The organism is Mycobacterium sp. NGS27, from assembly GCF_059813005.1.
In genome coordinates, this window is the sequence record NZ_JCALDT010000006.1 from 113069 (window position 1) to 338250 (window position 225182).

Below are 225182 nucleotides of genomic sequence, written 5' to 3' on the forward strand. Positions count from 1 at the left end.
GTATCTGCTTGTTACGTCATTCATTTGACGAACAACATCGTCCACAACCAAGTTCGAATTCGGCACGGATGCAGTCAGGGGAGCCGGGGGCTCGGGTAAGGGGAACGAAATGTCGATCGGTCAGACCGCCCAAGGGGTTGCCGAAGCCATTTGGCCTTTCAGTAATGCCGTCCGGATGAACCTGGCTGCCGCGATACGCACCCGCCGGCGCGGCTACGACGCTTGGACCGGCGCGGTGAACACGGACTTTGACCCACAGAATCCGATCACCGCTGCCCAACCATTCGACGCCTACCGCGCCCTACACAGAAGTGGCCGGCTGCACTACAACCCCAGGCGAGCCACCTGGATCGTCAGCCGACTCGACGACGTGCGAGCTGCACTGCGCGACACCGATCAGGTCACCAGTACTCAAGGGGTCACCCGATTGAGAATGTCGGCACCGCTCGCGGTTCTGACCGACGGCGAAGAACACGCCCGACTCCGTAAGCAGATCCAGCCGGGATTCAGCAAGGGAGCCATGAGCGCTTGGCAGGGAATCGTCGAGAAGCTAGCCGCGGAACTGGTCTCCGACGTGTTGAACAACCCCGGCTGCGATGTCGTGCAGCACCTGGCGATACCGATGCCAATCCGCCTGATCGCTCAGATCCTCGGGGTACCCGAAGACGACGTCAATGACTTCCGTCGGTGGTCAGAAAACGCCGTGAAAGTCATGGAATTGACCCCAACACGCGCAGGTCTCACAGAGGCAACCAGATCAATATCCGCAATGGTGGCGTTGCAGCGCTACTTCGTGAAGCAATTCGCACAGGGCGCACTCAAAGGATCGGGCACTGTGCTGGGGCGGCTCCTCGAACACAACACCGATGGCAACCTCACCGATCGTCAGCTTTGGATCATCGCAATCCACCTGTTGATCGCCGGGAACGAAACAACCACGAACCTTCTCGGTGGAATGTTCGACACTCTCGCCCATCACCCCGATCAGTACGACTTGATACGCGCCAACCCCGACCTCATCCCGATCGCCGTCGAGGAGCAACTCCGCATCACGACGCCAATACAGAACCTCTACCGTTACACCCGCGCGGACTATCAAATCGGGGGCATCACCATTCCCGCCGGGTCACGCGTGCTGCTCTCCTTCGGAGCTGCGAATCGCGACCCCGCAGTGTTCGACGAACCCGACGAGTACCGTGCTGACCGCAACCCGCGAACCCACGTCGCCTTCGGCTACGGCCCACACATGTGCATCGGCGCACCGCTTGCTCGAATGGAAGCCCAAGCCGTGCTTCGACAACTCGTCACTCACGTCAGTCGCCTAAGCCCCAACGGCTCGACCACCTGGTCGACCCACAGTTCACTACGCGGCCCGACCCACCTACCGATCCACCTGACGCCAGCCTGACCAACCCTTTCGGGCGCGAGCACAGACCTGCGCCGCCCGCCTCTAAAGTTACTGATCCGATGGGCACGCCGATCTGCGCGGCGGACCTGAGAGGCCGCACGGTCCGGCCTGTCGTTGATGCCATCAACGCCTTTCGCGTATCCGCAGGTCATTTCGCGTCATTTGGCGTCGCTTCGCGTAAAGATTCCGACATTCCCACAGGTCAGTGTGCGATTTCTTTGGCGATTTCGATTCCCGGCAGCTCCACTGAGTATTAGTTGGTCAACACCCTAAATGGGCGCGTGGTGACCCACGATCGACTCGCCGAGGCACGCGTCGCTGTCACAGTTCAACGACCTCTGGCGAGCCGGAATCGCTGCATCATGAAGTCCAGGATCTCCGTTGTGAGCATCCCTCCCGCGTATTCCACCCAGCACCAGCTGCGGGCCGGCTTCTTACCCGTCGAGCTATCGGTGAGCCGTCCGAAGTAATGGATGTAGCTCCCGGCGGTGTCGAATTCGAATGTGTAGGAGTCGAGTCCGATCGTGGTGTCCAGCCTCACCAGTTTTCCGTCATCGTTGAATGTCGGGGTGGCGGCGATGTCGTCGTGGGCCGTGGTCACTCCACCCTTGACCTGGTAACCCGGGCCGAATGCCAGCCCGTCACGCCCCTGCCAGAAGCAACCCCCGCCGCATTCGCCGTCGTCGTAGGTGTGCAGCCACGACACCCACATGCCTTGTAGCCGACGCACGATCGGCAACTCCGGATAGACCTTTCCGGCTGGCCCATAGGCGTAATCCTGGTGCAGATAGCCCGAAACCTCGACGCCCTCGATCGTTCCGTGCGCCGCCAAAAGCTCGTGGCGGTAGTAGACCTCGTCCGCGACTCCGTCCTGTGTGGGTACATGGACGCTAAAGACGTCGGTGACATTGCGGCCGTGCATCTCCCAGCGACCGCTGGCGTCGTACCAGTGGAAGCCAGCTGTGTCTCGCTCGATGCGACCGCTGTAGTAGCTCAGTTGAACCTTGTCCGGCCCGTCGACATATTCCATCGGTTCGAACCAGTCGATCGAGGAGTATTCGTCGAAGAGGTGCGGCGGATCGGGGTCGAACGTCGGCGGCAGTTTCTTGAACCCGGTGATCGGCGAAACGACGTGGGTCATGCCGATGAGGAAGTCATCGGCCCCGCGTAACCCCCAGTAAGTCTGGCCGGACGCGTCAGTCACCACCGCGCCTATCCACATCCCCGCCAAACTGGCGCCGAGCCCCGGCGCCCACGCTCGCCGGTAGAAGTCAAGCGTCGGCGCCTGCACTCGAACGTCGAAGTCGATGTGGTCCATCATCATTACCCTTGTGGCCGGTCAGCCGAAGTCGGTCACTTTTGGGGATTCAGATCAAAGTCGATGACGCCGCGGATATTCCGTCCGGCGCGAAGGTCTTTCATCGCTTCGTTGATGTCGTCGAGCTTGTATCTCTGCGTGATCAGTTCGTCGAGCTTGATCAGGCCCGCCTCGTACATCGACAGTAGTTTCGGCATGGCTTCCCGCGGGTTCATCTCGCCGTAAAGCACACCCTTGAACGTCTTACATGAGCTGATCATGTCAGTAAGGACCATCGGCACCATCAGGTCGGTGATCTTGGGCATTGCGGTCAGCACGCACGTTCCGCCCTTGCGTAGCAACATCATTCCCATCATCACCATGTCCACGGGCACCACCCCGGGCGTGAGAATGACCCGGTCGGCCATTACCCCCCAGGTGATTTCTTTGACCAACTCCAGTGCGGCGCCGGTGTCGATGGCGGTGTGGGTGGCGCCGAACGTCGGTGCGATTCCGCGTTTGAACTCGTTCGGGTCGACGGCGATGATGTGCTTGGCGCCCGCCACTTTCGCGCCTTGCACGGCGTTCATGCCGATACCGCCAACACCGACGACGACGACCGTGTCGCCCGGTTGGGTGCCGGCCGCGACCGAACCGGACCCGAATCCCGTTGTCACACCGCAGGACACCAGGGAGGCGGCCTCCAGGGGTATCCAGTCATGGACTTTGACCAGTGAGCGCTCGGATGCCACTACGTACTCCGAGAAGGTGCCGACCTGCATCATCGCCATGAGGTCCGCGCCCCCCAGATGGCGACGTCGGGTGCCATCGGTGGTCATCGCCTTGTCGTAGATGTCGGCGCCCACGTCACACAGGTACGTGTATCCGGTCGCGCACCATCGGCAGCTGCCGCAGGCGGGGAGGAACGAAATGGCCACGTGGTCACCGGGTTGCAACGTCTTCACCCCGGGGCCGACCGCTTCCACGACACCGGAGCCCTCGTGTCCGCCGAGCATGGGAAACCACTCGGGCACGCGGAGCCCCGACGCCCGCATCATCTCTTCCATTTCCTGACTGGGCACGCTGTCGCCGGTGTAGAAGTGCTCGTCGGAATGACAGATGCCGGCATACGCCATCTTGACCAGGACCTCGCCCGCATGTGGCGGATCGAGATCGACCTCGGTGACTTCCCAGTCCACACCTACACCGTGCAACACGGCCGCTTTTGATTTCATCGCGGTTTCCTTCAGATGTCCTTCACCATTGTCGAAGTTCCTTGACCGCATCGGCCGGTCGGGGAGCGAGGGTCAAATAAGGGATGAAACTGCTACTGCCGCACTGGAGTACGGAATGCACGACACCGACGAGGTGGTCGGCGTCCACCAGACCGCCCTGCATATAGCCGTGCTCCATCCAGTATCTGATGGCGGTGTCCAGAGCCTGTGGATCCCAATTCTTGTTGAACTCGGTCTGTGAGTCACCGGAACCACCGAAACTGTCGCCCACCGCCAGTCGGGTGAAACCGATGTTCGGGTGTTCAATGCGCCAGGCCTCGATGAGCTTGTCCAACGCGGCCTTTGTGACGGCGTAGGCGCCCAGCATCGGCCAGGGTGTCGAATACGACGCGCTCAACGACGACAGGTACACCGCGGATCCCCCCGACGCGGCCAGGTGCGGCGCGGCGGCGGCGGTGACGAGCGAGGCGCCGGTCACGTTGGTGGCGAACAGTTTCGCCCATTGCTCGCCGCTGACGTCAGCCAGCGGTGCGAGGATACCCATACCGGTGGTGTAGACGAGCGCGTCCAAACCGCCGAAGTTGTCGACGACTTCCGCGACGGCCCGTTGACAGCTGGCCGCGACCGTGACGTCGCAGGCTACGGCCGCGGCGCCGTTCTGCGCTTCTTTGGCCGCGTTGACCAAACGGTCGCGGCGTCGCGCGAGGAAGGCCACCCTGGCACCGCGCTGGGCCAGGCCGATGCCGATGCAACGGCCCAAGCCCGCTGAGGCTCCGACGACGGCGACTCGCACTGCGGGCTCGTCAGACATGGTCTCCCTTACGCAAGGTCGAGAGCGAGGCTATCAGACTTTAAGAGTGATGATATGCAGTAAACGGTAACGATCATTTCCGCAGTACCTTTCGCGGCTCTACCGCGAAGCTCAGCAGGAGACGGTCAAGCACCTTGGCTGCTCGCTGGCGGGCCCGGGAAGGTTGCCGGGCGTGCGCGACGAGGAGCGCGCCCTCCTCGAGCGCGGCGACCACCATGTGCGTCAACTCGCCGACCGGCTGCTCGTCGATGACGCCCTCGGAAATCGCTTCCCGGACCATTTCATTGATGAGCGCGATGCTGTTGTCCTCCTGGATGGCCCGCAAGGTCTGCCAGCCCAGCACCACGGGGCCGTCGAGCAGCATCACGCGCTGCACCTCGGGTTCGAGCGCCGACTCGAGAAAGCCATGAAGACCGGCCGAAAGCCGCGCCCACGGATCGTCACCACGCGGTGGCGAGGCCAGCGATCGCAGTGTCAGGTCGCGTTCGACTTCTTCGAAAACCGCGCGAAAAAGTTCGGCCTTGTCCTTGAAATGGTGGTAGAAGGCGCCGCGGGTGCCCACGCCGGAAGTGGCGACAAGTTCGCCGATGCTGGTGTTGAAGTATCCCTTGTCCACGAACAGGATCCGGCCGGCGTCGATGAGATCTCGTCGGGTCTGATCGCCTCGTGCCCGGCGCTCAGTGTCGGTGCCACCGCGTTTGGCCATGTTCGCATCGTAGCAACATGCATCATGTATGTTGCCGGTATGGCCGACGAGAAGGTTCGCGCGTACGGTTCGGTGGTCCCGATGAAAGTCGGTTTGCTCAACGACTATCCGACGAAGACTGGGACCGAGAACGACACTCTCGACACACTGCGGTTGGTGTTCGACGAGGCGGTCGCCTCCGGTCTGGTCGACCGGCCGATAGAACTGGTGGAACGCCACGTGATCGGCCTGCCCAACGGCACATATCACGCCGTGGAGACCGCCTACGACGAGCTGGTGGCCGAGGGGTGCCTCGCGATCTACGGTCCGTATGTCTCCGACAACGCGGTGCCATTGGCCGCGCACGCCGATCGAGTGGCCAAGGTTCCCAATATCATCCTGTCGGGCTCCGAGGGGGCGCTCGGCGAGTGGACATTTGCGCTCAACAACGGATCGATGCCCGAAGAGCCGGTGATGCTGGCCGCCGTGATGCTCGGGGACGGCCGGTCGCGGATAGCCATCGCCTACGAAGCATCTCTGATCGGTAAGGAGTACCTCGCGTTCGCCGAAAAGGCTTATTCCGCCGCCGGATTGAAGGTCGTGAGCACGGTCGCGATACCTCAGGTGGAAGCCGACAAAACTAGGGTGGTCGAGGAGCTGCGGAATGCCGAGCCAGACGCCCTGGTGCATGTCGGGTTCGGCCACGGGCTGTGGGGCTTCACCGACGCGCTGCTGGCGGCAGGATGGGACCCGCCGCGGTACACCACCACGGCATTCGAGATGGCGCACATCAACGCCGAGTGGATGCGACAGCTGTCGGGCTGGGTCGGGCTGGACAGCTACGACGAACGCAACCTCGTGGGGCAGGCGTTCCTGGATCGTTTCGAGGCCCGGTTCGGCCGACGGCCGGCACATTCGATGCCCGGCCTGACGCACGACGTGGCAACCGTGATAGCGCGCGGCCTCGCGGCGGCCCGGCCGTTGACCGGGGATGGCGTTAAGGACGGCATCGAGCAGGTCAAACTCGTCCCGTCGGCCAGTGGGGCGCCGGGGACGTTTTTGCGATTCGGCCGCTACATCCGGCAGGGCTGGATGGGCACGGATTATTTGATCGCCCGCCGGGTGCTGCCGGACGGTTCGGCGCACGTGTTTCACGCTGCGCCCAGCGACCACATCTCACGCGCGGTTGGTGTCGGCACCCGCTAGTTGAATCGCACCGAACACCGGGGCGGTGACGACGCCCGGTGCCGCACCCAGCACGTCGGGAATCGCGCGGACCGCCCCCATCGCGATCATGAGATGCCCCGGCTCGGCGTGCGTTCCGGTGGGCGGCTCGTCGTCCCATCCGACATCCAGCTGCAACTCAAAACTGGGCTTTCCCTTGATGACGGCCCGGATCAGCGGCGCCTTTTCGCCCGGAGCGAGGGGCTGTAGGCCCCACTGCGGGAGGTCGCGGGTAAGGACCCACTCCTCGTGGATGGCGAGCAGTGGTCGGCCAGACCAATGTCCAACCCACGAGAACCGTTGTCCCACGACAGTTCCCGCTTCGATGGTGCCGGCGCGGACGTCGAGGTCGTGGGGAAGTGTCGTGGCGTCGACCGAGACGTCGACATGTGACAGCGTGATCCCAAGGACGTCGGCGGTGGCGTTGAGCGCCTGGCGATAGGCCAGGTCGAGTTTTTTGATGATCGGGGAATCAACGCTGACATCTTCGGGCGGTCTGCCCATGCCCATCAGGTCGACGAGCATCGATTTGCTGTCGACCGCAGACACGTCGGTGGCCTCGTAGAGATCGATCCGGTCGATGGTCTTGGACAGCGCCGTCACGGTGGCGATCAGGCGTTCGAACATGAAGCCCGGATTTTCACCCGCCGCATGGAAGCGGGATCCGCCTGCGCGACAGGCTGCGACAAAGGCGCGCTCGGTGTCCGCCCCGTAGGTGGCCAGATGGTTGTATGAGGTGGTTGTGATGACACTGGTTCCCGACGCGAGCAGTCGGCAGATATCTTCGGCGTTGGTTTCGACGGCATGTGCCTTACTTGCCGTGTGGATGACGACGTCGGCGCCCAGCGCGAAGATCTCCTCCTTGTCCGATGTGGCGAGCACTCCGGTGGTGGGTGGCAGCCCGCACAAGGTTCCGGCGTCCTGCCCGGCCTTGGCGGGGTCGTACACCAGCACACCGACCAACTGGTAATCGGGATTCTCAATCAGTTCCTGCAGCGCGGCACGGCCCACCGCGCCCGTAGCCCATTGCACGACTCGAGTTGCCAATCGAACGCTCCTGATTGCTCTTTCGGCGATCCACAGTTGTTGGTGCCCTCAACCTACATCATGTAGGTTTTCAACCAGCAAGGTGTATGTTGCGCGAGCCTAAGCACCAGTGAGGAGTCGTCACATGGCCGAGCCGGCGACTGTCGAGGAGCTCGAACAGAGCATTCGAGACGCACAGGACAGATTCAACCAAGGCATGGGTGCCGACGGCGACGCATCGCCATATCCGATGCTCAAAAAGCTTCGCGCACAGAATCCGGTGCACGCCGGCTGGCCGGAGATGGGGATGGTCGGCAATTCGGGTGACGGGCCACCAACCTTCACCGCCTACACGTTCGACACCGTCAAGGCAATCTTCACCGACAACATCACCTTCAGCACGCGCTGCTATGAAGATGTCGTCCGGCCACTCCAGGGTCCGACGATCCTGGAGATGCAGGAACCCGAACACGCGGTCTACCGCAAACTGCATGAGTTCGCCTTCGCGCGCTCTTCGATGAAGCGCTGGGACGCCGAACTCGTCGGCCCCTTAGTGGACAAAACCATCGCGAAATTCAAGGACGCCAAGCGCGCCGACCTCGTCGACGCGGTTTTCATGCCGATCCCGGTGCGGGTGATCGCGGCACTGCTGGGCCTTCCGGATGCCGATGTGCTGCAGTTTCACCGACTCGCCATCGACCTGCTTGGCTTCCGCGGGAACATGGAATGCGCGTTGCGCGCATCGGCCGAGATGAAGGAGTACTTCGTCGGGATACTTGCCGACCGACGCAAAGCCCCGAAGGACGACATGGTTTCGATCCTGGCGGGTGCCGAAGTCAACGGCGTAAAGATGTCCGACGAACAGATCTACGGTTTCATGCGCAACCTGCTGCCGGCCGGCGCGGAGACGACCTCGCGGTCGACGGCCAGTCTTGCCCTGGCGCTCTTGACGCATCCCGACCAACTCGACGCCGTCCGTGACGATCGCACCTTGCTACCTCAGGCCATCGAGGAAGGAATCCGCTGGGAAACCCCGCTGCTCAACTTCATGCGCGAGGTCACCTCCGATACCGAGATGGGTGGCATACACATTCCCAAGGGCGCGACCATGATGCTCAGCCTGGGCAGCGCGAATCACGACGAAACGCGATGGGACGAACCCGAGAGGTTCGACATCTTCCGGGAACGCAAGCCGCACATCGGCTTCGCTCACGGAGCGCATGTGTGCCTCGGTATGCACCTGGCCAGGCTCGAGACGACCAAGATCTTCAATGCGATATTCGATGAACTCGCCAATCTGCGGCTCGACCCGGACGCGGCGCCGCCGTACATCACCGGCACGATGTTCCGTTCCCCGCCCCGCCTTGACGTCGTGTGGGACTGAAAGCGATATGCCATGACACGGGTGATCCAGTGGGCGACCGGCGTTACCGGGATGATGTCGCTTCGTCACGTCATCGAACGGGCGGATCTGGAACTGGTCGGGGTGCGCGTGTACGACCCCGCGAAGGCGGGTGTGGACGCCGGCACGCTGTGCGGTGCGGGCGAAGTCGGACTTCGCACCACCGCCGATCGCGACGAGATCATCAGCACTGACGCGGACGTGGTGCTCTACATGGGCAAGGTCGAGATCGATACGCCCGGCTGTTTTGCCGACGTGTGCGAGCTCCTCGCGTCGGGCAAGAACGTCGTGGCCACCGGGAGCCGGTTCATCCATCCCCGGTCGCTGCATGCATCGCTGGCAGACGCCATCGAGAACGCCTGTTGCACAGGACAATCCTCGTTCCTCGGAGTGGGCTTATATCCCGGATTCTTCGGCGAATCACTCACGCCCATCCTGTCGCGACTCACCGCGCGCGTCGGGCGGATCAGCGTCCGTGAGGTGCTCGACTACTCGACCTACGCCAGCCACGATCTGATCTTCAATGCCATGGGTTTCGGACACACGCCCGACGACACGACGCCGCTGCTGACCAACACCGAGTACGCGGCGAGCGCCTGGATCGGCAGTGCCAGTGTGCTCGCGCAGTCGTTGGGGCTGCAGATCAGGTCCGTTCGGGGTTTCCGCGACGTCCGGACCACCCCGCGGGCGTTGACGGTGGCCGCCGGCGAGATCCCCGCGGGCACCGTGGCCGCCATGCGATTCGGTGTCGAGGTCGACTGCGGCGCAACCACATTGGCGGTCGAGCACCTCACCCGCATGGCAGATGACCTCGCGCCGGAGTGGCCGACCGATATCGGCTACGACGTGAGTTTCGACGGCGAGCCGAACCTGAGGTGCCACCTCGTGATCGGCTCGCACGACGAAGACCACTCCAAACAAGGGTGCTTGGCCACCGCGATGCATGCGATCAACGCGATACCGATGGTCGTGGCGGCCGATCCGGGCCTCTACGACATTTCCACGATCGCCCCGTTTGTCGCGCACTGGACAAACGGCTAGAGCGCACCCAGACTTCGATTGCCGAAACCGGTGTAGCTGCGGATCAGCGGAAGATCGGCCATGGTCGCGAACCCTGCCGGCGCGGCGCACACGGCTGGGATGGCGTTGACGACCTGCATGGCGACGGTGATCAGTCCAGCTCTGACGTGCTCCTCGATCGAGGCCTCGCGCGAAAAGCTGGCCAGGGGAAAGAAGTGCGTACGCATGGATGGATCGCCCTCGATGGTCAGCGTCCAGCCGTCAAGAGGTTTGGGCCAGTGCTCCGGGTATTCACCGCCGAGCGTCCATAGCGTCTCGAACTCGACTAGCGTCTCGCCGTTGCGATGGCCGACGAAATTCCATCGCTGCCCGGCGGTGGTGCCGGCCGCGACAACGTAGTCGAAGATCTGCAAGTCCTTTGTCGCGGGGACGGTCTCGAGCGTGACTGAGACATCGTCGATGTCTGCGTTCAGGGTGTCGGAGATGAACCAGGTCTGCTCGACGAACAGTCTCGTCAAGAACCTGAGGTACTCGTTGGCTGTCGGCGTGACCTCCTCGATTGGCCGACCGAACCACATCCCGTCGAAGGTGATCTCGGTGCTATCCCACAGCGTCCAGTCGGCGCGCTCCTGCAGCGTGATCCGATCGATCGTGCGGCTCATCCCGGACAGCGCCAGGGGCAGCACGCCGGACAGGTTGCCTGGATTCAGGCCGCTGCCGTGGATGGTGCTATTGCCTTTGTCGCATGCGGCCTGCAGGCGCACGCGGTCGGCTTCGGGGATGCGTCGCGGGTGGAACAGGAAAGCTGGCGTTGCCACGTTCTTGCCGCTCTCCAACAATGCACAGACATCGTCGATACTGGTGAAGGACGGTGCGTACAACACCAGGTCGGCGTCGAGCGCGAGGATCTGAGCGACATCGGTGGTTGCGGTGACGCCGATCGGCTCTCTGCCGACCAGGGTTCCGATGTCTACGCCGTTCTTCGCATCGGCATAGACCCGCGCGCCCACCAACTGGATGTCTGGCCGGTGATCGAGGATGGTCGTGACCATCTCGGTGCCCACGGCGCCGGTGGCCCATTGGATGACTCGTAGCGGACGGGTGCTGGCGGTCAAGCATCGCTCCCTTCACGTCCCCATCGCGGACCCTCAATGTATCGGTCGCATCGATGTTCGTAAGGCAAAAAGTCGTTACGGCAGCCGATAACGCCTATTCTCGTCCTGTGACATACAGGGTGAAGGTTGATCCGTACTACGACCCTTTCGACTTCGAGATCGACGACGACCCGTATCCCGTGTGGAAACAGCTGCGTGATGCCGCGCCGCTCTACTACAACGACAAGTACGGCTTTTACGCGTTGAGCAGGCACGCAGATGTCGCGCGCGAGTTGGTGAATTGGAATGACTACCGGTCCGGTAAAGGCACCACCATCGACATCATCCTCAACGGGGTCGAGGTGCCGCCCGGGATCATCCTGTTCGAGGACCCGCCGATTCACGATGCGCACCGGCGATTGCTGGCAGGGGTGTTCACGCCGCGTCGGATGGCGGCCATGGAATCGCTGGCCAGGGAGTTCTGCCGGCGCGCGCTGGAGCCCCTTGCGGACGCCGACACATTCGACTTCATCGCCGACCTCGGCGCGTGGATGCCGATGCGCACGATCGGGTACCTGCTGGGCATACCTGAGGACAGGCAGATCGCGATCCGGCGGAACACCGACCGGCTCCTCGAATTGAAAGACGGCGGGCTCGTCCAGGTGGCCGATGACATGCTGACGCGTCAGGGATCGATGCTGGAGGAGTTCATCGACTGGCGCTACGACCACCCCTCCGATGATCTGATGACCGAACTGGTCAACGCCGAGGTCGAGGAACCGGACGGTAGCCGCAGGCGGTTGACTCGTGCAGAGGTGCTGACCTACACGGGCACTGTCGTGGGCGCCGGCAACGAGACCACGACGCGGTTGATCGGCTTCGCCGGGCAGCTGTTGTCCGATCACCCCGACCAGCGCCGAGAGCTCGCAGCGGATTTCAGCCTGATTCCCGGGGCGGTCGAGGAAGTGCTGCGTTACGAGGCCCCGTCACCCGTGCAGGCACGCCATGTGGCCCGTGACGTCGAACATTATGGGCAGACGGTACCCGAAGGGTCGGTGATGTTGCTGCTCAACGGATCCGCGAACCGCGATGAACGCCAATTCGTCGACGCCGACCGATTCGACATCCACCGGCGGGTGGCACATCTGTCCTTCGGGCACGGCATCCACTTCTGCCTGGGCGCTGCGCTGGCGCGGGTGCAGGCACGCATCGCGCTTGAGGAAGTGCTCACCAGATGGCCCGACTGGGAAGTCGACTACCACAACGCCAAGCGCGCTCACACCACCAGCGTCCGCGGCTGGGCGAGCCTGCCAGTGCATGTCTGACATGACGAATACCGTTGACAGCAACCCAGATTCTCGCGCCACCGATGTGACCAGGCCCCGGTTGCCGCGGTGGCCGGCACGGGCGGGCTGGGGGCCGTTCATCGTCGCCTACCTCGTCTTCGCAATCGTCACCATCGCGACGATGCAATCCGGTCTGCACGGGGACCCGACGAGGACCAATGCGAACCCGAATCCTGCGCCCTATCCACCGTTTCTCGGCTTCGACAACTGGCCGCTCGCCGTGTCTATCAGCTCGATTCCGATGGCGATCGGCCTGGTCGCCACGCTGGTATGGCTGTCCTATACACAACGCAAGGTGCACTGGGCGGTGGTGATCGCCTTCGCCGGGTTGATCACCGGCGCGCTCGATCCTCTGGCCAACTGGGCAACATTCGCGATCTTCGATCCGCGCATGCTGCACTTCCCGCTGACCTGGCCGTACGTCAACATATCGCCGAATCTCGAACCGGCGCTGGCATTCCTGGGCGGCTATGCCGCCTACTATTTGCTCACCGGCCTCGCCATCCTTCAACTGCATGACCGAATCGTCGATCCGCTGATCCCGCGGACGAGTTGGCTTGCGCGCCATCGGCTTCTCTCGGTGTTCCTCGGCGCGGCCGTCATCGCAATTCCCCTCAACGGGCTGGTTCAATTCACCTGGATGAGGTGCGGCATCTTCTTCTACACCGAAGCCGTCGGCCCCGTGCTGCGCGTGGGGCATGTCTATTTCCCGCTGATCATGGCGGTGTACGACTCGTTCATCTTCGCGATGGTCGCGGTGATGTGCGTTCGCGACGACGAAGGTGAACTGTTGCTGATCAGCCGCATCGCGCGGTGGTTGCCTGCGCGGCCGGGGCGCCCGAAGCTGACGTTGAGTCGACAGTTGCTGATCTCGGTGACGGTGGGCCTGGTGTCGTTCGCAATGCCGCTGGCGGTGCTCGCCGGCCTGCGGGCGGCAGGATTGTCCAGGCCCGCCTATGACCAGAACCCCTATCCGAGTGTCAAGGTCTACGACCCCTACGGCCATCTGCAGAACGCGGGCAAGCCCGGGCCGTTCTATCGAAATGCTAAGGAGTAGTGAAACATTGGTGACTGAAGGCAAGGGACGCTACCGCGTCGTCCACGTCGGCACTGGACTGACCGGTCGCGAGGCGTTGCGGGCCATCATCGACGATCCGCTGCTGGAACTCGTGGGCGTCAGGGTGTCGACACCGGAGAAGGTCGGGGTGGATGCGGGTCAACTCTGCGGGACTGCGGATGTCGGTGTAAGCGCAACCGGCGACACATCAGCGGTCTTGGCGCTGGCTCCGGACTGTGTCGCCTACTGCGCGACGGCGGTTCGCCGCGAAGAGGAAGCCATCGCCGACATCGCCGGCTACCTCGAGGCGGGCATCAACGTGGTGACGTTCGCGACGATTCCGTTGGTCTATCCGGCCGCGGCGCCCGCCGCCTGGCGGGGTGCTCTGGAAAGCGCTGCGAATAAGGGGAACTCGACGTTTTATGGCACCGGCAGTGAGCCGGGTTTTATCAGCCTGAACATCCCTACCGCTCTTCTGGCGGGAGCAGGTCGGGTCGACTCGTATCGAATGGACGAATACGCGCTCGATCTGGACAAGGCGTATCCGATCTGGGACGTCCTGCACGAGTCGATGGGCTTCGGGAAGCCCGACGGTCATGTGCCGGTTCGCATCGCCTCGGGAAAGGTGAACAAGGACTGGGACACCGTGGTGCGCTACATCGCGGACATCCTCGGAATCGAGCTCGACGGGATAGAACTGGATTGGGAGACGCTGCTTGCGCCGACGGATCTGAAGACCGCATTGGGAGTCATCTCCGAGGGAACGATCTGTGCCCATCGTTGGCAACTCGCCGGGGTGGTCGGCACGAGACCGGCTGTCGCAGTTCAATACTTCGCGACAGTCAGCAGCACGCCCTGGCCGGACCGCTGGCCGAAGCCGGCCCGTGAGGGCGAAGGCGGCATGGTGTTCCGCATCGAGGGCAGCCCCAGTATGAGCCTGGAGCTGCATCTCGAGCAGTCGGCAACCGATCGGGCGAACCCGGGTGTCGCAGTCACGGCGATGGCCGCGGTCAACGCGATTCCAGCCGTCGTCGAAGCGCCGCCTGGCGTGATTGCCAATCCGCTGTCGGGACCCGCGATCGTAAGCCGGCAATCGCGCGTCTAGGCGACCTCTATTGCGTTGAGCGGTGCGGTGATCGGCAGGTCCAGCGACGTCGCGATCCCCGGTGCAGCGTCGACGACATAGGGGATGGCGTTGACGACGCGCATGGCAGTTGCCTCCATTGCGTTGTCGTTGGCCGACTCTGGAGTGTCCTCGGTGCCGAGCCGTAGGTCGCACTGCATATGGGGCTGGCCCTCGATGATAAGGCGGTAGGTGCCGTTGGGTGCTGTCGCCCACTCCGGGGCCAGGTCGGGCGCCATGCGATTGATGTGTTCGATGGTGATTACCGGCTGACCGTTGACCACGCCGGTGGTTTCGGCGCGGACGGCGCCAACCGTCCCGGCGGGAATGACCCCGCACGCCACATGCAGATCGCGCGGGGCGATTACGCGTTCGTAGGACTCGGTGACCTCGTCGAGCTCAACGCCGAGCGCCTTGGCGACCAAGCCGATGGGCGGCCCCCAGGCGAACTGCTGGGCACCCTCGAGTTCAAGCAGCGGAGTGAAGTCGAGCGGCTTGCCGAATCCCATGGCGCTGACCATCAGGTCCTGATTCGGATAGGCCGAGTAGTCGAAGATCTCCTGCGCGCGAATAGATCGGATCGTGTTCGACAGGGTCGTCAGCAACACCGCGAACTGGTCACCGGCGAAGCCCGGCTCGATACCCGAGGTGTAGATGGTCACCCCGCCCGACAGGGCCGCCTCGCGCACCTGGCCGGCCAGCTCGGGAATCCATCTGTCGGGGAACATCATTCCGGGTGTGTTGGTCGTGACGACGTTGAGCCCGCCGCCGAGCAGACGCACGTAGTCGCGCACCGCGGCGGCATCCATCTCGGCGCTGGCCGCACCGTAGACCACGCAGTGGGGTCTCAACGCGATGATCTCGTCGAGGTCGTTGGTCGTCGTCACTCCGATCGGACCCAGTCCGACGATCTCGCCCGCGTCGCGACCGGTCTTGTCTGCGCTGTGCACCCAGACCCCGACGAGCTCGAGATGCGGACGCCGCACGATCGCCCGTATCGCCAGGCTGCTGATCCATCCGGTGGAGATGACCGCAACGCGTAAGGGCTTGGTGGTCATTGGCGTCGCTCCTCGTCGCAGTATGTTGCCCACCGCGGATTGGGCGGTTTCGAGTTCGGTCCCCGAAGTCTCATGCGCGATCCTTTCCCGGCCAGCTGCCGACAAGCGCCGGACGCTTGATGATTCGGGGCGCGAGATGCACGATCTCGCTGATCACCGTCGGGTTGGCGCGTGAAATGGCGATGAGGGAAAGCATGGCATTGGCCACGTCGTCGACTGTCGACATCTCGTCCGGAATCTGACCTTCGTGTGCCCAGGCCCGGTATAAATTCGCCAGCAGGTCACGATCGGCTCCGCGGAGGATCTCGGTGTCACAGGTGGGGCCGACACTGACCCGGATGACGGCGAGATCGGGATGTTCGGCTCGCCAAGAACGCAGGATCTCGTCGAGCGCCGCCTTGCTCGCGTGGTAGGCGGCCACGCCCGCGCGAGGCCGGCCAACGTCGTGGCTCGACGCGACGATGACGACCGCGTCGTCCGCCAGATGGGGGAGGGTCGCACGCAGCACATGTGAGGCGCCAACGGCATTGACGGCGTACGCATGCAGCCAGGTCTCGACTTCTGTCTCTTCAATCAGCGCGAACGGCACGACGGCACTGGTGAACACCACCGCGTCGAGCTTGCCGAACTTGGCCGCGACGTCGCCCACGACGGATTCGATGCCACGCGGGTCGGACACGTCGAGCTCGTGCGCCGAGCCGTGCAGCTGATCGGCCAGTTTCGCAAGGAGGTCCAGCCGCCGCGCGGCGAGCGCTACGTGGGCGCCCCGGGAATGGGCGGCAACGGCCAATGCCTGTCCGATGCCCGACGATGCCCCGATGATCAGCATCCGCGTCCCTGCAATGCTGGAGTGCCGGTCGCTCATGAATCGCTCCCTTTGTGCCGTAGTCGAGGCAATTCTCGCATGTGAGAATGAGTATTCTCCGCGAGGGTCGGCTGCAGTCGATTGACGTTCAGCGGCGCACCAGCAGTCCGCTGAGCTGCTGCGCCAGCTCCACCTTCTTGAGCTTTCCGGTCGCGGTGAACGGAAGATCCCGCTTCGAGGTTACCCAGATGACCTTCGGCACCTTGTATGCCGCAAGTCGCCCCCGCAGTTGCACTCGTAATGACTCGCCGTCGAGCGTCGAATCGCCGTGCGGCACCACCGCCGCCGCGACCACCGTTCCGTCCTCGGGGCTTTCGGCACCGACCACATACGCTTCGAGCACGCCGTCGCAATCGGCAAGGGCCAGTTCCACTTCGCTCGGTGTGACGTTGGTTCCGCCGCTCGTCTTGATCAGGTCTCCCAACCGGCCGGTGAATGTGATCCAGCCGTCGTCGTACTCGACGCCGCAATCACCGGTCCGGTAGTACCCGTTCGCGGTGAACACATTCTCGCGCTCGCACTTGTAGAGGCGCTGCATCAATGAGTAACCGCGGACCCAGATCTCACCTTTCGTCCCGACCGGGACCGGTACGCCGGTCTCGGGATCGACGAGGATGTGGCTCAGACCCTCGATCGAAAACCCTCCGGTCTCAGCTCGATCCCGCGGCTGTGGCGGATAAGGGTCCACGCCGATGTGGTTGCCGCACAGTTCTGTCATTCCCAGGGCATTCGGCCCCTTGGGTCGCCGGTCCGGCGGCACCATCGCGGGCATGCTGGTGCGCTGCACCGAGCTCAGGTCGCGCCCGGCGAAATCTGGATGCTCCGACAAGGTCTTGCCCTGCTGTGGCCAACCGAGCGCGATCGTCGCGCGGTACCGCTCCATCAGTTCCAACGCGTCAGCCGCATCAAACGCCGGCTGAGTGACAAGCGTTGCGCCGTGGTGAATCACGGCCTGCAACCCGGTGATCAACCCGCCCACCCAGAAAAAAGGCATGGCGGTGAACAAAACGCTCTCGGCGGTGATGCCGTACTGGAAGGTGAGGTTGTAGCTGTGGCGAACCAGGGTGCCCTGGGTGTGTACCGGCGCCTTCGGGTCGCCAGTACTGCCCGAGGTGTAAATGATCATCGCCTCGTCCGCGGGGGTCACGCAGGACTCGACATCGAGAAGGAATTCGGTGTCGATGGCCGCCGGTAGTTCCTTGTCTGCACATGCCGTCGCCCAGGGCCGGTCACACGGTCCCCACACTCCGATCGTGCGCAGAAACGGCGTCTTGTGCAGGACGATGCGGCCCGGTTCATGCTGTTCGGCGAGCCCGGGCAATGCCTCCTCGAGTCGTTCGACGAAATCGTGGTTGCGGAAGGCGGACCATGCCAGGACCGCCTTGAGGTCAGCGTGACGGGCGGTCCAGGCAAGTTCGGACGTCTTGTAGAACGTGTTGAGCGGAACAGCGACGGCGCCGATGCGGGTCGCCGCGAACCAGGCGAGTGCCCATTCCACGCTGTTGGGCATCAGAATCCCGACGTGGTCTCCCTTTCCGATGCCCTCGGCGAGCAGTGCCATCGCCAACTGCGATGAACGCAGGTCGAGCTCGACGTAGGTCAGCACGTGTCCGCCGGCGATCAGGAATGGGTCATCACCGAAACGCTCTGCAGACGATCTCACCAGGGCGGGGACCGTAGGCATGATCGTCGGGAAGGGCATGTGGTTGCCATCCTCTACAGGTTCATTGGGCCTCAACAGAATAGTTGCCTTTCCGCCAAACGAGAACACCGGTTCTCGACAACTCTCGGCGAACTACACTGCAAACCATGGCGCCGGACCGTCTGGATCGGATCGAGTCCAGTTTGGCGATCAGTCAGCTGCCGAGTCGCTATGCCATGGCACTGGATGCCCGCGACGTGGACGCGTTAGTGGCGCTTTTCGTCGACGAGGTCGACGCGGGTGCGCAGGGCCGCGGCCGGGAGGCGTTGCAGCGCTGGTATGACCGGGTTCTGCGGCGGTTTTACCGCAGCATCCACCTGATCTGCGGGCATGAGTTCGATTTCATCGACGCTGATCATGCGACCGGATCGGTGTACTGCCGCGCGGAGCACGAGGACGGTGACGGGTGGTACGTGATCACGATGCGCTACGACGATGTGTACGAACGACGTGACGGTCGGTGGTACTTCGTCAAGCGGCGTGAGCATCCGTGGTACTCCGTAGACGTGACCGAACGGCCCGGGCCGGAGTTCCTTCGGTGGCCGACGGACGTACCGCTTCGCGCGGCCATGCCACAACGGATGCCGAGCTGGCGAGCGTTCTGGGAGAAGGGCGATCCCGAGCAACCCGGGCGCCTCTCGCGGAGCCCGTAGTCCGTTTACAATGGAGTTTGAAAGTGACATTCTCATTTATGTAAATGGTAGTTATCGCAAGCTTGGGAGGGCGTCATTTCCGACGACAAGGTGCTCAGCGGAGTTCGTGTGCTGGAGGTCGCCGCGTGGACGTTCGTGCCCTCGGCCGGGGCGGTCCTCGCGGAGTGGGGCGCAGAAGTCATCAAGGTCGAGCCCCGCGACGGCGGTGATCCCCAGCGCGGGCTGGTCACGATGGGAATCGTTGACGGCGGCGGCGGGTCGGTCAACTACATGATCGAAATCCCCAACCGGGGAAAGAAATCCATCGCAGTGGATCTCAGCACGCCGGCCGGCCAGGATGTGGTGCGCGAACTGGCCAAGACCTGCGACGTGTTCTTGACCAGTTACCTGCCGGAGCGCCGCAAGAAGCTGGGCATCGACGTCGAGGACATCAGAGCGGCCAACCCGAGCATCGTGTATGTGCGGGGATCGGGGCACGGGCCGAAGGGGCCGGATGCCGACAAGCCTGGCTATGACGGTGTGTCCTACTGGGCGAGGGGCGGCATCGCCACCGTTCTCACCGAAGACGCTGATGAGTTGGTCCGCTCGCGGCCGGCGTTCGGCGACCTGCTCGGAGGGATGACGATTGCGGGAGGCATCGCCGCCGCGCTCTACAAAAAGGCGACGACCGGAAACGGCTCGGTGGTCGACGTCTCCCTACTCGGGTTGGCCGCATGGAACCTCAGCCCCGACGTCGCGGTCAGCCAAATACACGGTGGCAGCGCCATTCCCAAGTATGGGCACGCCGATTCACCCAACCCGCTGGTGGCCACCTACCGCACTAACGACGATCGTTATGTGCAGCTGATGATGCTGCAACTGGACAAGTTCTACGCCGAGGCGATGCGAGTGATCGGTCTTCCCGAGTTGGTGGACGATCCGCGATTCGCCGATCCCGCATCGCGGTTCGAGAACCGAGTCAGGCTGGTCGCCCTGCTGGACGAGGCGTTTGCCAAGCGCACGTTGGCCGAATGGCGCGAGACGCTGGCGGAGCTCTCCGGGGCGTGGGGAATCGTGCAGACACCGGCCGAACTTTGTCAGGACCCCGCCGTCGTCGCCAACGGCTACGTCGCGCACACGCAAACCGTCAGCGGAGCGCCATTTTCGTTGCCCACCAACCCCGTTCAATTCGACGAGCGATCGGTTATCCCGCCCGGAGCGCCCGAGCACGGCCAGCACACCGAGGAAGTCCTGATGGACGCCGGCATCGACTGGGACACGATCACGAAGTACAAGGAATCCGGGGCCATCCTGTGAGCTCGGCCGTCGCTATCGAATTCGACCCGTTCTCCGCCGACTTCTTCAACGGCGCCTACGACACCTACCGACGGCTTCGCGACGAGGCGCCCATCTATTACAGCGCAAAGTGGGACTTCTGGGCGCTCACCCGATACGAGGATGTAGCACCCGCGACGAAAGACCACGAAACGTTTTCGTCGGCCAAGGGCGCGACGCTGGACATGGTCAAGGCCCACGACGACGCCATCCCGGTGCCCAAGGTGATCATCTCCATGGACCCGCCCGAGCATCAGAAGATGCGCAGGCTGGTCAGCAACGTGTTCACCCCGCGGTCGATCGCGGCGTTGGAAGACATGGTGCGGGACAAGGTTTATGAGCGCATCGAAGCACTGGATCCGGCGTCCTTCGACGTCGTCGCCGACTTTTCGGCCCTGTTCCCCAACGAGGTCATCACCACGATGCTCGGCGTGCCGAAACAGGACCGCGACCAGATCCGCCTCTGGCTGGATTTGCTGCTCGAGCGGCATCCTGGCGAGATCGCCACCACCAAGCAGGGATACCAAGCCTCGGTGAGCACGGGCCTGTATTACTACGACCTGGTGCAGCAGCGGCGGGCCCACCCCGAAGATGACATGATCAGCCGTTTGATCGAGACCGAGATCGAACGCGACGGCGTGGTGGAAAAGCTCACCGACGTCGACATCACGGGCTTTGCAACGATGCTCGGAGGGGCGGGCGCCGAAACGGTCACCAAGTTGGTGGGCAATGCGATGGTCGCATTCGCCGATTTTCCCGACCAGTGGCGCAAGCTTCACGACGACCGAAGCAAGATCCCGGCCGCGGTGGAGGAGTTGCTGCGCTACGAGGCGCCCTCGCAGTATCAGGTCCGGACCGCCACACGCGACGTGACGTACTACGGGACAACGATTCCGGCGGGCGGCCCGGTACTCCTGGTCACGGGTTCGGCGACACGCGACGAGCGCATGTTCGACGACCCCGACCGGTTGGACATCGATCGAGACCGCAAGATGGGCTTCAACCTTGCGTTCGGCTACGGAATACACAGTTGCCTCGGTGCGGCGCTGGCCCGCATGGAGAGCCGCATCGCGCTCGACGCGTTGTTGGACCTGCTTCCCGAGTACGAAGTCGACCGCGACGGCCTACAGCGGGTGGCGATGGCGAACGTATGTGGCTGGTCAAATGTCCCCGTGCGGAGGGCTGGCTGAAGCCTGCCGTTTAGCGCCGGCGCCCGCCGCCGTCGACGAATCCTTTTACGACATAGGCCCGCACGAAGCCGGCCACCGCGTCGTCGTTGCGCATATCGATCGTCGGTGACGGAGTCGTGAACAGCGAGAAAAGGATTCGAGCAAACCACTCGGTCGCAGTGGGGATGTCGAGATCACTCCGGACCTCGCCGGTCAGCCTGGCAGCCGACACGTACGGCGCGAGGAACTCGGTGCATTCCTTGAGAAGCATTGCGGCGTTCTTGGTCATCATCAGGCTGACTTCCGCCTCGTCGAAGTACGCTTCCGGCTCGACGACGCGCCGCGCCTGGCTCACGAAGACGGCGGCTTCCACCAGCCGGCCCTCCAGGGTGCTACCGCCGCGGCGGTCGATCGCCTTGGCCATGTTGCGGTAGAACCGCTGCGATGCGGCCTCGGCGCAGGCTTCGACGATTGTCTCCTTGTCCCGGAAGTATTCGTAGAACGTGCTGCGGGACACGTCGGCCGCCCGCGCGATGTCGACGATGGTCGTCTTGGCCAGGCTCTGGGTCCGGAAGCAGGCGAAGGCCGCCGCGATGATGGCAGCGCGGGTGTCGGTCGCGGTTGCCTGCGTCATGGAGGACTCCTTTCTGGCTTCCGTTGAGAGTAGCGGTGTTGCGACTCAGCGGTCGGGCGAGAGGATCAACCCGCTGGTCGGGACGCCGGTGCCCGATGTGACCAGGACGTGTTCGACGCGGTCGACTTGGTTGTGGGACGTGCCGCGCACCTGTCGTACTCCCTCGGTGATCCCGTTCATCCCGTGGATGTAGGCCTCGCCGAGCAGGCCGCCGTTGGTGTTGATCGGCATCCGTCCGCCCAACGACAGTTCGTCGATCGACACGAAATCCTTGGCCTCGCCCCGTCCGCAGAACCCGAGTTCTTCGAGTTGGGTGAACACGAACGGTGTGAAGTGGTCGTAGAGGAACGCCGTCGAGATGTCATCCGGTTTCAGCCCGGAGTCGCGCCACAGCTTGTCGCCGACCACACCCATTTCGGGTAGCCCGGTGATCTCTTCGCGGTAGTAACTCGTCATCACCTCGCCGTCGTAGGCAGCGCCTTGGGCGGCCGCGGTGATGATGGCGGGAGGGTTCGGCAGATCCCGCGCCCGCTCGGCGCTGGTGACCACCATCGCGACGCCGCCGTCACTTTCCTGGCAGCAATCGAGTAGACGCAGCACAGGTTCGATGATCCAGCGCGATTCCTGGTGCTGCTCAAGGGATATCGGCTTGCCGTAAAACCAGGCATCCGGATTGTTGGCGGCATGCTTGCGGTCGATGACCGAGATCTTGCCGAAGTCGGCGTTGGTGACCCCGTAGGTCGACATGTACCGCTGAGCATGCAGGGCGACCCATGCGGCCGGTGTCATGAACCCGAACGGGGCGTACGGGGCCATCCACAATGGCGTGACACCGGGTTGGCGTCCAGCGCCGCCGAAACGGAAGCCGGAGCGCTCGTTGAAGGCTCGGTAACACACCACGGCCTCGGCGGCACCGGTCGCGACGGCCATTGCGGCCTGCATCACGGTGCCCGCCGCTGCTCCGCCGCCGTGCGGAACCCTGGTGAAGAACGAGAGGTTCTCGATGCCGACGTTGCGGGCGACCTCGATCTCCTCGTTCTCGTCGACGGTGAACGTCACCATCCCGTCGATATCGCGTGGACGCAGGCCCGCATCGTCGATGGCCGCCTTGACCGCCTCGCAGGCAAGCTGCATTTCGGTGCGGCCAGACTCCTTTGAGAATTCGGTATGGCCGATACCGGCGAGAGCGGATTTCCCGGCGATGCCCGCGCTCACGCATCGACCCCGTCGAGCAGGCTGAGCACCGCGGTGCCGGAGACATGGTCACCCAGACTGTTGCTGCCCTTGAAGGTGACCTCCACCAAGCCCTCGCCGTCGGCCGATGACTTGTCGGTGACGCTGCCCTCGAAGCGCAAGGGATCGTTGGGGTAGGCGGGAACACCGAGGCGAACGGATAGCTTCTTGATCATCGCCTCGGGTCCGGCCCAGTCGTGCAAAAACTTCACACACAGCCCGTTGGTGGTCAGGATGTTGAGGAAAATATCCTTGGAGCCTTGAGAATTGGCGAAGTCGCGGTCGTGGTGCACCGGCATGTAGTCACGCGACGCGATGGCGCCCGCGACGATCAGCGTGGTGGTCACGGGCACGTCCATCGGTGTGACCTCGTCACCGACATTGACGGTGTTCCACGCCAGGGTCGTGGTGCGCTTGATGGTGGAGGTCATGTGCCGCTTCCTTCCGCATATGCATTGCCGAGCCGGGCCAGTTGCTGTGATGCCGACCCGAGTGCGAGTTCGTTCTGCTTGGCCCACAAGAAGTAACGGGACAGCGGGTAGGTGACATCGATTCCCATGCCGCCGTGCACTTGCTGGGCCGAGGAGGCGACGCGGGAGCCTGCCTCGGCGGCCCAGAACTTGGCGATGCGGGCCTCCCGATCGGCCGGTCGTCCCTGGGCGATCAACCATGCCGCGTGCCACGTGGTCCACCGGATGGCTTCGACGTCAATGAACGCGTCGGCGAGACGCTGCTGGACGGCCTGGAAGGATCCAATCGGGCGGCCGAATTGTTCGCGCTCGCTAGTGTACTTGGCGGCCAGTTTCAAAGCCCGTTCCACAACGCCGATTTGGATCGCACACAAGCCGACGAGGGCGCGGGTGTAGAGCGAGCCGACGATATTCCCCGCGTCGTGCTCAGTGAGCCGGCGGCCGATCGCGCCGGTCAAGTCCACATCGGCGTGGGGCTCTCCGTTGGTGGTGCGCACCGGCGCGACAGTCACGCCGTCGGTTCCGGTGTCGACGATGAATAGGCCAGGACCGTGTTCGGTCTGCGCCGACACCACGATGGCCGCGGCGAGTTGTGCCGCGGGCACGAGCTCCTTGTTGCCGTCGAGCCGCCATGCGTCGCCGTCGGATCGCGCGGTGATACGCGGTGTGGTCGGGTCGGAGTTGCCCGGTTCGACGAGCGCCGCGGTGAGGATCGTGCTGCCGTCGACCACACCGGGCAGATACCGTTGCTGCAACACGGAATCGCCGTGCCGTGCAATCGTATCCGCGCCCAGAAGGAGCGTGGCGTAGACGGGTACCGGCGCGACACTGAACCCGACCTCGCTGAGCAGCACACCCAACTCGAGGAATCCGCCGCCGCTGCCGCCCACGGATTCGGGTAGCGCGATGCCGAGTAGATCCGCGGACGCGAGTTCGGTCCACAGTGCGGCGTCGTAGCGCACCTCGCCGGCCTCCAGGTCGGTCAGATGCTCGGGCGTGGCGCGGTGCTCGAAGAGCTGGCGCGCAACTTTACCGACGGTCTCTTGTTCTTCGGTGAAGGTGAAATCCATTATTTCCGGTCGCCTTCGGTCACCCGGCCGGGCCGGAACTGGTGCAGCACCAGCTCGTCGCCACTCGGCAGTGCTTCGAAGGTCTTGTAGAAGACCTCGACGGGCATGCCGACCTCGATGGCGGTGGGTTCGATGTCGCAGAGGTTCGACACGATGCGTACGCCCTCCTCGAGCTCGATGAGCGCGACGACGTACGGGTACTGAAGAAACGGCAGCGGCGGATACTGCGGCATCACGAAGCTGTACACCGCTCCGCGACCCGAAGCCACGACGTAGTCCCACTTCAACGACTGGCACTTGCCGCACATCGGCCGTGGCGGGACGCGCAGCGTCTGGCAGTCCGCGCAGCGCTGGATGCGAAGTTCGTTGTCTTTCAAACCCGACCAGAAGAACTCGGTGTCGGGACTAATGGACGGCGCGAGTCTGCTGGCCATCAGTCCCCAGCCGTTCCGGCGGGGGCCCCACCCGTCTTGAATCGCAGAGTGCGGAACCACTGGCGGCCGATGACGTCGCCATTCTGGTCGCGGTAGGTGGTCACCCAGGTGACGAAGAAGCCGTTGCCCATCGCCGTCTTCTTCTCATCCGAGATCGAATCGAACACCGTCTCGGCGGTGATTTGGTCTCCGACCCGCGGATAGCGTTCGATCTCGAACTCGGAGTTCGTCGCGATGATGCCGGTGTAGCCGGCGTCGGACAGGAACTGCAGTGGGTTGCTCTTGATTTCGATCGGCACACCACCGCGCTCGCGAATGCCCGCCAGCTTCGGTGGTGGCATCGTCCAGCTCTGCAGCATCACCGGTGGCGAGACCAAGCCGCCGTAGCGGGAACTGCTGGCAAACTCCTCATCCAGGTAGGCCGGGTTCATGTCGTCCAACGCGTGCGCCCAGTGCCGGATCATGGCAGCGTTCACCGGATCTGGTGCGCGCGAGGGCTTGCCGACTCCGTCGGTGGGGGTGCCGATCAGCGCGTCGAGGCGCTGGCGCAGATCGTCTTTGGTCAATTCGGTCATAGGTGTCGACACTCCTTTCAGGAGGCTCGCACGTCGCGGGGTGCGCGTGGCATTCCGAGGCCGGCCATGGCGATGATGTCGCGTTGCAGTTCGTTCGCACCGCCGCCGAAGGTGTTGATGACGGCGAATCGGTAAGCACTCTCCAGCTCGCCCTTGAGCGGAGCCGACGTTTCCTTGCGCAGGCCGGCTTGGCCGACCACGTCGAGCAGCTCGCGGGCCACCTGCTGGGTGAGCTCGGTGCCGAAAACCTTTGCGGCGGAAGCTTCGCCCATGCCCAGGCCACCCGAGCTCATGTTGGTGTTCACCCGCAGGTTGAGCAATCGGTAGGCCGCGACCTGTGCCTCCACTCGTGCCAATGCCTGTTGGACCCAAGGCTGGTCGATGACGAACCCGTCGTCGAGTTCCGTGGTCTTGGCCCATTCCAGCGTCTTGCTGAAGAGCGGCTCCAGCGCACCGAGATTGCCGAGTGCGGCGCGCTCGAGGTTCAGCTGGTTGGTCACCAGCTTCCAGCCCTGGTTCTCGCCGAGGACGATGGCGCTCTCCGGGACGCGCACATCGTCGTAGAAGGTGTAGTAGGTGGAGACACCGGGCATCGTGTGCAGTGGTTTCCAGGAGAAGCCGGGGGCGTTGGCGGGCACGATGAACACCGTGATGCCCTTGTGCTTTTTGGCTTCCGGATCGGTTCGGGCCGCCAGCCAGATGTAGTCGGCGAATTCCGCGCCGCTCGTGAACATCTTGGAGCCGTTGATCACGAACTCGTCGCCGTCACGCACAGCGCTGGTCCGTAGGGAGGCCAGATCGCTTCCTGCGCCGGGCTCGGAGTAGCCGATCGCGAAATCGACGGTGCCCTGCAGGATCGCGGGAAGGAACTTCTGCTTCTGCTCCTCGGTCCCGTACTGAATAAGCGTGGGGCCGACCGTGTTCAGCGTGATCATCGGCAGTGGCGCATGGACTCGGCGTGCTTCCTCGCCGAAGATGTACTGCTCGAGCGCAGTCAGCCCGCTGCCGCCGTACTCGACCGGCCACGCGACGCCAAGCAACCCGGCCTCGCCGAGCGCGCGCCGACACTCGGTGATCGCGGCGCCACCCTCCAGCAACCCCGCGACCGCCTCGCGCCGTTCGGGCGTCATCACGGCTTCGAGGCGTTCGCGGTAGCTCTTTCGGAGCTGTTCCTGCTCGGGGGTGTAGTCGAAATCCATCAGACACCGGCTCCCATCCGCACCGGCATGCGTTTGACGCCCGGCACCATCGTGGCGCGCAGCCGCGTCACATCGCCGGTCAGTTCGATGCTCGGATAGGTGCCCAGCAGCACCTCGAACATCACCCTGGCCTCCAGGCGTGCCAATTGTGCGCCGAGGCACGCGTGTTCGCCGGCGCCGAAGGCGATGTGTGGGTTCGGGTTTCGGGTGATGTCGAACTCCTCGCCGGTGGGGCCGAAGATCTCCTCGTCGCGGTTGGCCGCACCATAGAGCATGACCACCGTTTCACCCGCCCTGATCTGGTGGCCGCGGATCTCGACGTCCTCGGTCGCTTCGCGTGCCATGTGGGTCACCGGGCTGGTGAACCGCAGCATCTCTTCGACTGCCAACGGCAAAAGCTCGGGCTTCGAGCGAAGCAAGGCGAACTGATCGGGGTGATCCAGCAGCGCCAGCGTGCCCAGCGCGATGAGGTTGCGTGTCGTCTCGTTGCCGGCAACGAGCAGCAGAAAGGAGAAGTTGAGTAAGTCGGCGTCGGTAAGGCGCTCGCCGTCGACCTCGGCGGCCGCCAGGATGGACAGCAGGTCGTCTTGCCCGGTGACCTTGCCGGAACGCCGCGCGTCGATCAATTTGGTGAAGTACTCGTACAGTTCGCCGAGCGCCACCACGTTGTCCAGCTCGATGTCGGGGTCGGCGGTCCCCACCGCCGCGTCCGACCATGTGCGGAACTGCTCCCAGTCTTCGGGCGGCGCGCCGAGCATCTCCGCGATCATCCGGGTCGGCAGCGGCGCGGCAATCTCCTCGGCGAACTCATACTCGTGGGATGGGTCGACGCCGTCGAGAATCCCCTTGACAATCTCGCGCACCTTGGGTTCCAGCAACGTGACCTGGCGTCGGGTGAAGCCCGAGTTGATCAGCTTGCGCAGCTGCCGGTGCCGTGGCGGATCGGTGAAGATCAGGTTTCCCTCCTGCACCGGGCTTGGCATGGCGGGATCGGGTATCGAGATGCCCTTCGTCGACGTGAACGTCATCGGGTGACCGGAGACGTGGCGGATGTCCTCGTACTTGGTCAGGGCCCAAAAATTCGTGACGTCGTTCCAGACGACCGGCGTGCTGTTGCGCAGCTCCCGATAGCTCGGGTACGGGTCACCGGCGTAGAAGTCCGGCGACTGCAGCGGCAGCGTGGACGTCGGTCTGGGGGTGGAGTCAGCGGGCACTTTGGGCCTTCCTCGACACACGGATATCGGACAGGTAGCTCGTGATTGTCCGGTAATGCTGTGTCTACAGGACAAGCGTCGCGAATGTCAATCGGTGTTTACCCAGTTAAATGGCAACAATGTTGACGCCACCGCGACCTCAGGTGTACATAATTGAGGAATTGTCGGACACGTTCGCATCGGCATCGGGCGACACCGTACGGTTCGGCGACCAACCGGGAAGGTCAGTGATGTGATGGCCGAGTCGAGCCTGGTCGACTGCTATGGCGTCTATATCGACGGCAACTGGGTCGAACCGGATACCGGCCGATATGACGTCACCAACCCGGCGACAGAGCAGGTCATCGCCTCGGCGCCGGACGCCGGCGTCGCGCAAGTCGAGCGCGCCATCGGTGCGGCGCGCGCCGCCTTCGATTCCGGGCCGTGGCCCCTGGCCGATCCGACCGAGAGGTCGCGTTGTCTCCAGCAGCTCAGCCACGCACTGCTCGCCCGCGGCGAGGAAATCTACGGGCTGGCGCAAACCGAGTGGGGCTGTACAGCAAACGAGCGGCTGATCCATGTGGAGGGGCCCGCGTTCATGGTCGGCCACGCCGCGGAACTTGCGCTCGAACCGGCTGAGGCGCCCATGGACGCGTGGGGAGCGGCGGGCACCACCCTGTTGCGCTATGAGCCGCTCGGTGTGGTCGCGGCCATGACGCCGTGGAATTTCCCGCACACGCTGAACGTGATGAAACTGGGTGCCGCGCTGGCCGCGGGCAATACGCTTGTCCTCAAGCCCTCGCCGCTGACACCGCTGGCCGGTCTCGCGCTGGCGCGGCTCATCGACGAGGAGACCGACATTCCACCGGGCGTGGTCAACGTCGTCACCCCGAGCAGTGTTGAGGCCAGCAGGATCTTGACTATCGATGCCCGGGTGGACATGGTGACCTTCACCGGAAGTTCGGCCGTCGGTCGCGATGTGATGGCCGGCGCCGCAACCTCAATGAAGCGGATCCTGCTCGAGTGCGGCGGCAAATCGGCGAGCATTCTGCTTGACGATGTCGACCTGACCGACGAATTGTTCGAGCGGTTGCTTTTCGAAGGGTGCACGATGCATGCGGGTCAGGCGTGCATCCTGAACAGTCGTCTGGTGGTCCCGGACACGCTACACGACGAGGTCGTCGATCGGCTCGCCGACCTGGCCCGCACCGTCAAAGTGGGAGACCCGACCGACGAGGCGACCGGCATGGGTCCGCTGATCAGTCGCCAACATCTGGATAGGGTCGAGGGTTTCGTCAAGCGGGCGCAAGGCGACGGGGCGAAGGTTGTCGCGGGCGGCAGGCGGCCGACCGGACCGGAGCGCGGTTTCTATTTCGAGCCAACGGTTTTGACCGATGTCACTCCCGAGTCGTTTATCGCGCAGGAGGAGGTGTTCGGTCCGGTGTTGACGGTGTTGAGTTACCGCAACGACGACGAAGCGGTCGGTATCGCAAACGATTCGGCCTACGGGCTGGGTGGCGCGATCTGGGGCACCGATGTCGATCGCGCCGTCGGACTTGCGCGGCGAATCAGGACCGGTCAGATCTCGATCAACGGCACGATACCCGGCGACGCGCCCTTCGGCGGGTTCAAGCAGAGCGGAATCGGGCGCGAGGGTGGCGTGATGGGGCTGCGGGCATACATGGAACCCAAGGCGATCGGAGTGCCTGCGTGACAGGATCCCTGTCGGGGCTGCGGGTCGTCGAGGTAGGGACCGATATTTCGGCGCCGTATTGCACGAAACTGCTTGTCGATCTCGGCGCCGATGTGTACAAGGTCGAGGCACCGGTGGGGGATCCGCTGCGAAGCTGGGGCTCGTCCAGCGGACTATTTGAGTATTTGAACGCCGGAAAGCATGGGCTGACAATCGATCTCGAATCACATCCCGATGCGCTTGCTGATTTCATTGCTCAAGCAGACGTGGTGGTCGAGGATCTGCCGGTCGGATCGAGCGACAGGTTGAGCTGGGGACTCGATCGTGAAGCTCTCCAACGCGTCAACCCGAATCTCGTCGTCGTCCGGATCTCCGACTACGGTCAGGAGGGCCCACGCCGGAGTCGCCAGTCGACATCGCTGACCCTGCAGGCCGCGTCGGGGTGGGTCAATACTCGCGAACTCGGCCGGGCGCCGGTACAGGCCGGCGTCCGTATCCCCGAGTACATCGCCGGCAGCTACGCGGCGCTCGGGGCCCTGACGGCCCTGCGGGTCGCGGATGGCGGTCTTGATCGGGTGATCGAAGTCGATGTCTCGGCGTTCGAGTCACTCTTGTCAACCTTGGCGTATCCCATGCTGATGGCCGAACGCTTGAAAAGCCTTGGTCTTCCGCCGAATTCAAAGGCGGGTCCGATGCTCGGCATCGTGCGCGCCGCCGACGGGTGGATCGGGATCAACTGCTTGACGGGGCAGCACTGGCTGGACGTCTGCGCGATGGTAGGACTGCCGGAATTCGGCGATCACCAGATAGCCATCATGCTGGGCGGGCCCGAACGCGCGGAGTTCTTCGCAAAGGCGCAGCCCTGGCTCGATTCGATGACCGTGGCCGATCTGGTCGAGTTGAGCCAGGCGATGCGAATTCCCGCGGCGCCGGTCAACGACGGAGCATCCATTCTCGACTGTCCCCAGTACCGCGAGCGGGGATTCTTCATCGAAAGCCGAGCGGGAGGCCAACGTTTCCTCCGACCGGGCGCACCGTTCAGGCTGGCCCGAACGCCGGTTGAGCCGCTAAAACCAGCGCCACGGCTCGGCGATCGAGCGGTAGCTTCATCGCGCGATCGACGGACGAAGCCGGCCGCATCCGGAGTTGACGATGTGACACTGCCATTCGCAGATCTCAAGGTTTTCGACCTGAGCACATTCTGGTCCGGCGCTTACCTCACCTGCTATCTGGGTGCGTTCGGCGCCGATGTCGTCAAGGTCGAGTCGATCCAACGTCCGGACGGTCACCGATATTCGGGCTCGCTGTTGCGCAGCACCGATGACTGGTACGAGATAGGACCGATGTGGCAGGGCACCAACCTCAACAAGCGCGATATCACCTTGAATCTCGGCACCGAAGCCGGCCGCGAATTGGCCCTCAAGCTGGCCGCCGAGGCAGACGTCGTGGTGGAGAACTTCTCGCCGCGCGTGGTGGAGCAGTTCAATTTGGACTATGCCTCGCTGGCGAAGGTGAATCCGGACGTCATCATGGTCCGCATGCCGGGCCTCGGGCTAGAAGGGCCATGGCGTGACTACGTCGGGTGGGCACTGAACTTCGAACAGATATCGGGGATGTCGGCAGCCACCGGTTACCCCGACGGTCCACCGTGCAACCTACAAGGGCCTGCCGATCCGATCGTCGGTGTACATGCGACCGTCGCACTACTGGCCGCGCTCGAGCACAAGCGCAGAACCGGTGAAGGCCAATTGATCGAGGTCGCGCAGATCGAGGTCGGCGCGGCGGTGACGGCCGAGCCGGTCATCGAATACTCGTTGACCGCCCGGGCGTACGAGCGAGAAGGCAACCGCCACCGCAACTACGCACAAGGCGTCTACCCGGCTAGTGATGACGATGAGTGGGTGGCCATCTCGGTGCGTGACGACTCCGACTGGGCCGCCGTCGTCGACGTGATCGGCCGGCCCGAACTACTCGACGACCCACGGTTCGCCTCACCACGGGCACGGCTGCACAACCACGACGCGTTCGACGAAACCCTTTCTGAATGGACGGCGGGTCGGCCGCCCGACGAGATCGCCGAGGCGCTTCGTCGCCGTGGTGTCCCCGCGGAGCGGATCCTCACCGCGGACCGGATGTACGACGTCGACCAGCTCGGGGCGCGCGGCTTCTACGAGGAGCTTGAGCATCGGCTCGCCGGGCGACAGAGGTTCCCGGGCTGGCCATTTCGGATAACGCCGGGACCCCTGCGGCATCACCGCGCGCCATCACCGACGCTCGGGCAACACAATGGCGAGGTGCTGGCGGCTCTCGGTCTGTCGGATGAGGAGCTGACGAAGCTGCGTGACGATCAGATTATCGGCGAACGGCTGCTGAACGCGTAGCTTCAGTCATCGACCATTGCCGCGATGGTGTCGACCACGCAGGCCGGTCGGTCGGATCCCTCAACCTCGACGGTGACTCGCACGGTGGCCCGGCCACCCGTGTCGGTGCGTTCCACCTTGATCAGTTCGGCGCCGGCGCGGATGCGCGAGTCCACCGGTACCGGGGCAGGGAAGCGAAGCCTGTCGGAGCCGTAGTTGACCTGCATCGACAGCCCCGAAACCCGGTAAATTTGTTGCACGAGAATGGGAACCAGTGACAACGTGAGATATCCGTGCGCGATCGTCCTACCGTACGGACCCTTGGCCGCCCGCTCCGCGTCGACATGAATCCACTGGTGGTCGCCGGTCGCCTCGGCGAATAGATCGATTTCCTTCTGAGTGACCTGGTGCCACCCGCTGTAGCCAAGGTGTTCGCCGACATGTGATTCGAAGCCGGAGACGCCTTCGTAGACGGTCGGAGAGACCTGCGTCATGCCGGGACCTTGAGCCCCAATTGCTCAATGGCGTTGCCGCCCATGATCTTCGCCTTCGCGACGTCGGAGATGCCGTCGAGCCGGTCAACAAAACTCAACGGATCGCCGATGCCCTCGGGGTGGGGAAAGTCGGAACCGAACATCACGTGATCCTCACCCATGATGTCGACGATCCCCTTGACGTCGTCCTCGAGGAACGGGTGGATGTAGATGTTGCGTTTGAACACCTCGACAGGATGCTCGTCGAACTCCTTGGGCATGATTTTGTACGCGGTGTTGAGTTGTTCGAGAAGATTGCGCACCCAACCGCTGCCGTTCTCGACGCAAAAGATCTTCAGGTCGGGGAACCGCGACAGCGCACCGTGGCAGATCATTGCGGCCAAGGTGTCCTCGATGGCGCGGTGCCCCATGACCACCTCGCGCAGTGCGCTCGGCTTGAACGAGAGGTATTCGTCGCCGCCTTCCCACTCCATGAGGTGCTTCTGGTATCCGCTGTCCGACGCGTGCATGGTCACCGGAATGCCGGCCTTGACGACTTCTTCCCAGAACGGGTCGAATTCGGGCAGACCCATCGATCGCGAGCCGCCGAAGCGGCTGGGCACCGGAGCCGGGCGAACCAGGAACGTTTTCATTCCCCGTTCGAGGCACCAGTGCAGCTCCTTGATGGCTTCGTCGACGAGCGGCAGGCAAACGACGGGCGTCGCGAAGATGCGGTCGTGGTAGTTGAACGTCCAGTGTTCGTGCATCCACTCGTTCAGCGCATGGATGATTGCGTGGGTGAGGACGACGTCGTCGGTAGTGCGCTCCTCGATGAGGCTGGCGAGGGTGGGATACATGACGCACTGATCTATACCGAGTTCGTCCATCAGCTCCAATCTGGGAGCCGGGGCCTGGTAGGCGGGGATGACATCCATTGCTTCACCGATGAATTCGCGGAAATTCAGGCCCTCTGGATTGTTGCCCAAGAAGTAGTCCTCGGCGCTTCCCGGCCGGGCCACCCGCTCGAATGTCGGGTTGGGGATCATGTGGCTGATGTGGTCCTTGACGACGAGCTTGGGCCGTCCGTTGACCTCGACGTAGCCGACCTTGCCGCGGTGCTCTTTGGGTAGGTACTTGGTGAGCGCGTCCCTCGTCTCGTACATGTGGTTGTCGATGTCGAAAACCGGGTAGGGCAAGGACCGGGTAGACATGTGACTGATCCCTCCAGGGCAGCGAATATGACCGTTTACGCTAAGTGAAAATGACGTTATCACCAACGCTCCGCCACAGCTATGCGGGGCTACCTCCGGCGAGTTCTTGCCAGGCCTTCACGACGGCTTCGGTAGTGGTGACCGTGCTCAGCAGTGTCAACGTGTTGTCGATGATCGATTCCGCGTAGTCGCGGGGGTAGCCACATACCGCATCGCGTGGAAGCACGAACTGATAGCTGCGATTGACGGCGTCCATCACAAAGTTCTGGATCGCGATGTTGACCGAGACGCCCACGCCCACAATGGTCCTGATTCGGAGGTTGCGGAGCACGGAGTCAAGGTCGGTACCCGTCATCGGTCCGACGCCGTGCGTACGGGTAAGGACCAGATCGCTTGGCTCCGGGCCGAACTCAGGTAGTACCGAGGCGCCGGGGCTGCCCGGAGTCAAATCGGCGGCGAATGACTTCCCCGCCATGAACAGCCTGGCATTGCTATTGGACCCGCGGTTGTCTGGGCGCTTCTGCATAAGGCAGTGCACGACCGTAACGCCTGCCGCCCGAGCCGCATTGAGAAGCCGGACAATGTTAGGGATCGTCTCCCGGCTGGCTTCCTCGGCCAACATGGGCAGACCGGCCTGGGGGCCGATCACACCGCCCTGACATTCCTGGGTGACCAGGGCGGTTGTGGCGGGGGTCAACAGATCAAGCAGGCTGGGTTGCGGCATGAGAATAAACGTTATCGTGTGTGAGAACACGATTTCCAGTCAGACTTCCCAGGGAGGGTAGATGGAGGTCTGGGAGCTCGGCATCCGTGAGTCGGTACGCCAGACCATCGCCGACTACACCGCTGCCACCGATCGGTTTGACCTGCGCGGTCTCGCCGCCTGCTTCGCGCCGGACGGCACCCTCGAGTTCACCGGCGGAGCGCAACCGCTCACCGGTCCCGCCGAGATCGAGTCGGGGCTCGGCGTTGCCATGTCCAAGAATCCCGGACCGGAGAGACAAGCGCCAACGCTTGTGCGTCATCACGTTTCGAGCATCCGCTTCGGGTCTGTAGCCAGGGATCGGGTTGAGGTCAGCAGCTATTTCGCCGTTCACACCGACAGAGGCGTCGACCACTGGGGACGCTATCGCGACGTCCTCGTACCGCTGAACGGTCGGTGGTTGTTCGCGCATCGACGAATCACTGTGGACGCCTTTGCAGCCGACAGCGTTATGCGATGAACTCCGTTGCGAAACCGCGCGCGCGGTCGATGTATTCGGCTCGGGTGGCGCCTCGCGGTGCGATGGTCAGCCAGGTCACGCCCATCGCTTCCAGCTGTGCGATGGTGGCGTGCCGTTCGTCGGTCGACCTGCTGTGGTCGAGCAGGTTGCCTGCCGAGAAGCAGATGTCCAGCGGTTCGGTACGGCCGATCTCGGCCGCATAACTCTTGGCCCAGTCGATGGCCGACGCCAATCCCTCAAGCGTCGAGATCTCAGCGGTCCGTGACGCGGCCGCGTAGCCGAATGTGTTGAAAGGTGCCCAGCCCTGCGCGCGGGCAACCGCACGGCGTACCGCGGGCTTGCTGTTTCCGCCAACCCAGATCGGTGGCGGAGTCGCCGGTACCGGATACAGGCGCACACCTCGAGCGGCGAACGAGGTGCCCTCGTAGGCGACATCCTCACCGGTAAGCACCTTTTCGAGAACGGCCAGCGCCTCGTCCAGCAACGCCCCGCGGTTTTCGAAATCTACTCCCAGCGCCTTGAACTCGGGTTTGAGGTAGCCCGCGGCGGTGCCGAGTATCAGCCGGCCGCCGGACAGGACGTCCAAACTTTGGATCGACTTCGCGCCCAGGAATGGGTTCCGGTAGGCGGCGATGTAGACGTTGGTGAGCAACCTGGTGTCCGTGGTGGCGGCTGCCGCGAACGCGAGGGCGACGAACGGGTCCAGGGCGTGGTGTCCGCCATGGTCGAGCCATTTCGCGTCGGGGGCGGGGTGGTCGGTGACGTGTACGGCGGCGAATCCGCTCGCCTCGCCGACGCCCGCGATTTCGGAGATCGCTTCTGCGGTGACGAATTCGGACACCGCGTCCACCCGCTGGGTGGGCAGTTCGAGGGAGTACGAGATGGTCACATTCGTCCTTTCATGTTGTCGCCAGGGCTGCTAGGCGTTGCGCGTGGTGATCGGGGCTGCCGAAGATCAACTCGGTGGCCTTGGCGCGCCGAACGTAGAGGTGTGCGTCGTGTTCCCAGGTGAACCCGATGCCGCCGTGGATTCGCATGTTGTCCAAGGCGACTTGCAGAAAGGCTTCCGAGCAGGCCATCTTCGCCACTGACGCTGCAACTGGCAGGTCGTTGCGGTCGGCGGATTCCGCAGCGTGAACGGCGGCAGAGCGGGCACCCTCGACGAGCACCAGCATGTCCGCGCACCGGTGCTTGACCGCCTGGAAGCTGCCGATGGCCCGCCCGAACTGGACCCGCTCCTTGGCATAGCCCACTGCCATGTCGAGGCAGCGTTGGGCGGAGCCAACCTGCTCGGCGGCCAGCGCGGCGATCGCGAGGTCGCACGTGCGGGCCAGGCCAGGGGCCGCGGCTCCATCTATTCCGATCAACCGGGCGGGGACATCGTCGAACCGCAGACGCGCGACCTTGCGCGTGCGGTCGAGCGTGGCGAGCGGCTCACGAGTCAGCCCCTCGGCGTCCGCCGCGACCGCGAACAGCGATATGCCCGCCCTCGTATTCGCCGCGGCGAGAACAACATCGACGGTATTGCCGTCGAGAACGAGATCGGCATCGCCCCGGATCCGATGACCGGTGCGGTCGGCACGTGCCGTCAGCGCGACGGCGTCCGGATCCCACGCATCGAGGCGGCCGTTGAGGATCACCGTCGCGGTGGTGGATCCGTCGACGAAACGCGGTAGGTAATCAGCCATCGCGGCGTTGTCGCCGCTGCAAAGAATCGCTTGGGTGGCGAGTGCGACGGTGGAGAAGAACGGCGCGCACAACAGCGCGGCGCCCATCTCCTCGAACACGACCGCGAGTTCGGACAGCGTCGCACCTGCCCCGCCGAACTCTCCTGGGACCGCGATGCCGTGCAGTCCCATTTCACGGGCCATTTGATGCCACACCGATTCGTCGTATCCCGCCGTGGTGGACATCAGGTCGCGCACCCGGGCGGACGTCGAAGCGACCGCCAGGAACTCCCGCACCGACCGGCGGAGTTCGTCGGCTTCACTCATCGCGGATTCCTTTGGTGTGGGTCTGCCCGCCCGACCCGGGATAGGCATTGCCGGGAAAGGATAGTATCTTTTCTGAAATAGGAGAATCACCATTCTCGCACGAAGGAGCCGCGTGGTGACGACGAAACTCGAGTACGGGATCTTCGACTGCGACACCCATTGCTACGAGACGCGTGATGCGTTTACCCGCTACCTGCCCAAGGAGTTCCAGGATCGGGCGATCACCACCGTGCGCGGAGCCGACGGGGTCGAGGTAATTCTCGCCGGCCACCGCGTCGCGACCTTCAACAGTGAAGGGGGCCTGGGTCTGGACGTCGCATACCGCCCTGGATCGTTGAAAGAGATGCTCAGGCAGATGGGATCCGGCAACCCGGAGGAGTCCTACGAGCCGCAGCCCATGCAGCCCCAATACATCGAGCGTTCAGCCCGGCTCGCGGTAATGGAAAAGCAGAACGTCGAGCGGATGGTCATCTATCCGAGCGGCATGGCGCTGTCTGCCGAGCACTACGTTGACGACACGCCCGCGCTATACGCGAATCTTCGTTCGTTCAACCGATGGTTCGACGAGGAATGGGGCTTCAACTACCAGGACCGTATCTACGCGACCGGGCTGCTTTCACTTCGCGACCTAGACTCAGCCGTCGCCGAAACCGACGAATTGATCGCGCAGGGTGCGAAGTTTGTCCTGCTGCCGACGGGCCCGGCATACGGCCGATCTCCGGGGGATCCCTACTTTGACCCGATTTACGCGCGACTTCAGGAAGCCGGCTGTGTCCTGGTGTTCCACATCATGCCCTTCTGGTACTTCGATGCGATCTCACCTGCCTGGGGGCACTGCGCAGATCCGGCCTCGTGGCACATGTCGGCCTGGCAGTGGATGAACGTCTACGGCCAACGCCCGATCGAGGACACCCTCTCGGCGCTGATCTTCGACAACCTCTTCGGCCGCTTTCCCGGGTTGAACGTGCTGGTAGCCGAACACGGTGCAGAGTGGGTGCCCTTCTTCACGAAACACATGGACAAAAGCCGCGGCATGGGCCGAAACGGCCCGTGGATCGGCGGGAAACTGACGGAAAAGCCGTCTGCCATCTTCCGGCAGCACGTTCGAGTTGTGCCGTATCCCGAAGACGATACGCCTGCGATCGTCAGCAGCTTGGGCTACGACGACTGTCTCGTGATGGGCTCCGACTACCCGCATGCAGAAGGGTTGGCCGAGCCGGCTGACTTCGTCAAGTTGCTCGATCCGCTCGACGACGCCGCCAAGAAGCGAATCATGCGCGACAATGCGAATCAGTTGATAGGGCGGAGCTAGGACTCGATGGGTGATGCGGACGAGGATGGCGTCGACCTCGGTCTGTTGCGCGAAGCGGCGCGCGATTTCCTGAGCGGACGGATCGCGCAGGATTCGGTCAAAGAGCTCGCGGCCATGGATTGGACCGGGCTGCTCGTCGAGGAAGATCTTGGCGGCAGCGGATGGCGTCCTGTGGAGACGACAGTCGTTGCGGAGGAGCTCGGCCGCGCGCGAAACTCGTCGGCGTGGTTCGGTTGTGTGCTATCTGCCGCGGCGTTGGCCTCGGCGCCCGCCGAGCTGCGCGATCGATGGTTGCAGGCGATGCTCGACGGGACCACGACGGCCGGCTGCACGCTGGCGGGCGACACGGTACGGGTGGCGAGCGGCAATGTCATCGACCTCTTGGTCACACTGGGGCGCAACGGAATCCATCTGTTTGAGGTGTCGGCCGCAATGCCGAGGAGCCGAGATGACGAATTGTTGGATGTCAGCCGCGCAGCATGGCGCTTTGACCTTTCCGGGGCCGCGAGCGTGCTGATCGGTGGACCCGAACAAGCGGATCGGATGCTCGCGGTCGCGAGGGTTCTGCTCAGCGCGGATTCGCTGGGAGCTTTATCGACCACATTCGAGCGGCTGGTCGTATACCTGAAGGGGCGCATCGCCTTCGGTGTGCCGATCGCGAGTTTCCAAGCGGTGCAACACCGGCTGGTGGATCTCTTGGTCTTCGAGGCGAAGGCACGCGCGGTCATCATGAAGGCCGCCCGTGCCCTCGAGGCCGACGAAATCTCAGACGACGCCATAGCGTTGTCCGCCGCGGCGCACGCATTCGTCGCCGCGAAAGCAGCCGCCGCCGTCGACGAGTGCATGCAGCTCTCGGGCGGTATCGGATTCACCTGGGAGTACCCCTTGCACCACGAGTTGCGCCGGGTATTTACGAACGGCTATCTGCTCGGCACGGCTCGCTCCAGTCGTGCGTTACTCGCCGAGAGGTCGGGTTGGTGAGCGCCGCCCCCGCCCGGCCCAGCGAAGCGCAGCTGACCGAGTACAGGCACCGGGTCAGGGCGCATATCGCCGAACACGCACCTCCATTCGCCGCGCAGGAAGGACGCCGGGCGCCGGAAAACCCTGAGCAGGAAGGGCAATTGCGGAAGTGGTTCGCCACGTTGTTCGACGCCGGCTTCCTCGGCGCCGACTGGCCCGCCGAGCACGGCGGACGCGCCGACCACCACCCGCTGCATGACCGCATCCTCAGCGAGGAACTCCTGCGTGCCCGTGCTCCGCGACCCGTCGACCAGGTCAACCTTGCGGCCCACGTGCTGCTGCACTTCGGGTCGGACGAGCAGAAGGCCGCATGGCTGCCGCCGATCCGCCGCAGCGAGCACATCTGGTGTCAGTTGCTCAGCGAGCCCGATGCAGGCAGCGATATCGCCGCAGTGCGCAGCAGGGCGGTCGAGCAACCCGACGGAACGTGGGTGATCGACGGCCAAAAGATTTGGATCACCGACGGGCACTGGGCCGCCATGGGGTTGGCGCTCATCCGTACCGACCCGAATTCATCGCGCCACCAAGGCCTCTCGGTGTTCGCGGTGCCAATGTCAACGCCTGGCGTCGAGGTCCGTCCGATCCGGACCATCAACGAAGCGGTCGAGGTGAACGAAGTTTTCCTCGGCGGCGTAACGGTGCCCGCGATGAGCCTGATCGGCAGGCCCGGCCAAGGGTGGTCGATCATCATGGCGGGCTTGGACTTCGAACGCTTCGGCATCGGCGGAAACGTCATTCTGCTCGAGCTGCTGATCGATGACCTGGTGACGGTGACGCGCAATGCCACCCTCGACGGGATCCCGGCGTTCGAGCACGATGACATCCGGCAGGCAGTCGCCGAGTTGGCCGTCGAAGTCGAGGTGGCGAAAGCTTTTATCGACGATCATGTCGATCGTCTCGTCGTCGGCGCCGAGAAGCCGGGTGACGGTTCGATCGCCAAGCTTAGCTTTGCCGAGACGTATCACCGGGTTTCGGTGTACGGCGCCGAGCTCGCCGCGACGGTATGCACGATGAGCGCCGACCCGAGTATCGAGCAGGCCAAACAACGTCTACGAGAATGCTGGCTGTGGTCGCGCGCGTATACGATTTCCGGCGGAAGCTCGGAGATGATGCGCAACATCCTCGCCAAACGTCGGTTGTTGCTTCCGAGCGGCTGATGACCGGAACCTATTGGGGCTTGGTTGAAGAAGCGGCCCGCGCGCATCCAGAGCGAATCGTGCTCGTCGACGATTACGGCCGGAGCCTGACAAATGCAGAGTTGCGCGATGCGGCGGAGCGCACCGCGGCGGCGTTGGTGCAGCGCGGGATTCGCGACGGCACTGTGGTGTCCTGGCAGCTGCCGACCACGCTCGAGACGATGGTCGTCATGGTGGCGCTGACCCGCCTCGGCGCCGTGCAAAATCCAATCCTGCCGATCTGGCGCGAGAGTGAAGTCCGCTTCGCGACAGTGCAACTCGGCACCGAGGTGATCATCGTGCCAGGTTCGTGGCGTGGGTTCGACCATGTCGCACTGGCCGACGCGCTGGCACGAGAGCAGCCGATGACGGTTTTGGTCATTGATCATGCGGACCGTGTCGATGAGGGCCTTCGACTTCCTGCAGTCGATCCCGCACCGCTGCCCGCACCTCCTACCTCGGAGACGCTGCCACGGTGGGTTTACTACTCGTCGGGTACCACCGCGGCGCCGAAAGGCGTCCGGCATTGCGATCGCTCGGTGATCGCAGGCTCGGCCGGGGTGGTGGGAATGTTCGGTGCATCCAGCGACGACGTCAATCCGATCGCGTTTCCGGTGTCACACATCGGCGGTGCGGCGATGTTGGCAGCGAGCCTGCTGACCGGCATGCGACTGGTGCTGTTCGACGAGTTCGATCCGGTGCTCACCCCGAAGGCGATCGCTGCGCACCGGCCCACGATGCTGGGCTCGGCTACACCGTTCTTTGTCGCCTTCATGGCAGCACAGCGAGAGCACGGCGCTGATCCACTCTTCCCCGATCTGCGCGGTTGTGTCGGCGGTGGGGCGCCGATCACTGCAGAGCTGGGACGTCAAGTCCGCGAGACGTTTTCGGTCGCCGGGGTGGCGAACGCCTGGGGGCTGACCGAATTTCCAGTCGTGACCTCACCACCGCCGGACGGAGCGCCGGAGGTGCTCGACCATACGGTAGGCCGCCCGGTAGCCGGGGTATCCGTCCGTGTCGTCGACGATTTCGGACGCGAAGTCGAAGCCGGAGAGGAGGGCGAACTGCGGCTCAAAGGACCGCAATGCTTCCTGGGCTATGTCGATGAAGCCCTGAACGCCGACGCATTCGATGCCGAGGGTTGGTTCCGCAGCGGCGATCGGGGCCGCATTGACGCCGACGGAAACGTCGTGGTCACCGGTCGTATCAAGGACGCGATCATCCGCAATGCGGAGAACATCTCGGCGCTGGAGATCGAGGGCGTACTGGCCACGCATCGGGCCGTCGCGGACGTCGCGGTCATCGGCGTCCCGGATCCTCGTACGGGCGAACGTGTTTGCGCGATCGTGGTCGCTGAACCCGGAAGTGATGTCACCCTCGACACATTGGCGGAGCATTGCAAGGGTCAAGGCTTGAGTCGCCACAAATACCCCGAGCGACTTGAATTGGTGGAAGCGCTGCCGCGAAACCTCACCGGGAAGGTGCTGAAAAACGAACTGCGCGCGCGGTTTGGTGCCTGAACCCCTAGAGGCCGATGAGCTGCTTCAAATTGCCGCCCATGACCCGTGCTGTGGTGTCGGCGGGAAGGTTCGCGAGTTCCTGGACGAATTCCGCGGGGTGGGCGAGTCCCTCTGGATGCGGAAAGTCCGAACCGAACATCACCCGGTCAGCGCCCAGCACGTCGATGAGGTGCGACATGTCCTCTTCGTGGAACGGGTTGACCCAAACGTGCTTGCGGAAGAGTTCGCAGGGGTGTGCGCTGAAGTCCTTGGGTTTCTTGCGATATACCCGATCGAACACGTCCATTAGCCGCTGGGCCCACGACCCGCCGTTCTCGACCACGCCGATGCGTAGGCCGGGAAAGCGCTCGAACACTCCATGGGCGATGAACGCCGCGAGCGTATCGAAGATGTGGCGACTCTCCTCGTAGATGAACCCGCGAAGCTTGGTGAGCTGGAACCCCTGGAACTCGTCGCCGCCTTCCCAGTCGTCGACGTAACGGTCGTAGCCGGAGTCCGAGTTGTGCATCTGCACCGAGATGCCCGATGACTCCACGAGCCGCCAGAAGTCGTCGAACTCGGGCAGCGCGGGCGAGCGGGACGTGCCGCCTTCGCGCGGTACCGGGGCGGGTCGGATCAGCACCGTCCTGGCCCCGTTCGCCAGGCACCACTCGAGCTCCTTGACCCCTTCGGCCGGATCGTTGAGTGAGATCGCGGGCACGGGGAAGATGCGGTTCTGGTAGTTGAACGTCCAGTCGTCGAGCAGCCAGCGGTTGAAGGCGTGCGTCACCGCATGGGTCAGTTCGGTGTCCGACTTGGTTCGTTCCTCGAGCATGCCGGCCGTGGTCGGGAACATCAACGCGCCGTCGACGCCTTGACCGTCCATCAGCTCCAGCCGCAGGTCCGGACGCCGGAACGCGTCGGGGCAGCGGATGGGCTCGGCCAGTTCACGCAGCGACTTGCCCTCGGGATTGATGCCGCGGTAGTAGTCGGCCCACGCGCCCGGCGTCGGGATCACCTCGTAGGTCGGGTTCGGGATGCACTCGGTAACCACACCGAGGATCTGCAGTTTCTTGCGGCCGTTCACGTCGACGAATTTCAGCGCTTCGGAATATTTCTCCGGCAGGTAGCGTGTGTAGGCATCGATGGTCTCGTACATGTGGTTGTCGGCATCCCAGACCTCGATCGATCTTCCGTCGGTCACCAGTGCCTCCAACCTGACTGAGAATGTTGATTCTCAAGATAGCAAACGGCTGTATTCGGCCGCTACCGGGCGCTGGCCATGGCGGCAAGCTCGCGTTTCACGACTTTGCCGACATCGTTGCGCGGCAGCTCTTCTACGAACACCACCCGCACAGGCACGCGGTAGGGCGTCAGACGCTGGCGGCACCAGGCGATCAGGTCGTCTTCGGACAGGCCGGGAGCGTGACGGGCGACGAACGCCCAGGGCACCTCGCCGAGTCTCTCGTCTGGAATCCCGACCACCGCCGCGTCGCGTACCCCCTCGGCGGCCAGCAGTACGTCCTCCACCGTGCCCGGGAAGACCTTCAGCCCACCGCGGTTGATCATGTCCGACACTCGGCCGTCCAGCCACAGGAACCCGTCGTCATCGAACCACCCGAGGTCACCGGTGTGAAACCAGCCGTCATCGGTGAGCCTGTCGAGGAACGCCGGATCGATCTTGCGAGCGGCCGTCGTCGGGGTGCGGACTATCACCTCGTCGTCGGCGATCGTGACATCGATGCCGGGTAGGGGGCGTCCGACCGAGCCGAGCTTGGTCTCGCCCCATTCCCGCGCGTCGGCGGCCGACCATCCGACGACTTCGCCGCCGAGCTCGGTTTGGCCGTAGGAGTTGAGCACGATCACCCCGAACTTGTCCCGGAACCGACCCGCTTGCACGGGGGAAAGGGGAGCGGTGATCGATCGCACGATCTTCAGCGGCGACAGGTCGGTGACCGACTCGTCGTGCAGGACCATCGTCAACGCAGCGGGGGGTAAAACCGTGGAACGCAATTGATGTCGCTTGACCAGCGTGGCGAACTCGGCGGGTGAGAACTTGTCCATCAGCACGACCCCCGAGCCCGCCCGAAAGGCGAACAGCACCTGGTAGATGCCGGCCCACAAGGACAGTGAGAGCGGAACGAGGTTGGGCATCGGTGTCCGATCCGCTTGGGCCGCCGCCGGTTTTGCGCCGCGGAGCTTGGCCAACAGCCGGTCGATCAGGTCGAGCACGGTTGCATGACGCAGCGGCACCGGCTTCGGCGGCCCGGTGGTTCCCGACGTGAACTGCAGCAGCGCAACATCCGTGTCGTACTGCCGCGGATCGGGCGGTTGTACAGACGATGGCGAGAGCGACCACATCAAGTTCGATCCGGCCACCACCGGCAACTCGGCCGCCGAGAACCGATGGGCCAGTTCGGGTGTCGTTATCACCACCGCCGGCCGCAATGTCGCGAGTTGGGACGCCACCTCTGCGTCGGCGGCCCGGGGGTTGAGTGGTGTGTAAACCCCACCGGCACGCCACGTCCCGAACAGTGCGGCGACCGTGCCTGCGTCATTGGGCAGCATCGCCGCGATGACTTGTCCGGTCACCAGACCGGCTTCGTCGAGTATTGCGGCCAGGCGGTCCGCGCTCACGCTGAGGTCGTCGCGCGAGACATCGGTGGTCAACGTGTGCACGGCCGTATCGGGCAGGCTGGCCAGCAGCGCGGCAAGACTCACGAGTCAGGCTCCAGCGGTAGCCAATTGGGAGTGCGCTTGTCGGCGAACGCCTGTGGTCCCTCATTTTGGTCGGGATGGCCCCACATCGACGTCAAGTGGTTGGCACCCGCTCGGCACGCATCGGTCAAGCCGTATTCGAGCGCTCCCCACAACGCGCGCTTGGTCGCCCGCATCGCCGCGGGCGAATTCATAGCGATCTTCTCGGCCAGTTCCTGTGCGACGTCGCGGAGCCTGTCGGGCGGGTCGACGATCTGGCTGATCATCCCGAGCTCGTAGGCGCGTTGGGCGGTCAGTCGTTCGTGGCTGCCGACGAGCGCCATCCTCAACACCGCCTCGGCGGGCATCTTTCGCATCAGGGCGATCGTCTCCAACGCGCTGACCTGGCCGATGGAGACGTGCGGGTCGACGAAGGTCGCATCGGACGCCGCGATGACGATGTCGGCGTCGGCGACCCAATGCAGTCCGCCGCCGGCGCACACCCCGTTGACGGCGGTGATGACGGGCTTTCCCACATTGCAATGCCAGCCCGTCAACTTCAGGTCCAGCGTGCGCATCGACTCCTGGAACTGCTGCACCGCCTCGCCGTCCAGGTCCTCGACGTCGGCACCCACCTGAAACGCCCTGCCATTACCGGTGTGCACGATGACGCGCACACCGGGATCCGCGTCCAATTCCGACCACGCCCTCGGGAACTCCGCCCGCATCATCGCGTCGTACGCATTGAGTCGATCGGGCCGGTTGTTGATGATCCAGCCGACCGGGCCGCGCCGCTCGACGATCAACCTTTGATAGCTCACGAAACCTCCGCGGGGTCGAGCGGCTGCCACCGCGCGGATCGCTTGTCACGCCAGGCGCGTACGCCCTCGGCATGGTCGGGGTGGTTGCGCAACCGCCAAATCTCCTCGCTGGCGGCACGTTTGGCTGCGGACAGGCCGACTTCGAGGGAATGCCACAATGCTTTCTTGGTGGCGCGCATCGCGGTAGGGGAGTTGGTTGCGACACCGGCGGCCAGCCGGCCGGCGGTCGCCCGAAGCTGATCGGCTGGCACTACGTCCGAGACGATGCCCAGTTCGTATGCCCGCTGCGCCGAGATACGCTCACCCTTGCCGATCAGCGTCATTCGGGTGATCGCCTCCATCGGTGATTTGCGCAGCAGTGTGATCGCCTCGTACGCGACGGCCTGCCCCACCGAGACATGCGGGTCGACGAACGAAGCCTGTTCGGCGGCGATCACGATGTCGGCGTCGGCGACCAGGTGCAGGCCCCCGCCAGCGCACACCCCATTGACCGCCGCGATCACCGGCTTCCACACCTCGCAGTGCCACGACGAGATCTTCAGCTCGGCGTCCCTGGTCCGGCGCGAGTGCCGCCGCATGGCCGCCTTGTCGCGAGCCACCTGCACGACGTCCATGCCGGTGCAGAACGCCTTGCCGTTGGCGGCATTGACGATCACGTGCACGTCGCGGTCGGCATCCAACTCGGCCCATGCGGCCTCGAGTTCGTCGAGCATCAGTGCATCGAACGCGTTGCCGGCATCCGGCCGGTTCAGGATCAGCCAGCCTACGGAGTCGCACTTCTCGACGATTAACCGCTCGTAGCCGCTCACGAGCGTGGAATTTCTTTCCAGGGCTTACCCTTCCACGGATCAGGCTCCTTGGGCAGCCCGAGCACACGCTCGCCGAGGATGTTCTTGTTGATGTCGGTCGTGCCGCCCTCGGTGGCGTTGGCCAGGCTGCGCATCATGCCCTGCACCTCCCGGGGCAACGCATCAGGATCGCCGGTCGCCGGCCACGCCACCGCGGCGGTGCCCAGCAAATCGAGCATCAGATCCTGGATCTGTTGATTGAGTGTGGCCTGATGGACCTTGCCGATCGAGGACGCCGCACCGGGCGACTGGCCGGCCGAAAGTGCTGCGCGCACGCGCGCATTGGTCCAGCCACGGATCTGCTCCTGCGCCCACAGACGCATGACCTTGCCTCGGACCACGGGGTCGTCCCAACGCCCGATTTCTTGGGCCAGGGAGATCAAGCGCTCGGCGCCGAAACCACCGAGGCGGCCCATACCACCGGATCCCGATCCGGAAACCATCTGCCGCTCACTGGACAGGGTTGACGCGCTAACTCGCCAGCCGTCGTTGATCTCCCCGACCCGATGCTCGTCGGGCACCCGCGCGCCGTCGAGGAAGACTTCGTTGAATTCAGCTTCGCCAGTGATCTGGCGCAGCGGTCGCACGTCGACGCCCGGTTGGTGCATGTCGAGCAGGAAGTAGGTGATGCCCTGGTGTTTGGGCTGGCCCGGATCGGTGCGCGCCAGCAGGATCGCGAAGTCCGCCTCGTCCGCCCACGTGGTCCACACCTTCTGCCCGGAGATCACCCAGTGATCGCCGTCGCGTACGGCGCGGGTCGCCAACGACGCGAGATCGGAACCTGCGCCGGGTTCGCTGAAGAGCTGACACCATTTCTCTTCGTTGCGGACAATGGGCGGCAGGAAGCGCCGTCGCTGTTCCTCGGTGCCGTGACTGAACAACGCTGCCGCGGCGTTGTTGAGCCCCAAGGGATTCAGCCGCGTGAGCCGGAGCGGGGCGAGAACCGCCTCAATCGCATGTGCGGTGTCGTTGTCGACGCCGAGGCCACCGTGCTCCGGAAGCCAGGTCGGTGCAACCAGTCCCGAGTCGGCGAATGCCGGATACCAATCCCGGTAATCGGCCGCGGTGCGGACCCTCCGCAGGGCTGCAGGCCCCTCGGCGGCGGCCGCCCGCCACGCTGCGGGCACGTCCGCATCGATCCACTGCCGCACCGCCTCGACGGCGGCGGCGGCGGAGGAGTCGGGGGTGATCGGCAAGCGGGTCATGATCCCGCAGCGGCCTTCATCGGCCCTGGAACTTTGCGTCGCGCTTGTCACGGAAGGCCGCGAGGCCCTCTTTGAAATCGTCACTGCGACTTGACAATTCCAGCGCGAGGGCCTCGTTCTGGAGATGGCGGTCGAGATCGAGCCCGTTGCCGCTGTGCAGCAGCCACTTGGTGAGACCGAGGGCAACCGTGGGCGCCTCACCGAGTTTGGCGACAAGCTGCTCCGCGCCAGAGGTCAATTGCTCGGGTGCGTAAGCGCGGTGGATGATGCCCCAGTCGGCCGCGGTGGCGCCGGAGATCTCCTCGCCGAGCATCAGCAACTGTCTGGTGCGCACCATCCCGATTAGGCGTGGCAGCAACCATGCGGCGCCGCTGTCCGGTGTGAACCCGCGGGCCATGAACGGTTCCCAGAACCGAGCGTCGTCGGCGGCCAGGCAGAAGTCGGACGCCAACGCGATGTGAAACCCCAACCCGGCCGCCCAGCCGCGGACCACCGCGACGATCGGCACCTGTGTCTCCAGCATCAACGGGATGAGCCGGTTGGCCTTGTTCGGTAGCCGGCGCTGAGTACTGCCCACCCGCGGTTTTCGCTCCGACTTCGCGTTGTTCGCGATGAGATCGGATCCCGCGCAAAAGTCCGGTCCGTCGGCGTCGATGCGGATGACACGCACCGCCTCATCGACCCCTGCGGTGGCGAGATATTCGATCAATGCGTCGAGCATCGTGTCGTCGACGGCGTTGCGACGCTCAGCGCGGTCCAGGGTGAGGCACAGCACCGGGCCCTGCTGCTCGGCCGAAAGCCCGGGAACGCTCGCATATTTCACGGCAGCTGTCACCGTTCTGCGAATTCAGCCGACACGGCCGCGAGCAAATCCGTCAGGTTCGTCGCTCCGCCGGGCGGATCCGGCAGCCGGACCGGACCGCGGTCCCGGCTGGGTAACAGGATGGTCGCGTGTCCCGGCGTGGTGATCTCGTTGCGATGGTTGGTCGCCGCGAGTTCGACATCGACGGCGGGGCGCTCGCCTTCGGCGAGGTACTTTCGAGTCACGGTGCCGGTGATTGTGTGCAAATCACCCACGTAGTTGAACAACCGGAACTCACAGTCCAGCTTCCACAACCAGGCGTCGTCCCCCATCCAGTCCGTGCACAGATGGATCAACCACGTCTCACGCATCCGGCCGTAGTCGAAAGTGGTGGGGTTGCCGGCATTTCGGGCCGCGTCCGGTTCCCAGTGCACGCGCTGCTGCGCATCGGGTACACCGCGGTCGTTCGGGGTGTAAAAGCGGGGAATGCGTTGCCGGTTGCGCCACGCCAACCGCAGGGGACGGACCCCGTACATACCGGTGCCCATGCCGACATGCCAGCAGACCATGTCGGTGACGGTGAGCGGTCCCTTGGTCAGCGTGCCGACGGCGTCGCCCTCGTCGACGTCTTCCCACCACCGCGGTTCAGCACCACGTGGGGATTCCCGCGCGTAGCTTTCGTCGATCTCGGCGATCTCCTCGGCTGTCCAGGTCTTGAGTTGGATCGACTCGTATTTCTTGCGGCCGCGAGCCTTGCTGCGCTCGGTGCGGATCATGTTGCGGTACTGGCCGCCGAGAATGGTGCCCTCGTCGTCCCGGAAGACTTGCGCCGACCATTCGTGAATCGCCCGACCGGCGAACTCACTGCTCTTGTCGATCGCGGCGACTAGCGCGTTGCGCCTGAATACCCGGTGGTTGGCCCGCAGCGGAGCCCACCACTCTCGTGCGGACGACGCGTAAAACGCGTGCACCCCGCGCAGCGGGTCGCCCTTGGTCAGGGCCCGGTCCTCCTCGGAGAGCTCGGTGACTTCGTCTTCGCCGATCAACGTGTCACCACCGACCAGTGCTGGCGGCGCGATCGATTCACCCCACACCGACTTTGCGGCGTAATCCGGATCGGTCCACATGGGATTGGCGTCACCGTAGGCTTCGGCGACGTGGCGGAAGGTGTCCTCGTTGGGGCGGACGTAGTGGGGTGGCTGGGTGTGCGGAACGGCGATGCCGATGGTGCCACGCAACCTGGCCAGCCCCTCATCGGTGATTTGGCCCGGTTGAGAAGAGCGGGTCATGGCGCGCCTCCTCAGTTCTGGCGAATATCGTGGCCCGGACAACTGTGGAAATTAAGATACCCGAAAAGCGGAAACGCCGTTAACGGCAGGGGTGAGTGAGTTGAGTGAGCAGCAGCCAGGGATCCTGGAGGCCGTTGGTGCGGACGGCGTTTGTCGCATCACCATCGACCGGCCTGATGTGGGAAATTCGTTGTCACCGTTGGCTCGTGACGCGCTGACCGAGGCTTTTCAGCGCGCTGGCGACGACCCAGCGGTGCGCGCGGTGTTATTGGGCGCGACTGGGCGGCGGCATTTCTGCGCGGGGGCCGGGTTGCCCGCTGGATCAGCGCCCCGGCCGCCGGTTGCCGACAAGCGATCAGGGGACGTTGCTCGCATGCTGCAGAACGGATGGCAGAGGCTGGTCGCATCGATCCTCGACTGCGATAAGCCGGTGGTCGCTGCGGTGACGGGAACCGCGGCCGGTGCAGGAATCAGCCTGGTGCTCGCATGCGATCTCGTCGTCATGTCCACGGAGGCAAAGCTTGTCGCGGCGTTCGTGCATCGCGGGGTGCTGCCTGATTCCGGCGCCATCCATCTGCTGACGAGGATCGTGGGGCTGCGTAAGGCCACCGAGCTGCTGATGCTCGGCGAACCCGTTGACGCCGCCACCTGTGAGCGGTTGGGACTGGTCAACCGCGTGGCCGCACCGGACGTTACGGGCGCGGAGGCAGAGAAGCTGGTCAGCCGGCTTGCCGCCGGCCCGACGGTGATGCTCGGGCACACCAAGCGACTGCTCTTGGTTTCCTCGGAGTCCGGCCGTGATCGAGCTTTTCAGCAGGAGGCGTGGGCACAGGAGGCGGTGTCGCGCACCACCGATCTTCAGGAGGGCCTGCGGTCGTTCGCGGAGCGCCGCGAACCGCGGTTCTTGGGCCGCTGACCCTCACTCCTTGGCTGGCCCACCGCGGATCCTGAAGGTCGCGGCGTCATCGATCTCGTCGATCGCCTCAGCGACGGATTCCGCAGTGAGCGAGGTGTTCTCGATTCCTTTGGTCACGCCGATGAATACCCGCGACACCTTGCCCGCTCCCACCGAATAAATGTGGGCAGTGCGGTCGCAGTCGCGATGCGACAGATAAACCACGACCGGAGTCACCAACTCAGGGTCCATCGCCTTAGCGGCTTCGCCCATGATGGTCTCGGTCATGCGCGTCCTTGCGATGGGGGCAACCGCGTTGATGGCGATGCCGTTTCGTGCTCCCTCGATGGCGAGCACGTGCATCATGCCGACGAGTCCCATCTTGGCCGCGCCGTAATTGGCCTGCCCGAAGTTTCCGAACAAGCCGGTACCCGAGGTCGTTTGGACTATCCGTCCATAGTTCCGCTCGCGCATGACCGGCCATACGGCGCGGGTGACGTGGAACGCCCCGGACAGGTGGACGGAAATGACCGCATCCACCTGATCGGCGGTCATGTTCTTGAATGCCGCGTCACGCAGAATTCCCGCGTTGTTGATGAGAATGTCGACCTGTCCGTATGCGTCCATGGCTGCCGCAACGATGGCCGCGCCGCCCTTTTCGGTAGCGACCGAGTCGCCGTTGGCGATCGCCGTGCCGCCCGCCGACGTGATCTCGTCAACTACCGCCTGCGCGGCCGATATTGACGCACCGGTGCCGTCCACTGCGCTGCCCAGGTCGTTGACCACTACGCGCGCGCCCCGGCGGGCGAGCTCAAGGGCATGACAACGGCCGAGGCCACCCCCTGCACCGGTGACAATGGCGACCTGATCATCGAAATTCATTGACGGCATGGTGAGAGGTTACATTTACTCTCAGTGAGAACCAGCATTTGCATCGGAGGGCATCCATGAGGGGCGCGCCGGCTCTCTTGCAATGTGCGCAGCGGCGCGCGACGGCATTGCGGGACCGATACCGTGAGGCCGGGTTCTGGTCGGGCCAGCCCGCCGACATCGTTCGTGTTGCCGCGGCACGACATCCGGGGAAGCTGGCTCTGTGCGCCCGGGGGGTCGAGCTCAGCTATGCCGAGCTCGACGCGCGCATCGATGCGGCATGCGGCGCTTTGGCGGCTTCGGGCGTTGGAGCTTCGACACCGACCGTTGTGGTCGTGGGTAACGACGTGGATTCAGTGGTTGCCGTTCATGCGACGATGCGCCTGGATGCCGTGGTCCTGTTGGCGCCTCGCAGCGCCGGCGAGGCGCAGGTGGCCGACATCATCGCGCGCACCGGTGCTGAGTTCGGGGTCGCGCCGAATTGGCCTGCGGCCCCTCGGAAAGGGATGTCCGCGCACTTTCTATGGATCGCTTTGGACGCCGATTCCGCATCGCAGACTGCGTACCGATCTCGGCGTGCGGCCGACGAACCCTCCCTCGTGCTCTACACGTCGGGAACCACCTCGGCGCCCAAGGGAGTCATCCACTCGCAGAGCACACTGATGAAGGCGTCATCGAATTACATCGCGGCGGCCGGACTCTGCCCGGCAGACCGGATTTTTCTCATCAGTCCGCTCGCGTCGGTGACTGGCGTGCTGCAGGCGTTGCTCATCGCGCCGATGCTCTGCGCGCCCGTCATCCTCGAGGACAACTGGGATGCCGCCGAAACCTGTGAGCTGATGGTCTCGTCGGGTGCGACGTGGTACGGCGGACCCGATCGCTTGCTGGACAGACTGCTCGACGAGGCGGTGGCGCGCGGGTTGCACGTGCCGCTGCAAGCGGTCTATTTGGGCGGGACCGTGCTGGACCGGCGCATCGTCAGCCGCGTCGAAGACGACTTCGGGATCATTGTGATGCGCGCCTACGGTTCGTCCGAAGTACCAGTGAGCACGTCTGGTCTGCGGTCGGACTCCGCGGACGTCCGTCACGCCGACGACGGTGTCGCGTTGGACGATGTCGAGGTGAAGGTCGGATCCGCAGCCGATCCGACCGAGTGCTGCATACGGGGCCCGCATGCGTTCCTCGGGTACACCGACGCCGATGACGACGCGCAGGCGTTCGATGGCGACTGGTTTCGCACCGGCGACGTGGCCGAGATGTCGCAAGGCCGGGTGCGCATCGTCGGGCGCCTGAAAGACATCATCATTCGCAACGGTCTGAAGATCGCGGCCGTCGAGGTGGAGGAGGCCGTGGCCAGGATCGCCGGGGTGCGCAACTGCGCGGCATACTCGGTGGCCGACGCCGCGACCGGCGAACGACTGGCCGTCGCCATGGTGCTCGACGGCGACGTCGACATGTCACTCGCGAAGGTCACCGACGCGCTCATCTCGGCGGGACTGCCCAAGTACAAGCTGCCCGAGGAACTGGTGTTCTGGAACGAGCCGCTGCCGGTCAACGCCAACGGCAAGGTCGAGCGCAACAAGCTCGCTGCGCGCTCGGCGGGCCGGCCGCGGGCGCTTGCCGACCGCCTCGCCGCAGGTGGTTGAGTCTCAGTCTTCCGATTTGCCGGTCGGCCGGAAAACCGGGACAGCAAAGCCGTCATCGTCATCGCAAAAGGCGATGGTGAGTTCCATTTCTGCACAGAGGCTTTCGGCCGGGCAGTCTTCCAGAGCCGTCATCAGCCGGGGGCCCTCGACGAGATCCACCATTGCCACCACATACGGCGTGCACGCATCGAAGGGTGCGGCATTCTGGTGCACCACGGTCCACGTGTAGAGCCTTGCCCGCCCGGACGCCGGTGCCAGCGCGACGTCCTCGCTCCAGCAGTGCGGGCAGAAAGGACGCACGTAGAGCGAGTTCTGGCCGCACCCGGCACACGCGTTGATCATCAGTCGGCGATCCTGGATGGCCTGCCACCACGATTCGCTGTCGGAGTCGATCGTTGGCCGGTTCGCGGCCACCGGCACGTCCATCTACTGCCTCCCGAGGATCATCGTGGCGCTATGGGTGAAAAAGCCTCCCATCGCATGCACGCATGCCAGACGCGCGTCGTCAACCTGTCTGGCGCCGCATTCGCCGCGCAGCTGCCTGGTCGCTTCGACCATCAAAAACATTCCCCGCATGCCGGGATGGCAAGAGGCCAGACCGCCGCCGTCGGTGTTGGTGGGTAACGCCCCGCCCGGACGCAGCGCACCAGATGCGATGAACGGCCCACCCTCACCCTTGGCGCAAAAACCCAGATCCTCCACCGTGAGCAGCACGGTGGACGTGAACGAGTCATAGAGCTGACACACATCGATGTCGGCGGGCGCGACACCGGCTTGCGCGAACGCGCGGGGACCAGACAACGCCGCGGCCGACGTGGTGAAGTCGGCCCACTCGCTCATGCTGACATGCGACGTCGAGTCGGCCGCACCGAGAATCCAAATGGGCTCCTTGGCGCAATTCTTCGCCACTCGCTCGTTTGCCAGCACCACCGCGCCGCCGCCGTCGGTGCGCAGACACACATGCTTGGAGGTGAACGGATCGGCGAGCATCGGCGCGGCGGCGACGTCGGCAACAGTTATCCGGTCGCGCTCAAATGCGGTGTCGTTCATCGCCGACCACTCGTGGGCGGCGACCGCGATTTCGGCCAATTGCTCTGCGGTGGTGCCGTATTCGATCATGTGACGCCTAGCGGCCATTGCATACTTTGCGATCAGGGTGGCGCCGTATGGGGCCTCGTACTGCATGGCGCCGCCGGTGCTCATCGCCGCCGCCGATGCGCGTACGCGGCGTTTGACGTCCGACCGCGCCGTTGATCCGTATGTCAGCAGTGCCACGTCGATCACGCCGGCGGCGATGGCGTCGGCGGCGTGCCCCGCCATGACCTCCCAGGACGATCCACCGACATTGGTCGCGTCCACCCAGGACGGTCGCAGGCCGAGGTACTCGCTCACCTCGGCGGGGGGCAGCAGGGTTCCGTGGCCGCCGAAACCGTCGACGTCGTCTTTCGTCAGACCGGCGTCGGCGATGGCGCGGCGCGCTGCTTGAGCCATCAGCGCCATCGCGGTCTTGTCAGGCACCCGCCCACAATCCGACAGGCCGGCGCCCACGATAGCGACCCGGTTCGCGGACATACGTAATGGTTACCACATTGATAATGCCGTTAACGACCTGGTGGAATGAACGTTCTCAGTCGGCTACCGTGAGCGTGTGCGGAAACCACTGCGGGAGGCACTGCGCGGCGAGAAGCTGGTGCTGTGTCTGGCGCTGATGAGCGCTCGCACTCCCGATGTCCCCGCGATCGCAGCAGCATGTGGATACGACGCGGTCTACGTCGACCTCGAGCACACTTCCACGTCGCTGGAGACGGCGGCCATGCTTTGCGCGAGCGCATTGGGAGCGGGCATCTCGGCATTGGTTCGGGTGCCGTCTCACGATCCGAGTGTCATCGCTCGCGTCATCGACAACGGCGCTACCGGAGTGATTGTGCCACATGTGAATTCAAAAGAAGAAGCAGCAGCCGTCGTCGGTGCCGCGCGGTTTCCTCCAATCGGGCACCGCTCCATTTCCGGGCCCAATGCCGTCAGCGGTTACCAGCCAAGGTCACCGGCCGAACTCACCGCTGTCCTCGAGGGTCGCACGGTGGTCGCGGTGATGATCGAGACGCCGCAAGCGGTCGACTCCGCGGACACCATCGCGGGCGTCGAGGGTATCGACATGATCCTTCTCGGTCCGAGCGATCTGACGGCCGAAATGGGCATCCACGGCGACTATGAGAATGATCATTTCCGCAATGCAGTAGAATCGGTCGCGGCGGCTTGTCGTGCACACGGCGTGGCGCTGGGAATAGCCGGCATCAAGTCCGTTGACCTGTTGAAACGCTTCACAGATTTGGGTCTGCGTTTCATTTCGGCAGGTACGGACATCGGGATGTTGACCGAGGCGGCGACGGCCCGGGCACGTGCGTTGCGAGAGCTCGACGGGCGCCACGCAGGTAGCAACGACGAATAGCCCCGATAAGCCGAAAGCCTCGCCGCCACAACAGGAGGACGGATGCCCACCGCGATCTATACCGAGCAAGTCGCCGACTCGATGTCCTGGACCGGCGCCGACTTCTCGAGCAAGGACGATTTCGCTTTCGACCTTTCGGCCCGCAATGTGGCTGCCCTGGAGTCGATTCTGGCCAAGACGTCGAACAAGGACCGCGACGACATCACCCCCGAGGATGCGCGCCACCCCGATCTTGACGACGATCTGGCGAGGCTGTACCGGGACCTGATGTTCGGTAAAGGCCTGGCGTGCGTGCGCGGATTTCCGGTCGAACAACATTCGATCGACGACCTCGAGCGCATCTACTGGGCGTTCTGCACCCATCTGGGATACCTGGTATCCAACAACTCGTTCGGACACCGAATGGTTCGGGTGCAGGAGGAGATCCTGCCGAACGGCGTGCAGCCCGCGCGTGGCACCAAATCGCGGGCGGAGCTGGCCATGCACAACGACGCCGCCGACATCCTGTCGCTGCTGTGCGTCTACCCCGCGGCGACCGGCGGTGAAAGCCAATTCGCGAGCGGGCCGGCGGCGCACAACCGGATTCTCCACGAGCGACCCGACCTGCTTCCCGTGCTGTATCAGGGTTTTCCGCACCACCGGCGCAGTGAGCAGCCCGACGACCAGCCGGACGTGACACCGTACGACGTCCCGGTGTTCTCGCAGATCGACGGCCGGATTTGCATCAACTTCACCTACAGCAGCATCCTGCCGGCGATGCACACCCTCGGCCGGGAGTTCACGCCCGAACAGACCGAGGCGATCGAATTGCTGCGCAACATCCTTGTCGAGCAGCAGGTCGAGTTCCGGCTCGAGTCGGGCGAGGCGGCCGTAGCCAACAACTTTGCGATGTGCCACTCTCGCTCCGACTTCGTCAGCAGCAACGATCCGAAGAAGGCCCGCTGCTTCCTGCGCGCATGGATGGAGGTGCCGCGCAAAGACCGACGCCTGCCGATCGGCCGTGAGTACTTCCACATGGAGAACAAGGACCTGCGCCTGGGCTATGACGTGGTCCCGGGCCGCGACGGCTCGATCGCGCGCAACGACTACAAGAACGTCAACGCCGAACTCGCCGACATGTTCAAGGCGGCGCAGGCGAAGCCCAAGCTCAAGCAATGAGCCAAAGCCCAAGTCCGAGAATCGTCTACGAGCGATGGACCGACCCCCTCGCCGGGGACATCCTCGAGGTGGCCGACATCGACGTCGTCAAACTCGACCTGAATGCGCCGACTGAGGACGGTTGGGCGGTATTGGAATCCGCCAACGGATACCAGGTCGCCACGCGCACCGACGTGGCGGCCGTCCCGGAGGGCGAACAGTGGTTGGTCGGGCCTGCCCTGGTGCAACGCTGCGATCAGCTGCTGGCCGTCTGCTCGGCGGGCGCCGGCTATGACGTCATTGATGTCGAGGCGTGCACACGCGCCGGAATCGCGGTGTGCAACAACTCCGGTCCGGGCGCGGAGGCCGTCGCCGAGCACGCGCTGGGCTTCATGCTCGATCTCGCCAAGAAGATCACCGTTGCCGACCGTGCCCTACGTAGCGGGCCGCTCGGCGACCGCCTGGCCTTGCGGGGCAGCCAGCTACTCGGAAAGACGCTCGGGGTGGTCGGCCTCGGCGCCATCGGCCGGCGCCTCGTGGAGTTGTGCGCGCCCTTCGGGATGGAGATCCTGGCCCACGATCCATATGTCGACGAAGCGACCGCCGCCGAGCGGGGCGTGACCCTGGTAGAGCTCGGCGAGTTGATCGAGCGCTCCGATTTCGTTCAGGTCACCTGTCCACTCACGGCCGAGACGCGTGGTTTGTTCGGTTCCACACAGTTCGCCACGATGAAATCGTCGGCGTTCTTCATCACCACCGCCCGCGGTCCCGTTCACGACGAAGCCGCGCTGTACGACGCGCTGGTCGCCGGCGACATCGCCGGGGCGGGCCTTGATGTGTTCCACGAAGAGCCGCCGCGGCATGACAATCCGTTGCTAGCACTCGACAACGTGGTCGCAACGCCTCACGTCGCGGGCATCACCGTGGAAGCCGCCCGCGACATCGCCGTCGCCACCGCGACCCAATGGCAGGTGATTTTCGAGGGACGCATGCCGCCCCGGTTGCTGAATCCCGATGTCTGGCCGCGCTACTGTGAGAGATTCAGCGAGATTTTCGGATTTCGTCCCAGCGCCACAACGGCTTTGGAGAAAGAGGGTCCGACCAGGTGACGGATTACGACACCCTCGAATTCGAGGTGCGGGGTCACACCGCGTGCGTGACGCTGAATCGGCCCGAGGTGCTCAACGCGATCAATGACGAGATGATTGCGGAGCTCGCCGCGGTGTACGCCGAAATTGAGCTTTCTCAAGGGATCTGGACGGTCATCATCACCGGCGCCGGCCGCGCGCTGTGCGTCGGGGCTGACGTCAACAAGGCAGCCGACCATGACATGGAGAACGCGGCGGGGATCGACAACCAGGGGGAGCCCATCCTCAGCTCGATGCGGCAGTGGGATGCGCCGCAGGAAGCAACGCCGCCCTGGCTTCAGATGACCAAGCCGATCATCTGTGCGGTGAACGGCATCGCCTGTGGCGCTGGGATGGACTTGGTGACTACCGCCGACATCACCATCGCGTCCGAGCGCGCGACGTTGATGGATCCTCATGTCAGCATCGGCGTGAGCTCTGGTCGCGAAGGGGTGAGGCTGGCCCGTATCCTGCCGCTGCCGGTTGCAATGCGACTGATCTTGATGGGCAAGCACGAGCAACTCGACGCGCAGCGCGCGTACGACTTGGGAGTCTTCACCGAAGTGGTCTCCCACGACACGCTCATGGATCGGGCGTGGGAGATCGCCGAGGTCGTCAATTCGAATGCGCCGCTGGCGGTGCGGGGCTCGCGGATGGCCGTGCGCAAGGGGCTGACACTGCCCATCTACGAAGCCGAATTGCTCGCCGAGAACTACCGCATGAAGGTGGCGCTGACCAAGGACGCCATCGAGGGCCCGCGCGCCTTTCTCGAGAAACGTAAGCCGGAGTGGAAGGCGTTGTAGCGCAACAACTCCAGAACGCTACGCCATACCAAAGAACGTCTTGGCGTTGGTCGACAGCACCTTGCGCTTGGTCTCCTCGTCCAGGCCCTCCGTCGCCTTGTTGGCGACCTCCATGCTGTGCGGCCAGTTGGTGTCGTTATGCGGGTAGTCGGTCTCGAACATGAGCTGGTCCTCGCCGACGAGGTCGAGGATGCGGAAGGCGACCGGATCGCCGAACGTGGAGAACCACACGCGGCCGGGCACTTGGGTGCTCGGCGGTTCGGTTAGCAGCGGGTGGATTCCGCCCCACGCCCGCCGGTCCTCCCAAACCTCGTCGACGCGCTGCAGATAGTAGGGAATCCAACCTGCCTGCGCCTCCGCGAAGGCTAGCTTGAGATTCGGGAATTGCCTGAGCTTGCCGGAGAACAACCAGTCCACCATCGCGATGGTGCAGTTGACCGCCATCAGCGCGCTGGTGACGACATGCGGAGAGTCGGGCGAGGACTTCGTGAGCGACGAACTCGACCCGATGTGCAGCATGATGCCGACCTGGTTTCGCTCGCACGCCGCGAAAAACGGGTCCCAATAGCCGCTGTGAATGGACGGCAGATCCAGACGTGAAGGCAACTCGGAGAAGCAGATCGCGTGCATGCCACGGGCGGCCACCCTGTCGACCTCCTTCGCAGCGAGCTCGACGTCCCACAGCGGGATGATGCCAAGCGGGATCAGCCGACCGTTCGAGCCGCCGCCCCACTCATCGATCTGGAAGTCGTTGTAGGCCTCAACGCAGAGCTTGGCGAGCTCCTTGTCCTTGCCGTACAGGAAGCGTTGGCCGCAGAAGCGGACGAGCGTGTTGGGGAAGCATGCCGACGCCTCGATGCCCGCGATGTCCATGTCGGCGAGCCGGTCTGCCGGGCGAAAGCAACCCGGGCGCATCTCGTCGTAGGTGATCGGGTCGGTGGTGAGCTCGTCGAGTTCGTAACCGGCCGCCGCGCTGATCAGCGGGATCGGGATCACCGCATCTTCGTAATGCCAGATATCCGCGTCGCGGCCCTCGTCGTCCTCGACGAAAGCGACATCGGAAGTAACCGACGGATCCATCCGCCCGCGGGTGCGAACGATCCGCGGTCCGATGTCGCGATATCGCTCGGGCAGTCGGCTGGTCCACAGATCGGCAGGCTCCACCAAATGGTCGTCCGGCGAGACAATTCGGATGTCTGTGCTCAACGCTGACTCCTTCGAAGGCAGGGGCTTCCCCTGCGAAACGCTGATTCCCCGCAGACGAGAATAACCGTTTCCACAATATCGCACGGCCGCGCGACCGCCAGTCCCACACCGGCACGCTGCGTAGGACCGGCCAACATACCGGTGTAGGTTGATTGGGCGAACCGCCAGGGAACGCGTATTCTCAAGCAATCATGACTGCGAAGAAGCGCCCCGGACAGGACAGCGAAGCCAGCCTCGAGATCGTCGACGCCGATCTCGACGAGATGCCGACCAGCTGGCAGGAACGAACGATAGAGCGGCGTCTCTCCGCCGCGCGCGCCCGTGCGCTGGCACGCAGCTCGAGATTCCTTGCCACTGCGCTGGAGTTGGTCGAGGAGTCGGGGCGCGCCGATTTCACCATCCAGACCCTCATCGACCGGTCGAACCTGAGCCTGCGCGCGTTCTATCAACACTTCGCGGGCAAGGAAGAGCTCCTGCTCGCCCTGTACGAGAACGCCACGAGTCAGTTCATCGAAGCTATCCGCCACGAGGTCGCAATGGCAGATGGTCCGATGGAACAACTCGAGGCGTTCTGTCGGGGATTTCTCTCCCGGGCAGAGTCATCCGAGGCGATCGGCGGACGGGTGATGACTATCTACAACTTGAGTTTGGAGATCGAGCGGCCTGCCGACTTCGCGAAGATCTGGGAGCCGCATCAGAAGCTGCTCACGAAGATCCTCACCGCGTGCTCGCGCGCCGGGTTGATTAGAAAAGATTTGACACCAGCGCAGTTGACGACGCTGCTGAACTCGACACTCATTGCGCTCGCCCAAATAGGGGTCTTCCACCTGGGGGTCAAGGGCGCAGAGCTCGCCGAGGACCAGTTATGGGCCTGGTGCAAGCAAGCCCTCACCCCGCCAGCGAATTCGGCCAAGACCAAGCCCAAGGCCGTGGCCGCCAAGGCAGCGGCGAAGCGAACCACGGCCCGCAGGCCTCGAAAGCTAACGGGGTAGCCCTAACCCGCGCTGGGCGATGATGGAGCGCTGAACTTCGCTTGTGCCGGCATAGATTGTGGTGCCCAGCGCGAACCGCGCGAGATATTCGAAACGGCCTTGCTCGGGCGCCATCGGCTCGAAGTAGCTTCGCGCCGCGTCCGGCCCGACCAGCTCCATGACGTCCTGGCTGGCGCGCACGAGCGCTTCGGTGCTGAACACCTTGGACATCGGTCCCTCCGCTACGGGGTTCTGGCCGGTCTCGGTCATCCAGACGCAGCGACGCAGGAGCAGCCTCGAAACCTCGTCTTCCATTGCCACCCTGGCGATTCGGCGCCGAACGTCTGTCTTGGTGAGCTGTGGTGACCCGTCGTCGGCTTGAGTGTTCGCGGCCCACTGCTCGACGTGCTGCAGCAGCCGAGACAGATGCGGTCCCCACCCGGATGCGTGCTCGTCCTGCAACGACAGCCCCATTACCTGCCAGCCGGCGTCGACATCGCCGACGCGCCATTCGTCGCAAACACGGACGTCGCTGTAGAACGTGACGTTGGTGCGTTCACCCGAAAGCGTCCATACCGCTTGGGCTTCGAATCCGTCGGAATCGCGCGGGACGAGGAACATGGTGAGTCCCTTGTGCTTGGGCTTGTCGGGACTCGTGCGTGCCAGCAGGAACACATAGTCGGCGATGTGACCGTTTGTGGTGAACATCTTGGAGCCGTTGATGATCCATTCCTCGCCCTCGCGCACGGCCTTCGTGGTCGCCGCCGCGACATCCGAGCCGCATTCGGGTTCGGTGAATCCCAGTGCGATGGTGATATCGCCCTTCATCGCAGGGCCGAGAATGCGGTCTTTCATCTCCGGCGTACCAACGGTTCGGATGATCGACGCCACCATTCGAGTGGTCTCCGAGAGGTACATGGGTGTCTCCGCACGCATGAGTTCCTCTCGGAGGACCTGCTCGTCCCATGCGCCGCGGTTTTGGCCGCCGAATTCGGTCGGCCAGCTCGGGGCGAAATAACCTTCGTCCACCAGCCCCTTGGCGAAATCGTCGTCGTGTGAAACGCCGCTGCGGTAGATCCGCTCTTCGGACTCGGGCGTCGTGACCTTCGCAAGGTAGCGGCGTACTCCGTCGCGATATGCCTGGGTGTCGGCGTCGAGCTGAAAGTGCATGGATCGGAACCAATCTGTCTCACGACGGGCCCGGGGCGGCACGCGCGATAATGTTACTCTCATTTGTGAGAGTAACCATATCCGCACGTGACGGGACCTGAGCGTGGACTTGAGCCTTTCCGGCGAACAGCGTCAGCTGGTCGACTCGTTCGCCGCGATGTACGCGCGCGAGTCGACGTCGCAGCGGGTGCGGGCCGCGGAGCCCGTGGGTTTCGATTCCCGGCTGTGGAAGGCGCTAATGGAGACCGGCGTGGTCGAGATGGCCGTCGGCGAAGCCGACGGCGGCTGGGGTGCGTCCGAGCTCGAATTGGCCTTGATCGCCGAGCAGTACGGTCGGGCGCTCGCGTCCGCCCCGGTCATCGAGGCCCAAGTCGCAGCCAGGCTGCTCGCCAGGTCTGGTGAGGCCGGCGCGGGTCTGCTGGCTGAACTGATGACGGGCGACAAGCTCGTCAGCTTTGCACCGCGAGTCGCACCGGACCGCCTACTCGGGCTCGTCCCCGCCGGGGCGGTGGCGGACACGGTGGTGGCGCTCTCGGGCGAACGCCTGATCGCGGTGCCGCTCGGGGAGAACCGTCGGCGCGTGCGGAACCTCGGCTCGCTTCCGCTGGCCGATATCACGGTCGGGGGCGAGGTCGCGGTTCTTGCCGAGGGCGACGCTGCACAACGGATGTTCTCCGATGCACTGGATCTGTGGCTGGCACTGACCGCTTCGGCGCTCGCGGGCGCGGCGAAGAAGGCCGTCGAAATAGGAGTCGAGTACGCCAAGCAGCGACACGCGTTCGGGAGCCCGATCGGATCTTTTCAGGCGGTGTCTCATCCGTTGGCGGACAGTGCCACTGCGGCCGACGGCGCGCTGTTGCTGGCGTTCGAGGCGGCATGCGCGTTCGCCGACGAGCCCCAGCGCGTCACTGAGTTGGCAGCCATGGCATTCGCATTCGCATACGAGACGGCGCGCGACGCCACACAGCGCAGCTTGCATGTCCATGGGGGCTACGGATTCAGCATGGACGGTGACATCCAGCTGTACTACCGCCGAGTCCGGGGTTGGGCGATGGTGTACGGCGAATCGGCCGTTGCCCTCGACCGCGTCGCGGACGCGCGCTACGGATCCGTCGCGAATTGAGCGGCTATTAGGCCTCGGCGCTCACTCGGTCTTTCACCGACAGGGCTATCGGGGGAGCGGTGCGCCAATTCGGCACTCCCTGCTCCTCGCCGGCGGTGGCACGCTTGTCATCCCGTACACCGACCCAGTGCGAGTGGTTCAGCTGGTGCAGGGTGAAGCAGGACTGCAGGGCGTTGTAGAAGCCCATATTGTCCACGGACTGATTGACCGACTCCTTGATAAGCAGTGCGGCCATCGTCGGCACCGTGGCGATGCGCCGGGCCATTTCGAGTGTGCGGTCGGATAACTCGTCTCTTTTGAAGATCTTGCTGACCATGCCGAGTCGGTATGCCTCCTCGATGTCGATCGCATCGCCGGTCAGCATCAGCTCCTTGGTACGACGGGGGCCGAACTCCCATGGGTGCCCGAAGTACTCCATGCCGCACATGCCGAGCCGGGTACCGACGACATCGGCGAACCGCACCTCTTCGCTTCCCACGATCAGGTCGCATGCCCAGATCAGCATCAGGCCTGCAGAGAACACATCTCCGTGGACCTGCGCGATCGTGATCTTGCGCAGGTTTCGCCAGCGCAGGTTGTTCTGAAAGAAGTAGTGCCACTCCTGCAGCATGATCTTCTCCGCGCCCTCGCGGGTCCCGCCGTTGATTGCCGCTGTCGGGTGCTGTCCCGGTCCCGGGGTGAACTCGGCGCGGGCCTGCTTGGAGCCGATGTCATGGCCAGAGGAGAACATGGGTCCCTCGCCGGCGAGGATGACGACGCGGACGGTGTCGTCGGCCTCAGCGCGGGTGAAGGCGTCGTCGAGTTCGACCAACATGCCGCGGTTTTGCGCGTTGCGTTGCTCCGGTCGGTTCAACGAGATTCGGACGATCTGGCCGTCGCCGAACGTCTCCCACTTCAGGAACTGGTAATCGGGCATCGTCTCCTCCAAGATTCTTTTGATGCGGCAATGGTGTTATCAATATCTGAGAAGATATGTTCTCACAGGTAGGGCTGGGTCAACCGGGAAGGGCGTCGATGACGGACTGCCAACGTAGGCCGCGGGTGATTCTCTGGGGTCCCGGTCAAGTCGGGGTCGGTGCTTTGCGCGCGCTGATCGCGCATCCGGGGTTGGACCTCGTGGGCGTCGTCGTGCACGCCAAGGCCAAAGAGGGCAAGGATGCGGGCGATCTGTGCGGGATGCCGGCGACCGGCGTCGTCGCCACCCGTGACGTTGATGCCGCACTGGCTCTCGACGCGGACGTGGTCGCCTACTTCGCGTCGGGGGACTACCGCTATCAGGAGGCGGCGCAGGACGTCGCCCGCTGCCTGCGCGCAGGGAAGAACGTCGTATGCACCTCCTTGGTACCGATGTGTTATCCACCCGCCGCCGACAAGGAGACCGTTGATCTCATTGCGGCGGCGTGCGAGGAGGGCGGTACGAGTTTCTTCAACAGTGGCGTTGATCCCGGCTGGGCCAACGATGTCATCGCGTTGACGATGACGGGATTCAGCAGCCGTGTCGACACCATCACCATGCTCGAGATACTCGATTACGGTCCCATCGACCAACCCGACATCATGTTCGACTTCATGGGATTCGGCCACCCGCCAGATTATCCGGCGCCGTTGTTCGACACCGCGCGCCTGGCAGCGTTGTGGGCCCCGATCGTACGCTTAGTGGCCGACGGCGTCGGCTTGCCGCTCGATCGTGTCGACACCACCATCGAAAAGTGGTTGGCCACAGAGCGTTACGAAGTGGCGTCAGGGTGGGTTGAGCCCGGCACGATGGGCGGAATGCGTTTCAAGCTCGCCGGAATCCTCGACGGTGAGGAGCGGGTGGTGCTGGAGCACATCACCCGGATGGGCGAAGGGTCGGCTCCCGAGTGGCCGCGGCATCCGTCGCCCCATGGTGGTTACCGCGTCATCGTCGACGGTCTACCCACGTACACGGTTGACGTTGAAATGCACGGACGGGGGAACAATATGCGGGGTTTGACGTATGCGACGGTGATGCGGGAACTCAACGCGATCCCGGCGGTCATCGCAGCGCCGCCGGGTGTCCTGTCGACGCTGGATCTACCGCTTATCACCGGCCCGGTCCGCGGCGGGACTTGGCGGGGCGTGCTGCCCGCGACGGCGAAATCATGAGCGAACAAGTTGTCCCGCGGACCTCGGCGGACCTGTGGGAGGTCATGCACACCGCGTCGAGCGTTCGGCGCTACCGCGACGAACCCGTCTCCGACGAGGTCATCGAATCATGTCTCCGCGCGGCGAGCTGGGCTCCGTCCGGTGGCAATCAGCAGCCATGGAAGTTCGTCGTCCTGCGATCGGCGAGTTTGCGCGGCGTGATCACGGCCGCGGCCCACAAGACATGGGACGTGATGACCGAGTTCTACTCGATCTCGCTGCCCGACAACGACGCTGACGACCCGAAATCGCGCGTACTGCGAACCATGGCGGAACACATGAGAGTTGGTGGCGCAGTGCCTGTGCTGGTGCTGTTCTGCGTTCAGCCGCAACGAGGAACCACCGAACTACAGCAGGGCGGTTCGATCTTTCCCGCGGTCCAGAACTTCCTCCTGGCCGCGCGCGCGCAAGGACTCGGCGCGGCGATCACCCTGTGGCACGGGTCCTGCGAGGACGAGCTGCGGTCGATGGTCGGAATTCCTGACGACTGGAAGATCGCGACCCTGCTGACGGTGGGCTGGCCGCGCGGCCGGCACCACCCCGTGCGCCGCAAGCCGCTATCCGAGGTGGCGACGATCGATCGCTGGGACTCGCCCTGGCGGACCGGGTAAGTGACACACGCATGGGCCTCTGCGACTACGCCACTTACACGAAACCCGCTGTGATACTTCATCCTTCTGGGGTGACGGTGAGTTTCGGCCAGCTCGAGGCCAGCGCGAATCGCCTGGCCCATTATTTGCGCCGACAAGGTCTCGTCACGGGGGACACGGTCGCCGCCGTGATGGAGAACAACGAGCACATTCATGCGGTGATGTGGGCCGCGAGAAGAAGCGGTCTGTACTACACCTTGATCAATACACACCTGAGCGCGGCCGAAATCTCTCACATTGTGAATGACAGCGGAGCGAAGGCGATCATTTCGTCAGTGGCGATGCGGGCTGTGTGCCGACAGCTGCCGCAATCACTCCCGGGTGGATTGCCATCGGTGGCGCTTGTCGCCGACGGTGAACTCGAAGGGTGGCGACGCTACCCGGACTGCGTGGCCGCGATGCCAGCGACACCCGTTGCGGTCGAATGCGACGGGCAGCTTCTCCAGTATTCGGCCGGAAGCACTGGACTTCCAAACGGGATCCGCCGCCCATTGAAGGCCGCTAGCTCTGCTGGGACGCGACTGTCGACCCCCGTCTTCGAAGCACTCGGTGTGACAAGCGAATCCGTCTACATGAGTCCGGCGCCGACGTATCACACCGCACCGGCGATGTGGACGATGGCTGCCCAGGCCATTGGCGCAACCACTGTCATGATGGAAGCGTTCGATGCCGAGGGCGCGCTGGACTGCATCGAGCGGTACGGCGTCACCCATGCGCAATTCGTCCCGACGATGTTCGTCAGGATGCTCCGGCTGCCCAGGGCGACGCGAATGCGGTTCGACCTGTCGACCCTTCAGCGTGTGGTTCATGCCGCCGCGCCGTGTCCGCCCGAGATCAAGCGGCAGATGATCGATTGGTGGGGTCCGATCGTCGATGAGTACTACGGCTCCTCGGAAGGAGCGGGTATCTCATTCATCCGCGCCGAAGACTGGTTGCGCCACCCTGGTTCGGTTGGCAGGCCAATGCTGGGAGTCCCGCACATCCTCGGCGAGGACGGCAAAGAGTTGGCAGCGGGACAGGTCGGCGACATCTACTATGACGGCGGCTATCCGTTCGAGTACCTCAATGATGCGGAGAAGACCGCGGCGGCACGCAACTCCACGGGCTGGGTGACCGTGGGCGACGTTGGCTACCTGGACGACGACGGCTACCTCTATCTCACTGACCGTCGTCATCACATGATCATCTCGGGAGGCGTCAACATCTACCCGCAGGAAACCGAGAATGCCTTGGTGTGTCATCCGCTGGTGGTCGACGCCGCAGTGTTCGGCGTACCGGACGAGGTGATGGGGCAGTCGGTCACTGCTGTTGTTCAGCTAGTCGATCCGGCGCGGGCTACGCCGCAGCTCGCCGACGAGTTGACCGGGTGGCTGCGAAATCGACTGGCGAGTTACAAGTGCCCGCGATCGCTGTTCTTCGAACCGCGATTGCCGCGCAGCGATGCCGGCAAGTTGTACAAACAGGACCTGATCAAGAAGTACTCGCGGCGTTGACGTCAGCGCGACGTTGACCTCGGCGGGTATCGAGGCGGTTGCGGTTCTGGGCAGCTTCACCGAGTATTGGCTGGCCGAAGCGATAACTCGGTACGTGGGCGTATCTGCGTCACGTCCCATCGCGGCGGCGATGTCACGGTGGGCACGCCCGACCGCACCCACGAAAACATGCATCGGACCGGGCTCTGGTCGCGGAGGCAGAATTTCGTTTGCTTGGATTGTCGCCAGTGAACCCTCACGATGGACTTTCGCAGCTAGATGAGGAGCTCTCATGACCTATCGCCGTCTTGCTTGGGCGCTCTGCGCGGTGATGGCGGCGGCCATCATTCCCGTCGAGGCCCATGGCGAGCCGCCGACGAAGTGTCTGACCAACACCCCCAAGGGCAAGCAGGTCTACGTGCCCTGCGATCTGCTCAACGCGGGCGCCAACTTCCCACCCGGGCAGCGTTGTCCTCCACCGCTCGAGCAGTACCCGAAAGATGTGGCGGACTGGTGCGGCGAAGGTCCAGGCCTTGCGAGCACTACGCCCACGACTCCGACGGCCCCCACGACTCCGACGAGTCCTACGAGTCCGACGACCCCACCGAGTTCGCGGACTCCGACGACCCCACCGAGTTCGAGGACCACTCCGACGACCCCGACGACTCCGACGAGTCCCGCGACCTCAACGAGTCCTGCGAGCCCGCCGGCCTCGAACAATTCGGGGTGAACCGCTGGAGGTTTGTCCTTCGAGGAGGACTTTCTTTGCGGCGACGGGTCTTGACGCCAATTCACTAAGGCGCATCAGCTGAAGCGGACGTTCAACGTCGCCAAACCGAAGATCTTTCGGCCACCGGACTTCGCCCCGACCAGGACGACTCCGGTGCGTGTCGCCGGGTCCAGCGACTTGACCTTGCCGCTGAACTCGATATCGCAGCCTTCTTTGGCCGACACGATCGCGGGCGCCGAGAGTCGTACCGCGTAACGGGTGACGGCACCGGGGTCGCCTGTCCATGTGGAGGCGAATCCGGCACCCAGCCCCATGGTGAGCATTCCGTGGGCGATCACGTCGGGCAGGCCGGCCAGCTTGGCGATCTCCTCGTCCCAATGGATCGGGTTGGCGTCGCCCGCCACGCCGGCATAGTTCACCAGGTCGCCGCGAGACAGTCGGGTGTGGTGCACCGGTAGCTCGTCGCCAACCTGCACGCCATCGAAGGACGGCGTCCCGGGCGTGCGACTGCCGTGCTCGGCGATCCGGATTTCGCCCTCGGGGCGCACCGTCTTCTCATACGCGTCATCGGCATCACCGACCGCGGTCAGGTCCACGTCATGCATCATGATGTTCGGCACCGCCAACTTGATCGCCGGATCGACATCCTCGGCGGTGACTCCGACGACGGTGGTGTGCAGGGTGTGCACCCGCTCGCCGGCGGCGTCGGTGAAAGTGTTGGTCACGGTGATCAGGTCCCGACCGGCGATCCTGCGCACCGAGGTCAGTTCGACGTCGATATGCAGTTCGTCGCCGGCCACGATCGGGCGGTGCTGCTCGAACAACTCTTCGGTTTGCATGTAGGTGTCGTAGCCGACCACAACCTGTTCGAACATGCGGCGATTGCAGGTCATGCCCGGCGTCGACGTGAACGTCAGCGGCGCCACCAGGTCCGGATAGCCCAGCTCAGCGGCGGCGTCGACGTCCCAATGCGCGGGGTGATAGTCCTGCACCGCGCGGGCGTACTCGCGTAACTTCTCGCGGCCGACCAGGTAGGTGCCGTCCATCTTGTAGTAGTGGCCGACCCGCGATTCGAGCGCCGACGCTTCTGCTGTGGTCATCAATTGCCCAACTTTTCTATCGGCCCGTTCGGTGAGGCCGACCAGAGCACAGTAACGCGCATCGCGCCGTGGATGACGTCCGCGGATTCCCGACGACACCGCCGTGTCGAAACCTATGCTGCCCGCATGACCGAGTTCCGTGCGTCGTCCCCGCCGGATCTTCCCGGCATCCCCTCGGCCGAGGGTTCCTTGCCCGGACCGGATCAGTTGGTCGGCCGACCGCGCGCGCTGGCCGTGGATCTACTCGGCGAATTGCACGGGCCGCTGTTCTACGCCGACTTCAACGGCGGCTTCAGGAAGCTCTACGCGTGTTCGCTGGAGCTCGTCACCGAGCTTTGCGACGAAAGCCGGTTCGCCAAGAACCTGACGGCAACCCTTGCCCGAGTCAGGCCGTTGGCCGGTGACGGCCTGTTCACCGCCTACCACGGCGAACCGAACTGGCAGCGCGCTCACGATGTTCTGTTACCCGGTTTCAGTTACGCGGGCCTGCGCGCCTACCACGCGGCGATGCTGGACATCAACTGCACAATGATCGACCGGTGGGACGCCAGCGCAGGGGTCGGGCCGGTGGATGTGTCGGCCGACTTGCAGAAGTTGGCCATGGACACCGTGGCGCTCGCCGGGTTCGGTTCGCGCTTCGAATCTTTCGACTGCCCCGGCCTGGCTCCGATCCCACAGAGCTTCACAACGGCGCTGGGGGAGTTGACATCTGACACTCCGACGCCGGTGTTCAAGAAAGAATTGGCCACCTTGCACTCGTTCATCGACGGACTGATAGCCGAGCACCAGTCCGGTGACCGTGAGTGTGACGACCTGTTGGCGTTGATGCTGCAGCAGGATGCGAACGGCAAACCCGTACTGGAAACGGAGAACATCCGCAATCAGATCATGACCTTCCTGATCGCGGGGCAGCTCACCACATCGGAACTGATGCCCAACACGCTGTACAACATCGTCAGCGATCCGACGGTGCTGCACCGGGTGCAGGCCGAGGTGGACACCGTGTTCGGAGCAGAAGACGGCTACTTGCCCAGCTACGACGACATCGGCAAGCTGACCTATCTGCGGCAGGTCATCGAGGAAACCCTGCGTCTTTCGCCACCCGTATTGCATTTCGATCGAATGGCTCTGGAAGACACTGTGATCGGTGGCAAGTATCCCATCAAGCGCGGCGAGGCTGTCACGGTGCTCACCGGCGCATTGCACCGCCAGCCCGGCTGGGGTGACAATGTCGAACTCTTCGACCCCAGCCGCTTCGCTCCCGAACGCTCGGCGGCTCGGCCGGCTGCGTTGTTCAAACCCTTCGGATCCGGTGCAAGATCATGCATCGGCCGGCAGTTCGCACTGCATGAGGCGGCCATGGCGGTGGCCCGGCTCATACATCGCTATCGCCTCATCGATACCTATCACTATGTGCCGCAATGGGAAACTCCCACCAGTCGCCGGCCGGTGGGGTTCCGGCTCGACCTGCTGCGGCGCACGCCGCAGGACCGCAATACCCACACGCTCGACGCCCAGCCGGATGGCGCACACGGCGAATCGCAAAGTCTCGCAACGGCGATGATGGCCGGCATCCGGCTGGCGGTCCTTTACGGTTCCAACCTCGGTACCTGCCGTGCGCTGGCTCGCCAATTCGCCGACGACGCCACGGCTTTAGGCTGCACGGCGACAGCGGCCTCTCTCGACGATGCCGTTGGTGGCTTTCCCGAAGCCGAGGCAGTCGTGATCATCGCGTCCTCCTACAACGGGCAGCCGACCGATGACGCGCGCGCCTTCCTCACCTGGCTGCTCGACGCGAGTACCACGCTGAATCCGGCACCCAATGTCGCGGTTCTCGGTGTGGGTGACCATAATTGGGCGGACACCTACCAGGCGGTCCCGCAGCGCATCGACGAGCGCCTCGGCGAGCTGAAGGCCAACCAACTGGTCCCGCGGGCGGCGGCCGACACCTCGGGGGACATGGTCGGCACGATCGAGGAGTTCGCGGCGGCGCTGTGGTCATCGTTGGCCGAACGCTTCGGCGACCCCGACGCCGCACCGGTCACGGATGCGGCCGAACCACTTTACGAGTTGCGCCGGATCGTCGGGCCGGTGACGGCGGCGCTGGACGCACGGTCGTCGGTGATCCCGATGACCGTCGTCGAGAACACCCAACTGGTCAGCCCCGGGCTGGGTCAAGCCAAAACCAATGTCCGCGTTGAGCTTCCGGGCGGCGTCGACTACCAAACGGGCGACCACCTAACGGTGATGGCCGACAACCCACCCGAGGTGGTCGACGCGGTTTTGACACAGCTCGGCATCGACCCTGGACTGCGGCTAGCGATCAATCCTCGGCGCAGCTCTCGGCGCCTCATCGCGCTCGACCGAGAGGTCAGCGCACGCGAACTGCTCACGCACTTCGTCGAATTGCGGAAACCGGTGACCAGCAGTCAATTACGTAGACTCGCCGCGGCCAACAACAGTCCCGCGGAGCGCCAGCGGCTCACTGGACTGGCCGAGGCCCCGGATGGCTGCCCGCTGAGCGTGCTGGAGTGCCTCGACGAGTACCCGGCGTGCGTTCTCACCGGTGCCGAGCTGCTTGAGCTGCTGGATCCCATGGTGCCCAGACACTATTCGATCGCATCGTCGTCGACGCTGTCACCGCGCACGGTGGGACTGGTCGTCAGTGTGCTCGATGCGCCGGCCCGTTCGGGTCACGGTCTGTTCAAAGGTGTCGCGTCCAACTACCTCGCGACAATCCAACCCGGACAGGTGATCCGGGCGCGGGTGGACCCGGCTCGCCAGGCGTTTCGGGCCGGTGCCGATCCGGCGAAGAACGTGATTCTGGTCAGCGCCGGTACGGGCGTCGCTCCGTTCCTCGGTTTTCTCGGTGACCGGCTGGCCGCGCGGGGCGCAGGCGCGCCGGTGGAGCCGGCGCTCTGCTTCTTCGGGGTGCGTGACCCAGAAGTCGATTACATCTTTCGAGACCGGTTCGAACAGGCCGAAGCCATCGGTATCGTGCGGATGCGCCCGGCGTTCTCCCGCGCGCCGCAGAACGGGGTCCGCTACGTGCAGGACCGGATCGCCGCGGACGCCGACGAGGTGTGGGACCTGTTGAGCGACCCGGCCAAGGACACCCACGTCTACGTGTGCGGCGACGGCGCGCGGATGGCGCCTGGGGTGCGCGGTTCCTTCCTCGACATCTATCGGCAACGGACGGGGGCCACCGACGATGAGGCCCGCGCCTGGTTGAACGGACTTATCGAATCCGACCACTACGTCGAGGATGTGTGGGCAGGGTAGGTCAGTTGCCGGCCTCGATCGACGCGACCCGTGCGGCCGCGTCGGGCCCGCAGAAGCGCTGGAGGTCCACCCCGCCCGCGCCGAGAAGGTCGTCGACGCGGCGCTTGAGGTCGCCCGAGGAAAGGTGGGCGTACAGGTTTCGACCAGGGCAAGAGGTTTGGGCCAGGTCTCGATGGCCCGCCAGCGTGGTGGTCGAAACGTGAAAAGTCTGGGCGGCCCATGCGAATGCGCGAGCTGCGCCCTGGAGCTGGGCCTCCGGCACGGCCTCTTGATCGAAGTCTCCTTCGCAGAGCACCAGGAAATGGCCCGTGGTGTCGTAGTCGGTCGCGGTATCGCCCGCGATCTCGGTGCTCCGCAGTTCGTAGATGTTGCCGTTACGGTCGACGCCGACGTGATAGGCGATGTCGATCCACCCGTGCTGGTCCTGGTGGTATCGCTGGTCCTGGCGGAGATGGCTTGGGGCGTTGCGGTTGTCGCCGAGGACGACGGCCTCGTGGTGAAGGGTCATTCGGGTGATGGTGTGGCGCTTGCCTCCGGAGCGGGCCGGTCGGGCGCCCCAGGCGTCCCGGCATAGCAACAGCGTCGAAGTCGTAGCGGTCAGGCTTGCGTTGATCGTGGGGGCCGGGGGAGGAGGTGGCGTTGCACCGGTTTCCGACACCGCATTCGAGCAGCCGCCGACGAGGGACGCCGCCCCGGCGCTACCGGCCAGCATTAGCAGCTGACGACGGCTGACGGGCGCTGGCCGGCCGCACGCTGGCTCACACACGATCCTCACCATACGGGCGTGACGCCGGCCCGCGGGACGTCTTGATTCATGTCCCACCCAGCGCGTGGCGCACGCGTCCGCGCGCCCGGTCGAGCCTGGCGGCGGCCTCGGCCGCGTCGACGCCCGCGAGCAGGGCGACGATCGCGGTCTTGGCGTGACCGCCCGCGCCGGCGAGCGCGGCGGTAGCGGTCCGCTCGTCGACGCCGGCCGCATCGCGGACGATCCGCACCGCTCGGCGGCGCACCTTCGCATTGGTCGCGCGCACGTCGACCATTCGGGCTCCATAGGCCTTGCCGAGCGCGATCATCACGCTCGTCGAGAGCGCATTGAGCACGACCTTCTGCGCCGTCCCCGCGGTGAGCCGCGTTGACCCGGCGAGCACCTCGGGCCCGGTCAGCAGCTCGATCACCACATCGGCAGACGCCTCGCTTCTCGGGTTGTTGACTAGCGCGACGGTCAACGCGCCCGCCGCCCGCGCGTACTCCAGCGCTCCGAGCACGTACGGTGTGCGGCCCGACGCCGTAATCCCGACGAGCGCGTCGGCAGCGGTGAGATCCGTGAGATCGGTGGGGTCGAACGCATCCTCCGCGCCCTCGATCGCCTCGGTCAAAGCCGTTGGCCCGCCGGCGATCACACCGCGTACCAGGTCGGTGCCGAACGTCGGCCCGCACTCGGCCGCGTCGAGCACGCCGAGCCGACCGGGCGTCCCCGCGCCGGCGTAGATCAGGCGGCCACCGCGTTCGAGCCGCGCGGCAATCGCCTCGGCCGCCGCCGCGATCCGCGGTACAGCCGCCGCAACCGCGCCGTGCGCCTCGCCTTCGGCGGCGACAAGCAGCGCGACGACCTCCGCGATGGGCCGCGCGTCGAGGTCGTCCAGGCCCGGCCGCACGGCCTCGGTGGCGAGCGCGTCGAGGCCGTGCGTCGCACCGGCGGTCTGCATCCGAATGACATGCGGCTCATGGATCGGTCCCAGCCGCAGCGCGCCATCGAGCGCATCGCCGGCGGCACGGATGAGGTCGAGTCGCTCGCGCAGCGCCTCGACCTCCGCCAGTCCGCCGACCATCGCCACCGGGCCATCCCCGGCCGCGCGGGCGGTTGCGGCGAGTGCCTTGGCCGCGGCGCCGATGATCGCCAGCGTCGCGGCGTCGCCTTTCGCGGCGAGGACGTCGGGCGCGAAGGACGCGAGGGCGGCGGCGTCGGTGAGCTGCGCGGGCCAGGTCTCCGGCGCGCCGAAGCGGGCGCGGGCGGCGTCGAGCAGAACGGTGGATGGCCCGCGGCCGTCGTGGCCCCGCAGCGCCGCGCGCAGCCCGGCGGCGCCGATCCACGTGCCACCACCCTCGTCACCCAGCCACGGACCCCAGCCGTCGGCGGTGCGCAGCGCGCCGTCCGCATCGATGGCGAGCGCCACGACGCCGGTGCCCGCGATCAGCACGACGCCCGGCTCGCCATTCAGTGCGCCCGCATGCGCAATCACCGCGTCACTCGTCACCGCAACGCACTGCGCCCTAAACGATTTCAGCAGCGCGTCGCCCAGTGCGCGCGCCGCATCGGGTGCCGCCAGCGCCCCCGCGGCGCCCACGACCACCTCATCGACGGAGCCGAAATCTCGCGCGACGGCCACAATCGCCGCCTCCGCGGCGCGCACGCCACCGGGCATCGCGAGCCCCGGCGCGCCCGCACCCTCGACCCTCCGGCCGCCTGCCGCTGCCCGACAGGACGTCTTGCCGAGGTCGATGGCGAGGATCATCGCAGCTTCTGTGCGAATTCGATGATGTTGCCGTCCGGATCGGCGATGTGCAGCGTGCGTTCCCGCCATGGTCGATCCACTGGCCCCGTGAGGATCTCGACGCCGAGCCCGCTCAGCCGTTCTGCTTCCGCATCGACGTCATCGATCAGGAAGCCGATCTCACCGCAGGGCGCGTTGCCGCCCTCGCGACCGATGAGCTCGGGCAGCTTCGAGCGTTCGAAAAGCGAGAACTTCGTATTCTCCATGTCGAACTCGACGTAGCCGTCGCCCTTGATGCGCACCCGAAGCCCGAGGACGTCGCGGTAGAACGCCACCGAGCGGCTGAGCGATTCGACATAGTGAATGACGTAGTCCACACGACGCATGCAATGCACCGTATCGGTTTTCGCCGTGAGCCCGAGGAAGTTCAGCGACCGGTAAATGTCGGGGTGCGGCGCTGGGCCGCCGCCGTCACGCCCTCGCGGAAATCCGCGGTCGACTGGAGTCGCGTTTGTTCCTCGAGTTCGTGGGCGGTGGCGGCTGCGACGGCCTCGGCGAGTCCGGCGCGCATCGTCGCACGGATGCTCGTGAGCGCCAGGGGAGCCGAAGCGGCGATACGCTCGGCGTACCGAATCGCCGCCGGCCGAACATCGCCGTCGGCGGCCAGCTCGTCGAATAGTCCTGCCGCATAACCGATTTCACCTCCGAAACGCTCACCGGTGAGCATCCATTCCAGCGCCTTTTGCTGGCCGACGACACGAGGCAACGTGGCGGTGATACCGAAGCCGGGATGAAAACCAAGCCGGCTGAAGTTGGCCGCGAATTTCGAGGAGGGTGCGGCCACTCGGAAGTCTGCGCTGAGAGCAAGCCCAAGCCCACCGCCGATCGCGGCGCCCTGCACCGCCGCGACAACCGGCTTGCGGGCGCGGAACAACCGGATGGCCTGCGCGTAGAGCTCACCCGGTGACGAGCGATTCTCGGCCGGCTGGGAGAAATCGGCGCCCGCGCAAAAGTGTTTTCCCTCCGCGCACAACACAATCGCCCGGCATTCGACATCGTCGTCCAGTCGCTCGTAGGCGTCGGCGATGCCCGTGATCAAGGCGGTGTCGAAGGAGTTGTTCGGGGGCCGATGGATCTCCACCATGGCCACGTGGCCGACGGATTCGACGGTGACATCAGTCATAGCTGTTCCAACAGGTCGCGCACCGCGGCGTTGAACGTCTCGGGCTGGTCCATGTTCGCCGCATGCCCCGCGTTGTCGATGACCAGCTTGCGGGAATTGGCGATCTTGCGGTGCATGTAGTCGGCCGGGGCCAGGAAGTCGGTGTCTTGGGCGCCGACGACCACCAACGTGGGCACCGTGATGCGCTCGAGCGACGCGATGACCCGGGCGTCCTTTTGGGCCATCACGCCGCGGGCAGCGAGCGGCAGGCCCTCGGGATGCGCATGCAACGCCTGCGCGACTTCCGCCGACGCGTCGGCGCGCTCTTCACCGCGCTCGAGTTCTCGAGCGCGGCGCTCCACCCACGCGTTCCACTTGTCGCGCGCTTCGTCGTTGCGATAACCCGGCCCCGTGTCGACCAGCACCAGCGCGGCCACCCGCTGCGGGTGGACGAGGTGGAAAGCCAGGGATAGGTAGCCGCCCAAGGACATTCCGCCGAGTACGGCGCGATCGGCACCCGCGGCATCGAGAACGGCCGCCATGTCGGCGACGCTGATCTGCTCGGTGTAGCGCGTGATGTCCTCGGGCGCGTCGCTGCTGCCATGACCGCGCTGGTCCCAGACGATCACCGGTCGGTCGACGCTCAAAACATCGATATTCGGATTCCACATGCCCGCGGTGGCGCCGAAACCGTGGGTGAGCAAGAGCGGCAAGCCTCGTGCGTCCGGGTTGTGCACCTGATAGGCCAGTGTCACCCCGTCCGGGCGCTGCAGCCGGTTCACGACACCACCTCCGAGCCTGACTGGATGGCTGGGTACAGGGCGTCGGGGCCGCCGGCGACCAAGGCCGCGCCGAGTCGGTCGGCCCAGCGGTGATGCCCTCCGGCTTCATCTCGCCATGCCCAGAGCCGACGGGTCAGATAGTGCAACGGATACTCCTTCGTCATGCCGATAGCGCCATGCGTCTGGTGGGCGGCCGCCGTCACCAATTGAGCGGCCCGGTCGGCAAGCATTTTGGCGCAAGCGATCTCGAATCCGCCCCGGCCGAGTTCGACCGCTTCGACCGCACCGTCGAGGGCCGACGCGACCACCGCGGCCTGCTGGTGGATGGTGACCAAATGGGCTTGAACGGCTTGGAATCGACCGATGGGGCGGCCGAATTGCTCACGTTCGCCGCTGTAGCGCAGTGTCATTGCGGCGACGGCACTTATCGCGCCGGCCATCAGCGCGGCACGGCCCAGCGCGCTGCGCTCCCAGAGCGATTGGTCGTTGACCCCGTCCGGTGCGTCGGCACGCGCGGTTACCCGGACACCGTCGAAAATCACTGTGTCACGCGGCTCTTCGGCGAGGTTGACGCCGCGGCTGACGGCCGGTCCGCCTGATGAGGCCGCCGGTCCGGGCGCGAGCACCACGACGCCGTCGACGAGTCCGATGAGATGCTCGGCGCGGTGACCCCATGCGACCGCCGGCGCCGTACCGAACAGGCGGCCACCGTCGAGGCTTAGCGTCGCGGCGGGTAGCAGTACCGTCCGAACACCCTCGGGGAGCGCGAGACCCGCAGACGCCAATAGCCAACCGCCGACCAGCCCGGCTTCGGCCAGGGGCACCGGTGCCGCGTGCGCTCCCGCGGCGCGCAACAGTTGGATCGCGTCGGCAACGCTTCCCCCGGCTCCGCCCAGCTCCTCTGGAACCGGGACATCACTGAACCCGTTCTGCCGCAATGTGTTCCATAGCTGTGGCGCCCAGCCGGTGGCGTCGGCGTCGCCGACGTCCTCCCAACGGCTGTGTGCGGCAAACAGCTTGTCGGCGGCGCTATACAGCTCGTTGTCGCTCATGACAGCCCTTTGAAGGCGACGGAGCGCAGCACCTCGGTGGTGCCGCCCCGGATGGTGAATGACGGCGCGTCGAGCGCGGCGCGACGCAACAATCGCTCGAACAATGACGGTTCCGGCTCCAGCCCGCACACGAGCTCGCGATCCAACAACTCCCGCAGCGCGCGCACGACGTCTTGTTCGAACCGGGTGCCCATCTCCTTGATGAGCGCCGCCTCGGCCGCGGGGGTGTCGCCGGCATCGATCGCGCGGGCCACCGTCAGCGAGAGTCGGCGTAACACCCAGTATTGGGCCGCGAGCTCGCCGATCAGCCGGCTCCCTTCGCGACTGGCCGCGAGGTCCGGGTGTTCGCGGACGAACTCCTGAACGACAAGGAAGGTCGAGATCCAGCGGTCGGGGCCACTGCGCTCAAAGGCCAACTCGTCGGCGTTCTGTGCCCAGCCCTGCCCGATTTCGCCGATCACCATCTCATCGGAAACCAGCACCCCGTCCAGGAGTACTTCGGCGAAGTGGTCGGTGCTGCCATTCAGGAAGGGGATCGGCTTGACCGTCACGCCGGGGCTTCGCATATCGATCAGGAATCGGCTGAGCCCCGCATGCCGTTCGCCGTCGCCGGTGCGGCACAGCGCGATCATGAAGTCGGCGCGCATGGCATTGCTTGTCCACACCTTCACGCCCGAAACTCGCCAGCCATCACCGTCGCGCACGCCCTTCGTGCGGACCGACGCGAGGTCGCTGCCGGCATCGGGCTCGCTCATGCCGATGCAGAAACACAACTCGCCGCGGCAGATTCGCGGTAACAGCCACCGCTTCTGTTCCTCGGTGCCGTAACGAAGGAGCACCTGGGCGATCTGTCGGTCGGCCACCCAGTGATGCCCGACGGGCGCGCCCCAGCGCAGCAGTTCTTCGACGACGACGAAGCGGTCGACGGCGGTGGCGTCGTGGCCGCCATAGCGCGCCGGGACCGCCATGCCGATCCAGCCACGCTCGCCCAATGCGGCGGAGAACCGCGGATTCACCTCGGCGCTCATGCCAAGTCCAGGCTCGAACGTCCCCCAGGGCAGCTTCTCGGCCAGGAACGCCCGAACCTGTTCCCGCAATTTCAGTTCTGCGGCGGTGAGCGCGGCAGGCGAGGTGACCATACGTGGAGGCTAACCACCCTCTGTGAAGCGAGGGAAGGTGCCGCCAGGCAGGCGTAAGGTTCGGCCATGAACGTCGCGGGCGGCGCGCCGGACATCCACTATGCCAAGAGTGGTGGCCTGAACATCGCGTACTCGGTCACCGGAGAGGGACCCGACCTCGTCGTCGCGCCCGGCTTCATCTCGCACCTCGACATCATGTGTGAGGAGCCGTCGGTCGTCCACTTCTATTCGCGCCTCGCGTCTTTTCGTCGCGTCGTCACCTTCGACAAGCGGGGCACTGGCCTGTCGGATCCGGTCATGCACGCGCCGACATTGGAAGAGTCCGTCGACGATCTGCGCGCCGTCATGGACGCGGCCGGCTGTGAACGCGCCGACCTGGTGGGCGTTTCGGAGGGCGGCACGATGGCGATGCTGACCGCGGCAGGCCATCCCGATCGCGTGAATGCGCTTGCCCTCTATGGCACGTTCTCTCGCCTGCTCGAAGGAACTGACTACCCGCTCGGCGTCACCGAGGAGCAGCTGTCGTCGTTGGTCGAGGTGAGTGCCAAGGGCTGGGGTGAGGGCGTCGGATTGGGTGCATGGGCTCCCAGCCGGCGGAACGACGCCGATTTCCGGCGGTGGTGGGCGCGGCTGCAACGCGTGGCCGCCAGCCCCGGAATGGTCCGCAACATCTTCGCGCTCTATCCGCAACTGGACATCCGCGACGTGCTGCCCACCATTCAGGCGCCGACGCTCGTGCTCCACCGGCGCGACGACCGGATGGTGAAACTTGAGATGGGCCGCTATCTCGCCGACCGCATTCGCGGGGCGAAGTTCGTCGAGCTCCATGGCGCCGACCACCTCTTCTTTACGGGCGACGCCGATGCCCTGCTCGACGAGATAGAGGAGTTCCTCACCGGCGTCCGGCCGCAGCCTGCGGTCGAGCGGGTCCTGGCCACGGTGTTGTTCACCGACATCGTCGACTCCACGAAGCGAGCGGTCGAGCTCGGCGACCAGCGATGGAAGGAGCTGCTCGGCAGGCATGACGCCCAGGTACGGCGCCAGCTCGCACGTTTTCAGGGTCGCGAGGTCAACACGACTGGCGACGGCTTCCTCGCCCGGTTCGACGGGCCGGCCCGGGCGATCCGGTGTGCCGCGGCGATCCGCGATGTGCTGCGCAGCCTCGGCCTCGAGGTGCGGGCGGGCGTACACACCGGCGAGGTGGAGTTACGCGACGACGACATCAGCGGCATCGCCGTCCACATCGCCGCGCGCGTGGCAGCGGCGGCCGGTGCGGGCGAGGTGCTCGTCTCGCGAATCGTCGTCGATCTGGTCGCCGGGTCGGGTCTTGGCTTCACCGCTCGCGGCGCGCACGCCCTCAAGGGCGTGGCGGGCGAGTGGGCGCTGTTCGCTGTCGAAGGTTGACGGCTAGGGGTAATCCACGCGCTCAGTTCTCCGCGGACTGATCCGTCCGGGAATCCCAAATCGCCTGTGTGTCAATCCCGATCGAGGGGTGGTGGATTTCCTGGAGGTTCCGTCCACCCCTACCGAAGGTGGCGACGACGGCGGCCGGCACATCGTGCTCCAGGATCGGCGTGGACAGCCACTCGCAGGGTCGTATGTGCACCAGATCCACCGCCGCAGCGGTCTCGTCGGCGTCGTAGACGTAGGGCCCGGAGATGCGGCCCAGCCAGAACCACCCGCTGGTGTCGCGGGTCCACACAAACGAACCTTCGTCGAGCTCGGCGAATCGGGCGACCCGACGGGCAAGTCGCTCCTCTTCGCCCGAACTGCTCACAAGTCGACCGAATCCGCACACGCCGAGCCGGCGAGCGCGATCGATGGCGGCTTGCGGCTCGACGGCATCATTGCGCGAACGCATCGGCGCGCGGTAGACGGCGACCATAAGAGACATCGTGCCTGGGCGCTGCAGCCGGACCGACGCGGCCCTTTCCCGCACATCGCGATCGGCGACGTTTTAATCTCCCGACATGGATCGCATCTGGCAGTGGGCGTGGGATCGGTACGGGGCGCGGTATTACTGGTGGGCGTTATGCGCGGCAGCGTATCTCGTCTCGCTTCCCGTCTACGCCGTGTTCGTATCGTTGCCGATCGTCGCTGCGGAGAAGCAAGGGCGATATGTAGACGCGGCCGCCGTCACCGTTGTCGCGGTGCTGTTACTCGTGTGCATCATGGTCTCTCCTGGTCGCCAATGGATCCGCTACGTGGGGCAGTGGGCAGCCGGTCGCGAGATCGATCGAGCGGCCGCACTCGAGGAGACCTACCGCTACAGCCGCAAATCGTCCGCCCTGACGGTCTGGGCTACCGGCGTATGGGCCGCCGCGTTGTCGGTCGTCGTCGGCGCCATCGCTGGAGCGTCGTGGACCCGGTTGGTGCAATACGGGATCCGCGGCGCCGTCATCGGAATAGCGGTGCAGCTGATCGCTTTTCACAGCATCCTGGAGGCGATGCAGCGTCCGGTCAGGATCGCCCTTGCCGACGGGACGGGAATTGGGGACTCGCTGCCGCGCTCGCGCCCGAGTTTTGCCACGCGGTCGAACGTGTCCATGCTTGCAGCGGCGTTTGCCTACGCCGTTGCGGGGGCTATGTGCGCGACGGTGCTTGCCCCGGTCAGCGATGCACCGATCCTGTCCGCCGCGATCGGCTGTGCGTTGACAGTGGTTTTCGCGGTGCCGGTCACGGTCGGTATCGGGTTTTCACACTCCCTGCAACCCATTCGCGACCTCGCCAAAGGCGCCGAACGCGTTGCGGCAGGGGACTATGGTCAACGCTTGCCGGTCGTCCAGGACGACGACCTAGGCGCCCTGGCCGCATCATTCAATCGCATGCAGACGGGTTTGGCTGAGCGGCAACGGCTTCAGGGCGCGTTCGGCACCTACGTCGACCCGGTGCTCGCCGCGCGGTTGCTACAGCAGGGCGACGACGTCTTCACCGGAGAGCGGCGCGAGGTGACCGTGATGTTCGTCGACATCCGTGACTTCACCCCGTTCGCCGAGGCGAACAGTGCCGAGGACACCGTCACGCGGCTCAACGCGCTGTTTGAAATCGTGGTGCCAGCCGTCGTCGACGCCGGTGGGCACGTCAACAAGTTCCTCGGCGATGGCGCTCTGGCGGTGTTCGGCGCCCCCAACGATCTCGCCAATCATGCCGATGCCGCGGTTACCGCGGCGGTGCTGATCCAGCGACTCGTGGCCCAGCGATTCGGCGATGAGCTTCGCATCGGCATCGGCGTCGATACCGGAAAGGTGATCGCCGGCACCATCGGTGGCGGAAGCAAGCTCGAGTTCACCCTGATCGGCGACGCAGTCAACGTCGCGGCCCGCGTCGAGCAACTCACCAAGATCACCGGCGACGCCATCCTTCTCACCGGTTCGTGCGTGGAAGCGCTGACATCTCGGCCGCCTGGACTCCTGAATCGGGGAGCGCACGCGTTGAAGGGAAAGTCGGCCGAGGTGCAGGTCTTCACTCTCGGTTTAGCGGCAACCACGGTGACCTGACTCGCGCGGCTCCCGTGCGGTCCTACCCTCTCGGGGCCAGAACCACGACGGGGATGGGTCGCGACGTCTTCTTCTGGTATTCGTTATAGCGGTTTTGATTGTTCTTGTTGACGATCTGCCACAGCCGCTGATAGTCGGGATCGCCGGACAGCACCGGCCGCGCTGTGACGGCGAAACGCCTTGGGCCGACGTTGATCTCGACGTCAGGATTGGCTTTCAAGTTGTGATACCAGCCGGGAGCCTGGGGCGCACCGCCCTTGGACGCGACGACCAGGTAGTTGTCACCGTCGCGGGCGTAGGACAGCGACGTCGTGCGTTGTTTGCCGGTTTTCGCCCCGACGGTATGCAGCAGCAGACTCGGTATCCACAGTGTGCGGTGGCCGATCCACCCGTTCGTCTTCTGATAGACCGTGTCGTGTACCCGTAACACCTGCGAAAAGACCGTTTCCACCAAACTCATGGCTACCAGTCTCACTCAGCGGCGGCGGCCTTCGCCAGTCCCTTCCGCGAGGCCCTTCGGGCTACTGGTGATGCGGTGGTCGCTCGTCAAGTAGCCGGCGCTCGTCTGACGCCTCGCGCACCTGCTCCTCGTCGCCGAACCTTTCCACGTCCTCGGGCGTGACATGCACCCGCTTCGGTCGCGGCGCGGCCGGCGGCTCGTGGGGTTCACGGGGCATGAGGTGATTGTCTCTTATCTCGGGCGAACTTCAGCCCTTTACCCGGGCGATGGACTCGACAGCCAGCGCACGGCGTGGTCAAAGGAGGTGAAGGGCGCGAGCGCCCGCGACGAATTATCATTCGGAACACGATGCCGACGAGCGGAAGGGATGGTTCGTGGCCGATAGCTTCAAGGTCGATCCGGTCGCACTGCACCTCGGCAGTAACCACATGTTCAACGCGATTGGTGATGCTGCTCTGGACTTCATCGCCCATGAGGATCGGCTGGCCGAGGCCGCGCCGGGCTGGATCGGATCTTCGGAGCTCGCATTGGGTGAGTTGACGGCACGGTGGGAGGTCCGCCACGACCAGCACAATGAGCGGGTGGACGCGCTTGGGTCCCACGTCGCCGAGGCGATGCTCTGGTATCTCACCAACGAGCGTCAATCGCAACGAGCCTTTACATCGGTGCAGGAGTAGGGGTTTCGAGTGGGGCAGTTGACCCCATCTGATGTCAAGCGTTGGGATCTCGACGCGATTCACAGGGTATTCGAGACGGCCAATGGGCGCGCAAATACCTTGCAGCAGTTGGGGGACAACCTCCAGCAGATCCACAACGTTCTCATCAACTGGCAGGGGCAGGCCGGAGAAGCGTTTCGCACCGACTTGGGCAAGGCTCGCCGCGACATCGATGCGGACGGCCAGGAGTCCAAGCAGGTAGCCGCGGCGGTATCGCGCGCCGAGGAGGACGTTAGTGCGTGCAAGCGCGAGCTCGATGACATTCAGCGGGTCGCTGATGCGAACGGCTGGACCATAACGCCGGACTGGCGAATCGACGTGGGCGACACGTGGGTCGGCCGTGACTCCCTGGACTTCGCTGCCCAGCAACAGGTGTTGCAGGACAAGCTGATTGCGTTGAAGGTGCATGCGGACAGCGCCGATCACGAGCTTGCCACCGCCATCCGCAGTGCCGTCGGGGAAGGCCCGTTGAGTGCCAACGGGTCTTTGCCTGCAGGTCGCCCGGCGCCCCAAAGCGCGCCGAAGCCTGCCGCCGAGGGTCAGCCGCGGTCGTTGCAAGACATGCTTTTTCCGGCGGGCGCCGCAGATCCCGCGTCCGGTGATGGCCCACCCTCACACGCGCCGGCTCCGGCTGGCGGCGTCGGCGGCAATCCCCCCGTGCCGCAAGGCCCCTCGTTTCCCACCGGCAAGCAGGTGGTAAGTGGCCAAGGTGATCAGCTCACACCCGGAAGCCTGGCCGACCTGTTGGGCGGGGTGCAAGGACCGGTGGTCCCTGGCACACCGCCGCCTGCGCTGAAACCCGCTGACGTGGAGAGCTTCAAGGCGATGGCACGCCAAACCATGATCCGCGACGGCGTGCCGCCAGATCAGATCGAGGCGCGTTTGAATGACGTGGTTGGGCGTACTCAGCAGTGGCTCGATAACGGTATGCCCAATTACGTTCCTCCCGAGCCGCAGCGCCCGCCACCGCCCGGATTCGGTGAAGGATTCAGTGACAGATGGTTTGCTACCGACCAGGCGATCAAAAACCTTGTCGGACAAGGAGGACCCGGGGCTCCAAGCGTCCTCAAATCATGGGAGCAGATGCTCAAGAACACGATCGAGACGGCGCCGAACCCGGCTGTCGCGGCGATCGGAGAAGTCAAGAACGCCCTTGACTCACCGAGCCCGGCCTATTATCTCGGCGGCAAGGCCGCCGACGGCGCATTCGCTCTGCCTGGGCTGATTTTCGGTGGCGAGGGAGCGGTCGTTGAAGCGGGACTGCCTGCAGAGACTGTCACGGAAGGCGGCGCACCCTTAGCGGTTGTGCGCGGTTGGGACCCCACGGGCGGAATGACGGAGCACGACTTCGCATCGCAGTTCGGTACCCCAGGGTCGCGGAATTACCCGCTCAACGATGGCTTTCCGCCAGGACATGTACCCCAGCCGGCGCATTTGCCTGAAGGCGCGATAATCGATCGATTTGGGTCCGAGCATGGTCGCTATCTCGCACCCGATGGCACTCCTTTTGCGGATCGCGCCTTGGCGCCAGAGTCGGTGGGAGGGGATTACAACCGCTACATGGTGACCGGAAAACCACTGCCTCCGGGCTGGCAAGTCGTAGAAGGGCCAGTGCAACCGTATTATGGCCAGACCCCGTCGCCGGGCTCACTTCAATACATGATCTTGGGTCCAGACGGCGAGACACCGTCCGTCTGGGAATTAGTGAGATTAGGCATATTGGATGAATATGACCGCGCCTTGGACGATAAGTCCGCGGAGCTTCAGTCTGAGATAGACCGATTGTCGGAAAAGCTCGGAGTTCGTACTATGCCGGTCGGGCTTCGAACAAACGACGGACTGAATATCTATGTGGTCGACGATGACGCGTATCACTTCACTTTCTACGAGCGCGGAAAACTCGGTTTCGACCGGGTCGGCACACTTGATGACCTTCTTTACTGGTACGTCGGAGGGGTGGTTACCGGCCAAGCCGCCAAACGAGTGGGAGATAGAGCAGAGCGCTTCAAATATGAATATCAGGTGCTAAGTCACTTCAATGTTGATTGGGCTAAGAGGAATGTTCGAGAGACAGCGGCACTATTTCGTCGTAACGGCCAACCCGAGGACATCGCCTTACTCCCCGACATTGGCGAAGCGCTATGACAGTAACTCGCGTAGCGCGTAGGCGCGGGCCGGAATGCGGGCGATTCAGCACCGTCCCCAGCCGTTTCGCCGCCACATCGCAGCGAATGTTCCAACTGCAGCCGACGCAACCGGGACTTACACGTCGTTCTCGGTAATCCACGTGGTGGTGAAGCGCACCAGCTCGGGGATGCCGTTGGCCAAGTCGGACCCGATGGATTTCTCGAGTTTGCCGCCGAGCAGAGGGATTTTCACCTCCACACGCAGGGCAGAGCGCATTTGGCAGCCACCGTCGTCCGTCGGCGCCAGCCAGCTCTCCACGTGACCAGACCCCAATCCGCCGGACGCCAAGACGCTGACCTCCCCGCGCACGCGCCGGTCGGCTTGCGGTCGCCATGTCTCGGTGTGCACGATTTTCAGGTCGCCTTTGATGAGCTTGGACACCAGGCCGGGTAACAGTTGACGGCCGAAATGCTGGCTAATCTGGGCTGTCACCGTGCCGTCGGCATCAACCACCAGCGAGTCGAGCGTGATGTTGGTGGCATCGGCGATGCGGGCCCGCCAATAGTCCTCGCGACCGAACGCGGCATGGATCTGTTCGACACTGGCGGGTGACTCGGTCGAGACGTCGAATGAGCGCGACATATCCATGCATCCTTGCAGAGTTCCGGTTCAGGGCCGCTCGAAATGCTGATAATCGATCGGGGCCGTCCAGTGACCGCCCCACCGCCACCCGCGGTCCGTGAAGACGCGCACGGCGGCGTCCCCGTCGTGCAGCAGTCCTGGGTCTCGCCGGCTGCGGTCCAGGTAACGCGCGGCGTTTTGCGGCTGGAAGGTGCCGGTGGCATAGACGCAGGGGTTGAGACGCGGATTAAGGTCGATAGCCCGGCCATAGGCGTGTTGAGACCAGTGATCGCTTCCGGGGATGCCCCGGCAGTTGAACGCCGACGTGTTGTCGTCTTGCATGGAGAGCTCATCGTTCGCGGACGGGTAGTGGTCGACGGTACGCATCTTCTCGATGGGAAATCCGAGTCGGTAGAGCTGAGCGAAGACGGTAATGACCTCCGGCGCCAAGTCCTGATGCACGATCAGTTCGCCGTGGTGCGCCCGTCCGTCGAAACCGATGTGGTCGACCTCGACGCGTCGTAGCTGCGCGGGGTCTACCGGGCAGTCCGGCCGCCAGCTCGCCCCGAGCTCCCCGGCGGTGACCGGCCGAATGTTGCTAGCGGAAGCGGGCGCCGACGTCCCGGCCGCCGACGACGCGGCGGACGACGGCCTGGACGCGGGGGGCTTCGGCACGCCGGTGCATTGCGTCAAGGAGACGATGGCCGCCATCGTGCCCGCCAGCACGGCAACTGATTGCCTGCCGGACGTCAACGGGGATGAGTCCTCACCGCTCGCTCCCAGACCGACTAGATCGCCGCGACCGGGCGTCGCGACACATCCGGGGCCAACGGTACTGCACACCGCTCTAACCTGCTGCGCGACAGCCGCTTTGCGCGGAAACCGAAGGAGTGCTGGATGCCGTCATGCCGTCGATTTACTCTTGCCGTATGCCTGTGATCAGTGGCAGGTGGAAATTTTGGCCGACCTCGCCGCGCAAGACGGTCGTGGTCGCAATTGTGCTGCTCGGCCTGATCGCGGCGTCGCCCTGGGCGTTTACGGCACACGCACCCGAGGCCGACCGCTCGCAGCAGCCCGCTTTGACGTCCGCGCCGGGGCCTGTGCCGGCGGAGCCCCCAGGTGCGGGGCCCGCGCCTGACTTCGCACCCGTCTCCGAGCTGATGAACGACGCGATCGCGGCAGGCGGGCTGCCGGGTGGGGTAGTGGTGGTCGGGCACGGCGGCCACGTCGTCTTCCACCAGGCGTACGGGTCGCGAAAACTGGCCGGCGAACCGGGGCTGGATGGATCGCCCGCACCCGCAGAGTCGATGACCGAGGACACGATCTTCGACATGGCGTCGTTGACGAAGTGCCTCGCGACGGCGGTCGCCATCATGCAGCTCTACGAACAGGGCAAGGTCGCGTTCGACGATCCGGTGCAGAAATATCTGCCCGACTTCAACACAACGAACGATCCACGGCGAGCCAAGGTCACGGTTCGCATGTTGCTGACCAACTTCTCCGGCGAAGGGATCGACGTCAGCCTGCAAGACCCGTGGGGGCTGGCCGGACCCGACAAAGCGGAAGGCATTCGTCGCGCGCTCACGACGCCACTGCAGTCGGGTCCGGGCGAGCTTTTCCGATACTCCGACATCAATTACATCCTGCTCGGCGCGCTGCTCGAAAAGACCACCGGCGAGGCCGAAGACACGTACGTGCAACGCAATGTGGTTGCGCCGCTCGGGCTGCAAGACACCCGCTACCTTCCTGCGGCCAAAGCGTGTGGCCCACACGTGGTGCGAGGGGCAGCGGTTGCCTGGGCCCCCGCGCCGCCGGGAGGTGAGCCGATGAATTGCCCCGCGGGGACATGGAACACCAGCTTCCTGCCGCGTATCGCGCCAACGGCGCGTGACGAGGAAAGCAGAGACGACCCGAGCAGAAATCCGGATTTCTATGCGCTGCTTCGGGGTACCGTGCATGACCCGACGGCGCGCCGGATGGGGGGAGTAGCCGGCAATGCCGGCCTGTTCTCGACGGCGCACGACGTCAGTATTTTTGCGCAGGCGCTGCTCGATCGGCTGGCCGGCCGTCCGAGTGAGTTTCCTTTGCGGACAGAAACTCTCGAGCTGATGACTACCCCTCAGCAACCCGGTCACACCGCCGGACAAGTTGAGGCGGCAAACCGTGCCGCCCAAGGAGCTCACGCAGCCCACTATCCGGCGATCGAAGGGCAAAGCCTGTTCGGTTTTGGCTGGGACATCGACACGGCCTACTCCAGGCCGCGCGGGAAGGTGTTTCCCGTCGGCAGCTTTGGCAATACCGGGTTTACCGGAACCACGCTGTGGATGGACCCAGGCTCGAATACCTACGTCATCCTGCTCTCGAACTCCATTCACTTGCGGGGCAGCCCGCCGATCTCAAATCTCAGGGGTGCCGTGGCCACGGCGGCGGCGCAGGCCCTGCACCTCTAAACACCGCGCCGTCCGCCGCGACATCGAGGCATGCCCGGCGGAAAACACCTTGGCCTCTTGTCATTTCACGCAGGGAATGCCGTCGGCGGTCATGCGCGACAGGTTGGTGACGGCAGGTTCTTGCGTGCCGGCGCCCGTCGCCGGCACCGTGGTGACGGGCGCCGTCGCGGTTATGGTCGGCGATCCCGACGGGTAATCGCGGTGGTGGTCGAATCGGGAGAAATCGGTCCCGACGGTCAGCTGCACCGTGTTGCCGGCGACGCTGTCTGATGCGGTCGCGGTGATGTCGTACTGGTCGGCGAGTTCGGTGGCGGCTATCTTCGCGCCGGGCCCGTAAGCGATGCTGCTCGTTTCGCTGGTGGAGTCGGCGCTGCTGACCTTGCCGCCAGTGAATCTTCCAGTCGCCAAGAGCGTTTGGAGGCTTGCGGCCTCGCCTTGCCGGCCCGAGGCGTTGACCACGTCGAGCGCGACGCTGCCGGCAGTGCTCTGCGTACCGCTGTCCGGTTGCGCTGCCGCGGAGGGGCTGCTGGTCGAGGAGATAGTCGACGAATCGGTGCCCACCAGGTTGTGCACGATGGAGCGGATGGTGGGTATGTCAATGAAATTCACGTAGGCGCCGTTCGAGATTTCGCCGAACCCGGTGACCGGCAGCGTGTACAGCGCGACTGGCCTGTTGGGGAACTCCAGCGCGTTACGAACGAAATCGTCGAAGTCGAAATTAGCGTCGACGGCAACGTTCTGCTTCGCGACCTCTAGCAGGGCATGCAGTTTGGTGGGATCCGACAGCGTCCCGCCGCGGCGCATCGCGCTGACCACCGAGACGATGAAGGCCTGCTGACGCCGGCTGCGGTCAAGGTCGGTGAATGCCGCGTCGTTGGGGTCGCGGCGTTGCCGAACGAAGGCCAACGCTTGAGTTGCGCTGATCTGTTGCATACCTCGGTGGAAGTCCGCGCCGGAATAGTAGCGGTCCGAGGTATCGGCGTTGAGGCACACCGTGATCGGTTCGACCACGCGTGCGATCTGGAAGAACCCGGCCAGGGTGACTTCGACGAAGTGATCGATCGGGATTTGCAAAAGACTCTTGACGGTGCTGATTTCGGCTTTGCGGCCCGCCTCCCGCGCCGTCTGTTCTCTAGTGGTGGAGTCTTGCCCTTGAACCGGGGTCGGGCTCGGTTGTGAGCCGGCGGAGCCGTGGCCGGCCATCACGCGCTGGTAGGCGAAGCTGTAGGCCTCCTTGATCTTGCCGCGGCAATCTGAGGTCGGGCATCCGGCCAGCTCGACGTAGTCGTCGCGGGGAATTGAGATCGCCGTGGCCGGACCGCCGCCGGCGGGCAGGTGCACCACGATGAGCGCGTCGGAATCGCCGTCGGCGGAATCCGCATCGCCCGCGTGCAGCGCGTCATAGATGTCGGCTGGCAGCGGCTGTCCGTGCTGGTCGCGCCGGCTATCCAGGCCCATGATCAGGATGTTCTGGTCGTTTCCGGTCGACTCGGGTTCACCGGCCAATGCCTCGGATTTGGTGATGCCCGCCGAGGCGCTGCGGTAGGCGTGCCAGGCGATGCCGATGGCGGCCACCAGCACCAGCGATGTCAGCGCGGCCAGCATTTTGGCACCGGCCACCATCCGGTGGTTGCGGTGCAAACGATTCCCGAGCCCGGCCGTCGGCGAATCCGATTCTTGTTCGTCGGGCGGGCCCGCTCGACGCGTCATGACAGAACTGAGAATAGCCAGGTAGGGGCCCGTCAAACCGGGAAACGTGCAAGCGCCCTGCCTCCCGATCGAACGGCGCTAGGCCTCCGCCTCGACTTCCAACAGCCGCAACGGATGCAGGCCGTCGACGTTGCCGACGAACGGTGGGTGAATGCTATAGCCCAGCATCCGGCGAATGTCATCGGAGACCGCTCGGGCGATGTCGCGCGATATCGACAGGGTGTAGGCCTCCATCGGCCGCAGCCACGGTTGGCAGTACTGAGCGGTGACGGCAAGGCGCTCGCGATCTGTGGTGTTGGCGCCCCCACCGTGCCACAGCGTGCCCACGAACAAGACGCACGACCCGGCGGGCATGACGACCGGGAGGGCCTGATCGTCGGGACCCGGCCGGCGCTTTCCCCAGCGGTGGCTGCCCGGGTACAAGACGGTGGCGCCGTTGTCGGCGGTGAAGTCGTCGATCGCCCAGATCGTCGCGGCCGCGAGCGGGGCCCGAGGACGCGGAATCGGGTAGAAGCCGTCGTCGTGATGCGCCAGCTGTGCGGCCTCGCCGCGGCGAATGTTGATGGCCTGCAACGCCGAAAGCAGGTAGTTGGGCATCAGCAGCCGATCGAGCACCGCCAGCACCCGCGCATCGTCGACCAGCCGATCGCACGCCCTGGTCCTACTCAGCACGCTGTAGATGCGCTGCGTGCGCAGGCCCTCGAAGGAGTTTCGTCCGGTGTGCCCCAGCCAAGGGCGCACGACCTCGCGGATCTGCGAACACTGCTCGGGGCTTAGCAGGTTCTCCCAGATGACGTAGCCGTCGCGATCCAGCGCGGACATGTCGGCCTCGACGATCGCGCTGTCTACCGAACTTCCACCGGTCGGCGTCCGCTTGTAGCGCTGCGCCAGATCGCCCCGCAGGTCCTCCAGCGTGGTGACTGATTCGTCGTCGATGCTCATCGGTGCTCGTCCTTGTCACTGGCACTTCTGCCCACACTAGGCCGATTTGGACTTGACCCACACCCGAATCGCCGACCGGTCAACCCCGAAGGCCGGTGATGAACCGTTGCACGCTGCGGGTCAGCGACCGGGGCACATGGTCGGGGTCCATCAGGTCGTTCTCGGCCAGCGGGCCCGCCTCGTTGGCGATGGTGCGCTCGGTAAAAGGCCGCAACGTCTTGCCGTGTCCCCGAAGCGCCTCGATGGCCCTCAACACCGACCGGTGTTCACCGATCGCCTCTTCCAGTTCGCCTACCGAAACCCCTAGGTGTTCGGCCAGCAATTCGTTTCGCACGGAAGCGATTTCGCGGCGCAGCTCGTCGTGTTCGGAATCGGCCGGCGGCGCCTCGATCGCGACGTCACATTCGCTGTCGAACCCCATCGACCGGTTGTTGAAATTCGAGGAGCCGATGCGCAACAGCCGGTCGTCGGCCACCAGCACCTTCGAATGGACGTATATCGGCGCCCCGCCGTCGGTCACCGGCCAAAACACGCCCAACCGGCCATGCTCATCGGCCTCCCACAGCAGTTGGATGAGGCGGTGGCGTGCGCTGTCCATGGTTCCCCGCTCGAGAGGATTGTTGCCTCTGCGAGCCAGCACCATGACGATCTCCGGACCCCGGTCTTCGCGCAGCCGCGCAGCCAGCGCTTCGGCGATCGTGCGGGATGCCAGGTATTGGTTTTCCACATACAAGGTGTCCCGTGCCGCCGCGATGGCCGCCAGGTTGAGCGCCTCCACCTCCCTGACCTCGGCGGAATCCTCGAGCTCCGGCACGGTGCGGGCGATTCCGACGTCGACGTTGCGCAGGCTCGGTTCCAGTTTGCTGGGCCACGCGCTGTGCTTGGCCTGGACCGGCGACAGCGATTGTTTGGTCGCGGTCTGCCACCTGGTCATGGCCTGCTCAGCCAGGGCCCGCGCCGCCGCGCCGTCGACGGCCAGGCCGACGTCGTGGCGCGGACCGTAGCCGCGCCCTACCGTCCGGCGGTGGTGGTTGCGATGCGCGTGTGCGCGGGTGTCCCATCGTTCGAGTGTCAGATCGATGCCGCCGCAGAACGCGACCGCGTCATCGACGACCACGATCTTCTGATGATGCACCGAGCCGATCGGGTGGGCGCCGTCGATGGCGAGATGCATTCGCCTGCTGCTGATCTGGTTCAGCAGCGATACCGGGGTGAGGCCAAACCAGATGCCGTCGAACGCCGGCAGCAGCCGAAGATTGGACTTCAGCAGGTAGACATCCAGATTCGGCCGCTTCCACAGCATCCAGTAGAGGAACGCGCCCAGCTGGTTCGGCCCGGGAAGTGTCTTCGCGCCGCGCTCGAATGTCACCCGGGAGTCGAAGTCCCAGCCGATCAGCATGATTCGATGGCGGGCGCGCAGCATCGCCGCCTTGACGTGTTTGAAGTAGTCGGCGGCGTCGATGATGGGGGCGAATTGGTCGGCCCGTGCCGTGCGCCAGCAGGTCTGGCCGGATGTCAGAAGTCGATCGTCGTCCACGTCGGCGCTCTCAACGGTGTTGACGGGACAGCGCGGACATAGCCACTGTGTACCACATCCAGGGCGGGTGCCAGCATTCGTGAGGATCGCCACCCGGCGGCTCGACTTCCCCGTTCATGCACGCGGTGAGGGGGCCGGCAGGACACGGCCGCCGATCTATACGAAGATGAAGCGATGCGAATGCTGGTAGCGCTTGCGGGCTGCGCCGTGCTCGCCGGCGCGGCCGCGCCGGCGTACGCCGATCCGGTCGGCGCTTCGGCAGCCGATGCGAGCTTCATCGCCGCGCTGAACAAAGCGGGCATCACCTATCAGGACCCGGCTGCGGCCGTCGGGGTGGGTAAAAGGGCCTGCCAACTGATGGACGAGGGCAGCCCGCAGGTCGAGGTCATCAAAAGCGTGTCGTCGAGTAATCCGGGGTTCACGGTGGACGGCGCCGCTCAATTCACGATGATCGCGGCGAGCGCCTACTGCCCCCAGCACCTGGGACAACAAGTCACTCAGGCGCCGCCGCCGGCAACGACTCCGCAGACGCCGCCGATCATCGATATTCCCATCATCACACCCGGCGCAGCGTAGCGGTCGATACCTGGTTGTACGCAACGGCTTTCGTGCGGACTACACCGACTGGAAGCTGCGCTCCACCTCCGAGCGGCTGCGGACCTCATCGCTGCCGAGTACGTAGCTCGGTAGGGTGTGGGGGACCGTGGTTCCTCCCTTGACTCTCGCTTGGGCCTGCTGAAATTCCGGGGCGGGCCCGGATGCCGCGTGGATCCCGTTGATGATCGACCACACCGCGGTGCGACGCGCGGTGCGTTCGATGATGTTGCAATCGCGGTGCTGCAGCATCTGCTTGGCCCATTTCGGCATGGTGTCGCGGATGGCCCAATCGACCGCCGCCTGCGGCATCGAAACGTTGGGGCCGGTGCCCATCGCTTTGCCATAGGTGACAGCCAATTTCGGCAAGTAGGACTCCAGGCACTCGAGCGTCTCGGCCTTCGTGGTCGGCAGGTCGACGCCTCCCAACGCATGCCCGACCCGGACGAACTCACCGTAATACCGGTCAAGTCTCTTGCCGCGCAACGGCATTTGGTGATATAGCTCGTGCGCGGTGGCCAGGCCCCAGACGACCGTCGCGTAATTCCACCGCAGCCACTCGGGATCGTCGGCGTCGTAGCGGGCACCGTCGGGGCGGGTGCCCTTGATGGTGTGGTGCATAGCGCGCACGGATTTCGCCAGGCGCTCAGCGGTTTCCGTGGACCCGTATGCCGTGCCGATGAAGAACGCCACCGAGTGGCCGAGGCGTGTCGCGGCACCTTCGGGATCGATGTGGGGCACCCGCGATATCGGGTTTCCGTCGCTGTCCCGTTTGATCAGGCGGGAGTGGTGCATGCCCATCCAGTAGATCGACGGGTCCAGGGTCTCCATGAAGGCGGCACATTGCAGCCCGAAGATCAGCGCCGGCAAGTGCGAGTGCACCCGCCACACGGCGCTGTCGGGACCGAACCAACCCGGATCGCCCACGGGCGCGGCGAACTCCATGCCGCGGAAGAAGTACCGCCGCATGTTGTCGTCCAACCGTTTGTTGATCATCTGCCCGACGATCTGGTGTGGCAGAAACACGACACACTCCCTACGAAATCTGGTCACGACTGTAACCAGAATAAGGTTTTGGCCACAGCTGTGACAAGACCCGCGCCTGGTCGACTTACGCTGTAGGAATGTCGAGTCCCACCCGGTGGGCCGGTATACCGCTCAAGGACCGCCGCGCCGAACGTCGTGCGCTGCTGGTGGAGGCCGCCTATCGGCTGTTCGGCAGCGGCGGCGAGGCGGCCCTCTCGGTGCGGTCGGTGTGCCGGGAATGTGGGCTGAACACGCGGTATTTCTACGAGAGTTTCAGCGACACCGACGATCTGCTCGGGGCCGTCTACGACCGGGTGAGCGATCAGCTCGGCGAAGTGATCGAGGCCGCCGTCGGGCAGGCGGGGGATTCGCTGGGCGCCCGGACCCGGGCCGGCATCGCGGCGGTGCTCGGCTTCTCCTCGGCCGATCCGCGCCGCGGCCGGGTGTTGTTCACCGACGCGCGCACCAACCCGGTGCTGGCCGTCCGGCGCCGCGCCACGCAGGACATGCTGCGCGAGGGCGTGCTGACCGAGGGCTGGCGCCTCAACCCCGACTCCGATCCGGTGGCCGCAGAGGTCGCCGCGGCCCTGTACACGGGCGCCATGGCCGAGCTCGCGCAGCAGTGGCTCGCCGGGCATTTGGGTACGGACCTCGATGCTGTCGTCGACTACGCGCTGAAACTGGTGCTGCGGTAGGAAGTGCGGTCATGGGCGGAATCGAACACGCGATGGACCCGATCCGGCGCATCCTCGGGCACAAGATCAGCGTCGGCGGGCTGATCGAGCTGGGATTATGGTTGTTGATCCCCTACCTGTGTATTGGGTTCGCGTGGACGGCTTTTCACCCCGAGCAGATCCAGCGAATTCAGGCGCGGATAGAAGCGGTGGCGCCCACCGGCGCCGACGCCATGGCCTTCGGGGCGGCGACTGTGCTGTGGCCGGCGTCGCTGCAGATCGCCGATTCCTGCCCGGCGCCGTGAGCGACTTGCGAATGGAATACGCGCACGATCGCACGATTTGCTCCTAGGCTCTGAAGACCATGTCCATCGACCGGTTCGGCCTTCTTGCGGGCACCATCCGACTCGCCTCTGGCGTTTCCTTCCTCGTCGACCCGCTGCGGGCGAACAGACTGTGGGGGGACCCGGACGAGCCGACGCCCACGGCGCAGCTGCTGTTGCGGTCGATGGGCTATCGCGACGCGCTGATCGGTGTCCTGCTCGCGTCGGCGGCGCTGCGCGGTAAGAACACCCGCGGCTGGTTCCTGGCCTCCGCGGGTGCCGACGTGGCCGACCTGGTCGGCGGGCTGAGCGTGCACAGCCAGCTGAAGCCCTCGCAGCAGATCATCGGCCTGGGCGGCGCCGCGGTCGGTGTCGCCACCGGCCTCTGGGGCGCGGTGCGTCCGGCCAACCTCCGGGCGACCCGGGCGGTGACCGAAGAAACCGCGCCGTGAGCTGAGTCATTTCGAGCGAGCCGCCGGGACAAGCCCGCGCTGACAGGCGGGCGGTGATGCTGTTGACTGAGCATCATGGGTTTCGGTGTGCTGACATTTGTTACTGACGACGGCATTGGTCCCGTGGAGTTGGGCGAGGCGCTTGAGCAGCGCGGTTTTGAATCGCTCTTTCTCGCCGAGCACTCACACATCCCCGTCGACGCGAAGACCCCGTATCCGAGCGGTGGCCCGATTCCGCCGAAGTACTACCGCACGCTGGATCCGTTTGTGGCGCTGACCGCCGCCGCGGTCGTCACCGAGCGGCTCGTCTTGGGCACCGGGATCGCCCTGGTGCCCCAGCGCGACCCGATCCACACGGCCAAGGAGGTGGCGTCGCTGGATCTGGTGTCGCAGGGGCGTTTTCGCTTCGGCGTGGGCATCGGCTGGCTGCGTGAGGAGATCGCCAACCACGGCGTGAATCCCTCGGTCCGCGGACGCGTCGTCGACGAGCGGCTCGACGCGATGATCGAGATCTGGACCCACGAAAAGGCGGAATATCACGGCGAATTCGTGAACTTCGACCCGATCTACAGTTGGCCCAAGCCGGTCCAGAAGCCCCATCCGCCGCTCTACCTCGGCGGCGGACCGGCGGGCTTCAAGCGCATCGCGCGGCTGAACGCGGGCTGGCTGTCGATGACGGGATCGGCAGAGGAGTTGGCTTCTCCGCTCGAGCAATTGCGAGACGTGGCCGGCAAGGACGTGCCGGTGATCCACTTCCACGGCGGCAAGCCGGCGGCGAAAGAACTCGAGGCCTATCGCGACCTGGGTGTGGATCACCTGTTGGTGGACCTGCCGACCGAGCCTCGCGATCAGACACTACAGCGCCTCGATGGGTTGCAGGCCGAGCTCGCCAAGCTGTCGTAAGGTCAAGTGCCGCAGAAGGTCTGATACTTGCCGAAGTCCTCGGGGGCGGGCTCCGCGTAGCGCTCGAGGCCCGGCCGTTCCGCATAGGGGTCGGTGACCGCGGCGAGCAGCTGTTGCAGCGGGTCGAGCTCGCCGGCCGTCGCGGCGGACAGGGCCTCCTCGACAAGATGGTTGCGCGGAATGTAAATCGGGTTGGTGCGATCCATCGTGTCGGCGTCGGGACCCAACGCACGCCAACGCGTCAGCCACGCGTCGAAGCCGGCCAGGTCCGCGAACAATCCGCGCACGGGTTCGGCATCGGGTTTGGCATCCCCTCGCGCCGCGTCGCTGAGCCGGCGGAAGAACGAGGTGTAGTCGATGTGGTTCTGCTTGAGCAGCGCGAGCAACTCCTCGACCAGCACCGTGGCGAATTCGTCGTCGATCTGGGCGGACAAGCCGAGTTTGGCGCGCATCCCGGCGCTCCACACGGCGTCGTAGCGGGTCTGGAAGACGCCGAACGACTGCTCCGCGAGCGCGATTGCCTCCTCGGTGTGCTCCGAGAGCAACGGAAGCAGTGTCTCGGCGAAGCGGGCGAGGTTCCATCCAACGACTACCGGTTGATTTCCATAGGCGTAGCGTCCCCAGAAGTCGATGGAACTGAAGACCGTGTCGGGGTCGTAGGCGTCCATGAACGCGCACGGTCCGTAATCGATCGTTTCGCCCGAGATCGTGGTGTTGTCGGTGTTCATCACGCCGTGGACGAATCCGATCAGCATCCATTGGGCGATCAGCGAGGCCTGGACGGCCACCACCGATTCGAACAAGGCGAGATACGGGTTGTCCGCCTCGGCGGCGGCGGGGTGGTGGCGGGTGATCGCGTGGTCGGCGAGGCGGCGCAGCAAGTCCTCGTTGCCGGTGGACGCGGCGAACTGGAAGCTACCCACCCGCAGATGACTGCTGGCCACGCGGGTGAGCACCGCACCCGGCAGTGTTTCTTCGCGATGGACCGGACGCCCGGTCCCCACCACGGCCAACGACCGCGTCGTCGGCACGCCCAGGGCGTGCATCGCCTCGCTGACCAGGTATTCGCGCAGCATCGGGCCCACCGCGGCCAGGCCGTCGCCGCCGCGGGCGAAGGGCGTGGCACCGGAACCCTTGAGGTGTATGTCGCGCAGTCGCCCGTCGCCGTCGACCAGCTCGCCGAGCAGCAGGGCACGCCCATCGCCCAATCTCGGAACGAAGCCGCCGAACTGGTGGCCGGCGTAGGCCTGGGCCACCGGGGTGGCGGCGTTGGGTACCGAGTTACCGACCAAGAAGCGCAGCCCGTCGGGGCCGCACAGCCAGCCGGTGTCAAGCCCTAGCTTGTCGGCCAGCGGCGCGTTGAGCGCGAGCAGCTGCAATTCGGGGAAGGTCTCCGCCTGCCAACGGACCGCCATCTCCGGCAGTTCGCGGAAGAACCGGTTCTGGAGAGCAACGGTGGTATCCGGGGCAACGCTCATCTCATCGAGCCTACGGAAACCCGGGGGCGCGCCAGGTGCGCTATCCGAGGGCTTTGCCGATGAGATCGCGGGCGCGATCAAGCATGGACGCGAACGGCCCGAGCGCGAAGTTCAGTTTCGCCGATTCCACGCCCGGATGCGGGCGCGTTGGAGCGATCGCCTCAGCGGCGCGTACCGCTGCTCCCATCCGCTTCAGGTCGTCGGTGTCCACCTTGCGCTTCAACACCGGGAACTCTTCGTCCTCCTCATGCCGGGCGTGCTCGAGGACGGCGCTGCGCAGTTTGGTGAGCTCCGCGATGAACTCCTCGGAGGTGACGTCGAGCTTCTCGATCGCCGATAGCAGTTCCTTGGCCTCATGCTCCTCTTCAAGGCGGGCGTCGACGATGGCGTCGCCGGCATCATCGTCCTCCCGCCGCACGCGCGGATGCACCACCATCTCCTCGGCCGTCTCGTGCACGGCCAGCAGCTGGCGCAACGTTGCGAACGGCTCCTCGCGCGCTTTGGGATCCGTAGCGTGCAGCACCTGGTCGAACATGTCCTCGATGAGGTTGTGCTGCGCTTTCAGGAACGCGACGACTTCGTCGGGTGATTCGATAATCATCTCGGCCATCGCCGGTACCTCCTGTAATGGGGGGGAGTGGGGGGCGCACGCTGGGCTGTGTACGGCTTGAACGAGGCATACCCGCTGCGCAAGTGGTCAAACGGACGCTGCGCTGGGCGCGAGGCTCGTTGCGCCAACTCAATGATCAAAATCCTTGCGGCGCAATGCGTTTTGTAACCGGGACCCAGCGATCCCCGTCAGCCGCGGCGCGGCTGACGGGGACCCGAGGGTTAGGGGATGAGGCTAGACGCCGCGGCCCCGGGTGGCGGCCGGTCCGGCGCCGGTGCCGGCGACGTGGTCCTTCCGGCGCATCAGTCCGGCGAGTCCGCCCAGGCCCAACAGGCCGACGAGGCCCCACAGCCCGTTGTTGTCGCTCTTTTGGTCATTGCTGGTGTTGTTGTTGTCCGCCAGGGTCGTTGTGGTGGACGACGGCGCGGGTGCACTCGGGTTGGCGGCGTTTGCGACACCCGCTCCACCGAACAACAGTGCCCCGGTGGCTGAAACGACTGCTATGGCCTTACGCATATCTACTCCTCGTGGGTTTTTCTCGGTCGGTCCCAGAGACGGGCGATCGAGACGCATTTCGGGACCAGGTTGCTCTAGCCTCCGCAGGATCCGACGCACCACCGATGGCCGTAACGTGGCGAAGTGTGTGTTACCCCTGCCCACCGCGGGGAAACTCGCCGGCGATGACGGTTTCGTTTGCTGGCTATCACGTCTTCGGGCGTTCTTGTGGCAAAACGAAAGGTGAGACGACCGTCCGGCATGAGTTCTTTCGCGGTCGGGCTACGGTAAAGGAGCCCAAGACCGCAACCACGAGAAGGCGACAGATCAGCTGACATGTACGAGCAGGTCAACAACAGCGCGCCAGAGTCCGATGATGTCGTCGGCTTCCGCATCGACCCTGTTCTGGCCCGAAGTTGGCTATTGGTGAATGGTGCACACGACGACCGGTTCCAGTCCGCGGCGCAATCGCGCGCCGACATCGTCGTCCTCGACATCGAGGATGCCGTCGCGCCCAAAGACAAGCACGCCGCCCGCGACAACGTGGTGCGTTGGTTGAACGCCGGCAATACCGACTGGGTCCGCATCAACGGCTTCGGCACCCCATGGTGGGCGGACGACCTCGCCGCCCTGGCCGCCACCCCGGTGGGCGGGGTGATGCTGGCGATGGTCGAATCGGTCGATCACGTGACCGAGACCGCGAAGCGGCTGCCCGATGTGCCGATCGTCGCTCTGGTCGAAACCGCCCGGGGCCTGGAGCGCATCACCGAGATCGCCGCGACGAAGGGCACCTTCCGGCTCGCCTTCGGCATCGGCGACTTCCGCCGCGACACCGGTTTCGGAGAAGACCCCGGCACCCTCGCATACGCCCGCTCCCGTTTCACTATCGCCGCCAAGGCGGCCAGCCTGCCCAGCGCCATCGACGGGCCCACCATCGGCTCGAACGCGTTGAAGCTGATCGAGGCCACCGCCGTTTCCGTAGAGTTCGGGATGACGGGCAAGATCTGCCTGACCCCGGATCAATGCGCGGTCGTGAACGAGGGATTGTCGCCCTCGCACGACGAAATATCCTGGGCGAAGGAATTTTTCGCCGAGTTCGAGCGCGACGGGGGAGAAATCCGCAACGGCTCCGATCTGCCCCGTATCGCCCGGGCCACCAAGATCCTGGAGCTGGCCCGCGCGTACGGCATCGAGGCATTGGACATCGACGAGGAAGAGCGTGATCACTCGCCCGCACCCTCGGACACCTACCACTACTGAGCCGACGGACGCCGCTACCCTGGGCGGGTGAGCGCCAAGAGGCGGGTCCGGGTGGCGCGGGTCTATGACGAGGTCGACCCCGGCGAGGGCCAGCGCGTCCTGGTCGACCGGGTCTGGCCCCGAGGGATGCGCAAAGACGACCCACGGGTAGGCGTCTGGTGCAAGGACGTCGCGCCGTCGAAGGACCTCCGCGAGTGGTATCACCACGATCCGGACCGATTCGACGAATTCGCGGCACGCTACAAGACCGAACTGCGCGAAAGCGGCGCGCTGGACGACCTCCGTGAGCTCGCCAAGCGGAAAGCCGTGACGCTGGTGACCGCGACCCGTGAGCTGGACATCAGCCAGGCCGCGGTCCTGGCCAAGCTGCTCGAACCCCGGTGAACGGGCTTAGACCGACAGCGTCGTAGGCTCGCCGGTTGACATGACTGATGCCGAACCCATTCTTCCGCGGGAACTGATCGACCTTCCCGAGGCGATCCGCAGCGTCCCCCCGCCGCCCATTCCGCAACTGCCCGAGCCGTACGGCCTGCGCGTTGCCGACCCGGACGCCGACGCCGAGATGGTCTCGGAGTGGATGAATCGGCCGCATCTGGTCGAGGCATGGGAGTCCGACTGGCCGGTGGAGCGGTGGCATCGGTACCTCCAAGCGCAATTGGAGGGCGCCTTCTCTCGCCCGCTCATCGCCACGCTGGACGGGGTAGACCGTGCATACATCGAATTATATAGAGCGGCAAAGGATTCCATCGCTCGTCGCTACGAGCATGAGCCCAATGATCTGGGATTGCATGTCGCGGTCGCCGATTTGGATCACATCGAACGCGGGCACGTCAGTTACCTGTTGCCGCATCTGGTGACCAGCATCTTCACTCTCGATCCGCGGTGTCGCCGCATCATGTTCGATCCCGATCATCGCAACGCGTTGGCGCGCAAGTTCTGTGAACGAGGCGGCTGTGCGTTTCTCGGCGAGCATGACATGTCGAATCGGCGAATGGCGCTGTATGTGCTGCCCCGAACTCCCGACGATATTCCGCGTCGACGCGACACCTGATAGCCCGAACCCGATCAAAGGTGCTGTGCGATCTGCTGTCCGATGAACGCCGCCGCTTCACCGAGCAGGACGCTGACCACGATGTTGGCCAGCGCGGCCCGCAGCCGGCGTTCCTCCCCGAGCCGCTGTGTCTCGAGCATCCAGGTGGAAAACGTGGTGTAGGCGCCGACGAAGGCGGTGCCGGCCAGCAGGGCCGCCTCCTTGTTCAGCGCCATGCCGCCGAGGAAACCCAAAAGCGCTGCGCCACTGATGTTCACGGCAAGCGTGCCGAACGGAAAAGGCCGTGATACTCGTCGCGCCACGGTCCGGTCGATGACGAAACGCAACACCGACCCGATGCCACCGATGAGCGCGACGCCGCCCCAGACCAGAGCCGTCGTCGTCGTGGCGGTCACCGGCGCACCCGGACCCGGCGCACCAACTTGGTGGCAAGGTGCGCCGCCAGCAAACCCAACGCGATGCTGGTGAGCGTGTAGCCGATGGCCAGCCCCCAGTAGTCGTGTTCGATCATCTTCAGGGTCTCGACCTGCATTGTCGAGAAAGTCGTTAAACCACCGCACAATCCGGTGCCGAGCAGCGGCCGCCGATAGCTGGATGTCGGCAACCGCTCCAGTAGCCGGGTGGTGAAATAACCCACCAGAAACGCCCCGACGATGTTGACCGTGAACGTGGGCCATGGCCAGCTCGCCGGGTCACCGCCGACCAGCGTGCTCAGCGCGGCCCGGGCCAGGGAGCCCAACGCCCCACCGACAAACACCGCGGCCAGTTCGCGATAATCCCGTTGAGCCACTGGGTGGATTCCCTTCGTTTGCCGGTGCGCTACGCAGCGTATGGCCGAAGTCCAGACCGGCGCAGCCCGGGTGGACGCGGACACGGGCAGAATTGGTACCCATGGTGGCCAATCCACGCGCCGGCCAGCCGGCCCAGCCCGAAGACCTCGTCGATCTACCTCATTTGGTGACGGCGTATTACTCGATACGGCCCGACCCCGGCGACGTCGCACAGCAGGTCGCCTTCGGCACGTCGGGGCACCGCGGGTCAGCACTGGACGGCGCGTTCAACGAGGCTCACATCCTGGCGATCACCCAGGCCATCGTGGAGTACCGCGCCGCGCACGGCACGACGGGCCCGTTGTTCATCGGCCGGGACACGCACGGCCTGTCCGAGCCGGCCTGGGTGTCCGCGCTGGAGGTGCTGGCCGCCAACGACGTCGTCGCCATGGTCGACTCCCGCGACCGGTACACGCCGACACCCGCGGTCAGCCACGCCATCCTGTCCTACAACCGCGGCCGCACCGAGGCGCTGGCCGACGGAATCGTCGTGACGCCGTCGCACAACCCGCCCGCCGACGGCGGCTTCAAGTACAACCCGCCCAACGGCGGTCCGGCCGACACCGACGCAACCAACGCAATTGCCAAGCGCGCCAACGAGATTCTGCGCGAGGGGGCGGGGGTCAAACGCATTCCGCTGGCCCGCGCGCTGCAGGCCGTGCGGCGGCACGACTACCTGGGCAACTACGTCGACGACCTGCCCAACGTCGTCGACATCGATGCCATCCGCACGGCCGGGGTGCGCATCGGCGCCGACCCGCTGGGCGGGGCCAGCGTGGACTATTGGGGCGAGATCGCGCAGCGGCATCGTCTGGATCTCACCGTGGTGAACCCGCTGGTCGATGCGACGTGGCGGTTCATGACACTCGACCACGACGGCAAGATCCGCATGGATTGCAGCTCGCCGGACGCGATGGCGGGGCTCATCGCCAACCGCAACCACTACCAGATCGCCACCGGCAACGACGCCGACTCCGACCGCCACGGCATCGTCACCCCCGACGCGGGGCTGCTCAACCCGAACCACTACCTCGCGGTGGCCATCGAATACCTGTACACCCAGCGGCCGTCGTGGCCGGGCGGCATCGCCGTCGGCAAGACCGCCGTCAGTTCGTCCATGATCGACCGGGTGGTCGCCGGCATCGGCCGCAAGCTGATCGAGGTGCCGGTCGGATTCAAGTGGTTCGTCGACGGCCTGATCGGCGGAACCATCGGCTTCGGTGGTGAGGAGTCGGCCGGGGCGTCGTTCTTGCGCCGGGACGGCTCGGTGTGGACCACCGACAAGGACGGCATCATCCTGGCACTGCTGGCTTCCGAGATTTTGGCGGTCACCGAAGAGAGTCCGTCCCAGCGCTATCAGCGGCTGACCGCCGAGTACGGCACACCGTTCTATGCGCGAGTCGACGCACCAGCCGATCGAGACCAGAAGGCCCGGCTGTCGAAGCTGTCCGCCGACCAGGTGACGGCGACGGAACTGGCGGGGGAGCCGATCACGGCGAAGCTGACCGCGGCGCCGGGCAACGGCGCGCCGCTGGGTGGATTGAAGGTGACGACGGCCAATACGTGGTTCGCCGCGCGCCCGTCGGGCACCGAGGACGTGTACAAGATTTACGCGGAATCGTTTAACGGGCCTGAGCATCTAGCGGAGGTGCAGGAAACAGCGCGCGAGGTAGTTAATAAAGTCATTGGGTGACTATTTCCCTCCGGCTTGCCCGCACGGAGGGGCGTGCGTTCCGGTCCCCCCGCCTGCCCCGCGAAGTCTGGATCCTGAGCTGGGCAAACATCATGGTCGCGCTGGGCTACGGGGTGATTTCCCCGGCGCTGCCGTCGTTCGCCCGCAGTTTCGGGGTCAGCATCAAGGCGGTGACTTTTTTGGTCACCGTCTTTTCGTTGAGCCGGCTGTGTTTTGCGCCGATCAGCGGCCAGCTGGTCCAGCGCCTGGGGGAGCGGCGGATCTACATCGGCGGCATGCTGATCGTCGCAATCTCCACCGCCGCGTGTGCGTTTTCCCAGGCCTACTGGCAACTGCTGGTTTTCCGCATGATCAGCGGCGTCGGGTCGACGATGTTCTACGTTTCGGCGCTGGGACTGATGATCCATATCAGCCCGCCCGACGCGCGCGGACGGGTCGCGGGCCTGTTCATCACGTCGTTCATGGTGGGCGCGGTGGGTGGGCCGGCGGTCGGCGCCCTGGCGGCCGGGTGGGGCCTGACCGCTCCGTTCATCGTGTACGGCGTCGCGCTGCTGGGCGTCGCGGCGGTGCTGTTCTACAGCCTGCGGAATTCGACCCTGGCCGCGCCGGGGCCGCCGACGCGATCCACGGTGACGATGCGAGAGGCGCTGAGGTTTCGCGCCTACTGGTCGTCACTGGGGGCCAACTTCGCGACCGGCTGGTCGGCGTTCGGCCTCCGCGTCGCCCTGGTCCCCTTGTTCATCACCGACGTCATGGGCCGCGGCGTCGGCATCATCGGCATTGCGCTTGCGGCGTTCGCCGGAGGCAACGCGATAGCGATGATTCCCAGCGGCTACCTATCTGACCGGATGGGGCGGCGCACGTTGATGATCGTGGGCCTCACATTGTCCGGCGTGGCGACCGTTTTCCTGGGCGCCGCGTCCTCGCTGCCGGCGTTTCTGGCCGCAGCGATTGTGGTTGGTGCGGTGACGGGAATCTACATGTCGCCGATGCAGGCCGCGGTCGCCGACATTCTCGGCAGTGAGGCCCGTGCGGGCAGTCCGGTGGCGGCCGTGCAGATGATGTCCGACCTGGGCGCCATCGTCGGCTCGATGACGCTCGGCTGGGTCGCCGAGCGGCTGAGTTACGGCTGGGGTTTCACCATCAGCGGGGTAGTCCTGCTGATCGCCGCCGTCGGCTGGGTGGCGGCGCCGGAAACCCGGCCGGTGCCCGATTCCGAACCGGATCCGTTGCCGTCTCCGCACACGGCGAACCTGCCTGAGCAGCAACTTTGATGGACGGTTAACGGTGGTGTAGCTTCGATGAGCACGACTTCTTGGGGCTATGGCGCAGCTGGTAGCGCACCACACTGGCAGTGTGGGGGTCAGGGGTTCGAGTCCCCTTAGCTCCACCAAGATAATTGCAGTTCAAAAGACTTAATGATCGCGTGCCTGGCTCTGGGTGAGACCCCAAAGCGTCAACCCGGGTGTTGGTCTGGATGGCGATTTCACGGGGGACGATTCAGGATCGGAACCGTCCGGCAAGGCCCACGCAGGGCGGATCACAACAGGCCGAGTTCTCGCGCCCGGCTGACCGCCGCACCGCGGTGCTCAACGCGGAGTTTGCGGTAAACGGCGCGCTGGTGCGTTTTCACGGTATTGAGCGAGACGTATAACCGCCCACCGATCTCTCGTCGCGATAACCGGGTGGTCAGTAGACGAAGTACCTCGAGCTCCTTGGGGGTCAGTTGCTCGCCGACGGTGTATCCCTGGTTGCGCCAAGTCGCCGTGACGCCCGCCGTCCTCTCGGCCGGGGCGAGCGGCGTCGAGGCGATGCCAGCGTCCGCGCGGTCCGCGGCGATCCGCTCAGCACTGCGTGCGATGCCGCGGCCGGCGACCAAGTGGCGCTCCGCCTCATCGACGAGGCCCTCGCTCTCGAACCAGGTAGCGGCTCGTCGGTGCAGATCGGCGACGAGATCGGGCTCGCTGCGACGCAGCTCGGTGCGCAACAACTCTCCGAACAGCTGGTGATAGCGGTACCAGTGACGTGACATGTCCAGTGGCACTACAAACAGATTTTCGCGTTCGATCCTCTCCAGAACCGAGGCTGAGTCAGACGTTTCAAGCACGGCATCGCACAGCGCACCGCTGAGTCGATCCAAAACCGATGTACGTAGCAAAAAGTCCCGCAGTTCCGGCGGCTGACCGTCGAGCACCTCGGCCATCAAAAAGTCGACAATGTGACGGTTGTCGCCTGCGAACGTCTCGATAAATGCCGCCGCATCGGTGCGGCCGGCCAACGACAGTCCGGCGAGATGCAGTCCAGCAGCCCACCCCTCCGTGCGCCGAAACAGCAGTTGGACTTGCGGGTCGGTCAACTTCAAACCGAGCACGTCGCCGAACAGGTCCGCGGCCTCGCCGGCCTGAAAACGCAACTCCTCGGTCCGCAGCTCCAACAGCTCGCCGCGGGCCCGCAACCGCGCCAACGGCAGCAAGGGATCCGAACGGGTGGCGATGACCAGCCGGAAAGTTTGCGGCATCCGTTCCACGACGAAACCCACCTGCTCGTGCACGGTCCGATTTTCAACAAGGTGATAGTCGTCGAGGACCAACGCCATTTGGTCATCGGTGGCAGCCAACTCGTCCAGGAGGGTCGGCAAGACGACCTCTCGGAGGTCGGCACCGATCTTGATGAGCGCGAACGCGCGCGGCGCAACCCCCGCACCGGTCTTGCCCAGTGCCGCGATCGCACCGGTCCAAAATCGCGCCGGATCATTGTCGGAAGCATCGAGGGACAGCCAGCCCCGCCGACGACGATCATCGGCGCCGCCAACCCATTGCGCCAAAAGCGTCGTCTTTCCCCACCCCGCGGGCGCGCTGAGCAACGTGAGCTTGCGAGAGGGTTCGGCCGACAAGATGTCGATCAGGCCCGCCCGTTCTACGAGCTGAGCGCGGATAACCGGTGGCGTCGACTTGGCGGCATGTAGCACCGCCGGCTGGCCGGCTTCAGTCGGTGCTTCGCCGGCGAACTCGAAGGTCGGCTTGGCGCACAGCAGATCGGTGATCTGGGAGCTGCCCGCGGCAATCACGCTTTGAACGCTAATCGCGGTGTCGCACTGATCGTGGGCCACTTGGGTCCGGCAAGATGGGGCCACTTGAGCCGGACGTTAAGGCAGCAGTCGAATCAGGGCACCCAACGCCGCTGACCATGCGCTCGGCGCGGGCGCCGCAAACCCGACCACTAACCCATCTCGTTTGCTGTCGCCTTCGGGATGGCGAAACAGATGCAAACCATCCACGCCGAGCCGGCGCCACGCGCGTTGACAACACAGCACGCTTTCGTCGGCATCGGAAAGCTCCAGCAGGACGTGCAGACCCGCGGGCATTCCTGCGACAGTGGTCTTCGGTGATGACCGGGCAACAGCGGCGACGAGTTCCGCACGGCGGCGCCGGTACTGGGCGCGCATTGTGCGAATGTGTCTGTCATACGAGCCGGACACGATGAATTCGGCCATCGCCAATTGGTCAACGAAGCCGGAAGTCTCCTCGCGCTCACCCCGCTGCCGGCCCACCGCATGGACGAGCCGGTCCGGCAGCACCAGCCACCCGAGTCGAAGCCCCGGCGCCAGTGACTTGCTCGCCGTCCCCATATAGATGACATGCTCGGGATCGATGCCGTGCAGCGCACCGACAGGGCTACGGTCGTAGCGGAATTCGCCGTCGTAATCGTCTTCGATGATTACTCCGCCGGTACGTCGCGCCCAATCGACGACCGCCGCCCGGCGGTCGGAATGCAAGGGCACGCCAAGCGGGAACTGGTGCGAAGGCGTGAGCAGCACACCGCCCGCATCTGGCATGCCGTCGAGAGCCACGACATCAGCGCCACGAGAGTCCACCGCCAGTGGGGGGCAACGCAACCGCGCTCGAGCGAGCGACGACCGCTGGGCGTTCAGGCCGAATGCCTCGACGGCAACGGCGCCGACCCCGGCTTCAGCCAGCGCGCCGGCCACGAGGTTCAATCCTTCTGCGGCGCCGCTGCAGATGATGATGTTGTCCGGTCGGGCCCGAACCCCTCGAGCACGAGCAAGGTACTCGGCAAGGGCGCTGCGAAGCTCCGGCCGCCCATGCGGGTCGGTATAGCTGTAGCCGAACGCTTCGAACGGTGCGGCGTTCAAAGCGCGCTTGACCGCACGACTCCACTCCGTCCGTGGAAACGACGACAGGTCCGGATGTCCCGGTCGCAAGTCGTGGTCCAACCGGCGCTGTGTCGGTCGCTTAGGGGGCGCAGGGACGGACCTGAAGACCTGGGCCGCGCGTTGGGCAACCAAGGTGCGCGAGCCATGATGCGATGTCAGCCAGCCCTCGGCGATGAGCTCGGAGTACGCACGGGCAACGGTGTTTCTCGCGACACCGAGGTCGGCGGCCAGCGCTCGACTCGAGGGCAACTGGGTGCCTGGCATCAATCGCCCCGAGCGGATCGCGTCGCGAACGGCTTCCATCACGCCGTCACGCACCCTGCCGCCGGGGCGATCCAGGTAGAGATCCAATCCGGCGACCGAGCTGTGTTGTTCGGTCGTTGCGCGCATGTAAGTGCTCGTGATCGTTACCAGTGGGGCGATTGGGCAGTTCTGAAAGGTCCCAAAAGCGGTATTTAGACTACGCCGCGCGGTCGTGTCCACGTGAAGCCTCGGCTCACCACCCGGGCGCAGCGCTCCGGGTCCCACGTCTTCGACCCGCGCACTGGTTCCCATGCCCTCACCCGGGTGAATTAGCTCGCCGGGTGATGACGACTCACCCCATGCCGGAGAACCCTCGATCATCAGTTGGCGAGCGGAGGACAAGTGCAGTCGACGACGTACCGGATTTGCGTTCGAGGCCGCGTGACCGAGCGGCTCGGGTCCGCTTTAGAGGGGATGCGGCTCGAGGCCGGTGCGGCCGAAACCGCGTTCACTGGTGAGATCCGCGACCAGTCACAGCTTTACGGACTCCTCGACCGGGTCCGCGATCTAGGCCTCGAGCTCGTCAGCGTACAACCGCTCCCCGCGGCTGACCCCACAACAAAAACCACCATCAGCAAGGAGCAGTAATGCAAGCCATCACCGTTTCAGATCGTGACGCCGGGGTCGCCGGCCTATCGCTGACAGACCTGCCCCACCCTGAGCCGGCCGACAACGACGTCGTCGTGCGGGTGCACGCCGCGGGCTTCACTCGGACCGAACTCGATTGGCCACACACTTGGACCGACCACGCGGGTCGCGACCGGACACCGAGCGTGCCCGGGCACGAACTGTCTGGTGTCGTGGTTGAGTTAGGTTACGGTGCAACCGGTTTAAGCGTAGGCCAGCGGGTGTTCGGCCTTGCCGACTGGGCGCGCAACGGCTCGCTCGCGGAGTACATCGCGGTCGAAGCCCGTAATCTCGCGCCGCTACCGATTGACGTCGAGCACACTGTGGCCGCGGCGCTGCCCATCTCTGGATTGGCGGCCTGGCAGGGCTTGTTCGACCACGGCCGGCTTGCCGCCGGACAAACGGTCCTCATTCACGGCGTCGCTGGTGCGGTTGGGTCGCTCGCGGTGCAGCTCGCCCGCGAGGTCGGCGCGCGTGTCATCGGTACCGGCCGGACTGCAGATCGGGTCAGCGCGGGCGAGCTCGGCGTGCACACTTTCCTCGACCTGGAGACCGAAAAGCTCGAGGATGCCGGCGAAGTCGACGTCGTATTTGACGTTATCGGCGGAGACATTCTGGTCCGCTCGGCGGATCTGGTGCGCGCCGGCGGAACGCTGGTCTCGATCGTTGAGCCGCCGAAGACACTGCCGCACGATGGGCGAGCAGTTTTCTTCGTTGTCGAAGCCAATCGCGCCCAGCTCACCGACCTCGCCGCGCGAGTACGAGACGGACGCCTCAGGCCCTTGGTGAGTGCCGTGCTTCCACTCGCCGAAGCTGCCGCCGCGTTCGCTCCCGACAAACGTATTCCCGGCAAGACGATCCTGCGTGTAGCCGAAGGCTGAGCGGTCGACATCCAAAGGAGGCGGACCGAAGATGGTTTGGAAAGTACTACTCGCCGCAGTGGTAGTTGCGGTGATGCTAGCGCCCGCGGCCCACGCCGAGCCGGCGCCGGAGAATTCGGATCAAAAACCCGTTGTCCGACCAGTTTTCAATCAACCTACCAATGTCCCGGGCAAATCACTTGAAGCAGTCACCGTCAGCTACCCGCCGGGAGCTAAAAGCGCGGCTCACCACCACGCGAAATCAGCGTTCATCATGGCCTACGTGATTTCCGGAGCGATCCGCAGTCAAGTCGAAGGTGAGCCGGCACGCCTTTATCACGCCGGTGAAACGTGGAGTGAAGCCCCCGGCGCGCACCACACGATCAGTGAAAATGCCAGCGCCACCGAGCCCGCTGAGTTGCTGGCAGTCTTCCTCGTCGACACCGGAGACGGCCCACTCACCAGCGATGACGGCGCGAAAACATGAAGGCCGCAAGCAACTTCGGCGTGATCGTCGTCGGCGGTTGCGGTGTTGGCGGCGTTCAAGTGACTCGCCTCATCTCTCAACCCACCGGAAAAACCTCACACAACCAAGGAGCCGTGAGATGACCACCATTACCCGGATCCGCACCGGAGTAGCCGATCACGTCGGCGAATACTCCGACGCGGTCGCCGTATCCGGCGTCGGCACATACATTTTCGTTGCCGGAACGCCTGGGGTGCGCGAAGACGGCACCCTGCCCGAGGATTTCACCGACGAAGCCCGGCAGTGCTGGGCCAATGTCGAAAACGCGCTCGGCAAGGCCGGCGCCAAGCTCACCGACATCGTCTACATGCGCCAATGGGTCACCAGTCGTGACAATGCGTCCGCCTACCTAGCGGTGAGCAAGGAGATCATCCAACACGAACCCGCCGGCATGTTCAGCATCATCGACGGGTTGGTGTGGCCCAACATCCGCGTGGAAGTCGAAGTCATCGCCATCGTGCGGGCATGAGCGCTTACCCCATCGTCGAGTTGTCCACCGACGCGCTGCTGACCACGACGCGCTCGGTGCGCAAACGTCTCGATTTGACCAAACCCGTTCCCATCGGCCTGATCCGGGAATGCCTGGAGATCGCGGTCCAGGCGCCGACCTCGTCCAACGTGCAGAACTGGAGTTTCATCGTGGTCACCGATGCCGAACAGCGTCGCGCGATCGCCGATGTGTACCGCCGCAGATGGGACTGGATCGTCACGTCGCCTTTCGCGGTCGCCGATCGGTTCAAGGACGACCCCGCGCGCAATCGCGAGCAGCGCAAGGTATCCGACAGTGCGGCGTATCTCGCCGAGCACTTTTGCGAGGTCCCTGTCTTGATGATCCCGTGCGTCGAGGTCATCGACGGCGACGGCACGCTGACGGGCGAAAACGCCAACCAGTATTGGAGTTCGATCATGCCCGCCACGTGGAGCTACATGCTCGCGGCGCGTTCTCGGGGCTTGGGTACCACGTGGACCGGGGTGACCATAATGGCCGACGAGGAGATGCGGGCCATCCTCGGAATGCCCGACAACGTCTATCACGCCACGACCATTCCCACCGCCTACTACACCGGCACGACCTTCCGCCGTGCCAAACGGATTCCGCTCGACGACGTGCTGCACTTCGACCGATGGTGAGCCGCAATGGGTCTGGCGCCCAGTCACCGTCGCGCGTCGAACGGCGTTCACGGTGACGTGGCGCGACACGGCACCGACCAGCGACACGATGGTAATCGAGCTGACGGTGTCGACGGTCACATTCCGCAACTCAACCTTGATCAACCTGGCTTTGCCGGCTACCCCGGGAATCAATTCCACCGCGATTGCGTTCGGCTAGCCGTGGCGCACACGAAGAGATACCTGGGTATCAGCCCGTCAAGCATCACCGATCGGGGGGCACGGTGTTGAGGCTTCTCAAGCGGGCATGGGTTCCGCTGGTCGTGGTCGTGGCACTGATCGTGGGCGGCGTTGCAGTGGTCCGGCTCAATGGCGTTTTCCCAGGACCTGGCTTGCCCAAGCCCGATCCCAGGGACGCGACCCCGCCGTACGCGGCCAAGACCGCCATCTACGAAATCCTGGGACCGCCCGGGACCACTGGCGTCGTCAACTGGATGGACGCGGAGTCGTTGCCGCAGAAGGCCAGCTTCACCACACTGCCGTGGTCGAAGACGATCGTCGCCGAGATGCCCGGCATCTTCGCCTACGTCGTTGCCCAAGGGGACAGCCCATCCATCGGCTGTCGGATCACCGTTGACGGCAAATTGGTCGATCAACATCAGGTCAACACCCGGGACGCGCAGGTCTCCTGCTTGGACAAGTCCGCGTGATCGACGAAACCGCCGACACCGACGAAATTCCCGTCGCGCAGCGTACCGAAGTGCAGCACAAACCGCGTCTGGCACGCGGCATCCGCGTTCTGGCGCTTCCGATTGTCGTGGCATGGGTGCTGATCGCGGTCGGTGTCAACGTCTTCGTTCCACAGTTGGAAAAGGTTGCCGAGGAAGTCTCGGTGCCGCTGTCACCATCCGATGCGCCGTCGGTGACCGGGATGAAGCACATCGGGGAGAAATTCAAGGAGTACGACTCCGACAACCTCGTCCTGGTGACCCTGGTCGGTGACAAACCGCTCGGCCAAGACGCGCACCGGTATTACGACGATCTCGTCACAAAACTCAAGCACGACAAGCACGTTGAGCACGCGCTGAATTTCTGGGGACAAAGATTCACGGCGTCGGGTGTCGAAAGCTACGACCACAAAGCCGCCTACGTCCAAGTGAACCTGCGTGGTGACCAGGGCGGGGCCGACGGTGGCAAGTCCGTTGCCGCCGTTCGCAAAATCGTCGCGGATTCGACTCCGCCACCGGGAGTAAAGGCCTACGTCGCCGGTCAGGGAGCTTTGACCAGCGACGTAATCGTTGTCGGTGACGCGAGCCTGGCCAAGATGACGATCATCACCATCATCATCATCGCGATCATGCTGATGTTCGTCTATCGATCCATCGGCACGGTGCTGCTGACGATGGTCATCCTGTTCGTCGGACTGGCCACCGGCCGCGGCGTAGTAGCGCTGCTGGGCGACACCGGCATCATGGGGCTTTCGACATTCGCCGTGAATCTGCTGACGGCGCTCGCCATAGCGGCGGGTACCGACTACGCGATATTCATGGTCGGCCGCTATCAGGAGGGCCGCGAGCGAGGGCTGGACCGCGAAGCCGCCTACTACGACACGTTCGCCGGTGTCACCAAGGTGGTGCTCGGCTCGGGTCTGACAATCGTCGGGGCACTGGCCTGTCTGAAATTCACCCGGCTGCCCTACTTCAGTTCGCTGGCGTTTCCGTGCGCAGTCGGCCTGCTGGTAGTGGTGGCCGCCGGGGTCACGCTGACGCCGGCGTTGATCGCGGTCGCGAGCGGCTTCGGCCTGTTCGACCCGAAGCGCGAGTTCAACTACACCCGCTGGCGGCGTCTGGCGACGGCCATCGTGCGGTGGCCGGCACCCATCCTCGCCACCTCCGTCATCCTGGCGATCGTCGGCGCAATTGGCTTGATGGGCTTCACTCCGCGCTACAACGACCTGTATTACCTGCCGCAGAGCGCTTCGTCAGTGCAGGCCTACAACGCGGCCGATCAACACTTCACCCAGGCCCGTTTGAACCCGGACCTGCTGATGATCGAATCGGACCACGACCTGCGCAACCCCCGAGACATGCTCGTCTTGGACAAGGTTGCCGGTGCCATCTTCCACGTGTCCGGCATCGAACGGGTGCAGAGCATCACCAGACCCCTTGGCCCGCCAATTCAAGACGGATCCATTCCGTTCCAGCTCAGTGTGCAGAGCGCGCCCATCCGCAGCAACCTCAAATATTTGAAAGACCGTGTGGCCGACATCAAGAAGATCACCGGTTTCCTCGACACACAGATCGCCCTATTGGAGCGCCAGTACGCGGTGACCCAGAAGCTGGCTGATGCTGCGGACGACAGCTCGAAAACCACGGGGGAGACGGCGGCCATCACGGACGAGATCCGGGACCACATCGCGGATTTCGACGACTTCTGGAGACCGATCCGCAGTTACTTCTACTGGGAGAAGCACTGCTACGACATCCCGATCTGCTGGTCGCTACGATCGCTATTCGACGCGTTGGATGGGTTCGATCAGCTGGCCGATAAGTTCCATGCGCTCACCAGCGACCTCACCAACACCGCCACGGCCACACGCGAATTGCTGGCGATCATTCCCGAGAATATCGCTGTCTCGAAGTCCATCCGCGATACGACGCTGACCATCTACAGCACGTTCGACAGCCTGATCGATCAATTCGACCGGCTGACCGACACAAACGCCGTAATGGGCAAGTCGTTCAACGACTCTCAGGTAGAAAGCCTCTTCTACCTGCCCCCCGAGATCTTCCAGAACCCAGACTTCCAGCTGGGGTTGAGCTTGATGGTGTCGCCGGACGGCAAGGCGGCTCGCTTCATCATCACTCACACAGTGGATCCCGCGACGACCGAGGGGATCGCGTCCGTCGATCAGGAGCGCAAAGCGGCCAAGGAGGCGCTGAAACTCACCTCGCTGGAGAACGCCGACATCTACCTCGGCGGTACGGCCGCGACGTTCTACGACATCGCCAACGGCGCCAAGTACGACCTGATGATCGCCGGGGTGGCCTCGATCGTGCTCATCTTCATCATCATGGTGATCGTCACCCGCGCTCTGGTGGCAGCGGGCGTCATCGTGGGCACCATCGTGATGTCGCTCGGGGCCGCCTTCGGGTTTTCGACACTGATCTGGCAGCACCTTGGCAACTTCCAGTTGCACTGGGTGGCAACGGAATTCGCGTTGATCGTACTCCTGGCGGTGGGATCCGATTACAACCTGATGCTGGTGTCCCGAATCGAGGAGGAGATCGGAGCCGGCCTGAAAACGGGGCTCATCCGCGGCATGGGTGTCACCGGTCCGGTGGTGACGGCCGCCGGCGTGGTGTTCGCAGTCACCATGGCCACGATGATCACCAGCGATCTCCGGGCGATCAGCCAATTCGGCACAACGATCGGCATCGGCCTGTTGTTTGACACCTTCGTCGTCCGATCCCTCATCACGCCGTCGATCATGACGATGATGGGACGCTGGTTCTGGTGGCCGAAGCGGGTACGAGTCCGCCCGGCCAGCCAGATGCTTCGTTCCGTCGGGCCGCGCCCGCTGGTTCGTGCGCTGTTGCATCACCCGCGACACGCGGTTTCGCAGACATAGCACGACCGCGCCAGCCTGATGCGGATTGTGTTGCGCCGATGACGGATTGGCTGCGCCGAGCCTGCCGGCGCGCTGGCTGAATCCGCGACTCGCGCTTCTACACTCCGCTTTTCGCCGCCTTGGCGGCATCGCGCTTGGCCTTCTCTTTCACGTGGGTCGAGCAGCAATGCCCCAGATTGCGATGGAATTGGTTACTGCAATCGTGCGAGCAATAGACCGTTGCATCCGGAAGCCAGTCCGGATCGGACAGGTCACGCCGTGAGTCGTTCAGGTCGAACGTGTGGCCGCAATGTATGCAGGTCTTGATCTTGCTCTTGACCATAGTGGTCAGGCTACGCTCCATGGCCCTAAATCGGTGCTGGTTCGCCAGCACTTATCTACCGCTGCTTCGGTTCAGGGCGGCGCATTACTCACCCGGGTGAATCGGTGGTTGGGGTGATGACAGCTCACCCCGCCTGGCCGCAGTCTCAATACGACGCGCCGTCGATACGAAAAGCGGCGGTCCAGTCGAAGCCGTCAGGAGAGCCAGGAGGGACCCGAATGCATTTCGATGCCAAGAAAGTCATTGTTGTCGGCGGCAGTGCCGGCATCGGGCGGCAGGTGGCGATGGACGTCGTCGATCACGGCGGCAGCGCGGTGATCGTCGGACGCTCGAAGGCCCGCGTCAACGACACCGTCGCTGAGCTCACCAGCCGGTCGGGTGAAGCCTGGGGCGTCGCCGCCGAGCTGACGGACCGCGCCGCTATCGCTGATGTGCAGCGCGCGCTTTCCGAGCAGCACAGCGATGCGACACTGCTCGTCAACGCGGCCGGATTCTTCATCCCCAAGCCGTTTCTCGAGTACGACGAGCAGTTCTACGACTCGTACATGGAGCTCAACTATGCCCTGTTCTTCCTGACGCAGACCGTGGTTGAGGGCATGATCAACCGCGGTGAGGGCGGCTCTATCGTCAATATCGGCAGCATGTGGGCGCATCAGGCCGTTGGCGCGACCCCGTCGGCTGGGCACTCGATGCAAAAAGCTGGGCTGCATGCGCTCACCCATAACCTGGCGATCGAGCTTGCCGTTCACAAGATTCGGGTCAACGCGGTTGCGCCGGCCGCCGTGAAGACACCCGCTCTCGAGCGATGGGTCCCGAAGGACGAGATCGACGCCACGCTTGACACTTTCGCGCCGCTTCATCCCCTGGGCCGAGTCGGCACCCCCGCCGACGTCGCCAACGCCGTCACATATCTGCTCTCCGACCAGGCCAGCTGGGTTACCGGCGCGATTCTCAACGTCGACGGCGGCTTCATGGCCGGCCGCAACTAGTCCGGCGGCCGTCCTGCGCCGGACGCCGTGAATCAAGAAGGAGAGATCGCAGTGACCTATTCAGTGATGAACCGGAGGTCTCGAAATCCCTCTTCGGCCACAGCGATTTCGGTGGGACCATAACCAGTCAAACGCAATTCTGAAAGGTTCATCATGAAGATCGTTGTCATCGGCGGTCGTGGGCTGATCGGCTCGAAAGTGGCGTCCAAGCTCAGCGCGCTGGGGCACGACGTAATCCCCGCCTCTCGTCGATCAGGTGTCGATTCCCTTACTGGCGAGGGCCTAGCCAGTCCCTCGCCGGCGCGGATGTCCTGGTCGATGTCGCCGATTCACCCTTGTTCGACGATGAGCCCGTGATGCATTTCTTCACAACCACGACGATGAATCTCCTCTCCGCCGAACGGGAAGCGGGCGTCAAACACCACGTCGCGTTGTCCGTGGTGGGCGCGCAGGTCATGCCGGATAGCGGTTACAACACCGCGAAAGCAGCCCAGGAGAACGTGATCAGGGATTCGGGCCGGCCTTACTCGATCGTGCGAGCGACTCCGTTCTACGAGTTCGCGGTTGGCCTGGCCGATTCCGCGACCGACGGCGACATCGTCAGACTGCCACACGCGTTGTTCCGTCCTATAGCCGCGGACGACGTCGCCACTGCCGTGGCCCGCGCGGCTGTCGGCCGGCCCATCAATGGAGTCACTGAGATCGCTGGACCCGAAGCGATGGGGATGGACGACTTTGTCCGCGCAGGCCTTGCCGCCATTGGTGATCGACGTCGGGTCGTGACTGACGCCCAGGCGCCGTACTTCGGTGCGGCGATCGACGACCACACCCTCGCGCCCGACGAAGACGCCACGATCTTCACGACTCGCTACTCCGACTGGATCGACACACACTCCAGCCGTCGCAGTCAGGAAATTTGAACGGATGCATGCGTCTCGCCACCACAAGAGGGGACAACGAAGGTTGCAGAATGCGACTGACTCCGGATCGAAATCAACGATGGAGGTAGTGCAGGAAGTACGGTCACCGTCGATTCCTGGCGATGCGCATGTGATGACTGTTCTCATCAACCACCCACCGGGCGCCCCCGGTTATCCGCCACATCGCCTACCTGGTGGTCCGGGATTCGGTTACATGATTGACGGTGAGATGTTGTTCGAGATCGAGGGTGAGGCGCCACGAATTCTTCGCGCCGGAGATGCGTTCTGGGGACCCGGCGGCGACGTGATCCACTATCGGGACGCTAACAACCGCACTGACATCCGTTGTAGCTTCGTCCTCACATTGTTTTGCGTGCCCGGGCAACCGATGCTCGAACTCGTTGGCGACGAAGAGCTTGAGGAGCGGAAGGGACTTCGCGTCAACAGTTGACCGGTACACGCGTGAGCCGAACTGCGACATGTCTTCACGTCCTCAGGCATGACGCGGAGGAAGGCGAAGACCCGGCAATGTCAACGTCGGCGCACCCAGATAACGACGCCGACAACAGCTGCCAGGGCTGCCACGGCCACAGGCGCGACACCATGTGCTAACGCCGCATCCGTCGTCCGAGTGGCAAAGTGCTTGATTCTCGCGCCGTCGACAGCAAACTCGGAGGATCGGCCCCCGGTCGTAGAAACCTCGAAGTCTCGCTCCACTCCTTCATCCACAGCGCCTGCTCTCGCACGTTCACCTACCCAGCGAACTCTCAGCATCCTGTACCGCTGGTAACGCATAACCGACGGGTCGCGTGGGTACGCCATTGAGTGAACGGTTGTTCGCAGTGGAAAGGTCGCCTGCAGCGGTTAGGCCGCGGGCCGACTTGTTTCCCTCAAACCAGAACGGGAACGGCCGACTAAGCATTGCCGGTCGACGGGAGGAGTTTTGATGCCCGAGGTCCAACTTCACCACGACGGACATCCGCGCTATCGGCGAATGGTCCGATTCGATTGGTCCGAGACACCGCTGCACTGGGTGCCCGACGATCCATTCTCAACACACATGATGAACGTCTTGCACCTGCTGCTGCCCGAAGGCGAGCGGCACTTCATCAAGGCCGTTCTGGAGGCGTCATCGCTGGTTGATGACCCGGAGCTGGAGGCGGCGATCAAACCGTTCATCCAGCAGGAGTCCTGGCATGCCTGGGCGCACCAGGTGGTGCTCGACCATCTGGCCGAACAGGGCATCGACACCAAGCCGTACACCTCGCGGCTGCGGAAAATGCTGTCGGTGGCGCTGGGTGACCCGCCGAAGTGGTTTCCGCCGGCGATGAAGCGGTGGTGGTTGTATCGGCGTCTGGCCGACGTGGCGGCGCTGGAACACTACACCGCGATGCTGGGCCAATGGGTGCTGCAGAACCGCGGTCTGGATTACGCGGGCACCGACCCGATGATGCTGGACCTGCTGCGCTGGCACGGGGCCGAGGAGGTCGAACACCGCTCACTGGTGTTCGACGTCTATCAGCACGTGTGCGGCAACTACTTCATCAGGGCCTTCTCGATGTTGATGACGACGCCGCTGTTTTACGGGTGGTGGATTGCCGGAGCGAAATATCTGATGGCCCACGACCCGACCATCGACCAGAAGTGGCGCTGGCGAGATTGGCTGCGTGCGGCGCGCGAGTACAAGTTGCCCGGTCCCTGGCAGCTGATGGTGACGCAACCGGCCAGGTATATGCGGCCCCATCATCACCCGGGCCCCGAAGCCGTCACAGAGATGGCGGTCGAATACATCAAGGATTCGCCGGCGGCGAAGGCCGCCCGTGAACGGGCGCAGTTGGAAGGAAAGGCCGCGGTTCGATGAAAGTTTCGGTGGATCTCGATACCTGCGACGGCAATGGCGTGTGTATGAGCTTGTGCCACGAGGTATTTGACGTGCGAGAGGACGGGCTGCACCTGCTGCAAGAGCAGCCGCCGCGAGAGTTGCGCGGACCGTTGAAGGCTGCCGAGGTGTCCTGCCCGACCCGGGCGATCGTGGTGGAGGAGGACTGACGCGATGCCCGCAACTCGACAGTTACGCCAGATCGTCGTGGTGGGCGCCGGCGTGGCAGGAATGCGCGCGGCAGAGACGCTGCGACAGGACGGCTACGACGGCGCCCTCACCATCGTGGGAGCCGAACGGCAGGCGCCCTACCATCGCCCACCGTTGTCGAAGAAGCTCCTCAGCGGTCAGGTGCACCGGGCGGGCGTCGACATGGCGCCACAGTTCGACATGGATGCGCGGGTGCTCAGAGGGGCCACCGCGGTCGGCCTCGACATGTCCGCACATACCGTCCGGGTCCGCGACGAGGGCAGGGACCTGTCGGTGGATTTCGACGGGCTCGTCGTCGCCAGCGGCGCCGAGCCGCGCGAATGGCCGGGCGGCAACGCCCCCGACGGGGTGCTGCTGTTGCGGACGGTCGAGGATTGTCTGCGCATTCGGGAACGACTCGGCTCGCGGCCCCGGGTTGTGGTGGTTGGGGGCGGGTTTATCGGCAGCGAGGTCGCCGCGACCTGCCGATCGCTCGATCTGGACGTGGTGCTTGTCGAAAAGGCCTCCGGACCGCTCGTTCAGGCGTTAGGCGCGGAACTGGCGCCTTGCTGGGCGAAGTTGCATCGCGAACATGGTGTCGACCTGCGCGTCGGCGTGGGTGTCGAGGGATTCGCCGGCAACGGGCGGGTCGAAGCAGTTCGACTCACCGACGGCTCGCAGGTCCCAGCCGATGTCGTCATCGTCGGGCTCGGCGTCACGCCCGCCACCGCCTGGCTTGACGGCTCGGGTCTGCGTTTGGACGACGGGGTGGTCTGCGACGCAACTGGCGCCGCCGAGGGCAACACCGGCGACGGCAATGTCGTCGCCGCCGGGGATGTGGCGCGCTGGTGGCACCCGCTGTACGAGCGCCATCTGCGTACTGAACACTGGGATGACGCGGCCCGCCAGGGTCAGGCCGCGGCGCGCACGCTGCTGGCCGGGCCGGAGCACGCCCAACCCTTCGCCGCGGTGCCGTACTTCTGGTCCGACCAATATGACATCAAGCTGCAAATGCTGGGCGTGCCAACCGATTACGACGCTGTCGAGATCATCGAAGGCAATCCGGAGGGCTGGCAGTTCGTCGGCGCTTACGGGCGGGACTGCCGCACCATCGCGGTGCTCGGGACGATCCCGGGCCGGGTGCATGCCTACCGGGAGGCCATCGAGAAGCGCGCCGAATTTCCGCCGCGCCGACCGGACTGACAAAGGCGAACCACCGCGACTACTCAGTGCGCCTGGGGCGACTCGAGACATCCCTTTTTGGGTACAGGATCCACAAGCCGACCGGAGTCCACTGATCGGGCCGACATGACCGCATACGCGACGACGGTGTCGCGCGTACGCCCAGGGACGGAGTTATGACATGCATCGCCCCGACACGATCATCGAAATTCACCGCGAGCGCGTGCAGGATCAGACGGCCGAGATGTTCAGCGGTGACAAGTACACGCAGTCCGTCGACGGCACGGGCTACTCCGCGACGGCCACCCTTGACCTCACCCTGGATCGCGTCTGGTTCGTCCGCGACTCTCGTCAGCGACTGTGGCAGGAAGCAGCCGACGGCGAACTCCGCGACCCGCTGCGGCACTTCGCAATTGACCTGGTGATTTTCGATTCGAAGATCGTCATCGATTCGGTCACCTGCATTCCGTTGGTATCCCTACCCCCGGCGACGATCACGATCCCGGACGGTCCGCGTTCCGGAGAGTCGCGCGAGATTGCGTACAACGAGATTCCGCTGTTCGGGCGGTTGACAATTCACGACCAACTCGAACCGCACCAAACAGAGCCGGGCAAGCAGACGATCGCCCTCAACTTCACCTCTCAGGACGCTCCCGTCCTGGTGGCCGCCCCATCGCCGGACCAGTACGTCGGGTTGCTGTTCGGTCCGCACGTCGAGCGGCGTGCGGACGGGGTCACGGTCTTCCACGGACAAGACCCGCGCATCAGCTGGGAACTCGACTACGCCGAGGCGTATTGGATAACCCACAGCATCGCCGGGGAGCTGATGGTGAACCTCGAGAAACTCCAGCACCCCGGTCTCTCGGATGACGAAGCCAGAACCAGGGTGCTCGACTCGCTAGCCGCCCAAATCGCCGACGCGGTCGGCCCGCAACTGGAGGCGATGGGGGACAACGGGATTCAGGCGCTGCTGCCGTCACCGGTGGACGTCGATCCCGAGGCCCAAGACGACAGCACGATCAAGGAACTCGACGCCGTCGTGCAGCGGTTCGAGGTCGGCGAGGGTGCCGAGGAATCGATGGTCGTGCAGCTGCAGACACTGCGCGAATTGCCGCCCGGGGAGGAACTATCCGGGTCGATCCTCGCCGAAAACCCTTATGAGAGGGCGGCTTTGGCCGTCACTGGGTGGAGCATTCTGCGGCAGGTCCGGGACACCGTGATGAACAGTTTCGATCTCGACGAGGGCGACTTCGACCCCGATGCGGCGTGCGCGCTGGCGGGCCCGAAGACGATCAGCATCGGCGGTCAAGACCGCAGCCTCGACGCCCTCGGCGCCGACATCGTGCCGCGAACCGAGGACGGCCGGTTGGTGGTTGACGGCACGGTGAGCGCCGACACCAAACTCTACGACTTCAAGGCCACCTTCAAGGTGGTGTACGAAATGGGCCTTGGCGACATCCCGCGCGATCCGAAGGGCAAAGAGCTGCTGGGATCCGACGTCGACACCATCGAGCTTCTCGAGCAGACGCTGAGTCTGGCCGGACAGAAGAAGCGCGCCGGTCACCTCAGCACCGAGGAATACGAGGCGGAAGTCAAAAGGGTCAGCGAGCGATTCGACCGGCTGCCGCGCACCGTGGGGGTGCGGCCGGCGCAGAACTCCGAGCCGGACGTGAATGCGTACTTCAGCCTGACGGCGGGCGGAAAAGTGGCCACTGCCGCAGGTGCCGCGGCCGTCGTCGGTTTGCTTGCTCTGCCGGTGACCTGGGTAGCGGGAGCCGCCGGCGTTGGCGCCGCCGGGGCGGGCGGATTGTTGACCCTCGCGATCGCGCAATACATCACCACCGTGCTGACCATCGATTGGTTCGGCACCGGCGTTGGTTCTCGTCAGGTCAAGAAGTCGCTGAACGACCAGCCCGAAGGCACGTCGCTGCCGCCCATCGGTATGCCGATCGGCCTGGACCTCAACCGCCAACGCCTCGCGGTGTACTTCCGTCCGGTACCGGCGAAATTATGGGTCGATTGCGTGATGGCCGATGAGGAGGAAGGCGAGGCAGGGGACGGCGACGCCATTCGGGTCATCGGCGGTCGATGGCCCACCGATGGCCACCCATGGACGCTCTCGCACGATGATGCGGTGTTGTTCGTCGACTCCAACGAGCTGCAGCTTTTCGTCGATCCGGCCGGTGAGCGCGGCGACGAGTTACCTATCGGCGTGGACACCGCAGAGGGCGGACGGCGCCGGCTGCGGGTGCAGAGCGATCCCGACGCACTGCACCGGCTTCCGCACTGCCCTCGCGGCTAGCAGAGCACGGCGGCCGAGAACCACCCACCGCCCACCAGCGCGATGAGAAGCGCGGCGGTGGTTTGTCCCATAGCCGCGGCCGCGATCGCACCCACGATCGCGCAGATGAGGACGGTGACGGTCAGGACGGCGACGAGCACACGGTGTGAATTGACGGCCGCGCCGGCCCGAGGGGTGATAACGGCCTTCTTAGAGCGATCCACGTCGACCATGAAATCTCCCTGCTGTGATCTGCACAACATCATATCGCTAGAGGTGGTCCAGATCACAAACAACCTGCGCCGGGCGGCAGATCTTGCGTCCGAACTCCCTAGGCATGGCGCGGCCAGAAGTTTCGGGCAACCTTTCATAACGGTCACTCGCAGCGTCAACTACGCGCGCTCGGTCCCGGACGGTGGCATCAATGGGCCAGCCGATCGCGTCCTCGATGTCGTCCGCCACTTGCGCGAAATCGATTACAGGAGAACATAATTGATCTGCGCAGCTCATCCTCGGGGGGTCGGGCGCGACGAGTCGGTCGGATGCCGCCGCGGCGTAGCGAAGGGCGTTCCGCACTGACCGACGGTTTGCCGTTATCCGGCCGAGATCGCCGATTAGGTTTTCGCCTTGATGCGGATTAATCTTGCCCGCGGTTCGTCCGCGACTCACCGAAAGCAGTCATGTCTGTTCAGCCCACTCTGCTGCGCCGCCAATCGCTGCGCAGCACCCGCCGACAGCGGGCCGCTCACCGCGTGAAGTGTCCGATGGTCGGTCAGTGCTTCGATATCGACATCGCCCGCGACGCGGACGGATGGATGATCCGGATTCCCGAGATCGGCAGGGCCACCCGCGCCAGCAGCCGGACCGCCGTGGAGGCGGCGGCACGCGAATGCATCGCAACATGGACCGGCATCCCCATCGGGTACGTGGCCGTGTACGTCGCGAGCGAAACCGGGTAGATACCTAGCCGCCAGGCGCGACCGCGATCGATTTCGTGTCGAGGTAGCCGTCGAGCCCTTCGGGCCCGAGTTCCCGGCCGTATCCGCTGGCTTTGACGCCGCCGAACGGCGCGAACGGATCCATCGTGTAGCCCTGGTTGATGCCGACGGTGCCCGTCTGTATCTGCGCGGCCAGTGCCATCGCCCGGTCGGTGTCATTGCTCCAGACCGAGCCGGCCAACCCGTAGTCGGAATCGTTGGCGATCTGGACTGCCTGGTCCTCGTCGCGGTAGGGGATGACCGTGATGACGGGGCCGAAGATCTCCTCGCGGGCGATCCGCATGCCGTTGTCGGCGGACGCGAACAGGGTGGGTTGGACGTACCAGCCGCGGTCGAGTCCGTCGGGCATGTCGGCGCCGCCGATGATCAACCGCGCCCCCTCCTGCTGGCCGATGGTGATGTAATCGCGCACGCGCTGTTGCTGGCGACGCGAGACCAACGGACCGAGCTGGGTCTCGCGGTCGCTGGGGTCGCCGACGCGAAGGCCGCTCATCTCGGCGGCGAGCGCGTCGACGTATTCGTCATGACGCGCTCGGGGGACCAGGACGCGCGTCAGGGCGTTGCAGATCTGCCCGCTGTTGGACAGGCTGGCCGATCGCACCCCGGCGGCGACCTTGTCCGGCGCCGCGTCGTCGAGAACCAGCGCCGCGGACTTGCCGCCGAGCTCGAGGCTGACCTTGGTGAGGTTGGTGGCGCAGGCCGCGGCGACTGCGCGGCCCGCCGTGGTGGAGCCGGTGAAGGACACCTTGGCCACTCCGCGGTGGGCAACGAGGTATGCGCCGAGCGCCGCATCGCCGGGTAGCACGCTGACCACGCCGGGTGCCAGACCGGCCTCGTCGAGCATCTCGCCTAAAAGCAGCGCGTCCAAGGGGCTTTCGGGTGCGGGCTTGAGCACGACGGTGCAGCCGGCCAACAGTGCGGGCACCAGCTTGGTGACGATGAGGAACTGGGGCATGTTCCAGGGCACGACCGCCGCGACGACGCCGACGGGTTCTTTGCGGACCAGCACGTCGGTGCCGAAGAACCCGGGCCTGCTCTCCTGCCACGGATGTCTCTCGGCCAAGTCGCAGAACGCGCGGATCATGAACGCGGGCAGGCCGACCTGGGCGCGCTGGGCGAAGCTGATCGGTGCCCCGATCTCGGCGCTGATGGTGCTGGCCATCTCGGGGCGGCGCCGGTCGTAGATGTCGGCCAGGCGCCGGATGGCCGCGATCCGTTCCGACGGCTCGCTGCGGGCCCAGCGCGGCGACGCCGCGTGCGCGGCGGCGACCGCCGCGTCGACGTCGTCGGGCCCGGCCGCGTCGACCTCGGCGATGGGTTCCTCGGTATGTGGTGAGATGACCCGCACGACGCCGGCCCGCTGCCGCGCCCGATCGCCAGCGGCGGTTCGCACTCCGAGGTTGTGGTCCATCCGTGCCTCCCGATGCCAATATCAACTACTTGCTATTGATGGGGTCGAGGATATACCGTCGGCCGTGACGGAGCTCTCAGGGGATCGGTGAAACCGGTGCGCAGGTGGTCGTTTCGCGCAGACAGCGACTGTGGCGAGAGGCTGCGCGGCGAAGGTCCGGTGAGAGTGGACTGCTTAAGGAGCGATCATGGCTCGATTTGCCAAACCGCCGGAGGGCAGCTGGACCGAGCATTACCCCGAGTTGGGCACCGATCCGGTGTCTTACCAGGACTCCATCAGCCCGGAGATCTATGAGCTGGAACGCGAAGCCATCTTCAAGCGCGCCTGGCTCAATGTCGGTCGCGTCGAACAGCTTCCGCGCAAGGGCAGCTATTTGACCCGCGAGCTGAAGGTCGTCAACACGTCGATCATTCTGGTGCGCACCACATCTGGTGGCATCAAGGCCTACCACAACGTGTGCCGCCACCGCGGCAACAAGCTGGTGTGGAACGACATGCCGCAGGAAGAAACGCGCGGCGTGTGCCGGCAGTTCACCTGCAAATACCACGCCTGGCGCTACGACCTGGACGGCAACCTCACCTTCGTGCAGCAGGAGGAGGAGTTCTTCGACCTCGACAAGAGTCGCTACGGCCTGGTACGGGTGCACTGCGACGTGTGGGAAGGCTTCATCTTCATCAACTTCGCCAAGAAGCCCGAGCAATCGTTGCGAGAGTTCTTGGGGCCCATGATCACCGGGTTGGAGGGGTACCCCTTCGACAAGATGACGTCGCGGTGGTACTACCGCTCGGAAGTCAAGGCGAACTGGAAGCTGTACATGGACGCGTTCCAGGAGTTCTATCACGCGCCCGTGTTGCATGCGAACCAGTCGCCGACCGCGTACTCAAAGGCGGCCGCCGAGGCGGGATTTGAAGCCCCGCACTACCGGCTGGACGGGCCGCACCGCCTGGTCAGCACTTCCGGCGTGCGGGCTTGGGAGATGGCCGACGAGATGCGCAAGCCGATGGAGGACATCTGCCAGAGCGGGCTCTTCGGCCCCTGGGACAAGCCGGATCTGGGGCCGATGCCCGCCGGGCTCAACCCCGCGAAATGCGATCCGTGGGGCCTGGATTCGTTCCAGCTGTTCCCCAACTTCGTCATCCTGTTCTGGGGCCAGGGTTGGTATTTGACCTACCACTACTGGCCGACGTCCTACAACAGCCACCTGTTCGAGGGCACGCTGTACTTCCCCGCGCCGCGCACCCCGCGCGAGCGGGTGGCCCAGGAACTGGCGGCGGTGTCGTTCAAGGAATACGGGTTGCAGGACGCCAACACCCTGGAGGCGACGCAGACGATGCTCGAATCCCAAGTGATCGACGAGTTCTTGCTGTGCGACCAGGAGGTCCTGATCCGTCATCTGCACAAGGAGACCGCGGCCTGGATCGACGACTATCGCCGGACCTCTACGGCAGGAGTGTGAACGCGATGCCGATGCTGCCCCCCGAATTCGCCGACCTCGAACCGTTCTCCGACTGGTGCCTGCCCAGCGAACCCGAACGCTACGCCAAGAGGCTGGCCAGCTCCATGACGCAGATGAAGGCCTTTTACGACGCGATCACCGCCCGGGCCGAAGAGGCCCTGACGTTCTGCGACAAGTTTTCTCTCGACGACCTGCCCGACGATGTCCAGAATCTGATGCACCTGCTGTATTCCATGATCATGGTGTCGTTCCCGGTGGAATGCTGGAAGCAGCCCCGCGTCCCCGATTCGGGTGCGTCGACGCTGGACTGCGTGTCGGAGCCCGTTCCGTGACCACGGTGCTGCGCGCGGCGCGGTGGGGTGACGTGGTGACCGGCCAGATTCACACGCCGGCGCAAGTGGTGATCGACGGTGAGCGCATCACCGCGATCAATCCGCAAGAGCCGCTTCCGGATTCGGCGACCGTCATAGACCTCGGCGACGTGACCCTGCTCCCGGGACTGATGGACATGGAGCTCAACCTGCTCATCGGCGGCCCCGGCGGTCCGGAGGGGCTGCCGGCGCCCATGCATGGCGTGCAGGACGACCCCGCGTATCGCACGCTGCGTGGCGCGGTCAACGCACGCACCACCCTGGAGGCAGGTTTCACCACGGTGCGCAATCTGGGGCTGATGGTCAAGACCGGGGGCTATCTGCTCGACGTGGCGCTGCAGCGCGCCATCGACCAGGGCTGGCACGTCGGGCCGCGCATCTATCCCGCCGGCCATGCGGTCACCCCGTACGGCGGGCATTTGGACCCGACGGTGTTCCAGCGGCTGGCTCCCGGGATCATGCCGCTGTCGGTGGCCGAAGGCATCGCCAACGGTGTGCCCGACGTGATCGCCTGCGTGCGTTACCAGATCCGGCACGGCGCCAAGCTGATCAAGGTCTCGGCTTCGGGTGGGGTGATGTCACACAGCACCGCACCGGGGGCCCAGCAGTACTCCGACGCCGAGTTCACGGCGATCGCCGACGAGGCCCATCGGGCTGGAGTCCGGGTGGCCGCGCACGCCGTCGGGGACAGCGCCATCCAAGCGTGCATTCGCGCCGGGATCGACTGCATCGAACACGGCTTCCTGGCGACCGACGAGACCATCCAAATGATGGCCGACCACGGCACGTTCCTGGTGTCGACCACGTATCTGACCGACGCGATGGCCATCGACCGCATCGCGCCGGAGCTGCGCAAGAAGGCGCTCGAGGTGTTCCCCCGCGCAAAGTCGATGTTGCCCAAGGCAATCGATGCGGGCGTGCGAATCGCATGCGGCACCGATGCACCCGCCATCCCGCATGGCCAAAACGCCAAGGAGCTCGGCGCGCTGGTCGAACGTGGCATGACTCCCGCGCAAGCGATCCGAGCGGCCACCGTGGTGGCTGCCGAGCTGATCGAGGCGGATGACGAGTTGGGCAGGCTGGCGCCGGGCTACCTGGCCGACATCATCGCCGTTCCCGGAGACCCTTTCGACGACATCGCCGCCACGCTCGACGTCCACTTCGTGATGAAAAACGGGCAGATCTACAAAAGCCCCGCGGCGTAACGGAGGCGGGAAATGGAACTTACCGACAACATCCTGTGGCTGCTCAAGCAGGCCTTCTACTATTCGCTGACCACCATCAACGAGGCGATGCGCGAACACGGTGTGAGCACCGCCCAGATCGGCGTGCTGCGCCAATTGGCCAACGAGCCAGGCCTATCCGGCGCCGAATTGGCGCGGCGTCTGCTGATCAGCCCGCAAGGCGTCCAGCTCGCACTCACCGCCCTGGAACGTCGCGGTCTGGTGGAACGAAAGCAAGACCCCCAGCACGCACGCATCCTGCGGGCCTATTTGACCGGGGAGGGGCGCAAGGTCGCCGAAACGGTGGTGAATGACGCGATCGCCGCACACCAGGAGGTGTTCGGGGTGTTGACCGAGCAAGAGCAGCGGACCCTCCGCGAGTTGCTGGGCCGCGTCGTCGAAAAGGGCACCGGTCATGAACTGTTCAACGACCACGTCGACGGCTGACCCCGCCCCGGACGGCGCGAGCGCGGCCATCGACGGACGCCGCCAATCTCTAGTACTTGAGACTAATCGCAAGTAGTTGATACTGTGGCCGGGATGGGTGAAATTCGGGCGGCCGCGAACGTCGGTCCGGCCGCGGTGAACGAGGCCGGACCGGGCGGCGTCGACGTCGCCGCGCTGCCGGACGGCTTTGTGCCACTGCGGATCAAGCGCGTGGTTTCCGAGACGCGCGACGCCGTGTCGATCGTTCTCGACGTTCCGCAGAGCAGCGCGAAGCGGTTCGGCTACCAAGCCGGACAGTTTCTGACGCTGCTGGTCACCGTAGACGGCCGCGAGCACCGACGGTGTTACTCGATGTCGTCGTCACCCGCTCTGGGCGAGGATCTGCAGATCACCGTCAAACGCGACCGCGACGGCGTCGTGTCGAACTGGCTCAACGACACCGCCGCGCCCGGCGACCAGCTGCCCGCGCTGCCACCGCAGGGCCGCTTCGTGTTGCGCGAGAGCGATCGAGAGCTGATCGCCTTTGCCGGCGGAAGCGGCATCACGCCGGTGTTTTCGCTCCTGCGGACGGCGCTGACGTCCGGCGAGCGGGCCACGCGACTTTTCTATGCCAACCGGAACCGTGAATCGGTGATCTTCGACGAGGCGTTGGCGTCGCTCAACGCGCGGCACGCCGATCGCTTCGTGCTGCACCACCATCTCGACGACAACAGGGGTTTCGTCACCCAGGCGGACATCGAGGCGTTCGTCGCGGACGCCGGAGACGCCGACGTGTACATCTGCGGGCCAAACGAATTCATGGATATCGTGCGAGACGCCTTATCGGCTGCGGGCGTGCCGGCCGATCGCCTGCACATCGAGCATTTCGACGTCGACGACGTAGCCGCGGCCGCGCCGCCGGACACCGAGGTGGTGACCGACGAGGTCACCATCGTGCTGGACGGCTCGACGACGACCGCGCCGTACCATGCGGGCAACACGCTGCTGCAGACGGCCCGGATGGCCGGACTGCGGGCGCCGTCCTCGTGTGAGATCGGCTCGTGCGGAACATGTATGGCCCGCCTGACGCACGGCAGCGCCCGGATGATCAACAACGACGCGCTCGAACCGGATGAAGTCGAGGAGGGCTGGGTGTTGACGTGTCAGGCCCTGCCCACCAGTCCCACGGTGCGGGTGGTCTACGAGTGAGCGAGAAGGCGGTCGATGGTGGAGCGGGGTCGATGACGAGGGTAGCGGTGGTGACCGGCGGCGCATCGGGTATGGGCGAGGCAACCTGTCATGAATTGGGCCGGCGCGGAATGAAAGTCGCGGTCCTCGACGTCAACGAGGATGCCGCGCAACGCGTCACCGACGACCTGCGGGCCGCTGGCGTGACCGCACTCGGGGCCGGCGCCGACGTCACAGATCGGTCCACGGTAGAGCAGGCCTTCGCGAAGGTGCGCAGCGAGCTGGGCGCGGTGACGGTTTTGGTGACCAGCGCGGGCATGTTTGACTTTTCACCCTTCCTGGAGATCACCGCCGAGAACTGGTCTCGAATCATCGACGTCAACCTCACCGGCACCTTTCATTGCTGCCAGCTCGCGCTGCCGGACATGATGGAGGCGAATTGGGGGAGGATCGTGATGATCTCGTCCTCGAGCGCCCAGCGCGGCTCCCCGTTCGCCGCCCATTACGCGGCGTCCAAGGGCGCGGTGATCACGTTGACCAAGTCACTGGCCCGAGAGTATGCGCCGCACGGGATCACGGTGAACAACATTCCGCCCTCGGGCATCGAGACCCCGATGCAGCACCGGGGCCAGGCCGCCGGGTACCTGCCGTCCAATGAGCAGATCGCCAGCAATATCCCGTTGGGCTACCTCGGCACCGGGGCCGACATTGCCGCGGCCGTGGGGTTTTTATGTTCGGAAGAAGCCCGGTACATCACCGGCCAGGTTCTAGGCGTCAACGGTGGAGCGGTGATGTGATAGCGAGGATCCGATGACCAGAGCAGGCAGGCCCCCGGAGGGCTCCTGGACCGAGCACTATCCCGAATTGGGAACCGGCCCGGTGTCTTTCAAGGACTCGACGTCCCGGGAGTTCTACGAACTCGAGCGCGAAGCGATCTTCAAACGCGCGTGGCTCAACGTCGCACGGGTGGAGGAGCTGCCGCGTGTCGGCAGCTACCTCACCAAGGAGATCGAGGTCGCCGGCGTCTCGGTGATCCTGGTCAAAGGCAAGGACGAGCGCATCCGCGCCTTCTACAACGTGTGCCGCCACCGCGGAAACAAACTGGTGTGGAACGACTTTCCTGGCGAGGAGACCCGCGGGACATGCCGGCAGTTCACCTGCAAATACCACGGCTGGCGCTACGACCTGCAGGGCGCGTTGAAATTCGTCCAGCAGGAATCGGAGTTCTTCGACCTCGATCCCGCGCAGTACGGGTTGCGGCCGGTGCACTGTGACGTGTGGAACGGCTTTGTCTTCATCAACTTCGACCCCGAACCACGCCAGGGCCTGCGTGAGTTCCTCGGTCCGATGATCACCGGCCTCGACGACTATCCCTTCGGCAAGCTGACCGAACGCTACGAGTGGGTGGCCCACAACAACAGCAACTGGAAGATCTTCGCCGACGCCTTCCAGGAGTATTACCACGTGCCCTCGCTGCACTCCCAGCAGGTGCCCGCCGAGGTGCGTGATCCCAACGCCGGATTCACTTGCGGCCATTTCCAACTCGACGGCCCGCACCGGTTGGTCTCCACGGCCGGGCGGCGCCGCTGGCTACTGCCGCCCGAATACATGTACCCGATCGAGCGGGCCACCCGCAGCGGGCTGGTGGGACCGTGGCGCACGCCCGACATCGGCGAACTGCCACCTGGGCTCAATCCCGGGCGGATCGAGCCGTGGGGCATCAGCAATTTCCAGATCTTCCCGAACATCGAGATCCTGATCTATGGCGGCTGGTATCTGCTGTACCGGTACTGGCCCACCTCACACAACACGCACCGGTTCGAGGCCTACACCTACTTCCATCCGGCGCGCACCGTGCGGGAGCGTATCGAGCACGAAGTCGCCTCGGTGGTGTTGAAGGAGTTCGCGTTGCAAGACGCCGGGATGCTCGGCGGGACGCAGGCGGCACTGGAATACGGCATCGTCGACGAGTTTCCCCTCAACGACCAGGAGATCCTGGTGCGCCATCTGCACAAGGTCGCCGTCGACTGGGTCGAAGCCTATCGCCGCGAACAGGATTCGGTGGGAGTGTGACCATGCAGACCATGTTGCCCAGCGCATTCGCCGAGCTGGAGGAATACGCCCAAACATGGTGTTTGGCAACCGAAACCGAGCGCTGGAACGCCCGGGTCAACGCGTCGATGCCCCAGCTGCGGGAATTCTACGACGCGTTCTTCCCGCGCCTGGAAGAGGCGATCGACTACTGCGACAAGTTTCCCCTCGACAATGTGCCCGACGACGCGCTGAACCTGCTGCACATGATCTATTCGCTGATCATGGTCGCCATGGCGGTGGAGATCATGCATCAACCCGCCCCGGTCGATGCCGCCGACGCCGTCATGATCCGCACTGGCGGACCGGTGCCCTGACGAAAGGACCGACCATGGGTCTGCTCACCATCACCAAACTCACCGAGTCGGTCGGTGCCGAGGTCGCCGGCCTGCAGCCGGCCGCCCTGGCAAGAGACGACTCGGTAGGTGAAGCGGTGCTGGATGCGTTGGAAGACAACGGGGTTCTGGTCTTTCGCGGCCTGCAACTCGACCCGGAGGCACAGGTCCGCTTCTGCCGCCGCCTCGGCGAAATCGACCACTCCTCCGACGGCCACCATCCGGTGGCCGGCATCTACCCGATCACGCTGGACAAGTCCAAGAACGCCTCGGCCGCCTACCTGAAGGCCACCTTCGACTGGCACATCGACGGCTGCACCCCGTTGGGCGACGAATGCCCGCAGAAGGCCACCGTGCTGTCGGCGGTACAGGTCGCCGAATGGGGTGGTGAAACCGAATTCGCCAACTCGTACGCAGCCTACGACGCCCTGAGCGACGCGGAGAAGGAGCGGTTCGGCGCCCTGCGTGTGGTGCACTCGCTGGAGGCTTCCCAGCGTCGCGTCTACCCCGACCCGTCGCCGGAACAGGTGCAGCGCTGGCGATCCCGTCGCACCCACGAACACCCGTTGGTGTGGACGCATCGCAGCGGCCGAAAGTCGCTGGTGCTGGGCGCCTCCGCGGACTACGTCGTCGATATGGATCTCGATGAGGGACGCGCCCTGCTGGACGAACTCCTCGAGCGGGCCACGGTGCCGGACAAGGTCTACAGCCACAGCTGGTCGATCGGCGACACCGTCATCTGGGACAACCGCGGGGTGCTGCACCGCGCCGCCCCGTACGACCCGGAGTCCCGTCGAGAAATGCTGCGCACCACCGTGCTCGGCGACGAACCGATCCAATAGCATGGCCGCGGCCGACGAGCATCCGCTGCGCCTGACACCGCTACCCGCCGACGAGTGGGACGAGCGAGCCCGCGCCGCGCTGGCGTCGCTGATCCCGGCCGAGCGGGCGAATCCCGTTGGCGCGGGCAATGTTTTGTCGACCATGGTCCGCCACCCCGACCTGACAGCGGCCTACCTGCCGTTCAATGCCTACCTGCTCACCCGCTCGACCCTGTCGCCCCGGGTGCGCGAAGTCGCGTTGCTGCGCGTGGTGCACCGCAGCAATTGCGGCTACCTGTGGTCGCACCACATCCCGATCGCTCTGCGCGCGGGCCTGACCGAACCCGAGATCGAGGGCATTCGGTCCGGCAGCTGCGCCGACCACACCGACCAGGCGGTGATCCGCGCCGTCGACGATCTCACCGCGGACAACACCATCAGCCAAGGGACTTGGGATCTGCTGGGCGAGTTGTTTACCCAGCAGCAGTGCATGGATTTGACGTTCACCATCGGCGGATACCTGTTGCTTGCTCTGGCCGTCAACACGTTCGGCATCCGAGAAGAGCACGGATGATCCCGCGGTCGGTCAGTGGTGCCGTCGTCAGGCGCTAGTCCTCGCGGGACAAGGCGGCGCGCGGGCACTCGGCGATGGCCTTCTCCACCAGCGCCTCTTGGTCGGCGGGCACCGGGTCCGCGGTGACCACCGCGTAGTCGTCATCGTCGAGCCGAAAAACATTCGGCGCGATGTTCACGCAGTAGGCATTGCCTTCACACCGATCAAGGTTCACCACCGGCCGCATGAAGATCTCCTTTGATCTCTCGCACGAGGTTTTCACAAATGAGTCCTGTATAAATTCTAGTACGCCGCTTCTCAGTGACCTCTCAGTGCTGCCGTCTTACGCTGAGATCCTGGGTCCGGGAGGTCGATGGTGAAGATCGCATCCGTCATCGCCCGCCAACTGCTGGACTGCAAAGCCCGGCCCCTGCTCGAGGTCGAGATCACCACGGACACCGGCGTTGTCGGTCGCGGCGCGTCACCGACGGGCAGTTCGGTGGGTTCACACGAGGCGTTCGTCCTGCGGGACGGGGATCGCACCCACTACAACGGGCTGGGCGTGCACCGCGCCATCGCCGCGGTGACCGACGAGATCGCCCCCGCCCTGATCGGCGCGAAACTCGACGACCCCCGCTCCCTGGACCGGGTCATGATCGACCTCGACGGCACGGCGGACAAGCACCGGCTCGGCGGCAACGCGATCTACTCCACGTCGATCGCACTGCTGCGGGCGGCCGCCGCCGCGGCCGGCACACCCACGTACACCTATATCGGCGCGCTGCTCGGGCTCGAACCGCCGGCCACCGTGCCGATACCCAGCTTCAACATGATCAATGGCGGTCAGTACGGCGATGTCCGCCAGACCTTCAGCGAGTTTCTCGTCGTGCCCTATCGCGCGGACTCGATCGAATCCGCGGTGGAGAAAGGCGTGGGCTTGTTCGAGACGCTCGGCGAGGTGCTCACCGAGCGCCTGGGCCGCGCACCGATGCTGGCGTCGTCGTACGGATACGTCGCGCCGTCCAGCGACCCGCACGTCGTTCTGGAAGTGTTGGCCGAAGCCGTCGAGCGCGCCGGCTGCGCCGACATCATGGCGTTCGCCCTGGACTGCGCGTCGAGCGAGGTGTACGACAGGGATTCTGCGACATACGCATTCAATGGCGAGCGGGTGACCGCGGAGGCGTTGATCGACTATGCCCGGGCGCTGTCGCAGGACTTCCCGATGCTGTTCATCGAAGACCTGCTGGACGGGGATGACTGGGCCGGATTCGCCAAAGCGGTCCAGACGGTGCACCGCTCGATCATCCTCGGAGACGACCTGATCGTCACCAACCGCGCCCGCTTGCGGCGCGCCGTCGAGATGTCCGCAGTCGGTGGGTTCGTTCTGAAACCCAACCAGGTCGGAACGATCGCCGAGGCCCTGGATTGCTTCGAATACGCTAGGCGCAATGGCGTTTTGGCCATCCCTTCGGGCCGCTCGGGCGGCGTCATCGACGATGTGGTGATGGACCTGGCGGTGGGCCTGGGGGCGCCGTTTCAGAAGAATGGCGCACCGCGGTCTGGCGAGCGCATCGCGAAGCTCAACTTTTTGCTGCGAGCGGCCGAAGGCATCCCGGATTGTGCGTTGGCGGACGTGCCCGCATTGGCGCGGTTCTGAGCCCGTTTCGAGTCAGCGGCCGGCGAACAACGCGAGCTCGGCCGTCACGGCGGTCCCACACACTGCCAAGGCGATCGAAAGCGCCAGCCAGTCCGCCGGTTTCGGTCGCGAGGGGGCCGCGGAGATCTGGCCGGTGCCGCCACGGGCCGTGATCGCATCACCCATCTCGTCGGCGCGGCGCAGCGTGACGGTGACGATCGCGACGACCAGGTCGATAACCTCCGCCGCCGTGCGCCGCAGACGGGCCCAACGGGTGCGAGGTGTGATATGCGGCCGCAGTCGGCGAGCGGCGTGCAGCACCCGGAATTCGTCGATCAGCATTGGGAAGGTGCGCAGGGCCAGCGCCAAGGCAACCGACCAGTCGTCGACGGGGATTCGCAACGGTCGCAGGAAGCGACCCAAAGTGGCTACCGCGGGCGCAATTTCGGCGACATTAGTGGTCCACGACACCAGCGCGCCCAGGCCGAGTAATACGAGCGACAGCGAGGTGACGCGCAAAAAATCCAACAGGCCACCGAGACCCAGCGAGACCGTTCCCGCCTGGATCACGGGTTTGCCTCCGGCCAACGCCGCAGCGAAACCGGCGATGGCCAGCAGGATCCACAGCAATCGCGGCACCGACGGCAGCGCGCCGCGGGGAACACGCGCGAGCCGTACTCCCGCGGCCGCCAACGCGGCGCTGAGCCCGATCGCCACCCAGCCGGGAAAGAATGTCAATAGCAGCGAAATGCCAAAGACGACAAGCAATTTCGTTCCAGCCCACAGCTCGTGGATGGGTGAGCTGCCCGGCACCGGCCGCAGCAGCACAACGGGGCGCCGACGAGCGGGCCTCTGCTTGGCCGGAGCGTCTGTCGCCACCGTTTCGTCCCGGGCGGCCGTCGCCTCCGCCGTTAGCGAACCGTCCCGCAGGTGCAGGGTGCGCGGGCACAACTCCTCCAGTCCGGCGAAGTCGTGCGAAATGACCACCACGGTCAGACCGGTGTCACGACGACGATCCGCGAGCAGCCGCAGCAGACCGCGTTGGCTGGCGGCATCTAGCCCCGCCAGCGGCTCGTCGAGGATCAAGATGCGCGGAGACCGCGCCAGCAATCCGGCCAGGACCACGCGGCGCATCTGGCCGCCACTGAGCTGATCGATGCGCCGCTTCGCCACCGCGGCATCCAGCCCGACGACGGCAAGCGCCGCGACCACTCGATCGTGATCGTCGGGCGAAAAGCCCGCCGCCGAAGCTACTTCCAGGGCGACGCGGGGACGCATCAATTGCAACCGGGCCGCCTGGAATTTCAGCGCGACCGCACCGACCTGCTCAGAAATCGGGCGTCCGTCGAGCAGACAGGTACCGCTGGTCGGCGCCGTCAGTCCGGCCATGATCCACGCCAACGTCGACTTACCGGAGCCGTTGCCGCCGTGGATAAGGAGCCCGTCGCCCTCATGCACCGCGAAGCTGATACCGCGCAAAGCGGTCTTCGCCCAGGGGGTGTCACTGGCGTATTCGTGACCAACACCGGCGAGTACCAGCATGGGCGCGCTGGATTGGTGGCCCGCGGCGAGCGTCGGCGTGGGCGCGGCCGCGGTCTCGACCATGGCGGTGTTATCCAGCGAAGCGCTGAGATTGATCGTGCGGTGGGCGGCATCGGCCTCGTTGGTGTAATGGGTGATGTACACCAGGGTCGTTCGATAACGCTCGTTGAGCCCGGACAGCACGCCGAGCAGCGCATCCCGGCCGTGCTGGTCGACCATCGCGGTGACCTCGTCGGCGATGAGCAGTGCCGGCTCCCGCGCCAGCGCCGCGGCCACGGCGAGGCGCTGCAGTTCACCGCCGGACAACCCGCCGGTGTCGCGCTCGGCCATGCCGTCAAGCCCGACTTCATGCAGTAACCGGCCAACGTCAGTGGTCTTGCCGGGGGGCAGTCCCCAGACCACATCGTCGGCGACCCGCGTGCCCAGCACTTGGCTTTCCGAGTGCTGCATGACGACCGCGGTGCCGCCGAGTTCGCCAAGTCCGACCGCCCCCGGACGTTCGACCGTGCCCGAGGTCGGTTCGCGGCCGGCCAGGATCAGTGCCAGCGTAGTTTTCCCGGAGCCGTTCGTTCCGGTGACCGCGACGTATTCGCCCGCCTGCACGTCAAAGCTCACCGCACGCAGCGCGTCGTGATCGGCATGCGAGTAGCGGAAGCGAACCTCGTCCAGCCGCACCGGGACCGGCGCGATCGGCCCGCAGCGAAGTGGTGCGTCCAGTTTGTGCACATCGGGAATGCTGCCTAGCCGCTGCAGCACCCGCGACAGCGTCCACCAGCCGATGACCGAGGCGCCGATGATCGCGACCACCGCGTATCCGAGGACCAGCCACTGCCAATAATTCAGCGCTTCGGCGAGCAACCGTTTGAGCTCCTGCGCACCAGCCTGCAGGTGCGGCACGCGGGCAATCACCGCCGCGACTCCGTTTACGGTGGCCGCGATCGTGTCGAACACCAGTTGCCGAAGCCGCGCCAGGACGGTCAACGCGATGACGCCGGCCCCGCCGAGGACGACTCCGGCGACAAATGACACGGCGATCACGGTGGGCGTGCCGCGGGTGCGGCGTGTCACCATCCCGGCCAGTCCGCCGACGTAGGCGCAGAGCGCGACCGTCAAGACGCCGCTGAAGCCGACCACCAAAAAGCAGATCACACCAGCGGCGATCGCCGCGGTGATCGGGACCCGGATCCGATACCGATAGGCAAGTAGCCCAATCGGCACGGTGCCCAGCAGACCCAGCCAACCCGCGTGCGGAAGGATGACCGCGATGATGGCGATCGCCGCACACAGCGCACCCATCACCGACGCCTGCGCCATTTCACTGGGTAGCAGCGATCCGGCACGCTTTTTCGGCAGCGCAGTGCCGGACCCCTTCACGACACGATTATGCCCGTCGCCGCCAGCGCGCCCGAGGTTCTCTCATCAGATCTTCAGGTAGCCCTTGTCGGCGGGAATCTGGGCGGCGACGGCGGCGACGGCGGCGACGGCGGCGAGACGGCGCGGGTCGTCGCACGCGTTTCGTCGACATGTCAGCACATCAACGAGATGCGTTCGGCCCGGTCAACGATTCGTCGGCCGGTCACGGCTGCGGCAGCGGACGGGCGCGCACCAGCGTCGGCCACCAGAACCACGGCCCCAGGATCCGCAGGATGGACGGCACGACAAACGAGCGCACGATCAGGGTGTCGAGCAACAAGCCGATGCACACCGTCGAACCCACCTGCCCGATCGTTCTCAGATCGCTGGTGAGCATGGCCAGCATGGTGAAGGCGAACACCAAACCGGCCGACGTCACCACACCGCCGGTGCTGCCGAGCGCGCGGATGAGACCGGTGTGGATCCCGCCGTGCAGCTCCTCCTTGACCCGATTGATCAACAACAGGTTGTAGTCCGATCCGACGGCCACCAGGATGATGAACGTCAGCGGTAGGACGAGCCAGTGCAGGTGCAGACCGATGAGGTGCTGCCAGAACAGGATGGACAGGCCGAACGCCCCGGCGTAGGAGAAGGCCACGGTGCCCGGAATCACCAACGCCGCCACCAGACTTCGCGTGATGAACAGCATGATCAAGAAGATCAGCACAAAGGCCGCGATCGCCGCGATCAGCAGATCCGACATCGCGTATTGCTTGATGTCCTTGTCGTTGGACCCCGAACCGCCGATATAGACCCGGGCGCCGGCCAGCGACGTCTCCTTCAGGATCGTCTTGATCGCGTCGGGGAACTGTTCGACGTGCTCGACGCCTTCGGGGCCCATGGCGTCGCCCTCGTGCGTGACGATGAAGCGGGCGGCCTTGCCGTCCGGCGACATCATCAGCTTCATGCCCGCCTTGAGGTCCTCGTTGTCGAAGGCTTCGTGCGGGATATAGAAGAAGTCGTCGCTGCGGGACTTGTCGAAGTCGTTGCCGACGTTGATCGAATCGTCGTAGGTCTGCTCGGTTTGAATGGACTGTAGATCCGCCGAGCCGTAGCTGTTGACCAACTTCGACTGAAGGGCTTCCGTGTCGTCGGCGGTGGCTTTCAGCTGGGCGATGATCTGCGGGAAGGCCTTATCGACCTCCACGAGGGAGATCCTGGCGTACTTGATGTCCTCGGCCAGGTGGTCGATCTGGTCGAGCCCGTCGAACAACGATCTGAACGACCAGCAGATCGGAATGTCGAAACAGTGCTTCTCCCAATAGAAATAGCTTTTGATCGGGCGGAAGAAATCGTCGACGTTCGCGATCTCCTCGTTGATTTCGTTGCTGACCCTTTCCAGGTCCTCGACGGTGAGCACCGTCTGGTGCAGTTCGTCGGACACCTTCTGGAAGAAGCCGATCTCCTTGCGCAAGACGGCAACAGAGTGCGCCTGGATCTCCGCCTGCGCGTCGGTGTTCGAATTCTGCTCCCTGTTGAACGGGAGTTGTTGACCATTGCCGCTGCCTTGCGTGGTGAACAGGTAGGGAATGCTGGCGTGCTCGAGCGCCCGGCCCAACGGCCGCGTCATGCCTTGCACCATCGCCACCCCATGCAGGCGGATCAAAGCCCTGGCGACGCGATCGAGCGAGATGAAGTCGGCCGAGTTGCGCATGTCGTGGTCGGTCTCGATCATCAGCATCTCGGAAAACAGCTTGCTCTTGGGGAAGTGCCGATCGGCGGCCTGAAAGCCGAGATTCGCTGGGGCACTGGCCGGCTGGTATTGCCGGTCGTCGTAGTTCTGCCGGTAGCTCGGCACGAAGATCGCGCCGAGCATGACGACGGCGGAACTGGCCACCAGGATCGGCACCGGCCAGCGCACGACGCTCGCCCCGATGCGCCGATAGAGATACCCTTTGGCGCTGGTTCTCGGGTCGAACATCCCGAACAGGCTGCCGACGGTCAAGACCGCCGGACCCAGCGTCATCGCCGCCGCGATGGTGAACAGCATGGTGATCGCGACGGCCGGCCCCATGGTGTGGAAGTAGTTGAGGCGCGCGAACGTCAAGCAGTAACACGCGCCGGCGATGGTGAGGCCGGACCCGATGATGATGGGCGCGACACCCTTGTATGCGATGTAGAAGCTGTCCTCCCGGCTTTCGCCGGCCTGTCGGGCCTCGTGGTATCGGCCCATCAGGAAGATGCCGTAATCCGTTCCCGCACCGAGGGTCAACGCGATGACGATGTTCACCGCGAACGACGAGAGTTCGATGTACCCGTAGTGCCCCAGGGTCGAGACGATGCCCTTCGCGACGAGCATCTCGATGAGGACTCCGAGCAGGGGCACCAACAGCGTGGCGGGCGTGCGGTACACCAACAGCAGCATCACGACGATGAGGATGATCGTGACGATCGTGACGTTGTTCAGGCTGGCATTGGCGATGGCGAGTGTGTCGGAGGCCAGCGGAGCCGCACCGCTGACGTAGACCTTGAGCCCGGGCGGCGGCGTGTCTTTCTTGATGATGTCGCGGACGGCGTCGACGGACTGGTTGGCTTGAATCTGGCCGATGTCGCCGGCGAGACGCAAGAGCACGTAGGTGCACTTGCCATCGACGCTTTGCGCCCCGGCCGCGGTGAATGGCTTGCCCCACAGATCCATCACGTATTGCACGTGTTTGGTGTCGCGCTCGAGGCGGCGCATCAAATCGTCGTAGTACCGGTGGTCCTGGTCGCCCAGTTGGCGGTTCGCCTCGAACACCACCATGGTCAGGTTGGTCGAGTTGGACTCGTGGAACTTCTCGCCGATGTGCAGCAGCGCCCGCTGCGAGGGTGCGTAGTGCGGGACCATCGGCCCGGCGAGCTCTTCTGCGACCCGTTCCACTTGGGGCATAAAGGTATTCGTGGTGACCGCGAGAAGCCCCCAGAAGAAGATGATCGGTATCGCCAGTGCGCGGACCATCCTGGGGATGAAGGGACGTTTGACCCGGGGCTCGTCGAGGCGGTGCTCGGTCATGCCGACTTCACCCTGCACTGGACGTCGGCGTCCTGATGGTCACCGGATTGCTCGTCGCGGACAACGCCGTCGACCAGCATCCGGCAACCCACTTGACCGCCATGAACGTGCACCGAAATGCTGCCGGATGCCACCGTAAGCGTGGTGGTCTCCGTGTGGGACCAGGGCAAAGACGTGATATCGACCTCGTGCGGATGGCCATCGATGTCGACGTAGACGAGCTTCCCGCCTCGCCCGGCGGAACCGAACACCTCATAGGTGATCCGTTTGAGGTTGAACTCTTCGGGTGCCTGCGGACCGTTGACGGTGATGACCGGCTCCGGTTCGGAGAACTGATGCACCTTGTACATGCACAGCAGGCCCACACCCACCGCGACCACCGCGACCAACGGCATCCAGATACGCGAAAGCACTGTCCGCCCGACTGAACGAGGGCTCATCGGATCATCTCTCGCGACCCGGTACGGACATCGTGTTCGTGCCCCCCCGCTCTCGCCCTGGTGCCCGCCAAATAGTAGACGGTCATGTGCCCAATTGACACATCATTGTGCAAGACCAGAAACACCGCAACCCGGACCCGGCCGGTAAGGCGCGCCGGCCCATCCGGCGGCCCGTGAGCGCACGGGATGCCTGGCCTTGTCTTCGGTCAGGACACTTTGTTCAGCCGCCGCTTCAACCCTGCGTGGCGGCGGATTTGAATGGCGAGGTTCGTCGAGGTCAACATCGGGATCACCCCGAGGAAGGTCCGCTCGGAGGGAGTCGCTCCATGCAAGTGGTAGAGACTGCCGAAGACATAAAAACAGCCCAGCATGAACAAGGCGCCCGGGATGCAAAGGGTCAGTAAGGAGCCACGATCGGCAACGAGTTGCTTCGCGTAGTTCAACTCCTGCCGTGACATCGGTTCGCCTTTCCGCACTTTGTGCAGGACCGCTTTGGCGCTCCCGATGTCTTCACCGACGGGAGCAGCCGTGCGGCGCTCCAGGCGATTTACGTACACGGCGGCGACGGCCGCCAACGACAGCGCCAGGACAAGGGTTAGTGCGGTCAGCAGACCATATAAAGACGAACTCATGCTGCGATCCTTGCTTCGCCGTGGGATTACCGAAGGCTCGCGAAGAACGCTACCCCAGTCGTTGCGACCCCGTACGTGAGCGCTTTCTCCGAAAGTCCCGGCTGATGATCACATCCCGGGCGATCAAAATCCGAAGTCGCCGCCACCGCCCGAATCGGACCCCCCGCCGAAGTCCGATCCGCCGCCGAAATCGGAGCCGCCGCCGAAATCGGAGCTGCCGGAGTCCCAGCCGCCGCCGGAGTCCCACCCGCCGCCAAAGCCGACGTCGCCGCCGCCGGAGAATGCGGCGTCGCCGCCGGTGAACCCCACGTCCGCCGACGGGCTGTCATAACCGGCTGCCTGGCCATCGTCATAGCCATAGCTATTGGCATCGGTGAAGGCGGAATCGCGGCCGGCCTCGAAGCCGCGCTCGTAACTGCCGCCCCAATGGTCGTCCAGGAGCGCGTCCATCAGCAGCACGTCGGTCAGCGCCCACGTCCAGCCCGGGCCCCAGAACGCGTACGGGTAATAGCCCGGGTAAAAGAACATCCCATTGTGGTAGCCACCGCCGTAGTAGTACGGGTAACCGGGCTGCGCTGCGGTGCTGTAGTTGTTGTTGTTGATCGTCACCGACTCACCGGTGTCGGGGTTCGTGGTGCGCACCGTGGCCTGCTTACGATCGGCGGCCGGCACCGAATTCACGGCGGCGACGTCGGGCGTGCGCCGCGGGTCCAGCTTCCGGTTGGCCTTCGCGACCGTGGACTCCACCACCCGCAGATGCGCCCGTGCGGCCCCGTAATCGCCTTTCTCATAAGCGTTTCGGGCGTCGTACAAGCTGGAGTTGGCTTTCAGCGACTCGGCGCTGACATCCGCGCCGCTATCGGTTAGCACGGCGTTGTCGAGATCGCTGACATTCGACGTGGCCACGATCAGCTCCTGCTTGATCTCCTCGCGCGCCTCATTGTCCTTGCGGTGCTTACGATTTCGGCGCACGCCGAACCAGAGCAAGCCGGCCATGGCCAGCGCGATGCCCGAAATGACCAGCGTCGCCTTCAGCCAGGTCCAGTCGTCGTGCTTTTGGTGAGCGACGGGAGAGGTGGTCACCGGTCCGCGGGACACCGCGTTGGCGCTCGCCAGCTTGCCGACGAAGGCACTCGTGGCGCCGTACGGGTCGTTGTGGTGATCTTTCGCCGACTGATTCATGAATTGATCAACGTTGTCGGCAATGGCCTTGGGCACGTTGTAGGCGCGCACGTGGTAGCCGCGGGAGTCGATGACCAGGATGACGCCGCTGAACCTGGGGTTGCGGCTCAGCATGGCGGCGTGAACGGCGTCGGGCGTGGTCACGCCGCTCTGGGCGGGGGACACCACCGCCACCCAGACCGGAGGGTCCGAGCTCCACGTCCACGAGCTGGTGAGGATCTGCTGGTTCAGCTTGTCGGGATTCTGCAGCGGCGGCCGGGCCCCCGGGTCGACCACCACGTGCGTCTCGCTGTCGAACCTGCTCACCAGCTGGTCCGTGTAGGTGTCGGCGGACGCCGACGGGGCGAGCAGCAGCGCCAGCACCATGATCACCGGAGCCAGGGCGAGTTCGCGGAAGCGTAGGTTCACATCTCTCCTGCCGTCGTTGCGTGCGCGCCCACCCTAGTCCGTTTCGGACGGCTCTCGCAGGACGCGGTCAGTGCGCACCGGCGAGGTTCAGCGTGACCACGCCGGCGATGATCAAGCCGACCCCGACGATCTTGGACAGCGATATCGAGGAGCCGAGAAACAATACGGCGATCAACACGATGAGGGCGGTACCGATGGCCGACCACAACGCGTAGGCGACGTCGGTCTGCATACCGCGCGAAATCGACACCGCCAGCAGCGCGAACGAGACGGCATAACCGATCAGGCACACCACGGTCGGCCACAAGCGGGTGAAGCCTTCGGTGCCCTTGAGCAGGCTGGTCGCTATTACCTCGGCGAATATCGCGCCGAGGAGAAACAGATAGGTCACAACGCCTCCTTGCCTGCCTGGGCACACGTACGTATTTACCCCGACGGTGCGTCGAATGGCGTCGTCTCCGCCGATCGCCTGGGTGGCAACCGTAACCTTGCCAGCGTGACGACGAACCTCGACCAAAGACTGGCCCACTACTCCCCGGCCGTACTGAGCCTGTTTCGGTGCGTCTACGGTTTGCTCTTCGCCGCGTACGGGTCGAGGAGCCTCTTCGACTGGCCCGTCCCATCGCCCGTTGTCGTCGAAGTTGGATCCTGGCCCGGCTGGTATGCCGGGCTGATCGAAATCGTCGCGGGCCTGCTCATCGCCGGCGGGTTATTCACTCGCGCCGCCGCGTTCGTCGCCTCCGGGGAGATGGCGGTCGCTTACTTCTCGAGTCATCAACCCGAGGCGCTGTGGCCCGTCGCCGATCCGCCCGCAGGCAACGGCGGAGCGCTGGCCATCCTGTTCTGCTTCGGATTTTTCCTGCTCGTCTTCGCCGGGGGCGGCGCCTACTCCCTGGATGCACTACGCCGGAAGGCGGGCCGGTCGCGGCTTCGGCGCTGACGAAACGCGTCGAGCCCAGACTTTCGCTCAACCGGCGATAATGGCATTCTCTGATACGGAGAAGCCGTTTTCAGATCGACGGACGGGTTCGGAGAGGCGGATCATGAGCGCGCAACGCTGCGACGGGCTGGTGGCCCTGGTCACCGGCAGCAGCCGGGGCTTGGGCAGGGCAATCGCCGCGCGCCTGGCCGAACGCGGAGCGACGGTGGCGTTGACCGCCCGCACGATGGACCCCGATCCGAAGTACCAGGGGTCGCTGAGCCAAACACGCGACGAGATTGTCGCGGCGGGCGGGAAAGCCATTGCGGTTCAAGCGGATCTTTCCCAAGCGCAAGACCGGGAACGGCTTTTCGCCGAGGTGGTCAACGGCGTGGGCGCACCCGACATCCTGGTCAACAACGCCGCGGTGACGTTCCTGCGGCCTCTCGACGGGTTTCCCGAGCGGCGCGCCCGGCTGATGATGGAGATGCACGTGCTCGGGCCGCTGCATCTGTGCCAGCTGGCGATACCCCCGATGCGCGAGCGCGGGCGCGGCTGGATCTTGAACCTGACCTCGGTGGGCGGCGACCTGCCGCCAGGGCCGCCGTTTTCGGAGTTCGACCGGACCGCCGGCTTCGGCATCTACGGCACGGCCAAGGCCGCGCTCAACCGATTGACGAAAAGCCTTGCGGCCGAACTGTATGACGACGGAATCGCAGTCAACGCCGCCGCCCCGTCCAACCCCGTGGCCACACCCGGCGCCGGCACGCTGGATCTGGCCAAGACCGGCACCGAGGACATCGGGCTGATCACCGAAACGGCGTTCCGGCTATGCACGGGTGATCCGAAGACCCTGACCGGTCGCATCGCACACACCCAGCCCTTCCTCGCCGAGGTCGGCTGGTCCGCGCCGGCGGGCTGAATGGCCGAGCTCGATGCGGCCGAGCTGCGTCGGCGACTCGACGGTGCCGGCGTCGTCGACGTCGCTCCGCTGTCCGGGGGAGCCTCCAGTCTCACCTTCGCGGGCACCAGCTCCGGCCAACGTGTGGTGATCAAAGTCGCCCCGCCGGGTGTCGAACCCGTTGGGCATCGCGACGTGCTGCGCCAGGCCCGCATCATCAAAGCGCTTGCAGCGAGCGATGTTCCGGTGCCGACGGTGCTGTGGGAGGACACGGGGGATCCGCCCGGCACGCCACCGCTCTACGTGATGACGCACGTCGAAGGCGAGTGCGTGGAACCGCTGTTCGACGATTGCGCGCCAGTGCCCGCTCTCGGCGATCGGTATCGGAATGCCTGCCGCGCCATGGCCGCGTTGCACAGACTCGCGCCGACGGAGCTCGGACTGGGCGACGAACCGGTGGTCGATCCGGTCGCCGAAGTCCAGCGTTGGTCCGACACGCTGCGGACCGTCGACCCGGCGCTGGTGCCCGATTGGCCGAACGTGCGCGACGAGCTGCTGGATTGCGCACCGAGCGCGATGGCGCCCCGCGTGGTGCACGGCGACTTTCGGCTGGGCAACCTGCTCGCGGCAGGATCGCACGTCAACGCGGTCATCGACTGGGAGATCTGGTCGATAGGCGATCCCCGCATCGACGCCGGATGGTTCCTGATCAACTGCGACCCGGACACCTACCGGCGGGTCGACCCGGCTGACGGCATCGCGCCGCCCATCGCCGAGCTCATCGAGCTCTACCGGTCTGAGATGGGTTGCGAGGTCGGCGAATTGGCGTGGTTCACGGCGCTGGCGTGCTTCAAATCGGCGGCGACGTGGTCGCTGATCGTCAAACACAATCGGCGACGCGCCGCGCCGCGAGCCGAATGGGAAGCCATGGCAGCGGTTTTGCCGCGACTGCTGGACCGCGCCAGGATCACGCTGGCTTAGCAGGGACAGCTGATCAGCCGCAGTGGGCTGATAGATTTTCGCAAATCATTCCCACCTTGTTCCAGTCGCTCGGCAAACCGTTTTCATCATCGTCGACCGGGTTGGTCAAGGTGGTCGGAAACTGTATCGGCCATTCGTCGATCGAGGGAAGGTCGGGCTGCTGACCGGCGTCAGGGTCTGCGAGCGCTGTGCCCGCGCCGCAGGTCAAAGCCGAGATGACCATCGAACCCGCGACCAGTACGCGAGCGCACCTGTGAGATGTCATTGCCCTGCTCTCCGTAATCCGTCCGGATACTGGAGATTGTCGAAACGCTGATGCCGATTCTACATCGCGGCAAAGTCACGAACGAACAACAAGTTCGGATTGCAAGCCAGCAAATTTCACGCGGCTGACTCGACCCTGCGTACGGTTTCGCCCGTGAGGCCGGTAGCCATTGTCGTCCGTCGTGCCGCCGCGATTGCCGTGTGCCTCGCCATGTCCGTGATCGCGGCGCCTTCGGCCGGCTCTGAACCCCAGTCGGGCGCCGCCCCTCCCGATGCGGCGCCACCGGCCGAAGGGGCGGTGCCTTCGAATCCTCCCGCGATCCTCAACACCCCTGACGGCTGGACTCTGGGAGTGGGCGCAAAGGACGAGATGCAGGTTCCGGTGGCACCGCTGACCACCGCCATCTCGTCCCGCGAATACATGTCCAGCGGCATTTTCGTCGGCTCGCTCAGAGGGCCCGAGGAGCCCCACGGCGTCCTGGAAGTGGGATACCAGATCGGCTGCGGAATCGACATGAGTACCTCCAACGGCGTGATCATGGAGGGCGGCGCCGGCATCATCCCCGGCGTCAGCCCCACCTTCGACGCGACCGGCACGCTGCCGCCGCTGCTCCCATTCGTCTCGACGCCCATCAACGGTGTGATGAGCGTGGGACTCAAGCCCGGTTTGGTCATCGTGGTGCCGGTGGTCAAGAAGCAGTTCAAGGGTGCAGATCCGTGGGTGATGATCAGCAACTTTCACGTCAAGATCGACGGGTGCGTGGGCCAGTCGTTCATCCGCTCCTATGCGGTGCTGACCCGTACGACCGACCTGTCCGACGTGGTGCTGTCCTACGTCGGTGTCACCAAAGCCGTCTGATCGGTTGTTCGCGCTCAGGGGCGGGGGATGCCGGCCAGCTTGTCGGCGAACTTGGCCTCCGCGGCCGCGCGCAACCGCAGCAGATGCTGCGAGGGAAACAGGTCCGGTGCGGGCTCACGATCTTTCAGCAGCAACCGCGCCAGCGTGACCTTGTGCACTTCGGTCGGACCATCGGCCAGTCCGAGCACGAACGACTCCACCAGATACTGCACGAACGGCATCTCGTGGGTGGTGCCCAACGACCCGTGCACCTGAAGCGCGCGAGACGACACGTCGTGCAGGACCTTCTGCATCATCGCCTTCACCGCCGAGATGTCGGCGCGAACGGCCTTGTAGTCGTTGAATTGGTCGATCTTCCAAGCTGTTTGAAGGGTCAGCAGCCGGAACGCCTCGAGCTCCATCCACGAGTCCGCGACCATCTCCTGCACGAGTTGCTTGTTGGCCAGCGGCTCACCCTGGGTGTAACGCGACACCGCACGCTCGCAGATCATGTCGTAGATCCGGCGGACCAGGCCTACGGTGCGCATCGCGTGGTGAATCCGCCCTCCGCCCAAGCGGGTCTGCGCGACGACGAAGGCCCCGCCCCGCGGGCCCAACATGTGATCGGCCGGCACGCGGACGTTTTCGTAACGTACATAACCCTCACGCCCACCGCCGGTCGGCTGATAACCCAGCCCGACGTCTCGCAGCACGTTGATGCCGGGGGTGTCGCCGGGGACGACGAACATCGAGTACCGCTCGTAGGGTGGGGCGTCGGGATCGGTCATCGCCATCACGATGATGAACGACGCCATCGAGGCGAACGATGAAAACCACTTCTCCCCGTTGATGATCCAATGATCGCCGTCTTGTACCGCGGTGGTGCGAAACACTTTCGGATCGGCCCCGCCCTGTGGCTCGGTCATCGAGAAACACGAAATGATGCGGTTGTCCAACAGCGGCTCCAAGTAGCGCTCCTTGAGCTCGGGTGTGCCGTAGTGCGCCAGGATTTCGCTATTGCCGGAATCGGGAGCCTGCGAGCCGAATACGATCGGCGCGCATTCCGAGCGACCCAGGATCTCGTTGAGCAGCGCCAGCTTTACCTGTCCGAAGCCCGGCCCGCCCAAGTGCGGGCCCAGGTGGGTCGCCCACAGGCCACGCTTTTTCACGATCTGCTGCAGCGGCGGGATCAGCGCCTGACGCACCGGGTCGCCGAGGTCGTGAGATTCCTTGACAATCAAGTCGATCGGCTCGCACTCTTCGCGCACGAAGGTTTCGACCCACTGCAGTTGTGCTGCCCACTCCGGTTCGGTGGAGAAGTCCCACGACATGCGTCGTCCTCTCTTGGTTGGTCACTCTGAGTTGCTGTGGGCCACCAGGCCGGAGTCCTCGAGCGCGGTGATGGCGTCGGCGTCCCGGGCGGCGGGACCGGTCATGAAGACCACTTCTTGCGGCGCTCGGCCGCCTCGTCGGTCGCGTGGGAAATCACCTGATTGCGGTTTTCCAGTTCTACGGCCGACGCCAGGCTCGTGGCGTCGGTGTTGACTTGTAGGGCGCGCTTGGTCAGTTGCGCACCCAGCGGGGCGTGGCTCGCGATCAGCGACGCCAATTCCACCGCGCGATCGGACAGAGCATCCGGCTCGATGACCTCGCTGATTAGACCGCGCCGGTCCGCCTCGATGGCGGACACGGTGCGGCCGGTGAGCATCCAGTCGGCGGCAACGCTGGTGCCGACGATGCGGGGCAGGTGGTAACTCATGCCCATCTCGGCGCCCGAGAGCCCGAGCAGGATTGCGGCATTGCCGAAAGAAGCTGCCGCCGAGCAGATTCGGATGTCGGCGGCCAGGCACAGCGCGAGCCCGGCCCCTACGCAGGGGCCGTTGACGGCCGCGATGACGGGCTGCGGCAATGCCCGCACCGCCTCGGCGAGGGCGGCCATCTTTTCCTGAAAGCGCATCCGGTCCAGTGCGGGCGCGCTCGCGTCCAACATCGAGGGCCCGAAGTCCCGCATGTCGATGCCCGCGCAGAACCCGCGCCCGGCGCCCGTCAGCACGACGGCGCGCGCCGCGTGATCGGCGGCCAGATCGTTGAGCGCATCATGCAATTCGGTCTGCATGGTCTCGTTGATGGCATTGAGCCGCTGCGGGCGGTTGAGCCGCAGAATGACGACCCCGTCGCGGGGCCGCTCGAGATTCACGGTTTCGGGCACGGTCACACCCGCTCGGTGATCGTTGCCGTGCCCATCCCGCCCCCGGGGCGGTCGCGCCCGCGCGTGGTGCGGACGCCTTCGAGAATCCAGGCGTCGATGATGGACTCCGATCGTTGTGGTTGGCGGACTTGCTCCGGGCGTCACACCGGCACAGGTCACCTGCGATCGTAATCTGTCTCTCGAGTGCGGAGAACTACCTTCTCCGAATCGGCGAAGCTGTTCTCGCGGGTGGGGCGTTTGCCCGCCTTCGAGCGACAACGACGCGGACCATCGGAGTTGTCGCTCAAAGGCGGGCACTTCACACTGTCCTTCCGCGGCGCACCCGAAGGGCCTGATGGAAGCCGCGCCCGCTGACGTGGAGAAGCGTTGGCTTGCAAACTAATTGGCGCCACAACGGGACGTGCATCGCCTCGGTCGGCTCCGGCCTTCGGCGCGCAGCGGGGCCTATGCGTCTTCCTGACGCATAACCGGGCGCGCAGCGGGTAGCCGGGCGCCATGACCAAGATCGGATACTTTCTCACCTGCGAGCAATTCGGCCCGAAAGAACTCATCGACCAGGCCAAGCGCGCGGAGGACGCCGGATTCGACGCGTTGTGGATCTCGGACCACTATCACCCGTGGAACGACGAGCAGGGCCAGAGCCCGTTCGTGTGGGGGGTGATCGGTGCGTTGTCGGAGGCGACGTCGCTGCCGGTGAGCACCGCCGTCACGTGCCCGACCATCCGCATCCATCCGGCGATCATCGCGCAGGCGTCGGCCACCGCGGCCGTGCAACTCGACGGACGCTTCGTGCTCGGGGTGGGCAGCGGCGAGGCCCTCAACGAACACATCCTGGGCGATCCCTGGCCGTCCGCCGGTGTGCGCCTCGAGATGCTGGAGGAGGCGATCGACGTCATTCGCAAGCTGCACAAGGGCGGCGAGGTGAGCCACCACGGCAAGCACTACGAGGTGCAGGAGGCGCAGGTATACACCCGGCCGGAACAGCCGGTGCCGATCTACGTCTCCGCGTTCGGCCCGCAGGCCGTCGAGCTGGCCGCCCGCATCGGCGACGGATACAGCATCGCCATGCCCGACGGCGACCTGGTCAAGCAATTCCGCGAATCCGGCGGCGGCGACAAGCCGGTGCAGGGCGGTACCAAAGTCTGCTGGGACCAAGATGCCGACGCCGCGCTGAAGACCGCGCACCGGTTGTGGGCTAACGAGGGGCTGCCCGGACAGACCTCGCAAATCCTGCCGCGGCCCAAGGATTTCGCCGCTCTGCAGTCGCTGGTGCCGCCGGAGACGGTCGGCGAGAGCGTGGCCTGTGGCCCGGACCCCGACAAGCACATCGCCCAGGTGCGCGAGTACATCGACGCCGACGTCGACGAGATCTACGTTCAGCAGATCGGCCCCGACATGGACGGGTTCTTCGCCGCATGGCAGCGTGACGTGTTGCCCCAGGTGCGCGGCTAGGGTTCAGGCCTCAGCCGTCGAAAGCCGGACCATCGAACCGATCACGAGTGATGAACTCGACGACCGGCTTTCGGCGCAGTTTGGTCAGCTGCCGCGCCGGTCTGCCGAGCGGCACCACCGCGGTCACCGCGTGCGTGTCGGGAATGCCCAGCAGTCGGCGGACGTGTTCTTCGGCCGCGATGGCCATCGTGGTGATGGTGCCGCCGTAGCCCACGCGCGCGGCGAGCAAGACGTTCCAGATCAACGGGTAGACCGATGCCCCGCCAGCTATGCCGACGCGGTCGAGGTCTTGATCGATGGCGGCGACGACGGTCAGGTCCACCGAAACGACCAGAACCACAGGTGCTTTGGCGATCGGCGCGACGAACGTGTCGGGGATTTCGGTCGCGTCGATGACGTCTTGCGGAACCCCGCTGGGATGAACCGAATTCCAAGGGTTTTCACCCGCCTGCAACTGGGCGAAGTAGCGCCGAGCGGCGGGCTTGCCGAGTTCGGCCAGCTCGCGGCGGACCGTTTCGTCGCGCACCACGGTGACGTGTGCGCCCTGGCGGTTGCCGCCGCTGGGAGCGAACCGGGCGTTGTCGAAAATGCGCGCCAGCACGTCGTCGGGCAACGGATCGTCGGTGAACTCCCGTGCCGCGAAAGTCGTTCGCATCACGTCGTATAGCTGCATGGCGGAATGCTCGTCAACTCGCGGACGCGCACCGCTCCAGCCGGAACGTGCGTTCGAACCCGGCCGGCTGCGTCGTCAAGGTCACTTCTACCGCACCGTTGGGGGCGATGACGTAGCGCTCCTCGACGTCGGGCCCGTCGACCCACCTGCCGACCGGCTGACGCCCCAGGTCGTCGCGGTCGTGCAGTGCGGGGTCGAAGGGGAAAAGCACCGGGTCATACGGCGTGACGTCGCCGTCGGGCCGCCCGTTGACCAGGCGGCTGCACTCCACGAACCGGAAGTGCCCGATGTTGTGTGCCGCTCGATATTTGCGTTTCACCACCAGCGGGGATTGCCCGTCGGCCGGAAGCGAAACGTCCTTGCACACGATCGGGTCGAAGACGACCCCGGCGCCGGCCTCGGCCTCGCGGAAAACTCCGAAATTCCTCGAGAAGCGTTCGGAGAGAGCAAAATTGGATTCCTTGTCCAGAAAGACGGCGAGTCCGATGGCCGTGGCGGCGAAGGGGTGCGGCGAGCGTTTCACCCGCTTCTCGCCGAAGGTGCTGCGCAGCATCCGAGACACCAGCGGAAAGCCCCCGGCCCCGCCGACGACGTAGATGCCCGCCACCTCCGACCAGTCCAGGTCGTTGCGGCCCCGCGCCGGATCGTGCAGGACCCGAGTGAGCAGCCGCATCGTCTGGTCGACCAGCGGCGCGCACACCGAGTAGACGTCGTCGATGGGGCAGGAGAATGGCGGCCGATCGACCGGGGACAGGTCGACCAGGAAACGGCGCGTCTGCGGCCCGACCGCCTCCTTGCGGGTGGCGCACTCCTCGGCGAGCAGGTCGCGCTGGGCGGTGTCGAGGCCGGGCAGGTTGGCGCCGGCGAGCAGCAGCTCGACGATCGCCTCGTCGAAATCGTCGCCCCCGAGGCGCTGGATCCCTTCGCTGATGACGACCTCGTTCGCGTGCCCGGTCATTTTCAGCAGTGACGCGTCGAACGTGCCGCCGCCCAAGTCGTAGATGAGGACGTACTCGCGTTTGGCGGTGATGGTGGACCGGTAGCGGTGGGCGTATTCGAGGCTGGCGGCGGACGGCTCGTTGAGCAGCGCGACGACGTGAAAACCGGCCGCGACATAGGCATCCAGAGTGAGCAGGCGCTGGGCGCTCGACGCGTTGGCCGGCACGCTGATCGCGGCTTCGATGGGTTCGCCCGGGGCCAGGGCCACGTTCGAGTGCCGCCGCAGATCGGCCTTCAGTTGGGCCAGGAAGCCGGTGAGGAGGTCGGCCAGGCGATAAGCACGGCCCGCCAGGGTGACCTCGGTTTGGGGTCCGGCGTCGTTGAGTAATCGTTTGAACGAGCGCAGCACCGACCAATTCGAATCGTGGCGCACGGCGGCGGCCTCCGCGCCGAACCGCAAGTCCCCGGCGGCATTGGCGGCGATGAGCGACGGCCACGCATCCATGCCCTCGAAGGACACGACGGGATAGTTGCCTCGGTCGACGGCCGCGACGACGGTGTGCGTGGTGCCAAAGTCGATACCGACTCTCATCGCGCAAGTTTAGGACCGCGTCGCGTCTTTCGGCACGACCTCTTCGCGTGGCGTGCCCTCGCGTTCGGTCAGTCCTCGAAGTGGCGCTCGTAGTCGTTGCGCTCGAGCCACCACTGCAGGTTGTAGGTCCCCACTGCGAGCACCATCATCAATCCGACGCAGGCGACGCTGATGAGTACGTTCACAGCCTCTCCATTTCGCGTGCCATGCGGGCGTTCTCGAGGTAGACGTAATGCCTCAGGTAGGGCTGCCGCGGCCGATTCGCATCAGCGACCATCTGCCGCAGCCCGGCGGCGATCCGGCTGCGGAGCGGGGAGCGGCGCGTTCGCTGGACGACGGCGGTGTCGAAGAGCACCTGCTGGGTACTGATCAGGACCGGTGCGGGTGCCGCCTCGACGGCGGGCGTCGCCGACGACGGTTGCGGTATGGGCTGGATATCGGGTGCGGTCCGGAGTCCCGTTGACGTGACCAGCATTTCGTCCACCTTCTTCGTGTCGCGGTCCCGTTGGCCAGGTAGGTCGGCCGGTGATGGACTCAACGTAGGGTCGGCGATCACCAGTACGCACGCGTAGTCGACTACCTATTTGTGCGCGGCGGCTACCGCACTTCGGGGAACGTCATCGCTTTTGAGCGCCGACGACCCCGGGAGCCGACGTCGTCGGCTGGGCCCATTGCCGCTGCACCCCTCGCTCCGCGGCCGTGGGAATCAGGCCCGCGGGCGCGAACCGCTTCGACGGCACCGGGTCGTCCTCGGTCAGGGGCCGGCCCAACTTGCTGGCCGGTCCGCGAATCGCCCCGAGCGCGACCACGATCCCGGAGATCACCACGATGACGACGGTCGCCGCGAACAGAATCGACAGCGTGCCCTGGATGAAGGTGTTCCTGATGACCTCGTCGAGCTGATGCGCGTCTTTGGCCGAACCGAAGGCCGTCCTGCCCGCTTGCTTGGCCGCCAGGTACGTCGAGTGCTGCGTCCAATAGCCGACGGCCGGATCCGCGGAGAAGATCTTCTGCCACGACGCGGTCAGCGTGACCGCAAGATCCCAGAGCAGGGGAATCCCCGGAATCCACGCCCACTTCAACTGGCCCTTCTTGATGACCACCACGGTGATGACGGTCAGTGAGATCCCGGCAAGCAGCTGGTTGGCGATACCGAACAGCGGAAACAGCGTGTTGATGCCGCCGAGCGGGTCGCTCACGCCCATCAGCAGGATGCCGCCCCACGCGGCCACCACGGCCAGGCTGCAACCCCAAACGCCGGGGCGCCAACTGGGGTTTCGCAGCTTGGCCAGCGGGCCGCGCAGGTTGCCCAGCGCGTCGGAGAGCATGAAGCGGTTGACCCGGGTGCCCGCGTCGAGGGTGGTCAGGATGAACAGCGCCTCGAACATGATCGCGAAGTGGTACCAGAACGACTTGAGGCCCGCGCCGCCGAAGACACGCTGCAGCACGTCGGCCATCCCCCAGGCCAGCGTCGGTGCTCCACCGGTGCGCGACACGATCGACTTCTCGCCGACGCTGCTGGCGGCCTGGCTGATCTGGTCCGCGTCGGTCGGGGCGCCCGGCAATCCGAGTCCATTGACGTAATGCGCGGCGCCGGCCGCGGTGCCACCGGTCTGCGCCGCCGGCGCGTTGATGGTGAAGTACAGATGCTGGTTGATGATCGCCGCCGTAATCAGCGCCATGACCGCGACGAACGACTCGGTGATCATGCCGCCGTAGCCGATCATTCGCATCTGGCTTTCCTTCTCCAGCAGCTTGGGCGTCGTCCCCGACGAGATCAGCGCGTGAAAGCCGGACAGCGCGCCGCACGCGATGGTGATGAACAAGAACGGGAACAGCGAGCCGGCGAACACCGGGCCGTTGCCCCTGGTGGCGAACTGTGAGATCGCGGATGCCTGCATCTCCGGCCGGGCGATGCAGACCCCGACGGCGAGCAGCCCGATGGCGCCGACCTTCATGAACGTCGACAGGTAGTCACGCGGCGCCAACAAAAGCCAGACCGGCAGCACGGACGCGGCGAAACCGTAGCCGATGAGGCACCAGCACAGCGTGACCGGAGAAAGTGTGAACCAGGCTGCGCCCCAAGGTGTTTCGGCGACCCAATGGCCGGACACCACCGCGAGCAGTAGCAGCGCGAAGCCGATCACCGATACTTCCGAAACACGCCCGGGACGCAGGAACCGCAGGTAGCAACCCATGAACAGGGCGATGGGGATGGTCATGGCTATCGAGAAGACACCCCACGGGCTCTGGGCCAGCGCCCGCACCACGATCAGCGCCAGCACCCCGATCAGGATGACCATGATGACGAGGACCCCGACGAGGGCGGCGGCCCCGCCCGCGGCGCCCAGCTCGTCGCGGACCATCTCGCCAAGGGAACGGCCACGCCGCCGGGTGGAGATCCACAACACCAGGTAGTCCTGCACGCAGCCGCCGAATACTGCGCCGATGACGACCCAGATGCTGCCCGGTAGATAGCCCATCTGCATGGCCAGCACCGGACCGACGAGCGGACCGGCCCCGGCGATGGCGGCGAAATGATGGCCGAACAGCACCCGCCGGTCGGTCGGCACGAAATCGGTGCCGTCCTCGAGAAACTCGGCAGGCGTGGCGTAGTCGTCGCGCGGGCGGACGATCTTCATCTCGATCAACCGCGCATAGAACCGGTACCCGACGATGTACGTACAGATCGCCGCGACGACGATCCACACCGCGTTGACCGTCTCGCCCCGAGCCAACGCGATGATCGCCCAGGCGACGGCGCCGAGCACCGCGATGACGCCGAACACGATCTTGTGTCGCGCGGTGATAGGGGAGCGGTCGATGATGGCCACGGGTGGCAGGCCTTCGTCGGTATGGATGTAGCTGACGTCGTCGCGGTGCTCTCTGACTGCCACGGCGGAAACCCTACGCGCGCCGAAGCGACTGCGCCTGTTGGCCAATGCCCGGTTCAGTACAGCGCGCGCACGGCGTCGATGGTGTCGGCGTCGGCGGGGCTCTTGTCGTCGCGATAGCGCACCACGCGGGCGAACCGCAGCGCCAGCCCCCCGGGGTAGCGCGACGACTTCTGCACGCCGTCCAGCGCGATTTCGACCACCTGCTCGGGCCGCACTCGGACGACGTAACCGTCCGTTTCGCCGATGGCGAGTTCGCTGAACCGTGCGGTCTGCCAGTCCAGCATGGCGTCGGTCATGCCCTTGAAAGTCTTTCCCACCATGATGAATTCGCCGCTTGCCGGGTCGCGCGCGCCCAGGTGGATATTGGAGAGCTTGCCACGGCGGCGCCCCGACCCCCACTCCACCGCGAGCACCACCAGATCCAGGGTGTGCACGGGCTTGACCTTCAGCCAGCCCGCTCCCCGCCGGCCCGCCTGGTACGGCGCGCCGGGCGCCTTGGTCATCACGCCCTCGTGGCCGGCGGCCAGCGTCGCGTCCAGGAACGCGCCCGCCTCCGCGGGGTCGCTCGTGAGCAGCCGATCGACCCGCTGCGCCGGCGGCACCAATGCGTCCAGCGCGGCCAGCCTCTCGGCGGTCGGCGCGTCGAGCAGGTCGACGCCGTCGCGGTGCAGGATGTCGAAGAAGAACACCGAAAGCCGTTGTGCCGCAACGGCTGCGGCGATGTCGACGGAGCGGCCGAATCGTGAGGCGGTGACCTGGAAGCGGTGCGGCCGGTTGTCGGGCCGCAGCGCGATGGCCTCGCCGTCGGCGATGAGGTCGTCCACCGGCAGCGCCAGCGTCGCCTCCACCACTTCGGGCAGCCGCGCGGTGACGTCGTCGAGGCTTCGCGTGTAGACGGTGACCTCGTCACCGGCGCGGTGGATCTGCACCCGCGCGCCGTCCAGCTTGGCTTCGAAAATCGTTTGCCCGCCGTGGCGTTCGATCGCATCGGCCACGCTCGTCGCGGTCTGCGCCAGCATCGGGTCAACCGGCCGGCCGACCCGCAGGGTGAACGCGTCCAGCGCCGAGGCCGAGCCGGACAACGGACCGGACAGGGTTGCCGCCGCCACCGCCGGCAGGTCCCCGCCCAGCATCGCGGCGCGCTGGACCGCGGCCGCCGGGATGCCGGCGGCCTTCGCCACCGCGTCGGCCATGATCCCGGCCAGTGCGCCCTGGCGTAGTTCGCCGCCGAGCAGCCGCAACAGAAAGGTCTGTTCGATGTCGGTGGCTGCGGCGAACAGGCCGCTCACCAGCGCGGCGCGGCGTGCCTGCGCGCCCTTGCCGGACACCGCGCCGATGTCGGAGAAGGTGGCGTCGACGCCGGAGACGGTCAGCGAGGCGTCCGAGGCTGCCGGCGGGCGCGAGCGCAGCGCCGCCCACCCCACGCCGATCTGGCGCTGCCGCAACTCACCGGAAAGCCACGACACCACGATGGCGACCGCCGCGGCGTCGGGTGCCGCACGCGTTAGCAGGCCGGCGATGTGGGCGACTTTGGTCAGCCGCGACGACGTCTTCCCGACGTCGTCAGACGTCGTTGCCACGTCGAGAAGGAGCACGGTCGCCAGCTTGGCATGGCTCGGTGACAGGCCTGAGGAGCGGACACGCTAGCGTGCCTACGTAACGTTACAGATCGCAGGGATTCTGACAACCACGAAGGAGACGCCCGGATGGAGATCAGTGGGAAGAAGGTCGTCGTCATCGGCGGCGCATCGGGAATGGGCCGTGCCAGCGCCGAGCTGCTGCACGAACGCGGTGCGGATGTCGCCATCCTCGACCGCGAGGGCTCCGACGGTAAGACCGTCGCCGAGGGCGTCGGGGGTACCTTCTACCCGGTTGACGTCACCGACTTCACCGGCACCGAAGAGACGCTGCAGGCCGCTGTCGACAAGCTTGGCGGGCTGCACGTCGTGATCACCACCGCGGGTGGCGGTATCGCCAAGCGGACGCTGACCAAGTCGGGGCCGCACGACCTCGAGTCCTTCCAGTCCGTGATCGACCTGAACCTGATCGCCACCTTCAACATCAGCCGGCTGGCCGCCGCGCACATGGCCAAGAACGAGCCCGAAGACCCGGACACCGGGGAGCGCGGCGTCATCATCAACACCGCCTCGATTGCTGCCTTCGAGGGCCAGATCGGCCAGGTCGCCTACACCGCCGCAAAGGCGGGCATCGCCGGGATGTGCCTGACGATGGCCCGCGACCTGGGCTCGGTGGGCATCCGCGTGCTGGGAATCGCCCCGAGCCTGTTCGCCACCGGGTTGACCCAGGGCATTCCCGACGAGTTCGCCACGCAGCTGACCAAGGACGCGGCCTTCCCCAAGCGCCTCGGCCGTCCCGAGGAGTACGCGAAGCTGGTCGCCGCCATCGTGGACAACCCGATGCTCAATGGCCAATGCCTGCGCCTGGACGCCGGGCAGCGGTTCGCGCCCAAGTAGGCGCCCCCGATTGGGGCCCTCCCCGCATTAAGTACACTCTTTAGCCAGCCGCCCCGCTTCCCCTCGGAGCGGGGCAGGCCACCCAGCTTCAGCTCCGACGATGCGGATCGCGCGGCGGTCCGAGGGGAGCGGACAATCGAACCCGGCTGGCATGCGGCGCGAGGAGGGCCCTCATGGGTATCGCAATAACCGACGACCATCGTGAACTCGCCGAAGTAGCCCGCGGGTTCTTGACCTCCCAGAAGGCGCGCTGGGCGGCGCGATCGCTGCTCGACGCCTCCGACGAGCCACGGCCCGGGTTCTGGCCGAGCCTGGTCGAGCTGGGTTGGCTCGGCCTGCACGTCGACGAGGAATACGGCGGCTCAGGATTCGGGCTGCCCGAACTCGTGGTGGTGATCGAAGAACTCGGTCGCGCGGTGGCGCCCGGGCCCTTCGTGCCCACCGTCATCGCGTCCGCGGTGATCGCCAAAGACGGTACCGCCGAACAGAAGTCGCGGCTGCTACCCGGCCTGATCGACGGGACCGTCGTCGCGGGCGTCGGGCTGGACGGCCAGGTGCAGGTCAATGACGGCACGGCCGACGGGGAGGCGGGAATCGTCCTGGGCGCCGGGCTGGCCGAGCTGCTGCTGATCGCCGCGGGTGACGACGTGCTGGTGCTCGAGCGTGGCTGTGAGGGTGTCTCGGTCGAGGTGCCGGAGAACTTCGATCCGACGCGCCGATCTGGACGCGTCCGCCTGCACAACGTGCGCGTCTCCGACGACGACGTCCTGCCGGGCGCGCGCCAATCGGCGTTGGCCCGGGCCCGCACGTTGCTGGCCGCCGAGGCCGTGGGCGGGGCGTCGGACTGCGTCGATGCCGCCGTCGACTACGCCAAGGTGCGCCAGCAATTCGGGCGCACCATCGCCACTTTCCAGGCGGTCAAGCATCACTGCGCGAACATGTTGGTGGGCGCGGAGTCCGGGATCGCGGCGGTCTGGGACGCCGCCCGCGCTGCGACCGAGGACGAGGAACAGTTCCGGCTCATCGCCGCGGTGGCGGCGGCGCTGGCCTTCCCGGCCTATGTCCGCAATGCCGAACTCAACGTCCAGGTGCACGGCGGCATCGGCTTCACCTGGGAGCACGACGCGCACCTGCACCTGCGCCGGGCGGTGGTGAGCGCGGCGCTGTTCGGCGGTGACGCGCCGGCCGCCGACGTTTTCGAGCGCACCGCCGCCGGCGTCGCCCGCGAGAACAGCCTCGACCTGCCGCCCGAAGCCGAAGAACTGCGCACCGCCATCCGCGCCGACGCCACCGAGATCGCCGCCCTGGACAAAAAAGCCCAGCGCGACAAGCTGATCGAGACCGGCTACGTGATGCCGCACTGGCCCAAGCCGTGGGGACGCGCGGCCGACGCCGTCGCGCAACTCGTGATCGAGGAGGAATTCCGTGCGGCCGGCATCAAGCGGCCCGACTATGGGATCACCGGCTGGGTGATCCTGACCCTGATCCAGCACGGAACCCCTTGGCAGATCGAACGATTCGTGGAGAAGGCGCTGCGCAACGACGAGATTTGGTGCCAGCTTTTCTCCGAGCCGGACGCCGGCTCCGACGCCGCCTCCATCAAGACGCGCGCCACCCGGGTCGACGGCGGCTGGAAGATCAACGGCCAGAAGGTGTGGACCAGCGGGGCGCACTACTGCGCGCGCGGTCTCGCCACGGTGCGCACCGACCCCGACGCCCCGAAGCACGCCGGCATCACCACGGTGATCGTCGACATGAAGGCGCCCGAGGTGGAGGTGCGCCCGCTGCGACAGATGACCGGCGGCTCGGACTTCAACGAGGTCTTCTTCAACGACCTGTTCGTTCCCGACGAGGACGTCGTCGGCACGCCCAACTCGGGCTGGACCGTCGCGCGCGCGACGCTGGGCAACGAGCGGGTCAGCATCGGCGGCAGCGGATCGTTTTACGAGGGGCTGGCCGGCCAACTCGTGCAGCTCACCGAGCAGCGCCCGGATCGGTTGGCGGGCGGGCGAATTCGAGTCGGCTCGTATCTGGCCGAGGAAACCGCGCTGCGGTTGCTGAATCTGCGCCGCGCCGCGCGCAGCGTCGAGGGCGCGGGGCCCGGCCCGGAGGGCAACGTCACCAAGCTGAAGCTGGCCGAACACATGGTGGAGGGCGCCGCGATCATGGCGGCGCTGCTGGGTCCGGACGTCGCGCTCACCGACGGTCCCGGCGCCCTGGCAGGCCGGCTGATGATGGGGGCCCGCGGCATGGCGATCGCCGGCGGCACGTCGGAAGTGACGCGCAATCAGATCGCCGAGCGGATCCTCGGCATGCCGCGTGACCCGTTGATCAACTAGCCCGCGCCGAATCAGGCCGGCGCGAACTGCGCCGCGCCGCCGCTGCCGCGTTCCGGCCGGAGCGCGACGGGCATCCCGCAGCTCACCGAATCCGGTTCGCAGTCAACGATATTGGCGGCGACCCGCAGGCCGCTCTGTTCGGCGAGCTCGACGATGGCAATGACGTACGGGGTGGAAATCTCCGGGTTGTACGGGTGATGGTTGACCGTGTAGGTGAACACGGTGCCCCGCCCGGAGACTTCCCGGGCCTCCAGCGTGCCTCCGCACTCGCGGCATTGGCCGCTGGCCGGATGCACCCAGCGCGCGCAGCGGTCGCAGTACTCGATGAGCAGCGGCCCGTCCGACACGACGAATACAGTACACTCAATTAATTCGATGCTTGGTCTGACGGGCGGTGTGCATGACACATTTCGAAAAAGACGCGATCTTGTCCGGCATCGGGATCTCACGAATCGGCCGCCGCACCGGCATCCCGGGCCTGGACCTGACCATGGAGGCGGTGCGCGCCGCCATCGAGGACGCCGGGCTGACCCCGACCGACATCGACGGCATCGCCACCCTGGGTGACACGCCCGCTGCGGACGTCAACGCCCAGCTGCGCATCGATGCCGCGGACTGCGGATCGGGCTTCGGCACCGGCGGCCTGCTTTCGCCGGTGATGTCGGCCTGCCGCGCGGTCGCCGAACGACGCGCCCGCCACGTGGTGGTGTACCGGACGATCCAGATGCTCGGCGGCACGGTTCCCGTCAAGCAGGACGAGAACGCGCCGGCGCCGCCGCTGGCTCGGATGTTCGAGACACCCGAGGGTGAGCCGAAGCCGGCTGTCGGTGCGATGGACGATGTCAACGATCTGGTTGCGGCGCATGCCTATTCGGCCGCCAACTGGCTGGCGCTCAACTGCCGTCGCCACATGGAGCTGTACGGGACCACCAAGGAGCAGCTGGGCTGGATCGCGCTCAACGGCAGGCGCAACGCTGCGCTGAATCCCCTTGCGGTGTACCGGGATCCGATGACGATGGTCGACTACTTGGGCGCGCGGTTGGTGTCCACGCCACTTGGGCTGCTCGACTGCGACGTCCCGATCGACGGATCGATCGCGGTGGTGGTCTCGCACGCGGAGCGCGCCGCCGACTGTCCGCACCGCGCGGTGCAGGTCGAGGCGATCGGCGGGTCCGACGGAGCGGGCGGCTGGTTTCACCGTGCGGACTACCCGAAGATGGCGATGTCGGATGCGGCGGCGCAGATGTGGTCGCGCACGGCGTTGAAGCCCGCCGACCTCCAAGTCGCCGAGTTGTACGACGGTTTCACCTATCTCACCCTGGCGTGGCTGGAAGCGCTCGGAGTGTGCGGCGACGGCGAGGGCGGCCCGTTCGTCGAGGGCGGGACGCGGATCGCCCGCGACGGGCAGATGCCGTTGAACACCTACGGCGGCCAGCTATCGGCGGGGCGCATGCACGGCTACTGGGCGCTGCACGAAGGGTGTCTGCAGCTGCGCGGCGACGCGGGGGAGCGGCAGGTGTCGCGTCGCCCCGAGGTGGGCGTCGTCTCCGTCGGCGGTGGTCCCGTCGCGGGGTGCATGCTGCTGACCTGCTGACCGAGAGCGCGATCGAGCTCTAATGACTCAGGAGCCAAGGACCGGCCAGGCGAACAAGCTCGCTTCGATCCTCGCCCGCGACATCGAAGCCGATATCGTTCGCCGCGGCTGGGCGGTGGGCGAATCACTGGGCTCCGAACAAGATCTGCAGCAGCGCTTCGGGGTGAGCCGTTCGGTGCTGCGGGAGGCCGTGCGGCTCGTCGAACATCATCAGGTCGCGCGGATGCGCCGCGGCCCCAACGGGGGGTTGTACGTCTGCGAGCCCGATGCGGGGCCCGCCACCCGCGCCGTCGTCATCTATCTCGAATACCTGGGCACGACGCTGGGCGACTTGCTCAACGCGCGACTGGTCCTCGAGCCGCTGGCGGCCTCGCTCGCCGCCGAGCGCATCGATGAGGCCGGCATCGCGCGGCTGCGTGCGGTGCTGCACGCCGAGGAGCAGTGGAAGCCCGGCCTACCGGCGCCACGCGACGAGTTCCACATCGCGCTGGCCGAGCAATCCAAAAACCCGGTGCTGCAACTGTTTATCGACGTCTTGATGCGGCTCACCACCCGCTATGCCCTGGCGTCGCGAACGGATTCGGAGACCGAGGCATTAGAGGCGGTCGACCATCTGCACGCGCACCACTCCGCGATCGTCGCCGCCGTCACGGCCGGCGATGCCGCCCGCGCCAAGACGCTGTCGGAGCGACACGTCGAAGCGGTCACCGGCTGGCTGCAGCATCATCATGCGGGGGACGAAAACCGTGGGCGAGAAAGGCGCCGCCGGCTCGATTCCGAGTCGCCCGGCGGCAAACTGGCCGAGATGCTGGCCGCCACCATCGGTGACGACATCGCCGCCAGCGGCTGGCACGTGGGTGCGGTCTTCGGTACCGAGACGGCCCTGCTCGAGCGCTACCGGGTGAGCCGCGCGGTGCTTCGCGAGGCGGTGCGGCTGCTCGAATACCACTCGATAGCCCACATGCGCCGCGGCCCCGGTGGCGGCCTGGTCATCGCCCGACCCGCGGCGCAGGCCAGCATCGACACGATCGCCTTGTACCTGCAGTACCGCGGGCCGAGCCGCGAAGACCTGCGATGCGTCCGCGACGCCATCGAGATCGACAACGTGACCAAGGTCGTCAAACGGTTGGCCGAGTCGGAGGTGGCGGCGTTTTTGGGCACCCATCGTTCCGGGCTTGCGGAGAACTCCCAACCAACGGCCGACGACGTGCGGCAGGCGATCGCGGAGGAGTTCAACTTCCACGTCGGTCTGGCGCAACTGGCCGGCAACGCGCTGCTGGATCTGTTCCTGCGGATCATCGTCGAGCTGTTTCGCCGGCACTGGTCCAGCACCGGGCAGGCGCTGCCGACCTGGTCGGACGTGCTGGCCGTGCACCACGCCCACCTGCGGATCGTCGAGGCGGTCGAGGCCGCCGACGAGAGCGTCGCCTGTTACCGCCTCCGCCGTCATCTCGACGCGGCCGCCTCGTGGTGGCTGTGACAGTGCGATCGCGAGCCGACGACGTGGCCCACCAGTGCCGCAAACCTAAATGGGACCCGTTGCGCGGTATAGCGAAGGCCCGTCTTGGGTACTGGAACAGAGGGAGGCGTCAGCCTGCCCAACAGGGGGTTGGCGCAAGTGATCGAAAGCGAGAGCGCTGAAGTGAAGGCGGCTAACGAAACCAGGCAATACGGTTTCGTCCATTCCGCGTCGATTTATCACTCTCAGCAGGAGTTTTTGGACTTGGCAAGCCGTTTCGTCGGCGATGGTTTGGCGCTGGACGAGGCGGTGCTGCTTGCCGCCCCTCCCGAGACTCTGGCGCTGCTGCACGACGGGTTGTACCCCCGTGATGATCCACCCGCGGACGTGCGCATGGTTGATATCACCGAGGTGGCCCGCAATCCCTGCCGATTCATGGCGATGCAGGGTGCGTTCATCGACGAGCACCCGGATCAGCGAGTCCGGATCGTCAGCCAGCTCGCGTGGCCGGGCCGCACCGACGAGGAGTTCGTCGCCTGCATCGAGCACGACGCACTCGTCAACGAGGCCATGGACGGCTACCCCGCGTCGTGCCTGTGCCTCTACGACGCGGGCCGGCTCGGCGACGGCGTGCTGTCGGATGCGCGCGCGACACATCCGCTGCTGTGGGAACACGGAACGCTGCAGCACAACTCGGACTACGCTCCCGCCGACGTCCTGGAACGCTGCAACCAGCCGCTGGCCGCCGGTCCCGGGGCCGTCACATACATGGTCCGCAAGTCGGCCGACCTTCGCCCCGCGCGATCCTTCGCCGTCGACTACGCGGGCTGGATGGGGTTGAGTCAGGAGAGCATCGAGGATCTACAGCTGGTCGCCACGGAGCTGGCCACCAACAGCCTGATGTACACCGGGGGCGCCTGCCGGCTGGCCTTCTGGCAAGACGACGGACATCTGGTCTGCGAGGCACGCGACACCGGACGATTCGACGACCCGATCGTGGGTCGTCTGGACCCCGGCCCGTGCGGTCCCGCGAGTCGCGGCCTGTATCTGGTCAACGCCATCTCGGACTTGGTGCGAACCCACACCACCAGGGCCGGTACGACGATTCAGGCGTATCTACGGTTCGAGCCCGCACCGGGCCCGGCCGGGTAAGGGGCCGTCGCGATAGGTGAGTTTCATGTGCGCTAGCGACGGTGGTAGCGCACATGAGACTCGGCCCTTGCCGCGGCCACGGCGGCTCGCTGCGGTCGCGCAAGTTCTATAGCGGGCGCAACACGATCGGCATGCCGTCTTTCGGCACGGGCATGCCGCCGTAGTCCCACTCGCACTTGTAACCCGGGCGCGGCGGCTCCAGCCGATACCTGCGCAGCAGGCGGTGCAAGATCGTCTTGATCTCCAACTGCCCGAACGTCATCCCGATGCACTTGTGCGCGCCGCCACCGAACGGCGTGAACGCATAGCGGTGCCGCTTGTGCTCGTTGCGCGGCTCGGTGAATCGCTCGGGGTCGAATTTTAGTGGTTCGGTCCACAATTCGGGCAACCTGTGGTTCATGCCGGGGTAGGCGATCACGTTGGTGCCCTTCGGGATGAAGTAACCCAGCAGATCGGTATCGCGCACCGTCTGGCGCATGGCCCACTGCACCGGCGTCACGATGCGGATCGACTCGTTCATCACCAGATCCAGCGTCTCGAGCTTCTCCAGCGAATCGATGTCGAGCGGCCCGTCGCCCAGCCGATCCGATTCCTCGCGGCAGCGCTGCTGCCACTCCGGGTGAAGGGCCAGGTGGTAGGCCATCGTTGTCACCGTCGAGGTGGACGTGTCGTGCGCGGCCATCATCAAAAAGATCATGTGGTTGACGATGTCGTCGTCGGAGAACTTGTTGCCGTCCTCGTCTTCGGTCTGGCACAACACCGACAACAGATCCGTACCGGGATTCGCGCGCTGCTCCTTGACCCGCTCGCGGAAGTAGTTCTCTAGCAGCTCGCGCGCCTTGAGGCCGCGCCACCACGTGAACGGCGGCACGGAAGTGCGGATGATCGCGTTGCCCGCGCGCGTGGTGACCGCGAACGCCTTGTTGACCTTGGTCACCAATTCGTGGTCGGTGCCCGGCTCGTGGCCCATGAACACCATCGAGGCGATGTCGAGTGTCAATTCCTTCATGGCCGGGTAGAGCAGGAACCGCGCGTCATTGGTCACCCAGTCATTGGCGACCGTTTGCGAGACCACCTGGTCCATCTGTTCGACATAGCTGACCAGGCGGGACCGGATGAAGGCCTCCTGCATGATCCGCCGGTGGAACATGTGCTCTTCGAAGTCCAGCAGCATCAGGCCGCGGTTGAAGAACGGCCCGATTACCGGCACCCATCCCTGCTGGGAATAGTCCTTGTTGCGATTCGAGTAGATGACCTGGGCGGCGTCCGGTCCCAGGGCGGCGACGCCCGGCAGGACGGGCGAGTCCCCGAAGATCACCGGACCCTTGGTCTGGTACATGTGCAGCAGGTAGTCGGGGCCGCCGCGCAGCATCTCGATGATGTGCCCGATGACCGGCAGGCCCGCGTCGCCGATGACCGCTTTGAGCCCACTGCCCGGTGGCGGCTCGGCGAGTTTGCGCTCTGGGAAATCGGTGTTCAACAGCCTGCGCTCGACGATCCCCATGCCGGGAAAGTTGTTGATGGACGGCGTGAACCGGCGCCGCGCCTGATCCAGCAGGTACTGCGGGGTGCTGATGGTGGCGGTCATAACGCTCCTTTGCGTGCCCTCCCGGTGACGGCCGTCACTGATTCATACCTTCGCTGAAAAACTTGACGGCTGTCAAGTTTGCATTTTCCGTGGCGTGGTGCAAGGTCAGGGAGTGACCAGCGAACCCGCCACTCCCGAGCCGGGCGCACGACGGCGTGGCGACAAGCAACGCCAGGCGATAGTGCAGGCGGTGCGTGAATTGCTGCAGGAAAAGCCATTTGCGGAGCTGTCGGTCAGCACCATCAGCCTGCGGGCCGGCGTGGCGCGATCCGGCTTCTACTTCTACTTCGACTCCAAGTACGCGGTGCTGGCACAGCTCATGGCCGAGGCCGCCGAAGAACTCGAGGAACTCACCGAGTACTTCGCCCCCCGGCAGGCCGGCGAGTCACCCGAGCAGTTCGCCAAGCGAATGGTCGGCAGCGCCGCGGCCGTCTACGCGCACAACGACCCGGTGGTGACGGCGTGCAATGAGGCCCGCAACACCGACGTCGAGATTCGCGACCTGCTCGATCAGCAGTTCGAGGTGGTGCTGGGCCAGATCGTCGGAATTGTCGAGGCCGAGATGAAGGCCGGGACGGCCAATCCGATCAGTGACGACCTGCCGACGCTGATCCGCACGCTGGCCGGCACGACCGCGCTGATGCTGACCGGCGACCCGATTCTGACCGGGCGCGACAGCGATCGTGACCGACGGGTGCGCCTCCTCGAGCAGCTTTGGCTGCACGCGCTGTGGGCGGGCCGTCCCTAGGGCGCTGTTACCGCCGGTATCGTCACGGCCATGGCGCAGAGGGGAATCGGGCGGTCTTTCGCGGGAAAGCGGTGCCTTGTCACCGGAGCGGCGAGCGGCATCGGCCGCGCCACGGCGTTGCGGCTGGCCGCGCAGGGCGCCGAGCTCTACCTGACTGACCGCGATAGCGACGGCCTCGAACAAACCGTGGCCGACGCGCGGGCGCTGGGCGCCGAGGTTCCCAAGCATCGGGCGCTCGACATCGCCAACTATGACCAGGTGGCCGCGTTCGCCGCCGATATCCACGCCGCGCATCCCAGCATGGACGTCGTTCTCAACATCGCCGGCGTATCCGCGTGGGGAACCGTCGACCGGCTGACCCATGAGCAGTGGCGCAAGATGATCGCCATCAATTTGATGGGTCCGATCCACGTCATCGAGACGTTCGTGCCGCCGATGGTGGCGGCCAAGCGCGGCGGGCATCTGGTCAACGTGTCCTCGGCGGCCGGGCTGGTGGCCCTGCCGTGGCATGCCGCCTACAGCGCCAGCAAGTACGGGTTGCGTGGCCTGTCGGAGGTGCTGCGCTTCGACTTGGCCCGCCATCGCATCGGGGTCTCGGTCGTGGTGCCGGGCGCGGTGAACACCCCGCTGGTGGGCACCGTGGAAATCGCCGGGGTGGACCGGGAAGACCCCAACGTCGACCGGTGGGTGAAGCGGTTCGCCGGCCACGCCGTATCGCCGGAAAAGGCCGCCGACAAGATCCTGGCCGGGGTGGCCAAGAACCGATACCTGATCTACACGTCGGCCGACATCCGCGCCCTGTATGCCTTCAAAAGGCTTGCGTGGTGGCCCTATAGCGTGGCGATGCGCCAGGTGAACGTGATCTTCACCCGTGCGTTGCGGCCCGGCCCGGCGCCCTTAGCGCGGCATCACCAGCTCGAGGCGCACCCCGAGCAGGCGGACCGGCCGGTCGAGCTCGAATAGGTCGAGCACGCGAAGGGCCGCGGCCACGATGACGTCACGATCGGTGCTGGGCGCATCGAGCTTGCGAATCTTGGTGCGCGTGTAGAACGTTGCCGTGCGCACGGTGACCGCCACCCGGATCACGACTCGGTCCGCCGCGAGGACGTCCGTCAGCGCCCGCTCGGCCAAATCCGTTACGGCCGCGGCCATCTCGGACCGATCGGTGAGATCGCGCGGAAAGGTCACCGCGTGGCTGCGCGAGCGCGGCACCCACGGCTCGGCGCTGACCTGGCTGTCGCCGCCGCCCTTGGCCAACAGCAGCAGCCACAGCCCGGTGCGCGGGCCGAAGGTGGCCGTCAGCAGCTCCGCATCGCAGTGGGCCAGCTGCCACACCGTCGTAATATCAAGATCCGCAAGCTTTTTCGCCGTCTTGGGGCCCACGCTCCAGAGCGCGTCGACCGGACGTTCGGCCATCAGGGACATCCAGTTCGCGTCGGTGAGCACAAAGATGCCGCCCGGTTTCGCGAAGCCGGTCGCGACCTTGGCGCGCTGCTTGTTGTCGCTGATCCCGACGGAGCAGGACAGCCCGGTTTCGGAAAGGATGACGCTGCGGATCTGCTCTGCGACCTCGCTCGGGTCCTGCGCGGTCACCGCGACATAGGCCTCGTCCCAACCCCAGACTTCGACCGGATGCCCCAGATCGCGCAGCACGCCCATCACCTGATCGGACGCGGCGTCATAGGCGGCTGGGTCCGACGGGAGGAAGGTCGCCTCGGGGCAGCGACGGGCGGCGGCACGCAACGGCATGCCCGCCCGCACACCGAACTCGCGCGCCTCATACGAGGCGCAGGTGACGACCTTGCGCGGTTCGTTCGGGTCGCCGCTGCCGCCCACAATGACTGGCAGACCGGCCAATTCGGGGTGCCGGCGCAACTCGACCGACGCCAGGAACTGGTCGAGGTCCACATGCAGGACCCAAGCCGGTTCCGTGGCGTTCATCGCCCGCAGAGCTTGCGCGCCAGGCTTTCCCACGCGTCTCCCAGTGTCGCCAGGGTGTGACCGCCCTCGGCCAGTTGATGCTCGACGTAGTCCACGTCCAGCAGCGCGAGCAGCGCGTCGGTCTGGGCGTCGAGATCGCCGGTGGATTCGGCCGCCTTGAGCAGGACGCGCACGTGCGTGCGCAGCACCGTGGCCGGTGCGTTGTGCCGGTTTTGCGGGTCGCGGTTGGCCGCGGACAGCAGTTCGCAGTGGTCGTGCGCGAACCGGATCCGCTCCCGGCCGAACGCGACCAGCCGATCGGCGGGCGGGGCGCCGGGTCCCAGCGGGGGCGGGCCGAAGAGGAACGCTTGCTGAACGGCTTGTTCGTCCTCGTCCAGCAGCACCATCATCAGGCCGGCCCGGCTGCCGAAGCGGCGGAACAGCGTGCCTTTGCCCACTCCGGCGGCCGCCGCGATGTCATCGGTGGTGACGGCGTCGGCGCCGCGCTCGGCGACCAGGTTTCGGGCAGCCTGCAGCAGCAGCGCGCGGTTGCGCGCCGCGTCGCCCCTTTCCTGGTGCACCGCTTGGGGGGCGAACACGTGTAACTCGCCCGACCGCTCGCTCACTCCTGCACTTTAACGCCGCCGGAATAAAACGGACTATAGTCCGGTTAGCTCGTGCGAGGATGTACGCAACGATCGAAGGGAAACTGCAGCAGTGGCAATCAGAATCTTGGCGTTAGTGGGGAGCCTGCGGGCGGCGTCGATCAACCGCCAGATCGCCGAGTTGGCGGTGGCGGTCGCCGCCGACGACGTGACCGTCACGATCTTCGAAGGACTCGCTGAACTGCCGTTCTATAACGAGGAGATCGATGATGCGATGAACGTCGACGTGCCGCAGCTGGGCCCGGTGGCCGCGCTGCGCGCCGCGGCGGCCGACGCGGACGCCGCCCTGGTGGTGACCCCGGAGTACAACGGCAGCTACCCGGCCGTCATCAAGAACGCGATCGACTGGCTGTCCCGGCCGTTCGGCGACGGCGCGCTGAAGGGCAAGCCGCTGGCGGTCATCGGGGGATCGTTCGGCCAGTACGGCGGGGTGTGGGCCCACGACGACACCCGCAAGTCCTTCGGCATCGCGGGCGCGCGGGTCGTGGAGGCGATCAAACTGTCGGTGCCGTTCAAGACGCTGGAGGGCAAGGCGCCGGCCGAGCACGCCGAGCTGTCGGCGAACGTGCGTGATGTGGTGGGCAAGCTCGCCGCCGAGGTCGGCTGATTGGCAGAAGTCGACAACCCGCCCACCGGGCGACCAGCGAGGTTGGGACAACCGAATAGCCAAAGCCGCCAGGCGCGCCTGGCGGCTTTGCTGGCCCTGGGCCGGCCCGCCGCCGCCGGCGGTGTTGTCGGTGCTCGCTGATATACCGGAGCGCATGATTCCCTGCGGTGCGATCTGTGATCTGCGACACGCCGAGTCGAGTTCCGGATTTGTTCACGACCGGGCTCACGACCAGGGAATTTCAAAATTGTTATTCAGAATATCTTGTATCTCGACATCTTGTCACCCACTAGGTGTAGTGTTTCGAGCACCGGCAGATCCCAGGGCCACCAAGCCAGCCAGACTCGGTGAACTCCCCGAAATCGGCGCCCGCAGGTCATTCGACCTCGGCCACCGCACGACGGGAATCAGGGGGCCTGACGGATCGCTGAACCTAGCAAAGACGCAGTCCAAAAGTAGTTGCCAGTCCGTTGGGTCCCCTCTTCCGCAAAGGAGCGGCATTCTATGAGCATCACCGTGTACACCAAGCCGGCATGCGTGCAGTGCACTGCCACCTACAAGGCGCTGGACAAGCAGGGCATCGCCTACGAGAAGGTCGATATCTCGCTGGACGCCGAGGCGCGTGACTACGTGATGGCTCTGGGATACCTGCAGGCCCCCGTGGTGGTGGCGGGCAACGACCACTGGTCGGGTTTCCGCCCCGACCGCATCAAGGCGCTGTCCGCCGCGGAACTGAGCGCGTAAGGCAAGACGTTAGGTAAGGAGGTTGCGGTGCAGTCGCGCAACCTGGTCTATTTCTCCTCGGTGTCGGAGAACACCCACCGCTTCGTGGAGAAGCTGGGGATCCCCGCCACGCGGATACCACTGCATGGCCGCATCGAGGTAGACCAGCCCTACGTCCTTGTCCTGCCGACCTACGGCGGCGGGCATGCGACGCCCGACCTCAACGCCGGCGGTTACGTCCCCAAGCAGGTCATCGCCTTTTTGAACAATGAGCACAACCGGTCGCTGATCCGCGGCGTGATCGCCGCGGGCAACAACAACTTCGGCGCCGAATTCGCCTACGCGGGCAACGTGATCTCGCGCAAGTGCGGCGTTCCGTATCTCTACCGCTTCGAACTCATGGGAACCCAGGACGACGTGGAAGCCGTCCGCGCGGGCTTAGCCAATTTCTGGAAGGAACAGACGTGTCACCAACCGTCGCTGCAGAGCCTGTAACCACCGGAGCCCACGCCTTGCCGGGGGAAACGGACTATCACGCGCTCAACGCGATGCTGAATCTCTACGACGCGGACGGCAAGATTCAGTTCGATAAGGACCGCGAGGCCGCGCATCAGTACTTCCTGCAGCACGTCAACCAGAACACGGTGTTCTTCCACAATCAGGACGAGAAGCTCGACTACCTGATCAAGGAGAACTATTACGAGCGCGAGGTTCTCGACCAGTACAGCCGTAACTTCGTCAAGACGCTGCTGGACCGCGCGTACGCCAAGAAGTTCCGGTTCCCGACGTTTTTGGGCGCGTTCAAGTACTACACCTCCTACACGCTGAAGACGTTCGACGGGAAGCGTTACCTGGAGCGCTTCGAGGACCGCGTGGTCATGGTCGCGCTGACCCTTGCCTCCGGTGACACCGTCCTGGCCGAGAAGCTCGTCGACGAGATCATTGACGGGCGATTCCAACCAGCCACCCCGACGTTTTTGAACTCGGGCAAAAAGCAGCGCGGCGAGCCGGTGAGCTGCTTTCTGCTGCGCATCGAGGACAACATGGAGTCGATCGGGCGGTCCATCAACTCCGCGCTGCAGCTGTCGAAGCGGGGCGGCGGAGTTGCGTTGCTGCTGAGCAACATTCGCGAGCACGGCGCCCCGATCAAGAACATCGAGAACCAGTCGTCGGGCGTCATCCCGATCATGAAGCTGCTCGAGGACTCGTTCTCCTACGCCAACCAGCTCGGCGCCCGGCAGGGCGCGGGTGCGGTGTACCTGCACGCGCACCACCCCGACATCTATCGGTTCCTGGACACCAAGCGCGAGAACGCCGACGAGAAGATCCGCATCAAGACGCTGAGCCTGGGCGTGGTGATACCCGACATCACCTTCGAGTTGGCCAAGAAGAACGAGGACATGTACCTGTTCTCGCCCTACGACGTCGAGCGGGTATACGGCCTGCCGTTCGCCGACATCTCGGTCACCGAGAAGTACTACGAGATGGTCGACGACGCCCGCATCCGTAAGACGAAGATCAAGGCCCGCGAGTTCTTCCAGACGCTGGCCGAGCTGCAGTTCGAGTCCGGTTACCCGTACATCATGTACGAGGACACGGTGAACCGGGCGAACCCGATCGACGGCAAGATCACCCATTCCAACCTGTGCTCGGAGATCCTGCAGGTGTCCACGCCGTCGGTGTTCAACGACGATTTGTCGTACGCCAAAGTGGGCAAGGACATTTCGTGCAACCTGGGGTCGCTGAACATCGCCAAGACGATGGACTCGCCGGACTTCGCGCAGACCATCGAGGTCGCGATCCGCGCGCTGACGGCGGTGAGCGATCAGACGCACATCTGGTCGGTGCCCTCAATCGAGCAGGGCAACAACGAGTCCCACGCGATCGGGCTCGGCCAGATGAACCTGCACGGCTATCTGGCCCGCGAGCGCATCCTCTACGGGTCCGAAGAAGGCGTCGACTTCACCAATATCTACTTCTACACCGTGCTCTACCATGCGCTGCGCGCGTCGAATCGCATCGCGATCGAGCGGGGAAGCAAGTTCGGGGGCTTCGAGAAGTCCAAGTACGCCTCGGGCGAATTCTTCGACAAGTACACCGAGCAGGTGTGGGAGCCGGCCACGCCGCGGGTCCGGGAAATCTTTGCCGAAGCCGGCATCCGCATTCCGACACAAGAGGATTGGCAGCGGCTGAAGGAGTCGGTGCAGCAGCACGGCATCTACAACCAGAATCTGCAGGCCGTCCCGCCGACCGGCTCGATCAGTTACATCAACAACTCGACCAGTTCGATCCACCCGGTGGCGAGCAAGATCGAGATTCGCAAGGAAGGCAAGATCGGCCGCGTCTACTACCCGGCGCCGTATCTGACCAACGACAACCTGGAGTACTACCAGGACGCCTACGAGATCGGTTACGAGAAGATCATCGACACCTACGCCGCGGCCACCCAGCACGTGGACCAGGGGCTGTCGCTGACGCTGTTCTTCAAGGACACCGCCACCACCCGCGATGTGAACAAGGCGCAGATCTACGCCTGGCGCAAGGGAATCAAGACGCTGTACTACATCCGCCTTCGCCAGATGGCTTTGGAGGGAACAGAAGTCGAGGGCTGCGTGTCCTGCATGCTCTAATCGTCGGGCCGATCGGACAGTCTGCCCAGGTCAGAAGCCGCTACCAGGTAAAGTGCTTGACGTGGTGAGAGTGCCCCGACCTTCCATACCCCACCCCAGCGTCAAGCCTGGGGCCAAGGTCGACGCGCGCAGCGAACGCTGGCGCGAGCACCGCAAGAAAGTGCGCAACGAAATCGTCGACGCGGCCTTCCGTGCGATCGACCGCCTCGGGCCCGAGCTGTCCGTGCGGGAGATCGCCGAGGAGGCCGGCACCGCCAAGCCGAAGATCTACCGCCACTTCCACGACAAGTCCGACCTGTTCGAGGCGATCGGGGAGCGGCTGCGCGACATGCTGTGGGCGGCGATCATCCCGTCCATCGACCTGAAAACCGACTCGGCGCGCGAGGTGATCCGGCGCAGCGTCGAGGAGTACGTGGTCCTGGTCGACAAGCACCCCAACGTGCTGCGCGTGTTCATCCAGGGCCGGTCGGCCGCCACCCCGCAGGTCCTCAACGAGGGACGCGGAATCACCCTGGCGGTGGCCGACATGTTCGACAACGAGCTGCGCGAGATGGAGCTCGACCACGCGGCGGTCGAACTGGCCGGGCACGCGGCATTCGGCTGTGCCGCGTCGGCCACCGAGTGGTGGCTGGGCCCGGAGCCCGAAAGCCCGCGGCTGATGTCGCGTGAGCAGTTCGTCGCGCACCTGACGACCATCATGATGGGGGTGATCGTCGGCACCGCCGAGGCGCTCGGCATAACCATGAACCCTGACCTGCCGATTCACGACATGGTGGCCGGCAACCCGGCCGCGAGCTGAGCGCGCCGCGGCGTTGACAACCGCCGCGGCCATCGATAACACTCGTCCCAACCGATACCCTGGGTACTGGGTATCTGCCTCAGCCGGGCCGCAGCCGAAACGCCGACCCGACAGGCCTGGATAGAAAGATCGATCGACCGTGACCGACGTCGTAACACAAACCGAGGCAATCCCGGCGGCTAGCGCCCACAAGCCGGTCCACACGCGCGCCGTCATCATCGGGACCGGATTCTCCGGCCTCGGGATGGCGATCGCGCTGCAGAAGCAGGGCGTGGGCTTCGTCATCCTGGAGAAGGCCGACGACATCGGCGGCACCTGGCGAGACAACAGCTATCCCGGGTGCGCCTGCGACATCCCGTCGCACCTGTACTCGTTCTCGTTCGAGCCCAAGCCCGACTGGAAGAACCCGTTCTCCTTCCAGCCAGAGATCTGGGACTACCTCAAAGGGGTCACCGAGAAATACGGGCTGCGCCGCTACGTCGAGTTCAACTCGCTCGTCGATCGCGCGCACTGGGACGATGACGAAAACCGCTGGCACGTGTTCACCGCCGACGGCCGCGAGTACGTCGCGCAATTCCTCATCTCGGGCGCCGGGGCGCTGCACATCCCGTCCATGCCCGACATCGAGGGACGCGACGAATTTCGCGGCGCCGCCTTCCATTCCGCGGAGTGGGACCACGGCGTCGACTTGACCGGCAAGCGCGTGGCGGTGATCGGAACCGGCGCCAGCGCGATCCAGATCGTGCCGGAGATCGTCGGGCAGGTCGCCGAACTCCAGCTCTACCAACGGACTCCGCCGTGGGTGGTCCCGCGTTCCAACCCCGAGATCCCGCCGGCGGTGCGCCGGGCCATGGAGAACGTGCCCGGCCTGCGCGCGCTGGTTCGGCTCGCGATCTACTGGGGGCAGGAAGCCCTGGCCTTCGGCATGACCAAGCGGCCGAACCTGCTCAAGTTCATCGAGTCCTACTGCAAATACAACATTCGCCGGGCGGTCAAGGACAAGGAGCTGCGGCGCAAGCTGATACCGAACTATCGCATCGGCTGCAAGCGAATCCTGAACTCCTCCACCTATTACGGCGCGGTCGCCGACCCCAAGACCGAGCTGGTCACCGACAACATTGCGCGAATCACAGCCGACGGCATCGTCACCGCCGACGGCACCCAGCGCCAGGCCGACGTGATCGTGTATGCCACCGGCTTCCACGTCACCGACTCCTACACCTACGTCCAGATCAAGGGCCTGCACGGCGAGGACCTGGTGGACCGGTGGAACCGCGAGGGCATCGGTGCCCACCGCGGGATCACCATCGCCGACGTGCCCAACCTGTTCTTTCTGCTGGGGCCCAACACCGGGTTGGGGCACAACTCGGTGGTGTTCATGATCGAGTCCCAAATCCGTTACGTCGCAGACGCGATCGCGACCTGCGACAAGCTGGGCGCACAGGCGCTGGCACCGACCCGCGCCGCCCAGGACAAATTCAACGACGAGCTGCAACGCAGACTCGGCCCGTCGGTGTGGAACAGCGGCGGCTGCAGCAGCTGGTATCTGGACGAGCACGGCAAGAACACCGTGCTCTGGGGCGGCTACACCTGGGAGTACTGGCGGGCGACGCGTTCGGTCAAGCCGGACGAATATCAGTTCTACGGCGTGAACATGGGCAGTTCCGCGGCCGCGTCCTGACTGCGCTTGCCCGAATCATCGCCGGCGCGTGAGGAGTTCGGCGAAGGCTCGCGCGGCCGCGTCTACACCGGCGTCGTCATCGGTGGCCACCAGGTCGAGTAGCAGGCCGCGTACGACGGCCAGCCCCAGGCGCGCCAAGGCGGCGTCGACCGGGGCCTCGGCGACCGCGGCGACCTCGGCCAGCCAGTCCGTGACGGCCCCGGGAATCATTCGCGCATAAGGCTTTTCGCCCTGGGCGGCGCGGGCGTAGCACTCGAAGAACAGGCGTTCGGATTCGCGTAGTTCGGGTCGCCGAAGGTCGGCCCACATCGCCGCGAAGCTCTCGGCCGGTTCGGTCGGCAGGTCGGGCAGCAAGCCCATCTGACGGCGCTCGACCGCCTCGACGACCGCCAGCAGCAGATCATCCCGAGACCCGAAGTGATGCAGTAACATTCGGTGACTCGTGCCGATGGCTTCGGCCACCTCGCGCAGCGAGCGGTCGCCGATGCCCGCGCTGGCGAATTCCTGGATCAGTGCGTCGAGGAGCTGCCGGCGCCGCGCAACATCAGGAGTGCGAGCCATCGGCGCGACTGAGTTGCTCCGAGCGGGCTTTGAGTCCTCGGGCCTCCAGGTCGAGGAAACGCTTGGTCTTCTTGACCATCAACCTCCCGACGAGAGCACCGAGCACGCCACGCTGGTCGAGTTGCTGACGCACCAGCGTGCCCCCGTCGGGACGAGCGGTGACGTCGTGGCGGGCGCTGACCAGCACCCCGGGAGAGCGTTGCACCCAGGTCCAGGACCTACCGGGGTCGATCTCGGTGACCTTCCAGACCAGCTTGGCCATGCCGGGCTGTTTGATCGCGAACCGCCTCCCGACGGCAAGGCTGGGCGCGTCCAGTCCGACCAGCGAGGTCACCGACGCGGTCCAGTCTGGCCAGTGCTCGACGTCGGTGAAGACATCCCAGACGAGTTGGGGCGGTGCGTCGATCTCGACGCCGTCTTCGGTAATCATGTACCAAATGGTACATCCAAGCCCGCGTGATACTGAAGCATGAATTTGGATCCGCCTGGAATTCGGCATCCCGCGACACGTAAACACAAGCTCTTGTGTTCCGCTGCGTTGTCACACCCCAGGGGTAGTGTCGAGAGCCGGAGATTCATCCGGTCAAACGGTGTGTGAAGTGGGGTTCTGGTGACCGAAAACATGAAGCTGATCGACCGCGTTTCGGCGATCAACTGGAACCGGCTACAAGACGAAAAAGACGCCGAGGTGTGGGACCGACTGACCGGCAACTTCTGGTTGCCCGAGAAGGTGCCGGTGTCCAACGACCTGCCGTCGTGGGGCACATTGACCGCCCACGAAAAGCAGATGACCATGCGGGTATTCACCGGCCTGACCCTGCTGGACACCATCCAGGGCACCGTCGGGGCGGTCAGCCTGATCCCGGACGCGCTGACCCCGCATGAGGAAGCGGTCTACACCAACATCGCCTTCATGGAATCCGTGCACGCGCGCAGCTACAGCAACATCTTTTCCACGCTGTGCTCGACCGCCGAGATCGACGACGCGTTCCGCTGGTCGGAGGAGAACCCCAACCTGCAGCGCAAGGCCGAGATCGTCATGCAGTACTACAAGGGAGACGAACCGCTCAAGCGCAAGGTCGCTTCGACCCTGCTGGAGAGCTTCCTGTTCTACTCCGGCTTCTACCTGCCGATGTACTGGTCGAGCCGCGCCAAGCTGACCAACACCGCCGACATGATCCGGCTGATCATCCGCGACGAGGCCGTGCACGGTTACTACATCGGTTACAAGTTCCAGCGCGGCCTGGCGTTGGTCGACGACGCGCGCAAGCAGGAACTCAAGGACTACACCTACGAGCTGCTCTTCGAGCTCTACGACAACGAGGTCGAGTACACCCAGGACCTCTACGACGAGGTCGGGCTGACCGAGGACGTCAAGAAGTTCCTGCGCTACAACGCCAATAAGGCACTGATGAACCTCGGTTACGAGGCGCTGTTCCCGCGCGACGAGACGGACGTCAACCCGGCGATTCTGTCGGCGCTCTCGCCCAACGCCGACGAGAACCACGACTTCTTCTCCGGCTCGGGTTCCAGCTACGTGATCGGCAAGGCCGTCGTCACCGAAGACGAAGACTGGGACTTCTAACTCCGCTCGTCGGTGACTCAGCACATCGTGTAGGCGGCTAATCCGGCGCACGCACGCTTCGGCGCCCTGGCCCAGCGGGCCGAATCGTGGTTCAGGCCACCAACCTTGCCGGCCCCATCTATCGTGCTGGTTATGACACGGTCCGACGACAACCGTGCGACGGAAGTCAGCACATTGGAAGCCCAGCGCCAAGACGAGCTAGCCGAGTTGCACGAGGTGTTCGCTGAGGAACACGAGTCGGCCGCGGAGTCATTGTCCGGCGATCTCGCCGCCGCCCACCGAGGTGCCGCTGAGAAGCACGAGCAGGCCGCCCGCGAGGTTCGCTCCCAGGTTTCCGGGGATGCAACCGCGGATAGCCGCGACTCCGTGACGACTGCCGGGCCAGAACGCGACGATCCACCTCGGAAGACGACGTGAAAAGTTAAGTGGTTTCGCGGTGCTCGCTCACGGCGGCGGCGCCGGCGGATTGTCCCAACTCCCCGGCGTGCCTGCGGGAACCTGCATTCCGAGCCAGTTGCACGGCATCATCGACCGCCACGCGATGAATGCGCACTGTTGTTCAGGTGTCAACGGCCCCGGACCGGCGCATGGCGGTGTCCCGGCAGCGCCGCATACGGGGTCGGCGGAAGCGGTCGGCATGCCGGCAAAGGTGCCGGCGCCGACCGTCAACGCGATGGCGACCAAAAATGCGGTGACGAAGAGTCGTATGCGATTCATGGCGAACTCGGATCTGTAAACGCCGCTTCTGAAATTGGTGACGGCCCGGTACGTCGTCCTGAGCGTAAACGGTTGCGCACTTATTCACACCGGGAATTGTGGGAATTCCCGCGCGGTCGACGGTTGGCGCAGAACGGATTAGCTCGCGGCCTGCACAGTGCAGGATGGCCGCGGCCTCCTGGCGCTGCTGCTGTCATTGCAGGTCTGGCGGACTTGGCGGCCAGGTGGCTCCGCTACCGGCAAGCGGCAGAAATAGCAGAGATCGAGGCCGAGCGTCAGATAGCCGCACACGAGGCAGACTTCGGGACAAACGTCGGTGGTCATCATCCGCACCTCCTAGTGGCGCATATCCAATGCTCCACCCAGTCGGCTAATCCCCGCTTATCGACACGCGGCGTCGGCCTCGATTTCGAGACGATTAATCCAGCAACGAGCAAATCCGCAAATCGAGCGCGGCAAACGGTTCGCGCCTGAGAAGATGCTCAAGCGGCGCGGTAGGGGACGGAAGTTGAGACCATGCTCGAAGTTATCGACAAGGGGTCTGTCACCGAATCACATCCCGTTCCGCTGCTTTTCGTTCACGGCGCCTGCTGCACAGCAGAAATTTGGGACGACCATTTTCTGGGCTTCTTCGCCGACAAGGGTTACCGAGCCGTGGCACTGAGCCTTCGCGGGCACGGCGCCAGCAGCCTGTCCCAGCCCCTGCACTCATGTTCGATCGCCGATTACGTGGAGGACGTACACGCTGTCGTCGCGGAGCTTGGAACCGCACCGGTGCTCATTGGTCATTCGATGGGCTGTTGGGTGGTGCTGAATTATTGCCAGATGCACGGTGCCCCGGCGGCGGTTCTCATGGCACCCGGCACACCGCACGGCTTACGGCGGTGGGCAGTTCGCTCTGCCCTCCGTCATCCACGGATCATCTTGCGCAGCAGCACTTTCGGTAATCCCGCCGACCTATTCAGCACCGCGGCTCTGACCCGTGAGTTTATCTTCTCCGCGCATACCCCCGAATCGACAGTCAGGTCGTGTGCAGTCCGTTTGCAGCCCGAGAGCAGGCGCGCTGCTCGAGAAACGGTGAATCGACTTCCCGACGTTGGCCTCGTGAACGCCCCCATGCTCGTTCTGGGAGCACAAGACGACGGCATGCGAATCGACGGGGATGCTTCTGCCGTAGCGCGCATCTACCAGGCAGATGTGGAAATTTTTCCCGACATGGGACACGTCATGATGCTTGAGCCGGGATGGCCGGCCGTGTCCGAAAAAATCGACGGCTGGGTGGCCATGCGCGGGCTATGACGACCCCGCGAGGTGGATCGCGCTGCTGTCCGAGGCTCGTTAGCCCTCGGCGGTGCCCGGTGATTTCCCGTCCGCGGGCCGCGCGTCGCCGGCGTCGTTGCCGAAGATACTGGCGATGGCTTCCCTGAACGAGGTACGGCCGACGTTCTCGCCACCCGGCAGCTCACTGTGGATGTGGAGCGCCCCGCAGGTGAGAAACGACATGACCACGCTGAACACCTCGATACCTACGTTCAGGGCCCTTGTGACGATGGTTTCGTCGCTTGATCCGGCGGGGTTACTCACCATGCGCCCGCACCCTTGATCGATTTGGTTGCCATGCCACTTAGGACGAGAGGTGTTGCGCCTGCGTCGGCGAATAGATCCTCGGCTTGAACGTGGCCATCACCGGCAACCGCAGCGTCACGCCACCGGCCACCGGCACGCGGACCGTGAAGTAGACCACCTGCATGTCCAGGCCCATTTGTAGGCGCATCTCTTTGAGTGGCTGGGTCTGCACCCCCAGGCCCATGTCCTTCAAGCGCGCGCCGATGCCGCGTTGAAACGACTCGGCCGGATCCGTCGGCTTCGGAACGCTCGGTGCAGGAACATCCTGACTGCCAATCTTCAGAGAAAAGACGGGTGGCGGGTTCTTCGAAGTCGGAGTCGTCATGGCTCGACTCTACTCCGCAGGAACGGTGCCGAACGGTGAAAATCTCGTTGACCAGTGCAAGCAGCCCTGCGAAGGCCCTGCGCGCGGAGCCCGGCCCGCCGAATCGCGGGCTCGAAAACGATGGCGCCCAACCGTTGCGGGTGGGCACGACCAGGCCGGCTGATCGAGGTAAACGGCGTATGAATTGTCGGGACGCCAACTGCGCCGCGGTAGCGCGGGTGACACGGCTGCCCTGACACTGGTGGGGTGACGAATACCGCCGCCTCTGCCACCGCCAACTTCTGCCGTTCGGTGCTTCGCTGGCTGCGCGCCGGCTACCCCGAGGGCGTCCCCGGGCCCGACCGGGTGCCGCTGCTGGCGCTGCTGCGCAGCACCCCGCTGACCGAGGAGCAGATCGCCGAGGTGGTGCGCAACATCACCGCGGACGGATCCCCGGCGATCGCCGACGGTGTGATCGACCGCGACGAGATCGCCCACTTCATCTCCGACATGACGCATTACGACGCCGGACCGGAAAACGTCATCCGGGTGGCTGCCACGCTCGCCGCGGTTGGCTGGCCGCTGGCCGGCATCGACGTCAGCGAGGTCATCCCGGGCGACGAGTGGGGTGAGGCCGCGGAGATCGCCGCGCGCGGTGCGGCATCCAGCAGCGCGCCGGGTGTCGCGCGGTAGGACGCGTCGGGGACCCTAGAGCTTCGAAATATCGATGACGAAGCGGTAGCGCACGTCGCTGGCCAGTACGCGCTCGTAGGCCTCGTTGATGTAGTCGGGCTCGATGAGCTCGATTTCCGGCGTGACGTTGTGCTCGGCGCAGAAGTCCAGCATCTCCTGGGTTTCGGCGATGCCGCCGATGTTCGACCCGGACAGGCTGCGGCGCGCCAGCGCCAGCGAGAAGGCGCCCACCTCCATGGGGTGTTCGGGAATGCCCAATTCGACGAGCGTGCCGTCGACGTCGAGCAGGCTCAGATAGTCGTTGAGGTTCAGGTTCGCCGAGACGGTGTTCAGGATCAGGTCGAAGCTGTTGCGCAGTTTCTTGAAGGTCTCGCGCTCGGCGGTGGCGTAGTAGTGCTTGGCGCCCAGCCGCAGTCCGTCCTCCATCTTCTTCAGTGACTGCGACAGCACCGTCACCTCGGCCCCCATCGCCGCGCCGAGCTTGACGCCCATGTGGCCCAGCCCGCCCAGGCCGATGATCGCCAGGCGGGTGTCCTTGCCGGCTTTCCAGTGCCGCAGCGGCGAGAACAGGGTGATGCCCGCGCACAGCAGCGGCGCCGCCTTGTCCAGCGGCAACGAGTCGGGAATGCGCAAGACGAAGTTTTCGTCCACGACGATCGCCTGACTGTAGCCGCCCTGCGTCGTGGTGCCGTCTTTGTCAGTCGCGTTGTAGGTGAAAATCGTTCCCCGGCTGCAGTACTGCTCGAGGCCGGCCTTGCAGCTGCTGCACTGTCCGCATGAGTTCACCATGCAGCCGACGCCGACGTGGTCGCCCACCTTGTGCTTGGTGACCTCGGAGCCGACTGCGGTCACGACGCCGGCGATCTCGTGGCCCACGACCAACGGGTAATGCGGTGTGCCCCACTCGCCTTTGGCCGTGTGGATGTCGGAGTGGCAGATTCCGGCGAACTTGATGTCGATGGCCACGTCGTGCGGACCCGGGTCACGCCGTTCGATCGTTGTCTTGGTCAGCGGTGCCGTCGGCGAGGTAGCCGCGTACGCCGAAACTGTGCTCATGGAAATCCCTCTTCGATTCGATACGTCATCAAGAAGTTTAGCTAAGGTAAAAGTTATTCCGCCAACGGGCGGGGCGAAGATCACGTTGTGGCGATGTACCCGTTTTCGGCCAGCCGCCGCTAGTTGATCGGGGCGTTCACCAGGCGCAGGTCGTCGACGATGCCGCGGGCGGCGATCAGGCCCTGGCCCGCTTGCCATATCTCGTTGTTGACGATGTAGACCCGGTTGTCACGGTTGGCCGAGAGCTTGCGCCACGGGTCGCTGTCCAGGATCGTGGCGGCCCGGTCGGCGGCGGCCGGGGTGTCGCAGGACACGTAGACCACGTCCGCGTCGGCCATCGAAAGGTCAGGGTTCTTCGCCAGGTCCGCGTCGCTGGCCCCGATCTCGATGTAGGGCTTGTCGGTGAACCGCTGCGAGGCCGGCCGGTCCACCCCGACCGCACCGAGCACGCTCGCCGGGAAATTGTTGGCGCCGTACACCCGGATCGTGTCCGCCGTCAGCTGCACTATCGACGCCTGGAAGTGGGAGGCGTCATGTCGCGCGCCGATGTCCGCGGCCCGCTGGGAAAACCCGCTGATCAACGAGTTCACCGCGGCGCCACGGCCGGTCGCGGCGCCGACGGCGCGCAGGTTGTCCTGCCACGCCGCACCCGGCGCGGCCGTGAACACCGTCGGGGCGATCGCGGTCAGCTGCGAATACAGCGTGGGCGTCAGCGCCTGCGACCCCAGAATCAGGTCGGGGTGGGCGGCCGCGGCCGCTTTCAGGTCCGGGTGGGAGCGGTTGCCGACCGCCGGCAATGCATGCACCGCGCCGCCCAGGTAGGCGGGCTGACTCGAGGACCCGTCCGGCAATGCCGCGCCGACCACCCGCGACTGCAGGCCCAGCGCGCACAACGCGTCGAGCTGGTCGCCGGAGAGCACCACGATGCGCTGCGGGTCGGCGGGCACCTGCACGACGTCCGGGTCGACGCCCGCGGCGTTGTGGACCGGCCGCTTCGCGGCGCCGGGGTCCGCCGCTGCGGCGTCCCGCGCACACGAATCGTCGGGGCGGCGGTCGTTCCCGAGCACACCGGCGCCCGCGATCTGGGTGGTGGGGGTGATCAGGGGACGGGCCGGCGGCTGGCCGGCGGGCTTATCGGAACCGCAGCCGCTGCATGCCAGGATGACCGCCGCCGTCACCGCGGTCGCCACGGCCGGCCGGCCGGGTCTGATCACGCCGAACAACACGCGTTCGACGCTAACATTCGGCCAGCGTGGCGATCGCGAGCGCGCGGTGGGGGCACCTCCCGCTTGCGGGGGACCGGGCGAAGCGGGTCGCCACCATTCGGCCAGCGTGGCGACGTCGCGCCGAGGGACACGCCGCCCCGGCGAGTCATTTACGACAGTTTGTAGGACCAGCCCTGACGGCGCCATGATCGACGGCTAAGATTCCTCTCAATACCGATTTTTGGGCCAGTGTCCGATCTGGATGTTTGGAGAAGCTGTTGACAGCCGAAGCGCCCCCCTTGGGTGAACTCGAGGCCGTTCGTCCGTACCCGGACCGCATGGGCCCCAAAGGGAACCTCGTCTACAAACTGATCACCACCACCGATCACAAGATGATCGGCATCATGTACACGGTCACCTGCTTCGCCTTCTTCTTCATCGGCGGGTTGATGGCGTTGCTGATGCGCACCGAACTCGCCGCTCCCGGGCTGCAGTTCCTGTCGAACGAACAGTTCAACCAGCTGTTCACCATGCACGGCACGATCATGCTGCTGCTCTATGCCACCCCGGTGGTGTTCGGGTTCGCCAACTTGGTGCTGCCGCTGCAGATCGGTGCGCCGGACGTGGCCTTCCCGCGGCTGAACGCCTTCTCTTACTGGCTGTTCCTGTTTGGCGGGCTGATCGCGGCCTCCGGCTTCATCGTCCCGGGTGGGGCCGCCGACTTCGGCTGGACCGCCTACACACCCCTGTCGGATGCCGTGCACTCGCCCGGCGCCGGGGGAGACTTGTGGATCACCGGCCTGATCGTCGCGGGTCTGGGGACCATCCTGGGTGCGGTCAACATGATCACCACCGTGGTGTGCATGCGCGCGCCCGGCATGACGATGTTCCGGATGCCGATCTTTACCTGGAACATCCTGGTGACCTCGATCCTGATCCTGATCGCATTCCCGATCCTGACCGCGGCGCTGTTCGGGCTGGCCGCCGACCGACATCTGGGCGCCCATGTCTACGACGCCGCCAATGGCGGAGTCTTGTTGTGGCAACACCTGTTCTGGTTCTTCGGCCATCCCGAGGTCTACATCATCGCGCTGCCGTTCTTCGGCATCGTCACCGAGATCTTCCCGGTGTTCTCGCGCAAGCCGGTCTTCGGTTACACCACCCTGGTTTACGCGACCCTGTCCATCGCCGCTTTATCGGTCGCGGTGTGGGCGCACCACATGTTCGCCACCGGAGCGGTTCTGCTGCCGTTCTTTTCGTTCATGACCTACCTGATCGCGGTGCCGACCGGGATCAAGTTCTTCAACTGGATCGGCACAATGTGGAAGGGGCAGTTGACGTTTGAGACACCGATGCTGTTCTGCATCGGCTTCCTCATCACCTTCCTGCTGGGCGGTCTGACCGGCGTGCTGCTGGCCAGCCCGCCGCTGGACTTCCACGTCACCGACAGCTACTTCGTGGTTGCGCACTTCCACTACGTGCTGTTCGGCACCATCGTGTTCGCCACGTTCGCCGGGGTGTACTTCTGGTTCCCGAAGATGACCGGCCGGCTGCTCGACGAGCGCCTGGGCAAGCTGCACTTCTGGTTGACGTTCATCGGGTTCCACACCACCTTCCTGGTGCAGCACTGGCTGGGTGACCTGGGCATGCCGCGTCGCTACGCCGACTACCTGCCCAGCGACGGCTTCCAGCCCTACAACGTCGCGTCTACGGTGGGCGCCTTCATCCTGGGCGCGTCGATGTTCCCGTTCGTCTGGAACGTCTTCAAGAGCTGGCGTTACGGCGAGGTCGTCACGGTCGACGACCCGTGGGGCTACGGCAACTCGCTGGAGTGGGCGACCAGCTGCCCGCCCCCCCGGCACAACTTCACCGAGCTGCCCCGAATCCGTTCGGAGCGCCCGGCATTCGAGTTGCACTACCCGCACATGGTGGAGCGGCTTCGCGCCGAGGCGCATGTGGGCCGCCATGCCACGGCTCTCGAGTCGCCGAAGGGCTTCGGTCCGCGAACCGAACCCGATCGCTCGACTCCTGAGCAGTAGCGACAGCTGTCGGGAGTGAGCCCACCACCGAAGGTTTCGGTGCTGATCACCGTCACCGGCGTGGACCAACCGGGCGTGACAGCGAACTTATTGGAGGCGCTGTCACCGCACGGCGTCGAGCTGCTCAACGTCGAGCAGGTCGTGATCCGGCACCGCCTGACGCTCGGCGTGCTGGTGTGCTGCCCGGCGGAGGTCGCCGATAGCCCGCAATTGCGCGATGACGTGGAATCGGCCATCCGCAAGTTGGACCTCGAAGTCAGCATCGAGCGCAGCGACGACGTGGCCATCATGCGGGAACCCTCGACCCACACCATCTACGTGCTGGGCCGGCCGATCACCGCCAGTGCGTTCGGTGCGGTGGCCCGCGAGGTGGCGGGGCTGGGCGTCAACATCGACCTGATCCGCGGTGTCTCCGACTATCCGGTGATCGGCCTGGAGCTTCGCGTCTCGGTCCCGCCTGGCGCGGACGGGGCGTTGCGGACCGCCCTGAACCGGGTGTCCAGCGAGGAACAGGTCGATGTGGCGGTGGAGGCCGTCAGTCTTGAACGACGGGCCAAGCGGCTCATCGTGTTTGACGTCGACTCGACGCTGGTGCAGGGCGAGGTCATCGAGATGCTGGCGGCCCGGGCGGGCGCGGAGGGCAAGGTCGCCGCGATCACCGATGCCGCTATGCGCGGCGAGCTGGACTTCGCGCAGTCGCTCGAACAGCGGGTGGCGACGCTGGCGGGTCTGCCGGCCAGCGTGATCGACGAGGTCGCCGACGCACTGGAACTGATGCCGGGCGCGCGCACCACGATACGAACTCTGCGGCGCTTGGGTTATGCCTGCGGCCTCGTGTCCGGGGGGTTCCGCCGGATCATCGAGCCGCTGGCCGAGGAGCTGATGATCGACTACGTCGCCGCCAACGAGCTGGAGATCGTCGACGGCACACTCACCGGCCGGGTGCTCGGGCCGATCGTCGACCGGGCCGGAAAGGCCTCGGCGCTAAGGGAATTCGCAAGCCAGGTCGGGGTGCCGATGGCGCAGACCGTCGCGGTGGGCGACGGCGCCAACGACATCGACATGCTGGCCGCCGCCGGATTGGGGATCGCGTTCAACGCCAAGCCGGCGCTGCGCGAGGTTGCCGATGCGTCCCTGAGCCATCCCTATCTGGACACGGTGCTGCTCCTGCTGGGTGTGACCCGCGGCGAAATCGAGGCCGCCGACGCGATCGACGGCGAGGTCCGCCGGGTGGAGATTCCGCCCACCCCATAGCGACCCGGCAGGTATTCGAGCGTCGCGGTACGGCACGATGGTCGGGTGCCCGAAAACGGAGACGAGACAGCCGACCCCGATCTGCTGCTCGACTTCAGGCAGGTGTCACTGCGGCGCGGCGGCAACGTCTTGGTCGGCCCGCTGGACTGGGCGGTCGAACTCGACGAACGCTGGGCGATCGTCGGGCCCAACGGCGCCGGCAAGACCTCGCTGCTGCGGATCGCCGCGGCGGCCGAACATCCGTCGTCCGGCATCGCTTTCGTGCTCGGCGAGCGACTGGGCCGGGTCGACGTGACCGAGTTGCGGTCGCGGATCGGGCTCAGCTCCTCGGCTTTGGCGCAGCGGATACCCACCGACGAGGTGGTTCGCGATCTCGTTGTCTCGGCCGGCTACGCCGTGTTGGGCAGGTGGCGGGAGCGCTACGAGGATGTCGACTACCAGCGCGCGACCGACATGCTGGAGAGCCTGGGCGCCGAGCACCTTGCGGACCGCACCTACGGAACGCTGTCGGAAGGCGAGCGCAAGCGGGTGCTGATCGCTCGTGCGCTGATGACCGACCCCGAGCTGCTGCTGCTCGACGAGCCGGCCGCCGGACTGGATCTGGGCGGCCGCGAGGAGTTGGTCGCGCGGCTCGCCGACCTGGCGGCCGACCCCGAGGCCCCCGCCCTTGTGCTGGTCACCCATCACGTCGAGGAGATTCCGCCCGGGTTCAGTCACTGCATGCTGCTCTCGGAGGCCGAAGTGGTCGCTGCGGGACTGCTCACCGACGTGCTGACCTCCGAAAACCTGTCGACGGCATTCGGCCAAGCGATCGCACTCGACGTCGTCGACGGGCGCTACTTCGCGCGGCGAGTTCGTACCCGCGCGGCCCACCGCAGGAGGCTGGAATGACCACCACCCCCGAGCCGCTGCCGACCCGGCCGGCCGCGACCGTGATGCTGGTCCGCGACGTGCCCGGCGGCTTGAAGATCTTCCTGATGCGCCGCCATTCGAAGATGGAGTTCGCACCGGGTGTCGTCGTGTTTCCCGGTGGCGGCGTCGACGACCGCGACCGCAGCGCCGACATCGCGTGGGCCGGTCCGCCGCCGGAATGGTGGGCACAGCGCTTCGGCATCGACACCGAACTGGCCGCGGCGCTGGTGTGTGCCGCGGCTCGGGAGACCTTCGAGGAATCCGGGGTGCTGTTTGCCGGCCCGGCCGGCGACCCGGACGGCATCGTTCGCGACGCCTCGATCTACGCCGATGCCCGGCGGGCCCTCGACGATCGGACGCTGTCGTTCGCCGATTTCCTGCGCACCGAAAACCTGGTGTTACGTTCGGACCTGCTGCGGCCATGGGCCAACTGGGTCACCCCGGAGGCCGAGCGGACCCGTCGCTACGACACCTACTTCTTCGTGGCGGCCCTGCCCGAGGGCCAGCGCGCCGACGGGCAGAACACCGAATCCGACCGGTTCGGCTGGGCGTCGCCCCAGGATGCCATCGCCGACTTCGAGGCCGGCCGCAACATCCTGCTGCCGCCGACCTGGACTCAGCTGGATTCGCTGGCCGGTCGCAGCGTCGCCGACGTGCTGGCCGTCGAACGCCAGATCGCACCCGTGCAGCCCCTCCTCGAAAAGCGGGGCGACAACTGGGTTTTCGAGTTCTTCGATTCCGATCGCTACCACCAGGCGCGCATCTCGGGCGGCATGGAGTGGCCCTTGTGAACGCTCAAGTGAGCGAGTTCGTCAGCGTGGTGGTCAGCGACGGCTCGCAGGACGCCGGGCTGGCCATGTTGCTGCTGTCGCGCCCGCCGACGAACGCGATGACCCGCCAGGTCTATCGGGAGGTCATCGCGGCCGCCCACGAGCTGGGCCGGCGTGACGACGTGGCCGTGGTGATTCTTTTCGGCGGCCACGAGATCTTCTCCGCGGGTGACGACATGGCCGAGCTGCGGACGCTGCGGGGTTCCGAGGCGGAGAGCGTGGCACGGGTCCGCCAGCAAGCCGTCGACGCCGTGGCGGCGATCCCCAAACCGACCGTCGCCGCGATCACCGGCTACGCATTGGGCGCAGGGCTCACGCTGGCCCTGGCCGCCGACTGGCGGATCAGCGGAGACAACGTGAAGTTCGGGGCGACCGAAATACTGGCCGGCCTGATGCCCGGCGGCGACGCGATGGCGCGCCTGACCCGGGCGGCCGGCGCGAGCAAGGCCAAGGAGCTGGTGTTCAGCGGCCGCTTCTTCGACGCCGAGGAGGCGTTGGCGCTGGGCCTCATCGACGAAATGGTGGCCCCCGACGACGTGTACGACGCCGCCGCCGGCTGGGCGCGCCGCTTTCTCGATGGTCCGCGGCATGCGCTGGCCGCCGCCAAGGCCGGGATCAACGACGTTTTCGACCTGGAGCGTTCCGAGCGGCTCGCCGCCGAACGCCGGCGCTACATCGAGGTGTTCACTGCTGGTCAGGGCGGTGGCGGTGGGACGGATCCCGTCGGCCGTTAGGCTGCCCTTCATGACCAGTTCGACCGACGCCGTTCCGACGCCGCACGCCACCGCCGAGCAGGTGGAAGCCGCCCGGCACGACAGCAAGCTGGCCCAGGTCCTCTACCACGACTGGGAAGCCGAGACCTACGACGACAAGTGGTCGATCTCTTACGACCAGCGCTGCATCGACTACGCCCGGGGCCGCTTCGACGCCATCGTGCCCGACGAGGTACTGCGTGAGCTGCCCTACGACCGGGCGCTGGAATTGGGCTGTGGCACAGGGTTTTTCCTGCTCAACCTCATCCAATCCGGCGTCGCGCGGCGCGGATCGGTGACCGATCTTTCGCCGGGCATGGTCAAGGTCGCCACCCGCAACGGCCAGTCGCTGGGCCTCGACATCGACGGCCGGGTCGCCGACGCCGAGGGCATCCCGTACGAGGACAACACCTTCGACCTGGTCGTCGGGCACGCGGTGCTGCATCACATTCCCGACGTGGAGCTGTCGCTGCGCGAGGTGATCCGGGTGCTGCGCCCCGGTGGCCGGTTCGTCTTCGCCGGCGAGCCGACCAGCGCGGGCGACGTCTACGCCCGCGAGCTGTCGACCCTGACCTGGCGCATCGCCACCAACGTCACCAAGCTGCCCGGCCTGGGTTCCTGGCGGCGCCCGCAGGCCGAGCTCGACGAATCCTCCCGGGCTGCGGCGCTGGAGGCGATCGTCGACCTGCACACCTTCACTCCGGCTGACCTGGAGCGGATGGCCGGCAACGCCGGCGCCACCGAAGTTCGGACCGTCAGCGAAGAGTTCACCGCCGCGATGTTCGGCTGGCCGGTGCGCACCTTCGAGGCGTCGGTGCCGCCCGGGCGCCTGGGCTGGGGCTGGGCGAAATTCGCGTTCAACGGCTGGAAGACGCTGAGCTGGGTGGACGCCAACGTATGGCGCCGCGTGGTCCCGAAGGGCTGGTTTTACAACGTGATGGTGACCGGGGTCAAACCCTCCTGAATCCGTCTTTTCCAGGGCTGCGGTTCGGCCCGGCGACGATGCTTGCCGCGCAGCGGCGTGAGGAGGAGCCGGGCAATCAGGTTTAGCACCGACGACGTCGGCTATCTGCGGTCGCGCGCGGGTGCCGCGGCGCTTGCGGCGGTCGCCGAACTCGAACTGACCGACGCGACCCGGGTCGGCGACGTCGCTGCGGCGCGCGACCGATTCGGCGACCGGGCCGCGGTGCTGGTGGAGACGGTCCTGTTGCGCCGCCGCGCCGCGGACAAGCTGGGCGAGCTGGGCGTATCGGATTGGCTGTTCACCGACGAGGCGCTGCAGCAGGCCACCGCCGCGCCGGTGGCCTTGCACCGGGCCCGGCGGCTGGCCGGTGGCGGCAGCGGCGTCGTCGTGCACGATTCGACCTGTTCGATCGGCACCGAGCTCGCCGCGCTGAGGGCCTGCGGGATCGCCGCGGTGGGCAGCGATATCGATCCGGTGCGGGTGTCGATGGCGCGTCACAACGTGGGGGAGTCGGCGTGGATCTGCCGCGCCGACGCGCTGCTCCCGGTCACCCGCGACGCCGTGCTCGTCGTCGACCCGGCCCGGCGAGTCGAGGGTCGGCGCCGCCTGCGCATCGACGAATACCAGCCCGCATTGGGCTCGCTGCTCGACGCCTACCGCGGCCGGGAATTCGTCGTAAAGTGCGCTCCCGGAATCGATTTCGGTCAGGTGCGGCGTCTCGGCTTCGGTGGGGAGATCGAGGTGACGTCGTATCGTGCCTCGGTCCGGGAAGCCTGCCTGTGGTCGGCCGGACTCGCGCAGTCCGGTGTGGGCCGGCGGGCGAACCTGCTGGATCGCGGCGAGCAGCTCACCGACAACGACCCCGACGACTGCGGGGTACGGCCGGTGGGGCGATGGATCGTCGACCCCGACGGCGCCGTGGTGCGGGCCGGCCTGGTGCGCCACTACGGCGCGCGGCACGGACTGTGGCAGCTCGATCCCGACATCGCCTACCTCTCCGGCGATCGGCTGCCCGCGGCGGACCGCGGGTTCGAGGTGCTCGAGCAGCTGGTCTTCGACGAACGCCGGCTCCGGCAGGCGCTGTCGGCGCTCGACTGCGGGTCGCTGGAGGTCCTGGTGCGCGGGGTCCGGGTAGACCCGGACGCGTTGCGCAGCCGGATGCGGTTGCGCGGGAACCGGTCCCTGTCGGTCGTCATCGCCCGCATCGGTGCACGGACCTCCAGCCGGGCGATGGCATTCGTTTGCCGACCCTCCCGATAGCGACGGGTACGCTGGCGGCGTCACTTCTGCGGGTCACCGGCCCCGGCTAGTCTGCGAGGACACTTCCACGATGCGCTTTCTGATAGCCGCCGCGCTGGTCGCGGCGGCGGTCTTGGTTGGCTGGCCTGCCGCGGCCGAGCCGCCGTCGTGCGCCAGCCTGGGCGGCACCCTTGAGGCCGGCCAGATGTGCCGCCTGCGCGCCACCGGTCCCAACTACACCCTCAACCTGAGCTTTCCCGCCGACTATCCCGACGAACAGGCCCTGGCCGACTACATCACCCAGAACCGGGACGGCTTCGTCGCCGTCGCGCAGAGTTCCGGGGGGCGTGACCAGCCCTACCAGCTGGAGGCGACCACCGAGCAACACACCGCCGGGCAACCGCCGCACAACACCCGCAGCGTCGTGCTCAAGTTCTTCCAGGACGTCGGGGGAGCGCACTCGTCGATCTGGTACAAGTCGTTCAACTACAACCTCGGGACCAAGCAGCCCATCACCTTCGACAACCTCTTCCTGCCGGGCGCTTCGCCGCTGGACGCCATCTACCCGATCGTGCAGCGCGACCTGGGACGTCAAACCCCCTTGGGCGCCGCGGTTTTGCCGTCGACGGGACATGACCCGACGCACTATCAGAATTTCGCCATCACCGACGATCAGCTGATCTTCTACTTCGCCCCGGGCGAGATTCTGCCGGCGCTCGGCGGGCCGCTGCAGGCCCAGGTGCCGCGCAACGCCATCCCGCCGCTGGCGGTCTAGGGGGCTCAGACCGGCCCGGCCTGCAACTCCATCGCGACTGCGACGAGCGCCAGCGCCACCTGCGCGACACAACCGATCAGCGGGATGACGAAGGCCCGTCGTTGGCGCCGCGCCAGGAGATACCCGGCGACGACGATGTCGGCGACCAACAGGGCGGCCCCGCCCCAGGTGCCCAGCGTCATGGCCCGGTCGATCCAGGCGGGGTCGCCGCACTTACGAGACCCGCAGGCGTCGGTGGTCATCACGAGCAGGCCCAGCAGCGCAAAGCTCGCCGCGTACAGCCCGCCATGGATAACCAGCAGGACGGACGTCGCCACGATGTCGGCGGCGCTGCTCGGTGGGTTCCCAGTGGGGTTGGTTGTCGCGGCGCCTCGCGCGGCGGGCTCGTCGATCGGCACCATAGAGGTATGTCCGGGTCAGGCCGGGCCGAAACCGTAAACCTGGCCGTCGCTGGTGGCCGCCACCACCCGGCGATCCGTGCCGACCGACACCCCCACCGGATACCCGGTGGCCGCCGGCAGCGGGTAGCTGTCCAGCGTGCGGCCGCTGCCCGGATCGAAGAGCAGCAGCGACATGCCGGGGGCGCCGTTCGCCGGGGGCCCGCTGGCCACCGTGTAGCCGACGCCGGTACCGGCCAGGCTCGACGTCGACAGGGGCAGGACGTCGTCGCGGCGCCAGGCCTGATCGGCGTGATCACCGGCATCTTTGAACGCCACCAGCTTGGTGTCGGGGCCGCCGCCGGCCACGATCAATCCCTGCGGGGTAACCGAGGGCGGCGTCTGCGCCAAGAACCCCAGCGGCACCGACCATTTCACTTTCGCGTCGGCCGCGCGCAGCGCCCACAGCCGTTGGTCGCGGCCGTTGACATAGACGGTCGACCCGTCGGCCGACAACACCGGGCTGGCGATGACCCCGGCGCCCACCGCGTCGCTGGTCCATTCCCGGGTCAGCACCGGCGTCTGCCCGCGGTGGTACTTCAGCCCGACCAGACCCGCGGCGGGAGTGCCGGGCTGCCACACCCCCAGCACAGCCATCCCGGTGGCGGTCGAGAACGCCGGGGCGGCCGCGACGGGACAGCCCTGAAGGGCCGGCGCGCAATCGGCCAACCCGCGTGCTGCGTCGGTGGGGTCGACGCCATCGACCAGGTCGAGTGGGCTGCCGACCACCTGGCCGCGATGGGAGTCGAAGACGAGCACCTGACCGAGGTGGGTGGCCACGAGCAGGTCGCCTTGCCCGACGAATCGCGGCGTGGTGGGCATGCCGATCACCGGCTGGCGCCACCGCGTCCACTGGGTCACCGGGAAGGACAGGAACGCTCCGGGCTGGCCGACGTAGAGGTTGTCGAAACCGTCGAGCAGCGGGCCGGCGAACCCGCCGCCCTGGACCAGCCGCACGCACCAGCGTTGCCGCCCGTGGTCGTTGTTCTCCCACTCCATCAGCGAGCATCCGGCCGAGGTCTGGGCGTTGAGGGCCAGGTAGCCGCGCGCGCTGAGCGCCGGTCCGGCGGCCAGGCTCCCCTTCACCGACCGGGTCCACTCCAGCGAGAGCTTCGTGGCGCCGCCCGTGGCGGTGTAGCTGCTGTTGGCCGCGTCGGCGTACTGCGCCGGCCAGCCCTGCGCGGCCGAGGCGTCGACCCAGGAGTCGGTATTGCCGCAGGCGCCGAGCAGGACCGCGAGCGCGGCCGCCAACACTACCGACGACCAACGCCGGGGCCCACTGACGAGTTGTCGGGCAAGCACCTTCGGTTTTCCAAATCCTTCTAGGGAGGCGGGCCGCTCGCGCGCAGACCCGGCCGTTCGGCGGCAATCGAGTACAGGTGAGGGTAACCCGTGGCGGTTCGCGGGCTCGTATATGACCGAGTTAGGCTGTCCGGCCATGACGAGCATGTGGGGTGCCCCGGTCCATCGCCGCTGGCGTGGATCGAACCTCCGGGACCCGCGCCAGGCCAAGTTCCTCACGCTGGCCTCGCTGAAATGGGTGCTGCGCAACCGCGCATATACGCCGTGGTACCTGGTGCGCTATTGGCGGCTGCTGAAGTTCAAACTGGCCAACCCGCACATCATCACCCGCGGCATGGTGTTTCTCGGCAAGGGCGTGGAGATCCACGCGACGCCCGAACTCTCGCAGCTCGAGATCGGCCGGTGGGTGCACATCGGCGACAAGAACACCATCCGCGCGCATGAGGGCTCGCTGCGGTTCGGCGACAAGGTGGTGCTGGGTCGCGACAACGTCATCAACGCCTACCTCGACATCGAGCTCGGTGACTCGGTGTTGATGGCCGACTGGTGCTACGTCTGCGATTTCGACCACCGCATGGACAACATCGACATGCCGATCAAGGACCAGGGCATCGTCAAGTCCCCGGTCCGGATCGGCCCGGACACCTGGGTGGGCGTGAAGGTATCGGTGCTGCGCGGCACGTCGGTCGGACGGGGTTGCGTGCTGGGGTCCCACGCGGTGGTCCGCGGGGTGATCCCGGACTACTCCATCGCGGTCGGCGCGCCGGCGAAGGTGGTCAAGAACCGCCAGCTCGCCTGGGAGAGTTCGGCCGCGCAACGCGCCGAACTGGCCGCCGCGCTGGCCGACATCGAACGCAAGAAGGCCGCCCGCTAGCCTGCGGCCTGCGGCTGCTCGTCGACCTTGAAGTGGAAGTTGACGTCGCCGGCGTCGACGTCCGTCACGGTCACCTGCACGCCGTACTTGTCATTGCCGTCCGTGAGCTGACACCGTAACGTCGCTCCCGCAACGCCTTTCAAGTTGTCGGGGCAGGTGACCGCATCCGGCTTTCTGCCCACCTGCTGGCCCACCTGGGTGCTGATCGCGTTGGCGACCTGGTTCTTGTCGACGGTCTCCACCATGTCGAACTTGACGTCGTTCCCGTCGACGCTGGTCACCGTGACGTTGACGTTGAAGGGCCGGCCTTTGACCTTCATGTCGCAGTTGATCTGCGCCCCGACCTTCCCGGGCAGGTCGCTTGGGCAGTTCACCGACTCGGGTTTGTTGCCGGCCGCGTCGGTCATCTTGGCGGTGATCTGGCCGGCGACATCGCTCTTGCTCACCGAGCGCGAGGTCCCGACGGAACACGAACAGGCGCCGATGCTCGCGATGAGACCGGCGGCCGCGCCCGAGACGAGCAGCGTCCGGATGGTGAAGTTGGTCATTGTCGCCTCCCGAGTGACGGTGAATTGGCTGATCCTGTCACGCCCGATCGGCCTGCGGACGACGATTCAGCAAACGCCTGGGAGCCGGTCCGCCCGTTGCTGAGATCCGGACCACCAAACGCCACTCAGACCACATCTGTAACGTCAGCCCACCACAAACCGCTTTTCGACCCATTGAGTGCGGGCGCTAGCGAATCCAACCGGGCGCACATCAGTTCGCGGAGAGGGCGTTCGGGCCGAGATGGCGAATATCGCGGTCAGATGCCCTGATAGCGCCGCAGCGCCTCGGTGCGCTCGGCGGCGTGGTCGACGATCGGCGCCGGGTAGCCGTCCGGGCGCTCGCCCTTGCGCAGGTGTACGTCGACGGAAGAGCGCAGTTCGGGTACCCAGCGCCGAATGTAATCGCCCGACGGGTCGAACTTCTCGCCCTGTGTGGTCGGGTTGAATATCCGGAAATAGGGCGCTGCGTCGGTACCGCAGCCCGCGCACCACTGCCAGCCGTGCTGGTTGTTCGCCATGTCGCCGTCCACCAGCTGGTCCAGGAACCATTCGGCGCCCCATTGCCACGGCAGATGCAGGTCCTTGACCAGAAACGAGGCCACGATCATTCGCACCCGGTTGTGCATGAAGCCGGTGTCGCGCAGCTGGCGCATCCCGGCGTCGACGAAGGGAAAACCCGTCTCGCCCGCCTTCCACGCCTCGAAGCGACGTTTGGCCTCGGCGCCGGTGTCGGTCTGGATGCCGTCGAAATCGCGGTTCCAGTTGCGCCAGCTGCTGGCCGGCCAGTGGTGCAGCACGTCGGCGTAGAAGTCGCGGAAGGCCAACTCCCGCAGAAAAGCTTGCGCCCCGTCGCCGCGCAGGTCCAGGCCGGCGACCAGGGTGCGCGGATGAATGGCGCCGAACTTCAGGTGCGCCGACATGCGGCTGGTGCCGGTCAGGTCCGGCCTGTTGCGGTCCGTGGCGTAACTCCGTAACCCGTTGTCGACAAACGACTTCCACTGTTTGCGCGCCGCAGCCTCGCCCGCCGCGACCTCGAGGGCGATCCCGGGATCGGGGATCTCGCACTGCTTGATCCGCAGCTGCGCCGGATCCAGCCAGCGTGCGGAGTTTGCGTCCGACTTCGCCGGTTCGCGCCAGCCGGTTCTCTGCCACTGACGCAGAAACGGGGTGAACACCTTGTAGGGCGAGCCGTCCGGCTTGGTGACGCGGCCCGGTGAGACCAGGTACGGCGATCCCGTCGCAACCAGCGGCACCGAATCCAGCGCGGCGCGCACCCGCTCGTCACGGCGCTTGCCGAAGGGTGCGAAGTCTTCGGAGATGTGCACCGAAGACGCGCCGATCTCCTTGGCGATGCGCGATATCTGGGTGTGGGGCTGCCCGCGGACGATCAGCAGCCGGCCGTCGAGGTCGTCGCGCAGCCGTCGCAGCGAGTCACCCAGGTATTGCAGCCGTCGTTGTCCCGAGGACTTCTCGAGGCGCGGGTCGAGCACGAAGCAGGCGAGCACCTCATCGTTGTCGGCCGCGGCGACGAGCGCGGGATGGTCACGCAACCGCAGATCGCGGCGAAACCACAACAATGCCGGCATGATCTACCGGTTGAGTCGCCAGATGTGCGTGGACAGGATGGTCGCGAAACCACACCACAGCGGGTAGGGCAGCAATGCCAGCCCGCCGCGCGGCGTGGCCTGGGCCGTGCGCCTGACCAGATCGGCGCTGCTGACCGTCAGCGCCGCGGCGCCGACTGCGGATGCGCCGAGCTTGTGGTAGCCGAAGAACAGCCAACTCCATCCGGCGTTGAGGAGCAGGTTCGCCGCGAGCGCCACGGTGTAGTCGCGCGCCTTGTCATGGCGCCCGGTCGCACGAAACCGATCGATGGTCACCGCCGACGTGGCCGCGATGTCCCCGTAGAGCGCGGTCCACACGGTGGGGAACGCCGCGCGCGGCGGCTGATAGGGCGGCTTGCGAAGCCGCGCATACCACCGGGGAATGGCGTTGCTGCTCGCGATGCTCCCGCTGCCGGCGGCTGCGGCGACGGCCAGGCTGGTCGCCACCAGTATCGACCTGTTCACGGTGTGCTCCGTTCTGGTTGTTTCCGGTCAGCTTGTTGCTCAACGGATTTGGCGGCTGGGCTGGTAGGCCACCAGATGCGGTCGCCGATGAGTGCGAACAGGGCCGGGATGACCAGCGTTCGCACCACGAACGTGTCGAGCAGGATTCCCAGGCCCACGATGATCCCCAATTGGGTCAGGACGATCAGTGGCAACACTCCGAGAACGCAGAACACCGCCGCCAAAACGATTCCCGCGCTGGTGATTACGCCTCCGGTGGCCGACACCGCGCGCACCATCCCCGCGCGGGCACCATGCGGTGCGGCTTCCTCGCGGGCCCGGGTGACCAAGAAAATCGTGTAGTCCACCCCGAGGGCCGCCAGGAAAAGGAACGCGAACAACGGTGTGGTGTTGTCCAGGGCCGGGAAGCCGAAGACGTGCACGCTCGCCCAGCCGCCCAGGCCCAGCGCGGCCAGCGCACCCAGAATCGTTGCGGCCAGCAGTGTCGGCGGGGCCAGCGCCGACCGCAGCAGCAGGTAAAGAACGATGAGGATGACGGCCAGGATCGCCGGGATCAGCAGCACCCGGTCATGCGTGGCCGCGTCGCGAACGTCCAGGGCCTGCGCGTCGGCGCCGCCGACGAGCGCGTGGGGGTCGGCGGCCCGTGTCGAATCTCGCAGCGCCGCAACGATGCTGAATGCCCGCGTCGACGACGGCGGTGCGTCGATGACCACCGACCACTTCGTCAGCCCGGATGCGGATCGGCCGGATTCGGTCACCGACACCACGCCGGGTGTGGCCGCGATCGCCCGCTGCACCGGTGCCGCGTGATCGCTGCGGCCGATGACCAGTGTCGGGCTCACCAGGCCGGCCGGAAAGTGTTCGGCCACAACGTCATACCCGGTCACCGAGTCGGCGCGGATGCGGAACTGCTCAGTCTGCGACAAGCCGATCCGGGTTCCCAACAAGCCGGTGCCAAGGGCCGCCAGCACCGCGATCGCGACAGCCGCGACCAGTGCGGGTCGCCGGCCGACCCAGTCCGCGACGCGATGCCAGCCGCCGGAACCCAAGGTTTCGTCGCCTCCGGGCCGCGGGATGAACGGCCAAAACAATCGCCGGCCGCACACGGCCAGCATGGGCGGCAGTATCACCAGCACCGAAAGCGCGGCGAACACCAGGCCGCACGCCGCCAACGCGCCCAGGCTGCGGGTGCTCGGCGTGGACGCGAAGAGCAGGGTGAGCAGCGCCAGCACCACGGTGGCGTTGCTGGCGACGATGGCCGGGCCCGCCCTGCGGACGGCCTCGCGCAACGCCGCGCGATGGCTCCTATGGCGCCGGAGCTCTTGGCGATATCGAGAAATCAGCAACAGCGCGTAATTGGTGCCGGCGCCGAAAACCAGCACGCTGGTGATCCCGGATGTGGCACCGTCGAAGCTCAACCCGGTCAGCGAGGCCACCGCGGTGCCTACCGCCGCGGCCACCCGATCGGCGAATCCGACCACGAGCAGCGGGACCAGCCACAGCACCGGGGAGCGGTAGGTGGCGATCAGCAGCAGCGCCACCACCGCCGTCGTCACCGCGAGCAAGGTGATGTTGGCGCCCGCGAACGCGCCGGCGATGTCGGCGCCGAACGCCGGGCCGCCCGTCACGTGAGCCTGCAGGTCCGCGGGCAGACCGTCGGCCGCGGCCGTGCGCAGCGCGGCGACGGCGTCGCCCAGGGCAAGCCCGGACAAGCCGGCGCTGATCGACACGACTCCGAGGGCGGCTTTTCCGTCCCGCGACGGCAGCACCGGTCCGGGCCGGGCCGCCCGGACTCGGTTCACAGCGGTCTGGGCGCCGGCGATGTCGGACAGGCTGAGGACCCCGCCGTCCGTGCGGCTCACCACCACGATCAGCGGGGCTTTGTCGCCCCCCGGAAATTGCCGGGCCAGGGCGTCGACCTGCGCCGATTGCGCATCGACTGGAAGTGACTGCGGCGATTGGCCGGCCGCGGCATTGCCGCCGACGAGAAGGATGAATGCGACCCCCAGCAGGACCGTGACAAGCGCGAGCGGCCATGAGCGCCGGCCCGTCACTGCGGTGGCCACGCAATCCCACATCACGGACACAAGCCTTTCAGTTTGTTAAACATTAATCAACTGAAATGACGCACCGGCACGCGCCAGCGCCTGCGGTGCGTAACAGGGGGCACTATGGACATTATGAATGTGGGTCAGGAGCAGTGTCGGATGCGAGGGGGTAGCTGCGATGACCGCTGACCGGGGGGAGATGACGAGCCGCAAGAGGCGGCACATCGACGTGTGCCTGAACGAACCGGTCGGCTACGAGGGCCTCAGCACCGGGCTGGATCGCTACCGATTGCCCTACAACGCCCTGACCCAGACGAATCTGGGCGACATCGACTTGTCCACCAGCTTTTTCGGCGTCAACCTGCGGTCTCCGATACTCATCGGTGCGATGACCGGGGGCGCCGAGCTGTCCCGGACGATCAACCGCAATCTTTCCGCGGCCGCCCAACAGCTGGGCCTGGGGATGATGCTCGGTTCGCAGCGGATCATGCTGGACAGCGCGCTGGGGGAGCACGCCGCGGAAAGCTTCACGGTGCGCGATGTCGCCCCGGATGTCTTGCTGTTCGGCAACATCGGCCTGGCTCAACTGACGAAGTCCGCGGTGCCGGATCTGGCGAAGGCCCTCGACCGGGTGGGCGCCGATGCGCTTGCCGTGCATACCAATCCGCTGCAGGAAGCGGTGCAGCGCGACGGCGATACGGATTTCTCCGGGTCGCTGAACAGGCTGCGCGAGGTGGCCGACGCCATTGACCGTCCGGTGCTGCTCAAGGAGGTCGGGCACGGGATAGGTGGTGCGGCGGCCGCTGAGCTCATCGGCGCTGAAGGCGAATTGCCGGTCGCCGGAATCGACGTCGCGGGTGCCGGTGGCACGTCGTGGTCGCGGGTCGAGCAGTTCGTGCGATACGGCGAACTGCGCTATCCGGACCTGGCGGATTGGGGTATCCCGACCGCGCGCGCGATCGTGGAGGTGCGCGAGGTCCTGCCGGCGGTTCCGTTGGTGGCGTCCGGCGGCATACGCACCGGTATGGATGCGGCCAAGGCGATCGCGCTGGGCGCCGATGTGGTGGCGGTGGCGCGGCCGCTGCTGCCCGCCGCGATCGAATCGACTGCCGCCGTGGTCGATTGGCTGCAGCCTTTCATCGACGAGCTTAGGATCTGCCTGCACGGCTGTGGTGCCGCGAAGCTGGCCGACCTGCGCGACGTCGACCTCGTCGGCATCGACTAGGTACCCGCGACGTGGCCGTCATCCTGGCGTACGGGTCGCCTGCCTTGGGGCATCTGTTGCCGACCGGGGCGCTGCTGGCCGAGCTGGCGCGGCGCGGCCACGACGTTCATCTGCGCACCATGTCGGCCGGCGTCTCGACGATGCGGTCGGCAGGCGTGCACGCCGAGCCGGTCGACCCGGCCATCGAAGTGATTGTCGGCAACGACTGGGAGGCGCGAAACGCTCTGGGAGTGCTCAAGTTGTCGATCGACGTGCTGTGCCGGCGAGCGGTGCTGGAGGTCGACGACTTTCGGCGCGCGTTGGACGCGATCCGGCCGGATGTGCTCATCGTGGATGCGAACTGCTGGGGGGCTTTGTCGGTCGCGGACGCCGGGAGCATTCCGTGGCTGCTCTTCTCGCCGTTCACCCCCTACCTGCGCTCCCGTGGAGTGCCACCGTTCGGTCCCGGAATGCGCCCGCTACCCGGCCTTGCCGGTGGCATCCGCGACGCCGGGCTGCGACCGATCGTCCGGCACGTGTTCGACCGGCCAATGTTGCCCCGTATCAACGCCATTCGTGCTGGGCTGGGTGTGCCGCCGGTGACATCGGTGGACGGCTTCATCCGGCGCGCCCCACTGGTATTGGCCGTCGGCGGCGAGCCGTTCGAATACCCGCATCCCGGGTGGGCCGGCCTGGTGCACCACATCGGCGCCTGCGTGTTCGAGCCGGCGCCTACGGCAACACCGGAGTGGATCGACGCCATCGATCGTCCGATGGTGTTGGTGAACACCTCCTCGCTGCGGCAGGCCGACGAGATTCTCGGACGAACCGCCTTGCGCGCGCTGGCCGACGAGGACGTTCATGTGGTGGCGACGTTCCCCGCCGGTGTACCCACCGATCTGCCCCGGCCGGCGAATGCCACCGTGTGCGAATTCGTGCCGCACGCGGCCATACTCGACAAGGCCAGTTGCGCGATCACACACGGGGGGATGGGCACGACGCTCAAGGCCCTCGATCGCGGCGTGCCGGTCTGCGTCGTGCCCTTCGCCCGCGACCAGGCCGAGGTGGCGCGGCGAGTGGAGGTCGCCCGGTGCGGTACCCGCCTGGTCGCTAAGAGGATCACCGCGGCGCGGCTGCGGGCGAAGGTGTGCGAGGCGATGACGATGGTCGACGGCGCGCGCCGGGTGGCCGCCGGATTCGCCGCAACCGGAGGCGTTGGCCGCGGTGCCGACCTGGTCGAGCAGCGGCTACTGGGCCGCGTTGTCGAGGGGCCGGTTCACTAGTCGCCGCGTTTCGCCGGACCGCGACGGCCTTTCGCCGTCGGGCGCTTCGCCTCGGCGGCCGGCACTTTGGAACTTGCTGCGGCAAGCCGAGATTCGAAGCCGGCCATCGCCTCGATCATCGAGGCGAACACCCGATGTGCCGCGGCCAGGTCGCGATCGGGAAGATGGGCCAACGCAGTATGTAGTTCGGCGCCAAGGGGAGTGAAGAACGACCGGGCCAGGGCCATCCCGGGCTTCTCGTAGCGCAGCAGGGTCTTGCGCCGGTCCTGAGGGTCGGGTTCGCGCCGGACGTGGCCGGCGTCGATCATGCGATCGACGAGATAGGTGATGGCGGCCGGTGACACGTCCATGCGCCGCCGCAGCTGCGCGGCGGTCAACGGTTCGCCGGCGGTTTCGGCAACCATGATGTGCAGCAAGGCGTGGAAGTCAGTGCCGCTGACATCGTTTTGGCGGGCGAAGTGCCGGCCGATGCGGTCGGACTGCGCGGTGATCGCGCGCATGTCGGCCGACATCAATTTCTCGAGTTCGGCCCGGTCTAATCGCCGGTCAGCGGCGCGCTTGGTCACTTACCCGCATCCTTCTTGAAAGATACGCCGGCCAGCGTATCGGCGGCCGTTGATCGCGGCCGCCGAAACGCTCGGGCGTTTGTCCTTTGTAGCCCATTTCGGGTACACGCTGAGTGCAAACACGCCCGCAGCGTGCGCGGTGCAATCGATGGCCCTCAGCCTACGGCACCCCCAACCAGCAGGGGCTATCAGGACTTCGCCGGGTCGTGGCCCCAGTTCATCAACGAGTATCGCCACGGGCTCTCGTCGATCTCTCCGTGCGGACGCTGCGCCAGGTGGCGTTTGGCGTAGCCGACCACCTTTCGCATGTGGGCATAGTCGGCGTCGGTGAGGTCGGCACGTTTCGCCTTGAGGATCTGAACGATGTGCCGGCCACTGGCGTGGCCGGTGGACTCGTCACCGCCCTGCTTTTGCCCAACGCTCTTCGATTCCTCGGTGCAGAGCCACTTCTCCAGCTCGCGTGCGGTCATGTTGACGGTGTCCTGGAAGCGTTCCCAGGTGGTTCCTTTGTCGTCGGTCATGCTGAGTCCTGATCCTGTTGACGCGCATCACTTTGCGCGGCGTAGTGCGTCCGGCTTGTGGACCGCGTCGGCACCCGTCTTGTCGCTGCGCACCTTGTACTGCGGCTCGTCTTTGGAAGCCCGCACCGTGCGACCGGCGGCTTCGGTGTCGGAGGTGATTTTGGCCTCGACAGTGCCGCGGACCGTGGTGCCGTGACTTTGCCACTCCACCTTGTCGCCCTTGTTGAATTCATTGCTGCTCATAGGGATTCACCTTTCGCCGATTCATCACTGGGGGACGCGGTGTGCGCCGGATTGCCGACGGTGCGCCGTCGCTCCTTCAAGGCCATCTCGTGAACGTGGCGGCGACCGTTGGCGAGTCGGGTTCGGACCAGCCGCTCGGTCTCTTCGAAACAGCGGTAGTAACCGTCGTCATACTCCTCGACTACCTGGAAGCTCCACCGGCCCGGCAGGACGTTGCGCCCGATCAGCTCGCGGCTGATGTGCTCGGCCAGGTCGCCCTGGCCGATTTCGTTCAGCCGCGCCACGGCCTCGTCGAGTTGCAGGTCGGCGCGACCGGTCAGCTGATGGAAGGAATACAGATGTCCGCGGGCGCGCTCGACGGTTTCCAGCGCCTCGGTCACTCGTCCTACCGCCTGCGCAACGCCGTCGATCTCGGTGCCGGCCCCGTCGCTCATCACGTTCCTCCCCGCGTAGAGCTATGGCATTCCCTGCGCAGGCGGGCCCGAATCCTCGATACGGCGATTCAGTAAATGAATAGTTAAGTTTTCAGAAGGGTGGAGAGCCGCGTGGCGGTTTGAATGGGTGCGCGGTGGGTATCAGGTCTGGCGATGACTGTGCTCGAGACTTCCCGGCGCCTGGGGCGTGCGGAGCGGAAGATGTTGCGCCTGCAACGACGTTTGTGGCTCGCGCAGCTGGCGATGTGGCCCGCCCTGATCGTGCTGGCGGTCCTGCTGGTGGGTGGTGTGCTGTGGGCGGTGCGGCGGCGGTCAACCGGCGGTCGGCATGCCGCGGCACCCGCGGCCGGTTACCCGGCGGCCGAATACACCCCATGAGATGGCGGCGGCGGTGAACGCGAGCGCCTGCGCAGCGCCCACGCGCCCGGGCGGCACGAAACGTCCCGTCACATAACGGTCGACGAATCCGGACGTGGGTAGCGGATCCATATCCGCGCGACGGCGGGCCCACGATTCCACGGACGTCAGTGGGCAGCGCAGCACGAACACCACCACCGCGACGCCCCAGGCCACCGCCGGCACGTGCAGCGCGATGGACCTGGGCCGGCGCAACGCGAGGAAACCACCGCACGGCACGTACAGCAGGTAGGCCAAATGAACGCCGACGGTCACCGCGACCACGGCGACGTAGAGCTTGCGCACGCTGGGAATTCTTGCACGCGCAGGGCTACCGGACGCCCGCGCGGACCTGGTAGCGGCGTTCGGCATAGGCGAGATCATCGCGCCAGAGCTTGGTGGCGGCATAGCGCATGAGGGGCGTGATCAACGGCGCCACCCGCGAGGCCCGGGTGAAACCGGGCCGGTCCGAATGCGCGACGGTGGCTTCCAGGACGGCGGTGCGCGGTCGGCCATCGGGACCCGAACCCATTGGCGTCGCGTGGGTTTCGACGACGCTGCCGGTGCCCTCGCCGTCGACGATGCGCATGACGATGGTGCGCGCCTCCGGGCAGCTGAACTCCGCGACGACGGGCACCCCCAGGCGTCCCATCCGGAAGGTCACCGCAACCAGGAACCGGTCGGCCTGCTCGGTGGGCGTGGTAAGCACATCGAGCCGGGTGAACGAGTAGGGGTGAAACCACGCGCCGTGCCACGGATCGAGGCGGTTGGCGATGATGTCGCTCGGCTCGCACACACCCACCATGCGGGCGACTGCGCTCAGCGTGTCGCCGCTCGGCCGCTGCGGAATCACCGGCCGATCCAGCGGCTGCTCCTTGCCCACCGCGTCGAGCCGCACCCATGCCAGGACGCCGTCGTCGTGGCTGGGCAACGGGCTCCAGCCGAATTCGCGAGCGCGCCCGTCCAGAGTCAGGCCGTGCCAGCGGCAGATCAGCGCGCCCCGGTGCACAGTGCCGGTGGCCAGGTCGGCCCCCAGGTGCGGACAACTGCGCGGCCCCACGCACAGCCGGCCTCGCTCGTCGCGCCAGGCGACGAGGTCGACACCCGCGACGCGCGTGCCGACGGGCCGCCCGCCGGGCACCCGGTCGCTGGCCGCGAACGCGTACCAGTTGCCGGTGGGTTTGCGCTGCGAGCGCCGCAGCGCGCCCTCGATGATGGCGGGCTGTGCGTCGCGATACGTCGGGCGCTGATCGGCCCATGACGCGTGCGGGATCACCTGCAGCGGCCAGTCTTTGGCCCGGGCGGCCGACAGGCGTTGTCGAAGCTGTTCGCGAATCCTCATGATCGGGTGGCTCTTTCGCGGGCGGCAAGCCATCGCAGCAGTGGTGACCGGCCTTGGGTGGGTACCGTGGCCAACGGGTGTCCGGCTAACCCCCATCGTTGCAGGAGTTGGTTCGCGGCGCACCAACCGGTGGTGGCGGCCCGCTCCATGAGTGCCACCGGCAAGTCGATGCGGATGGCGTCGCCGGCCAGCAACAGGCCCGGCGTGGGCGTGCTGACCGGCGGCCGGTGGGGATAGGAGCCGGGCGGAAACAGCGGGCAGTCGCTGCGATGCAGCAGCTTCTCGTGGACGATCTGTGCCGCAGCGGTTTCCGGATAGATCCTGTGCAGCTGTCGCAGTGCGGCGGGGCGAGACGGCACGGAATCCAAAGCGTAAGAATGCAGTTCGACGACGGAACCGTGATTCGCGGCTGCCCATGCGCGGGCTTCGCATTCGTAGCGCTCCAGCACGCTGATGTTGTCGAGCGGCTCGTGGCCGGCGGTGCCCAGAAACGCCGGCCGGTGCGCCGCCACCGGGCGGTCGAGCCACAACCGGTGCACGGCGAACGGCGGCGCGGTGCGCAGCCCCGATATCTGCGCGCGCCACTCGTCGGTGCCCAGGTCGCTCGATGCCGCAACGATCCGTTTCAAACCCTCGATGTCGGCGGCCAACACGACGGCGTCGACGCCGGAGTGGTCACCGGCATCGGTGCGCACCCGGAATGGCGTCGTCGATTCCGTGTCGATGCTCAGCACTTTGGTGGCGAGCCGGAACCGCACGCCCCGCCCTTCGAGGTAGTCACGCAACGGCTGCCACAGGGCGCTGTCGTAGTTCGCGCACGGCACGTCGAAGATCAGGCCTTCGGACGACCCCAGGAAGTAGATGTGAAACATGGTCGCCAGCTCGGCCGCGGAGAGCTGGGAGGGGTCGGCGAAGAAGCTGCGGGAGAACACCTCGAACGCCAGATGCCGTGCGGCCTCGGGGAAGCGGATGTCTTCGAGAAACGTCGCGGCGTCGGTGTGGTCCAGGCGCTGGTAGGTGCCGGGCACCGAGACCGCAGCCAGTGGTGCGGCGGCGCGGGCGTCGATGCGGGTGAAGTCACGCAGCCGGAACGTGGGGCTGCGCGCCGCGAACATCACGGCGTTCCACGGTGGGGTGCGCGGCAGCCCGCGGAAGCTGTCGCGCCGGCCTGCCCCGTCGATCAGCGGGTAATCCGTTACGGGAGTGAGCATCCGAAGCTGCGGGTCGATTCGGCCCAGCAGGGCGCGTAGGTTGTAATACTGCCGGAAGAACGCGTGGAAGCCACGGTTCATCGCGAGCTCGGCGCCGCCCTCCCGCTCGGTCCATCCCCCCACCCGGCCGCCGAGGTAGGGCTCGCTTTCGATGACCTCGACGGCGACACCGCGCTCGGCCAGCCCGGTGGCGGCCGCCAGCCCGGCGATACCGCTGCCGACGACGGCCACCCGCGGCCGCGACTCCAGCGCACCGGCGTCCGCCAATCCCGTTGGCGCGGGGAACGTTCGGCGACGCCGGTCGGGGCTCATCGCGGCGCATCCGCCAGGAAAGTGTGCACGATGTTGGCTTCCCAGCCGGGCATCGTCTCGCTGTGCACCGCAGTGAAACCGGCGTCGGCAAGGCGAATCCGAAAGCGGGCCGCGCCGTCGAACGCCAGCACGCTGCGCCACAAGTAGCGATACAGCCCGGCGTCCCGGGTGCGCCACCACCCGGCGGGGATGATGATGCCCCAGCACACGGCGTGCCAGATCCGCGTCGCCGCGGCCGAGTCGCGCACCGAATATTCGTGCACCGCCAGCGTGCCGCCCGGACGCAACAATTCGCGGAACTTGCGCAGCTGTGCGTCGCGGTCGGCGACGTTGCGGATCAGGTAGGCGGCCAGGATGCCGTCGAACGGGCCGGTGATCCCGTGCTCGGCCAGCTGTTCGACGGGCGTGTGCACGAAGCGCACCGAGTCGGGCCAGCGCTTCGCCAGGGCCGCATCGAGCATTCCGCGCGACGCGTCGACGGCGACGATGTCGGCCTCGGGCGCGACGGCGAGCAGCGCGGCCGTCGAGGCGCCCGTGCCGCATCCGGCATCGAGCAACCGTAACCCCTTGCCGCGGTCGGGAATCCGCATCCGTCGAGCCGATAACGTCAGCTGCGCGTGATAGCCGGGGCTGGCACCCACCAGGCGGTCGTAGGCCGGCGCGCCGGCGTCGAACGCGGCCGCCAACTCGGCGGGGCCCGCATCACCGACGCGCACGTTGCCGCTCCCACAGCAGCAGCACCGCGGTGACCAACGCGAAGCCGAACAGAAAATCTTCGACCGGGATGTCGAACGGGAAACGCGCGCCGCTCAGCTGTTTGTCGTCATAGCTGACGATGGGGGAGCTGAGTTTGGTCAGCCAGCCGTCCACCGGGATCTGGAATCCCAGCACGATCAACATCGACAGCCAGTACGCCGGCCGCCGGAACAGCCCGGTCCGCAGGACCGCCAATTCCATTGCGCAGACCAGCAATACCGCCACCGCGGCCGGCAGGGTGTAGCCGAGGCCCGTCATCGGCGGTGCACCTTTGCCAGGATGGTGGTCACGGCGTTGTAGGTCAGCAACGCGCACACCGGAATGACGAGGAAGAACAGCACCTCCTCGATGGGCACCCGGAACGGGACGCTCAGGCCGCACAGGTACGCGCGGTCATACGTCCACACGTGCGCGGCAACCGCGATCTCATCCCAGATCAGGAACACGACAGCGACCGGCACGACCGCCTTGATGACCCGGCGCCACTGGCGGTAGACGCCGGGGCCGAAGATCTCCAGCGGAGCGGTGATCACCAGGCATGCGGCGAGCACAGCCAGGTACTGCCACCGATCGCTCATGCGGCCCCCGATTGACGAACGCCCCGCGCGCTGTTCCGCGCTCGCCACGACCGTATCAGTCCGGCACCGGCGACCCGAAGCCGTCGCGCCTTGCCGACGGTGGCGCGGTGATCGAACACCGCGAAGTCGCTCCGTTCGATGCAGTCCAAGATCTCTGAGTACAGGGCGGCCGCGGTCGCCACGCACGGTCGCGACCGGGCCGCCAGCGTGGCGATCCCCGCCGTGGCGAATCGGTAGGTTTGCCGGGCGATCTCATGCTGGGCGATCAGGGCCCGGCGCACCCGCGCATCGGTGCGCCGATGCGCGTGGCACCAGGCCAACAGCTCGCGGTCGACGCCCTCGGCGGCCAGTTCGTCGGCCGGCAGGTACACCCGGCCGCGCTGCAGGTCCTCGTCGATATCGCGCAGGAAGTTGGTCAACTGGAAGGCACGGCCCAGCGCCGCGGCGTACGGCGCGGCTTCCTCCGCGGGCGTCACCGTGCCCAGTATCGGAAGCACTTGCAGCCCAATGGCTTCCGCGGAGCCCCGCATGTACAGGTTCAGGGCGGTGCGGTCGGGATAGTCGGTAACGGTGAGATCCATCCGCATGGAAGCCAGAAAGTCCTCGAACAGCCCGGCGCTGATCCGATAGCGCCGCACGGTGTCGGTGACCGCGGCCACCAGCGGATCGTATAGGTGGGCACCGCCGGAGAAGAATCGCTGCGACAGCTCCTGCAGCCGCCGGCCGCGGACGTCGGCGCCCACCTGCGGGTCGAGATCGTCGAGGATGTCGTCGGCGTATCGCGCGAAGCCGTACAGTGCGTGCACCGGCGGCCGCTGGTCGGGCGCGAGCAAGCGGGTGGCCAGAAAGAACGTGCGGCCGTGCGCGGCATTGAGTTCGCGGCATCGGCGGTATCCGTCGCGCAGCCGCGGATCGTCGATTCCGGCGGCGGCCAACTCGCTGCGCATCACGGCAAACCGGCTTTCATGTCGAAGTGCGCGCTCGATCGGGTGGGGATGCCGGTGACGCGGTCGGCGGCGAGCCGCCCGGAGATCAGCGTGGTCGGAACCCCGACTCCGGGAACCGTAGAGGACCCGGCCAGCACCGCGTTGTCGATGCCGCGCACCATGTTGCCGGGACGAAACGGTCCCGTCTGACCGAACGTGTGGGCAAGCGCGAACGGGCTGCCGGCCGCCATCCCCTGCCGCGCCCAGTCGGCCGGTGTGACGACGCCCAAAACCGTTGCGTCGTGCGGCAAACCGGGCAGCATTCGGTCAGCCACGTGCGAGATCATGTCCTCGACGTAGGCGCCGCCGGTGCCGGCCCAATCGATGGTGCCCCGATCCAGGTTCGGCGCCGGGGCGAGCACGTAGAGCAGGTCGCGTCCCTCGGGGGCCAAGGTCGGGTCGCTGGCCGTCGGGCGGGTGACCAGTAACGACGGGTCCCGCATGAGTCGTCCGTCGTCGACGATGTCGGTGAACGTCTGATCCCACGCCTCGCCGAACAGGATGGTGTGGTGGGCCGTCCCGGATGCGACGGCGGGACAGCCCAGGTGCGCGACCACGGCCGAGGGCGAGGGACGCAGCCGCAGCGCGCGACGCGGTGTGCGGCCCAGCAACGCGTAGGTCTGCGGCAGCTCGGTGGTCAGCACCACCGCGTCACAGGCGATGGATCCGGACTGCTCGGTCACCACGGCGGTGATCCGCCCGCCGCTGCGTTCGAGTGCGGTAACGGTTGCGCCGTAACGGAATTGGACGCCGGCGTCGGCGGCAGCCGCGGCCAGTGCGTCGGGCAGCGCCCGTACGCCCCCGCGCGGGAACACCACCCCCGAGATGGTGTCCATGTAGGCGATCACCGCGTATACCGCCAGGGCGTCACGCGGCGCCACGCCGGCGTACAGCGATTGGAAGGTGAAAATCCGCTGCAACCGTGGGTCGGTGATGTACCGCTTGACCATCCGGTCCCACTTGCGGAAGCCGCCGATCGCGGTCAGCTGCGCCAGCCGCGGGGTGAGCAGCGACAGCGGCGAATCGAAGTTCGCGGCGATGAAGCCGTCGAATTCGGTGCGGTACAAGCGCGTCAGCCACCGTCGAAGCCGTAGGTAGCCCGCTGCCTGCCCGAAGCCAGCGAACTCCGCGACGGCATCGGCCATCCGGTCGGCATCACTATGCACGTCGAGTGGGCTGCCGTCGGCGAATACGGCGCGGTACGCCGGGTCGACGGTCAACAACTCCATGCGGTCACAGAGCCGTTCGCCCACGGCCGCGAACGTCTCGTCGATGATGTCCGGCATGGTGAGCACCGTGGGTCCGGTGTCGATCCGGTAGCCGTCGACGTCGAGGCGGCCGGCCCGGCCGCCCGGCCACGGCTCGCGCTCGACCACCGTGACCGCGCGCCCGCGGCCGGCCAGGTGCAGTGCCGCGGAAAGCCCCGCCAGCCCGGCGCCGATCACCACCACGTGGTCTCCGCGCCCTTCGATGGTCCGCATGATCAACAGGCTCCCCCGTCGGCGCTACTCATTCAACGCGATCCGTACAGACGGCCGCCATTTCGTCCAGCGCGGTGCGAACGGGTTCGTCGATCGGCAGGTCGCTGACGTGGTCGCGCGCGGAAGCGACACGGTCGCCGATCATCTGCTCGATCAGCTGCACCGCGCCCGTCTCGACGATCAGCGTTTTCCACCGGTCGATCGCATTGTCGTCGAGGGTTTCACGATTCGCCAGCTCGACGAGTTCACGCCGGGTCGACGCATCGGCCAGTTGGTGGGCGGCCACCACCACGCTCGTCGCCTTGCGCTCGAGCAGATCGCCGGCACTCGGCTTCCCCGTTACCGCCGGCGAGCCGAAAACCCCGAGCACGTCGTCGCGAAGCTGGAACGCCTCGCCGACGACGGCGCCGTAGCGGCCCAGTTGGGACAACGTCCGGTCGTCGCACTCGCCCATCGTCGCGCCGATCTCCAGCGGCCGGCGCACGGTGTAATTGCCGGACTTACGCCGTGCCACATCGAGCACGGCCTCCAGCCCAGGAACGTGCCGCGCGTCGTTCGTCAAGTCGGCGAACTGCCCGATCGCGAGCTCGGTGCGCATGGCGTCATAGCGCGGCCACGCGCGTTGCAGGCGCCGGGGCTCGACGCCGCTCTCGCGCAGCATCTGTTCGGCCCAGATGAGGCAGAGGTCACCCAGCAGGATGGCCGCCGATTCACCGAATCGCCGTGACGATCCGGACAATCCGCGCTCGCAATGCCATTGGCCGAATTGCCGATGCGCCGAGGGGCGGCCGCGCCGTTCGTCCGAACTGTCCATGACGTCGTCTTGGAGCAGGGCGAAGGCGTGCAGCAACTCGAAACTGGCCGCCGCTCGCACGGCCGCGTCGTGGGGCGGCGCGCCGCACAGCCAGCCCAGGTAAACGAACGTCGACCGCAGGCATTTACCGCCGGAGACGAACTGAACCAGAATGTCGCCGGCGGCTTCGATGCGCACCCCGTCGAGGTCGCCGGCACGGCGGGCGGCGATGAAATCGGCGACACCGTCCCACACCATCCGCCGCAAATCCGACCGCCACGATTCGAAGTCGTCACCGCTGAGCCAACCGATCGCCGCCGGCGCATCGGCGGGTGAAAACGACAAAGCTCTCATACTGCCCAAGCGCTCCCTCCCGGACGGCCTGGAATGGTCGAGGCCTGCGCGGCCCAAGCACACGCGTCATACCCGCCGATGAAGCGGGCAAAACCACAGCGAGGACCGACAGGCGCGCCCCCGCGCCGCCCGCTACGACATACCACCTTGTTCAATAACTTAAACATTAATTTAATGAACTTCACCGGTGGGCGCCAGTCGAGGCGACCGATTCGTGTCGTGTCCATCAAGTGCCTGACACCCGCGGCTGTGGGTGAAAGTTTAAGTAACTGAAATGTCACCCGATCGGCGATATGCTCACAGCGTTATGGACGCTGATGGGCAGCGCTGCGGCCGAGACGAGCTGGAGTCGCTGATATCGGCCGATCTGCGGGAGCTGTCAACCGAGTCCGATCAGATCGGTCGGTTGTTCGCGTTGATACATAGCCTGCGGCCCAACGATTTCCGTGCCTTGCTCTACATCATGGTGGCGGAGATGGGTGGGCGGCCGATGACCTCGAGCGACCTCAGTCAGCGGATGGGTCTGTCGGGCTCGGCGATCACCTATCTGGTGGACAGGCTGATCGAGGCCGGTCATATCCGTCGGGACGACGACCCGGCCGACCGCCGAAAGGTGGTGTTGCGTAACGATGAATCCGGTCTTGCGACCGCCCGGTCGTTCTTCAGCCCGCTCAACGCGCATACCCGAGTCGCGCTCGCCGAGCTACCCGATACGGACCTGAGCGCCGCGCATCGAGTCTTCGCCGCGGTGATCGACGCGCTGCGTCGCTTTCAGCACGAACTGGTCGACGGGTCGACGAAACCCTAAGCGCTACAGCGGGCCACCGACGATTATGACGCGGCGCTGCGAGCAGGTTGCGTCCGCGCCGGTCTCGGCCGCGCCAGCTCGGACAGGAACCGTTGTCGCGCCCTCAGCATGTCTTCAAGGTTCTGAAATGCCTCGGGCACCGAACCGGCGATCGGCAGCCCGTTGTGATGCACGATCCGTAACAGGGGACGAACCGCCGCGCCGCCGACCACGCTGCAGTACACGCGCGCCTTGCGGAGCTCGTCTTTGAGTAATAGCAACGAGCGGAACCCCTCGACACTGACAAAACGCAGCTGGCTGAGGTCGAGCACCAGGGGGGTCTTGAGCCGGGCGAAGTTTCGGATCGCCTGGGTGAGGTCCGTTGCGTTCGAGGCGTCGACCTCGCCGTCGACGCGCAGGACCGTGCCGAGATTGCGCGCGTAGACGAAAAGGTTTGCCCGGTCGAAGTGAGCCATGTACCGGCACCGTGCGGGGTCGTGTCGGTCCGCTGAATTTGCGGAGTTAATAGCAGCCATGAGACCGCCTATCGATCTTGGTGACGAGGGAGTGAACGGTGTTTTGCACACCGCTCCCGTTAGAGACGCAGCTGTGAACTCAACCTGTTCGGCAGCCTACCGCCCAGGTGAGCGTCCAGATGTCGATTCGCCGAACTGGTTCGGGCCGCGCGGCGAACCTGGCGCGAACCGGACCAGCGCTTTCCACCGCAGGTCGACGGGTGTGGACCCGTGAAGTCTTCGTTTGCCGGCCTTCTGGCAACCAGCGCTTGTTCGCTTACCGGCCGACCGGAAAACGGTTTGACCGCGTAGGCCGCGGGTATACGCGTGTCAAGTAGCAAACGCGAAGGGCCCCGGACGTGAGGGGTGATGCGTCCCAATGGAAGAGCTCGGCTGCCGCCTACGTCGGTTAGCGGCCGCATCCGCATTCACGACACTGCTTGTTGGCGTTCCGGGTCAGGCGGCTGCCGATCCGGGCGGCACGGTTTTCCCCGGAATGGAGATCCGCCAAGGCAGCACGGTCTGCATGGTGGGATTGGTCGAGCCGCGGTTACGGGTCGCCATGACCAGTGGCCAATGCGATGGTGGGCAGTCGGTGGTAACCGACCGTGACCGCAGGCCGATCGGCAACGTGGTCTTGGGCCGGCGCCAAGTGGACGCGGATTCGGCCGCCGACACACTGCCGCCCGTGGAATACGAAGTCATTGCGATCGCGCCGGATGTGGCAGCGACCGATGTGCTTCCGACGGGGCGGCATCTGGGATCCGCGCCGGACACGCGCGCTCAGCCTGGGATGCCCGTATGCCAGCTGCGCGCCACCGGCCAGCGATGCGGCTCGGTCAGCTCGGTCGGCGACGGCCGCTTCGCCATCACCGGCATGGTTTCGGACAGCCGCGACTTCGGCGGCCCGGTTTACACCCTGACCGATGAACACAACGCTTTGATCGTGGGATTGGTCGAGGGCATGTGGAAGTCCGTACCCCAGATCGAGTCGTGGCAGGCGGTCATGGCGCAGGTCTACATCGACAGCCACGCCTACAGCCCGCAACAGCATCCGCCCGCGCTGCGAATGATCGGCCGGCACGCAGGCGCTGCCGTCTCGCCCTGATCGACGCCGCCCACAGTGCCGGCACGGCGGATTTGCGCGGGCCGGTTTTCACCGCCGCAGAATGGGAATCCGCCGCCGGTGAACGTTTTCGATCTTGTGGCGCTGCCCTTTCAGTGGGGCTCCGCGATCCGGGGTAAGCGGTTCTTCCATCCGATGGGGGTACTCGCGGAGGGCTTCATCGAGCGCGTTGCCCCCGCGGCCCAGGGCTTGCCGATCGCGTCTTCGGAAATCGTTGCGCGCGTGTCGAAGGCCAGCGGCACGCCCGGGGCGCTGCCCGACTTCATCGGCCTTGCCGTGCGGCTGCCCGCGTCGCAGCCGGCCGACAAGCCGTGGGACATCCTGCTCGTCTCGTCCGGGTCGGGGGTGCTGTCGCGAGCGCTGGCGCTACGGCCTGCCACATCGTGGAACGGTCAAACGCTGACCACACTGATGCCGTTGCACTACCGGGGCAACAACTGGTGGCTTCGGGCCCGGACCTCGAGCGAGATCGGCGGGTCCGGGTTGTCCCTGGACAGCGTGCGGTCCAAGCTCGAGCGCAGCAACATCGAGGTGGCGCTCGATCAAGCCTGCGGCCGAGGCGATTTCACAGCCTTGGCCCGTATCACGCTGACCGCCGCCATCGAATCCGACGCCGACGGGGACGTGTCGTTCGACCCCGTCCTCAACACCGCACCCGGCTTGAGCCTGCATCCCCGCTGGCTCGCGGACCTGCGCGCCCGCGCCTATCAGCACAGCCGCGACGGCAGAGACGCCGAAGAGTAGCCGCCCGCTGTCAAGGAGGTAGCCGTGTCCAAGCGGATCGTCATCACCGGGGCCAGTGGCAACGTCGGCACCGCGCTGCTGCGCCGACTCGCCGAAGGCGGCACTGACTATGAGATCGTCGGTGTCACCCGCAGGCGACCGCCGCCGGAGGGCGTGTATGGATCCGTCCGATGGCATGAGCTCGATCTCGCGGACCCGGGCGTGGAAATCCAGCTGCTCAACGTTTTTCGCGGCGCCCAGTGTGTGATCCATCTGGCGTGGGGGTTTCAACCCACGCGCAATACGCGCTACCTGGACGCGGTCGCCATCAACGGGAGCTCCGCCGTGCTGAGCGCTGCGCACAACGTCAAAGTTCCTCAGCTGGTGCACATGTCATCGGTGGGCACCTATGCACCCGGACGGTACGGGGAAAAGGTCGACGAATCGTGGTCGACAGCGGGCATCAGGTCGTCTGCCTACAGCCGGGCGAAATCCACGGTGGAGCATATGCTCGACGACTACGAGCGCCGCAATCCCGACGGCGTCGGTATCACCCGGATGCGGCCGGGATTCATCATGCAGCGCGACGCCGCGCCGGGTCTGCGCCGCTACACCCTGCCCGCATACCTGGACTCGCGATGGCTGCGCTGGCTGCCGGTGCTGCCGCTGGACCGCTCGCTGTGTGTGTCGGTGGTGCATGCCGACGACGTCGCCGACGCCTGTGTGAAGGCGATCGAGCGTGGCGCCACGGGTCCGTTCAATCTGGCCGCGGAACCGCCCGTGTCCCGCGACGACATCGCAAAAGTGTTGCGGGCACGCCCGATTCACGTGCCCGCGGGCCTGCTCGGGTTGGCGGTGGAGGCCTCGTGGCGTGCCCGATTGCAGCCGATCGACCGCGGCTGGCTCGATATGGCGTTTTCGCTGCCGCTGCTGGAGACCGGCCGGGCGCGCGGCGTGCTCGACTGGTCGCCGCACTGGGAATCGGTGGCCGCACTGGGCGACCTCATCGACGGGTTCCTGCACGCGTCGGGGACACCGAGCCCCGTGCTGAGGTCCCGGTCGTTGGTCGAGGCGCTAGGGCGCGACGTCACCGCCGGGCCGCTCACCGTCCGGCGGGTGCCGTGACGAGCATCGTCAACCGGTGCGTCCCAACAGGTGACGCAGCGCCTGATCCAGGTCCGGTTGGCGGAACCGATGCCCGGCTGCGGCGAGTTTGGCGGGCGCCACTCGCTGGCTCGCGCACGCCAGCTCGCGGGCGCCCTGCCCACCCAGCAGCAGCCGTGGACCCAGCGACGGCACCGGCAGCACCGCCGGCCGGTGCAATACCGCCGCCAGGGTAGCGGTGTAGTCGCTGTTGCGAACCGGTTGCGGTGCAACGGCATTCACCGGCCCGGACAATGTGGCGTCCCACAGGGCACGGTGATAGACGTCCACCAGATCGTCGATCCCGATCCAGGACAGCCATTGTCGACCGTCGCCGAGGCGGCCACCCAGCCCGGCGCTGAACAGCGGACGCATCAGCTTCAACGTCCCCCCGGCGGGCGACTGCACGATGCCGGTGCGCACATGGACGACCCGCACCCCCGATTGCTGGGCGGGCGTGGTCGCCTCCTCCCAGTCGGTCACGACGTCGGCCAGGAACCCGTCGCCGCGGTCGCTGTCCTCGGTAAGCGTTTCATCGCCCCGGTCGTATCCGTAGTAGCCGATCGCCGACGCCGAGATCAGCGTGCCCGGCCGGGACTCGCGGCGGCCCAGCAGTTCGGCGAGCCGTCGAGTCGGCCCAATCCTGCTGTCCCGGATAGCCTTCCGGTGCTTGTCGGTGAATCGGCCGGCGATCGAGGCGCCCGCGAGGTGGATCACCGCGTCGATCCCGTCGAACAGGTCCTGGTCGGGATCGTCGGGACTCCACCGTCGCTCATCGTCGCCGCCTGCGGAGTGGCGGACCAGCTTGATCACCCGATGCCCACCGGTGCGCAGGAAGGCGGTCAACGCCGAACCGACCAGCCCCGACGATCCGGTGATGGCGATCGTCAGGGGTCGCAGTCCGTTCTCGGCGGCCAGCCGGTGGGCGGCCAAGTCGTCGGCCAGCTGGCGATGCCGGTAATCGAACATGGGCCGCAACAGCGAACCGGGCACTGCTGTGTCGACCCTGTCGATCACCCTGGTGCGATTGTTTGGAAGATCTTCGAATTCGTGGGTGTGCCGCCAGCGCACCGCAATTCGCGCCGGGAGCGCGGCCAGGCCGTCGCCGCCGATGGCGTCGACGAAGCGCCGCGGCGGGTCGTAGCCGTCGGGCTGATGGACCGCGACCCAGCGCAGACCCCCGGGCAACGCCAGCGTGGCCCGCCCATCCTCGAGTGAGGTGGCCTCGGTGACCAGCCGCATCGGCTGCCACGGCGGCGAAAGCCGGGCGAACGCGCCCGGCCTGCCATGCCAATCGAAAACGTCGGTGATGGGAGCGTCCACGACGCTCGAATAGTCCAGCCCCATGCCTCGAAGGTAGCCGCTATCGGTTCGGCAGGGCGTGTTCGATGATCGGTAGCCGGGCGTGCGGCTGCCGCACGCCACGCTTGGCCGACAGATACACCTGCGCGGTCTTGTCGGCGACCGTGCGCCAGTCGAAATCCGACGTGAGCCGTTCGCGGGCGGCGAGGGCGCGCCGCTGCGCGGCCTGCGGGTCGTCGAGCACGGTGCGCACCGCGGCTGCCAGCCGGGCCACGTCGCGGGGCGGGCACGAGACACCGGTCTGACCGTTGATCACCGCCTCGCCCAGGCCGCCGATGTCCGACGTCACCAGGGGAGTGCCCGCCGCGGCCGCCTCCAGCGCCACGATCCCGAACGGCTCGTAGTGACTGGGCAGCACCGCGGCGTCGGCGCGATGCAGGACCGCGAGCAGCTCGGCATGATCGAGATGCCCGACGAACCGAATCGCCTTGAGCACCCGGTGTTTACGGGCCTGCTCGATCAGCCAGGCCTGCTGGGTGCCCTCACCCGCGATGGTCAACGTGGTGCCCGGGTGGCTGCGCCTGATGCGGGGCAGCGCGGCGATGACGTCGTGCACACCCTTCTCGTATTCCAGCCGGCCCAGGTAGAGCAGCTCGGCCGGCCCGGTGCGCGGCCGGCGCCGGGCAAACGGCCATCGTGCCGTCTCGATGCCGTTGCAGATCACGGTGATCTCGGCCAGGCCGGGGCCGAACAGCTCGGTGATTTCGTCGGCCATCGACGCCGAGCAGGTGATCAGCGAGTCGGATTCGCGCACCAGCCACGATTCGACCGCGTGCACCTGGCGGCTGATCGCACCGCTGACCCAGCCGGAATGCCGGCCGGCTTCGGTGGCGTGGATCGTGGAAACGATTGGTGCATCGTAGAACTGGGCCAGCGCTATCGCCGGATGGGCCACCAGCCAGTCGTGGGCGTGCACGACGTCGGGCCGCCAGGCGCGGTTGGTGCCCGGCTTCGTCAGGGGCAGACCGGCGCGGATCATGGAATGGCCCATTGCGAGCGTCCACGCCATCATGTCGGTGCCGAAGGTGAATTCGTGCGGGTCCTGGGCCGCGGCGATCACCCGGACGCCCTCGCTGATGTGGTCCGACGACGGATGGCTGCGGGGATCGGTTCCGGTGGGACGCCGCGACAGCACGACGACGTCGTGACCGGCGGCGGCCAGCGCGGTCGACAAATGGTGGACGTGCCGGCCGAGGCCGCCGATCACCACCGGCGGGTATTCCCACGACACCATCAGGACTTTCACGCCGCCGCCCGCCTCATCGGGGCAGCCTGCGGGCGTCGAGGGCGCCGAACAGGCCGTCGGCGCGGTTCCATCCCTGCGCCAGCCGCTGCGCGGTCTCGCGCCGCCCGGACGCCAGTGCGTCGGCGATCTCGCGGGTAGCGTGCGCGTGCAGGTGCGCGCGGTAGCGGGCGTAATCCGTGGCCGAGTCCTTGCTGACCATGAAAGGCCAGTCACTGGAGACGGTGAGCAACGTTTCGCGCAGGATCTGATCGGCGACGTGGTCGCGGGGGATGGGCCCGTCCAGCGACGCCGTCTGGGACAGCGCCTTGTCGACGGTGCTCAACGCCATGTCGACCACTTCGCTGTTCAGCGCGACCAGATCGGCGACCTGGTCGCCGGCCCAAACCTGCCAGTCCTTGCCCGAGCCCCACGAGCTGGGCGGCAGGTCCACCGGGGTCCCGACGAAACCGTCGGCGAGGGCGTCGGTCAGCGTGCCCACCCGGATGCCGGCCTCGGGCAGGGCCCGCAGCACCCGCTCCAGCCACGTCGGACCCTCGTACCACCAGTGGCCGAACAGCTCGGTGTCGAAGGCGGCGACCACATGAGCCGGTCGCCCGATGCGGTCGGACTCCGAGAGCAGGCGGTTGCGGACCACGTCGACGAAGTCGGCGACGTGGATGTCGACAGCGTGGTCGGCGCGCTCGGGGTCGTAGGGCGCCTTGTCCTGCGAGGACACGTTGCGGCCGGTCACCCTGGCCGGCTTGAGTCCGGTGAGGTGGTCGTAGGTGTGGAAATCGCGGTACGCGGAGTGCCCGGGGTAGCCGGATTTCGGTGACCACACCCGGTAGCTGACCTGCAGGTCACGCCCGAACGCGACCACCTCGGTGTCGCCGACGGGCCGGCCCAGCGCCGTGTCGCCGTGCAGCGACGGACCGTCGACCATGAAATGGGTGACGCCCGCGGCGGAATAGTCGTGCTCCATGCCGGGCGCGTAGGCGCATTCGGGCGCCCAGATCCCGCCCGGGCGGTGCCTCAGACGAGCATGCGCATCGGCCAAACCCTCGCGCAGCGCGAACTCACGCAGCCGCGGCGCCAGCAGCGGCTGGAACGGATGGGCCAGCGGGCCGCCGAGCAGCTCCACCGCGCCCGCGTCGAGCAGGTTGCGCAGCAGCGGGCTGCCGCCGTGCCGCCACAGCGTGGCGAAGTCGTCCAGCGCCCGCTGCGCCTCGGCGGATTCGCGAATCCCTAAGGCGCGCAACGCTTCCGGTGTGCATGACTGGTAGCCGACCGACTTCGAGCGGGGAGCGGACCGCACGCTGGTGGCCTCCAGGCCGCGCAGCCGCCAGTTGGCCAGCCAGTGATGCATGCCGTCCAGGCAGTAGGGGTCGTCGAGCTGCGCGTTCACCACCGGGGTGACGCCCAGCGTGAGCACGCCGCGGCGCGCTTCGCCGGCCAAGGTGTTCAGCACGCGCATCAGCGGCAGGTAGGCCGCCGCCCAGGATTGATACAGCCACTCCTCGCCGACCGGCCAGCGGCCGTGGTGGGCCAGCCAGGGCAGGTGGGTGTGCAAAACCAGGGTGAAGAGGCCGGGAACCCGGTTCTGCGGCGCGCTCACGGGGCTACCGCGATTGCGATCAGGTCGAGGCTGTCATCGATGGGGTAGCCGGTGCGGGTACCCGCATCGGCCTCGACGAGGTCGAAGTCCCCGATGGTGACGGCGGCGACGTCGGCCACCAGCTGCGGCGGCCACGGCGCATCGGCGACCGCCCGCGCGATCTGCGCGTCGATGATCGAGCCGCCGTGCCGGGCATCCATCTCGCGAAGCCTGGGGCCGTGGAACAGGCCGCTGATCGACACGTCGCTGAAGCCGCCGTCGATGAGCAGCTGGGTCAGTTCCGCGGCGTCGAGCTCCCGGGTGTGGAACGGGTTGACCGGGGTGTCGCGACCCGGGGAGAAGGTGATCCGATTGGGCGTCGACATCATCAGAAGGCCCGACGGCCGCAGCACTCGGGCGCACTCGATGACGAACTGTGTTTGGTCCCACAGGTGTTCGATCACCTGGAAGTTGACCACAACATCCACCGACGAATCGGGCAGCGGCAGCCGCGCGAGGTTCGCCTGCATGACGTCCACCCGCGGGTAGCGGCTGCGGACATGGGCCACCGCGGCCTCGTCGTAATCCACCGCGATGACCCGGCGGGCGACCCCGGCGATCAGATCGGCGCCGTAACCCTCGCCGCAGCCGGCCTCGAGTACGTCGGCGCCCACGCAACGCTCGGCAAGCCGCTGGTAGACGACCTCGTGGCGGCGAAACCAGTAGTTCTCGATGTCCAGCCCCGGGATGGTGCGCTCGCCCGTCAGCATCATCACGGCGTCACCCGCCGAGGCGGTGTCGCCGGGGGCGTGCTGCGGGACGTCAGGGACCGGTGCGCTCATTGCATAGGCAGGCTAACGCGAAGTGTCGGATTCGCGAACCGGGGAAGCGGACCCCCGCGTTCTCAGGCGGCGGACGGGCTGCGAGAACGTGCCGCCCGGCAACGACCCCGACCGCGGCAGCGGACGAGGGAGGAGCGGGCAATATGGCCTGAGCGACCAGCTATGGTGTGAATGCATACCGCACAAAGTTACCGGGTAGTAACACGGCCGTGCGTTGCGAAAAACGCGTACCGAGGTTTCGCAGTCGATTGCTGCGAGCCCCCTTCTAGGAGGACGAACCACACTCATGACGAACATCGTGGTCCTGATCAAGCAGGTCCCAGACACCTGGTCGGAGCGCAAGCTGTCTGACGGCGACTACACGTTGGACCGCGAGGCCGCCGACGCGGTGCTCGACGAGATCAACGAGCGCGCGGTGGAAGAGGCGCTGCAGATCCGCGAGCGCGAGGGCGGCGAAGGCTCGGTAACCGTGTTGACCGCGGGTCCCGAGCGCGCCACCGAGGCGATCCGCAAGGCGCTGTCGATGGGCGCCGACAAGGCCGTCCATCTCAAGGACGACGGCCTGCACGGCTCGGACGTGGTGCAGACCGGATGGGCCCTGGCGCGCGCGCTGGGCACCATCGAGGGCACCGAGCTGGTCATCGCCGGCAACGAGGCCACCGACGGGACCGGCGGCGCGGTGCCGGCCGTGATCGCCGAGTACCTGGGCCTGCCGCAGCTGACCCACGTGCGCAAGCTCTCCATCGAGGGCGACAAGGTCACCGGCGAACGGGAGACGGACGAGGGCGTGTTCACGCTCGAGGCCACCCTGCCCGCGGTGGTCAGTGTCACCGAGAAGATCAACGAGCCGCGCTTCCCCTCGTTCAAGGGCATCATGGCCGCCAAGAAGAAAGAGGTCACTGTGCTGACCCTGGCGGAGATCGGGGTCGAGAGCGACGAGGTCGGGCTGGAAAACGCCGGATCGACCGTGCTGTCGTCGACGCCGAAGCCGCCGAAGACCGCGGGCGAGAAGGTCACCGACGAGGGCGAGGGCGGAAACGACGTCGCCAAGTACCTGGTTGCCCAGAAGATCATCTGACCGATTCCCTCAAGACGAGAAGAGCGAAATAACCCATGGCTGAAGTACTGGTGCTCGTCGAGCACGCAGAAGGTGCGCTGAAGAAGGTCACCTCCGAACTGATCACCGCCGCCCGCGCGCTGGGCGAGCCCGCCGCCGTCGTGGTCGGCGCTCCCGGGACCGCCGCGCCCTTGGTCGACGGGCTCAAGGAGGCCGGCGCCGCCAAGATCTACGTCGCCGAGTCCGACGACGTCGACAAATACCTGATCACCCCGGTGGTCGACGTGCTGGCCTCGCTTGCCGAGTCCAACTCGCCCGCCGCGGTGATCCTGTCGGCCAACGCCGACGGCAAGGAAATCGCCGGCCGGCTCGCGGCCCGGATCGGATCCGGCCTGCTGGTCGACGTGGTCGAGGTCAAGGAAGGCAACAAGGCGACCTACTCCATCTTCGGTGGCGCGTTCACGGTGGAGGCGCAGGCCAACGGCGACACCCCGGTGATCACCGTGCGCGCCGGCGCCGTCGACGCCGAACCGCAGGCCGGTGCCGGCGAAGAGGTCAAGGTCGAGGTCCCGGCCCAGGCGGAGAACGCCACCAAGATCACCGCCCGCGAG

At 65.7% G+C, this 225182-nt stretch carries 222 protein-coding genes, 1 tRNA gene and 3 pseudogenes (2 of these 226 running past the window's edge); 113 read left to right on the forward strand and 113 right to left on the reverse strand.

Translation table 11 applies throughout. The annotated features are described in order from the left end of the window. Window positions 1-66, reverse strand: partial view of a hypothetical protein gene (locus AC5Y30_RS17545; RefSeq protein ID WP_499919948.1) — the beginning only. 231 nt of this gene lie to the left of the window's left edge; only the first 66 of its 297 coding nucleotides appear in the window; its start codon is at window positions 64-66; the stop codon falls past the left edge of the window. A gap of 43 nt (window positions 67-109) precedes the next feature. Here AC5Y30_RS17545 and AC5Y30_RS17550 point away from each other — a divergent pair, with 43 nt between their 5' ends. Next, a complete protein-coding gene (locus tag AC5Y30_RS17550) occupies window positions 110-1408 on the forward strand; it encodes a cytochrome P450 (protein ID WP_499919949.1) in 1299 nt (432 codons plus the stop codon). 328 nt (window positions 1409-1736) lie between these two features. Here AC5Y30_RS17550 and AC5Y30_RS17555 read toward each other — a convergent pair whose 3' ends face one another. The 4 genes from AC5Y30_RS17555 to AC5Y30_RS17570 form a co-directional block, all read right to left on the reverse strand. After that, entirely contained in the window at window positions 1737-2729 is a 993-nt protein-coding gene (locus tag AC5Y30_RS17555; protein ID WP_499919950.1) for a hypothetical protein, read from the reverse strand. 32 nt (window positions 2730-2761) lie between these two features. Continuing rightward, window positions 2762-3940 (reverse strand): NDMA-dependent alcohol dehydrogenase, encoded by a 1179-nt coding sequence (locus AC5Y30_RS17560; protein WP_499919951.1) that lies wholly within the window; start codon window positions 3938-3940, stop codon window positions 2762-2764. 22 nt (window positions 3941-3962) lie between these two features. Continuing rightward, window positions 3963-4751, reverse strand: coding sequence for an SDR family oxidoreductase (locus AC5Y30_RS17565; protein ID WP_499919952.1), 789 nt, complete (start codon window positions 4749-4751; stop codon window positions 3963-3965). 73 nt (window positions 4752-4824) lie between these two features. Further along, the gene (locus AC5Y30_RS17570) at window positions 4825-5457 is read right to left on the reverse strand and encodes a TetR/AcrR family transcriptional regulator (RefSeq protein ID WP_499919953.1); all 633 of its coding nucleotides are present in this window, start codon (window positions 5455-5457) and stop codon (window positions 4825-4827) included. Window positions 5458-5496: 39 nt separating this feature from the next. Here AC5Y30_RS17570 and AC5Y30_RS17575 point away from each other — a divergent pair, with 39 nt between their 5' ends. After that, the gene (locus AC5Y30_RS17575) at window positions 5497-6642 is read left to right on the forward strand and encodes an ABC transporter substrate-binding protein (protein WP_499919954.1); all 1146 of its coding nucleotides are present in this window, start codon (window positions 5497-5499) and stop codon (window positions 6640-6642) included. On the opposite strand, the gene AC5Y30_RS17580 is transcribed toward AC5Y30_RS17575, so the two are convergent. After that, on the reverse strand, window positions 6613-7692 hold the full coding sequence (locus AC5Y30_RS17580) for a dihydrodipicolinate synthase (protein WP_499920207.1): 1080 nt from the start codon (window positions 7690-7692) through the stop codon (window positions 6613-6615). The genes AC5Y30_RS17575 and AC5Y30_RS17580 overlap by 30 nt on opposite strands. A gap of 139 nt (window positions 7693-7831) precedes the next feature. Here AC5Y30_RS17580 and AC5Y30_RS17585 point away from each other — a divergent pair, with 139 nt between their 5' ends. Together AC5Y30_RS17585 and AC5Y30_RS17590 are read left to right on the forward strand one after the other, a co-directional pair. Then, window positions 7832-9070 (forward strand): cytochrome P450, encoded by a 1239-nt coding sequence (locus AC5Y30_RS17585; RefSeq protein WP_499919955.1) that lies wholly within the window; start codon window positions 7832-7834, stop codon window positions 9068-9070. 12 nt (window positions 9071-9082) lie between these two features. Continuing rightward, complete coding sequence (locus AC5Y30_RS17590) at window positions 9083-10129, forward strand: NAD(P)H-dependent amine dehydrogenase family protein (RefSeq protein ID WP_499919956.1); 1047 nt, start codon at window positions 9083-9085, stop codon at window positions 10127-10129. Here the strand turns inward: AC5Y30_RS17590 and AC5Y30_RS17595 are convergent. Further along, the gene (locus AC5Y30_RS17595; protein ID WP_499920208.1) at window positions 10126-11160 is read right to left on the reverse strand and encodes an NAD(P)H-dependent amine dehydrogenase family protein; all 1035 of its coding nucleotides are present in this window, start codon (window positions 11158-11160) and stop codon (window positions 10126-10128) included. The genes AC5Y30_RS17590 and AC5Y30_RS17595 overlap by 4 nt on opposite strands. Before the next feature lie 170 nt (window positions 11161-11330). Here AC5Y30_RS17595 and AC5Y30_RS17600 point away from each other — a divergent pair, with 170 nt between their 5' ends. Genes AC5Y30_RS17600 through AC5Y30_RS17610 form a run of 3 tightly spaced genes read left to right on the forward strand, consistent with a single transcriptional unit; the run spans window position 11331 to window position 14710 of the window. After that, window positions 11331-12527, forward strand: coding sequence for a cytochrome P450 (locus AC5Y30_RS17600; RefSeq protein WP_499919957.1), 1197 nt, complete (start codon window positions 11331-11333; stop codon window positions 12525-12527). Between the two features lies 1 nt (window position 12528). Further along, complete coding sequence (locus AC5Y30_RS17605; RefSeq protein ID WP_499919958.1) at window positions 12529-13605, forward strand: hypothetical protein; 1077 nt, start codon at window positions 12529-12531, stop codon at window positions 13603-13605. A 10-nt stretch (window positions 13606-13615) separates the two neighbouring features. Continuing rightward, window positions 13616-14710, forward strand: a complete 1095-nt coding sequence (locus tag AC5Y30_RS17610) for a dihydrodipicolinate reductase (protein WP_499919959.1) — start codon at window positions 13616-13618, stop codon at window positions 14708-14710. On the opposite strand, the gene AC5Y30_RS17615 is transcribed toward AC5Y30_RS17610, so the two are convergent. The 3 genes from AC5Y30_RS17615 to AC5Y30_RS17625 form a co-directional block, all read right to left on the reverse strand. Further along, entirely contained in the window at window positions 14707-15741 is a 1035-nt protein-coding gene (locus tag AC5Y30_RS17615) for an NAD(P)H-dependent amine dehydrogenase family protein (protein WP_499920209.1), read from the reverse strand. The two genes, AC5Y30_RS17610 and AC5Y30_RS17615, sit on opposite strands and share 4 nt — an antisense overlap. 115 nt (window positions 15742-15856) lie before the next feature. Then, entirely contained in the window at window positions 15857-16651 is a 795-nt protein-coding gene (locus AC5Y30_RS17620) for an SDR family oxidoreductase (RefSeq protein WP_499919960.1), read from the reverse strand. 88 nt (window positions 16652-16739) lie between these two features. Continuing rightward, complete coding sequence (locus tag AC5Y30_RS17625) at window positions 16740-18353, reverse strand: class I adenylate-forming enzyme family protein (protein ID WP_499919961.1); 1614 nt, start codon at window positions 18351-18353, stop codon at window positions 16740-16742. 122 nt (window positions 18354-18475) lie between these two features. Here AC5Y30_RS17625 and AC5Y30_RS17630 point away from each other — a divergent pair, with 122 nt between their 5' ends. From AC5Y30_RS17630 to AC5Y30_RS17640, 3 genes are all read left to right on the forward strand, one after another. Next, window positions 18476-19006 carry a nuclear transport factor 2 family protein gene (locus AC5Y30_RS17630; protein WP_499920210.1) on the forward strand — a complete coding sequence of 177 codons (531 nt, stop codon included), beginning with the start codon at window positions 18476-18478 and terminating at the stop codon, window positions 19004-19006. Window positions 19007-19081: 75 nt separating this feature from the next. After that, the gene (locus tag AC5Y30_RS17635) at window positions 19082-20302 is read left to right on the forward strand and encodes a CaiB/BaiF CoA transferase family protein (protein ID WP_499920211.1); all 1221 of its coding nucleotides are present in this window, start codon (window positions 19082-19084) and stop codon (window positions 20300-20302) included. Then, complete coding sequence (locus AC5Y30_RS17640) at window positions 20299-21510, forward strand: cytochrome P450 (protein WP_499919962.1); 1212 nt, start codon at window positions 20299-20301, stop codon at window positions 21508-21510. The genes AC5Y30_RS17635 and AC5Y30_RS17640 overlap by 4 nt, the downstream gene beginning before the upstream one ends. 10 nt (window positions 21511-21520) lie before the next feature. Here the strand turns inward: AC5Y30_RS17640 and AC5Y30_RS17645 are convergent, their stop codons facing one another. The 8 genes from AC5Y30_RS17645 to AC5Y30_RS17680 are packed head-to-tail and all read right to left on the reverse strand — an operon-like array spanning window position 21521 to window position 28276. After that, window positions 21521-22123, reverse strand: coding sequence for a TetR/AcrR family transcriptional regulator (locus tag AC5Y30_RS17645; protein WP_499919963.1), 603 nt, complete (start codon window positions 22121-22123; stop codon window positions 21521-21523). Between the two features lie 45 nt (window positions 22124-22168). Then, the gene (locus tag AC5Y30_RS17650) at window positions 22169-23338 is read right to left on the reverse strand and encodes a lipid-transfer protein (RefSeq protein WP_499919964.1); all 1170 of its coding nucleotides are present in this window, start codon (window positions 23336-23338) and stop codon (window positions 22169-22171) included. Next, window positions 23335-23787: a MaoC family dehydratase gene (locus AC5Y30_RS17655; protein ID WP_499919965.1), complete on the reverse strand. Its 453-nt coding sequence runs from the start codon at window positions 23785-23787 to the stop codon at window positions 23335-23337. Before AC5Y30_RS17655 ends, AC5Y30_RS17650 begins: the two co-directional genes overlap by 4 nt. Then, the gene (locus tag AC5Y30_RS17660; protein ID WP_499919966.1) at window positions 23784-24896 is read right to left on the reverse strand and encodes an acyl-CoA dehydrogenase family protein; all 1113 of its coding nucleotides are present in this window, start codon (window positions 24894-24896) and stop codon (window positions 23784-23786) included. Before AC5Y30_RS17660 ends, AC5Y30_RS17655 begins: the two co-directional genes overlap by 4 nt. Next, window positions 24896-25330 (reverse strand): Zn-ribbon domain-containing OB-fold protein, encoded by a 435-nt coding sequence (locus tag AC5Y30_RS17665; protein WP_499919967.1) that lies wholly within the window; start codon window positions 25328-25330, stop codon window positions 24896-24898. Before AC5Y30_RS17665 ends, AC5Y30_RS17660 begins: the two co-directional genes overlap by 1 nt. Beyond that, the gene (locus AC5Y30_RS17670; RefSeq protein ID WP_499919968.1) at window positions 25330-25905 is read right to left on the reverse strand and encodes an FAS1-like dehydratase domain-containing protein; all 576 of its coding nucleotides are present in this window, start codon (window positions 25903-25905) and stop codon (window positions 25330-25332) included. The genes AC5Y30_RS17665 and AC5Y30_RS17670 overlap by 1 nt, the downstream gene beginning before the upstream one ends. A 17-nt stretch (window positions 25906-25922) precedes the next feature. Beyond that, entirely contained in the window at window positions 25923-27104 is a 1182-nt protein-coding gene (locus AC5Y30_RS17675; RefSeq protein ID WP_499919969.1) for an acyl-CoA dehydrogenase family protein, read from the reverse strand. Next, window positions 27104-28276 carry a cytochrome P450 gene (locus AC5Y30_RS17680; protein WP_499920212.1) on the reverse strand — a complete coding sequence of 391 codons (1173 nt, stop codon included), beginning with the start codon at window positions 28274-28276 and terminating at the stop codon, window positions 27104-27106. The genes AC5Y30_RS17675 and AC5Y30_RS17680 overlap by 1 nt, the downstream gene beginning before the upstream one ends. A gap of 277 nt (window positions 28277-28553) precedes the next feature. Here AC5Y30_RS17680 and AC5Y30_RS17685 point away from each other — a divergent pair, with 277 nt between their 5' ends. Both AC5Y30_RS17685 and AC5Y30_RS17690 read left to right on the forward strand, forming a co-directional pair. Further along, entirely contained in the window at window positions 28554-30011 is a 1458-nt protein-coding gene (locus tag AC5Y30_RS17685; protein WP_499919970.1) for an aldehyde dehydrogenase family protein, read from the forward strand. Continuing rightward, the gene (locus AC5Y30_RS17690; protein WP_499919971.1) at window positions 30008-32371 is read left to right on the forward strand and encodes a CaiB/BaiF CoA transferase family protein; all 2364 of its coding nucleotides are present in this window, start codon (window positions 30008-30010) and stop codon (window positions 32369-32371) included. The genes AC5Y30_RS17685 and AC5Y30_RS17690 overlap by 4 nt, the downstream gene beginning before the upstream one ends. A gap of 2 nt (window positions 32372-32373) precedes the next feature. On the opposite strand, the gene AC5Y30_RS17695 is transcribed toward AC5Y30_RS17690, so the two are convergent. The 3 genes from AC5Y30_RS17695 to AC5Y30_RS17705 form a co-directional block, all read right to left on the reverse strand. Continuing rightward, window positions 32374-32844 (reverse strand): MaoC family dehydratase, encoded by a 471-nt coding sequence (locus AC5Y30_RS17695; protein WP_499919972.1) that lies wholly within the window; start codon window positions 32842-32844, stop codon window positions 32374-32376. Beyond that, window positions 32841-34034, reverse strand: coding sequence for an amidohydrolase family protein (locus AC5Y30_RS17700; protein WP_499919973.1), 1194 nt, complete (start codon window positions 34032-34034; stop codon window positions 32841-32843). Before AC5Y30_RS17700 ends, AC5Y30_RS17695 begins: the two co-directional genes overlap by 4 nt. 79 nt (window positions 34035-34113) lie before the next feature. Then, window positions 34114-34758 (reverse strand): cysteine hydrolase family protein, encoded by a 645-nt coding sequence (locus AC5Y30_RS17705; protein ID WP_499919974.1) that lies wholly within the window; start codon window positions 34756-34758, stop codon window positions 34114-34116. Between the two features lie 61 nt (window positions 34759-34819). Between AC5Y30_RS17705 and AC5Y30_RS17710 the strand changes: the two genes are divergently transcribed. Continuing rightward, a complete protein-coding gene (locus tag AC5Y30_RS17710; RefSeq protein WP_499919975.1) occupies window positions 34820-35257 on the forward strand; it encodes a nuclear transport factor 2 family protein in 438 nt (145 codons plus the stop codon). On the opposite strand, the gene AC5Y30_RS17715 is transcribed toward AC5Y30_RS17710, so the two are convergent. Both AC5Y30_RS17715 and AC5Y30_RS17720 read right to left on the reverse strand, forming a co-directional pair. Continuing rightward, the gene (locus AC5Y30_RS17715; RefSeq protein ID WP_499919976.1) at window positions 35247-36146 is read right to left on the reverse strand and encodes a TIGR03619 family F420-dependent LLM class oxidoreductase; all 900 of its coding nucleotides are present in this window, start codon (window positions 36144-36146) and stop codon (window positions 35247-35249) included. The two genes, AC5Y30_RS17710 and AC5Y30_RS17715, sit on opposite strands and share 11 nt — an antisense overlap. A gap of 10 nt (window positions 36147-36156) precedes the next feature. Continuing rightward, the gene (locus tag AC5Y30_RS17720; RefSeq protein ID WP_499919977.1) at window positions 36157-37251 is read right to left on the reverse strand and encodes an acyl-CoA dehydrogenase family protein; all 1095 of its coding nucleotides are present in this window, start codon (window positions 37249-37251) and stop codon (window positions 36157-36159) included. Window positions 37252-37366: 115 nt separating this feature from the next. Between AC5Y30_RS17720 and AC5Y30_RS17725 the strand changes: the two genes are divergently transcribed. From AC5Y30_RS17725 to AC5Y30_RS17740, 4 genes are read left to right on the forward strand one after another with little or no spacing between them, the layout of a single operon-like run. Next, window positions 37367-38563 carry an amidohydrolase family protein gene (locus AC5Y30_RS17725; RefSeq protein ID WP_499919978.1) on the forward strand — a complete coding sequence of 399 codons (1197 nt, stop codon included), beginning with the start codon at window positions 37367-37369 and terminating at the stop codon, window positions 38561-38563. A 6-nt stretch (window positions 38564-38569) separates the two neighbouring features. Further along, on the forward strand, window positions 38570-39544 hold the full coding sequence (locus AC5Y30_RS17730; protein WP_499919979.1) for an acyl-CoA dehydrogenase family protein: 975 nt from the start codon (window positions 38570-38572) through the stop codon (window positions 39542-39544). After that, the gene (locus AC5Y30_RS17735; protein ID WP_499919980.1) at window positions 39541-40740 is read left to right on the forward strand and encodes an acyl-CoA dehydrogenase family protein; all 1200 of its coding nucleotides are present in this window, start codon (window positions 39541-39543) and stop codon (window positions 40738-40740) included. Before AC5Y30_RS17730 ends, AC5Y30_RS17735 begins: the two co-directional genes overlap by 4 nt. Continuing rightward, complete coding sequence (locus AC5Y30_RS17740; protein WP_499919981.1) at window positions 40740-42278, forward strand: class I adenylate-forming enzyme family protein; 1539 nt, start codon at window positions 40740-40742, stop codon at window positions 42276-42278. Before AC5Y30_RS17735 ends, AC5Y30_RS17740 begins: the two co-directional genes overlap by 1 nt. A gap of 4 nt (window positions 42279-42282) precedes the next feature. Here the strand turns inward: AC5Y30_RS17740 and AC5Y30_RS17745 are convergent, their stop codons facing one another. The 7 genes from AC5Y30_RS17745 to AC5Y30_RS17775 form a co-directional block, all read right to left on the reverse strand. Beyond that, on the reverse strand, window positions 42283-43416 hold the full coding sequence (locus tag AC5Y30_RS17745) for an amidohydrolase family protein (protein WP_499920213.1): 1134 nt from the start codon (window positions 43414-43416) through the stop codon (window positions 42283-42285). Window positions 43417-43523: 107 nt separating this feature from the next. Beyond that, the gene (locus AC5Y30_RS17750; RefSeq protein ID WP_499919982.1) at window positions 43524-44978 is read right to left on the reverse strand and encodes a class I adenylate-forming enzyme family protein; all 1455 of its coding nucleotides are present in this window, start codon (window positions 44976-44978) and stop codon (window positions 43524-43526) included. Further along, entirely contained in the window at window positions 44975-45775 is an 801-nt protein-coding gene (locus AC5Y30_RS17755) for an enoyl-CoA hydratase/isomerase family protein (RefSeq protein WP_499919983.1), read from the reverse strand. Before AC5Y30_RS17755 ends, AC5Y30_RS17750 begins: the two co-directional genes overlap by 4 nt. Next, window positions 45772-46584 (reverse strand): enoyl-CoA hydratase/isomerase family protein, encoded by an 813-nt coding sequence (locus AC5Y30_RS17760; RefSeq protein WP_499919984.1) that lies wholly within the window; start codon window positions 46582-46584, stop codon window positions 45772-45774. Before AC5Y30_RS17760 ends, AC5Y30_RS17755 begins: the two co-directional genes overlap by 4 nt. Further along, complete coding sequence (locus tag AC5Y30_RS17765; protein ID WP_499919985.1) at window positions 46581-47828, reverse strand: acyl-CoA dehydrogenase family protein; 1248 nt, start codon at window positions 47826-47828, stop codon at window positions 46581-46583. Before AC5Y30_RS17765 ends, AC5Y30_RS17760 begins: the two co-directional genes overlap by 4 nt. A gap of 16 nt (window positions 47829-47844) precedes the next feature. Next, window positions 47845-48651, reverse strand: coding sequence for an enoyl-CoA hydratase/isomerase family protein (locus AC5Y30_RS17770; RefSeq protein WP_499919986.1), 807 nt, complete (start codon window positions 48649-48651; stop codon window positions 47845-47847). 8 nt (window positions 48652-48659) lie between these two features. Next, window positions 48660-49919 carry a hotdog family protein gene (locus tag AC5Y30_RS17775; RefSeq protein ID WP_499919987.1) on the reverse strand — a complete coding sequence of 420 codons (1260 nt, stop codon included), beginning with the start codon at window positions 49917-49919 and terminating at the stop codon, window positions 48660-48662. Window positions 49920-50097: 178 nt separating this feature from the next. Here AC5Y30_RS17775 and AC5Y30_RS17780 point away from each other — a divergent pair, with 178 nt between their 5' ends. Beyond that, window positions 50098-50835 (forward strand): enoyl-CoA hydratase/isomerase family protein, encoded by a 738-nt coding sequence (locus AC5Y30_RS17780; RefSeq protein WP_499920214.1) that lies wholly within the window; start codon window positions 50098-50100, stop codon window positions 50833-50835. Between the two features lie 3 nt (window positions 50836-50838). Here the strand turns inward: AC5Y30_RS17780 and AC5Y30_RS17785 are convergent, their stop codons facing one another. Then, window positions 50839-51705, reverse strand: a complete 867-nt coding sequence (locus tag AC5Y30_RS17785) for an SDR family NAD(P)-dependent oxidoreductase (protein ID WP_499919988.1) — start codon at window positions 51703-51705, stop codon at window positions 50839-50841. A 56-nt stretch (window positions 51706-51761) separates the two neighbouring features. Between AC5Y30_RS17785 and AC5Y30_RS17790 the strand changes: the two genes are divergently transcribed. After that, on the forward strand, window positions 51762-53330 hold the full coding sequence (locus tag AC5Y30_RS17790; protein ID WP_499919989.1) for a class I adenylate-forming enzyme family protein: 1569 nt from the start codon (window positions 51762-51764) through the stop codon (window positions 53328-53330). A 3-nt stretch (window positions 53331-53333) separates the two neighbouring features. On the opposite strand, the gene AC5Y30_RS17795 is transcribed toward AC5Y30_RS17790, so the two are convergent. Both AC5Y30_RS17795 and AC5Y30_RS17800 read right to left on the reverse strand, forming a co-directional pair. Then, entirely contained in the window at window positions 53334-53756 is a 423-nt protein-coding gene (locus tag AC5Y30_RS17795; protein WP_499919990.1) for a Zn-ribbon domain-containing OB-fold protein, read from the reverse strand. Beyond that, entirely contained in the window at window positions 53757-54902 is a 1146-nt protein-coding gene (locus AC5Y30_RS17800; protein WP_499919991.1) for an acetyl-CoA acetyltransferase, read from the reverse strand. A 76-nt stretch (window positions 54903-54978) separates the two neighbouring features. Between AC5Y30_RS17800 and AC5Y30_RS17805 the strand changes: the two genes are divergently transcribed. From AC5Y30_RS17805 to AC5Y30_RS17820, 4 genes are read left to right on the forward strand one after another with little or no spacing between them, the layout of a single operon-like run. After that, entirely contained in the window at window positions 54979-55779 is an 801-nt protein-coding gene (locus AC5Y30_RS17805) for an HpcH/HpaI aldolase family protein (RefSeq protein ID WP_499919992.1), read from the forward strand. A 42-nt stretch (window positions 55780-55821) separates the two neighbouring features. After that, the gene (locus AC5Y30_RS17810) at window positions 55822-56937 is read left to right on the forward strand and encodes a TauD/TfdA family dioxygenase (protein ID WP_499919993.1); all 1116 of its coding nucleotides are present in this window, start codon (window positions 55822-55824) and stop codon (window positions 56935-56937) included. After that, a complete protein-coding gene (locus AC5Y30_RS17815) occupies window positions 56934-58025 on the forward strand; it encodes a hydroxyacid dehydrogenase (protein ID WP_499919994.1) in 1092 nt (363 codons plus the stop codon). Before AC5Y30_RS17810 ends, AC5Y30_RS17815 begins: the two co-directional genes overlap by 4 nt. After that, the gene (locus AC5Y30_RS17820) at window positions 58022-58846 is read left to right on the forward strand and encodes an enoyl-CoA hydratase/isomerase family protein (RefSeq protein WP_499919995.1); all 825 of its coding nucleotides are present in this window, start codon (window positions 58022-58024) and stop codon (window positions 58844-58846) included. Before AC5Y30_RS17815 ends, AC5Y30_RS17820 begins: the two co-directional genes overlap by 4 nt. An 18-nt stretch (window positions 58847-58864) precedes the next feature. On the opposite strand, the gene AC5Y30_RS17825 is transcribed toward AC5Y30_RS17820, so the two are convergent. After that, window positions 58865-60052 carry an amidohydrolase family protein gene (locus AC5Y30_RS17825; RefSeq protein ID WP_499919996.1) on the reverse strand — a complete coding sequence of 396 codons (1188 nt, stop codon included), beginning with the start codon at window positions 60050-60052 and terminating at the stop codon, window positions 58865-58867. Between the two features lie 191 nt (window positions 60053-60243). On the opposite strand from AC5Y30_RS17825, the gene AC5Y30_RS17830 reads away from it, so the two are divergent. Beyond that, the gene (locus AC5Y30_RS17830; RefSeq protein ID WP_499919997.1) at window positions 60244-61044 is read left to right on the forward strand and encodes a TetR/AcrR family transcriptional regulator; all 801 of its coding nucleotides are present in this window, start codon (window positions 60244-60246) and stop codon (window positions 61042-61044) included. Here AC5Y30_RS17830 and AC5Y30_RS17835 read toward each other — a convergent pair. Next, window positions 61033-62193, reverse strand: coding sequence for an acyl-CoA dehydrogenase family protein (locus AC5Y30_RS17835; RefSeq protein ID WP_499919998.1), 1161 nt, complete (start codon window positions 62191-62193; stop codon window positions 61033-61035). The genes AC5Y30_RS17830 and AC5Y30_RS17835 overlap by 12 nt on opposite strands. A 103-nt stretch (window positions 62194-62296) precedes the next feature. Between AC5Y30_RS17835 and AC5Y30_RS17840 the strand changes: the two genes are divergently transcribed. Then, window positions 62297-63316: an acyl-CoA dehydrogenase family protein gene (locus tag AC5Y30_RS17840; RefSeq protein WP_499919999.1), complete on the forward strand. Its 1020-nt coding sequence runs from the start codon at window positions 62297-62299 to the stop codon at window positions 63314-63316. Between the two features lie 7 nt (window positions 63317-63323). Here the strand turns inward: AC5Y30_RS17840 and AC5Y30_RS17845 are convergent, their stop codons facing one another. Beyond that, entirely contained in the window at window positions 63324-64232 is a 909-nt protein-coding gene (locus tag AC5Y30_RS17845; RefSeq protein ID WP_499920000.1) for an enoyl-CoA hydratase, read from the reverse strand. 125 nt (window positions 64233-64357) lie between these two features. On the opposite strand from AC5Y30_RS17845, the gene AC5Y30_RS17850 reads away from it, so the two are divergent. The 4 genes from AC5Y30_RS17850 to AC5Y30_RS17865 all read left to right on the forward strand — a co-directional run bounded on the left by AC5Y30_RS17850 (window position 64358) and on the right by AC5Y30_RS17865 (window position 68402). Next, window positions 64358-65443: an NAD(P)H-dependent amine dehydrogenase family protein gene (locus AC5Y30_RS17850; protein ID WP_499920001.1), complete on the forward strand. Its 1086-nt coding sequence runs from the start codon at window positions 64358-64360 to the stop codon at window positions 65441-65443. After that, window positions 65440-66093 (forward strand): nitroreductase family protein, encoded by a 654-nt coding sequence (locus tag AC5Y30_RS17855; protein WP_499920002.1) that lies wholly within the window; start codon window positions 65440-65442, stop codon window positions 66091-66093. The genes AC5Y30_RS17850 and AC5Y30_RS17855 overlap by 4 nt, the downstream gene beginning before the upstream one ends. Window positions 66094-66104: 11 nt before the next feature. Beyond that, the gene (gene fadD4 / locus AC5Y30_RS17860; protein ID WP_499920003.1) at window positions 66105-67625 is read left to right on the forward strand and encodes a fatty-acid--CoA ligase FadD4; all 1521 of its coding nucleotides are present in this window, start codon (window positions 66105-66107) and stop codon (window positions 67623-67625) included. 492 nt (window positions 67626-68117) lie between these two features. Beyond that, window positions 68118-68402, forward strand: coding sequence for a hypothetical protein (locus tag AC5Y30_RS17865; RefSeq protein WP_499920004.1), 285 nt, complete (start codon window positions 68118-68120; stop codon window positions 68400-68402). Between the two features lie 6 nt (window positions 68403-68408). Here the strand turns inward: AC5Y30_RS17865 and AC5Y30_RS17870 are convergent, their stop codons facing one another. Further along, window positions 68409-69434 carry a fused (3R)-hydroxyacyl-ACP dehydratase subunits HadA/HadB gene (locus AC5Y30_RS17870; protein ID WP_499920005.1) on the reverse strand — a complete coding sequence of 342 codons (1026 nt, stop codon included), beginning with the start codon at window positions 69432-69434 and terminating at the stop codon, window positions 68409-68411. Window positions 69435-69560: 126 nt separating this feature from the next. On the opposite strand from AC5Y30_RS17870, the gene AC5Y30_RS17875 reads away from it, so the two are divergent. Further along, window positions 69561-72716: a bifunctional cytochrome P450/NADPH--P450 reductase gene (locus AC5Y30_RS17875; protein ID WP_499920006.1), complete on the forward strand. Its 3156-nt coding sequence runs from the start codon at window positions 69561-69563 to the stop codon at window positions 72714-72716. A gap of 1 nt (window position 72717) precedes the next feature. Here AC5Y30_RS17875 and AC5Y30_RS17880 read toward each other — a convergent pair whose 3' ends face one another. The 8 genes and pseudogenes from AC5Y30_RS17880 to AC5Y30_RS17915 form a co-directional block, all read right to left on the reverse strand. Next, window positions 72718-73293: an N-acetylmuramoyl-L-alanine amidase gene (locus tag AC5Y30_RS17880; protein ID WP_499920215.1), complete on the reverse strand. Its 576-nt coding sequence runs from the start codon at window positions 73291-73293 to the stop codon at window positions 72718-72720. A 235-nt stretch (window positions 73294-73528) separates the two neighbouring features. After that, on the reverse strand, window positions 73529-74422 hold the full coding sequence (gene murQ, locus AC5Y30_RS17885; protein WP_499920216.1) for an N-acetylmuramic acid 6-phosphate etherase: 894 nt from the start codon (window positions 74420-74422) through the stop codon (window positions 73529-73531). 126 nt (window positions 74423-74548) lie between these two features. Beyond that, window positions 74549-75298: pseudogene (locus AC5Y30_RS17890) on the reverse strand (BadF/BadG/BcrA/BcrD ATPase family protein); the annotation flags it as partial. Continuing rightward, window positions 75226-75594: a VOC family protein gene (locus tag AC5Y30_RS17895; protein ID WP_499920007.1), complete on the reverse strand. Its 369-nt coding sequence runs from the start codon at window positions 75592-75594 to the stop codon at window positions 75226-75228. The pseudogene AC5Y30_RS17890 and the gene AC5Y30_RS17895, both read right to left, overlap by 73 nt. 41 nt (window positions 75595-75635) lie before the next feature. Next, a complete protein-coding gene (locus AC5Y30_RS17900) occupies window positions 75636-76391 on the reverse strand; it encodes an enoyl-CoA hydratase/isomerase family protein (RefSeq protein ID WP_499920008.1) in 756 nt (251 codons plus the stop codon). Further along, the gene (locus AC5Y30_RS17905) at window positions 76388-77152 is read right to left on the reverse strand and encodes an alpha/beta fold hydrolase (protein ID WP_499920009.1); all 765 of its coding nucleotides are present in this window, start codon (window positions 77150-77152) and stop codon (window positions 76388-76390) included. Before AC5Y30_RS17905 ends, AC5Y30_RS17900 begins: the two co-directional genes overlap by 4 nt. After that, window positions 77149-78204 carry an acyl-CoA dehydrogenase family protein gene (locus tag AC5Y30_RS17910; RefSeq protein WP_499920010.1) on the reverse strand — a complete coding sequence of 352 codons (1056 nt, stop codon included), beginning with the start codon at window positions 78202-78204 and terminating at the stop codon, window positions 77149-77151. Before AC5Y30_RS17910 ends, AC5Y30_RS17905 begins: the two co-directional genes overlap by 4 nt. After that, entirely contained in the window at window positions 78201-79343 is a 1143-nt protein-coding gene (locus tag AC5Y30_RS17915) for an acyl-CoA dehydrogenase family protein (RefSeq protein WP_499920011.1), read from the reverse strand. The genes AC5Y30_RS17910 and AC5Y30_RS17915 overlap by 4 nt, the downstream gene beginning before the upstream one ends. Window positions 79344-79409: 66 nt before the next feature. Here AC5Y30_RS17915 and AC5Y30_RS17920 point away from each other — a divergent pair, with 66 nt between their 5' ends. Continuing rightward, window positions 79410-80747, forward strand: coding sequence for an adenylate/guanylate cyclase domain-containing protein (locus tag AC5Y30_RS17920; RefSeq protein ID WP_499920012.1), 1338 nt, complete (start codon window positions 79410-79412; stop codon window positions 80745-80747). A 22-nt stretch (window positions 80748-80769) separates the two neighbouring features. On the opposite strand, the gene AC5Y30_RS17925 is transcribed toward AC5Y30_RS17920, so the two are convergent. Next, window positions 80770-81228 (reverse strand): GAF domain-containing protein, encoded by a 459-nt coding sequence (locus AC5Y30_RS17925; protein WP_499920013.1) that lies wholly within the window; start codon window positions 81226-81228, stop codon window positions 80770-80772. 85 nt (window positions 81229-81313) lie between these two features. Here AC5Y30_RS17925 and AC5Y30_RS17930 point away from each other — a divergent pair, with 85 nt between their 5' ends. After that, window positions 81314-82840: an adenylate/guanylate cyclase domain-containing protein gene (locus AC5Y30_RS17930; RefSeq protein WP_499920014.1), complete on the forward strand. Its 1527-nt coding sequence runs from the start codon at window positions 81314-81316 to the stop codon at window positions 82838-82840. Window positions 82841-82862: 22 nt separating this feature from the next. Here the strand turns inward: AC5Y30_RS17930 and AC5Y30_RS17935 are convergent, their stop codons facing one another. Both AC5Y30_RS17935 and AC5Y30_RS17940 read right to left on the reverse strand, forming a co-directional pair. Then, window positions 82863-83300 (reverse strand): nitroreductase family deazaflavin-dependent oxidoreductase, encoded by a 438-nt coding sequence (locus tag AC5Y30_RS17935; protein WP_499920015.1) that lies wholly within the window; start codon window positions 83298-83300, stop codon window positions 82863-82865. A gap of 61 nt (window positions 83301-83361) precedes the next feature. Continuing rightward, window positions 83362-83517 (reverse strand): hypothetical protein, encoded by a 156-nt coding sequence (locus AC5Y30_RS17940; RefSeq protein WP_499920016.1) that lies wholly within the window; start codon window positions 83515-83517, stop codon window positions 83362-83364. Between the two features lie 157 nt (window positions 83518-83674). Between AC5Y30_RS17940 and AC5Y30_RS17945 the strand changes: the two genes are divergently transcribed. The 3 genes and pseudogenes from AC5Y30_RS17945 (at window position 83675) to AC5Y30_RS17955 (ending at window position 86161) form a co-directional block, all read left to right on the forward strand. Beyond that, window positions 83675-83977: an RNA 2'-phosphotransferase gene (locus AC5Y30_RS17945; RefSeq protein WP_499920017.1), complete on the forward strand. Its 303-nt coding sequence runs from the start codon at window positions 83675-83677 to the stop codon at window positions 83975-83977. A 1371-nt stretch (window positions 83978-85348) separates the two neighbouring features. Continuing rightward, window positions 85349-85732, forward strand: a pseudogene (locus AC5Y30_RS17950) (TNT domain-containing protein); the annotation flags it as partial. 93 nt (window positions 85733-85825) lie between these two features. Continuing rightward, window positions 85826-86161 carry an Imm63 family immunity protein gene (locus AC5Y30_RS17955; RefSeq protein WP_499920217.1) on the forward strand — a complete coding sequence of 112 codons (336 nt, stop codon included), beginning with the start codon at window positions 85826-85828 and terminating at the stop codon, window positions 86159-86161. Window positions 86162-86278: 117 nt separating this feature from the next. Here the strand turns inward: AC5Y30_RS17955 and AC5Y30_RS17960 are convergent, their stop codons facing one another. Together AC5Y30_RS17960 and AC5Y30_RS17965 are read right to left on the reverse strand one after the other, a co-directional pair. Beyond that, window positions 86279-86785, reverse strand: coding sequence for a DUF2505 domain-containing protein (locus AC5Y30_RS17960; RefSeq protein WP_499920018.1), 507 nt, complete (start codon window positions 86783-86785; stop codon window positions 86279-86281). Window positions 86786-86812: 27 nt separating this feature from the next. Further along, entirely contained in the window at window positions 86813-87475 is a 663-nt protein-coding gene (locus tag AC5Y30_RS17965) for a M15 family metallopeptidase (protein WP_499920218.1), read from the reverse strand. A gap of 449 nt (window positions 87476-87924) precedes the next feature. Here AC5Y30_RS17965 and AC5Y30_RS17970 point away from each other — a divergent pair, with 449 nt between their 5' ends. Beyond that, window positions 87925-89214, forward strand: coding sequence for a serine hydrolase domain-containing protein (locus tag AC5Y30_RS17970; RefSeq protein WP_499920219.1), 1290 nt, complete (start codon window positions 87925-87927; stop codon window positions 89212-89214). Window positions 89215-89274: 60 nt separating this feature from the next. Here the strand turns inward: AC5Y30_RS17970 and AC5Y30_RS17975 are convergent, their stop codons facing one another. The 3 genes from AC5Y30_RS17975 to AC5Y30_RS17985 all read right to left on the reverse strand — a co-directional run bounded on the left by AC5Y30_RS17975 (window position 89275) and on the right by AC5Y30_RS17985 (window position 93403). Continuing rightward, a complete protein-coding gene (locus AC5Y30_RS17975) occupies window positions 89275-90837 on the reverse strand; it encodes an LCP family protein (RefSeq protein ID WP_499920220.1) in 1563 nt (520 codons plus the stop codon). Between the two features lie 165 nt (window positions 90838-91002). After that, a complete protein-coding gene (locus AC5Y30_RS17980) occupies window positions 91003-91866 on the reverse strand; it encodes a phytanoyl-CoA dioxygenase family protein (protein ID WP_499920019.1) in 864 nt (287 codons plus the stop codon). 79 nt (window positions 91867-91945) lie between these two features. Next, the gene (locus tag AC5Y30_RS17985) at window positions 91946-93403 is read right to left on the reverse strand and encodes a phospholipase D-like domain-containing protein (RefSeq protein WP_499920020.1); all 1458 of its coding nucleotides are present in this window, start codon (window positions 93401-93403) and stop codon (window positions 91946-91948) included. A 174-nt stretch (window positions 93404-93577) separates the two neighbouring features. Here AC5Y30_RS17985 and AC5Y30_RS17990 point away from each other — a divergent pair, with 174 nt between their 5' ends. Then, window positions 93578-93979: a DUF732 domain-containing protein gene (locus tag AC5Y30_RS17990; protein WP_499920021.1), complete on the forward strand. Its 402-nt coding sequence runs from the start codon at window positions 93578-93580 to the stop codon at window positions 93977-93979. Window positions 93980-94018: 39 nt separating this feature from the next. Here AC5Y30_RS17990 and AC5Y30_RS17995 read toward each other — a convergent pair whose 3' ends face one another. After that, on the reverse strand, window positions 94019-95023 hold the full coding sequence (locus tag AC5Y30_RS17995; RefSeq protein WP_499920022.1) for an oxygenase MpaB family protein: 1005 nt from the start codon (window positions 95021-95023) through the stop codon (window positions 94019-94021). A gap of 98 nt (window positions 95024-95121) precedes the next feature. On the opposite strand from AC5Y30_RS17995, the gene AC5Y30_RS18000 reads away from it, so the two are divergent. The 4 genes from AC5Y30_RS18000 (at window position 95122) to AC5Y30_RS18015 (ending at window position 97375) form a co-directional block, all read left to right on the forward strand. After that, complete coding sequence (locus AC5Y30_RS18000; protein ID WP_499920023.1) at window positions 95122-95718, forward strand: TetR/AcrR family transcriptional regulator; 597 nt, start codon at window positions 95122-95124, stop codon at window positions 95716-95718. An 11-nt stretch (window positions 95719-95729) separates the two neighbouring features. After that, window positions 95730-96002 carry a hypothetical protein gene (locus AC5Y30_RS18005; protein WP_499920024.1) on the forward strand — a complete coding sequence of 91 codons (273 nt, stop codon included), beginning with the start codon at window positions 95730-95732 and terminating at the stop codon, window positions 96000-96002. A 59-nt stretch (window positions 96003-96061) separates the two neighbouring features. Next, entirely contained in the window at window positions 96062-96472 is a 411-nt protein-coding gene (locus AC5Y30_RS18010) for a DUF4267 domain-containing protein (RefSeq protein ID WP_499920025.1), read from the forward strand. Window positions 96473-96547: 75 nt separating this feature from the next. Then, window positions 96548-97375 carry an LLM class F420-dependent oxidoreductase gene (locus tag AC5Y30_RS18015; protein WP_499920026.1) on the forward strand — a complete coding sequence of 276 codons (828 nt, stop codon included), beginning with the start codon at window positions 96548-96550 and terminating at the stop codon, window positions 97373-97375. Window positions 97376-97377: 2 nt separating this feature from the next. On the opposite strand, the gene AC5Y30_RS18020 is transcribed toward AC5Y30_RS18015, so the two are convergent. From AC5Y30_RS18020 to AC5Y30_RS18030, 3 genes are all read right to left on the reverse strand, one after another. Next, on the reverse strand, window positions 97378-98853 hold the full coding sequence (locus AC5Y30_RS18020; protein ID WP_499920027.1) for a protein adenylyltransferase SelO: 1476 nt from the start codon (window positions 98851-98853) through the stop codon (window positions 97378-97380). 40 nt (window positions 98854-98893) lie between these two features. Beyond that, window positions 98894-99463, reverse strand: coding sequence for a hemerythrin domain-containing protein (locus AC5Y30_RS18025; RefSeq protein ID WP_499920028.1), 570 nt, complete (start codon window positions 99461-99463; stop codon window positions 98894-98896). A gap of 234 nt (window positions 99464-99697) precedes the next feature. Further along, window positions 99698-99979, reverse strand: a complete 282-nt coding sequence (locus AC5Y30_RS18030) for a WGxxGxxG family protein (RefSeq protein ID WP_499920029.1) — start codon at window positions 99977-99979, stop codon at window positions 99698-99700. A 315-nt stretch (window positions 99980-100294) separates the two neighbouring features. Between AC5Y30_RS18030 and AC5Y30_RS18035 the strand changes: the two genes are divergently transcribed. Genes AC5Y30_RS18035 through AC5Y30_RS18045 form a run of 3 tightly spaced genes read left to right on the forward strand, consistent with a single transcriptional unit; the run spans window position 100295 to window position 102269 of the window. Next, window positions 100295-101218 carry an HpcH/HpaI aldolase/citrate lyase family protein gene (locus tag AC5Y30_RS18035; protein ID WP_499920030.1) on the forward strand — a complete coding sequence of 308 codons (924 nt, stop codon included), beginning with the start codon at window positions 100295-100297 and terminating at the stop codon, window positions 101216-101218. Window positions 101219-101245: 27 nt separating this feature from the next. Further along, window positions 101246-101602: a DUF488 domain-containing protein gene (locus AC5Y30_RS18040; protein WP_499920031.1), complete on the forward strand. Its 357-nt coding sequence runs from the start codon at window positions 101246-101248 to the stop codon at window positions 101600-101602. 40 nt (window positions 101603-101642) lie between these two features. Next, window positions 101643-102269 (forward strand): GNAT family N-acetyltransferase, encoded by a 627-nt coding sequence (locus tag AC5Y30_RS18045; RefSeq protein ID WP_499920032.1) that lies wholly within the window; start codon window positions 101643-101645, stop codon window positions 102267-102269. A gap of 14 nt (window positions 102270-102283) precedes the next feature. Here the strand turns inward: AC5Y30_RS18045 and crcB (AC5Y30_RS18050) are convergent, their stop codons facing one another. Beyond that, the gene (gene crcB, locus AC5Y30_RS18050; RefSeq protein ID WP_499920033.1) at window positions 102284-102664 is read right to left on the reverse strand and encodes a fluoride efflux transporter CrcB; all 381 of its coding nucleotides are present in this window, start codon (window positions 102662-102664) and stop codon (window positions 102284-102286) included. Next, the gene (gene crcB, locus AC5Y30_RS18055) at window positions 102661-103059 is read right to left on the reverse strand and encodes a fluoride efflux transporter CrcB (RefSeq protein WP_499920034.1); all 399 of its coding nucleotides are present in this window, start codon (window positions 103057-103059) and stop codon (window positions 102661-102663) included. Before crcB (AC5Y30_RS18055) ends, crcB (AC5Y30_RS18050) begins: the two co-directional genes overlap by 4 nt. Before the next feature lie 101 nt (window positions 103060-103160). Here crcB (AC5Y30_RS18055) and pgm point away from each other — a divergent pair, with 101 nt between their 5' ends. The 3 genes from pgm to AC5Y30_RS18070 all read left to right on the forward strand — a co-directional run bounded on the left by pgm (window position 103161) and on the right by AC5Y30_RS18070 (window position 106185). Next, window positions 103161-104792, forward strand: coding sequence for a phosphoglucomutase (alpha-D-glucose-1,6-bisphosphate-dependent) (gene pgm, locus AC5Y30_RS18060; protein ID WP_499920035.1), 1632 nt, complete (start codon window positions 103161-103163; stop codon window positions 104790-104792). Window positions 104793-104845: 53 nt separating this feature from the next. Then, the gene (locus tag AC5Y30_RS18065; protein WP_499920221.1) at window positions 104846-106066 is read left to right on the forward strand and encodes an MFS transporter; all 1221 of its coding nucleotides are present in this window, start codon (window positions 104846-104848) and stop codon (window positions 106064-106066) included. A gap of 43 nt (window positions 106067-106109) precedes the next feature. Further along, window positions 106110-106185, forward strand: a tRNA-Ala gene (locus AC5Y30_RS18070). Between the two features lie 147 nt (window positions 106186-106332). On the opposite strand, the gene AC5Y30_RS18075 is transcribed toward AC5Y30_RS18070, so the two are convergent. Beyond that, window positions 106333-107859 carry a winged helix-turn-helix domain-containing protein gene (locus AC5Y30_RS18075; protein ID WP_499920036.1) on the reverse strand — a complete coding sequence of 509 codons (1527 nt, stop codon included), beginning with the start codon at window positions 107857-107859 and terminating at the stop codon, window positions 106333-106335. A 78-nt stretch (window positions 107860-107937) separates the two neighbouring features. After that, on the reverse strand, window positions 107938-109356 hold the full coding sequence (gene pdxR / locus AC5Y30_RS18080; protein WP_499920037.1) for a MocR-like pyridoxine biosynthesis transcription factor PdxR: 1419 nt from the start codon (window positions 109354-109356) through the stop codon (window positions 107938-107940). 255 nt (window positions 109357-109611) lie between these two features. On the opposite strand from pdxR, the gene AC5Y30_RS18085 reads away from it, so the two are divergent. The 7 genes from AC5Y30_RS18085 to AC5Y30_RS18115 all read left to right on the forward strand — a co-directional run bounded on the left by AC5Y30_RS18085 (window position 109612) and on the right by AC5Y30_RS18115 (window position 116023). Beyond that, on the forward strand, window positions 109612-109857 hold the full coding sequence (locus AC5Y30_RS18085) for a DUF8691 family protein (protein WP_499920038.1): 246 nt from the start codon (window positions 109612-109614) through the stop codon (window positions 109855-109857). Next, the gene (locus AC5Y30_RS18090; RefSeq protein ID WP_499920039.1) at window positions 109857-110777 is read left to right on the forward strand and encodes an NADP-dependent oxidoreductase; all 921 of its coding nucleotides are present in this window, start codon (window positions 109857-109859) and stop codon (window positions 110775-110777) included. Before AC5Y30_RS18085 ends, AC5Y30_RS18090 begins: the two co-directional genes overlap by 1 nt. A 31-nt stretch (window positions 110778-110808) precedes the next feature. Continuing rightward, entirely contained in the window at window positions 110809-111243 is a 435-nt protein-coding gene (locus AC5Y30_RS18095) for a cupin domain-containing protein (protein WP_499920040.1), read from the forward strand. A gap of 118 nt (window positions 111244-111361) precedes the next feature. Beyond that, window positions 111362-111751: a RidA family protein gene (locus tag AC5Y30_RS18100; RefSeq protein WP_499920041.1), complete on the forward strand. Its 390-nt coding sequence runs from the start codon at window positions 111362-111364 to the stop codon at window positions 111749-111751. Continuing rightward, window positions 111748-112413: a nitroreductase family protein gene (locus AC5Y30_RS18105; RefSeq protein WP_499920042.1), complete on the forward strand. Its 666-nt coding sequence runs from the start codon at window positions 111748-111750 to the stop codon at window positions 112411-112413. The genes AC5Y30_RS18100 and AC5Y30_RS18105 overlap by 4 nt, the downstream gene beginning before the upstream one ends. A gap of 266 nt (window positions 112414-112679) precedes the next feature. Continuing rightward, the gene (locus tag AC5Y30_RS18110) at window positions 112680-113102 is read left to right on the forward strand and encodes an MmpS family transport accessory protein (RefSeq protein ID WP_499920043.1); all 423 of its coding nucleotides are present in this window, start codon (window positions 112680-112682) and stop codon (window positions 113100-113102) included. Next, complete coding sequence (locus AC5Y30_RS18115) at window positions 113099-116023, forward strand: MMPL/RND family transporter (protein ID WP_499920044.1); 2925 nt, start codon at window positions 113099-113101, stop codon at window positions 116021-116023. Before AC5Y30_RS18110 ends, AC5Y30_RS18115 begins: the two co-directional genes overlap by 4 nt. Before the next feature lie 97 nt (window positions 116024-116120). Here the strand turns inward: AC5Y30_RS18115 and AC5Y30_RS18120 are convergent, their stop codons facing one another. Further along, window positions 116121-116345, reverse strand: coding sequence for a ferric uptake regulation protein (locus tag AC5Y30_RS18120; protein ID WP_499920045.1), 225 nt, complete (start codon window positions 116343-116345; stop codon window positions 116121-116123). A 218-nt stretch (window positions 116346-116563) separates the two neighbouring features. Between AC5Y30_RS18120 and AC5Y30_RS18125 the strand changes: the two genes are divergently transcribed. The 7 genes and pseudogenes from AC5Y30_RS18125 to AC5Y30_RS18155 all read left to right on the forward strand — a co-directional run bounded on the left by AC5Y30_RS18125 (window position 116564) and on the right by AC5Y30_RS18155 (window position 123806). Further along, complete coding sequence (locus AC5Y30_RS18125; RefSeq protein ID WP_499920046.1) at window positions 116564-117334, forward strand: SDR family NAD(P)-dependent oxidoreductase; 771 nt, start codon at window positions 116564-116566, stop codon at window positions 117332-117334. A 153-nt stretch (window positions 117335-117487) separates the two neighbouring features. After that, a pseudogene (locus tag AC5Y30_RS18130) lies at window positions 117488-118254 on the forward strand (SDR family oxidoreductase). Between the two features lie 79 nt (window positions 118255-118333). Next, entirely contained in the window at window positions 118334-118705 is a 372-nt protein-coding gene (locus AC5Y30_RS18135) for a cupin domain-containing protein (RefSeq protein WP_499920047.1), read from the forward strand. Window positions 118706-119200: 495 nt separating this feature from the next. Further along, complete coding sequence (locus tag AC5Y30_RS18140) at window positions 119201-120115, forward strand: metal-dependent hydrolase (protein ID WP_499920048.1); 915 nt, start codon at window positions 119201-119203, stop codon at window positions 120113-120115. Continuing rightward, window positions 120112-120303, forward strand: a complete 192-nt coding sequence (locus AC5Y30_RS18145) for a ferredoxin (RefSeq protein WP_067134163.1) — start codon at window positions 120112-120114, stop codon at window positions 120301-120303. Before AC5Y30_RS18140 ends, AC5Y30_RS18145 begins: the two co-directional genes overlap by 4 nt. A 4-nt stretch (window positions 120304-120307) precedes the next feature. Continuing rightward, window positions 120308-121525, forward strand: coding sequence for an NAD(P)/FAD-dependent oxidoreductase (locus AC5Y30_RS18150; protein ID WP_499920049.1), 1218 nt, complete (start codon window positions 120308-120310; stop codon window positions 121523-121525). Between the two features lie 160 nt (window positions 121526-121685). Continuing rightward, on the forward strand, window positions 121686-123806 hold the full coding sequence (locus AC5Y30_RS18155) for a hypothetical protein (protein ID WP_499920050.1): 2121 nt from the start codon (window positions 121686-121688) through the stop codon (window positions 123804-123806). Here AC5Y30_RS18155 and AC5Y30_RS18160 read toward each other — a convergent pair. Continuing rightward, complete coding sequence (locus AC5Y30_RS18160; protein ID WP_499920241.1) at window positions 123803-124018, reverse strand: hypothetical protein; 216 nt, start codon at window positions 124016-124018, stop codon at window positions 123803-123805. The genes AC5Y30_RS18155 and AC5Y30_RS18160 overlap by 4 nt on opposite strands. Window positions 124019-124549: 531 nt before the next feature. On the opposite strand from AC5Y30_RS18160, the gene AC5Y30_RS18165 reads away from it, so the two are divergent. Beyond that, window positions 124550-124744 carry a long chain fatty acid-CoA synthetase Faa4p gene (locus tag AC5Y30_RS18165; RefSeq protein ID WP_499920222.1) on the forward strand — a complete coding sequence of 65 codons (195 nt, stop codon included), beginning with the start codon at window positions 124550-124552 and terminating at the stop codon, window positions 124742-124744. 4 nt (window positions 124745-124748) lie between these two features. Here AC5Y30_RS18165 and AC5Y30_RS18170 read toward each other — a convergent pair whose 3' ends face one another. Continuing rightward, window positions 124749-126194: an aldehyde dehydrogenase gene (locus AC5Y30_RS18170; protein WP_499920051.1), complete on the reverse strand. Its 1446-nt coding sequence runs from the start codon at window positions 126192-126194 to the stop codon at window positions 124749-124751. Between the two features lie 187 nt (window positions 126195-126381). Here AC5Y30_RS18170 and AC5Y30_RS18175 point away from each other — a divergent pair, with 187 nt between their 5' ends. The 10 genes from AC5Y30_RS18175 to AC5Y30_RS18220 all read left to right on the forward strand — a co-directional run bounded on the left by AC5Y30_RS18175 (window position 126382) and on the right by AC5Y30_RS18220 (window position 134679). Next, window positions 126382-127650: an aromatic ring-hydroxylating oxygenase subunit alpha gene (locus AC5Y30_RS18175; protein ID WP_499920052.1), complete on the forward strand. Its 1269-nt coding sequence runs from the start codon at window positions 126382-126384 to the stop codon at window positions 127648-127650. Next, window positions 127647-127982 carry a hypothetical protein gene (locus tag AC5Y30_RS18180; RefSeq protein ID WP_499920053.1) on the forward strand — a complete coding sequence of 112 codons (336 nt, stop codon included), beginning with the start codon at window positions 127647-127649 and terminating at the stop codon, window positions 127980-127982. Before AC5Y30_RS18175 ends, AC5Y30_RS18180 begins: the two co-directional genes overlap by 4 nt. Continuing rightward, on the forward strand, window positions 127979-129226 hold the full coding sequence (locus AC5Y30_RS18185; RefSeq protein WP_499920054.1) for a metal-dependent hydrolase family protein: 1248 nt from the start codon (window positions 127979-127981) through the stop codon (window positions 129224-129226). Before AC5Y30_RS18180 ends, AC5Y30_RS18185 begins: the two co-directional genes overlap by 4 nt. 12 nt (window positions 129227-129238) lie before the next feature. Next, window positions 129239-129691: a MarR family winged helix-turn-helix transcriptional regulator gene (locus tag AC5Y30_RS18190; protein WP_499920055.1), complete on the forward strand. Its 453-nt coding sequence runs from the start codon at window positions 129239-129241 to the stop codon at window positions 129689-129691. A 93-nt stretch (window positions 129692-129784) separates the two neighbouring features. After that, on the forward strand, window positions 129785-130879 hold the full coding sequence (locus AC5Y30_RS18195) for a 2Fe-2S iron-sulfur cluster-binding protein (protein WP_499920056.1): 1095 nt from the start codon (window positions 129785-129787) through the stop codon (window positions 130877-130879). A 32-nt stretch (window positions 130880-130911) separates the two neighbouring features. Then, complete coding sequence (locus AC5Y30_RS18200) at window positions 130912-131655, forward strand: SDR family NAD(P)-dependent oxidoreductase (protein ID WP_499920057.1); 744 nt, start codon at window positions 130912-130914, stop codon at window positions 131653-131655. 13 nt (window positions 131656-131668) lie between these two features. Continuing rightward, window positions 131669-132931, forward strand: a complete 1263-nt coding sequence (locus AC5Y30_RS18205) for an aromatic ring-hydroxylating oxygenase subunit alpha (protein ID WP_499920058.1) — start codon at window positions 131669-131671, stop codon at window positions 132929-132931. Further along, entirely contained in the window at window positions 132928-133266 is a 339-nt protein-coding gene (locus AC5Y30_RS18210; protein WP_499920059.1) for a hypothetical protein, read from the forward strand. Before AC5Y30_RS18205 ends, AC5Y30_RS18210 begins: the two co-directional genes overlap by 4 nt. Window positions 133267-133280: 14 nt before the next feature. Next, on the forward strand, window positions 133281-134126 hold the full coding sequence (locus tag AC5Y30_RS18215; protein WP_499920060.1) for a TauD/TfdA dioxygenase family protein: 846 nt from the start codon (window positions 133281-133283) through the stop codon (window positions 134124-134126). A gap of 1 nt (window position 134127) precedes the next feature. Beyond that, complete coding sequence (locus AC5Y30_RS18220; protein ID WP_499920061.1) at window positions 134128-134679, forward strand: carboxymuconolactone decarboxylase family protein; 552 nt, start codon at window positions 134128-134130, stop codon at window positions 134677-134679. A 34-nt stretch (window positions 134680-134713) separates the two neighbouring features. Here AC5Y30_RS18220 and AC5Y30_RS18225 read toward each other — a convergent pair whose 3' ends face one another. Continuing rightward, window positions 134714-134905 carry a ferredoxin gene (locus tag AC5Y30_RS18225; RefSeq protein WP_499920062.1) on the reverse strand — a complete coding sequence of 64 codons (192 nt, stop codon included), beginning with the start codon at window positions 134903-134905 and terminating at the stop codon, window positions 134714-134716. A 126-nt stretch (window positions 134906-135031) separates the two neighbouring features. On the opposite strand from AC5Y30_RS18225, the gene eno reads away from it, so the two are divergent. Continuing rightward, window positions 135032-136315: a phosphopyruvate hydratase gene (eno, locus tag AC5Y30_RS18230; protein WP_499920063.1), complete on the forward strand. Its 1284-nt coding sequence runs from the start codon at window positions 135032-135034 to the stop codon at window positions 136313-136315. A 12-nt stretch (window positions 136316-136327) separates the two neighbouring features. On the opposite strand, the gene AC5Y30_RS18235 is transcribed toward eno, so the two are convergent. The 6 genes from AC5Y30_RS18235 to AC5Y30_RS18260 form a co-directional block, all read right to left on the reverse strand. Beyond that, window positions 136328-139150 carry a DUF2232 domain-containing protein gene (locus tag AC5Y30_RS18235; RefSeq protein ID WP_499920223.1) on the reverse strand — a complete coding sequence of 941 codons (2823 nt, stop codon included), beginning with the start codon at window positions 139148-139150 and terminating at the stop codon, window positions 136328-136330. 262 nt (window positions 139151-139412) lie between these two features. Further along, window positions 139413-142241: an MMPL/RND family transporter gene (locus AC5Y30_RS18240; protein WP_499920064.1), complete on the reverse strand. Its 2829-nt coding sequence runs from the start codon at window positions 142239-142241 to the stop codon at window positions 139413-139415. After that, window positions 142238-142681 (reverse strand): MmpS family transport accessory protein, encoded by a 444-nt coding sequence (locus tag AC5Y30_RS18245; RefSeq protein WP_499920065.1) that lies wholly within the window; start codon window positions 142679-142681, stop codon window positions 142238-142240. Before AC5Y30_RS18245 ends, AC5Y30_RS18240 begins: the two co-directional genes overlap by 4 nt. A gap of 206 nt (window positions 142682-142887) precedes the next feature. Further along, window positions 142888-143313 carry a hypothetical protein gene (locus AC5Y30_RS18250; protein ID WP_499920066.1) on the reverse strand — a complete coding sequence of 142 codons (426 nt, stop codon included), beginning with the start codon at window positions 143311-143313 and terminating at the stop codon, window positions 142888-142890. Between the two features lie 123 nt (window positions 143314-143436). Then, window positions 143437-144861 (reverse strand): hypothetical protein, encoded by a 1425-nt coding sequence (locus tag AC5Y30_RS18255; protein WP_499920224.1) that lies wholly within the window; start codon window positions 144859-144861, stop codon window positions 143437-143439. Between the two features lie 109 nt (window positions 144862-144970). Further along, complete coding sequence (locus AC5Y30_RS18260) at window positions 144971-145294, reverse strand: DMT family transporter (protein ID WP_499920067.1); 324 nt, start codon at window positions 145292-145294, stop codon at window positions 144971-144973. Window positions 145295-145399: 105 nt separating this feature from the next. Between AC5Y30_RS18260 and AC5Y30_RS18265 the strand changes: the two genes are divergently transcribed. The 3 genes from AC5Y30_RS18265 (at window position 145400) to AC5Y30_RS18275 (ending at window position 147704) form a co-directional block, all read left to right on the forward strand. Further along, window positions 145400-145843: a DoxX family protein gene (locus AC5Y30_RS18265; RefSeq protein WP_499920068.1), complete on the forward strand. Its 444-nt coding sequence runs from the start codon at window positions 145400-145402 to the stop codon at window positions 145841-145843. A gap of 103 nt (window positions 145844-145946) precedes the next feature. Beyond that, the gene (locus AC5Y30_RS18270) at window positions 145947-146744 is read left to right on the forward strand and encodes an SDR family NAD(P)-dependent oxidoreductase (RefSeq protein WP_499920069.1); all 798 of its coding nucleotides are present in this window, start codon (window positions 145947-145949) and stop codon (window positions 146742-146744) included. Further along, window positions 146745-147704 carry a phosphotransferase family protein gene (locus AC5Y30_RS18275; protein WP_499920070.1) on the forward strand — a complete coding sequence of 320 codons (960 nt, stop codon included), beginning with the start codon at window positions 146745-146747 and terminating at the stop codon, window positions 147702-147704. Between the two features lie 13 nt (window positions 147705-147717). On the opposite strand, the gene AC5Y30_RS18280 is transcribed toward AC5Y30_RS18275, so the two are convergent. Then, a complete protein-coding gene (locus AC5Y30_RS18280) occupies window positions 147718-147927 on the reverse strand; it encodes a hypothetical protein (RefSeq protein ID WP_499920071.1) in 210 nt (69 codons plus the stop codon). A gap of 252 nt (window positions 147928-148179) precedes the next feature. On the opposite strand from AC5Y30_RS18280, the gene AC5Y30_RS18285 reads away from it, so the two are divergent. Further along, window positions 148180-148827, forward strand: coding sequence for an MspA family porin (locus AC5Y30_RS18285; RefSeq protein ID WP_499920225.1), 648 nt, complete (start codon window positions 148180-148182; stop codon window positions 148825-148827). Window positions 148828-148841: 14 nt separating this feature from the next. Here the strand turns inward: AC5Y30_RS18285 and AC5Y30_RS18290 are convergent, their stop codons facing one another. Together AC5Y30_RS18290 and AC5Y30_RS18295 are read right to left on the reverse strand one after the other, a co-directional pair. Continuing rightward, window positions 148842-150137 carry an acyl-CoA dehydrogenase family protein gene (locus tag AC5Y30_RS18290; protein WP_499920072.1) on the reverse strand — a complete coding sequence of 432 codons (1296 nt, stop codon included), beginning with the start codon at window positions 150135-150137 and terminating at the stop codon, window positions 148842-148844. 101 nt (window positions 150138-150238) lie between these two features. Further along, a complete protein-coding gene (locus AC5Y30_RS18295) occupies window positions 150239-151021 on the reverse strand; it encodes an enoyl-CoA hydratase/isomerase family protein (protein ID WP_499920073.1) in 783 nt (260 codons plus the stop codon). A gap of 489 nt (window positions 151022-151510) precedes the next feature. On the opposite strand from AC5Y30_RS18295, the gene AC5Y30_RS18300 reads away from it, so the two are divergent. Further along, window positions 151511-152467: an LLM class F420-dependent oxidoreductase gene (locus AC5Y30_RS18300; RefSeq protein ID WP_499920074.1), complete on the forward strand. Its 957-nt coding sequence runs from the start codon at window positions 151511-151513 to the stop codon at window positions 152465-152467. A 10-nt stretch (window positions 152468-152477) separates the two neighbouring features. Here AC5Y30_RS18300 and AC5Y30_RS18305 read toward each other — a convergent pair whose 3' ends face one another. The 5 genes from AC5Y30_RS18305 to AC5Y30_RS18325 form a co-directional block, all read right to left on the reverse strand. Next, window positions 152478-153140: a nitroreductase family protein gene (locus AC5Y30_RS18305; RefSeq protein WP_499920075.1), complete on the reverse strand. Its 663-nt coding sequence runs from the start codon at window positions 153138-153140 to the stop codon at window positions 152478-152480. Window positions 153141-153153: 13 nt separating this feature from the next. Beyond that, a complete protein-coding gene (locus tag AC5Y30_RS18310; protein WP_499920076.1) occupies window positions 153154-154671 on the reverse strand; it encodes an Hsp70 family protein in 1518 nt (505 codons plus the stop codon). Window positions 154672-154852: 181 nt separating this feature from the next. After that, window positions 154853-155146, reverse strand: coding sequence for a hypothetical protein (locus AC5Y30_RS18315; protein WP_499920077.1), 294 nt, complete (start codon window positions 155144-155146; stop codon window positions 154853-154855). A gap of 142 nt (window positions 155147-155288) precedes the next feature. Beyond that, complete coding sequence (locus AC5Y30_RS18320; protein ID WP_499920078.1) at window positions 155289-157568, reverse strand: carbon starvation CstA family protein; 2280 nt, start codon at window positions 157566-157568, stop codon at window positions 155289-155291. A gap of 53 nt (window positions 157569-157621) precedes the next feature. Next, entirely contained in the window at window positions 157622-159163 is a 1542-nt protein-coding gene (locus tag AC5Y30_RS18325; RefSeq protein ID WP_499920079.1) for an ATP-dependent DNA ligase, read from the reverse strand. A gap of 111 nt (window positions 159164-159274) precedes the next feature. On the opposite strand from AC5Y30_RS18325, the gene AC5Y30_RS18330 reads away from it, so the two are divergent. Together AC5Y30_RS18330 and AC5Y30_RS18335 are read left to right on the forward strand one after the other, a co-directional pair. Next, window positions 159275-160042, forward strand: a complete 768-nt coding sequence (locus AC5Y30_RS18330; RefSeq protein ID WP_067354384.1) for an SDR family NAD(P)-dependent oxidoreductase — start codon at window positions 159275-159277, stop codon at window positions 160040-160042. 173 nt (window positions 160043-160215) lie between these two features. Continuing rightward, the gene (locus AC5Y30_RS18335; RefSeq protein WP_499920080.1) at window positions 160216-162381 is read left to right on the forward strand and encodes an acyl-CoA dehydrogenase family protein; all 2166 of its coding nucleotides are present in this window, start codon (window positions 160216-160218) and stop codon (window positions 162379-162381) included. 11 nt (window positions 162382-162392) lie between these two features. Here the strand turns inward: AC5Y30_RS18335 and AC5Y30_RS18340 are convergent, their stop codons facing one another. After that, on the reverse strand, window positions 162393-162728 hold the full coding sequence (locus AC5Y30_RS18340) for a Zn-ribbon domain-containing OB-fold protein (RefSeq protein WP_499920081.1): 336 nt from the start codon (window positions 162726-162728) through the stop codon (window positions 162393-162395). Window positions 162729-162781: 53 nt separating this feature from the next. On the opposite strand from AC5Y30_RS18340, the gene AC5Y30_RS18345 reads away from it, so the two are divergent. The 3 genes from AC5Y30_RS18345 to AC5Y30_RS18355 all read left to right on the forward strand — a co-directional run bounded on the left by AC5Y30_RS18345 (window position 162782) and on the right by AC5Y30_RS18355 (window position 166586). Beyond that, the gene (locus AC5Y30_RS18345; RefSeq protein WP_499920082.1) at window positions 162782-163975 is read left to right on the forward strand and encodes a thiolase family protein; all 1194 of its coding nucleotides are present in this window, start codon (window positions 162782-162784) and stop codon (window positions 163973-163975) included. A 22-nt stretch (window positions 163976-163997) separates the two neighbouring features. Next, a complete protein-coding gene (locus AC5Y30_RS18350; protein WP_499920083.1) occupies window positions 163998-165455 on the forward strand; it encodes a FadR/GntR family transcriptional regulator in 1458 nt (485 codons plus the stop codon). Between the two features lie 138 nt (window positions 165456-165593). Next, the gene (locus AC5Y30_RS18355) at window positions 165594-166586 is read left to right on the forward strand and encodes an anti-sigma factor RsbA family regulatory protein (protein WP_499920084.1); all 993 of its coding nucleotides are present in this window, start codon (window positions 165594-165596) and stop codon (window positions 166584-166586) included. Between the two features lie 106 nt (window positions 166587-166692). Here the strand turns inward: AC5Y30_RS18355 and AC5Y30_RS18360 are convergent, their stop codons facing one another. After that, on the reverse strand, window positions 166693-168174 hold the full coding sequence (locus AC5Y30_RS18360; RefSeq protein ID WP_499920085.1) for a cytochrome P450: 1482 nt from the start codon (window positions 168172-168174) through the stop codon (window positions 166693-166695). A gap of 112 nt (window positions 168175-168286) precedes the next feature. On the opposite strand from AC5Y30_RS18360, the gene AC5Y30_RS18365 reads away from it, so the two are divergent. Next, window positions 168287-168922, forward strand: coding sequence for a TetR/AcrR family transcriptional regulator (locus tag AC5Y30_RS18365; protein WP_499920086.1), 636 nt, complete (start codon window positions 168287-168289; stop codon window positions 168920-168922). Between the two features lie 30 nt (window positions 168923-168952). Continuing rightward, a complete protein-coding gene (locus AC5Y30_RS18370) occupies window positions 168953-169885 on the forward strand; it encodes an SDR family oxidoreductase (RefSeq protein WP_499920087.1) in 933 nt (310 codons plus the stop codon). Here the strand turns inward: AC5Y30_RS18370 and AC5Y30_RS18375 are convergent. Both AC5Y30_RS18375 and AC5Y30_RS18380 read right to left on the reverse strand, forming a co-directional pair. Beyond that, a complete protein-coding gene (locus AC5Y30_RS18375) occupies window positions 169820-170863 on the reverse strand; it encodes a DNA polymerase IV (protein WP_499920088.1) in 1044 nt (347 codons plus the stop codon). The two genes, AC5Y30_RS18370 and AC5Y30_RS18375, sit on opposite strands and share 66 nt — an antisense overlap. Continuing rightward, window positions 170860-171468: a TetR/AcrR family transcriptional regulator gene (locus AC5Y30_RS18380; protein WP_499920089.1), complete on the reverse strand. Its 609-nt coding sequence runs from the start codon at window positions 171466-171468 to the stop codon at window positions 170860-170862. Before AC5Y30_RS18380 ends, AC5Y30_RS18375 begins: the two co-directional genes overlap by 4 nt. Window positions 171469-171559: 91 nt before the next feature. Between AC5Y30_RS18380 and AC5Y30_RS18385 the strand changes: the two genes are divergently transcribed. From AC5Y30_RS18385 to AC5Y30_RS18410, 6 genes are all read left to right on the forward strand, one after another. Then, a complete protein-coding gene (locus AC5Y30_RS18385; RefSeq protein WP_499920090.1) occupies window positions 171560-172114 on the forward strand; it encodes an NAD(P)H-dependent oxidoreductase in 555 nt (184 codons plus the stop codon). Window positions 172115-172618: 504 nt separating this feature from the next. Then, a complete protein-coding gene (locus tag AC5Y30_RS18390; RefSeq protein ID WP_067124347.1) occupies window positions 172619-172858 on the forward strand; it encodes a redoxin NrdH in 240 nt (79 codons plus the stop codon). A 27-nt stretch (window positions 172859-172885) separates the two neighbouring features. Continuing rightward, window positions 172886-173332 (forward strand): class Ib ribonucleoside-diphosphate reductase assembly flavoprotein NrdI, encoded by a 447-nt coding sequence (gene nrdI, locus AC5Y30_RS18395; RefSeq protein WP_067354348.1) that lies wholly within the window; start codon window positions 172886-172888, stop codon window positions 173330-173332. Continuing rightward, on the forward strand, window positions 173302-175467 hold the full coding sequence (gene nrdE / locus AC5Y30_RS18400) for a class 1b ribonucleoside-diphosphate reductase subunit alpha (protein WP_499920091.1): 2166 nt from the start codon (window positions 173302-173304) through the stop codon (window positions 175465-175467). Before nrdI ends, nrdE begins: the two co-directional genes overlap by 31 nt. Before the next feature lie 61 nt (window positions 175468-175528). Continuing rightward, a complete protein-coding gene (locus AC5Y30_RS18405) occupies window positions 175529-176266 on the forward strand; it encodes a TetR/AcrR family transcriptional regulator (RefSeq protein ID WP_499920092.1) in 738 nt (245 codons plus the stop codon). Between the two features lie 139 nt (window positions 176267-176405). After that, entirely contained in the window at window positions 176406-177947 is a 1542-nt protein-coding gene (locus AC5Y30_RS18410; protein ID WP_499920093.1) for a flavin-containing monooxygenase, read from the forward strand. Window positions 177948-177962: 15 nt separating this feature from the next. Here the strand turns inward: AC5Y30_RS18410 and AC5Y30_RS18415 are convergent, their stop codons facing one another. Together AC5Y30_RS18415 and AC5Y30_RS18420 are read right to left on the reverse strand one after the other, a co-directional pair. Then, entirely contained in the window at window positions 177963-178508 is a 546-nt protein-coding gene (locus AC5Y30_RS18415; protein WP_499920094.1) for a TetR/AcrR family transcriptional regulator, read from the reverse strand. Then, window positions 178492-178938, reverse strand: a complete 447-nt coding sequence (locus AC5Y30_RS18420) for an SRPBCC family protein (protein WP_499920095.1) — start codon at window positions 178936-178938, stop codon at window positions 178492-178494. Before AC5Y30_RS18420 ends, AC5Y30_RS18415 begins: the two co-directional genes overlap by 17 nt. Window positions 178939-179118: 180 nt before the next feature. Between AC5Y30_RS18420 and nrdF the strand changes: the two genes are divergently transcribed. The 4 genes from nrdF (at window position 179119) to AC5Y30_RS18440 (ending at window position 182109) form a co-directional block, all read left to right on the forward strand. Next, window positions 179119-180093 (forward strand): class 1b ribonucleoside-diphosphate reductase subunit beta, encoded by a 975-nt coding sequence (nrdF, locus tag AC5Y30_RS18425; RefSeq protein ID WP_009954743.1) that lies wholly within the window; start codon window positions 179119-179121, stop codon window positions 180091-180093. 132 nt (window positions 180094-180225) lie between these two features. Beyond that, complete coding sequence (locus AC5Y30_RS18430; protein ID WP_499920096.1) at window positions 180226-180510, forward strand: hypothetical protein; 285 nt, start codon at window positions 180226-180228, stop codon at window positions 180508-180510. Window positions 180511-180577: 67 nt separating this feature from the next. Next, window positions 180578-180829, forward strand: coding sequence for a hypothetical protein (locus AC5Y30_RS18435; protein ID WP_499920097.1), 252 nt, complete (start codon window positions 180578-180580; stop codon window positions 180827-180829). A gap of 497 nt (window positions 180830-181326) precedes the next feature. After that, a complete protein-coding gene (locus AC5Y30_RS18440) occupies window positions 181327-182109 on the forward strand; it encodes an alpha/beta hydrolase (RefSeq protein ID WP_499920098.1) in 783 nt (260 codons plus the stop codon). A gap of 39 nt (window positions 182110-182148) precedes the next feature. Here AC5Y30_RS18440 and AC5Y30_RS18445 read toward each other — a convergent pair whose 3' ends face one another. After that, window positions 182149-182397, reverse strand: a complete 249-nt coding sequence (locus tag AC5Y30_RS18445) for a hypothetical protein (RefSeq protein ID WP_499920099.1) — start codon at window positions 182395-182397, stop codon at window positions 182149-182151. A gap of 37 nt (window positions 182398-182434) precedes the next feature. Continuing rightward, a complete protein-coding gene (locus AC5Y30_RS18450; RefSeq protein WP_499920100.1) occupies window positions 182435-182761 on the reverse strand; it encodes a hypothetical protein in 327 nt (108 codons plus the stop codon). A 246-nt stretch (window positions 182762-183007) separates the two neighbouring features. Here AC5Y30_RS18450 and AC5Y30_RS18455 point away from each other — a divergent pair, with 246 nt between their 5' ends. Beyond that, window positions 183008-183433 (forward strand): DUF3349 domain-containing protein, encoded by a 426-nt coding sequence (locus AC5Y30_RS18455; RefSeq protein WP_499920101.1) that lies wholly within the window; start codon window positions 183008-183010, stop codon window positions 183431-183433. 15 nt (window positions 183434-183448) lie between these two features. On the opposite strand, the gene AC5Y30_RS18460 is transcribed toward AC5Y30_RS18455, so the two are convergent. Then, on the reverse strand, window positions 183449-184489 hold the full coding sequence (locus tag AC5Y30_RS18460; protein ID WP_499920102.1) for an NAD(P)-dependent alcohol dehydrogenase: 1041 nt from the start codon (window positions 184487-184489) through the stop codon (window positions 183449-183451). Between the two features lie 119 nt (window positions 184490-184608). Continuing rightward, complete coding sequence (locus AC5Y30_RS18465) at window positions 184609-185715, reverse strand: iron-siderophore ABC transporter substrate-binding protein (protein WP_499920103.1); 1107 nt, start codon at window positions 185713-185715, stop codon at window positions 184609-184611. Between the two features lie 257 nt (window positions 185716-185972). Here AC5Y30_RS18465 and ctaD point away from each other — a divergent pair, with 257 nt between their 5' ends. The 8 genes from ctaD to AC5Y30_RS18505 all read left to right on the forward strand — a co-directional run bounded on the left by ctaD (window position 185973) and on the right by AC5Y30_RS18505 (window position 194459). Next, window positions 185973-187733 (forward strand): aa3-type cytochrome oxidase subunit I, encoded by a 1761-nt coding sequence (gene ctaD, locus AC5Y30_RS18470; RefSeq protein WP_499920104.1) that lies wholly within the window; start codon window positions 185973-185975, stop codon window positions 187731-187733. Between the two features lie 15 nt (window positions 187734-187748). Next, on the forward strand, window positions 187749-188987 hold the full coding sequence (serB, locus tag AC5Y30_RS18475; RefSeq protein ID WP_499920105.1) for a phosphoserine phosphatase SerB: 1239 nt from the start codon (window positions 187749-187751) through the stop codon (window positions 188985-188987). A 45-nt stretch (window positions 188988-189032) separates the two neighbouring features. Then, window positions 189033-189878, forward strand: a complete 846-nt coding sequence (locus tag AC5Y30_RS18480) for an ABC transporter ATP-binding protein (RefSeq protein WP_499920106.1) — start codon at window positions 189033-189035, stop codon at window positions 189876-189878. Beyond that, entirely contained in the window at window positions 189875-190690 is an 816-nt protein-coding gene (locus tag AC5Y30_RS18485; RefSeq protein ID WP_499920107.1) for an NUDIX hydrolase, read from the forward strand. The genes AC5Y30_RS18480 and AC5Y30_RS18485 overlap by 4 nt, the downstream gene beginning before the upstream one ends. Window positions 190691-190698: 8 nt before the next feature. Then, entirely contained in the window at window positions 190699-191463 is a 765-nt protein-coding gene (locus AC5Y30_RS18490) for an enoyl-CoA hydratase (protein ID WP_499920226.1), read from the forward strand. Window positions 191464-191473: 10 nt separating this feature from the next. Next, window positions 191474-192445: a class I SAM-dependent methyltransferase gene (locus AC5Y30_RS18495; protein WP_499920108.1), complete on the forward strand. Its 972-nt coding sequence runs from the start codon at window positions 191474-191476 to the stop codon at window positions 192443-192445. Window positions 192446-192520: 75 nt separating this feature from the next. Beyond that, window positions 192521-193705, forward strand: a complete 1185-nt coding sequence (locus tag AC5Y30_RS18500) for a class I SAM-dependent methyltransferase (RefSeq protein ID WP_499920227.1) — start codon at window positions 192521-192523, stop codon at window positions 193703-193705. 70 nt (window positions 193706-193775) lie between these two features. Continuing rightward, the gene (locus tag AC5Y30_RS18505; protein WP_499920109.1) at window positions 193776-194459 is read left to right on the forward strand and encodes an esterase; all 684 of its coding nucleotides are present in this window, start codon (window positions 193776-193778) and stop codon (window positions 194457-194459) included. Between the two features lie 5 nt (window positions 194460-194464). Here AC5Y30_RS18505 and AC5Y30_RS18510 read toward each other — a convergent pair whose 3' ends face one another. Next, complete coding sequence (locus AC5Y30_RS18510; RefSeq protein WP_499920228.1) at window positions 194465-194857, reverse strand: DUF6264 family protein; 393 nt, start codon at window positions 194855-194857, stop codon at window positions 194465-194467. An 18-nt stretch (window positions 194858-194875) separates the two neighbouring features. Further along, window positions 194876-196150, reverse strand: a complete 1275-nt coding sequence (locus AC5Y30_RS18515; RefSeq protein ID WP_499920229.1) for an outer membrane protein assembly factor BamB family protein — start codon at window positions 196148-196150, stop codon at window positions 194876-194878. A gap of 184 nt (window positions 196151-196334) precedes the next feature. Here AC5Y30_RS18515 and AC5Y30_RS18520 point away from each other — a divergent pair, with 184 nt between their 5' ends. Then, complete coding sequence (locus tag AC5Y30_RS18520; protein WP_499920110.1) at window positions 196335-197072, forward strand: acyltransferase; 738 nt, start codon at window positions 196335-196337, stop codon at window positions 197070-197072. On the opposite strand, the gene AC5Y30_RS18525 is transcribed toward AC5Y30_RS18520, so the two are convergent. From AC5Y30_RS18525 to AC5Y30_RS18540, 4 genes are all read right to left on the reverse strand, one after another. Further along, a complete protein-coding gene (locus AC5Y30_RS18525; RefSeq protein ID WP_499920111.1) occupies window positions 197069-197620 on the reverse strand; it encodes an anti-apoptotic protein in 552 nt (183 codons plus the stop codon). The two genes, AC5Y30_RS18520 and AC5Y30_RS18525, sit on opposite strands and share 4 nt — an antisense overlap. 257 nt (window positions 197621-197877) lie before the next feature. Next, window positions 197878-199206, reverse strand: coding sequence for a cryptochrome/photolyase family protein (locus AC5Y30_RS18530; protein WP_499920112.1), 1329 nt, complete (start codon window positions 199204-199206; stop codon window positions 197878-197880). A gap of 3 nt (window positions 199207-199209) precedes the next feature. After that, entirely contained in the window at window positions 199210-199689 is a 480-nt protein-coding gene (locus AC5Y30_RS18535; protein WP_499920113.1) for a TspO/MBR family protein, read from the reverse strand. After that, on the reverse strand, window positions 199686-201767 hold the full coding sequence (locus AC5Y30_RS18540; protein ID WP_499920230.1) for an MMPL family transporter: 2082 nt from the start codon (window positions 201765-201767) through the stop codon (window positions 199686-199688). Before AC5Y30_RS18540 ends, AC5Y30_RS18535 begins: the two co-directional genes overlap by 4 nt. Window positions 201768-201915: 148 nt before the next feature. On the opposite strand from AC5Y30_RS18540, the gene fni reads away from it, so the two are divergent. Both fni and AC5Y30_RS18550 read left to right on the forward strand, forming a co-directional pair. After that, a complete protein-coding gene (gene fni / locus AC5Y30_RS18545; RefSeq protein WP_499920114.1) occupies window positions 201916-202962 on the forward strand; it encodes a type 2 isopentenyl-diphosphate Delta-isomerase in 1047 nt (348 codons plus the stop codon). 11 nt (window positions 202963-202973) lie between these two features. Continuing rightward, complete coding sequence (locus AC5Y30_RS18550; RefSeq protein WP_499920115.1) at window positions 202974-204224, forward strand: glycosyltransferase; 1251 nt, start codon at window positions 202974-202976, stop codon at window positions 204222-204224. Here AC5Y30_RS18550 and AC5Y30_RS18555 read toward each other — a convergent pair. From AC5Y30_RS18555 to AC5Y30_RS18615, 13 genes are all read right to left on the reverse strand, one after another. Beyond that, a complete protein-coding gene (locus AC5Y30_RS18555) occupies window positions 204221-204790 on the reverse strand; it encodes a MarR family winged helix-turn-helix transcriptional regulator (protein ID WP_499920116.1) in 570 nt (189 codons plus the stop codon). The two genes, AC5Y30_RS18550 and AC5Y30_RS18555, sit on opposite strands and share 4 nt — an antisense overlap. A gap of 188 nt (window positions 204791-204978) precedes the next feature. Then, complete coding sequence (locus tag AC5Y30_RS18560) at window positions 204979-205311, reverse strand: DUF3140 domain-containing protein (RefSeq protein ID WP_499920117.1); 333 nt, start codon at window positions 205309-205311, stop codon at window positions 204979-204981. 27 nt (window positions 205312-205338) lie between these two features. Next, entirely contained in the window at window positions 205339-205554 is a 216-nt protein-coding gene (locus AC5Y30_RS18565) for a hypervirulence associated TUDOR domain-containing protein (protein ID WP_499920118.1), read from the reverse strand. Further along, the gene (locus tag AC5Y30_RS18570; protein WP_499920119.1) at window positions 205551-205988 is read right to left on the reverse strand and encodes a hypothetical protein; all 438 of its coding nucleotides are present in this window, start codon (window positions 205986-205988) and stop codon (window positions 205551-205553) included. The genes AC5Y30_RS18565 and AC5Y30_RS18570 overlap by 4 nt, the downstream gene beginning before the upstream one ends. Before the next feature lie 312 nt (window positions 205989-206300). Further along, window positions 206301-206690, reverse strand: coding sequence for a DUF2784 family protein (locus AC5Y30_RS18575; protein WP_499920120.1), 390 nt, complete (start codon window positions 206688-206690; stop codon window positions 206301-206303). Window positions 206691-206715: 25 nt separating this feature from the next. Next, window positions 206716-207726, reverse strand: coding sequence for a Rieske (2Fe-2S) protein (locus tag AC5Y30_RS18580; protein ID WP_499920121.1), 1011 nt, complete (start codon window positions 207724-207726; stop codon window positions 206716-206718). Then, entirely contained in the window at window positions 207723-209249 is a 1527-nt protein-coding gene (locus AC5Y30_RS18585; protein WP_499920122.1) for an FAD-dependent oxidoreductase, read from the reverse strand. Before AC5Y30_RS18585 ends, AC5Y30_RS18580 begins: the two co-directional genes overlap by 4 nt. Then, window positions 209246-209965, reverse strand: a complete 720-nt coding sequence (locus tag AC5Y30_RS18590; RefSeq protein ID WP_499920123.1) for a class I SAM-dependent methyltransferase — start codon at window positions 209963-209965, stop codon at window positions 209246-209248. The genes AC5Y30_RS18585 and AC5Y30_RS18590 overlap by 4 nt, the downstream gene beginning before the upstream one ends. Beyond that, window positions 209952-210263 (reverse strand): lycopene cyclase domain-containing protein, encoded by a 312-nt coding sequence (locus AC5Y30_RS18595; protein ID WP_499920124.1) that lies wholly within the window; start codon window positions 210261-210263, stop codon window positions 209952-209954. The genes AC5Y30_RS18590 and AC5Y30_RS18595 overlap by 14 nt, the downstream gene beginning before the upstream one ends. Next, window positions 210260-210583 carry a lycopene cyclase domain-containing protein gene (locus tag AC5Y30_RS18600; RefSeq protein WP_499920125.1) on the reverse strand — a complete coding sequence of 108 codons (324 nt, stop codon included), beginning with the start codon at window positions 210581-210583 and terminating at the stop codon, window positions 210260-210262. Before AC5Y30_RS18600 ends, AC5Y30_RS18595 begins: the two co-directional genes overlap by 4 nt. Continuing rightward, entirely contained in the window at window positions 210580-211533 is a 954-nt protein-coding gene (locus tag AC5Y30_RS18605; protein ID WP_499920126.1) for a phytoene/squalene synthase family protein, read from the reverse strand. The genes AC5Y30_RS18600 and AC5Y30_RS18605 overlap by 4 nt, the downstream gene beginning before the upstream one ends. After that, on the reverse strand, window positions 211530-213050 hold the full coding sequence (crtI, locus tag AC5Y30_RS18610) for a phytoene desaturase family protein (protein ID WP_499920127.1): 1521 nt from the start codon (window positions 213048-213050) through the stop codon (window positions 211530-211532). The genes AC5Y30_RS18605 and crtI overlap by 4 nt, the downstream gene beginning before the upstream one ends. A gap of 28 nt (window positions 213051-213078) precedes the next feature. Then, window positions 213079-214197 carry a polyprenyl synthetase family protein gene (locus AC5Y30_RS18615; protein ID WP_499920128.1) on the reverse strand — a complete coding sequence of 373 codons (1119 nt, stop codon included), beginning with the start codon at window positions 214195-214197 and terminating at the stop codon, window positions 213079-213081. Between the two features lie 307 nt (window positions 214198-214504). On the opposite strand from AC5Y30_RS18615, the gene AC5Y30_RS18620 reads away from it, so the two are divergent. Next, window positions 214505-215005 carry a MarR family winged helix-turn-helix transcriptional regulator gene (locus tag AC5Y30_RS18620; RefSeq protein ID WP_499920129.1) on the forward strand — a complete coding sequence of 167 codons (501 nt, stop codon included), beginning with the start codon at window positions 214505-214507 and terminating at the stop codon, window positions 215003-215005. 23 nt (window positions 215006-215028) lie between these two features. Here the strand turns inward: AC5Y30_RS18620 and AC5Y30_RS18625 are convergent, their stop codons facing one another. Then, a complete protein-coding gene (locus AC5Y30_RS18625; protein WP_499920130.1) occupies window positions 215029-215460 on the reverse strand; it encodes an STAS domain-containing protein in 432 nt (143 codons plus the stop codon). Between the two features lie 418 nt (window positions 215461-215878). Between AC5Y30_RS18625 and AC5Y30_RS18630 the strand changes: the two genes are divergently transcribed. The 3 genes from AC5Y30_RS18630 (at window position 215879) to AC5Y30_RS18640 (ending at window position 218473) form a co-directional block, all read left to right on the forward strand. Beyond that, window positions 215879-216607 carry an Rv1815 family serine proteinase gene (locus tag AC5Y30_RS18630; protein WP_499920131.1) on the forward strand — a complete coding sequence of 243 codons (729 nt, stop codon included), beginning with the start codon at window positions 215879-215881 and terminating at the stop codon, window positions 216605-216607. A 78-nt stretch (window positions 216608-216685) separates the two neighbouring features. Continuing rightward, window positions 216686-217369 (forward strand): phosphodiesterase, encoded by a 684-nt coding sequence (locus AC5Y30_RS18635; RefSeq protein WP_499920132.1) that lies wholly within the window; start codon window positions 216686-216688, stop codon window positions 217367-217369. A gap of 24 nt (window positions 217370-217393) precedes the next feature. Beyond that, window positions 217394-218473: an NAD-dependent epimerase/dehydratase family protein gene (locus tag AC5Y30_RS18640; protein ID WP_499920133.1), complete on the forward strand. Its 1080-nt coding sequence runs from the start codon at window positions 217394-217396 to the stop codon at window positions 218471-218473. A 9-nt stretch (window positions 218474-218482) separates the two neighbouring features. Here the strand turns inward: AC5Y30_RS18640 and AC5Y30_RS18645 are convergent, their stop codons facing one another. From AC5Y30_RS18645 to AC5Y30_RS18660, 4 genes are read right to left on the reverse strand one after another with little or no spacing between them, the layout of a single operon-like run. Then, the gene (locus AC5Y30_RS18645) at window positions 218483-219838 is read right to left on the reverse strand and encodes a TIGR01777 family oxidoreductase (RefSeq protein WP_499920134.1); all 1356 of its coding nucleotides are present in this window, start codon (window positions 219836-219838) and stop codon (window positions 218483-218485) included. Between the two features lie 16 nt (window positions 219839-219854). Further along, a complete protein-coding gene (locus AC5Y30_RS18650) occupies window positions 219855-221099 on the reverse strand; it encodes a glycosyltransferase family 4 protein (protein WP_499920135.1) in 1245 nt (414 codons plus the stop codon). A gap of 13 nt (window positions 221100-221112) precedes the next feature. Then, a complete protein-coding gene (locus AC5Y30_RS18655) occupies window positions 221113-222693 on the reverse strand; it encodes a 1,4-alpha-glucan branching protein domain-containing protein (RefSeq protein WP_499920136.1) in 1581 nt (526 codons plus the stop codon). Continuing rightward, a complete protein-coding gene (locus AC5Y30_RS18660) occupies window positions 222690-223514 on the reverse strand; it encodes a class I SAM-dependent methyltransferase (RefSeq protein WP_499920137.1) in 825 nt (274 codons plus the stop codon). Before AC5Y30_RS18660 ends, AC5Y30_RS18655 begins: the two co-directional genes overlap by 4 nt. Window positions 223515-223800: 286 nt before the next feature. Here AC5Y30_RS18660 and AC5Y30_RS18665 point away from each other — a divergent pair, with 286 nt between their 5' ends. Both AC5Y30_RS18665 and AC5Y30_RS18670 read left to right on the forward strand, forming a co-directional pair. Next, window positions 223801-224592: an electron transfer flavoprotein subunit beta/FixA family protein gene (locus AC5Y30_RS18665; RefSeq protein ID WP_067356298.1), complete on the forward strand. Its 792-nt coding sequence runs from the start codon at window positions 223801-223803 to the stop codon at window positions 224590-224592. Window positions 224593-224627: 35 nt separating this feature from the next. Then, on the forward strand, window positions 224628-225182 hold the 5' portion of the coding sequence (locus tag AC5Y30_RS18670) for an electron transfer flavoprotein subunit alpha/FixB family protein (protein WP_067356295.1). The gene runs 402 nt beyond the window's last position; only the first 555 of its 957 coding nucleotides appear in the window; the start codon lies at window positions 224628-224630; the stop codon falls past the right edge of the window.

Bases quoted from the DNA above. Each gene is read 5' to 3' on its own strand.
- AC5Y30_RS17550 (WP_499919949.1), top strand. From the start codon at position 110: ATGTCGATCGGTCAGACCGCCCAAGGGGTTGCCGAAGCCATTTGGCCT.
- AC5Y30_RS17555 (WP_499919950.1), bottom strand. From the start codon at position 2,729: ATGATGGACCACATCGACTTCGACGTTCGAGTGCAGGCGCCGACGCTT.
- AC5Y30_RS17560 (WP_499919951.1), bottom strand. From the start codon at position 3,940: ATGAAATCAAAAGCGGCCGTGTTGCACGGTGTAGGTGTGGACTGGGAA.
- AC5Y30_RS17565 (WP_499919952.1), bottom strand. From the start codon at position 4,751: ATGTCTGACGAGCCCGCAGTGCGAGTCGCCGTCGTCGGAGCCTCAGCG.
- AC5Y30_RS17570 (WP_499919953.1), bottom strand. From the start codon at position 5,457: ATGGCCAAACGCGGTGGCACCGACACTGAGCGCCGGGCACGAGGCGAT.
- AC5Y30_RS17575 (WP_499919954.1), top strand. From the start codon at position 5,497: ATGGCCGACGAGAAGGTTCGCGCGTACGGTTCGGTGGTCCCGATGAAA.
- AC5Y30_RS17585 (WP_499919955.1), top strand. From the start codon at position 7,832: ATGGCCGAGCCGGCGACTGTCGAGGAGCTCGAACAGAGCATTCGAGAC.
- AC5Y30_RS17590 (WP_499919956.1), top strand. From the start codon at position 9,083: ATGACACGGGTGATCCAGTGGGCGACCGGCGTTACCGGGATGATGTCG.
- AC5Y30_RS17595 (WP_499920208.1), bottom strand. From the start codon at position 11,160: ATGGTCACGACCATCCTCGATCACCGGCCAGACATCCAGTTGGTGGGC.
- AC5Y30_RS17605 (WP_499919958.1), top strand. From the start codon at position 12,529: ATGACGAATACCGTTGACAGCAACCCAGATTCTCGCGCCACCGATGTG.
- AC5Y30_RS17620 (WP_499919960.1), bottom strand. From the start codon at position 16,651: ATGAGCGACCGGCACTCCAGCATTGCAGGGACGCGGATGCTGATCATC.
- AC5Y30_RS17625 (WP_499919961.1), bottom strand. From the start codon at position 18,353: ATGCCCTTCCCGACGATCATGCCTACGGTCCCCGCCCTGGTGAGATCG.
- AC5Y30_RS17645 (WP_499919963.1), bottom strand. From the start codon at position 22,123: ATGACGCAGGCAACCGCGACCGACACCCGCGCTGCCATCATCGCGGCG.
- AC5Y30_RS17655 (WP_499919965.1), bottom strand. From the start codon at position 23,787: ATGACCTCCACCATCAAGCGCACCACGACCCTGGCGTGGAACACCGTC.
- AC5Y30_RS17660 (WP_499919966.1), bottom strand. From the start codon at position 24,896: ATGGATTTCACCTTCACCGAAGAACAAGAGACCGTCGGTAAAGTTGCG.
- AC5Y30_RS17665 (WP_499919967.1), bottom strand. From the start codon at position 25,330: ATGGCCAGCAGACTCGCGCCGTCCATTAGTCCCGACACCGAGTTCTTC.
- AC5Y30_RS17670 (WP_499919968.1), bottom strand. From the start codon at position 25,905: ATGACCGAATTGACCAAAGACGATCTGCGCCAGCGCCTCGACGCGCTG.
- AC5Y30_RS17675 (WP_499919969.1), bottom strand. From the start codon at position 27,104: ATGGATTTCGACTACACCCCCGAGCAGGAACAGCTCCGAAAGAGCTAC.
- AC5Y30_RS17685 (WP_499919970.1), top strand. From the start codon at position 28,554: ATGGCCGAGTCGAGCCTGGTCGACTGCTATGGCGTCTATATCGACGGC.
- AC5Y30_RS17695 (WP_499919972.1), bottom strand. From the start codon at position 32,844: ATGACGCAGGTCTCTCCGACCGTCTACGAAGGCGTCTCCGGCTTCGAA.
- AC5Y30_RS17700 (WP_499919973.1), bottom strand. From the start codon at position 34,034: ATGTCTACCCGGTCCTTGCCCTACCCGGTTTTCGACATCGACAACCAC.
- AC5Y30_RS17705 (WP_499919974.1), bottom strand. From the start codon at position 34,758: ATGCCGCAACCCAGCCTGCTTGATCTGTTGACCCCCGCCACAACCGCC.
- AC5Y30_RS17710 (WP_499919975.1), top strand. From the start codon at position 34,820: ATGGAGGTCTGGGAGCTCGGCATCCGTGAGTCGGTACGCCAGACCATC.
- AC5Y30_RS17720 (WP_499919977.1), bottom strand. From the start codon at position 37,251: ATGAGTGAAGCCGACGAACTCCGCCGGTCGGTGCGGGAGTTCCTGGCG.
- AC5Y30_RS17730 (WP_499919979.1), top strand. From the start codon at position 38,570: ATGGGTGATGCGGACGAGGATGGCGTCGACCTCGGTCTGTTGCGCGAA.
- AC5Y30_RS17740 (WP_499919981.1), top strand. From the start codon at position 40,740: ATGACCGGAACCTATTGGGGCTTGGTTGAAGAAGCGGCCCGCGCGCAT.
- AC5Y30_RS17745 (WP_499920213.1), bottom strand. From the start codon at position 43,416: ATGTACGAGACCATCGATGCCTACACACGCTACCTGCCGGAGAAATAT.
- AC5Y30_RS17765 (WP_499919985.1), bottom strand. From the start codon at position 47,828: ATGACCCGCTTGCCGATCACCCCCGACTCCTCCGCCGCCGCCGCCGTC.
- AC5Y30_RS17775 (WP_499919987.1), bottom strand. From the start codon at position 49,919: ATGACCCGCTCTTCTCAACCGGGCCAAATCACCGATGAGGGGCTGGCC.
- AC5Y30_RS17785 (WP_499919988.1), bottom strand. From the start codon at position 51,705: ATGCCGTCAATGAATTTCGATGATCAGGTCGCCATTGTCACCGGTGCA.
- AC5Y30_RS17790 (WP_499919989.1), top strand. From the start codon at position 51,762: ATGAGGGGCGCGCCGGCTCTCTTGCAATGTGCGCAGCGGCGCGCGACG.
- AC5Y30_RS17795 (WP_499919990.1), bottom strand. From the start codon at position 53,756: ATGGACGTGCCGGTGGCCGCGAACCGGCCAACGATCGACTCCGACAGC.
- AC5Y30_RS17800 (WP_499919991.1), bottom strand. From the start codon at position 54,902: ATGTCCGCGAACCGGGTCGCTATCGTGGGCGCCGGCCTGTCGGATTGT.
- AC5Y30_RS17810 (WP_499919993.1), top strand. From the start codon at position 55,822: ATGCCCACCGCGATCTATACCGAGCAAGTCGCCGACTCGATGTCCTGG.
- AC5Y30_RS17815 (WP_499919994.1), top strand. From the start codon at position 56,934: ATGAGCCAAAGCCCAAGTCCGAGAATCGTCTACGAGCGATGGACCGAC.
- AC5Y30_RS17830 (WP_499919997.1), top strand. From the start codon at position 60,244: ATGACTGCGAAGAAGCGCCCCGGACAGGACAGCGAAGCCAGCCTCGAG.
- AC5Y30_RS17835 (WP_499919998.1), bottom strand. From the start codon at position 62,193: ATGCACTTTCAGCTCGACGCCGACACCCAGGCATATCGCGACGGAGTA.
- AC5Y30_RS17845 (WP_499920000.1), bottom strand. From the start codon at position 64,232: ATGCCCGATTACCAGTTCCTGAAGTGGGAGACGTTCGGCGACGGCCAG.
- AC5Y30_RS17855 (WP_499920002.1), top strand. From the start codon at position 65,440: ATGAGCGAACAAGTTGTCCCGCGGACCTCGGCGGACCTGTGGGAGGTC.
- fadD4 (WP_499920003.1), top strand. From the start codon at position 66,105: ATGGGCCTCTGCGACTACGCCACTTACACGAAACCCGCTGTGATACTT.
- AC5Y30_RS17870 (WP_499920005.1), bottom strand. From the start codon at position 69,434: ATGACCACAGCAGAAGCGTCGGCGCTCGAATCGCGGGTCGGCCACTAC.
- AC5Y30_RS17875 (WP_499920006.1), top strand. From the start codon at position 69,561: ATGACCGAGTTCCGTGCGTCGTCCCCGCCGGATCTTCCCGGCATCCCC.
- murQ (WP_499920216.1), bottom strand. From the start codon at position 74,422: ATGCAGACCGCCGGTGCGACGCACGGCCTCGACGCGCTCGCCACCGAG.
- AC5Y30_RS17895 (WP_499920007.1), bottom strand. From the start codon at position 75,594: ATGCGTCGTGTGGACTACGTCATTCACTATGTCGAATCGCTCAGCCGC.
- AC5Y30_RS17900 (WP_499920008.1), bottom strand. From the start codon at position 76,391: ATGACTGATGTCACCGTCGAATCCGTCGGCCACGTGGCCATGGTGGAG.
- AC5Y30_RS17910 (WP_499920010.1), bottom strand. From the start codon at position 78,204: ATGAGCGACAACGAGCTGTATAGCGCCGCCGACAAGCTGTTTGCCGCA.
- AC5Y30_RS17915 (WP_499920011.1), bottom strand. From the start codon at position 79,343: ATGGTCACCTCGCCTGCCGCGCTCACCGCCGCAGAACTGAAATTGCGG.
- AC5Y30_RS17920 (WP_499920012.1), top strand. From the start codon at position 79,410: ATGAACGTCGCGGGCGGCGCGCCGGACATCCACTATGCCAAGAGTGGT.
- AC5Y30_RS17925 (WP_499920013.1), bottom strand. From the start codon at position 81,228: ATGGTCGCCGTCTACCGCGCGCCGATGCGTTCGCGCAATGATGCCGTC.
- AC5Y30_RS17930 (WP_499920014.1), top strand. From the start codon at position 81,314: ATGGATCGCATCTGGCAGTGGGCGTGGGATCGGTACGGGGCGCGGTAT.
- AC5Y30_RS17935 (WP_499920015.1), bottom strand. From the start codon at position 83,300: ATGAGTTTGGTGGAAACGGTCTTTTCGCAGGTGTTACGGGTACACGAC.
- AC5Y30_RS17940 (WP_499920016.1), bottom strand. From the start codon at position 83,517: ATGCCCCGTGAACCCCACGAGCCGCCGGCCGCGCCGCGACCGAAGCGG.
- AC5Y30_RS17955 (WP_499920217.1), top strand. From the start codon at position 85,826: ATGCCGGTCGGGCTTCGAACAAACGACGGACTGAATATCTATGTGGTC.
- AC5Y30_RS17960 (WP_499920018.1), bottom strand. From the start codon at position 86,785: ATGTCGCGCTCATTCGACGTCTCGACCGAGTCACCCGCCAGTGTCGAA.
- AC5Y30_RS17965 (WP_499920218.1), bottom strand. From the start codon at position 87,475: ATGGCGGCCATCGTCTCCTTGACGCAATGCACCGGCGTGCCGAAGCCC.
- AC5Y30_RS17970 (WP_499920219.1), top strand. From the start codon at position 87,925: ATGAACGACGCGATCGCGGCAGGCGGGCTGCCGGGTGGGGTAGTGGTG.
- AC5Y30_RS17975 (WP_499920220.1), bottom strand. From the start codon at position 90,837: ATGGTGGCCGGTGCCAAAATGCTGGCCGCGCTGACATCGCTGGTGCTG.
- AC5Y30_RS17980 (WP_499920019.1), bottom strand. From the start codon at position 91,866: ATGAGCATCGACGACGAATCAGTCACCACGCTGGAGGACCTGCGGGGC.
- AC5Y30_RS17990 (WP_499920021.1), top strand. From the start codon at position 93,578: ATGCGAATGCTGGTAGCGCTTGCGGGCTGCGCCGTGCTCGCCGGCGCG.
- AC5Y30_RS18000 (WP_499920023.1), top strand. From the start codon at position 95,122: ATGTCGAGTCCCACCCGGTGGGCCGGTATACCGCTCAAGGACCGCCGC.
- AC5Y30_RS18005 (WP_499920024.1), top strand. From the start codon at position 95,730: ATGGGCGGAATCGAACACGCGATGGACCCGATCCGGCGCATCCTCGGG.
- AC5Y30_RS18010 (WP_499920025.1), top strand. From the start codon at position 96,062: ATGTCCATCGACCGGTTCGGCCTTCTTGCGGGCACCATCCGACTCGCC.
- AC5Y30_RS18015 (WP_499920026.1), top strand. From the start codon at position 96,548: ATGGGTTTCGGTGTGCTGACATTTGTTACTGACGACGGCATTGGTCCC.
- AC5Y30_RS18020 (WP_499920027.1), bottom strand. From the start codon at position 98,853: ATGAGCGTTGCCCCGGATACCACCGTTGCTCTCCAGAACCGGTTCTTC.
- AC5Y30_RS18025 (WP_499920028.1), bottom strand. From the start codon at position 99,463: ATGGCCGAGATGATTATCGAATCACCCGACGAAGTCGTCGCGTTCCTG.
- AC5Y30_RS18030 (WP_499920029.1), bottom strand. From the start codon at position 99,979: ATGCGTAAGGCCATAGCAGTCGTTTCAGCCACCGGGGCACTGTTGTTC.
- AC5Y30_RS18035 (WP_499920030.1), top strand. From the start codon at position 100,295: ATGTACGAGCAGGTCAACAACAGCGCGCCAGAGTCCGATGATGTCGTC.
- AC5Y30_RS18045 (WP_499920032.1), top strand. From the start codon at position 101,643: ATGACTGATGCCGAACCCATTCTTCCGCGGGAACTGATCGACCTTCCC.
- pgm (WP_499920035.1), top strand. From the start codon at position 103,161: ATGGTGGCCAATCCACGCGCCGGCCAGCCGGCCCAGCCCGAAGACCTC.
- pdxR (WP_499920037.1), bottom strand. From the start codon at position 109,356: ATGCGCGCAACGACCGAACAACACAGCTCGGTCGCCGGATTGGATCTC.
- AC5Y30_RS18090 (WP_499920039.1), top strand. From the start codon at position 109,857: ATGCAAGCCATCACCGTTTCAGATCGTGACGCCGGGGTCGCCGGCCTA.
- AC5Y30_RS18095 (WP_499920040.1), top strand. From the start codon at position 110,809: ATGGTTTGGAAAGTACTACTCGCCGCAGTGGTAGTTGCGGTGATGCTA.
- AC5Y30_RS18100 (WP_499920041.1), top strand. From the start codon at position 111,362: ATGACCACCATTACCCGGATCCGCACCGGAGTAGCCGATCACGTCGGC.
- AC5Y30_RS18105 (WP_499920042.1), top strand. From the start codon at position 111,748: ATGAGCGCTTACCCCATCGTCGAGTTGTCCACCGACGCGCTGCTGACC.
- AC5Y30_RS18120 (WP_499920045.1), bottom strand. From the start codon at position 116,345: ATGGTCAAGAGCAAGATCAAGACCTGCATACATTGCGGCCACACGTTC.
- AC5Y30_RS18125 (WP_499920046.1), top strand. From the start codon at position 116,564: ATGCATTTCGATGCCAAGAAAGTCATTGTTGTCGGCGGCAGTGCCGGC.
- AC5Y30_RS18135 (WP_499920047.1), top strand. From the start codon at position 118,334: ATGGAGGTAGTGCAGGAAGTACGGTCACCGTCGATTCCTGGCGATGCG.
- AC5Y30_RS18140 (WP_499920048.1), top strand. From the start codon at position 119,201: ATGCCCGAGGTCCAACTTCACCACGACGGACATCCGCGCTATCGGCGA.
- AC5Y30_RS18145 (WP_067134163.1), top strand. From the start codon at position 120,112: ATGAAAGTTTCGGTGGATCTCGATACCTGCGACGGCAATGGCGTGTGT.
- AC5Y30_RS18150 (WP_499920049.1), top strand. From the start codon at position 120,308: ATGCCCGCAACTCGACAGTTACGCCAGATCGTCGTGGTGGGCGCCGGC.
- AC5Y30_RS18155 (WP_499920050.1), top strand. From the start codon at position 121,686: ATGCATCGCCCCGACACGATCATCGAAATTCACCGCGAGCGCGTGCAG.
- AC5Y30_RS18160 (WP_499920241.1), bottom strand. From the start codon at position 124,018: ATGGTCGACGTGGATCGCTCTAAGAAGGCCGTTATCACCCCTCGGGCC.
- AC5Y30_RS18165 (WP_499920222.1), top strand. From the start codon at position 124,550: ATGGTCGGTCAGTGCTTCGATATCGACATCGCCCGCGACGCGGACGGA.
- AC5Y30_RS18170 (WP_499920051.1), bottom strand. From the start codon at position 126,194: ATGGACCACAACCTCGGAGTGCGAACCGCCGCTGGCGATCGGGCGCGG.
- AC5Y30_RS18175 (WP_499920052.1), top strand. From the start codon at position 126,382: ATGGCTCGATTTGCCAAACCGCCGGAGGGCAGCTGGACCGAGCATTAC.
- AC5Y30_RS18190 (WP_499920055.1), top strand. From the start codon at position 129,239: ATGGAACTTACCGACAACATCCTGTGGCTGCTCAAGCAGGCCTTCTAC.
- AC5Y30_RS18195 (WP_499920056.1), top strand. From the start codon at position 129,785: ATGGGTGAAATTCGGGCGGCCGCGAACGTCGGTCCGGCCGCGGTGAAC.
- AC5Y30_RS18200 (WP_499920057.1), top strand. From the start codon at position 130,912: ATGACGAGGGTAGCGGTGGTGACCGGCGGCGCATCGGGTATGGGCGAG.
- AC5Y30_RS18205 (WP_499920058.1), top strand. From the start codon at position 131,669: ATGACCAGAGCAGGCAGGCCCCCGGAGGGCTCCTGGACCGAGCACTAT.
- AC5Y30_RS18215 (WP_499920060.1), top strand. From the start codon at position 133,281: ATGGGTCTGCTCACCATCACCAAACTCACCGAGTCGGTCGGTGCCGAG.
- AC5Y30_RS18220 (WP_499920061.1), top strand. From the start codon at position 134,128: ATGGCCGCGGCCGACGAGCATCCGCTGCGCCTGACACCGCTACCCGCC.
- AC5Y30_RS18225 (WP_499920062.1), bottom strand. From the start codon at position 134,905: ATGCGGCCGGTGGTGAACCTTGATCGGTGTGAAGGCAATGCCTACTGC.
- eno (WP_499920063.1), top strand. From the start codon at position 135,032: ATGGTGAAGATCGCATCCGTCATCGCCCGCCAACTGCTGGACTGCAAA.
- AC5Y30_RS18235 (WP_499920223.1), bottom strand. From the start codon at position 139,150: ATGGCGCAGGCGTCGGTGATGGGTGCGCTGTGTGCGGCGATCGCCATC.
- AC5Y30_RS18240 (WP_499920064.1), bottom strand. From the start codon at position 142,241: ATGACCGAGCACCGCCTCGACGAGCCCCGGGTCAAACGTCCCTTCATC.
- AC5Y30_RS18245 (WP_499920065.1), bottom strand. From the start codon at position 142,681: ATGAGCCCTCGTTCAGTCGGGCGGACAGTGCTTTCGCGTATCTGGATG.
- AC5Y30_RS18250 (WP_499920066.1), bottom strand. From the start codon at position 143,313: ATGAGTTCGTCTTTATATGGTCTGCTGACCGCACTAACCCTTGTCCTG.
- AC5Y30_RS18255 (WP_499920224.1), bottom strand. From the start codon at position 144,861: ATGGTGCTGGCGCTGCTGCTCGCCCCGTCGGCGTCCGCCGACACCTAC.
- AC5Y30_RS18270 (WP_499920069.1), top strand. From the start codon at position 145,947: ATGAGCGCGCAACGCTGCGACGGGCTGGTGGCCCTGGTCACCGGCAGC.
- AC5Y30_RS18275 (WP_499920070.1), top strand. From the start codon at position 146,745: ATGGCCGAGCTCGATGCGGCCGAGCTGCGTCGGCGACTCGACGGTGCC.
- AC5Y30_RS18280 (WP_499920071.1), bottom strand. From the start codon at position 147,927: ATGGTCATCTCGGCTTTGACCTGCGGCGCGGGCACAGCGCTCGCAGAC.
- AC5Y30_RS18285 (WP_499920225.1), top strand. From the start codon at position 148,180: ATGTCCGTGATCGCGGCGCCTTCGGCCGGCTCTGAACCCCAGTCGGGC.
- AC5Y30_RS18290 (WP_499920072.1), bottom strand. From the start codon at position 150,137: ATGTCGTGGGACTTCTCCACCGAACCGGAGTGGGCAGCACAACTGCAG.
- AC5Y30_RS18300 (WP_499920074.1), top strand. From the start codon at position 151,511: ATGACCAAGATCGGATACTTTCTCACCTGCGAGCAATTCGGCCCGAAA.
- AC5Y30_RS18305 (WP_499920075.1), bottom strand. From the start codon at position 153,140: ATGCAGCTATACGACGTGATGCGAACGACTTTCGCGGCACGGGAGTTC.
- AC5Y30_RS18310 (WP_499920076.1), bottom strand. From the start codon at position 154,671: ATGAGAGTCGGTATCGACTTTGGCACCACGCACACCGTCGTCGCGGCC.
- AC5Y30_RS18315 (WP_499920077.1), bottom strand. From the start codon at position 155,146: ATGCTGGTCACGTCAACGGGACTCCGGACCGCACCCGATATCCAGCCC.
- AC5Y30_RS18330 (WP_067354384.1), top strand. From the start codon at position 159,275: ATGGAGATCAGTGGGAAGAAGGTCGTCGTCATCGGCGGCGCATCGGGA.
- AC5Y30_RS18335 (WP_499920080.1), top strand. From the start codon at position 160,216: ATGGGTATCGCAATAACCGACGACCATCGTGAACTCGCCGAAGTAGCC.
- AC5Y30_RS18345 (WP_499920082.1), top strand. From the start codon at position 162,782: ATGACACATTTCGAAAAAGACGCGATCTTGTCCGGCATCGGGATCTCA.
- AC5Y30_RS18350 (WP_499920083.1), top strand. From the start codon at position 163,998: ATGACTCAGGAGCCAAGGACCGGCCAGGCGAACAAGCTCGCTTCGATC.
- AC5Y30_RS18360 (WP_499920085.1), bottom strand. From the start codon at position 168,174: ATGACCGCCACCATCAGCACCCCGCAGTACCTGCTGGATCAGGCGCGG.
- AC5Y30_RS18370 (WP_499920087.1), top strand. From the start codon at position 168,953: ATGGCGCAGAGGGGAATCGGGCGGTCTTTCGCGGGAAAGCGGTGCCTT.
- AC5Y30_RS18375 (WP_499920088.1), bottom strand. From the start codon at position 170,863: ATGAACGCCACGGAACCGGCTTGGGTCCTGCATGTGGACCTCGACCAG.
- AC5Y30_RS18390 (WP_067124347.1), top strand. From the start codon at position 172,619: ATGAGCATCACCGTGTACACCAAGCCGGCATGCGTGCAGTGCACTGCC.
- AC5Y30_RS18415 (WP_499920094.1), bottom strand. From the start codon at position 178,508: ATGGCTCGCACTCCTGATGTTGCGCGGCGCCGGCAGCTCCTCGACGCA.
- AC5Y30_RS18420 (WP_499920095.1), bottom strand. From the start codon at position 178,938: ATGATTACCGAAGACGGCGTCGAGATCGACGCACCGCCCCAACTCGTC.
- AC5Y30_RS18430 (WP_499920096.1), top strand. From the start codon at position 180,226: ATGACACGGTCCGACGACAACCGTGCGACGGAAGTCAGCACATTGGAA.
- AC5Y30_RS18440 (WP_499920098.1), top strand. From the start codon at position 181,327: ATGCTCGAAGTTATCGACAAGGGGTCTGTCACCGAATCACATCCCGTT.
- AC5Y30_RS18445 (WP_499920099.1), bottom strand. From the start codon at position 182,397: ATGGTGAGTAACCCCGCCGGATCAAGCGACGAAACCATCGTCACAAGG.
- AC5Y30_RS18450 (WP_499920100.1), bottom strand. From the start codon at position 182,761: ATGACGACTCCGACTTCGAAGAACCCGCCACCCGTCTTTTCTCTGAAG.
- AC5Y30_RS18460 (WP_499920102.1), bottom strand. From the start codon at position 184,489: ATGAGCACAGTTTCGGCGTACGCGGCTACCTCGCCGACGGCACCGCTG.
- AC5Y30_RS18485 (WP_499920107.1), top strand. From the start codon at position 189,875: ATGACCACCACCCCCGAGCCGCTGCCGACCCGGCCGGCCGCGACCGTG.
- AC5Y30_RS18495 (WP_499920108.1), top strand. From the start codon at position 191,474: ATGACCAGTTCGACCGACGCCGTTCCGACGCCGCACGCCACCGCCGAG.
- AC5Y30_RS18505 (WP_499920109.1), top strand. From the start codon at position 193,776: ATGCGCTTTCTGATAGCCGCCGCGCTGGTCGCGGCGGCGGTCTTGGTT.
- AC5Y30_RS18520 (WP_499920110.1), top strand. From the start codon at position 196,335: ATGACGAGCATGTGGGGTGCCCCGGTCCATCGCCGCTGGCGTGGATCG.
- AC5Y30_RS18525 (WP_499920111.1), bottom strand. From the start codon at position 197,620: ATGACCAACTTCACCATCCGGACGCTGCTCGTCTCGGGCGCGGCCGCC.
- AC5Y30_RS18530 (WP_499920112.1), bottom strand. From the start codon at position 199,206: ATGCCGGCATTGTTGTGGTTTCGCCGCGATCTGCGGTTGCGTGACCAT.
- AC5Y30_RS18540 (WP_499920230.1), bottom strand. From the start codon at position 201,767: ATGTGGGATTGCGTGGCCACCGCAGTGACGGGCCGGCGCTCATGGCCG.
- fni (WP_499920114.1), top strand. From the start codon at position 201,916: ATGACCGCTGACCGGGGGGAGATGACGAGCCGCAAGAGGCGGCACATC.
- AC5Y30_RS18560 (WP_499920117.1), bottom strand. From the start codon at position 205,311: ATGACCGACGACAAAGGAACCACCTGGGAACGCTTCCAGGACACCGTC.
- AC5Y30_RS18565 (WP_499920118.1), bottom strand. From the start codon at position 205,554: ATGAGCAGCAATGAATTCAACAAGGGCGACAAGGTGGAGTGGCAAAGT.
- AC5Y30_RS18570 (WP_499920119.1), bottom strand. From the start codon at position 205,988: ATGAGCGACGGGGCCGGCACCGAGATCGACGGCGTTGCGCAGGCGGTA.
- AC5Y30_RS18580 (WP_499920121.1), bottom strand. From the start codon at position 207,726: ATGAGGATTCGCGAACAGCTTCGACAACGCCTGTCGGCCGCCCGGGCC.
- AC5Y30_RS18585 (WP_499920122.1), bottom strand. From the start codon at position 209,249: ATGAGCCCCGACCGGCGTCGCCGAACGTTCCCCGCGCCAACGGGATTG.
- AC5Y30_RS18595 (WP_499920124.1), bottom strand. From the start codon at position 210,263: ATGACGGGCCTCGGCTACACCCTGCCGGCCGCGGTGGCGGTATTGCTG.
- AC5Y30_RS18600 (WP_499920125.1), bottom strand. From the start codon at position 210,583: ATGAGCGATCGGTGGCAGTACCTGGCTGTGCTCGCCGCATGCCTGGTG.
- crtI (WP_499920127.1), bottom strand. From the start codon at position 213,050: ATGCGGACCATCGAAGGGCGCGGAGACCACGTGGTGGTGATCGGCGCC.
- AC5Y30_RS18615 (WP_499920128.1), bottom strand. From the start codon at position 214,197: ATGAGAGCTTTGTCGTTTTCACCCGCCGATGCGCCGGCGGCGATCGGT.
- AC5Y30_RS18620 (WP_499920129.1), top strand. From the start codon at position 214,505: ATGGACGCTGATGGGCAGCGCTGCGGCCGAGACGAGCTGGAGTCGCTG.
- AC5Y30_RS18625 (WP_499920130.1), bottom strand. From the start codon at position 215,460: ATGGCTCACTTCGACCGGGCAAACCTTTTCGTCTACGCGCGCAATCTC.
- AC5Y30_RS18630 (WP_499920131.1), top strand. From the start codon at position 215,879: ATGGAAGAGCTCGGCTGCCGCCTACGTCGGTTAGCGGCCGCATCCGCA.
- AC5Y30_RS18645 (WP_499920134.1), bottom strand. From the start codon at position 219,838: ATGGGGCTGGACTATTCGAGCGTCGTGGACGCTCCCATCACCGACGTT.
- AC5Y30_RS18660 (WP_499920137.1), bottom strand. From the start codon at position 223,514: ATGAGCGCACCGGTCCCTGACGTCCCGCAGCACGCCCCCGGCGACACC.
- AC5Y30_RS18665 (WP_067356298.1), top strand. From the start codon at position 223,801: ATGACGAACATCGTGGTCCTGATCAAGCAGGTCCCAGACACCTGGTCG.